This window comes from Campylobacter vicugnae (assembly GCF_002139875.1).
Lineage (GTDB): Bacteria > Campylobacterota > Campylobacteria > Campylobacterales > Campylobacteraceae > Campylobacter > Campylobacter vicugnae.
On the sequence record NZ_CP018793.1, the window covers coordinates 1,093,608 to 1,324,293 of the forward strand.

Here is a 230,686-nt window from a genome sequence, read left to right on the forward strand (position 1 = left end):
GCCCTATAGCAAAGATATAATGCAATACTAAACCTTCAAAATACTCGCCACTCCATTCCCATATATTTGCTACGCCATATCTTTTAGCCACTGGCATTTGAAATATACCAGTTAAAATAAGTCCAAAAGTAGATATAGCAACTCCCCAATGTATAATACGATTTTGCAAACTCTGTCTATATATTTTCATTATTTATCCTTTTTATTCCATTTTATAGCAGATATAGTTGCAGCACCTATTGCAGCTAGTGGAGTAATCATTACAGCCATAGCTAAATTTTCGCTCTTTTGTAATGGACTATCTACTCTAGCCATATGAGGTCTGCCTATTTTATTTGATAAATTTTCATATTTTTTTGTTATTGCTTCATTTATAGATTCAAAATCTACACTACTTAAATATATTGTAGATGTTCCACCATTTTCTTTTAATCCATATATATGCCTGTTTTCTTTATTTACTATACTCATTATCTCATTTTTTGGAGCAAATTTTATAGCTTTTTTTGGGCATTGATTTTGACATGCTGGCTTATCGCCTTTATTTAGCAGATCTTTACACATATCGCATTTATACATTACACCGCCACCTGCTAATTTTGGTGCTATATTTAAATATAATCCAACTCCAGCTTGACGCTGCGGTATCTGCCACGGACAAGCATCTCTACATTTAGCACCGCCAAAGCAAAAATCCTTATCAATATCTACAGCTCCATATTTATCTTTGCTTATAACGCCAAAAGGGCATAATTTTTGGCATGGAGGGTTATCGCAATGCATACAGCGTCTTGGTATATTTATCTTTTTACCATTTATCTCTATCTTTTGAACATATGTCCAATTATATGGGGTTAATCTATCTATAATATCTTTTTTATCACTATAATCTTCATATTTTTTTTGAGGCCAATAATTCATTATAGGCTTTTTAGGATCTGGGAATTTATCTTTATTATGTGCTTTGCAAGCGCTTATACATTTTGGCACTTCAAAACCTTCGCACCCATCGCATAAATCAAGATCTATTATACTCATCATTTGAGAATTCTGCCTTGATATTTCTTGATCGGCTAAAAGTGGTGTAGCACTAGTTATAAGGGTAAATTTTAAAAAATTACGCCTATTCATCTTCTTATATCCTTATATATTTTTAAGGAATTATAGATAAAATAATGCAAATTTTCAGTGATAAAGTTACCAAATGAAAAAAGATATAGAGCAATTTATAGATAAATTTAAAAAATTTAATTTGTCTAAAGAAGATTTAGATACCGTTATTTCAAATGTTAAAATAATGGAATTTAAAAAAGGCGATGATGTAATAATCAATAAAAATAGCTGTCAAGGTTTTATATATGTATTAAAAGGGAATTTAAGAGCATATGCCATATCTGCAACAGGAAAAGAGATAACAGTATTTAATCTTAACTCTGGAGATGAATGCTTACTTTGTGCTAATTGTATAACTGATAATTTGCAACTTGAATTAAATTTACAAGCCAATAAAGATACAAAAATACTCTTATTGCACTCTAGTTACTTTTCAGTATTAAAGGATAAATATCCATCAATAGCATCTTTTGTAGTAGAGCTTTTATCCATAAGATTAGCTAGTGCTATTAAAGTTATGGCACAAGCTCTATTTACGCCAATTACACAAAGGATTATTGATTTTCTTAAACAAAATGTTACAAATAATCAAATTCAAATTACTCACGAAATACTTGCTAGCCATTTAGGTACTGCAAGAGAGGTGGTATCAAGAATTTTAAAAGATATGGAAAAAGAGAATCTAATAAAATTAGAGCGCGGGAAAATAATTATTTTAAATTTATAATCTTTTGTGACTTTATCACTGATAAAAATAGAAAATCTATATATAATCATAATATCTATTTCCCTAATAAAGGATATATTATGAACGAAATTCAAAAATCTCGCAGAGACGCTCTAAAAATATTTACCTTAGGTTCTGCCTTAGCAGCTACTTCTGTTACTATACCTACACAAGCCAAAGCTGCAAGTGATTTATCTCCAAATATAGCTATCATAGGAGCTGGACTTGGCGGTATCACAATGAGTGCTCATCTAATAGATATAATGCCAAAAGCAAATGTTACCTTATATGATGCAAATCAAACAATGCATTATGAGCCTGGATTTACGCTAATTACTGCTGGTGTTTATACTACCAAAGATACAAAATATGATAAAGCAGATCTAATAAATGAAAAAGTAAAATGGGTAAAACAAAATGTACAAAGCGTAGATCCAAATAATAATTCACTTACAACAAATGATGGCAATATCCATAAATATGATTATTTAATAATCTCTACTGGGGTATATTATGATTTTCAAAGTGTAAAAGGTTTAAATGCTGATATTATAGAAGACCCTAACTCTAAAATTACTAGTATATATACTCCAAATGGAGCAACAAAAGCAAATAAATTTATTCAAGAATTGATTAAAAATGGAGGCAATGCTCTATTTGCCGAGCCAAATACACCATCAAAATGCGGTGGAGCAAATAAAAAGGTAAATATGTTATTAAATGATTTAGGTCAAAAAAATAACCAAAAATCTTTAAAAACTATACTATGTATAGGTAGTGCAAATATGCTCTCAAGCCCATTGCACGCTAAGATGATTGAACAAATATATATACAAAGAGATATGGAGTATAAAACACGCCACCTTTTAGTAGAAGTTGATACAATAAATCAAATAGCTAAATTTGACAAACTAATGCCTTATACTCAAGACTCAATACAAAAAACAGCAAAAGAGAGAGTAGAAATACCATATGATTATCTATTTGTAGTGCCTAGAATGAAAAGTGCTGATTTTATAACTCAAGCTAGTTTAAACACAAGCAAAGGCGATGTAGCTGGCAATTGGGTTGATGTTGATCAATATACATTGCAACACAAAAAATATCCAAATATATTTGCACTAGGAGATTGCGCTGGAGTACCAAAAGGCAAAACAGGAGCAAGTATACGCAAACAATATCCAGTTGTAGGAGCAAATATATTATCTCACTTAAAAAATGAACCTTTAGAGGCTAAATTCGATGGCTATACAGCTTGCCCGCTACTTACTAGATATGGTAAGGCTGTTATGGTTGAGTTTAATTATAAAGGAGCCGCACCGACATTAGAATGTATGGGTTCTACAAGAGAAAGTTGGCTAAACTGGGCTGTTAAGGTATATTTAATGAAGCCTATGGTTATGCAAGCTATGATACATGCTAAAGCTTAAAAATAAAAAAAGGATATAATATGAGTAACTTAGATAAAACTATAAGACTAATAATAGCAGCTGTAATATTTTTTGTATTTGGATTTGTATGCCAATGCTGGTGGTGGTTAATCGGACTTGTTCCTTTGCTTACTGCAGTATATGGATATTGCCCATTATACTCACTAATAGGCAAAAAAAGTTGTAAAAAATAGCTATTATGCCTCAAACGAGGCATAATACTCTTAAAATCCATGTAATCTTTTTAAATCTTTATCTATTAATTTTTTATTACCTTTTTCATCTACGCTAACATAAGTTACTTCAGCAGTTGTAACTGGAACACACTCACAAAATCCTTGCGAATTTAATCTTTGCACGACTACTTTTACCACTGTTGTTATTGAAGTTTGACCTACTTGAGTTATTTTTGCATAGCAACTAACAATATCACCGATAAATACCGGCTCTTTGAAAATTACCTCTTTCATCGAGATTGTTACAACTCTTATAGGTGCTAACTCTCTAGCAGCTATAGCACCAGCAAGGTCAATTTGAGAAAGAATCCATCCACCAAATATATTGCCAGCTGGATTTGTATCGCTTGGCATAGCGACGATTTTTATCCTTGGTTCGCCCATATTTTTCATTATTAAATCCTTAATATTTTTTAAATTTAAATTTTAACTTTGAATTATTAATTATAATTAAATTTAAATTAAAAAAAGGATATAGTTCTAGCCACCTAGCTGGTGGCTATATTTGGATTAGGTTTTGAATTTATTTAAATCATCTTCTAGTGTAGTTGATACATCTTTTAAACTAGTTGATACTTCTAAGAATTGATGAGCTATCTTTGCATTGTTATCAAAAGCCTCTACTGAATTTTCAGATTGATTTAGCAACGCCTTTATCTTATCATTAATTGCTATAGCCATTGCTGAGACCTCTTGAGCTATTTGCATAGACTCATTTGTAGTTATTTGAGTTACTCTTGCTCTGTCCATTAATTCATTAGCACTTGTGCTAATAAGTGCGATATTTTTAGCATTTTGATTTAATGCAACACCTAGTTCTCTAGTTGATTCTATCATATTTTGAGCATTTGAGTTTATGCCACTTAATGATTGATTTGTCTTTTCAGCTAGTACCCTTACCTCTTCAGCTACTACTGCAAAGCCTCTTCCCATCTCTCCAGCGCGAGCTGCTTCTATAGCTGCATTTAGCGCAAGTAAATTTGTCTGATCAGCTATATCGCCTATAATATCTAAGACCTTTTTCATATCTTCAGTTTGGCTTACTACGCTTATGGTTTTATGAGCTATTTCTTGTTCTTTAGCATTAGCCTCATTTAGACGAGTTACTACCTCATTTAAAGATTGAATCATCTCTTCGAGCTCATCATATGATTGTTTATTTGCCCCAGCGGCTTTAGTTGATTTATCTGTTGACATCTCTAACTCATCAGATATACTCTTGCTTACTGCATATGAATCTCTAGCTTGAGTCTTGCCAGCTTCTGTGCTATCTAATAGCATTGATGCGTTATTGTTTAAGGTTAAGGTTTGACTCTCTACGCTTTTAGCGCTATTTTGTGCTTTTTTGACAATATCTTGAATTTTTTCTATAAAAGCATTTATATGCGTGCAAGATTGGCCAATCTCATCATTACTCTTTACTGAAATTCTAGCACTTAAATCTCCATCACCACTACTTAAATCCTTAGCACGGTTTAAAAGTTCTGTAATTGGAGCGATAACAACCTTGCGAAGAACTACTAAAACAATTACAACTGTTAAAATAAGCGAAATGGCAAATATCAATAAAAACATAACGCTTTTATCTCTTAAATCTTTATCCATAGCATTTAATGAGTATGATAAATCCATCACGCCTAAAACATCATTTTCTTTAGATAAAGCATGACAAGCTAAACATTCGCTCTTAGCAATAATTGGAGTAACTAATCTTAATTGATGGTCATCTTCGGTTTTGATAGTCTCTGTATAATTTTTTGGATTTATAAATTGCTCTTTGATAATATTATCCTTGGGCACCACCTTATCTAATCCAAACCCTTCAGATACAACATCAGAACGATAAATATTTAAAGATGCTACGCCTTTGATTAAACTTGCATCATGAACTGATTTTTCTATAATTTGTGGGTCGCCTGTATTCATAGCTGTTTGAACAGTTTGAAATATAGAGGTGCTTAGCATATTTAGATTATCTTTTGTGAGTTGAGTAGATGAGCTATTAAACTGTGCAATTATGATAAATTGCATAGCAACAAAGCTAACAAACAGAACAACAATCATACTTAAGACAATTTTTTTACCTATGGTATTTATCACGGTTCATCCTTTTTTATTTTTTCAAACTTTGAGTATATAATTTTTATGCTAATAAAAAGATTAATAAGATAAATTTAATCATAAAATGTAATAAGATTTTTTCAAATTTAAAAAGCAAATTTAGGCTTATAAAAAAGCCTAAATTTATTAGTGTAAAAAGTGGCGAATGGCTGTAAAATACATACTCATACCAGCCTTATTTGCAGCTGCTACGACATCTTCATCTCTAATTGACCCACCTGGCTGAATCACACTAGCTACACCCACACTAGCTGCTATCTCTATGCTATCAGCAAATGGGAAAAAGGCTTCACTAGCCAAAGCACAACCCTTTAAATCTATCCCCATATCATTTGCCTTAGCCACTGCAGCCCTAGCAGCATCAACCCTACTAGTCATTCCCATACCAATTGCTAAAAGAACACTATCTTTTACATAAACAACGCAGTTTGATTTAGTAAGTGCAGCTATCTTCCATGCAATTTTTAAATCAGTTATTTCGCTTGGGCTTGCTGCTTTTGTAGTAACTTGCTTAGCGTTATCTACTTCGCTATCACTTAGGCTATCTTTTTCTTGAAATACAAACCCACCATCAATATGTTTAAAGTCCCATTTATAACCAGAAGTAACTAAGAATTTATTATTTTGTGTAAAGATTTTAGTACGCTTTTTATCACTATAAAACTCTAAAACACCCTCTTCTACATTTGCAGCTATTATAACTTCTATAAATATCTCTTTTGTTTTAAGAGCTAGCTCTTTTGTAAGAGTACCATTTATTGCTACTACTCCGCCAAATGCACTAACAGGATCGCATTTAAGAGCCTTTATATAGCTATCAAGCTCATTTTCTCCAATAGCAAAACCGCATGGATTAGCATGTTTGCAAATAGCAACTGCTGGAGCATCGCCAAATGCCGAAGCGATAGCTACAGCTGAGTTTATATCTGTCATATTATTAAAACTTGCTTCGCCTTTTAACTGAGTAAAATTTAAACTTAAAAAGCTATCAAACTCATATGCAGCGCCTTTTTGATGAGGATTTTCGCCATATCTTGTATCAAATACTTTTGATCCAGTTATAAATCTTTTAGCACCAAATCCGCCATTAAATCTCTCATTCATATAGTTAGCTATCATAGAATCATATGCTGCGGTATGTTCATACGCTTTAATCATCAAATCGCGTCTAAACTCATAGCTAGCATTTTTATTTTTAAGTGCTTCAAGCACTTTTTCATAATCATTTATATCAGTAACTATTAAAACATCTTTAAAATTTTTGGCTGCACTTCTTACCATAGTAGGGCCACCAATATCGATATTTTCAATAATCTCTTCAAAATCATCTGTACGGATTGTAGTCTCTTTAAATGGATATAAATTTACACATACCAAATCAATACCTTTGATATCGTGCTTACTAGCTTGTTCTACATGATTAGCATTATCTCTTTTGTGTAAGATTCCTCCATGGATTTTTGGGTGAAGTGTCTTAATTCTACCTTCAAACATCTCAGGACTAGCAGTAAATTCGCTAACTTCTATAGCCTTAATACCATTATCTTTTAAGATTTTATATGTACCTCCAGTACTTAAAATCTCAAAACCCAAAGCCTCAAGCTCTAAAGCAAACTCAACCACACCACTTTTATCACTAACACTAATTAATGCTCTCATCTACGCTCCTTATTTAAATTTAGCTTTTAACATATCATATGCTTCATTTATTTGTTGCATTTTTTTAGTTGCTTGAGTAATTATCTCTTCACTTTTATCCATTGTAAAATCAGGATGATACTCTCTAGATAATCTACGATAACTAGCCTTAATCTCCTCAAAACTAGCATCTTTTGAAACCCCTAAAACTTCGTACGGATCGATATCGCTACTATCTTTGGATAAATTTTTAAACTCAGCCTCAAAATGTGCAAAAAGATCATCAACAATACTCTTATGCAAGCCAAATCCATCGCAAATTTCTTGCAATACTATCTTTTCATCGCTGTTAAATTCGCCATCAATATAGGCTAAATTCATAAAAAATACTATACGATTTATCCAGATTTTTTGGCTAAATCTCATCTTTTGTTTATACTCTTTAGCAATGGCATAGGCTGAGCTATGGCCATCTTTATGCCAAATATATAGCTCTTTTAAATCATCTCTAACATCAACATCTCCAAGCTTTAAGCATATATCATCTAATAAAAGCGATATATAACTAGCCTCATCTTTGCTTACTACTCCATCGCTTTTGGCGACTTTTGCAGTAAGCATTATAAGGTATTTAGCATCATCATATTGAAGCTCTTGAAGGCTTTGTTTTTTAGAGTTTGAACTAGCAAACCCACGACTAAGCAGCCAAAATACAACAACAAGCCCAATTAAGATTAAAAATATATTCACTTATCAATCTTCACTTTTAATAACAGCAACAAACTCGCTAAAATAGATATTTTGTAGTTCTTTTATATTGATTTTTATATCATTTAGAGCAAACTCATCACCGCCGCTTAGGCCAATTTTGATAAACTCAACTCCATATTTTTTAGCTAGCTCTTCAAATTTAATAGCATCTTTAACCCCTACTACTGCTCTAGAAAAACTCTCATCAAATATAAAGCGACTATCATCAAATTTAACATCACCACTAAAACCAATAGAGCTAACTGCTGCCATCTTAGCTAGAGTTATAGCAATACCGCCAACCCCTACACTATTAGCAAAAGCTAAAACTCCATTTTTATTAGCCTCAATTACTAAATCCCAAAGCGCTCTTTCTGCCTTGTAATCAATCTCCTTTAGCTCTCCAGCACATAGATTTGCTATAACTTTCATATATAGCGATCCAGCAAACTCACCAGTAGTTTTACCAAGCAAATAAACACTCACGCCAGCGCTATTAAACTCACTACCCAAGCTCTTACTAGCATCTTCACCTACACCTACTGTTACGATACTTGGAGTTGGCTGAATGCTAATACCATCAGTTTCATTATATAGACTCACATTACCACTAACTACTGGAGTATTAAGCGCAGCACAAGCCTCTTTAATCCCTTCGCAGCCATTAGCAAACTGCCACATAACTTCAGGATTTTGTGGATTACCATAGTTTAGACAATCTGTAATAGCTAGCGGAGTAGCTCCACTCATAGCCACTTTTCTACCACTTGTTGCAACGGCTGCAGCAGCGCCAATTCTTGGATTTACATAATTATATCTAGTATTACACTCCATACCCATAGCAATTGATTTGCCATTTTCTTTTATTCTCATCACAGCAGCGCCTAGTTTGCCAGCTTTTTTAATTACATTTGTACCTACAGTTGAATCATATTGATCATATATTAGGCTTTTATTTGCCACATTTAAATCTTTTATTAATAGCTCAAATGCTTCTTGATTGCTAATATTTGGCATATTATTTAGATTAATTTTTGCAATTTCATCAAGATATTTTGGTCTGCTAGTTGGGCGATCTAGCATAGGAGCAGCCTCGCTAAGTGGAGCAATAGGCACACTACCAGCTAGTTCTCCATGCCAGTATAACTCCATCACACCAGTATCAGTTACCTCTCCGATAATCTCAGCATCTAAATCCCATTTAGCAAAGATTGCTTTTATCTTATCTTCGCACCCTTTTTTAGCACAGATTAACATTCTTTCTTGCGATTCGCTAAGCATTAGCTCATATGGAGTCATTCCGCTCTCACGCATAGGTACTTTATCTAGATACATTTTCATACCGCTACCGCTTCTGCCTGCCATTTCAAAGCTACTTGAAGTAAGACCAGCTGCTCCCATATCTTGAATACCTACAATATAATCGCACTTAAATAATTCTAAGCACGCCTCCATAAGAAGCTTTTCAGCAAACGGGTCGCCTACTTGTACAGTTGGTCGTAGAGATTTATTTTCTTCATTAAAGCTATCGCTTGACATCACAGCGCCGCCTAAGCCATCTCTACCTGTTTTTGACCCAACATACATTACTGGATTTCCTACGCCTTCAGCTTTTGCATAAAATATCTCATCACTTTTGCAAATTCCAAGACCAAAAGCATTAACTAAAATATTGCCATTAAAACTCTCATCAAATGTAGTTTCACCACCTACAGTTGGCACACCCATACAATTGCCATAGTGGCTAATACCAGATACTACACCTTTTACTAAGTAGCGTTGATGGCGATTAGTCTTATCATCTCCACGAACCTGCCCAAATCTTAAAGAGTTCATACTAGCCTCAACCCTAGCACCCATCGTAAAGATATCTCTAAAAATACCGCCAACTCCTGTAGCAGCACCAGCAAACGGTTCAATAAAACTTGGGTGATTGTGGCTTTCCATCTTAAATACAGCAGCCATACCATCACCGCAATCAATCACTCCAGCATTCTCGCCTGGACCTTGAAGAACCCATGGAGCTTTAGTAGGAAAGCCATTTAAATATTTTTTAGATGATTTATAACTACAATGCTCACTCCACATTGCAGAAAATACACCAAGCTCAAGTAAATTTGGCTCACGCCCTAAAATCTCTAATATCTTTTTATATTCATCATCGCTAATTTTATGCGCTTGTATCGTTTCTTTATCCATATGTTTCCCCTTTTAAATTTATTTTCCTAGACAAAAACTGCTAAACATTTTATCTAAAATTTCAGAATTTTGAAGTGGTTTTGTAATGCTTCCTATCTCTTTTATGGCTCTATTTATCTCATAAGCAAATAGCTCCAACACAGACTCATCTAAAAGCTCAGTTGCTCTATCAATTGCATTTTTAGCATCTTGGCATGCTTTTATTTGGCGATTTGAGCTTAGCATTATCTCATTTGTATCTTGCGAGTTTAAATAGCTCTCAAGTGCGGATTTTAAAGCTGTGCATTCATCTTTTGCACTAAGCAAAATCCCATCAATATCAAGATCAAATTTAAATTCCAAATCAGATTTATTCAATACAAAAATCACCTTTTTATTTAAACTATTGATAAAATCTAAAATAGCTATATCTTCACTATTACTAACTCTTGAGCTATCAAATACACAAATAATTATATCAGCGCTATTAGCAGCTCTTTTAGAATACTCTATTCCTATATTTTCTATATCATGATCGCTATGCCTAATACCAGCAGTATCGATAATGCGTACTAAATGAGTGCCTACTTTTATCTGCTCTTCAATAGTATCACGAGTAGTACCAGGAGTATCACTAATTATAGCGCGTTCATAATTTAAAAGTGAATTTAAAATTGAGCTTTTACCTACATTTGGACAGCCAATAATAGCTACTTTATAGCCATCAATTAAGCCTTTTTTGGAATTTGAAATTGAGATTATGCGATCTAGTTTTGATGATACTTCTTTTAATTTTAGCTTAATTTGCTCCATTATATCAGCTGGCAAGTCATCATCAGCATAATCAATACAAGTCTCAGTATAAGCTAGAGTTGATATTAGTTCATCACGCAAAGTATCACAAAATAAACCAAGCTCACCACTCATAACTCTAGCTAAAATTTTAGCAGCACCCTCGCTTCTAGCATTTATCAATCCTTGAATACTCTCAGCCTTAGCTAAATCTATCTTGCCATTTAGCAATGCACGCTTACTAAATTCTCCAGGATCAGCAATCCTAGCTCCATACGCTAAAATTTCATCTATAATTAGATTTGCTACAACTACGCCACCATGAGTTTGAAACTCCACAACATCTTCACCAGTAAAACTAAATGGAGCCTTAAAATATATAACAATAGCCTCATCTAAGACATTGCCATCTCTATCTTTTAACTCTTTTAAATGTGCAACTCTAGGCGTTAAACTACCACATATTTTATCAGCAATGCTTAGAGCATCTTTGCCGCTAAGTCTTATAATCGAGATTGCCCCTACTCCATATGGAGTCGCAAGTGCTACAATATTCATTTTTTATGAAAATCATTTATAACGATAAATTTACCTTCATCGCTATTTTTAATTCCAACATATTTATCTGGGAATCTATCTCTAAGTTGTTCTAAAGCAATCTTAACTAACACGCCATCAAGCGGTTTAGTCTGTGCTTTACCGATTAACTCTACTCTTTCAATTACGCCACTTAGATATGCTGCCATACTACTTTCTTGATTTTTTAAAAACTCAGCAATCTCTAGGCGAATTCCTTTATTATATCTAGCATTAACCCAGTTAAATAGTAGATAAGAAATCGCTTTGTATCTATAACCCTCTTTACCTATCATTAAGGCAGCATCAGCACCATCAAGTTTAATATATATTGTATCAGCGTCATATATTGAAAGCTCGCTAACTTCAATATCAAACATACTTACACCAAAAAGTTTATCAAGTCCAGCCTTAATCTCTATAAGCATATCATCATTAGATTTTGCGGCTTGATTTTCATCAATTTTATGAAATGAATCGAATATAGAGTGATCTATATTTAGCGTCTGCTTTTTAGCAGGTTGTAGCTTTACTGGCTCACTTTTAATTTCACTTTGATTTATAGTAGTTTTTGTATCAATTTTTTCACTATTTTTATGAGTAGATTCAATTTTAGGAGTTTTTACCTTTTCGCTTCTATCGCTTTTTTCAACTCTTTCGTTATTATTATTTTTTGGTTTTTTAACCTTTTTTTCTCCATCTTTTTTTATTGCTACCTCAAAAAGGCCATCTTTTTGAAAAAAGCCCAAAAAGCCCTTTCTAGCTGGTCTAATTGGAGTAATTTCTAAATTTATAGTAGAGCATCCAAGTTGACTAGCTGCTTTTATATAAGCAGCCTCTAAATCCTTAGCTTCAATCTTAATGCTCATGGCGTTTCTCCGCTATCTCTTGAGCTTTATGACGAGCAAATATTTTATTTACCACCATCTGCTGAGCTATAGAACATAGGTTATTTACAAACCAATAAAGAGTAAGCCCTGCTGGGAATGTAATAAAGAAAAATGTGAATATTAGCGGTAAAAACTTCATAATCTTCTCTTGCATTGGATCGGTAAAATTAGTTGGAGTGATGTGTTGCTGAATATACATCGTAATACCCATAAGTATAGGTAAAATAAAGTATGGATCAAGCTCTGCAAGGTCATTAATCCATAATATCCATTCAGCTCCTTTTAACTCAATAGCATTTAATAAAACCCTATAAATAGCAAAGAAAATTGGAATTTGAATTAAAATTGGCAGACAACCACCCATTGGGTTTGCTCCATGCTTTCTATATAATTCCATTACATGGGCGTTGATTTTTTGAGGATCTCCTTTATATTTAGCTTGGATCTCTTTCATTTTTGGAGCTAAATCTTTTAACTTATTCATAGAGACCATTCCCTTATATGTAAGAGGGAATAAAACTATACGGATAATAATAGTGAGCGCTACAATAGCAAAACCCCAGTTGCCTATAAATGAGTATAACCAATCAAGCAATAAAAATGCAGGCTTAGCAATAAATGTAAACCAACCATACTCAATAGCATCAACCAAACTTGGCTCAATAGCTTTTAAAGTTTTATAATCTTTTGGCCCGATATAACCCTTAACACTAAAATTTCCAATATTTCTAATAAAACTTAAAGTATTCTCATCAGCATCGTTTTGGATAAAAACCTCCATTGATCTTTTATTATCATAAAATAGAGTTGTATAATATCTATCACTATTTGCTAAAAGATCAACGCTTCTAAATACCTCATCGCCTTTAGCATCGCCATCTTCAATAATCTCCAGACTATCATCTTCTTTTCGTAATAAAACCCCATGAACTGTATATCCATCTACTGCTACAATTGGACGAAATCCAGCAGTGATAAAATATTCATGATTTGAACTAGTTTTAACCTCAAGATCATATGAGCCATCTGGATGGAAAGTTATATTTTTAACAACATTAAAAGAACCTAAATTTTGTGTTAGAGTAATAGTGGCTGGAGCATTACTAGCATCAATTTGGCTACTGCTTGCTTTATAAGGCACTTTAAAGGCCTCTTCATTTATAGCAGTATCAGAAAAACGAATTTCTAAAGGAAGTGGTGAGCTAGGTTTTAAAAGTGAAATTTGCTCTCCATTTTCATTTTTAAATTTAGAATCTTTAAGTGTAAAGCTACTAATTCTTCCTAATTCATCAATTGTAGCACTATAACTACCGCCTTCAATTGTGGCTATATTTTTACTAATTTGTTTTGGTGCTAAATTGGTTGATGAATCAGTGCTTGAGCTTGTAGTGGTAGTAGCTGGAGCGCTTTGATTTTGTTCTACTGTTTTGTTAAAATCTAATGGTGGCTTTGGTGCAAATAGAGCATCATAAGCTATAAAAAATAAGACAGATATAACTGTGGCTATGATTAGCCTTTTTTGAGTTGAAAGTTTATCTAACACTTCTTTTCCTTTGATAGTCAAATGCTTTTATTAAATAAAATTTATCTTTTTTATGCCGAATGAGCCAAAACTTTGGCTCTACTTGACTCTGCTTTAAAAATAGATAAGAGGGCGTAAATTTTCGTTTGATAATCGGATAATCTATGCCACCTCTAAAGAGTTGATTGCATCGCAGAATACGAAGACTAATAGCAAATATAGAAGCAATTATCCCGCTATGGCTAAGCTGCCAAAGAGCATACTCAGAACAACTAGGATAGTATCTGCACGACCTTGGCAATAATGGTGAGATATATTTTTTATAAAAAATAACCAAACTAGTAGCAATTTTCATTTAATTTGCGCCTATAAATTTGCAAACAGAATGAACACAAGAGTGCTAAATTCGCTACTTTAAGGATAAGAGCGCTCACTATCTTATAGAGTCCATCCTTTTTAACGCCCATTTAAAATTTTTACAAATCTTCTCAAAGGGCACCTTATCTGCTCCGCTTTTTGCAATAAAGATATATATACCATCTTTTAGTTCACTGCTAAGTGTAGAAAATGCAGCACGAAAGAGTCTTTTGACTCTGTTTCTTACTACTGCTTTTCCTATCTTTTTACTTGCTACTGCGGCAAATCTACTCGTATCTGACTCTAAAAAATAGACAACTGCTAAATCACAATGCCATTTTTTGGCATTTTGATAGACTCTGCTAAACTCTTTACTATCGCTAATAGAGTCAAATTTATTAATTTTCAATTTATATCTTAAGCAGCTAGTCTTGCTCTGCCTTTTGCTCTTCTAGCGCTAATTACTTTGCGGCCATTTTTAGTTTTCATTCTAACGCGGAAGCCGTGAGTGCGTTTTCTAGGTGTTTTGTGTGGTTGATAAGTTCTTTTCATAAACTTTTCCTTTAGGTAAAAATTAAGTTTTGGATTCTATCTAAATTTTACTTAAACTGCTTTGAATTTTATAAATTTATCTAGCATATATATATTTAAATTCTATCTAAAGCAAATTACGCTAAAATCAATAAATTTATTTTGGAATTTAATATGATACTTTATAATCAAAACTATGAAATGATCGGCATCAGCAGTGAGGGGCTTTCGCTTTTTGGCTTTTTAACTCCGGAAGATTTTTTTAGAAGTTGTAATGATGTAAGCGACTATTTTTTAGAAACTAGTCCGCTATATAATGCTCAAAATCACTACATAGACCTAATAATCTCTCAATCTCAAAGCAATATCCAAGATATGCAAATTAAGCTTGATAATGGCGAGATAATGAGTGTAAAAATAGCTGTAGAGGTGGTAAATTTAAAGGATGTAAATGAACATTATTACAGTGTAAAATTACTATTTGATGGAAATCGTCTAGCATATGTTAATGATAAAAATAGATGGCTTTGGGATATCTTATATCTTAGTCGTCTAGATTCAGTTGAGTTTAAGCGTAGAATTTTGGAATTTAGTCAAATTGCCAAAGAAAAATATGAGTCGCTATATGAGGCAAAACTACTACTAATAGATGCTAATGATACTATAAGAGAGCTTGCTTTACTAGCAACTAATCTAAAATTAACTGAATTTTGCCAAATTCTAATAAATATCCAATCAACTAATGATGAAAAACTGCTTAATGATGAGTTTTATAAATATATGCAATTTATAGATAATATAGAAAATATAATTAAAAGCGAGATGTAATGAGATCATATTTTAGCCTACTTGGAATTTTACGCTTGATTGCGACTTTGCCACTATTTGTTATATTTTTGATATCTAGCTGGTATTTGATATCGCAATATAATATTAATATGAATTTAAAAGATCTAAGATATAAATTTGCCATTTCGCTTGATTTAGTAAATTTATCTAAAGAGCTAGATAAAGAGATGATTATCAATGATGTCTCAAGCAAAAATATAAATCGCCAAATTACAGATCACACAATTGAGCATATCAAAAATCTCCACTTTGATACAATAGGTTTAAACCCTATCTTAAATAGACTTGAATTACTACCGCAAATACGCCATACTCTAGATGATCCAAATTTCAATAAAACTGAAATCTTAAGCTATTATAGAGATATAAATTTATTAATTAAAGATGAAATTCAAAAACTAAGAAACTACAATGTATCTCATAGATTAAATTTATTTATATTTACTTTTGTATCATCATACTCTAATACCATTGCTATAAGTGCTAAAAGAGATCTAGTAGCCAATATCATAAACCACAGAACCCTTAATGCTGATGAGTTGCTTTTATGGCTTGATCTAATACGCAATAATAAATTAGATTACAGCCATTTACCAGATAGCTATGCTAAAAGCACCATAGAATCTATATTTAAAAGCGATGAGTATAAACAAGCTATAAATAACCTTAGCACCTTTACAATAGAGCTTATAGAAAATGGTTCGCCAAGTAGCTATTTAGCACAAAAATATTATGATCTAATCAGTAGCGAATTGGGATTTTCATATCAAATTCAAGATGCGATCAGTTCGCAGATAAAAACTGAACTAGATGAGTTTTCTAATAAGATTTTATTTGATTCTATCATTGCTTTTATAATTTGGGTGATTAGTATTGTATTATCACTAATATCATATTATACAAAAAATTATATAAAAGCCAATATAGATAATCTATCTAAAATTATTAAAAAAATCAAATCAGTCTCAGCAACTAATCTACTTGAATCCACCTCAGCAGCAACACTAGAAAGTGGCCATAAGATTATCAATGAAGCCTTAGATAAAATTATCGCACAAAAGGATATAGCCCAAAGTGATAGTAGGTCAAAAACTGTCTTTTTAACCAATATATCTCATGAGATTAAAGCTCCATTAAATGGCATAATGGGCTTTAGTGAGCTTTTAAAAAGTCGCTCATTAGGCAAAGATGAAAAAGAGCTAATTGATATCATCGAACAAAGCACCCAAAATCTACTAAAAGCTATAAATAACATCATAAATATGGCTAAAATTGAAGGCGGCAATGTAGAGCTTTATGAAAGTGAATTTTTGCTTTATGATCTATTTAATGAGATTATATCTTCATATTTTAATAGATTAATAGCTAAGAATTTAACTCTAACTTATTATATTGATCCAGAACTAATGGTAACTGTATTTAGTGATGAAGAAAAGATCAGACAAATAGCTATAAATTTAATTGATAATGCTATTAAATTTACTCAAAGTGGCGGTCAAATATCCATATATGTCAAAAAAACATCATCTACAAATAGCGATATTAGCTTTAGCTTTATAGTAAAAGATAGCGGAATTGGAATTACACAAAATGCTATTGGCAAGATTTTTGATAACTTTTATACTAATGAAAATATATCAAAAACCTATGGTGGAACCGGTCTTGGACTAAGTATAATAAACCATTACGCTAAGATGTTAAATAGCAAAATAGATGTCCAAAGTCAGCTAAAAAAAGGTAGCGAATTTAGTATAAATTTAACTCTAAAACTTCATTCAAATAAATATAAAAGCTACGAAAATATATTTAAAGGCTCTAAAGTTTCAATTAATAAAGCCAATATAGATGAAGCAAATTTAGAAATTATAAATTTATATTTAAAATATCTTGGCGTAGCAGTAGAGCCAAATACAACTCCAATAATTGGCAAATTTCAAAATGATAAAAATCCAAAACATATAGAGTATCAAGAGCTAAATCATGGCTTTAGCCCTAGCCTAATCTCATTAATCAATGCTCTTTTAAATAGCTTAAAATCTATCCAAAAATATGATCTAAAAATTTTAATAGGCACCAATGATACAAGCAAAAAAACAAAAGAGATGTTTGAAGAAATTTGCACAAATGTAGATGTGGTAAATGATGGCAAAAGTCTATATGAGCTTACTTTGATTAATAACTATGATGCTATATTTACTGATATTGCGCTAAATAAACAAAATGCTTTAATAGCTACAGCAAATATAATTAATACTCAAGATGAAAAAGATATAGAAAGAACGCCTATAATAGCAATGCTCTCAAGCTCCAAAGAGCAGATAAATAAGACAAATTTGCTATTTGATTACTACTTGCAAAAGCCTCTTTTAAAATCACAGATTATAGAAATTTTATCAAGCATTGGCAATAAAGACCCATTAAATGCTCTTGATGATACAAGAGATATATTGCTATTTAAAAAGAGCAAAATGGAAAATAGAATTTACCAAGCTGTTTTATCAAAAGTCTGCCATAGCATAGATACAACTGATTCATTTGAAGAGTTTGAAGATATTATGCAAAATAGAGCTTATAGATTGATTTTAATAGATTATAGCAACACTTCATTTGATGCTCAAAAGATCTTAAATATAGTTCAAACTAGTTATGAGTTGCATAATTTTAAAAGCAAAGTGGTGCTATTTGTAGAACCAAACATCAAAATACCAACCCATATAAAAGCGCAATTTGCTTTGATGATTAATACAAATATTAGTAAATCTGATTTAGAAAACCAGATAAAAGAGCTACTGCAATGATTAAGCTAAATATACTTGCAATTGATGATGAAATTAGCCTAAAACTTTTAGAGCTAATCTTGGCTGAAAATCTCTATATCTCTAGCATCACTACAGCCAAAGATGGATTGGAGGCAATGGAGATTTTAGAGAGTAGATTTGATATTAATTTAATACTTTTAGATATATATATGCCTCGTCTTAATGGGTTTGAATTTTTAAATAATTTTAAAAAACGCCAATACTTACAAGATATTCCCGTAATTGCTATTAGTACAGATATGGCTCAACGCCAAAAGGCTTTAGAGCTTGGCGTATATGAGTTTATAGTAAAGCCAATTAGTAAAAAATCGCTAAATAAATTAATTAAGCAAATTGCTAACGCATCAATCTAAATTTAACTCGATTTTTTTACCAAACCCTAGAGTGTTATCTGTAAATTTAAGCCACTTTAATCTAATTGTATAAATATTTAACCTCATCAATCGTGCGTATGTAAATCTAGATATATAGGCATCTTTATGCTCTAAGGCTTGACTTTTACTAATTATTGCACTAGCTTGTAGGCCTTGAATTTTACCCAATATTTTTGTCTGCAAAGCTATATTGATAAAAACTCTATTATCATTTTGAACTACCTTAGCATGATAGCTCTCATCACCAAAAGCAACAATAATCAAATTTGGCTCAATAAAAGCATAAAAACAACTACAAAGATAGGCTCCATTTTCTCCATTTACCCCAAGAGTTAATATATGCTGACTTTTAATAAATTTAACTATTTTCTCATCCATTTTATACTCATTTTGGCACTATTTTTGCTTGATTTTAGCCAAATTTGGCTTAAAATAAATCACTTTTTTGCCGATATTATTATAAAGTTTTAAGGAATTCATATGATAACAAATAACTATGCAAACGCTTCATATAATGCGTTTAACTACTCTTTTAAAACTAGTTCAGGTGATACTATTAATCTTTCAATGTATGATAATAAAGAGTTAGCCTACTCTAGTAAAACCTCTAAAGATTCAAAAGAGCAGACTCTAAGCCTTAGCCACTCCTATGGATATAAATTTGAATTAAATAGCGATAATGGATTAAGTGAGCAAGATAAACTTGAAATAGCAAAAGCGATGCAAGAGCTACGACCAAAAATTGATGATTTTATGAAACAAATTAAAGAAAATGAGCCTTTTAGCGATGAGACAATCTCAAACATTGCCAACTCGCTTAAAAAAGAGCTACCAAATTTAGCCAATAGTGATGCAAAAATAGAACTAAAAAGATCGCTTTTAGATATGCTTGATGAGATGCTAAAAGAGAATAAAACTAGAAATAATAATATCAACAAAAATCTACTAGAACAGACTCACAAATTATTTGAAAATATGATTAAGCCACAAGATAGCCTAAACTATTACGCATAAGCTTGCTAATCTAGCAAGATTTGTATTTTGCCAAATTTTAACTTCAAATTCAATCATTAACTAAATTATTGTATAATCTTTGATTTTAAAATTTTAAGGCAAAATTATGATATATAGAAATTTAATAAAAGAGATGCTACAGCTCCAGCAACAACTCAATGATGATACAAATGGTATTGGCTGGGAAAGTGGCTTTACTAAAGATGGCAAATTAATCAACTGGAAACGCTGCATATATATGGAGTGTGCTGAACTAATTGATAGTTTTGCATGGAAACATTGGAAGTCTATAAATGCTCCTTTAGATATAGATAATATCGCTATTGAGATTGTTGATATTTGGCATTTTATTATGAGCTTTGGACTAGAGAGCTATAAGATAAATTCACTTGGCGATATAGATAGTTTGACCGATAATATCATGGCTTCAAGTGGATTTAATGAATTTTGTAAAGAGCCATATAATATAAAAGAGTATAGCATATATGAGATTATAAATGATACTGAGCTTATAATCAATCGATGTAGTGGATTTAATATAAATTTCTTTGATCTTTTAAGAGATTATTTTAGAGTATCGTTAAAATGCGGAGTAAATTTACAAAAATTATTTAATATCTATATTGGCAAAAATGTTTTAAATAAATTCCGTCAAGATCACGGCTATAAAGATGGCACCTATAAAAAAATATGGAATGGCATAGAAGATAATGCTATAATGAATGAGATACTACAAAGCGGCATAAATAGCGTAGATGAGATCTACTCTAAACTTGAAAACCAATACCAAAAAATCTCAAATGAATAATATAATTAAACGCTCATTGGGCGATTTTTTAACCTTTAGATTCATTTTATTATCTTTTTTGCCGCTTGTGGTTTCTCTTGTTAGTTTAGTAGGGTTAGTTATATATTTTGGCGATGATATTTTTAATATTTTTGCTCAGCCACAAATTCAAATTTATATTGATCAAGGTGGATTTATAGCTTGGCTACTATCTTTAAGCTTTGTAAAATTTATGATAACCTCATCATTTTATGTAGTTGGCATATTTTTAGCTATCATCTTAAGCGTTATAATTGCTGCTATAATTACTGGATTTTTAACTCCATATATAGTTAAATTTATAAATCAAAAATATTATAATTATAATACAACTCCCTTGCCAAGCAATTTTAGAGTTTTTAAGGCAATAGGGGTTACTTTTATTAAATTTATATTGATTTTTTTAATTTGTATTCCGCTTTTATTTATTCCAGTAGTAAATTTATTTATTTTAAATTTGCCATTTTTCTATCTATTTTATCGCCTTATATTAATAGATATAGCTAGCAATACATCTGATAGCTTAATTTTTGAGATTGATCTACAAAAAGGCGGTGGAATAAAATTCTTTAGCGCTTCAGTGCTATTTTATATTATCACTTTAATTCCATTTGTTGGGCTATTTTTACAAATATATTTTGTAATATTTTTAAGCCATGTTCTATTAGAGAAAAACTCAAGAGGCTTTTAATGAAAAATATTCTATTTTTTAGCTTTATAGTTTTAATATCTGTTTTGATGTATATTAGTCAAAGTTTTCTTACTATTATTTTTGGGGTTTGTATATTTTTGTATGCAATGAGCGTATTAGAAAAAAGCTTTTCAATGATGGCAAGTCTAGAGACTTTCCTTAAAAAGATGACTAAAAGCAATTTTCAAAGCTTTATATTTGGTTCAGTTAGCACAACCATAATGCAATCAAGCGGCCTTGTTAGCGTACTTGCAATATCATTTTTAAGCGCTGGATTAATCTCTTTAGCTTCTGGTCTTTCTATTATTTATGGAATAAATTTAGCCACTATAACTACTGGTTGGTTTTTGGCTGGATTTGGACTAAAAGTAGATATAGCAGCATACTCAATGCCACTTATTGTAATTGGTATGTTATGTATGGTTAATAAAACTGAAAAAATCAAAGGCTTTGGATATTTTTTATTTAGTATCGGGCTTTTATTTCTTGGTATTTCATATATGAAAGGCGGTTTTGATCATATCAAAGATAGCATTGATCTATCTCAATTTGCAATGTCTGGGCTTGGTGGATTGCTTGTTTATACATTTGTAGGGATTATTGTTACTGTATTAATACAAAGCTCACACGCTTCATTAACTCTAGCTATTGCAGCTCTAAGCGTAGGTCAAATAACATATGAAAATGCCGTAGGAATTGCAATCGGATCAAATGTAGGATCAACCGTAATGGCTGTTATTGGCTCACTAAATGCCAATATCGAAGGCAAAAAACTTACCGTAGCCCATGTATTATTTAATGTCTCGTGTGCTATTATCAGCATTATTTTAATTACTCCTTTTATGTATATTACTGATATTACTAGTGATTATTTTGGAATTGCTAGCGATGATTATACACTTAGACTTGCGGTATTTTTATCATATTTTAATGCTGTTGGTGTAGTAATTTTCTACCCATTAATTCCAGTTATAGAAAAATTACTAAATAAATTTATGAAAGACTCACGCAAAAGAAGTAAAATTGATAGTGCCAAATATCTTGATGAACAATCTCTTCAGTTTCCAGATAGTGCGCTTGAAGTTTTAAGCAAAGAGATTCTTCATCTATATGCCAATGCAAACTCTATTATAGCTAAGGCTATTAGTATAAATAGTAATGATATACAAAACGATAATATATCAGCCAAAAGCATAATCAACTCAAGACAAACTCCTATCAAAATGGATTACGATGAGCTATATAATAATAGATTTAAAGAGATATATAGCCAAATCATAGACTACGCTATACTAGCTGGGGCCAATGCTAAACCTGAACAACTAAGCAAATTTATGGATATTAGACGCGCTGCATTAATTATGGCTGAAGCATTAAAAGATATGAAAAATACACAACCAAATATCTATAGATATATCACTAGCTCCAATCAATATGCAAAAGAGGAGTATGATAAATTAAGAGTTGAAATGCTAGAAAGTCTTCGCATTATGTATAAAATAGCAAGTATCAAAGACCCTGATGAGCTAGAGACTCAAATTAAAAATTTACGCAAAATTTACTATGAGTATGATAGTGAATTTGATTTTGATATACTTATCATAAATAAAAAAATCACAAATAAAATGGCTACATCTTTGATGAATGATACGGCATTAATGAAAAACATCACAAAAGGTATGTTAAAAGTAGCCGAGATGATATTTATACATCATCACAGCAATGAAAAATTAGATGAGATAACAAATATATAATGATAAAACGACCACAAAATAAATATAAAAAGATTCGTAATAATATAGAACAGCCGCTAATGCAGAGCCAAAAAGAGCAATTTGTATTAAAAATTTCACTATGCTGTGCGGTTGTGCTTGCTATTTTTGGAATAGCATATGGAATTTATATTGGCTCAAAAGCTATTATATTTGATGGATTAGTGGCATTTTTATCTATTATTTTAATCTTACTTAGCGTAATTACATCTAAATTTATATATAAAGAAGATGATGATACTTTTCAGTATGGGTATATGCGTTTTGAACCGATGGTAAATCTATTTAAAAGCTTGATTTTACTTCTGCTTTGTATTTATGCGCTTATAAATGGAATTCAAGGAATTTTAAGCGGCGGATATGAGGTAGAATTTGATAAAGCGATGTTTTACTCATTTTTTTCTATGCTTTTATCTATTGGAATTTGGCTTTTTACATCATATAAGGCTAAGATTTTACAATCTCCATTAATCTCTGTAGATAGTCTTGAATGGCTAATTGATAGCGTTTTATATCTTGGTGGCTTTTTGGCCTTTGGTGCGATATGGTTATTTGATAAAGATAATCAAACCATCTGGGCAAAATATCTAGATCCTACACTTTTAGTAGTTTTATCTATTTTTTTAGGCATTATGCCGCTTAAGGTATTTATTAAAAACTTAGCTGATCTTGTGATGGTAGCACCAAAAGATATGGATGATAAGATAGATGAGCTACTACAAAATATATCAAAAGAGTATAATTTTAGCGACTATGATACACATGTAGCAAAAAGTGGAAGATTTTTTATGATCGAAGTAAATATCTTAATGGGTGAATCATTTAAGCTTCAAAGCATAGATGAACTTGATCTAATCAGAGACAAGATTGAGCGAGGGCTAGAGATTCCAAGTTATAAAATCTGGCTTAGTGTAAGCTTTACTAAAAATCCAAAATGGCTTTAAGTTATTTTGGATTTTTATTAATCATCCACCAAAGGATAGAAAATTGTAAATTTGGGGCTTTTATTTTACTCTCATCATATATAAAATCTAAAATCTCGCTACGCTTTATAAATACCAGCTCTATCTTTTCATCATCGATACCACCACCTAAGCCAAGCTTCATACTCTCATCAATTTGAGCGTAAAATAAAACTTGACAATTAGCCCCAAACCCAAGTGCTGTAAAACTACTAGTAACACGCTCTACATCATTTAAGCTATATCCAGTTTCTTCCATAACCTCTTCAATTATAGTTGCTTTAGCATCTAGCCCCTTATCCATAATTCCAGCACAAAGCTCATATGTAAGACCATTTTTGGCTTGAATTTGATTTTTATCTTGATAATACCATACAGATGGACGAAATTGCCTAACAAATAAAAATGAATCAAATTCTTTATGATATAAAAGACAACTTACGCTATCATGCGCCTCTACGCAGTCCCAGCGTTTATCCTTGCCATCTTGAGTATATAAAATACTAAAAGGCTTTACAAATTTTGACTCCTTTAGTGGCACAACCCTTAAATTGCTTATAGTAAAATCCATGTTGCTAACCCCAAAAATACAAAAAATCCAATAATATCAGTTGCAGTAGTTAAAAAAACTGTGCTACCTACAGCCGGATCAAGCCCTACACGCTTTAGCGTAAGTGGAATAAATGTACCTAAAAATGCCGCCATAATAATATTAGCAATCATCGCTACACCAATAACTACTCCAAGCATAGGCATATCAAACCAAATTCCTACTAAAATTCCTAAAAATATAGCAAAAATCAGCGAGTTAAAAACTGCCATTATTATCTCTTTTTTAAGTACAGCCCAAAAGTCACCAAGCTCAATCTCTCCAAGGGCAAGCCTTCTTACTGTAACGGCTAAGGTTTGGTTTCCAGCATTGCCACCCATACTAGCAACTATTGGCATTAATACTGCAAGCGCTACTAAACTCTCAATAGACTTTTCAAAAAAGCCAATCACAATTACACCCAAAATCGCTGTAATTAAATTCACAAACAACCAAGCAGCCCTAGCGCGTCCAGTTTTTACAAGCCCCTCTTCTTCGGCTTCATCATCAACACCTGCTAGATTATAGATCTGTTCAGTTGCACTCTCTTCTAAAAAATCGTGAATATCATCTGTTGTAATGCGGCCAAGTAGCACACCAGCTCTATTAGTTACAGCAATCGCACTTAAATCATAATCCATAATCATATCAGCAGCTATCTTTATATCATCACTATCAATTGCAAAATGTGGCTTAAATTTCTCCTCATCTTGACTTACTATCTGACTTAAATTTAGATTAAAGTCATAAGTTATTAGATCCTCAAGTGCAATTGTATATTTTAGCACTCCACCTTCATCTACAACAAAAAGCGAAAAAACATTTTCTATCTTATCTTCTTGTTTCATAATGCGAAATCTAGCTATAGCGCTGCCTAGACTCTCATCTAATCTAGCGCTAAATAGCTCTGTTTGCATATATGCACCAGCTTCATTCTCTTCATAATTTATAAGCTTGCTAATCTCTTTTTGGCTATCTATCTCAAGCGAGCTAAATAATTCTTTAGCCTTTTCTTCATCTATCTCTTCTATAGTCTGTATAAGGTCAGTAGCATCATCACTCTCAAGCTCATCTATCGCCTCAGCTATCTTATCGTTTGGGATATTTTCTATCACATCACGCAGCATATGCTCAGGCATCTCCATAGCTGCTTCACCAAGAGTTTGCGGATCAAGCTTTTCTAGATACTTTGCATACTCATCTTCATCATGAGTTTTTAATCTCTTTAAATGACTTGCTATATCAGCAGGGCTTAGTTCGCTTTCATCTATTATATGCTTTTGAAGTTGCTCTTTTACCTCTTCTAGATTTTTATTTGGCATAATTATATCTCTGTTATATTTGCTATTTCTTCAAGTGGAGCTTTATTTGTATGGTTTTGGAAACTAGCTTGAATTTGACTATTTAGACTCTCTTTTAACTTGTTAAACTCTATTTTTTTGCTTTTACTTAATTCAGATTTAGTGATTTTGACTATTGATTCTGGATTTATAGCGTTGCCATTTTTATACAATCCAAAGTGCAAATGCGGTCCTGTGCTAAGTCCAGTACTACCAACATATGCTATTAGTTGGCCTTTTTTTACTTTTTTGCCTTTTTTTATACCTTTAGCATAGCCATTTACATGCGCATAAAGCGTCATATATCCACTTGAGTGCTGAATTGTTACAGTCTTACCATATCCACCTTTAGTACCTACAAAGCTTACCACGCCATCACCGGCAGCATAAATTTTAGTGCCTCTTGGTGCAGCATAGTCAGTGCCAAGGTGGGCTCTATATCTTTTTAATACCGGGTGAAATCTTTTAGGGTTAAATCTTGAGCTAATTCTTGCATTTGGTATCGGTCTAGTAAGTAAGAAATTTTCAACCTCTTTGCCATTAGCGTTGTAAAATACATCATTAAATTTATATATATAATTTTTTTTGCCTCTTGTCTCTATCATAGCAACTTTGATATTTGGCTCACCAATATACCTACCAAGACGCTTTTTACGCTCATATACTATAGCTAATCTATCACCCTTTTGCAAAGTTTTAAAATTCATACTTCCGCTAAAAGCTTTATTAAACGAATTAGCTAAAGCCTCGTCATTTGTTGCTCTTTTTATCTCTCTATATGGTGAGTCATTTATCTCTACATTTAGTATGAAATTTTCATTTTCATAAACAATTGGAATAAAATCTAAAGAATAATCATCATTAAAATCTTTAAAAACATGAATTTGAATCTCATTGCTTATCGGTATTAAAATTTGACTAATATTATCATTTGTATCTCTTAAAATTTGAAACTTTGTTCCAGCACTCAACTCACTGGCTAGTTCTTTATCTTCTCCTGAGAGATTATAATATATAGATAGTGGTATATTATGTCTTTCTAAAAAGGTCAAAAATGTATCGCCTTGTGGCCATGTCAGCTCTTCAACGCTTGTAGTTGCTGCATATAAATTCATAAAAGTTAAAATAAATAAGATAAATTTTTTCATTAAAAACCCTATTAAAAGCAGATTAATTTTGCAATTATAACTTAAAATTATTTACACTTTGCAAACATTTACCCAAACTAAGATATAATTATGGCCAAATTTATAAAAAGAATTTAAAAAGGGGATATAAATTGAGAAAAATTATACTTTTAATCTTTGCTATATATTCATTTAGTTTTGGCGCTAAATTTGACTTAAAACCAAGCTACAATCTAATTTTAAGCACCAATCAAGGTAGTGCTACAATCATAGATAATGATAGTTTTATAGTCGGCTCAAGCGGCGTTGTATTGCATAAGCTAGAAGATGGTAGCAAAACTATAATAGCTCGTGCTGTAGTAACTAGCAAAAAAGATGGCTATGCAAATTTAAGATTTGAGCTATTTGACCAACTTAAGCAAACAGCACTTCCACTTCCTACTATCTTGCCGCAAGCTGGCGATGAAGTAATTTTAAATTTTATGTATAATAGATCTTTAATCGTAGTCCCAAACAAAGAAATTTATGATCAAGTTACTAAAGCTTTTAGTAATATTGATTTTATTCATCCTGATATTATAGCTGCTTATTTAAGCTATGAGTATAAGCCAAACCCAAGCCGATCTGATTTTCGCAAAATGTGTGCGCAAAATGCAGCCGGACTTATATTTATAGCACTTGATAATGAGGCTGTTTTTGCTGATTGTGGTAGCTTTGAAGTGTTGCATAAATTTAAAACAGGTAGCGTAGGTTATTATGAGTTGCCATTTTATACAAGAATTAAAAATATAGATACAGTATTTTGGAAGCTAGATGGTGCTAAAATTGGCAATTATGATAAATATTACAAGAAACTTTTAGCTAGATAAGGGGATAAATATGGATTCTAAACATATAAAATATTTTGAGAATTTAATAGGTAAAGATAATGCCAAATTTGACAAAGCCCACCAGATCGCCTACTGCTATGATGCAACCAAAAAACGCTATGAACCAGATGGAGTTTTATTTCCAAGAGATGAAAATGATGTAAGCGCAATCTTAAAATATTGCAATGAAAACAGTATAATAATCGTCCCAAGAGGCGCTGGAAGTGGCTTTACTGGCGGAGCTTTAGCTAGTAGCGGTGGCGTAGTTTTAAGTTTTGAAAAACATATGAATAAAATTCTTGAAATAGATATGCAAAATATGGTTGCTGTGGTTCAACCAGGTGTGATCAATATGGATTTACAAAAAGCCGCACTAGAAGTAGGACTATTTTATCCACCAGATCCAGCTAGTGAAAACTATAGCAGCATAGGTGGCAATGTAAGTGAAAACGCAGGCGGAATGCGTGCTGCAAAATATGGAATTACCAAAGATTATGTAATGGCTTTGCGTGCTGTATTGCCTAATGGAGAGATTATAAGAGCAGGTAAAAGAACTATTAAAGATGTAGCTGGATACAATATCGCTGGTATCTTAATTGCAAGTGAAGGAAGCCTAGCAGTAATCACAGAGATTACTCTAAAATTAATTGCCAAACCTAAATTCAAAAAAACAGCAATGGGAGTATTCCCAAGCGTAAATTCAGCAATGAATGCTGTATATAAAACAATGGCAGCCGGTGTAACTCCTGTAGCTATGGAGTTTTTGGATTCTTTAAGCATTAAAGCAGTTGAACAAAAATTCAACAAAGGCCTACCAACTGATGCTGGAGCGATATTAATTAGCGATGTTGATGGTCCAAATTTAGATGTAATTGATGGAGATTTAGCAATTATCAAAGATTGCTTTATGCAAAATGGAGCTATAGATTTTAAAGTAGCAAAAGATGAACAAGAGAGTGCTGATATATGGTTTGCTAGACGCAACTGCTCTCAAGCAATCACAATGTATGGCAGCCTAAAACTAAATGAAGATATCACCGTTCCACGCTCAAAGCTTCCTGAGCTTCTTGATAAAATAGCTCAAATTTCAGCCAAATATGATGTAGTTACTCCATGCTTTGGCCATACAGGCGATGGCAATGTCCATACAAATGTAATGGTAGATAAATCTGATCCAAAAGCCGTAGAAAGAGGTCATGAGGCTATTACTGAAATTTTTAAAGCTACTGTTGAGCTTGGTGGTACTTTAAGTGGCGAACATGGCATTGGAATATCAAAAGCTCCTTTTATGCATTTAGCATTTAGCGATGGGGAGATGGAGCTATTTAGATCAATCAAAAAAGCCTTTGATCCAAATAATATACTCAATCCATTTAAAATGGGACTTTAATGCAAGAAGCTAAAAAAATTGCTAAGATTATTATAAAAGAGCTAAGAGATAAGCAGATATTTCATTTTGCTGCTAGTCTTAGCTTTCACACTTTACTTTCAATAATTCCTATTATTTTTGTATCGCTTAGCATTTTTACTACTATGCCAAATTTTGCTGATTATTATGCTAAGATAAAGGAATTTATCTACTCAAATTTACTTCCAAGCCAAAATATCACTCAATATCTAGATCAATTTTTAAGCAACTCTAGTTCGCTTGGAGTGATGGGAGTTGTAGCGATATTTTTTACTAGTTTATTATTTTTTAATGAATATGACTATGTTATCTCTAAAATTTCAAACCTACCTCAAAAGGGATTTTGGCAAAGTCTTAGCAATTATTGGACGCTAACAACCCTTATGCCTCTTGGGTTAGGTCTTTCATTTTGGCTATCTAGTTTTATTCAATCTATATTAAAAAGTAGCGAATTTACAAGCTCAATAAATTTTCTAGCTATATTTCCTCATATTATAATCTGGGCAATTTTTGCTATTACATATCTAATTAGTATCAACAAAAAATTATCATTTAAAAGCATAGCTGTTGGCTCATTTATTAGCTCACTAGCTTGGTCGCTATCAAAATGGGGCTTTATCCAATACTCATTTTATAATAAAACTTACGCTAGTATATATGGCTCATTTTCTATTTTATTATTTTTTATAATCTGGATATATATCTCTTGGATTATATTTTTATATGGTATTAGACTATGCTGGGCTATAGAAAATAATAAAGAAACAGTTTAAAGCTTCTTTATTATCAATCCTATGTTCAATTAAAATGGCCAAATAGTCTCTAAAACCCTAGTTCCCCACGGTTTATCAGTTGCACGCTGCAAATCGCCTTCTGTACGATATAAAATCTTAGCATCAGATATATGTCTAGATTCTATCTCATTATATTGACTAATATCATATGGCCTAATTACTCCACTAATTTGCATTATCTGTTTTTCATTATTTAGCAATATCTCTTTACTACCTTCTATAAAATAGTTACCATTGCTTAAAACCTTAATAATCCTAGCTGATATTGTAGTAGTAAATGCCTCAACTCTACTAGTTGTCCCGCCACCTGCATAGCTACTTCCACTTCCAGCGCTAAATCCTATACCAGCAATTTTATTTACATCATTTAATGGGCCTTGAAGTGGCGAACCAGCTGGAGTAGTAAATGCTCCACCGTTTAATGATGTTAGGCTATCTTTAGAAGTTGAACGGTCAGCTTGTGAGCTTTGATTTGCATTTTCTTTTATAATTACAGTAACTATATCATTTACATTCATAGCTTTTCTATCTGAAAATAACGGATTATCCCCCTTGCCAAATAAGCTTCCAGGATTACCAGCTCCATTGCCTTGCACTCGACTTGGCAGCTCCTCTACATATGCAGGCGGAGCCATAGAAATATGCGGATCAGCCCCAGTAGTACAACCACTAAATACTACACCAGTTAAGCAAAATAGAATAAAAAAAGAACTTCTTTTCATAAATAACTCTCAATTTTATGATACAATATACTAATAATACCACAAAATGATACCAAATATAGGATAAAACAATGCTAAAAGCTATATATATATTCAAAAACGATTATGAAAATAGCGAATTTAGAGCTAAGCTAAATTCCAAATTTGCCCAAAGTGTTACATTTTTACCCATTAGTTTTGATAATCAAGATAATTTTAGAGTTTTTAACCCTGATGAGGCTATAAATTTATTACAAAATGGAAAAGAAAATGAGCTAATCAAAGCCGTAATGGCTAAATTTGATAGCATAAAAGCTGAGTTTATAATAGTTGTAGGCTCTGGCGATGAACTTCTTGATAGCGTGTTAGCTCGCAATTTAAATGCACCATTTTTACTTAGTAAGCAAAATGCTCATAAAGCAAAACTACTAGGATTTAAATCTATTTGCGATATAGATGAGATTAGCAATCTACAAAGCAACTATATAACTCCTCTTAAATTTGAAACCCTTTTATACCAAAAAGCAGCCCAAAAACCAAAAAGAGTAGTCTTGCCTGAGAGCGATGATGATAGAATTCTTAAAGCCTGTGATATACTACTTAGAAGCAATGCAGTTGGTATTACCTTGCTTGGAGATAAAGGTCAAATCAGCCAAAGAGCCAATGAATTGGGATTAAATTTAGATAAAGCAGATATTATAAATCCAGCTACAAGCGATCTTATAGATGAGTTTGCTACTACTCTTTATGAACTTAGAAAGAGTAAAGGTATGGAGCTAGCTCAAGCAAAAGAGCTAATTAAAGATAGAACATATTTTGGCACAATGCTAGTATATAAAGGCTTAGCTAATGCTATGGTAAGTGGAGCTAGCACAACCACAGCCCAAACTATCCGCCCAGCACTTCAATTTGTCAAGACAAAACCAGGAGTTACTAGCGTTAGCGGCAGCTTTATTATGTGTGCTAATGGTCAAATTCACTTCTATGCAGATTGTGCTATTATGCCAAATCCTACACCAAAAGATCTAGCCGGTGCTGCTATTGCCACTGCTGCTACAGCTCGTGAGTTTGGCTTTGAGCCTAAAGTTGCTATGCTAAGCTACTCTACTGGAGATAGCGGAAGTGGCCCAAGCGTTGATGCTATTATAGAGGCTACTAAAATCTTAAAAGAGTTAGACCCAAGCCTAGATGTAGAAGGGCCAATCCAGTTTGACGCTGCCATAGATCCAGTAGTAGCAGCCAAAAAACTACCAAATTCAAAAGTTGCTGGAAATGCAAATGTATTTATATTTCCAGATCTAAATTGTGGAAATATCTGCTATAAAGCAGTTCAAAGAACAGCAAACGCTCTAGCTATCGGTCCAATATTGCAAGGATTAAATAAGCCAATTAACGATCTAAGTCGTGGTTGTTTAGTTGAAGATATTGTAAATACTGTATTAATTAGCGCAATTCAAGGAGAATAAATGAAAATTTTAGTTATTAACTCTGGTAGTAGCTCTATCAAATTTAAACTCTACGATATGCGCAATGAGAGCGTAATGTGTAAAGGATTAATAGAACAAATAGGCTCAGACAACTCATTTGCCAAAATCTCAACTGCTCACGGAAGTATCAAAGAGATATCTAGACCTATAACTAACCACGCTCAAGGTATAGATATTATGAATGAGTTGTTATTTAATTCTGGAGTAGTAAATAGCCTAGATGAGATTGATGGCGTAGGCCACAGAGTAGTTCAAGGTGCTGATATATTCACAGATGCAGTACTAATAGATGAAAGCGTAATGCAAAAGATAGAAGAGCTAATTCCACTTGCTCCACTTCACAATCCAGCTCACTTAGCAGGTATGAAAGAGACGCTAAAAGTTCGCCCAGATATTCCAAATATAGCTGTGTTTGATACGGTATTTCACCAAACAATGCCAAAAAGCTCTTATATGTATGCTCTACCACTTGAATTTTACGAAAAATACAAAATACGCAAATATGGCTTTCACGGCACATCTCATCAGTTTGTTTCTAAAGCTGGAGCTAAGATTTTAGGCATTGATTATGATAAATTTAGCTGTATTACTCTACACCTTGGCAACGGTGCTAGCATAGCAGCTATTAAAGATGGCAAATGTATTGATACTACAATGGGGCTAACTCCGCTTGAGGGTCTTATGATGGGGACACGCTGTGGCAGCATTGATCCAGCTATTATGCCATTTTTGATGAAAAATGCAAATTTGAGTGGCGAAGAAGTAGATAATATTATGAATAAAAAATCTGGCCTTCTAGCTATTGGCGGTAGCAACGATATGCGTGTAATAGAACAAAAGATGGATGAAGGCGATGAAAATGCTAAGCTTGCATTTGATATGTTTGTTTTAAAAGTTAAAAAATATATCGGTTCATATATTGCAATTTTAGGCAAAATAGATGCTATCATATTTACTGCTGGAATTGGCGAAAATGATTCTAGAATCAGAGAAGCTATATGCGATGGACTAGAGATTTTTGGTATTAAGTTAGATAAAGTAAAAAATAAAGAATCCAAAGATGAACCACGCAGAATCGGTCAGCCTGATACTTTAGTTCGTATTATCATCGTTCCTACAGATGAAGAACTAGCCATTGCTAAAGATACAGTAAGAATTATAAATAACATAAAAGGCTCTAAATGATACAAACCAAAAGCTATCAAATAGATGGCATAAACGATGCTGAGCTAGATATCAAAAGAGACTCAAAACTTGAATTTAAACTCACCTATGATAACGCCAAAGAGATTAGATCTATTATTACTGTAATTCCAGGTCTTGGCGAAGATGGCGATGCTTATTACAGAAGCAAGCTAGCCCAAAGCATAGCAAGAGATATGGACGCAGCTGTAATTACTGTAAATTATTTTGGTGTCAAAAGCAATCCACCAGCGGCAAAATTTAGCATTGATGAGATAGATGAATTAATATTAAAAACAGTAGCTGATAGTATAGGTAACCCAATTCCAGATGATATAAAACTAACCAAGATGGACTCAGATGAAATTTGGAATTATATTAATGAACATCTATTTAACTTTATAGGTATGCAAAAGATTACTGGCAAACTAAGATTAGATTTTAAACTCCCAATTCATATGACTCTAGCTCCACCAAATGGAGAGTATCAAAATTTTGGTCTAATGGCTGCTCTTGATGTGATCAACTCTGTTTTATATATCAAAAACAATCCACCATTTAAAGTATCTCCAAGTTGTAAAAATGGGGGGGGGCTTGCTACGATCTATGTAGGCTCTAGCCATGGTGGATATATAGCTAATCTCTGTGCTAAATTTGCCCCATGGGCAGTAGATGCAATACTAGATAACTGCGGCTGGAACCTAAGCACTCAAATCTTTGATAAGCAAGATTACCAACAAGGAACATTCCGTACTATTGGATTTGGTAAAGAGATTGACTTTACTAAATATAGGCGAGATAGTAGAGATAATGAAAACTTTCATCTATGTGTCTCAGATAAGACCTACTGGACATCAAACTCACAAAGCCCAAACTATTTTAGTCGCTCTAGATATGAGATTAGAGATGTCAATGAACCTAATCATCTAAAAGTACTTAGCAACTATCCAAAACCGATTTTTAAATGCTATCATGTAAAAGGTGATAGCGTAGCGCCAATTGATGAAAAGATTAAATTTTATGAGCAATTACAAGCCAATGGCTTTGATGCTACTCTTGATATCGTAAGCGATAAATCAAGAATCGATGGTAAATTTATCAAAGACCTAAACCACGGAATGGGTATGAGTATGAAGCTATTAGTGGCAAATAATTATGAGTGGCTAATGGATAAAATAGCTCAAAATAAAAAGCTTAAGCATGAGCCAAATATTAAATTTAAAACCAGCCAATATCTATATGAATTTAACGAACAAAATAATCAAGTAAGCCTAAAATGTAGCAAAATCACGCAGTAATTGCAAAACAAAAAATTTTAAATATTTAAATTTGCTTAAAATCAAACTTAGTATTTTGCAAATTGTGCTTTTGCTTGGCAATTTAGCAAAGCAAAAGCTAAAGGCTTTTTAGCTATTCTTGAAGGGATAGCAATATATAGCAAAAAGGAGTAAATAATGAACGGACTTGATTATATCTTAATCGCAGGTGCTTTCATTTTGGTTTATTTAAGCATTAAAGCATATCAAATTTTCAAAAAATCACAACGCTAAGCTAATTCAAATATATCGCTTTTAAAATAAATTTAAAAGGTGATATAAAAGCTTAGTTCAAAATCACCACTTTAACATCATAAAATATTTTATACAGCATATAGCAAAGCAGCGATATTAAATTTGTCTTAGCTTAGCAATCTCATCACGAAGAGTAGCTGCCTTTTCAAACTCAAGATTTTTAGCCGCTTCTAGCATCATAGCCCTTAGCTCTTTTACCATCTTAGCGCGCTCATTAGCTGGCATTTTTTCAAGTTTTTTAGCTTTGGTGTATAGTGCTGGAGCCTCCTCTTCTTTTAGGCTATCTTCTATGTTTCTGCTAGCACTTTTTGGGATTATTCCATTTGCTTTATTATACTCATCTTGATACTTACGGCGAGCCGTTGTAATATCTATGGCTTGTTGCATTGAGTTAGTTATTTTATTAGCAAATAGTATAACTTTACCATTTACATTTCTAGCTGCACGCCCCATAGTTTGAATAAGACTAGTTTTAGAACGCAAAAACCCCTCCTTATCTGCGTCCATTACTGCCACTAGACTCACCTCAGGTAAATCTAGCCCCTCACGAAGCAAATTTATCCCAACTAAAATATCATAATCCCCGCGCCTTAGGCCGCGTATTAGCTCATTTCGCTCCACAGCATCAATATCAGAGTGCATATATTTAATTTTTAATCCTAGTTCTAGATAGTATCTTGTTAATTCTTCAGCCATCTTTTTAGTTAAAGTAGTTATTAGCACTCTCTCGCCTCGCTCTATTACAGCTTTTGCTCTATCATAAAGAACTTCAACTTGATTATCACTACTTATCACCTCTATCTCAGGGTCTAAAAGCCCAGTTGGGCGTAAAATTTGCTCATATATATGATTGTTTGCTAGCTGAATTTCATACTCATTTGGAGTAGCAGATACAAATAGAAATTTCCCCTTTTTAGCTATAAACTCATCAAATTTAAGCGGTCTATTATCTAACGCACTAGGCAATCTAAATCCATACTCTACTAAGATCTCTTTTCTACTTCTATCACCTGCATACATTCCACGAAACTGTGGCAAACTCACATGACTCTCATCAACTATAATTAGATAATCCTGCCCACTCATCTCAAAATAATCAAACATCGAGTATGGCGTTTCTCCTGGCTTTTGACCTGTTAGATATCTTGCATAATTCTCCACGCCCTTTGTACTTCCAGTGGTAGCTAGCATTTCTAGATCAAATTCCACCCTTTGTTTTAGCCTTTGATACTCTACTAATCTTCCTTGACTCTCATAAAATTTAAGCCTATCTTCTAATTCAGCCTCAATTCCCTTTATCGCCTCTTTAAGTCTATTTTCGCCCACTACAAACTGACTTGTTGCATATAGTATAAAGCGATTTAAATTTTTAGTTTTTTTATTCTCTAGTGCGTTAAAGTGATAAATTTCTTCTATCTCATCACCAAAAAACTCAAGCCTTATCGCCTCATCATTAAAGTAAGCCGGATAGATATCTATCACATCTCCATTAACTCTAAAATCAGCCCTATCAAAGTAGCTATCATTTCTTTTATACCCCATATCAACTAGCTTTAAAAGTAGCTCTTTTTGGCTAATTTGCATACCACGCTCTAAAGTAATAATCATACCCTTATACTCAGCTGGATTACCTAGACCATAATTTGCTGATACACTAGCTATCACGATAGTATCATCGTGTTCAAGCAAATTTGCCGTAGCTGAGAGCCTTAGGCGCTCTAATTCATCATTTATAGCGCTATCTTTTTCTATAAATAAATCTTGTCTTGGGATATATGCCTCAGGCTGATAATAATCATAATAGCTAATAAAATACTCCACATGATTATTAGGAAAAAATCCTTTAAATTCACTATATAATTGCGCTGCTAAAGATTTATTGTGTGTCATTATTAGCGTTGGGATATTTAACTGCTTTATTACATTTGCCATAGTAAAAGTTTTACCACTACCTGTAACCCCCAAAAGAACGCTATATTTTGCTCCATTATTAAAAGCATTTACAATATTATCAATAGCATTTTGCTGATCTTTGCTTGGTGTAAATTTACTATTTAAATCGAATTTGTCCATATTATTGCCTTAATTTTTGGTGATTTTACCATTTTTTATTTAATCAAAATTTTAAATCAATCACACCAAAAAAAGCTATAAACCAGCCCCAAATTTAGGCCATATTTATAATAAATATGATAAAATTACCCTAATTAATCACCACAAAATAAGGATATGTAATGTTTGAAAATGAAAAGGTATTAAATACCCTAGCTTCAAAAGTCACTGAGCTAATGCTAAAATATGAAGAAGTATGCGAAGCTAATGAAGCATTAAGAAATGAATTAATCAGCGTAAAAGCACAAAATGAAGCTAAATCAAATCAGATAATGAGGCTTGAAGAGGAGCTTAAAAATCAAGACCTAGCAAGCGATGATCTATTAAAACAAGTTGAGGCTGTGCTTGGTCGATGAGACAAATCACTTTAACTATAGGATCCAAAGATTTTAATATCACACTTGATGATGATTTTGCTGACTATTTTGAAGCTGATATCAAAAAGCTTTTAGATGACAAGCATCAGATTGCTCCTAAGGATCTACTTATAGCTTTTGTTAAAAAATGCCATGAAAACTATGAACAAAAAAGCGAACTCAATTCACTTCTTGGCAATATAGACAAAGCTCTTACTCATGATAAAAGCATTTAGTTTAATAGAACTAGCATTTGTCATTATAATCCTTGGCGTTTTGCTATCTATAGCAGTGCCAAGGGTATTTTTTAGTAAAAATGAAGCAGATATTCTAAAAATCAAAACCGACTTAGCTACAATCCAAGCAAATATTTTACATCAAAAAACAGCCCTACTCCTAAGCGCTAAAATACAAGAACCAACACTAAATACTCAAATTCTACACTCAATAAATCTATCTAAGTGGAGCGTAGATGCAAATACCTTAATCTATAATGAAGAAGTGAAATTTAGCTATGATAATAACGCTACTATAAAATGCCTATCACCACAAAATATATGCGATAAGCTTAAACTATGAACTACTATCTAATCGCCATAATAGGCGCAAATCTACAACCCCTAATATATCAGAGCCAAACAGAGCTAAAAGAGTATGAAATCATCAAAGTATCACTACGCAATAAAATCCAAAATGGCGTTATATTGCACAAAACTACTAAGCCAAATTTCAAAACCTCTACTATAATAGATAGATTAAATTTAAGCTTTAGCAAATATCAAATCACTTTAGCTAAGTTTATTAGCCATTATTATACCTGTGAAATTGGCGTCGCTTTTGGGCTTTTTGAACCTTTTAGCAAATACCAAAGTGTAGATTGTAGCTTTATAAAATCACCAAATTTAAGCCCTCTACAACAACAAGCAGCCGAATTTACTAAACAAAATTTAATTAGTCTAATCTTTGGCGATACAGGAAGTGGCAAGAGCGAAATCTATATCAGCCAGATACAAGAGTGTTTAAACAAAGGCAAACAAGCTCTATTTTTAATGCCTGAAATATCGCTAACCCCACAAATGCAAGCTAGGCTTGAGGTCTATTTTGGACAAAGTATAGGCGTATGGCACTCCAAAATCTCACCTAAAAATAAAAAATCACTACTATCTGATTTTAGCTCAGGCAAGATAAAATTAATCGCTGGAGCGCGTTCAGCTCTATTTTTGCCTTTTAGCAATTTAGGTCTAATCATAGTAGATGAAGAGCATGATGATAGTTATAAAAATAGCAGCGATCCATATTACAATACCAAAGACCTAGCCATCTATATTGCCAACAAACTAAATATCAAATGCATTTTAGGAAGCGCCACCCCAAGTCTAAATAGCTATGTCAAATTCCCGCACTTTCGCCTAAAAGGTCGCTACTACAACTCTCAAAAAGAGTATATATATGATTATAGCCCAACAGGATTAAACAGCCTACTATTAAAACAGATATCCATAGCTCTTGAAGCTAAAAAGCAGATTATAATATTCTTGCCTACTAGAGCCAATTTTAAATTCCTAATATGTCAATCTTGCTTTGAAAGCCTACAATGCCCATACTGCTCAATATCTCTAAGCCTACATAAAAAGCACAAAACATTAAAATGCCACTATTGTGGATTTACTTGTGCTATACCAAATCTATGCCCAAGTTGCAATAGCCATATGCTAGAATCACGCAAAATAGGAACCAGCGAGCTTGTAGAGCAGATTAAACAATACTTTCCCCTAGCAAGAGTAGCTAAATTCGATAGAGATGAGATCACTACACAAAAGAAGCTTACCACCTTACTTAAAAACTTTAATGATTATAAAATAGATATAATAGTAGGAACTCAAATGCTAAGCAAAGGCCACGACTATCACAATGTCAGCCTAGCTATCATCATGGGACTAGATGGCCATCTGGAATATAGCGACTACCAAGCAAGAAGTAAAAGCCTAGCTCTAGCAATGCAAGTAGCTGGCAGAGCCGGCAGAGCTAGTTATGGAAAGGTAATAATCCAAGGGTTAAAATGCGATTTTTTTGCTGAATATATGGATAAATTTGATAAATTTATCGCCGATGAATTAAGCATAAGAGAAGGATTATATCCACCTTATACAAGACTACTTCGTATTAAAATAGAAGATAAAAACGACACCAAAGCCAACCATAAAATGAATGAAATTTTAAATCAATTATCTAAAATTAAAGATATAGAGATAATAGGTCATGGAAAATGCATAATCGAGATGATAGCATCAAAATACAGATATCAGATATTACTACGCTCACTTACTCACACTCCGCTATTACAAGCCAGTCAAATTGCTAGGGCTTATGGAGCCTTACCTGATATCGACCCAATAAGCTTTAGCTAAATTTAGATTAAGCAATTAAAATAAATTATTATAATTAATTGTGATAATTCAAACACTATAAAAACAAGATTTATAGTTATAATAATCTTTAGTAATTATTTAATATATCATAATAAAAAGTACAATAACAAAGCAATCCCTAAGGATTTTGGAATTTAAATTTAAATTCCCAATAATAAACAAGATAAAATATTTAACCCCAAAGAGACTAGATTTAGTCTCTTTGGGTTAAATTACTGAAGTAGTCTTAAGATGTTTTGTTGTACTGAGTTGGCTTGACTCATAGCGTAGCTACCACTTTGAGCTAGGATATTAAATTTAGAGAAGTTTGCACTCTCACTAGCAAAGTCCACATCTCTTATTTGAGATTCAGCTGATTTTACATTTACTTGAGTTACTGTAATATTATTTATAGTAGCTACAAGCTGATTTTGAACCGAACCTAGATCAGCTCTTAATTTATCTAGAGTTTTTCTAGCTGATTCAGCTACATCTATCATAGCTTGAGCACCACCGTAAGTATTTACGCCACCAGTTTGATCTACTTCTTGACCAGCATTAGATGCATTTCCCATAAAGTAACCCATAGCCTTAGCTAATGCTGCACTAACAGTACCTGAATTCATATATTTAAGATTTACAGAAGCCTGATTAAATACTGTTGAAGCAGCACTTGCCAAACTAACAGCATTACCACCAGTAGTAAATCCTGATAGTGTTGAAATTCCGCCTATACCAACTTTAATATCTCTAGCATCTTGGCGTATAAATGTAAGTTGTCCTAAGAATAATGCACCACCGCCAGCGGTATAAGCAGATGCACCAGTAACTTGTCCACCCATAAATTTAGCACTTTGTGAAAATGCTCCAATTCTAATAGCTCTACCATCTTTAGCTGCTAGAACTAATTTACCATTTTCAATGCTAGCTTCTACGCCGGTTTCATCTTTTTTAGCGTTGATTGCTCCGATTAATACACCATCGCTATCGTTTGCTTTTACATGAATATTACCAATTGTTACGCCATTAATGGTTAGATTTTGAATTGTACCAGCGGATATGCTATCACTAAAAATTTGAGTATTATTTACTTTAACTTTTACACCAGTTTTATCTGAAACTCCATTCATCATTTCAGCAATTGCTTTATAGCCATCTTTTTGAATTACTGTACCAGATATAGTTTGAAATGTATAACCATTAGGATATCCATCAACACCACTTAACTTAACTTCTATATTTAATGCAGAAACTGCTGAAAAGTTAGAAACTATAGTATTATTCATTGTCTCAAACCTAGTATGCCCAATAGTATTTGAGTTTGTAGCACCTATGCTTACTTTAGCTGTTTCATTACTATAAGCACCAATTTGGAAGTTTTTGTTTGAGAAGTTACCATTTAGTAGTTGTTGGCCATTGAAGCTTGTAGTAGTAGCTATCATATCTAGCTCTTCTAGCAGTCTGCTAATATCATTTTGAAGTGCTCTTCTAGAATCAGAGTTTTGACCATCTTGTGCTGCTTGGATAGCTTTGGTTTTAATAGTATCAAGTATTTTAATCTGTTCATCCATAGCTTTATCTGCAGTTTGAACAATACCAATTGCATCATTACCATTAGCTATTGCTTGACCTAAAGAGTTAGCTTGACTTTTTAGTGAATCAGCAATAACAAGACCAGAAGCATCATCAGCTGCTGTTTGAATTCTAAGACCTGAACTTAGGCGACCAAGTGAGCTAGTAAGCTCTCTATCAGTAATAAGTGAGTTAGCATGTGCATTCATAGCTGCAATGTTAGTGTTAATTCTAAAACTCATTGTATATCCTTTAAAGTAAAATAATTTGGCTTAAACTTAATCCTTTGTTTAAGCATATACCATTATATCGCACACAATATTAATTTATTTATATGGGGGGGGGGAATTTGATATATTTTTCATAAAATTTGCAAATTTCTTTATAAATTTAATAGAATTTGAGTTAAATTTGATAAATGTAACTATTTTATCATAAGATGAAATTTGAGAAAATTTAAAGAATTTAGCCAGATAGTTAAAATGTAATGCAAGTGTAATTAAATTTAAGAGATTTGAGGTTTTGGCTAGAAATAAGGGGTGAGATGGGTGGTTATTGCAAGAGGGATAAAGATAAATAGATCTATAAAAATATTGATTAAATAGCTTAAAACCATATAAAAGTATCAAATATAAATACACTAAATCCAAATATACCAAGGCATTGTTTTATAAAAGATAAATATGAGAAGCTAAATCCTAATAATATACACTATAAGACAAAAAGCTACTCTTATGAGTGGTAAAAGTTTTAAACTTGCTGAAGTTATTAAATAAGGTAGTAGATAAAGCCATAAGGGGTTGTATTTCTTCACTTTCGTGGGGTAAAGCTTAATAGCTTGATAATAATTACGCAAAGTAATATAATTACCATGAATACAAATTTTAGCATTTATTCTTTTCTCCTTTCTATGGAGATAGAATTTGCCATAAGGATGCCGCCCTATGGCATAATCCCCATAACGCAATATATCATTATAATCTACTGATTTTCTTAAATTTTATACAACTCCACTTCTAAATCTTTACACATAAAATAATAAAACATACAATCAAACTAATATAATAAAAGTAGCTTTTAATATAGCATAAACTAAATATTATAAAAATATAAAACCCTAGATATAAGAAGAAGAATACGCAAATAGATATAAATAGATATAAATAGATATAAATAGATATAAATAGATATAAATAGATATAAATAGATATAAATAGATATAAATAGATATAAATAGATATAAATAGATATAAATAGATATAAATAGATATAAATAGATATAAATAGATATAAATAGATATAAATAGATATAAATAGATATAAATAGATATAAATAGATATAAATAGATATAAATAGATATAAATAGATATAAATAGATATAAATAGATATAAATAGATATAAATAGATATAAATAGATATAAATAGATATAAATAGATATAAATAGATATAAATAGATATAAATAGATATAAACCTAAAACATACTAGTAAAACAGATAAAGAATATAAAATATTGATTATATAATAAATATTGATTATAGAATAAAATAAAGATATAGAATATAACAAAGCTCGCAGCAACCTACTTTTCCAACATCCCAGTAAGGGAGAGTATCATCGGCCATGATGAGCTTAGCTTCTTGGTTCGAGATGGAGCAAGGCGTTTCCTCATCTGTATAGCCACGAGCAGTGTTAAATAAAATATCATATTAATTATAATATCTTATTTAACACTACTAATGTTAAATAATATTGTTAAAAATCACTGTTTTAATATCAAACAGAACCTATAAGAATAAAAGTTTATCCTTAACAAGGAAGTGATGCTTATAAGATAAGCAAACGAGCTATTAGTACTGGTCAGCTAAAGGACTCTCATCCATTACACACCCAGCCTATCAAACTAGTAGTCTACTAGAGCTCTTAAAAGAAGATTCATCTTGGAGTTGGCTTCGAGCTTAGATGCTTTCAGCTCTTATCACATCCCAGCTTAGCTACTCAGCGATGCTCTTGGCAGAACAACTGATACACCAGTGGCTGGTTCAACCCGGTCCTCTCGTACTAGGGTCAACTCTCCTCAATCTTCTTACGCCCACGGCAGATAGGGACCGAACTGTCTCACGACGTTCTGAACCCAGCTCGCGTACCGCTTTAAATGGCGAACAGCCATACCCTTGGGACCTGCTCCAGCCCCAGGATGCGATGAGCCGACATCGAGGTGCCAAACCTCCCCGTCGATGTGAGCTCTTGGGGGAGATCAGCCTGTTATCCCCGGGGTACCTTTTATCCTTTGAGCGATGGCCCTTCCACACAGAACCACCGGATCACTAAGACCGACTTTCGTCTCTGCTTGACATGTACGTCTCGCAGTTAAGCTGGCTTATGCCTTTATACTCTACGAACGATTTCCAACCGTTCTGAGCCAACCTTTGTAAGCCTCCGTTACATTTTGGGAGGCGACCGCCCCAGTCAAACTACCCACCAGACATTGTCCTACTTGAGGATAACTCAAGCTAGTTAGCTACCCAAATAAAGAAGAGTGGTATCTCAACAATGGCTCACCATAAACCAGAGTCTATGGATCAAAGCCTCCCACCTATCCTGCGCATCTTTATCCAAATAGCAGTGTCAAGCTGTAGTAAAGGTCCACGGGGTCTTTCCGTCTTGCCGCGGGTAGGAGGAATTTTCACCTCCACTACAATTTCACTGGATCCCTCTTTGAGACAGCTCCCATCTCGTTACGCCATTCATGCAGGTCGGTATTTAACCGACAAGGAATTTCGCTACCTTAGGACCGTTATAGTTACGGCCGCCGTTTACTCGGGCTTCGATCAAGAGCTTCGCTAATGCTAACCCCATCAATTAACCTTCGAGCACCGGGCAGGCGTCACACCCTATACATCCTCTTACGAGTTAGCAGAGTGCTGTGTTTATGGTAAACAGTCGGGAGGGACTCTTTGTTGTAACCTTCAATGCTTTGGGAGTAAATCTTAATACACTGGTAGGCACACCTTATACCGAAGATACGGTGCTATTTTGCAGAGTTCCTTAAAGAGAGTTCTTCCACGCGCCTTAGAATACTCATCCCACCCACCTGTGTCGGTTTACGGTACGGGCAATTATTACTAAACTTAGAAACTTTTCTTGGCTCGATAGTATCATGGATTCTCCATCTACTCCGAAGAGCGTCAAGAGCCTTTGAGGTCTCGGATAGAGAGTTACGGATTTGCCTATAACTCAACCTACGCCCTTAGACTAGCACTTCCATCCGCTAGCTCCACTAACTTTAAGCGTCCTTCCATCGCACATAATAATTGGTATCGGAATATTAACCGATTTTCCATCGCATACCCCTTTCGGACTTTGCTTAGGACCCGACTAACCCTACGATGACGAGCATCGCGTAGGAAACCTTGGGTTTACGGCGCCCAGGATTCTCACCTGAGTTATCGCTACTCATGCCTGCATGCTCACTTCTATCCGCTCCAGCACTCCTTACCGGTATACCTTCAACGCTGAATAGAACGCTCTCCTACCACTTGTAAAAACAAGTCTAAAGCTTCGGTACTCATTTTAGCCCCGTTATATTTTCCGCGCAGAATCACTAGACCAGTGAGCTATTACGCTTTCTTTAAAGGATGGCTGCTTCTAAGCCAACCTCCTGGTTGTTTCAGTAACTCCACATCGTTTTCCACTTAAATGAGATTTAGGGACCTTAGCTGTTAGTCTGGGTTGTTCCCCTCTCGACGACGGATTTTATCACTCGCCGCCTGACTGCTGTGATTACACTTTGCGCATTCGGAGTTTGATAGGGTTTGGTACATTGGTGTATGCCCTAGCCCATTCAGTGCTCTACCTCACAAAGTTACTACACAACGCTATACCTAAATATATTTCGGAGAGAACCAGCTATCACGATGTTTGATTGGCCTTTCACCCCTATCCACAAGTCATCAGGAGCCTTTTCAACGGCCGTCTGTTCGGTCCTCCACTGGCTCTTACACCAGTTTCAACCTGCTCATGGATAGATCACATCGTTTCGGGTCTGCAGCATCTGACTATACGCCCTATTAAGACTCGCTTTCGCTACGGCTCCGGGTTTCCTTAACCTCGCCAGACACCACAACTCGCAGGCTCATTATGCAAAAGGCAGTCCATCACCCTGATAAATCATAGGGCTCTGAATGATTGTAAGCAAATGGTTTCAGGTTCTATTTCACTCTGATCACCTCAGTTCTTTTCACCTTTCCCTCACGGTACTTGTGCACTATCGGTCTAGTAGTAGTATTTAGGGTTGGATAGTGGTCTACCCAGCTTCAGACAGGATTACACGTGTCCCGCCCTACTCAGGATCCTGCTAAGTATAAACGCACTTTCATATACGGGAGTATCACCCTCTACGCTTAAGCTTTCCAGCTTATTCTATTAGTTTGTTTAAGTCTATATTGCAGTCCTACAACCCCACTAGCAAGCTAGTGGTTTGCCCTCTTACGCGTTCGCTCGCCGCTACTAGCGTAATCTCTTTTGATTTCTTTTCCTGTTGGTACTAAGATGTTTCAATTCCCAACGTTCGCTCCGCATTGCGGTAGTATATATCACTATATACTGGGTTGCCCCATTCAGAAATTCCCGGATCAAAGCCCCTTGACGGCTCCCCGAGACTTATCGCAGCCTGGCACGTCTTTCATCGCCTCTACTAGCCAAGGCATCCACCATTTGCTCTTAGTAGCTTACCTTTTTTATTAGATTATTATGTATATTCTAATTCGCATCACTTCCTTGTTAAAGATAAAGTCTAGTAGATATAAATTAAATAGGTAAATATAAAAATAAACTATTTAATTATTTAAGAATTAATTACTTAATTCTTGTTAATCTATTTAGATTTATAATATTTGAATTTAAATTTAATAAGACGGAAAGCATTAACATACTATTAAGTAAGTTTTAAAAACTTAATAGCTTGTGAAGTTAATATTTATACTCTATATAAACTATATTGGGATAACATAATATAGAGTAGTTGCAATCAAATCAAATTCAAAGCTTTAACAAGTCCTGTAAAATTGTTTTAAATATTAAAACTTGATTGTGACTTTTAACAATGGTAAATTAAATAACTAAACTTTAGAAGTTAAAAGGTTTAACTTGAAAAGTGATTGGAATTATACAAGAGTAATGCTTAAATAATTATTAAATTTCTAATATTTTTAAAAGAAATTTTGCTAGAGTGAAAACAACAAAAAACATAATAATAGCAATAAATATATCTATAATCTTGTTAATTATCGGTTTTGATAAGAAGTGACTAAATTTTTTAGCACCAAAACCTAATGAAAAAAACCAAATAAACGAAGCAGAAAGACTACCAAGTGCAAAAATTATCTTCTCTTTCATATCAAATGTTAGCGCTGAAGCTCCAACCAAAAAAACAGTATCTAAATAAACATGTGGATTTAAAAGCGTAATACAAAGGGTTAAAATAATAGTTTTTTTAATAGAAAAATTTGAATGTTCTATCTCAAATATTACACTATTTTTGGTAGAAAATGCTGAAATTAATGCTGTTATAACATAATAACTAACAAATAAAATTCCAAGAGCTGTGATTAATACATTTACTATCACATTTTTTGCTATAACTTCACCAACACCGAAAATTCCAGCTAATATCAATACAAAATCACACAAAAAACATACAAGGCAAACATAAAATACATTATTTTTAGCTATACCTTGTCGCAAAACAAAAGCGTTTTGAGCTCCAATTGCCATAATAAGCGAAAGTGATAAAAAGAATCCTTTTAAAAAAATAAAATTTTGCATAACTATAATCCAAAAATTTTCTTTACTTTATCAAAATCAAAATCATTTTTATTAACAAAAATATAATCTCTTTCGTAAGCTGATACAACTAATACACTTATACATTCTTCTTTGAGCGGTCTTAATATCTCAAATAGAATGCCGCTTTGTGAAAAATCAAAATTAATATTTTTATAAATTTCATCATTATTAATTTTCGTAAATTTAGAGATATAATCGATTTTGTTTTTATGTAACAAATATAAATCATCTTCATATTCATCATAATATGATTGTAGTTTATTTTGAATTTTTTCTAAATCTAAACCAATGTCAATACAATCAACAATAGTAATAGGAAAAGCTACTTTACTCATTTCTTGCTCCTAAAAATAGGAATTATATAAGATATAAAATAAATTAAGAAAGAGAATAAAAATATTCATTAGCAGAAGAAATATAAATGGTGGGCCTAACAAGACTTGAACTTGTGACCTCACCCTTATCAGGGGTGCACTCTAACCAGCTGAGCTATAGGCCCTTAAAAATAACTATTTTTATATATCAATCCCTCAAACCTAAACAAGTGTGATTGAGACTCCTTTGAAGTGATAATTGTGAGATCATCACTTTGTACTCTAGAAAGGAGGTGATCCAACCGCAGGTTCTCCTACGGTTACCTTGTTACGACTTCACCCCAGTCGCTGATTCCACTGTGGACGGTAACTAGTTTAGTATTCCGGCTTCGAGTGAAATCAACTCCCATGGTGTGACGGGCGGTGAGTACAAGACCCGGGAACGTATTCACCGTAGCATGGCTGATCTACGATTACTAGCGATTCCGGCTTCATGCTCTCGAGTTGCAGAGAACAATCCGAACTGGGACATATTTTATAGATTTGCTCCATCTCGCGATATTGCGTCTCATTGTATATGCCATTGTAGCACGTGTGTCGCCCTGGGCATAAGGGCCATGATGACTTGACGTCGTCCACACCTTCCTCCTCCTTACGAAGGCAGTATATTTAGAGTGCTCAGCCGAACTGTTAGCAACTAAATACGTGGGTTGCGCTCGTTGCCGGACTTAACCGAACATCTCACGACACGAGCTGACGACAGCCGTGCAGCACCTGTCACTAAGTTCTAGCAAGCTAGCACCCTCGTATCTCTACAAGGTTCTTAGGATATCAAGCCCAGGTAAGGTTCTTCGCGTATCTTCGAATTAAACCACATGCTCCACCGCTTGTGCGGGTCCCCGTCTATTCCTTTGAGTTTTAATCTTGCGACCGTACTCCCCAGGCGGTATACTTAATCCGTTAGGTGCATTACTGCCATGACTAGCACAGCAACAACTAGTATACATCGTTTAGGGCGTGGACTACCAGGGTATCTAATCCTGTTTGCTCCCCACGCTTTCACGCATTAGCGTCAGTTAAGTTCCAGCAGATCGCCTTCGCAATGGGTATTCCTGGTGATCTCTACGGATTTTACCCCTACACCACCAATTCCATCTGCCTCTCCCTCACTCTAGATTATCAGTTTCTCAAGCAGTTTAATGGTTGAGCCATTAGATTTCACAAAAGACTTGATAATCCGCCTACGCGTCCTTTACGCCCAGTGATTCCGAGTAACGCTTGCACCCTCCGTATTACCGCGGCTGCTGGCACGGAGTTAGCCGGTGCTTATTCGTTAGGTACCGTCATTGTTCTTCCCTAACAAAAGGAGTTTACGCTCCGAAAAGTGTCATCCTCCACGCGGCGTTGCTGCTTCAGGGTTTCCCCCATTGAGCAATATTCCCTACTGCTGCCTCCCGTAGGAGTCTGGACCGTGTCTCAGTTCCAGTGTGACTGATCATCCTCTCAGACCAGTTATGCGTCATAGCCTTGGTGAGCCATTACCTCACCAACTAGCTGATACAATATAGTCTCATCCTACACCGAAAAAACTTTCCCGACTTAACTTGTGTTAAGAAGGAGTATGGAGTATTAGCAGTCATTTCTAACTGTTGTCCTCCAGTGTAGGGCAGATTAACTATACATTACTCACCCGTGCGCCACTAACTCATAAGAGCAAGCTCTTACTTGTCCGTTCGACTTGCATGTATTAGGCACGCCGCCAGCGTTCACTCTGAGCCAGGATCAAACTCTCCATAAAAAATTAAAGTAGATAAACTACTTAAGTATTATGAAGTTTTAATCTAAAAACTTTATATTATGTATATAAGTGTTGAATCTAATATTATATAATATAGATTCTGGCTCAATCGATCACTTGTTTAGATTTCAAAGATTGACTATAAAAGATAGTTTAACATTATATAAATTAAAAAACAAAAACGATAAAGAGATGATTTAACCAAGTTTAAAAGATGGTTAAGGTGTTTCTCAATTCGTGAGCTGGAATTATATAAGAGATATGCTTAAAAGTTGCTTAAATGGGTGGATACTACTATAAATGTTTTAAATTTTTAAGCAAATTTAATAAAAATTCAAATTTTTATCGTAATTTAACATTTTTTTTAAACTTTTTGCTAAGCGTTTTATATATTATGATAGACTTTCTTTCTTTAAAGTATGGAGAAAATATGCAGTACTATATAAATTTACTCAAAGAAAATAATCTTTTAAAAATAATAGATAAACCTTGCGATATAGATCTTGAGATTGCTCATATTAGTTACATTGAGGTTAAAAAAGATAATTCTAAAGCTATACTATTTACCAATCCTATAAATAAAAACGGTGATAAATTTCATCCAGTAATTACAAATATTTTTGGTAGTTTCAAGGCTTTAGAGCTGATATTTGGGCGAGATGTTGATAATATTGCCAAAGAGATTGCAGCTCTTTTAAAACCTAAAAAACCAAATTCAATGAAAGAAAAATTTGACTTTTTTTCATATCTTTTAGGCTTAAAGTCTATCTTTCCAAAAAGATTAAAAGGCAAAGGCATATCTCAAGAGTGTCAAATGGAGCCAAATTTATATAAGCTTCCAGTTTTAAAAACATGGGATGATGATGGTGGAGCATTCATCACAATGGGGCAAGTTTATACTAAAACTTTAAATGGAACTACGCAAAATTTAGGAATGTATCGTTTGCAAATTCACTCACAAAATGAGCTAGGAATGCATTGGCAAATTCATAAAGATGCAGCTCATTTTTTTCACGAATACAAACAAGCTGGCCAAAAAATGCCTGTAAGCGTTGCCATTGGTGGAGATCCACTATATATATGGTGTGGGCAAGCACCACTACCAAAAAATATTTTTGAATTAATGCTATATGGATTTATTCGTAAAAAACCAGCAAAATTGGTAAAATCACTTACTAATGATATTTATGTACCTTTTGATGCTGATTTTATTATCGAGGGATTTGTAGATCCAAATGAGTTAAAAGATGAAGGAAGATTTGGCGATCATACTGGCTATTATACACCAATAGAGCCATTTCCAGTAATGAAAGTAAGCAAAATTACGCATAAGAAAAATCCAATATTTGCTGCAACTGTCGTGGGCAAGCCTCCTTTAGAAGATAAATATATGGGATATGCAACAGAGCGTATATTTTTACCACTTTTACAAACTACTGCGCCAGATTTGATTGATTATAAAATGCCTGAAAATGGAGTATTTCATAACTTAATATTAGCTAAATTTAATAGTCTTTATCCAGCACACGCTCAGCAGCTTATGCATGCATTTTGGGGCGTTGGTCAGATGAGCTTTGTAAAACATGCTATATTTGTCCCAAGCAATGCGCCTGATTTAGATGATTATGAGAATTTGGCTAAATTTATACTAAATAAATTTAGTCCAAAAAGCTGCCTAATAACAAGTGGAGTTTGCGATCAGCTCGATCATGCTAGTCCAAACTCATGCTATGGAGGCAAACTAGGCATAGATGCATCTATAGACTACTCTACTTTAGCACCAAGCGTGATAAGTAATACCGAACTACTAGATAAATTTAAAAAAATAAGCTCTGATATTTTAGAGGTATATCAATATTTTACCGATACCAAAAATCCAATCTGTATGGTAAAAGTAGATAAAAAATCAAACCTAAAATCTCTTTTTAACTCTCTTTTAACGCTTAAAAGACATTTTAAAATTATAATATTTACAGATATTGATTCAAGAATAGATAATCCATATATGATGGTATGGCGTATTACTAATAGCATTGATGCCCAGCGAGATATATATATAGATGATGAGCAAATTTGCATAGATGCGACTCGCAAAACCATAGATGATGGCTATACAAAAGAGTGGCCTAAAGAGACCAATTGCAATCAAGAAGTTGTTAAAAATTTGATTGATAGAGGCTTGATAGATAATGATACAAAATTATTTGAAAAATTTGAGATATTTGGCTGATGGTTGTAGCAGTATTTGACTCTGGGTTTGGTGGGTTAAGCCTATTATATGAGGCAATGAAAAAGCTTGAGGGGTGTGATTTTATCTATTTTGCTGATAATGAAAATGCACCCTATGGCACTAAAAGCATAGATGAGATAAAAGCACTTAGCATTGATGCGGTTGATTTTTTAGCTAGTAAGGCTGATATTGTAGTCATTGCTTGCAATACTGCTACGAGCGCTGCTGTAAGCGACCTTAGAGAGAAATTTAACATACCAATTATCGGGATGGAACCAGCAGTAAATCTAGGTAAAGACGCAGATGGAGATATCTTAGTTATTGCTACACCTGCTACGATAAAAGGTGTAAAACTAAATGAATTACTAAAAAAATCAAATTTAAATAATAAAACTCATCTTCTGCCAATGCCTAAGCTTGTAGAATTTGCTCAAAATATGGAATTTAACTCACCAAATGTTAAAGAGTATATAAAAAATCAAATATCTAAATTTAATAGTAAAAATATATCTCTTTTAGTCTTAGGTTGCACACATTTTAACTACTTTAAAGATAGTTTTATAGACTTAATGCCAAATTCTAAAATAGTAGATGGAGTTGATGGAACCATAAGGCAGATAAAAAGAAAAATAGATGAGCTTAATAGTAAAGGCAAAAATTTAGATACAAAATTACTATACTACTCATCAAAAAAGCAAAAAGATATAAATTTAATTACCCCATTTCTCTCAAGGCTTGATAAAATGGCTAAAATCTAAGCAAATAAGCTGTGGCAATTATCTGCTTAGATTATTTAATTTATCTATTATTTAATCTTGTATATTCATCACAGCCTTTTTGTAAGCCTAAATCACAAGCCTTACCATAATACTCCTTGGCTATAGCATTATCTTTCTTTACGCCTTTACCTTCTTCATATAAGGACCCAAGAGCACCGCAACCATTTGCATTGCCACCATCACAAGCTTTTTTAAATAGTTCAGCAGCTTTTTGGTAATCCTGTTTTACTCCTTGACCTTTATAATATAAATTCCCAAAAAGACCGCAACCATTTGAATCGCCATCATCACAAGCTTTTTTAAATAGTTCAGTAGCTTTTTGGTAATCCTGTTTTACTCCTTGACCTTTTATGTATAAAATTCCAAGTAAAGTGCAAGCACGTGCATTACCATCACAGGCTTTTTGCAATAATTTGGTAGCTTTGTGGTAATTTTGCTTTACACCTTTACCGTCTCTATATAAAACCCCAAGATTAGAACAACCAAGCATATAATCGCCATCACAGGCTTTTTGATATAACTCAGCAGCCTTTTGATAATTCTGTTCTACACCATAACCATTTTCATATAAAACCCCAAGATTAGGGCAACCAACCACATAATCGCCATCACAGCCTTTTTGATATAACTCGAGAGCTTTTTGATAATTCTGTTCTACGCCATAACCATTTCTATGCAAATGTCCAAGCAAAACGCAACCCATTATATTATCACCATTACAGGCTTTTTGGTATGACTCAGCAGCTTTTTGATAATTCTGTTCTGCACCTTTGCCATATGCATATGAGAACCCAAGATTAAAGCAACCATCCACATTATTACCTTCACATGCTTCTTGATATAGTTTAAAAGCTTTTTGGTAATCTTGTCTTACGCCTTTTCCGGTTGCATACAGTTTTCCAAGAAAATTACAACCATACATTTCGCCATTATTACAGGATTTTTGATATAACTTAGCAGCTTTTTGATAATTTTGCTCTACGCCTTTACCGTCTCTATACAAATCAGCAAGAATAAGGCAACTAAATCGAGAGCTGCCATCACAAGATTTTTTAAATAATTCAGCAGCTTTTTGGTAATCCTGTTTTACACCTTTGCCAGTATAATATAACTTTCCAAGAGAAAAGCAAGCATCCATATCTCCATTATTGCAAGAGCTTTCTAGCTTTTTAGGATCCATATCCTTAGCCACAATCACGCTAAAAAGTAGCCCAATGATTAAAATGATCTTTTTCATCAATATCCTTTAACAAATAAATTTAATTCTACTCCACCGTTACACTCTTAGCAAGATTGCGTGGCATATCTACATCATTACCCAATCTAATAGAAATCTCAAGTGCAAATAACTGCAACACAACCATAATCTCAAAAAACTCACTCATAGGATGAGAGTGCGAATTAATCCTAATAAAATCATCGCTTAGCTCAAATTCAATCGGAGAGATAGTCGTGATAAATGCATCTCTAGCTGCAAGCTCTTCTACATTTGATTTAGTCTTATCATATAAGATAGTTTGTGGTAATAATGCAATCGTATATAACCCCTCATCTGCTAAGGCTATTGGCCCATGCTTCATCTCTCCAGCTGGATAACCTTCAGCATGTAAATAGCTAATCTCTTTTAATTTTAACGCACCTTCAAGAGCTAATGGATAAAAAATATCCCTTCCGATAAAGAAAAATCCATGTCCATGCACATAATGCTTAGCTTTGCGATAAATTTTTTCTTGCAAACTTTTATCAAAATTTACCACGCTTGGGATATTTCGAAGAGCGCTTATCTCATCTTGTAAAACTTTAGTGCTTATAGTGCCACGAACTTTAGCAAGTTTTAGAGCTAACATCCATAAGCAGATCATCTGAGTAGCAAAAGCTTTAGTACTTGCTACGCCTTTTTCTATACCTGCACGAGTTAGTAAAACCTCTTTAGCCATTCTAACAATACTTGAATTATCCACATTACAGATGGCTAAAGTTTTTAAATTTGAGTTTTTAGCAATTTTTAAAGCCTCTAAAGTATCTGCCGTTTCGCCACTTTGGCTAATTACTACAAATAGCGAATTTGGATTTAAAAACGGCTCTTTATATCTAAATTCACTAGCAACTACCACAGTAGCTCTAATCTTAGCTAATCTTTCTAGCAGATAACTAGCAGCTAGTGCTGCATGATAGCTTGTACCGCAAGCACATAGCACTATCTCATCAATGCCATCAAGCACACTCTCATCTATATCTAAGCTCAAATCATCATCGCTTAATCTTCCCATTAAACACTCAGCAATCACTTGAGACTGCTCATAGATCTCTTTTTCCATAAAAAATCTATAACCATCTTTTAACGCATAGCCTTTATCTTTTGGCAACTCGCTAAAGCTCAATTTTACTTCATTATCATTTTCATCATATATATTTAAACTTCCAAGTTTTACTACGCCATATGTGCCATCTTCAAGATATATCGCGTCTTTAGCCAAACCAATAAGTGGAGAATCTGAACTAGATAGATAAAACTCATCAGCATCTCTAGCGATGATAAGTGGAGCTGCATTTTTAGCAAAAAACAACTCACCAGGAGCTGCCTTAGTTACAAGCAAAGTAGCATATGCACCTTTTAATCTTGATATAGTCTTTTTATATGCATCAAATGGAGTTTTAGCACTTTTATTATACTCTTCAAAAAGATGAACAATAACCTCAGTATCAGTTTGACTTAAAAACTTCACTCCAGCTGCTTCTAGCTCATCTTTTAGCTCTTTGTAATTTTCTATAATACCATTATGGATAACAAAGCTATACTCACCAAGATGTGGATGAGCGTTAATCTCAGTAGGCTTTCCATGCGTTGCCCATCTAGTATGACCGATAGCTACGCCAAAGCCTTTAGACTCATAATCTTTCATCTTATTGGCTAAATTTTCAAGTTTTCCAACAGCCTTATAATATCCTATCTCATCGCCACTAGCTATAGCCATTCCAGCACTATCATAGCCACGATATTCTAACTCTTTAAGTCCATTTAATATAATATTTTTTTTCTCTTTATTACCAATATAACCAACAATTCCACACATATTTTACTCCGTTATAATCTCTTTTAAAAATTGATCTATTTTATCTTTTAGCTTATCTTCTATATGTAGAAGTAGCACATTTCTGGTGCGATTTTTGATAGTTTGTATTCTAGCATTTGCTAACTTAATTTGGAATTTACTAAGCATACTTAGGATATAAACCATAAAACCACGCTGATCTTTTGAATTTATATTTAGCTTAGCATAATTTTGTGAATAATTCATATCAAAACTAATCTCATTAGATAAAATAACTGGTTTATCACACTGCGGATTATCTTTAGAGCATAAAGCTTGGATAATTTGGTTTTGACTATTTTCAATCTTAGAATTATAATCAAGCCTTATATAACTCTTACCATCAAAAAGCTCAAAAATCTCCATATAAGCAAGATCTAAATTGCGTAACTCCCATAAAACCATAGCCATATTCCAGCTGCTTTTAGTGATAATTTTTACGCTATGGCTTGTTAATTCTAGATTTATATTTGAGCAATCATTAGCCTTAAGTGCGATATCGATAATTTGCTGCTGAGTATATTTAAGAAAGAGCAAATTTGACTCTATGGCCAAAATTCTATCTTTTATCTGCTTATCTAATGATATAAATTCTTTTTGCTTTTTTAAAAGCTCAATCTTTTTAGTACGCTTACTTACGATATCTATTAGATTCTCATCACTATCAAAAGCGCTTAAAGCACTATCATAAATTTGGCGTAGCTTAGCATTTTGTGTAGCGCTAAATGGGTGTGAATTCTTAGCTTTTAATCTAGCATAACTTAAGATATATAACAATTTTAAAGCTTGTTTTTCTTTAATAGAGCTTACTAGGCTTAGCATTGCTGATTCATTAATCGGCTCTGAAAGTAGATCTATAAGCTGATTTTGATTTTTAATCAAATTCATACCCATATTTATGGTCTTTTGCATTAAATCTAATTTAACACAATATGAACGAAATATATTAGCACTACTTGTATAATTCATTGAGGCTTTATGCATAAGAGCTACTAGCTTTAAGAGCATTTTGCCATTAGCACACAAATCAGCATAAAGACTAAAGACAAATTTATCCTCAATGCTCTCTAGCTCACCCACAACTGCTATACAGCTCTCATCTAGACTATACTCGCCCTCCAAGCTAGCAAGATGTGAGCTAAATTCCATTGGTTTAATAATTTTAAGAAGCTTTGAACTATCTAAAAGAAGCTTTAAAATATCCTTACTATGCTTACGATTTAATATCTTTTTTAGCCCTTCATAGACCTTTGTAGAGCTACTATCTTCTAGGCGTTTTATATATATTAAAGCACTTATATCAAAAGCAAGCTCAACATCAGGCAATAGGCTTAATTCTTTAAGGACAAGCTCAAAATCTTTTGGCTTTTTACAGCTTGGCACATAGATAGTATTTGCAATATTATATATCCCATTTGAAAGCCTACAAATTCTAGCAGTACCTAAAGATATTCTTACGCCAAAAGCGCGCCTTGCTAGATATCTTGAATAGATATATATAGTATGCATTGCCCATAGGCATTTACTTAGGAGTATCTCTTGAGGGCTTAGGCCCTTTTTTGCTTTGGTTTGCATAATTTTAGTTACAGAATCTAGATATTCACGACCTAAAATTTCGCCACCACCACTAATTTGCAAGGCTGAGCGTAGCGAACTAATATAATCAAATGCTAAATTCATCTCGCTTAATTCATTTTCATCTATATATTTTAATGCATTAGATTTTAATGTGCTGCCAAAGAGACTAAATAGCCAAAACGCCCTTTTATAATCCATAAATCCACCACTACCATTAAGCAAATTTGGACTACAATCTAAATAGTGCGGACAACTCATCGGCTCAAGCTTATTTAAATGATAACGAATTAGCTCATCTTTTTTATCTTTATTGATTTGAGTAATTTGAGTTTTAATATTTTTATATAGAATTTTTGAGCCACATACTAGACGAATATGACTAAACAATACAGCCAGCTCGATATCATCGCAGATCGCACTTAGCTCATCTTGTTCATATAGCTTTGCTTCTATATCTAAGCCTACATTTTTTAGAATTTGCAAATATCTTTGAGCAATAGCTTTAGAATTATAGCCTAATTCATTTTTATAGATTATAGCTAGGTCAATTCTGCTTTTAACACTCATTTCGCCAAGCGCATAACTACCGATAGCCACCACACACAAAGGCACACTATCATCACTTAGTATAAACTCACCAAATGAATCTAATTTAACTATATCAAAGGCTGATTTTAAAAATTTATCTATCTCTTTGGCTTGATAAATTCCATAATTCCTACCACCAAGTTTTATAAATTGACCTTTTAAGCTCTCTTTACATTTTGCTATATCTTCTTTTAATTTCACATTTGTCTTATTTTTACTTGATCTCATCTACTTCCTTTGGTGGTATTTTATCTAAATTTGATTAATACATCTCTTTGTAATAAGATACAAATAGGTAGGTTTTAAAATTAAAATACTATCTTAGCATAGAGCAAAACAACCCTTTAATGGATATTAAAGTAATGATGATTAAATTGAATTAAAATAAAGCCTAGCCTTTTAGCTAGGCTTGTAGTAGTTTAATTTAAATTAAAAGTTATATCTAGCTTCAAATCTTAAGTGTTGATTATCGCTAGCCTCATTATCTCCGTTCATATATGAGTACCAAGCTTTGAAGTTAAGTTTTTTGCTATATTTATAATCTACTCTAGCTACTGCTTCATATGCATCTACAGTTGAGTTTGGCTCAATATTTTTTATTTCATTATAGACAACCCTCATACCTACATAATCAGCGCCTACTCTTACTTTATTAGCAAATGTATAACCAGCAGTTGCAAAATAAGCTGATAAATCACCATCTATAAATGTATAATCTAGCAGATCTTCACCAGCTGTGATAAAGCCCCCTTGATCTTCAAATGAGATTAAAGAATATCCATTATCTTTAGTATTTATGTTTATATAACCTACACTACCATCAAAGCCAAAGCCTTTAGCACCTAATTTAGCAGCTAAAAATGTAGCATCATCTAAATTCAGATCTGCCATTTCATATTTAGCTGGAACTTGCGTAGGGTCATATACTACTGCTCTAGCACTATTAGCCCACATACTCGAACCAGCAGCTTGAGCTTGCAAGCTTAGATCTACATCGCCTATATTAGCGCCTAGAGTTACATCAGCAGCGTATAGCTGGGCTACGCTATCAAGTGCGCTATACCATAGTTGGAAGCTAATAGGGTCATATGAGCCAATAGCAGCTACGCCATATAGATTTCTATCAGTTACATACTCTAGTTTGCCACTAATTTCGCCATCAAGATCAAGAGTTGCTTTTGCATTACCTAAAATAAAAGCACTTGAACCAATATCGCTATCACCTTGCAAATTATCAAACGCCATACCAACTAAAGTTAATCCGCCAATATCACTATTAAGCACCTTAATACCAGTTCCCACCATATCATCAGTAAAAAATGTGCCTAGAACTTGGCGACCAGCTGTAAGGGTAGTATTACCAGCTGTATATCCTAGATAGAATTGGCGAATATTAAATGTTTGACCGAAGCTATCCTCACCCCTATCATCTACGCCAACCATAGTTTTAGAATTAACATTTTCACCTGAGCTATCAACGCTATCATATCTAAAGCCAATAACACCAAAAAATCTATCATCTAAAGTAGCCTTAAAATCAATATCAGATGTAAATCTATGTTCATTATCTGTATCTTCAAAAGATGCTAGTTTTGCATTTTGACTATCAAATCTATATCTTGCATAACCTGTTACTTCTACATTTTTAATAGCTTCTTCAAGTGATGTAGCGTTTGCTAAATTTGCTAAAGCACCTGCAGCTATGATTGTAGCTAAGCTTAGTTTGGTTAATCTCATTTTATTACCTTTGTGTTGTTTTACTCTAAATAGCTACCTTGAGTAGTTGGGGTAGTTTTGATATCATCATTTTCATCTTCATCTATGGCAAAGGCATTATCGCCTTTTAAATAGGCTATTATATGGCCTAAATCTTTTAGACTCATCTTAATTGCAATTGGTCTCATTAGATACTTCAATCTACCACCATACTGAGCATCACCTCTATATCCAGCCATTGAGTCAGCTATATCATCTCCACTCATATCGCTTAATCTTTCTGAAACTGACATAGCCCTTTTAGTGCCTTTTTCGCCGTGGCAGGATTTGCAGTTTTTATCATATAATTCTTTGCCTTTATCGCTGTTATAATTAGCATTTTTATTTATACCAATATTTATAAATCTATCATCTTCATCATCTTCAAATTTAGATGGCTGTTTATTGCTATTTTCATATACTTTTACGCTTAGGTTATTATCTTTGGCGTGTTTTTCTACTAGGGCTTTTAACTCCTTGCCAAACTCTCCATCAGCTTCTATTATATAGCTATCATTTGCAGCTATTAGGTTTGAGGCTATTAGTAATGGTATCGCCCATTTTGCTATTTTCATTTTTTTCCTTTTGTTTTAATATGCTATTATCAATTTATTATTACTACAATTATAAGCCATTGCAAAATTTTAATTAGCAACTATAAGGTATGATTTTATCTAAATTTGACTTTAAGAAATTTGAATTTATTTAGTATTTTTTTACCCTTTTGTAATTATAAATTCTATTGTCCAAATCGCAAAAAATCACACTATGAGTGAGCATAACAATATTTTAAATTTTGATTCAATAGACAAATTCAAATCAAAAATCAAATTCACTAAGCTAAAAATATTTTAAAATAAATTAGGATATAATCACGCTTGAGGGTTTGCCACAAGGTCCGACCCTTGTGGCAAATTTACGCCCCAAAAGGAGCGATAATGAAGCCACAATTCATTATTGTTGTTATTATACTACTTTGTGTAATAGCTGTCAAGGCTTATTAGTCTTGAGCCTCGCTTATGCGGGGCGATAATGAATTACCTTGTGGTAATTTTTGACTACTTTTATCCAAATTTTTACTAAAATTTTATAAAAAATCTGTGATATTTTATATTTTTAAGTCAATTTTAGCCATTTTGGTTTGTAATGATTGGAATTTATAAAGCTATATGAATTTAATTGATAAAGCATAAAAAAAGGGAGCCTAGCTAAGGCTAGACTCCTGTGAAAATTTAAGATAAAACTCTATAATTAGAAGTTATATCTAGCTTCAAATCTTAGGTGTTTAGCGTCATCTTGACCATTTTCTTGATTTATGTATGAGTACCAAGCTTTGAAGTTAAGTTTTTTGCTGTATTTATAATCTACTCTAGCTACTGCTTCGTATCTATCAACATCTCTTGCAACAACACCGTTAGAGCCTTCACCAGCTACATAGTCAGCACCTACTCTTACTTTATCAGCAAATGTATAACCAGCTGTTAAGAACCAGTATTTATTATCACCTGCAAATGCTGTGTAGTTTAGTAGATCTTCACCAGCATCGATGAAGCTTCCTTGATCTTCAAATGAGATTAGAGAGATTTCATCTGAATCAAATTGTACATAACCTACGCTACCATCAAAGCCAAATGCTTTAGCGCCTAATTCAGCTGCCCAGAAAATAGCATCATCTAATGCTACAGAATTAATCAATCCATTATTATCAAATACACCAGCATTATCTGCCCACATACTTGAACCAGCAACTTGAGCTTGTAGGCTTAGATCTACATCACCTAGGCTAGCACCTACTGTTACATCAGCAGCGTATAGTTGAGCTACGCTATCAAGTGCAGCATACCATAGTTGGAAGCTAACTGGATCATATGAGCCAATAGCAGCTACACCATATAGGTTTCTATCATATACATACTCAGGACGATTAACGTTCTTAGATCCAAGTAATAAATCACCTGTACCGATATCACCATCATCTTGTAGGTTATCAAATGCTATAGCAGCTAGAGTTAGACCGCTGATATCGCTGTTAAGTAGTTTAATACCTGTACCTACCATATCATCAGTGAAGAATGTACCTAGAACTTGGCGACCAGCTGTAATTGTAGTATTACCAGCTGTATATCCTAGATATAATTGGCGAACATTGAATGTTTGACCGAAGCTATCGTTACCTGCATCATCTACGCCCACTTTTGTTTCAGCATCAAATCTTTCACCTGAATTATCAATGCTATCATATCTAAAGCCTAAAACGCCAAAGAAGTTGTCATCTAGAGCAGATTTGAAATTAACATCAGATGTAAATCTATGTTTGTTTGCTGTATTATGACCGTTATCTTTGCTATCAAATCTATATCTTGCATAACCTGTTACATCTACATTTTTAATAGCTTCTTCAAGTGATGCAGCACTTGCTACGCTTGTTAAAGCACCTGCAGCTACGATTGCAGCTAAGCTTAGTTTAACTAATTTCATTTTGTCTCCTTATTAAAATATAGGTTTGAGAATTGTAATGGGTTTTTACTTAATATTTACTGAAATTTAGCCAAATTATTACCGATTATTTACCGATTAATTGATTTTGGGTTGATTTTATACTGAAGATTGCTACAAATTGCTAAAATAATTCTAGTAATGATAAAGGCAGTAATGAATAAAATATGATATAAATAAAAATGGATAAAATATAGTTGAATCAGTGGCGGACAGAGAGGGATTTGAACCCTCGAAGCCCGATTAAGACTTGCACCCTTAGCAGGGGTGTGGTTTCAGCCGCTCACCCATCTGTCCTAAAAAGAACTGGAATTATACAAGTTTTTTACTTAAATGCTACTTAAATTTGAGCCAAAATCTTTTTAGCGATCTCTTTTGGGTTATCTGCTTTATATATAGGTCTTCCAACTACTATAAAATCAGATTGATTTTGAGCTGCTGTGGATAGATCGGCTACTCTTTTTTGATCTGCATTATCCTCGCCAAATGGCCTAATGCCTGGCGTTAAGGTTAAAAACTCTCTACTAGTAGCCTCTTTAATAGCTAGACTTTCATATACTGAACAGACCATACCATCTAAGCCACTTGCGTATGCCATTTGAGACATATTTACTACGCTTTTTTTAATACTAGAGTTATACACAGCCTCAAATCCACTCTCATCAAAGCTAGTAAGAGCTGACACTGCTAAGACTAGTGGCCTACTAGGCAAGGCGTTTAATCTATCCATAACTGTTTGCATAGCTACTGCTCCAGCACTAGCGTGAATATTTATCATATCAGCGCCAACTCTAGATACTACCTCGCAAGCATCTGCCATAGTGTTTGGTATATCATAAATTTTAAGATCTAAAAAGATCTTAAAATCACTAATGCTTTTTAACTCTTCTATAAATTTTGCTCCATCTCGCAAATAGGCTCTAAGTCCAACCTTTAGCCATAAATCAAGCCCTTTAAGCTCTCTAGCTAGTGCTAAACACTCATCTTTTTGCGCCATATCTAATGCGATACAAAGCTTCACTTTTTATCCTTTGCGATAGCGTCTAAAACGCCATTTATAAGCTTGATAGAAGACTCACTGGCTAATTCATTAGCTAGTATCACAGCCTCATTAATCGCAATAGCTGAGTCTATATCGCTATATCTCATCTCATAAGCTCCAAGTCGTAGAATTTGTCTTTCTACGCTACCTATCTCGCCTATTTTCCACTTGCCAAGATAGTTATCTAGCTGTTCATCAATGCTAGATAAATTCTCTAAAATACCATTATATAAGCTGATTGTAAAGCTCTTTTGGTCGTTTCTTATCTTTTTTTCTTCTAAGAAATCATCGCTAAAATGCTCCATCTCGCTACCCATCTCCTTAGCATATAGCAAACTAACGACGCACTGTCTTACTTGATGTCTAGTAGCCATTTTATCCCTTTAAATTTTCATACAAACTAAGCAACTCAATAACTCCAGCCATTGCTTCAAAGCCTTTATTTCCAGCTTTTGAGCCGGCTCTTTCTATGGCTTGTTCTAGATTATCAACTGTTAATACGCCAAAGGTTACTGGCTTAGCGTATTTTAGCGTTATATTTGCTACGCCTTTGGTAGTTTCTGCACTTACATAATCAAAATGTGGAGTAGAACCACGAATTACAGCTCCTACGCATACTACAGCGTCGAATTTACCACTTTCTAGAGCTTTTTGGAGTGCCATTGGTATCTCAAATGCACCAGGGACTAGGATTAAAGATAGATTTTCTTCTTTACCGCCATGGCGTAAAAACGCATCTTTTGCACCTTCTACAAGCCTATCAGTTATAATATGATTAAATCTAGCGTTGATTATAGCTATTTTTTCATTGCCTTTTAGGGCTAAATTACCTTCTATTATATTCATTTTAACTCCTTATATTAATTTTAACATTATTACACTAAAAACTATCAAAAATAGATAAACTGCCTTTTTGATACCTATCTTTTCTTTATTAAATATTACTCCAACTCCAACAGCTCCAACAGCTCCAATCCCAGTCCAAATTGAGTAGGCTACTGACATTGGCAATATATTCATCGCAAAGCTAAGCAGACTTAAAGATATTCCAAAAGTTACTGCTACAAGCATAAAAAGTGCAATCTTTTTGATATTTTGACTTTTTGCCATTTGATTTAAAAATACGACGCCTAAAACCTCGCAAACTCCAGCACCAAGGAGTGCGGCTGTATATATCACGCTTCACTCCTTTTAAGCCCTAAAACGCCGATAATAATAAGCAAAATAAATAAAATCCTAAGGAAACTAATGCTTTGATTATTAAAATAGTTTGTAACTATCTCAGCGCCTACGATGAAAATTGTCCCAAATCCAATAAACATTGTATAAGCTATACTTGCACTAAGATATTTAAAGCTCATCATAAATGCCCAAAAACTAAAACAAACAAGCAAAGCAGTAATCACCCATTCAAATGGTGTATTAGCATACTTTAAGCCATAAGCCCAACCAGCCTCAACGCTAGCTCCACTAATGACCCAAAAAAATCCTTTATTATTCACCTAAGGCGTCCTTGATTTTTTTGATCTGTTCTAAATTTGCCTTAAGAGCTTCAAGATTTAGCATATTTGGCCCATCACACATAGCCTGGCATGGATCAATATGCGTCTCATAAAAGAATCCATCAACTCCCACAGCAGCTGCAGCTCTAGCAAGATATGGCACGAATCTGCTATCTCCACCACTTGTAGAGCCATTAGCGCTTGGCATTTGAACGCTATGAGTTGCATCAAATACAACTGGAGCAAACTCTCTCATAATAGGTAAACTTCTCATATCTACAACTAAATTTCCATAGCCAAATGTAGAGCCTCTTTCGCATAAAAATACTCCATTTGCCTTAGCTGCTTCATAACCAAATTCACTTACTCCACGAGTTTCTAAGACTTTTTTAACGCTGTGTTTCATAGCATCAGGGCTTAGGAATTGGCCTTTTTTGATATTTACTATCGCTTTAGTTTTGGCTGCTGCTACTAATAAATCTGTTTGGCGGCATAAAAATGCTGGTATTTGTAAGGCATCAGCCACTTGAGCTACGGGGCTGGCTTGATAGCTTTCGTGGATATCTGTTAAGATTTTAAAGCCAAACTCACGCTTAACCTCATCTAAAATTTTTAAACCCTCATCAAGTCCTGGCCCCCTAAAGCTACTAATGCTTGTGCGATTAGCCTTATCAAAACTGGATTTAAAATAAAAATCTATCCAATCTAAATCTGCAAACTCTTTAAGCTTACTAGCAACTTTAAATACTAAATCTCTACTTTCTATTACGCAAGGTCCTGCTATTAATATCATTTTTACACCTTAAATTTAATTTTAGCTATGATTATACCCAAATATTGCTAAATTACCGCTCACGAGCAACTAAAATTCCAGCACCAATAATCATTACAATACCTAAAAACGCCCACGCACTAGGCAAAGAATCGCCCAAAATTAGCCCAAAAATCATACTAAAAACTACATCGCTATAGCCTACAGCTGCTACAACTCCAGCTTTTTTACTTGCTGCATAAGCTTTGGTTAGATAAATTTGAAATCCAGTGGCTAATAATCCCATTAATATCACCATTGCCCAACTAGCTAAACTAGGCATAATAAATGGACTGATTAAAAAATCTAAATCTGGCCTATAATAAAAACTCCCTATAATCATAGATAATAAAGGAATAGCACTCCCACATAACATAAATGATAAGACAATAGCACGAGTATCATAGTGCTTTCTAAGTCCTCTAATACTAGTATAGGCAAGAGCTGCACCAATCCCGCTAAGTAGGCCTATATATTCATCTTTGCTTACGCCAAGAGTTGGTTCAATGATAAATAAAATTCCAATAAATCCGATAAAAATCGCAAACCAGCCTAAATAGCTAAGCCTCTCTTTAAAAATAAAAGCAGCTAACAGTGCTGTAAAAATCGGACTGGTTTTAGAAAATGTAAAGGCTGTTGCAAGGTCTATATGAGCAATATTGTAAAAAAATGCATACAGACCAATTGTCCCGATAATTCCACGAAATGCAAGGAGCCAAAACTTTCCACCAGCTTGATGGAGTGGCTTTTTGTAAATCATCCAAATTATTAGCCCAAGGCCTATGATATTGCGAAAAAATACAATCTCAATAGAGCTTAGCTCACTGCTTAAAATCTTAGATAACGCTCCAGTCCCAGCAAAAAGCAAAGAGGCGATCAGCATATAATAAATACCCAAATGGCGAATTAAAAATCTGTTATATCTCATTTTATTACTTAAATTTGATTTAATATTTTTGATGTAATATTAGTTAAATTTATTGAATTTAAAATAAATATAGAAAAAAGCTATGGCTATTTTGGCTTTGAGATTTAAATTTATAAACTTGCAAACCTAGAATTTGATATAAAATCTACATATAAATACAAAAATATTTAAAATAATAAAAATATTAAATGCCACGGAGATTATCCGTGGCGATAAAGGAGTAAAACAAATCAGTCAATAGTAGAATTATATAACTGATTTGGTAAATAATTAGCCAAAAGTCAAAAACTATTGGCTAAATCTAAATTTAAATAAGTTCATCGCTATAATCAGCTGCTGCAAGGCGTTTTAGCTGTCTGTAGCGTCGTTTAGCATCGCTTAAGTTTTGTGCAAATAACTCATCTGCGTGTTGAGGATTTATCTTTTTGAGCGAGTTATAGCGAACTTCATTTAATAAAAACTCCTCATATCTATCCCATTGCGGCTCTTTTGATGTGATTTTAAGAGGATTTTTGCCTTGTGCTACTAGACTTGGGTCATAGACATATGTCGGCCAGTATCCACACGCTGTAGCTAGCTCGGCTTGTTCGCCAGACATTGTCAGACCGCCTTTAATACCATGTGCGATACATGGAGAGTATGCTATGATAAGGCTTGGGCCATCATATGCTTCAGCTGCTGTGATAGCTTTAATCACATTGGCTTGACTAGCATTTAGATTAATTTGAGCTACAAAGATATTTCCATAAGTCATTGAAATTTGACCTAAATCCTTTTTTTGTACGCTTTTACCACTAGCACTAAATTGAGCTACTGAACCGCTGCGGCTTGATTTTGAACTTTGACCGCCTGTATTTGAATAGACTTCAGTATCAAGCACAAGAACATTGACATTTTCACCACTTGCTAATACATGATCTAATCCACCATAACCAATATCATAAGCCCAACCATCGCCTCCGATAATCCATTGAGATTTTTTAGCGATGTATTGTTTTAAGCTTAGAAGCTCTTTGGCTCCTGGGATATCTTGATTTGCCTCAAGGAGTGGAACTAGAGTATCTCTAATACTTTGAGTTACTAATCTATCTTCTTTATTTGCTAACCAGTCATTATATAGAGCTGCAATGGCATTTGGTGCTTTATCTTTGGTATTTAGCATAATATTTTCTACTCTGTGGCGAATAGTTGCAGTAGCTATCTTCATACCCATACCAAACTCGGCATTATCTTCAAATAGTGAGTTTGCCCATGCTACGCCGTTGCCAGTTTTGTTGGATTTTCTATATGGAGATGATGGAGCTGAACCACCATAAATTGAGCTACATCCTGTGGCATTTGCTATCATTAACTGCTCACCAAATAGTCTTGTAACTAAGGTAATATATGGAGTTTCGCCACATCCTGGACAAGCGCCGTGGAATTCAAATAATGGCTGAGCAAAACCTGAGCCTTTTACGCTTTGTTTATTTACAAGATCATCTTTATAGACTACCTTTTTAAATAGATAATCAGCGTTTTCTTGTTCGCCTTTTTCTATCTCGCCATTTAATGGAACCATTACTAGAGATTTTTCTTTGCTTGGACACTCATGGGCGCATAGCTCACAGCCTGTACAATCTAATGGGCTTACTTGAATTTTATATTTTAATCCAGCTAGCTCCTTACCTTTAGCATCAATTGCTCTATCTTTGACACCTTGTGGAGCGTTAGACATTTCATTTTCATCTATTAAAAATGGTCTAATAACTGCGTGCGGACAAACAAATGCACATTGATTACATTGGATACAGTTTTCTCCTATCCATTTTGGCACCATTACGCCTACACCACGCTTTTCAAATTCAGTTGTACCAGATTCAAATGAGCCATCTTCATATCCGACAAAAGCAGATACTGGTAAAGAGTCTCCTCTGGCTGCGTTCATTGGTTTTACGATATTTTCTACAAAGCTACTACCTTTGTATTTATCCTCTTTTATCTCATCTTTTAAATTTATCCAGCTTGGGTCAATCTCAATTTTAACAAGCTCGCTAGCACCTTCATCAATAGCTTTATAGTTCATCTCTACGATTTTGTCGCCTTTTTTATGATATGTTTTATAGGCGTACTCTTTCATATATTTTTGTGCTTCTTCGTAGTTAATAATGCCTGAGAGTTTAAAAAATGCTGATTGCATAATAGTATTTGTACGATTACCTAAACCTATCTCATATGCTAATTTTGTCGCATTTAAGATATAAAAATTGGCATTTTTTTGTGCTAAGATTCGCTTTACCCTATTTGGTATTTTTTCTACTGTTTTTTGTGCATCCCAAATGGAGTTAAGCAAAAATGTACCGCCATCTCTTAATCCATCTACTACATCATAAATATCTAAATATGCAGCAACTGAACAGGCTACAAAATGTGGATTTGATACTAGATATGTAGAGCGGATTGGCTTTTTACCAAATCTTAAATGGCTTCTAGTGTATCCGCCTGATTTTTTACTATCATAGGCAAAATATGCTTGAGCGTATAAGTCGGTTTTATCCCCGATAATTTTAATAGAATTTTTATTAGCTCCTACTGTTCCATCGGCTCCAAGTCCATAAAATAAACACTCAATACAATCGCTATCGCTAAGAGAGATTTTCTCTCCTACTGGTAATGATGTAAATGATACATCATCTACAATACCCACTGTAAAGCCATTTTTAGGTGTATCTAAATTTAAATTCTCATATATAGCAATCATCTGTGCTGGATCAACATCTTTAGAACTTAGACCATATCTGCCGCCTACTATTACTGGGGCGTTTTCTTTGCCATAATATACTGCTTTAATATCTAGATATAATGGCTCTCCTAGACTACCTGGTTCTTTAGTGCGATCTAAAACTGCGATTTTTTCCACAGTTGAAGGGATTACATCAAACATATGCTTAATACTAAATGGTCTATATAGATGAACTTTTAAAACACCTACTTTTTCACCTTTGGAGTTTAGATGATCTACTACTTCTTCAAGAGTTTGAGTTACTGAACCCATAGCTACTATCACTCTAGTCGCATCTGGTGCGCCATAATATACAAATGGAGCATATTTTCTACCTGTAACTTTTGATATTTCATCCATATAATATGCTACGATATCTGGGATTGCATCATAGAATTTATTGGTCAATTCTCTTGTTTGAAAGTATATATCATCGTTTTGTGCTGTGCCTCTGATTTTTGGATTTTCAGGATTCATTGAGTTGCGTCTAAACTCTTCAACAGCCTCTTTATCAAGCAATCTATCAAATACACTATAATCCATTACCTCAATTTTTTGAATTTCGTGGCTTGTTCTAAATCCATCAAAAAAGTGCATAAATGGCACTCTACCTTTAATAGCGCTCAAATGAGCTACTCCAGCTAGATCCATAACCTCTTGAACTGAACCAGTAGCAAGCATAGCAAAACCAGTTTGCCTACATGCGTATATATCTTGATGATCTCCAAAGATAGAAAGAGCTTGTGCTGCAAGAGAACGAGCTGCTACATGGATAACGCCAGGTAGCATTTGACCAGCAATTTTATACATATTTGGGATTTTAAGTAATAAACCTTGAGCTGCTGTAAATGTAGTAGTTAATGCACCAGCTTGAAGACTTCCATGAACCGTGCCAGCTGCACCAGCTTCGCTTTGCATTTCAATAACCTTAACAGGCATACCAAATAAATTTTTCTTACCTTCACTCGCCCAAATATCGACAAAATCTGCCATTGGTGAGCTAGGTGTAATAGGATAAATTCCGGCAACTTCGGTAAAAGCATATGAAGCATAAGCTGCAGCTTCGTTGCCGTCCATAGTTTTCATAATTTTACTCATTTGATTCCTTTCTAAGCTAAATTTTTATATTAAGGAATAAAAATTTAAGACTTATATTAGTTTAATTATTTTTAACTTAAAGTTAGTAATTATATTATAAAAACTTAAAAAATAAGTTAACTATAAATTTATTTTTATATAAATTATCAGTTATATAAATAATAAAGCGATTAAAGTAAGATTTTATAGGAATTTTATAATAAAATAACCAAAAGAAATTAGCTAAATTTCTTTAACTAATTTCTAAGTTTTAAATAGAATTTCAATGAATTATTGATAAATTGGATATATTTTTGGATTAAATTTAAGATTGTTGCTTATATATTTTAATATACTCTACCGCACTTACAGCATCGCAACAGACATAATCACAATTTAACTCTAAAATCTTCTTGCTCTCATATCCACATGTTACGCCTATACTAAATACTCCAGCACTCTTAGCTGCTTTAGCATCCATAGGAGTATCGCCGATCATATAGGCATTTGATGCAGTTGCATTTATAGCTTTTAATGCTTTTAAGATAGGCTCTGGATCTGGCTTTGGATTAATAACATCATCTCTGCCAATTACAACGCTAAAATATTTTAAAATTCCAAGATTTTCAAGTAATATTTTAGAATATAACGAAGTTTTTGTAGTAACAACTCCTAAATTTGCAAACTCGCTAGCAATATTAACAGCCTCAAAAGCCCCGGGTAAAAGCGTAGTTTGAGCTAAATAATTTTGTCTATAATCCTCTTTATAAACTGCGATAAAATTAGATATTAGATGATTTGGCACACCAAGAGAGCCAAACATATACTCCAAAGGATGACCAATAAAAGAGCAAATTTGCTCCTTTGATGGCTTAGCAAGATTATGCTCTTTAAATGCTTTGTAAAATCCATTTACAATAGCATCGGTTGAGTCAATTAGCGTGCCATCAAGGTCAAATAAAATTGTAGGCTTAAAGCTCACTCTCTTCCTTTTGGTCATATATATGATGAGTAACTAGCTGAGGATATGGGATACTAATTCCTGCATTATCAAACTCTATTTTAACACTTTCTAGCATATCTGAATTGACTTTTGCATAATCTTCATTAAGCACCCAAACCTTAGCGATTAAATCTATACTATGAGCTCCTAAAGCAGCAACTGATACACTAGGGGCTGGCTCTTTTAGAATTAGCTTGTTTTGTTCTGCTACATTTATAATTATCTCTTTGGCTAATTTTAAATCATCTTTATAATCTACGCTAAATAGTAGGTCTATACGCCTTGTAGGAGTTAAAGAGAAATTTATAATCTTACCGTTCATCACCTGTTGGTTTGGGATAATAACGCTTTTACCATCAGCAGTAATAACACAAGTACTAAATAAATTTAACTCACTAGCAACGCCAATATGTCCGCCGATATCTACGCTATCTCCGATCTTAAATGGTCTAAAAAATACGATCAAAATACCAGCACCAATATTGCCAAATGAGTCTTTAAACGCCATACCAATACCAAGCCCAATGGCTCCAAGCATAGCTACAAATGATGTAGTTTCAATCCCAAGATTAGCAAGTGCAGCAATTATAACAACAATTAAAAGAATAGTTTTAGAAGAGTTGATAATAAAGCTAGCTATTAACTCATCAATTTTAGCCTTATAGATAACTTTTTGTAAAAGAGAACAAATCCTAGCAACAATCCACTTACCAATAAAAAATATAAGAAGTGAAAAAAATAATCGAAGGCCATATTTGGCAACAAGTGCCAATATGACCGTATAATCAAAATCAGTTATAATCTGCATGATTAATTTCTAAATTTAGCATCAACGCGGCGATTTTGCGCACGACCTTCTTTGGTTTTGTTTGTAGCAATTGGAGATAACTCGCCATAACCAACTGTTTTAATTCTATCTTTGCTAACACCCATTTTGATTAGCTCTGCTGCTACTGCTTGAGCTCTTCTTTCTGATAATTTTTGGTTGTATTCTTCTGAACCAGTAGCATCAGTATGGCCTTCTAATAAAACTTTATACTCACTATTTTGAACCAATACTTTTGCTACTTCATCTATTTTTGCAATATATTCTGGGCTTAGCGTTGCGCTATCAGATTCAAAATTTGCACTTAGACTCAATCTAATTACCTTTTCACAGCCATTTTCATCAACAATAGCACCAGCTGGAGTGCCAGGGCATTGATCTTTACTATTTAATACTTTATCATTATCATCATCGCCATCTACACTTGTAGGTGCAACTGCTGGGGCTTGAGCTGTTGGCTCAGCCTTAGCACTACCACCAAATCCACTAGCAAAACCTAAAGTGTATAAAAATGTATTAGCACCATCTTTGAAAGCTATAGCGTCTCTTGCTTCTAATTTAAGAGCAAAATTATCTACTACTTTAAATTTAAGTCCAAGACCAGCCTGACCAAAGCCATCATCATTAGCATCATTTGCCTCTTTGCTCAAATCTTGATAACCAGCACCAACTAAGCCATAAAGCGAGATAGCATCAGTTATAGCAAAGTCTTTTACTAAGTTTAGATAGTATCTAGCAATATTTGTATCATATCCTACTGATTTGCCATTTCTATCTTCAAATGTAGCTTTTGGAGTATAGTCAAATCCCAATTCAACTTGACTTAACCATGATAGATCTAAATTCTTACCCAGTCTAAGACCCATTATCTTTTGATCATCAATACCTTGAGTACCTTCTGGATGAGCGTATCCACCAACAATAGTAAATTCATAGCCATTATTTGCAAATAAGGCTGAAGCTGCACATAGTGCTAAAAGAATTTTTTTCATTTATTTCCTTAAATAATTAATAATAATCAACAATAAAATTGATTTTAAGAATAATACAGCAAATAAGTTTAAAAAAATATAAATTAATAATATAGAATAAAAACTAAAAGAGATAAAGACCGGAGCTAAAAATTTAGCTCCGAAACTATTACAAAAAGGAGGTTTATCTGTTGGACTTTGAAATTATATGTAATCAATTTTAACTTAATGAAAATCTATTATAAATTTTTGCTAAATATGTAAATATTAAATAAAATGATACCAAAGACCATAAAGGCCTTTGGAAATTTGAATAAAGATATTATCTTTTTGAGAATTGTGGGCTTCTTCTTGCTTTTCTGCGACCATATTTTTTACGCTCAACAACACGACTATCACGTGTTAGAAGACCTTGTGGTTTAAGAGCTGCTCTAAAAGTAGCATCGATAGAAGCTAAAGCTCTAGAGATACCATGGCGAAGAGCTTCAGCTTGAGCTGAATATCCACCACCTAAAGTTGTAGCAGTGATATCCATAGAAGTCTCTTGTTTTGTAACTAATAGAGGTTGAACAACTTTAAGCTTAATAGCTTCATGTCCGCCTAACCAGCTATTTAAATCCATACCATTTACTATAATTTTGCCGCTACCTGGTTTTACCCAAACTTTAGCAACTGCTGTTTTTCTCTTACCTGTTGCGTATGTTGTTGCCATTATTATTTTCCTTCTTTAGCTATTTGTGCAGTGTGTGGATGCTCACTACCAGCATAGATTTTTAATTTTTTAAGCATCTCTTTACCTAACTTTGTTTTAGGTAGCATACCACGAACCGCCAATTTATAAAGCTTTTCAGGTTTATTAGCTAATAAATCACCAAATTTTTCGCTTTTTACGCTACCAAAATAGCCTGAATGTCTATGGTATAGTTTTGTTTCAGCTTTATTAGCACCTGTAAATTCTGCTTTGCTAGCATTAATGATGATTACATAATCACCGCAATCAACATTTGGGCTAAATCCTGGCTTATGTTTGCCACGAAGTAGTGTAGCAGCTTCAGTTAGCAATCTACCAAATCTCTTTCCAGAAGCATCTAGAACGATCCAATCGCGTTTTACTTCGTTTGGCTTTGTTATATTTGTCATAATCTTGCCTTTTATCTATAATTAATTTAAGAGTTGGAATTATATCCAGTTTTACTTAAAAATAGCTGAATTTAAGAAAATTTTTATATTATAGATTAAGAATTTGAATTTCCCTACTCATTATATAGATAATGCTTGCATTTATCGTTTTTTGTGGATAAATTTGAGATAAAATCTTAGCATAATGAGCTACTTGTATCTTGTGTTCATCGCCTTGATTGGTTGAGCTTTTATAATCAATTATATGAATCTCTTTTTCGTTCATACATAATAAATCTATACGCTTAAGTTCGCCATTAAAACCGATATCTTGCTCTTTGTATAGCTCTTTATTTTTTATAATTTCTAAAAACTCACTACAAGCTAAAAGTTTATCAACTCTTAATTTAATATCTTCTAAGCTACTCATCTCTAAAAGATTTCCAAATTTATTATACAAGCAATTTTGCGCTATCTCTTTTGAGTTTGGATCGTTAAAATCAATACTTTCAAGATAGTAATGTAAAGCCTTTCCAAAATAGACTGAGGCTAAATTTAATTCACTATTTGTCTCATTATTTGCTACTATATCTTGAGGGGCAACCTTCATAAATGGCTCAAGATTAACTACCTGGCTAGGCTCTTTTGGCTCTTTTTTATTGGAGGCTTGAATACTTCCTATCTCACATTCATCTAAATTTACATACTCTATAAGATCATTACTACTTGTATAATAACTTGTAAAATACGAGCTATGTTGGCCTTTAGGGGTTTTGTTTGCTAGAATAATTAAGCCATGTTTAGCACGAGTAAGAGCAACATAAATTTTATTTATGGTCTCATCTTTATCAAGAGATTTTTGTTTGTTTTTAAGATTTATATAGTTCTCATCGCCTAAGTACTCAAAAATCTTATTGTGCAATCTAACATCCCAGCTATTTGTATCTAAATTATATTCCATTAAAAACTTATCTGTATTATTATTTAATTTACCAATATAATCAACTACAATTACATAATTAAATTGCAATCCTTTGCTCTTATGCACTGTCATTATAGTTATGCCATTTTGGCTACTTTTAGCACTTAGAGTCTGGTCATTGCTAATATTAAAAGCAAAATCATATATATCGCTATAACTACTGCTAATCTCATATAGTTTAAGCATATCAATATCGCCAGGTTCAATGCCAAGATATTTAGCAATAAATTTAAGGGTTTGAGCTACGCTGCTTTCTTTTTTTAACTCTAGTTTATCTTTTTTGATATTAAGAATTTCATAAACTGCCCAAGAGTGTATCTCATCACCGAAAATGCAGTATTTAACAAACTCTACAACAGCAGCGACATTAGCACTTTTTATAAGATTATTTGTGGTTTGTGTAGATATCTTTAATCCTTTAAACTCTAAAAAATACTTAATCTCATCTATATCTTTATTATTCCAGCAAAGTATGGCTATATCTTCATATGCAACGCCTAAATCATACAAATGAACGATATTTTCATAAATTTTATCTTGATGTTTGCCTGTATCAAATTTAGCTACTTTGACATAGCCATCATTTTTGCTATTTGGGATCTGGTCTATGTAATTTAAATACTTATCTTTAAATACTCTATTTACATACTCTACTACGAGCTTATCACTTCTGTAATTTTTATCTAGACTTTGACTTTTTATCTGTATAAAATCGGCCTTTAGTTTATCAAAAAGCTCCTTTTGACCCCCACGAAATCTATATATGCTTTGCTTAGTATCGCCTACATAAAAAAAGCTTCCAAGCCCATTTTGCCCTACTCCAGATACGCTCTCAGCAATAAGTGGCTCAAGAATCTCATATTGTTTTATGCTAGTATCTTGAAACTCATCAATTAAAATATGTCTAATCTTTGCATCAAGTCTAAAATAGAGCATATCAATATCTTGTTTATTATCACTAGTTAGTAGCTCATTTACCCAGTTTGTAATATCATCAAAGCTTAGGCTATTTTCACGGCGATTTACATTGGAAATTGCTTTTTTATACAACTTTGCAAACTTTGAAATTTGAGATATTTCATACTTTTCAAGAGCTAAATAGTACTCTTTTAAAGCTTGCATAAATCCATCTCTAGCACTGACAAACTCAACATTATCTCTAACTTTATTAAAATTTCTACTTGTGTAATTTATCACTACTGGCTTTTTTATAATCTGGCTTAATTTTAGATTTTTATCAAAATTATTATTATATGAAGCAACATTGTGCAATCTTAAAGCTACATCACATAGCTCATTATATTTTTGCATAACATCATCAATCATAGGGCAAGGCGCTTCAAATGGTTCAAATTTACACTGGCTAAGTAGTTTAAGCTTATCAAATAGATTATTTTCATTATTATCAGAATCATTTAAATATTGCGCTATATCTCCTACCATAGAGTTAATTTCTAGTAATCTTTCAAACTCTTTTTTAATCAAATCTGTATTATTGCTAACTGAATTGAAATCTGGCATTAGACCCAAATTTAAGCTAAACTGTCTAAGAATCGTAGCAAAAAATGAATCAAATGTAGATATATTTAACTCATTTGATAAAAATATATCCATCATATTATCTCGAAGGCTTAAAACCTGCTTACTATCCATATCCAAAAGCTCACAAAGTGCTTCTAGTTCTCCTTTTTGATCATCTTTATGAAGATTACAAAATGTAGTTGTAATCCTATGAAGCATCTCATTAGCAGCTTTATTAGTAAAGGTTAGGGCTAGAATTTTATTTGGGTAATTGCCTTTTAATAATAAAGCAATATAACGAACAGAAAGCGCAAAAGTTTTTCCACTTCCAGCACTAGCTTCTAAACATAAATAGTTTTTAAAGCTCATTTTAATCCCTTTAGACATAGGGTCTCATATGGGCAATTATTGCAATTTTTCGTATTTTGTGTAAAGCAAATTTGGGTATTTGAAATTTCTTTTAGTTTATTTAATTCGCAACTTAAATCATCAATACTCTTTTTATTCTCTACAAATTTATTATCTTTTAATGAGTAAAAATAACCCTTAGTCTCTTTATGAAATTTGGCTAAATATAACATCTGATAAAATGCCAATTGAAGTGATTTATCAACAATATTTCCAGTCTTATAATCAATCAACCAAATATCATCTCCATTTATATCTACTCTATCAATATTGCCCATAATAGGCACACCATTAAACTCAGCCTCGATACTAAGCTCGCAATCTTTTACGCTAAAACCATCTTTAAAGTGCTTGTTTTGTTCAGATTCAAATGCATCAAGTTTGATTTTAAATAGCTCATTTTTTAATGTTGGTGTTGTATTTTCATAGTTATTATACAAATTTAAAAACTCATTTTTATCAAAATTATATGGTGATTTTTTAAAATATTCACACAATGCGCTATGTACAATATTACCAAACTCAAGAGCATCTTTATTACCAAATCTAGACTCTTTAATATTTTTAATATATTTATAATAATATCTTCTTGGACACTCTAAATATGTATTTAAACGACTAAATGAGATTGCACTATCAAAAAAGTTATGCATCTTTATAATCTCTTTTGAATTAAGATTAATAGCAATGCCACCTTGATATAACGCATTTTCGTATGAGCTTTGAGGTGATGTAATCTCTACTATATTATCAAAATCTTTAATAAATCTTGAGAGCATATTTTCATCATCTTTGACATAGCTAATAGATACAATTTTGGCTCTATTTATCAAACTTTCATAATAAAATCTTTGCAAATTTTCTCTATCACTATGGCTTATAAGTCCGGCATCTTTTCTTACTGATGAGCTTAAAAACATCTCTTTTTGGCTTCTTTTTGGGACAAATGAGTCGTTAAAATCCACTATCACAACACCATCATAACTTCTAGAGCGGCTTTCTAAAATTCCCATTACAGTAACTAAACCACCGCCTACTATGCTCTCTTTTTTATTGGCAAAATTAAGCAAAAATAGCTCAAAAATTTCACTAAATTTAAGATCTATTTGAGATAAAAGATTTTTTATATTAAATAGCTCAATTGCGATGATTTGATTAATTTCTAAATTTATCTTAATAGTATCTAATACTGATTTTATCAAATTCTCAAAACTATCATAATTAACTTTAGAGTTAAATCTATTTTTAATATCAATATATATTTGCGTAGGCAATTTAAAACTATTTAATGTAGCAATTATTTGGTTTGGAGTTTTTATATCTTTTATATAATTTTCATTAAATTCATAATTTATATCTTGAATTATAGCCTCTTTTAGATTGTGTAAAAGAGTATAAATTGGATTATTTTTTAAGCTTTTACCCATAGCATAATTTAGCATATTATTCTCATCTAAATTTTGCAAAACCAAAGCAAAACTCTCATCAGGCAAAATTACAGCTATATTTTGTGGTTCAATACCAGCTCTAATCATTTTAGATATCTCATCAAAAACAAAGGCTGCTTGAAGACTGCGAAGCCTAAAACTTTTAAGATTAATACTTGAGTGGGTTTTTATTTTTGAAGAATTATTAATCGTTTTATTGCTAAGATTGATATTATAATTATAACCAATTTCTAAATTTAAATTTGTAAAATGGGCAATCTCTTTAATAATTTTTTTATTAAATTTACTACAATCAACATCTATAAATAGCTGTATTTTAGAGCTAATTTTAGTTAAAATTTCCCATTCTAAAGAGCTTAAATTTCCATCGATTCTAAACTCAATCTTATCAAAATTACTAATAAAATTTGAGTTTATCTCATAGCAATCGCTAAGAGTAATTTCATCATATAAACCCAATGTAGTTAAATTTTGCCTATAAATTCGCCCTAAATTATCTAAAATAGCTAGATGTTCATCATAGCTAGAATATGTATCTGCCATACTTAGGTCTGATATAGTGCGTTTTTCTCTGCTAAGTTCTTTAAAAAATGAAAATAGATAGTTTGAATTTTTTAAAAATAGTAAAAATTCATTTTTGATGTTTAATATTTCAGAGATATTTTTTACCTTGCTAACTGCATCTTTCATATGAAGCAAACACTCAGTTTGACTAGCATATCGTCTATTTGGCACATAAATAGCCTCATTGAAAAAATCAGCTATACTAATAGCCTTAGGCAAAAGGCAATTAGAATTTAATCTACTAGAGTAGAAATCTCGCACATTTCTAGATGAACTAAGTACAAAAAGGCTATTATTTTGCATAAAGTTCTATATTGTAAAATCCAGTTTTATTATCATCAACAATAAGTTTAGCTTTAATCTGCCATCTGCCTACTTTAGTTAAATTTAGATCACTTATAGCCAACTTGCCATTAATATTTCGCCCATTTAGCTCTCTATCAAATTCACTACTATCTGGACGAGTTAGCAATATCTTAGAACTATATTTAGTAGCATTTGTATCAAATTTGATATTAAAGTTTTGATTTAATGGAACTATTGTAGCAGTTTTACCTTTGCGAAGTTTTTGAATTTCATTTGGCAATATCTTGGAGTTTAGCTCAATTTGCGGAGTTGTATCAAAGGCAAATTCACGATTAAAATTTGCTTGAGCTGCTTGAATTTCATTAAAATTATTATCAACTTTTTGATATTTATCAAAGTAATAATCATCCATATGCACAGGATAATCAAGCGAATAATATATAGTGTAAGCACATGAACATACTATGGCAAATATAGAGATTACAATCCCGTATGGCCAAAAAGTTTTATTTTTTTGCATTATTAACCTTTATTAAATTTACGAAAAATTAAAACAATAATCACAAGAATAATTGAACCATATATTAAGTATCTAAAGATATTTATAGTGTCTCTATTTTGTGAGCCTATTGAATTTTCTAAAATAATATTTTTACTAGCTGCTATTTGATCGGCTATATCGGCATAGCCATTTAGCATAGAGGAATTATAGATATCTTTACCTTTATTTTGTGTTAATAGTGGAATTATTGAACCAGTTTGTGGAAATGGACTTAATACTGCCTCTTTATCAAATAGTGCTAAAGCATCATTTGAAGCAAATATATCAAGCTGACCAGCCTTGCTAGAAAAATCCTTAGGAATAATAGCTAAAACAACATATGGTGCTTGAAGTGTTTTGATATGAGAACTAGCTATATCTTTTAGATTTATCCCTTTTATGTTCTCTGCAGTCAATAGATCTAAACTAACTCCGGTTTTACTCTTAAGTTCTTTACCGATTGAATTTAGCTTGATCTCCACAGCCTCACTGATAATATTAGCATTATCAATTACAGCTCCATACGCACATATATTAAGCAAAGCGGCAATAAAGCCGCTTTTAAGAATATTAAATACTCTCATCCGATGAAAAGACTATTTGGTGTAAGCACTGACCAAGCAGTTATAGCCGCAGCAATCACAAGTCCAATTACAATCAATGATTCTAATAGATTAGACATATTTTACTCCTTAATTACCATAACTTCAGCAGCTTTTTCAACACTACTTTTCATCTCTACAGATGTAGGATTTACTAGTTTATATGGCTTTTGCATTACATCTTGCTGAGCCACTATACCTAGATATGTAAGCACAACTAATATAGATAGCAAAAGAGCAGTAGCAATCAGCATACCAGTAACTCCGCTTAATGAAAATACAGATCTATTTGTGTTTTCCATATTATTCTCCTTTTGAAAGCGAGATTATATATTCGCCAACAGCTTTTTCTTGAGTAGGATTAATAAGTCCTGTGCCAGTAAATTTAGGCATATGGCCAATATCTCCTGTTTTGCCACGAGCTAAAATCTCTACTACAAAATCACTTGAACCATATTTAGTAAGATCTGGAGCCATTCCATCCATACCTTTACCATCTTCACCGTGGCAAGCTGCACAAGTAGCCCAAGCTGCACGACCAGCCTCTACTAAGTCTTCATTTACTGTAGATTTAATAGCTGATATCTCTTTAGCAGTAAATGCTGCTAGTGCCTTAGCAGTAGCTTCATCAATACCATTATCAGCTGCACTTAACATATCGCCAAGCGGGTATCCTAAGCCTTTTGAACCTTTGATGATAACATCATAAATTCCTTTTTCGCTACCCCATTCTATTAGGTTAGCTGCTTTACCATTAATACCATCACCTGTAATACCATGGCATGCAGCACATTGTACTAAGAATACTTGCTCACCAATAGCTTTTAACTCTTCTGGACTAGCGTTTTGAAATTTAGCTTGGAAACTAGCGTTATATTTTTTCACCTCTTCATTATACTCACCAATTTGCGAATATGAATTTAAAGGATATCCAGCTAGAAAATACCAAATTGCCCATACTATAGTAAGAACAAATACAACAGCCCAACCAAACGGAAGCGGATTTTTATATTCACCAATTCCATCCCAGTTATGCTCGCTTAGCTCACCGCCCTCTTTTTTCACTTTCATCAGTTTAAATAGCCTACCTACGACAACTAATGTCAATAATACGATGGCTATAGCACCAAGAATAGAAAGCGAATTTACATTGTCTTCTAGATTAAACCATTTCATTTTTTAACGCTCCTATTAGCATCTTTGTCAGAAGTAGAGACGCTCTCAAGAATTTCATCTTGCAAATTATCATTTAAGGCTAAATTTGAGTATTTCTCATAGTCTCTTCTGCCTGTTTTTTCTGATTTCTTTAGATGAAACCAGTAGCTATATAGTATAACTACCATAGCTACTAACATTATATAAAAGCCATAAGCTTGAAGCTCTCTCATAGTCTCTACACTCATAACAAACCTTATTTTAAGCTATTTAAATATGCAATCAATGCAACGATTTGGCGAATTTCACCTCTAGCAAATGCATCTTTTACATCTTGATCTTTCATCTGGCTTACGATAGCCTCCGCTTCTGCTCTTACCTCTGCTTGAGCCTCTTCCCAGCTACCTAGCTTTGGCATTCCTTCCATATCATAAGGAACATTAAATACTTTTTTAACTGTAACAGCCTCAGCATAAGCAGTCTCTATGTCTGCATTTTTATTAAACATATGAACATAAGCAGGCATAATAGATCCTGGAACTACGCTTACTGGATCTTTCATATGATTTTCATGCCAGTCAACACTTCTATAATTACCAATTCTAGCTAGATCTGGACCAGTTCTTTTTGATCCCCATAAAAATGGTCTATCATAAGCAAATTCACCACTTACTGAATACATACCATATCTATCTGTTTCAGATTTAAATGGTCGAATTAGCTGAGAGTGGCACGCATTACAGCTATCAGATATATATACATGGCGACCAGCTAATTGTAATACTGTATATGGTTTTTTGTGCTCTACAGGTCTAGCACGATCAGCAAAATCTGGCAAAATTTCAACAATACCAGCATATGCTATAAAGATAAATACAAATACCGCAAAAAAGAATGGATTTTTCTCTAACCAACTAAACATACATCCCTCCTTACGCAGCCATTGGTGAAGCACTAACTGGCTCACGATCTATAGGCTTACTTGATGACATAGATTTTATAATGTTGTAAGTAAACATAAAGAAACCGATTAGATATAATAAACCACCGATAGCTCTAATCCAATAATATGGGATAAGAACAGTAACTGTATCTATAAATGAATAAGCAAGGTTACCATATTCATCTGTAGCTCTCCACATCATACCTTGTGTGATACCAGCGATCCACATAGATGCAAAGTATAGTACGATACCTGTTGTTTGGATCCAAAATTGTGCTTCCATTAAAGATTTACTATATAGCTCACGCTTAAAGATACGCGGAGTCATATGATATAAAGCAGCCATAGTCATAAATCCAACCCAGCCTAAAGTACCATCATGAACGTGGCCAGGAATCCAATCTGTAAAGTGCGCTAGAGCATTTACTGATTTTATTGAAAGAATTGGCCCTTCTAAAGTAGAGAACATATAGAATGTAGAGGCTAAAACCATAAATTTAATTAGTGGATTATCTCTTAATTGTCCCCATTCGCCTTTCATTGTTAAAAGCATATTGATAGCAGAACCCCAACTAGGTAGGATAAGAACAATAGAGAATATAGATCCCATAGTCTGCATCCAATCTGGAACAGTAGAGTAAATAAGATGGTGACCACCAGCCCAAAGATATACAAACATTAAGCCCCAAAATGAAAATAGTGATAGCTTATATGAGAATATCGGTTGGCCGCTCTCTTTTGGTAAGAAGTAGTAAATTTGAGCAATAATTGCAACCGTAAATACAAACGCAACCGCATTGTGTCCGAACCACCACTGTACTAAAGCATCATTTGTACCAGCATACATAGACACAGAGTGAATCCAGCTGCCCATACCTGATACCAAGCGAGTAGGTACTTCCATATTATTAAATAGATATAGCATAGCCACGCCAAGGAATGTAGCTATATAGTACCATAATGAAATATATAGAGTTTTTTCACGGCGGATTCCAATTAATCCAAATATACTAACACCCCATAAAACCCACACAACAACAACTATAATATCAATCGGCCATTCAAGCTCTGCGTACTCTTTAGATGTAGAAACACCAGCAAAAAGAGTTACAACAGCTAAAGCTATAACCAATACATATAGCCAGAAGTGAAGCTTACCTATGAACATTAGAAATTTAGATTCGCTCATAGATACTTTAAGCACTCTTTGTCCAATATAATACCAGGTAGCAAAAATACCTGACAACATAAATCCATAAATCACACCATTTGTGTGAAGTGGTCTAAGACGGCTAAATGTACCATACTCACCAGTTAGATAGTTAAGGTCTGGGTAAGCCATTTGAAAGGCTATCAAAGTACCAATACCCATACCAACTATACCAAAAATAATAGTGGTAAACATGAAGTACTTAGCGACTGTATAGTCGTAGTTCAATGCATTACTCGGCTGCATTAAAAAGTCCTCCTGTAAAGTTTATTATCTTTTTAGAAAAGAATATTCTTAATTATATGGTAAATAAAATATAAATTAACTTAAATAATCAAAAAATATCAAAATAAATTTAAAAATATTTAAAATTTAAGAAAAAAGTATGAAGTTACCCTATTTTAAGGCAACTTCTATAATAATTAAATTCGATTAAATGTTACGATTTTACTCATCTTTTGTGCTAATTTTATAGCCAAGACCTGGAATATTTTTAATTAAATTTGCTCCAATTTTATCACGTATTCTTTTAATAAATGTTCTAATGGCTGCATCGCTTACTTTCTCTCCGGTCCATACGCTTTGCTTAATCTCTTCATGAAGCACTAAAGTATCAATTCTTTGAGCTAAAATAGCTACAAACGCTAGCTCTTTTTTAGTTAGGCTAATCTCTTCACCAGCGCTATTTATAAGCACTCTTTTGGTTTTATTAAATTTGATTCCATTGCCAATATCAATCTCAGAAGCGACACCAATTTTATTTTTAGCAAGTTTGCAAGTTGCCTCAAAAAGCTCTTCAACATCAATTGGCTTAATTAAATATTTATCAATTCCTACATCAATCGCACTTAACAATCTCTCTTTTTCACTAAATGCACTAAGAACCATAATAGGAGTAAATTTAGATATCTGTTTAATCTCTTTGGCCATCTCTAAACCATCCATAATAGGCATTGTTATATCTGTAATAACTAAATCTGGATTGTATTTTTTAAATTTTTTTAATCCTTCATCGCCATTTCCAGCCAAAATAACAGATTTAAAAACATCTTCCATAACTCCAGCTAGCGAAGTTCTTATCTTCTCTTCATCTTCTACAAACAAAACTGTCAAGTTTTTTAATATATCATTCATCATCATCTCCACTTAATGGTATTTTAATCTCAAAACAAGCACCCCCATTGCTGTTTGTAACACTTATTTGACCCTGCAATTTACTTACTATTCGTCTTGTAATATATAGACCAAGCCCAGTTCCTACACTTGGGTGTTTAGTAGTAAAATATGGATCAAATAGATTTTCTATTAAGCTTGTTTCTACTCCACCAGCATTATCAGCGATTGTGATTATAGCATATTTAATCTGTTTATTAGTATCATTTTGAACATATGCTTTTACATTTACCACCCTATTTGCTATATTATTTTGCAAAAATGCATCTTTTGAATTTGAAAATAGATTTATAAAAACCTGAGCTAGCTCATTTTTACGCCCTATTATAGAAAAATCATCTTCTATATCTATATTTAATTCTATTGATTCGTTTTTAAATGTATTTTCCAACATCAAAGTTGCATCATCTATAGCCTCTTTAATAGAGAATTTCTCATCATCTCCATTGGAAGTAAAAAAATTTCTAAAATTATCAATAATACTACTCATACCCTTAATTACAGCCTTTGAATGCTCATAAACCTCCATAAACTGCTTGCTTGGCTCTATTGCGCTTTGTTTTAGCTTGTATAAATTTATACTTAACTCATTTAATGGCTGTCTCCACTGATGAGAGATATTTGCCAACATTTCACCCATATTAGCTAGTCTACTTTGCTGAAACATTAGCCTTGTTTTCTCCTCGTTTTTAGCCACTTCTAAGGCTATTCTCTCTTCAAGTTCTCTATTTAACTCTAAAAGCTTTTTAGTTTTGCCTGAAACTTTTTGCCATAAAAGCGAATTTAGATCTTTTAGATCATTTTGCGTTCTTGTAAGCCTCTCATTTAGTTCAATCATCTCAGTAACATCATGGCGAATAGCAACAAACTCTTCAATATTATTATCATCATCAAGAATTGGAATTATTGTTGTATTTAGATAGATAGCTCTACCATCTTTGGTTTTATTTTTGATTAGTCCTTTATGAATTTTTTTGTTTAATATTGTCTCCCAAAGTCGTTTAAAATTCTCAGCTGGAACATCTGGATGACGCACTATACTATGAGGACTGCCTATTAACTCCTCTTTTGTATAGCCACTAATCTTGCAAAATTCATCATTGACAAAGGTTATAACTCCATTGATATCAGTTTTTGATACAATATTACTCTCATCAATAGCTCTTTGATATTGTCGTAATTTCATTTTAACACCATAAATCCTAAATATAAAAGGTAAATTCCATACCCAAGCATAATTAAAAATGAGACTAAATTTATATAATTTTTAAATTTAGCACTCAAAGTTGATAAAATCCAGCTTGCCCCAATCATTACTGGAATTGTACTAAGGCCAAAAATAGCCATAATAATCGCTCCATTTACCAAAGATCCACTTCCAAATGACATAGCTAAAAAATAATATACAACCCCGCAAGGCAAAAGCCCATTTAAAAAGCCTAAGATAAAAAATGAGGCAGTACTATTTTTTTGTTTAAATTTGCCAAATAATGGCATAATTAATAAGCTTAATTTTTGATTTTCAATACATGAAAGAAGTTTGCCTCTTTGAAAAATACCAAAAGCTAAAATAATTAAAACTACTCCAGCAAAAAATATAAGCAAACCTTTACTAACACCGCTAAAGATAACTGCTGAGCCAAAAAGTCCAAATAAAAGACCCAAAATCACATAAGCTAAAACCCTACTAAGATGATAGCCTAGAGATAAAATTATTCTAGTTGTTCTATCTTTTTGACTAAGCTTTAAAGCACAAGCTACTACAAATCCGCCACACATACCAATACAGTGCGAAAGACTAAAGCCAACTGCAAGAGCTATAGTAGTAAAGATTGTAGCAAGCTCCATTATAAAATATCTATAAATTTCTTAAAAATATATTTGCTCTCATTTGGTCCGCTACTTGCTTCTGGGTGGTGCTGAACTGAGAATACCTTTCCACCGTTATAACATACGCCTTCAATTGTATTATCAAACAGATTTCTATGAGTAATCACAGCAACCTCGCAAATGCTCTCTGGAACATTATAGTTATGATTTTGTGCTGTAATTTCTATGCTTTTTGTCTCTAAATTTTGAACTGGATGATTGGCTCCATGCTGACCAAATTTGAGCTTATAAGTCTCATACCCATAAGCATTTGAAAGCAACTGATGGCCAAGACAGATACCAAACATTGGAATATTAGCTGCTATCAGTTTTTTAATCTGAGCAATTTCATTAACTAACATCTTAGGCTCACCAGGACCATTACTTAAAAATACTCCATGAATTTGACCTTTATTAAATTTATCAATTAAAACCTCGCCTTGGACATCGTGCGGATATACTTCAAGCTCAAGTCCAACACTACAAAGCTCATTTAATATATTTCTTTTAACACCATAATCAATAACTGCAACTCTTTTACCAATTGAATTTACACTACCATAAACTTGGTTTTTATGCTCCCATCTTGAAGCAGTGTGAATATATGGCTCTTTTGTGCTTACTATACTTACGTAATTTATCTCATCGATTCTAGCGCTATTTTCTAAAGCTTTTTTAAGCTCATCTTTATCACTAATCTCAGTTGAGACATATACTCTTAAATTTCCGCTATCTCTTAACATCTTAGTTAAATATCTAGTATCTACATCATACACACCAAATTTACCTTGGTCGTAAAAAAACTTTTCAATATTTTGCTGCGATCTAAAGTTGCTAGGATTGGCATTAAAATTACGCATAAATACGCCACTTGCGTGAATTTTGCTACTTTCTGTATCATCATCATTTATACCTACAATCCCAATCTCAGGCATAGTAAATACAATAAACTGTCCAGCATAACTAGGATCTGTAATAATCTCTTCATAACCAGTCAAAGATGTATTAAACACAAGTTCACCAAATGCACTTCCACCTTTGCCAAAAGCCTTAGCTTCTAAATAAACACCATTTTCTAAATAAATATATGCCTTCATTATATCATTCCTCTTTTGCTAAGCTCTTCTTCGTATAGTTTTTCAAATATTAAATCATACTCATCAGTACCAGGAATCACCTTTTTCTTATAGTTTTCTAAACGATCAGCTACAATATCTTCAATAGATTCATACTGCTTTAGATAATTTTCAATTGCACTATATATCAAATTTTTTACCCTATTTTCTGATACACTATAATCTATTAAATTATTTTTCCATAATTTTTGTAAAATTTCATGCGATAAACTACTATATCGATCATCATATGAGAGCATTACACCAAACTCTTTAGCCAATTTTTTCTTAATAAGCCAAAACATACTTTTACGATCAACTTGCATAAAGTCAATTTCGCTCTCATTTTGTTCTAAAAGCTCTTTTACTCGCTCTTCTAAGGCTCTTTCTTTATTTATATCAGCACAAAGAATATCTTGAGCTACAGCTGTTACTGGCTCAGTGCCACTTGTAAATTTGATAAATCCAGAGTTAAATAGATCAATTGTAATCTTTCTTGCTATATATGGAGCATGTGGGAGTTTAATACGCATTTAAACGACCTTTATAAATTTTTGGCTAATTTTATCAAAAAAATATATAAAATCAGCTAAAACAGCAAGATATGTTAAATTTATTTATCCAAATTCGTCTCTTTAAAAAGTTCATCATTTTTTAAAATTTGAGTTAGCTCTGCTGCAATTTGTGGATCCATCTTAGCAAAAATTGTAGATATTTTCTTAGCTTCAAGCGAGTGCAAAACTTTAGCCGCTTCATCGCGTGGAAGTTCTGATATTATCGTAGCTGCAGCACCATCTTTCATCTTGGCATACACCTCTAAAACTTTATCGCTTGTAATGCTTTTTAGCTCAGCTAAAATTTTCTCATTTTTTGCAAGCATATTTTTAATATTTTCTTCTTTTTGGCTTATTAATTCTAATGTTTTATTTAAATCCTTTTCTTTAGACAAAATTTGAGCTTCTCGCTGATTAAATAGCGTATGAGTCGCTGCTCTATAAGCCTCAAGCTCTTGACGAGAGCTATCTATGCGCTCTAAATTTTTAGCAATATTTGCCTCTCTATCAGCTAAAATCTCATCGTTATTAGCATGTAAAAATATAACCAAAAATAGTACAAAATATATAGACTTCAACTACTTATCCTTATTAAAAAACGAATGCCTCATAGTGCCTAATTCATCTAGGTTTTTAGCCTCTTTTTTCTTAATATTTTTTAGCTCTTTTTGTATCTCTTCTTTTTCCATATATCTTACTTTTTCAAGCTCAATATAGGCTTTTTTATACTGAAATTCAAAATGAACAATCTCTTTTTGAGTAAGAAGAATTTTCTCTTTGATCTTATCTTTTTGGCTTCTTAAAAGCTTTTGATGCTCAATTGTAGATTGAATTTTAGATGATGAGCCGCTTTTTGGGAATTGGCTCATATTTATCTCTGCATTTATCGCATCCATAGATCTAGTAAGCTCACGAAACATCGCCTTGGACTTAGCTAGACTCATTTCAATCCTATTTAGCTCCTCTTCTTTTACCTTAACGATTTGTGAAAATTGATTACTCATCTTAGTATAGTATCACTCCTTTCAGGACTAGTAGAGACGATGCTAACTCTAACTCCAGTTAGCTCCTCTATACGCTCTATATACTTTTTAGCATTTTGTGGAAGCTCATCATAGCTTTTTATACCACTGATACTATCCCAGCCTTCAAGCTCCTCATAAACTGGAGTAACCTCATCTAAATTTGCTGGCATATAGTCTATTAATTTGCCATTATACTCATAAGCTTTACAGATTTTAATAGTTTTAAATCCATCAAGTACATCTAATTTCATAAGTGCATAGCTATCTACGCCATTTAGTCTTGAGGCATATCTAACTGCTACGGCATCTAGCCATCCGCAGCGTCTTCTTCTACCTGTGGTAGTTCCATACTCTTTGCCTACTTCGCACATTGTATTACCATCATCTCCATGATCTTCAGTTGGGAACGCACCATTACCAACTCTTGTGGTGTAGGCTTTTAAAATACCAATTACATTGCCAATGCTTTTTGGGCTTAAACCAAGACCAGTGCATGCACCAGCAGAGATAGTATTTGAGCTAGTTACATATGGGTATGTTCCATGATCTATATCTAGCAATGTTCCTTGAGCGCCTTCAAGAAGAATTTTTTTATTCTCATCCATTGCCTTCCATAGAATTTGAGTAGTATCAGCAATATAAGGAGCCAAAGCCTCTTTAAATCCTTTAAGCTCTTGATAAATCTCATCTTTACTAGGAATTTGCACACCAAGAGCATCTAAATAAACCCTATTAGTTTCAAAATCATTCATTAAATTTGTACTTAATAGCTCAGGATTTAAAAGCTCACCAACTCTATGCCCTGTACGGCTAATCTTATCAGCATATGCTGGACCAATGCCTTTACCAGTAGTTCCTATGGCTTTATCACCTTTTAGTCTCTCTTTGGCTTGGTCAATTAAAGAGTGATAGGCTAAATTTAAGTGCGCTCTATCGCTGATATAAAATCTACCTTTTAAATTCTCAAATTGCGCCATCTCTTTTATCAATACTTCAGGATTTACTACTACGCCATTGCCGATAATATTTATGATATTTGGATGCAATATACCACTTGGAACTAGATGAAGTGCATATTTTACGCCATTTACCCATATAGTATGGCCAGCATTATGTCCGCCACCGCTTCTGCACACTAAATCATAATTTTGTGAAAGCATATCAACTATTTTGCCCTTACCTTCATCGCCCCACTGAATTCCAACAATTAAATCTGCTTTTGTCATATCAATCCTTTATTTGCTTCTTAAATTCTCTATCACAGCATCGCTAAATATAGCAAACCCAGCTGAGATATTTCCATCTATTTCATAGCTACCACCACTACTTAAAATGCTATTATCGCATAAAAACCTAAAAAATAGCTTATCATAATATCTCATTTTGGAGTAATAAAGTGGTGCATATATGCGTTTTTCATAGTTGCTAGCTAATCCTTTTATTGAGTTTAATGGCTCTTTTAACTCGCTTGGTGCTATATTTATTACTGAGTCTATATCTGCATCACTTTTGATATTAGCTAAACGATTTAACCATGGCAAATTTAGTCCCAAAATTACCTCTAATCTGCCATTTTCAAATACGCTAATTGGTAAATTTAAAAGCTGGCATATTATCTTTGGAATTTGAATATTACTAATTTGCAAGTGTGCATCAATGCCAAATTCTTTAAAAATCTCACTAGCTATATCTATACATGGCATAATGTTGCTATCGCCTAATATCTCAGCGCCAATTTGATAAATTTCGCTATTTGGATATTTAAATACAGGCTGGATATAAAACCATCTTTTAGTATTGCTATCTTTTAATCTTTTAGTAGCTATTCTAACAACATCTATTGTGCTATCACCACGAAGTGCGATCTCAAGATTTTCTTTATCTCCAAAGCGTATTAAGCTCTCAGGCTTTACACTAAGTCTTTGATGATGACTAAAATATGGAGTAATAATCTCACTAAAGCCGTTATTTTCCAAAATTTCAGCAGCTTTGGATTCAATTAATCTTTTTAGCTTTGCACTAGAGCCAAAGTATAGCTTTGATCCATCTGGAATGTCGTGTTCGTAAATTTTTTGCATATTTATATTCAAATTCCTCTCCTTACTCCATTATTTTATAAAATGATGCTATATATCGCTGGATTATATCATGTTCATCTTTAACAGCTGTAATAACTAAATGCTCAAGATATATCTGCCCTGCGCGGTTTTTATTATAAATTTTACCACTCCAACTGCCAAAATGCTTAATATCAGACCACATCTTAGCGTAAAATACATTATCATGCCTATCTGAGCGTAAAATTTGAGGTTTTTTGCCTATTACTTCTTCTTTACTATATCCTGTAATCTGTGAAAAACTATCATTAATATCAAGGATATTTCCAGATGCATCACATATCATAATTCCATTTATAGAGCTTAGCATTATCGCATTTATTAAAGCTCTTTGGACTACATAATTTTGGTGATCGCTAACATCAGTAGCAGTACCAATAATCTCATCAGAATCATTTAGCGTATCTAATGCCTTAGCTTTTATTCTAGTATAAATTTGACTTCCATCTTTTCTAAGTAGCCTTATATCGCACTCAATCAGCCTTGAAATACCATCTACATATCTATCTAACTCATCAATCAATATATCAATATCATCTCTATAAACAATTTTATAGATATCTTCAATAGAGCTTACACCCATATCAAAGCTGTTTTTATAGCCTAAAAACTCGATAAAATCAATACTAAATTTAAAAGCTCCACTTTGAGCAAAATACTCAAATCCAAGTAGATTACTACTTAAAATTCTGCTTTCATATCTTTTTAATTTACCAGTTAATATCTCTTTTAATATCTCTTGTTCATTATTGTCAAATAAAAACATAGTAATCTCTATTTGATCATTTATGTTCTTACTTGATACAAAAAGCCTAAACCAACTATATTCTCCACTAATTAATCTAAATCTATATGAGCGATCAAGCTCCTTTTTCATATCATATATACTATTTTCTAGTTTGATTTTACGATCAAGTTCTAAGCTTAAAAACTCTATATCATCGCTATGGCATATGGTTTTAAGATCTATTTCTTGATTTTCATTTTTGATTAATAAATCAGCATTTGAACTAAGCTGAGTAGTTAGCCATTTATCTGAGTATATAAATTTAATTACAATTGCTGGATTATTTTCTATCATTGAAATTTCGTTATTTAGGCTTTGTATTCGCTCTTGAGCTTTTGAGGCATCAAGGATAATCATAAAATATGAATCATTAAAATATAGACTAACTGGAGTGCTAATAACCTCAACAAATTTAATCTCTCCATTAGATAATCTATGCTTTTGATACTGGCTTTTATGATTATCTTGTATTCTAATATCAAATATACTCATAGTCAAAAGCTCACCCTTAGAATATCCATAAAACTCTACAGCACGCTTACTAGCATCCATTATAGAGCCATCTTTGGCATCTATAAAAAGAATCTTAATATCACTTTTATCAAAAAGCAAGCTATAATATTCCATATAATATTTTAAGCTATTTTGCGAACAAACCCACGATGTAAAAAACTCATAAATATTTTTATTAATATGATAAAAATCTAAATTTGAAACTGGGTCAATAATCTCTTTAGCAGCTAGTTTATCAATAAAATTTTTAGTATGAGAGATTGGCACAATAAGATTATTTTTAATATATAAAAATATCTCTATAAGCAGAGCCAAAAGTATAATACTAAGTGTAGAAAAACCCAAATATATAATATTATCTACATTATCTTTAGTAAATATAAAATATAAGCTAAAAATACTCATAAAAATAAATATAGCTAAGATAATTACAGCTCTTTTAAGTAGTCCAGAAGCAAGAAAAACTCTGCCTTGTCGCATATACCTAACCTTTGGCATAACTAAATTTACACAATGTAAGACTAAATTTTATCTAAATTTTAATAAATTCAAGCTAAATATCTATTTTTAAGAAAGCCTTGGTTAAAATTTCGATAAAATTACACGATGAAATTTATCGCTTGTACAATTTTAATTGGTATTATTCTTAGCGGTTGTTCGCTTAAATCTCCACTGCTTAATATAACTTCTGCATATGATATTTATACTATTGGCAAGGACGAGCGTGGCATATATACAATCATAAAAGATAATATAATTCAAAAAAAGATCCAAGCCAAAATCCTAACTAGTTCAAATTTAAGTAACTTTGATATTGATGTGGTTTCTCAATGGGCAGAGGTATTGCTAATTGGCGAAGTAGAGAGCATAAATGATAAATTAAAATTGATAGAATTAGCAAAAAACACACTTGGAGTAAATCACATAAAAACATATATAAATCTAAAAACTCCAAACTCGTGCCACTTCTTAGATGAGTTTGCAATCTTAACAAAAATAAAAACAGATCTAATCTCAGACTCCTTAATTGATAGTACAAATATCAATATACATATTGTACAGTGCGATGTAGTATTTAGCGGAGCAGTAGCAACTAAAGAGCAAGAAAAGCGCGCTTTGTGGTATGCTTTACACACTGATGGAGTAAATAGCGCTTACTCATTTTTGCATATTTTAAATTAAATTTTATCCAATAATACCAATTCACATCTTTTTAACACCCCTTTGTAATAATTTGCCAAATTTAACCAAAAGGATAAAATATGAAAATCTCTAGACCAATAGCTACAACTGCTACAATAGCTACATTTTTTCTTGTTGGAGCCACTGGTGCTCTTATGTTTTTTGATCTTAAAAATCACAATATTAAGACAATTCATGAATATATAGGTATAGTAATGGTGCTTGCGTGTGTGCTTCATATAGTTGTCAATTTTGCCGCATTTAAAAAATATTTTACAGGCAAAAAGCTTGGCTTTATCACCCTTAGCATAGCAGTAGCAGTAGCATTTATGATTTTTACCCCTACTTCATCAAATATGCCAAAAAACCCACAAAAAGAGTTATATAATAGTTTTATGAGTGTTAATCTAAATAACGCTATAACTCTTTTAAATAGCGATAAAACAGTATTAAATAGCTATTTAAATAGTAAGAATATTAAATTTGAAGATATAAATATTAGGGAATTTATTGCTAAAAATAGATTAAATGAGCAAGAGTTTATAAATATTCTTTTAAATAAATAAAGATAATTGGAGGCTTTGCCTCTAATTATCTTTTATACAATGAAACAATCATCGCTGGAAGTAGTATTAAAGCTCCAAGCAGCATCATAACCATAACTAAATCAGTTAAAACACCAAAGTATATAGTTGGCCAAAAATTACTAAGACTCATCACGCTAAAGCCTAAAAATATCGCAAATGATGTATAATACATCGCATAACCAATACTTGTATGCGAACGCTTAATAGATTCAGTAACGCTATATACTCTATTTTCATTTTTAAATCTATGGATATAATGGATAATATCATCAACACCAATCCCAAGACTAATAGCAGCTATGGTAATACTCATAATATCAAGAGGAATTCCAGCTATACCCATTATGCCAAATACAGCACAAAGCGGTACAAGATTAGCGACAATCCCAATAATTGAGAGCTTAAGACTTCTAAATATTACAACAAAGACTAAAAATAGAGCCAATACAACAAAGATAAATGTATCAGCTTGAGAGCTAAAGAGAGCTTGAAGCATATTGTTATATAAAACCATCACACCAGCTACTTGCACCTCTACTGGTTCATTTTTAAGTAGCTTTTCAAGATCAGTTTTTAATGATTTAACAAACTCATCACGGCGTAAATTTGGATCACTATCAATAGTACGGATACTAAATCTAACCTCATTGTTTTCTATATTTAAATATGGAGTTAAGATTAATTCTTTATATTCATCAGGTAGATTTTTATATATTAACGAAAGAGCCAATGGATCAAGCTCACTGCCTTTATTTATGCTTTTTCCGACTTCAAGTAAGGTTGCTAAAGAACCAACATTTCCAATAAAATCACGCTGATTTAAAAATTTATCAACCTTTTTAATAATCTCAAGCCTATAGGCATTAAACCAATATTTAGCATCATTAGCTTCACTAGCAAACTCATCTTCAAAATCACCCAACTCATCATCACTAAAATTTTCTTCAATTGGATTAAATTTGATAATAACATCAAGAGGAATTGTCCCGCCTAATTCTTGATCAATTACCTTCATACCTTGATAAATTTCAGTATCTGATTTAAAATACCCAATAAAGCTATTTTCTACTCTTAGCTGAGTAATGCCATAAATTCCAATTACAACAATAATAATGCTAATAGCATATATAATTTTTGGATTATTTATAGCAAGATTAGCACACCACTGGGTTAATTTAAAATGATTTTCAAAGCTCATTTTTGGTGCTTTTTTCTTAAGCAGCATAAGCAAACTACCAAAAATAAAAAATACAACTAAAAGCGATATAGAGATACTCACACTCATCATCGCCCCAAGCATAATAATAGGCTTAATATCGCTTAAACAAAGTGATAAAAAGCCAATCACAGTGGTAAAAATCGCAAAAAAACATGGATTAAATTTAGATCTTAAAGTTAGATAAACTAGCTGAGCATTTGTATAGTTTATATGTTTTAGATACAGCTCACGATAAGCGACAATTAAATGTATAACAACTGAAATGGTAATAATAAGCTGAAGTGCTATATAATTAGAGCTAATAACAGTAATCTCATATCCCAAAAGCCCAAATAATCCACTAGCTAAAATTACACTTAAAAAGCAAACAATAACAGGCAAGACAACAAATCTAATCTGCCTAAAAAATAACCATAAACAAAATCCAAGAAGCAACAAAACGCTACTTCCATAAATTGCTAAATCATTTTTAACAAAGCTTACCATATCATTAGCAATCATACTAATTCCGCCTAAAAATAGCCGCTCATCTCCTTTATGACGCTCTATAATCTCTCTAATTTTAGCTATATTTTCGTGTTCAGCAATACGCTGAACATCTCTATATTTTTTAAATTCAATTTCTAAATTTGCTAACTCTTCTTGCTCGCTTTTGCTTAGCTCTTTAGTGCTATTTTTTAGTGCGGCTATTTGTTCTAAAAATTTAGTATAAATCTCATCATCTTTTAAATTTACCAAAATTGATGTAGTTTTAAAATCACTACTTGTTAGAGAACTTTTATATAATGGGCTATTTAATAATTCATCTTTTGCAGCACTCATATCAATGCCAGATTTACTTAAATTTGGCACATCATCTATAAGTTCGCTAATGCTTAAATTGGGATTATTTGTTAAAAGAGGAGCCTTTAATATAGAAAATACAGAATCTACACTTTCTAAACTCTCAAGCTCTTTTGAGATTGCTTCAATTTTATTTAAACTTTGCTTGCTTAGTAAGCTAGAATTTGGCGTATAGGCAATTACTAAAAAATTCTTACTCTCATAGCGTTTAGCAATCTCTCTCCAAATGGCTAAATCTTTATCATTTTCTAAAAGCAAAGTCTGAGTTGATGCATCAATCTCTAATTTATACGAAAAAACTCCAATCCCAAGACAAATAGCCAAACTTATAGCTAAAACTGCCTTAGGAAAGGCAACTATGAGTTTAAATATATTTTTCATTTAGTAGTTGTATTGTTATCAAGTGAGACACTTTGGAGGCGTTTAGTTATCTCATTAAACCCAGCACTTTGCGATAAATCGCTAAATTGACTTCTATAACTTTGGATTATACTTACATCTAAAATATCTACATCATATATGAGATAATCACTTCCATTAGCTGGATGAAATTTAAAAATTAAAGGGTAATTCTCGCTCTTATTTTTTATAATTGCATGGACATTGTATCTATTTTTATTAGTTAATTCACCCTTTACAAACTCAATCTCTTGATCGCTATAATATCCAAGTTTTTGAGTAAAAGAGGTTTTTAAATTTGCTACAAAAAGCTTTATAAACTCATCCTGTTCAGCCTTATTAAGTGTTTTATATAGCTTAGATAGCGATAATCTAGCCATCAAAGAGTAATCAAAATATGCATCAAAAAGCTTAAAAAGCTCAAGTGGTTTTTGCTCTTTACTTATCTTGCTATCAGCCATTATGTTTAACGCTTTTTTAAAATCACTCTTTAGAGTCTCATCAATACTTTTAAGCTCTATACCAAAAGATATTGAGCAAATTAAAAACAATAAAATAAAAACTTTTCTCATACCTTACTCCTGAATTTGTGCATTTCTGCGTTGTTCATATCCATCTTTAATAAATGAATATAGATCAATTGCGCCACTAGTTAATTTATTATACAACTCTGGATCCATAGAGCCGTCGTTGATTATCTGCCATGATTTTGCAGCTAAATTTAGGTGAAAATATTTATTTCCATCATCGGTAAAAACTTCATTTGTATAGGTTAATGGATTTATGAAAAAATCTCCGCCCATTCCTACTAAATCTCTTAAATTTGTCTGTCCTAAAATAGGCAATACTATAGGAAAGCCACTACCAATTCCCCAATATCCTAGCGTCTGGCCAAAGTCTTCATCATGTTTTTTAAGCCCATAAACATTAGTTGCAGCATCGCTTATACCGCCAAAACCAATAATAGTATTAGCAATAAATCTGAGTGTCTCCTCTCCAGCTGCTGCAAATTTAAACTGTAAAAGATTATTAACTAGCCTAATTGGAAACATTAAATTATCAAAAAAATTACTTATAGCATCTTGAGCCGGGTCTGGCATTATATAATCATAGCCTTTAAATGTTGGTATCAAGATATTTTGATATACAACATGATTAAACTCAGTCATAACCCTATTATATCCACTAAGTGGATCAAAACTACTAGTAGCATACTCATCTTCAAATGAATCAATATCATCAGCAAAACAGCTAATTAAAAATATAAAACTAGCCAAAAAAATCCTAGCCATAATATTACCTCATAAATTTAAAAAGGTAATATTATATCAGCTCAAACTTAAGTTAGTATGAATTACAAAATTTACTATATTTAGTATATTTTATTTTTATTTTTTCAAATATAAACCCAATTTTAATAATAAAATATTATAATACGCCAAAGAAAAATAAATTTAAAAGAGGTTTTTATGAAAGCTAGGATAAATCTTGAGCTATTTTTAGATGATGAAGTAGCCCTTTTGCCAAAACATATCAAACTTCTAAAAGCCCTAGATGAGACTAAGAGCATCACTAGAGCCGCAGCTGCAGTAGATATATCATATAAAAATGCCTGGGACTGCCTAGATCTAATCAACTCTAAAGCCAAAGAGCCATTAATTGCTAGAGTAAATGGCAAGAGAAAAAATAGTGGTAGTGAGCTTAGTGCATATGCAAAAGATATTATAGATATGTATGAGGCGATTTTAAAAATTCAAAATAATTTATTAGATGAAATCTGTAGCAATCCAGATATTCACGCCATAAATAATTTAAAAAGGAACAATATGAAGCTAAGCGCTAAAAATCAACTTCAAGCTACAATCACAGATATAAATATCGGTGCAGTAAATGCGCAAATCACAGCTAAATTAAGTGATGGAACATTGCTAAAATCCATAATCACAATAGATAGCCAAAAAGAGTTAAACTTAGAAGTTGGAAAAGAGGTTTTATTTATCTTTAAAGCTTCAAGTGTAATTTTAGCTAAAAGCGATGATAATGAGCTTAAAATTTCTGCATCAAATAAACTAAAAGGCAAAGTAGCTAAAGCTACAATAGGCGCAGTAAATGCACAAATTACCATAGATATAGGAGATAATAAACTAATCTATGCAACTCTAACAAATGAATCAGCTCAAGATATGAGAATTAATGTCGGTGATGAAGTTGAGCTATTTATCAAAGCTAGTCAAATTATCATAGCGACACAGGCTTAGTTTATTACTTGCTTGGTATTAGCCAAGCAAGAGTAATTACTAACTTTTTAAAATATAAATATATAATTTATATTTATAAATATCCATTTATTTACTATTTTTTCATATAATTACAAGTATAAATTTATAATATTAAGGATAAATATGAGATCAATTTTTCTACTTTTAGCTTTTGCGGTTTGCTCTTTTGCTTCAACACTCAATGTAGCCGCAGCGGCAAATGCAGCCTATGTCTTAGAAGAGATAAAAAGCGAATTTATCAAACTTCACCCAGATGCTAAAATCAACATCACACTAGGCTCAAGCGGTAAATTAGTAGCCCAAATCAAAAATGGTGCCCCTTTTGATCTATTTTTAAGCGCAAATATAGATTTTGCTGATGTATTATATAAAGATGGTTTTGCCCTTAATAAACCTGTTATTTATACTAGCGGAAGCGTGGCTATTTTGAGCGTTAGAGGCTATGAACCAAGCCTAAACTCATTAAAAAACAAAGATATAAAAACAATAATAATAGCCAACCCAAAAACCGCCCCATACGGCGCCGCCACGATAGAAGCATTTAAAAATGCCGGAATTTATGATGAGATTAAAGATAAAATCATTGAAGCAAATAGCATAGGCGATGCTCTAAATCAAACTATAAAAGCTGGTGATATCGGTTTTGTCGCAGCTAGTGCTTTAAAGGCTGAACAGATGCTACAATATACAAATTATGCTATTTTAGATGGCTCACTTCATACTAGTATAGACCAAGCAATGGTAATCTTAAATCATGGTAAAGAAAATAAATTAGCTAAAGATTTTTATGATTACTTGCTTAGCAAACCGGCTCAAGATATATTTGTTAAATTTGGATATAAAGCGATTAATTAGGCGAATTTATGATCCATTTCCACTGCCAAAAGTCCTTTGACGGATTTAAGCTTGATCTTGAATTTAAAATAAATAATGGCGAATTTGTAGCCTTATATGGTAAAAGTGGTAGTGGAAAAAGCACGATTTTAAGACTCTTAGCTGGTTTTGATAAACCAAATAGCGGAGTAATTAGCAATGATGAGCAAATTTATTATAATAAAAATATATTTTTACCACCTCAAAAAAGAAATATTGGATATCTATTTCAAGATTATGCCCTATTCCCTAATATGACTGTAATGCAAAATCTGTTATTTGCTAGCAATGATCTTAAATTTGCTACTGAACTTTTGGAGTTTATAGAGCTTTTAGAGTTTAAAAATGCCCTACCTAGCACTCTCTCAGGTGGCCAAAAGCAACGCATAGCATTAGCTAGAGCGCTTATGAGACGTCCTAAAATACTGCTTTTAGATGAGCCGTTATCTGCTTTAGATATGAGCTTACGCACTAAATTGCAAGAGTATTTAATCCAAATTCACAAAAAATACTCCATGAGCATAATCTTAGTCAGCCATGATAAGCACGAAATTTATAGACTTGCAAGCCGCATTTATGAGATTAATAATGGTAAAATAGTTCGATCTGGCTCACCAAAAGAGCTATTTTTAAGCTCTAATTTAGATGATAATATCAATCTATTAGCCACAATTTTAGACATCAATGATAATACAATCACTTGCGAACACGCAAATCAAATTTATCAAATAAATCAAACTACTCAAAATAGAAATTTAAAAGTAGGCGATACTATTACTCTAAGCGCTAAAATATCAAATTTAAAGATTAGCAAATGATTGACTGGACTCCATTTTTACTATCGTTTAAACTAGCTTTTATATCAACAATTATACTATTTTTTATCTGTTTGCCTCTTGCTTATATAATAGCTAGGTCTGAGTTTAAATTAAAGCCAATTATTGAGAGCATTATATCACTTCCTCTTGTATTGCCTCCATCGGTGCTTGGATTTTATATATTGATATTTTTATCTCCATACTCATTTTTGGGCGAGTTTATGCAAAAGCATTTTGATATTAGACTTGTTTTTAACTTTACTGGCCTTGTTATTGCTAGTTGTATCTACTCTTTACCATTTATGTTTGCTCCTATTTTATCTGGATTTAAATCTTTGCCAAACTCTTTAATTGAAGCTAGTTATAGTCTTGGCAAAGGCAAAATTACTACACTATTTAAAGTAGCAATGCCAAATATTAAACCATCTTTATTAAGTGCAATTATCATTAGTTTTGCTCATACTTTGGGTGAATTTGGAGTAATTTTGATGATTGGCGGAAGTATTGAAGGAGAGACTAAAGTTGCTAGTATTGCTATATATGACGCAGTTGAGATTTTAGATTATAAATTAGCTCATATATATTCAGGAGTTATGCTTGCAATTAGCTTTACAGTGTTATTTTTAGTATATTTTATCAACCAAAAAATAGAAAAAAAATAGTATAATACCTGGTTTATTTTAAAGGATTTTAATGAAAAATATAATTATTTCTTTGCTTATTGCTTTAACATTTATAGGTTGTGGTAAATCTATACAAACTAGCTATCTATCTACATCAGATCCGGTATTTATCACTGAAAATATAAAAGGCAAAAGCTTTAGCATAGCCTCACAAAATTTCACACCAAATTTTGAGCAAAATTTAAGCAAAGCATTAGAGAAAAACGGCTATAAAAAAGCTATAAAAAATCCAGATATCGCTATCAAAATAGCTCTAAATTATATACGCAAAAATAGTGATATTAGAAATAATAACTTTATGGAATTTGGGTTTGGTAGTGGTGGATTTAGAAGAATCGGCTTTGGTAGCGGATTTGGTGGCGGCTATGAAAGTGAGTATTTTTATGATGCTCAAGCCTCTTTATATATCGCTATTAATAACGGCAAAGATTATCAAACAAATTTAAACCTACAAAGTCAAAAATCTAGCTTTGATTATGGCCTAAACCAAACTAAAGATAATTTTGAATCTAAAATAATAGATAAGATTATAGAAATTTTAAATGGCTTTTAATATAATCTAGGAGTTAAAAGCTCTTAGATTATATTAAAACACAATATTTTTTATCATTAAAATAAACATAATTATATAAAGCCCCAAAGCTAATTTTTTTTGAATTTGCTTATTTGCTCTATGGCCAACTTTAACACCAAAATATACCCCAATTATCGAGCCAATACCTATCATTAAACCGGTTTTATAATCTACTAAATCAGCATTTGCCAAACTAATAAGCCCAGCAAATGAGCTAAATACTACAAAAAATAACCCAATTGATACTGCCTTTTTAATATCCATTTTTAAAAATCCAACAAATATCGGAGTTAAAAATAAAGCCCCACCAAGACCAACAGATATAGCTATGGCACCGACAAATACCCCTACACCAAACATTATAGGCTTTGAGATCTCTTTTGGATTTGTATTTTGTACATCGGCTTTAAAAAATTTAATTATCGCAACCAAAAGCATAAAAAGCACAACTAGTTTAAGCACTATACTAGGAGTATTAGCAACAATTAACCCGCTAAAACTCGCTCCAACAAGCCCACCAATTCCAACTATAATCCCATCATTTAGCACTAATTTTTTATTTTTATAATTCACATAACTACCAAATAACGCTCCCATAAACATCTGAAGCACACTAATACCAATTGCACTTTTAATATCAAAACCTAAATTTAGTAGTATTGGAACCAATATCGTACCACCACCAATACCAAAAAATCCACTAACAAACCCAATTCCCATACCAATTAAGACAAAGATAATAAACGCTGTAATTATCGCCATCATAGGCATATTATCAAACATTATTAAACCAAATTCGCCAACCATTTTTATACCTTAAATTTAATACCAAATTATAATAATCTTAATATAAAACTAGCTTTAAAAGATTAAATTTTAAGATTGATAAAGAAAATTTTTTGTATAATATTTTTTTAAAAAAACTTTTTGGAGATAAAATGCTTTTATATGATCCCACTATATATTTTAGAGAAATTTTAAGCAGATATCCACGCTCATATCTAGCCGAAGATGAGACTCAAGCAATTATAGGAATTGATTGTGAATATATAAGTGGAGATGATTTTGCTAAGCTAAATGATAGGATTAAAAATGGCAATAAAATCTCAAATTTTGCCGGACTTTTTGGAATTTTAAGCTATGAAGCAGTATATAAATTTGAAAAAATTGGCGATATCAAACCTATGCTTTATGAGTTTCCACTATATCATTATAGCGATGCTAAAGCATATTTGCACTATGATAAACAAAGTAAAATTTATAGTTTTTATGGAGATAGCATCTACTTTAAAGAGCTTGAAAATATAAAACCTCAAAATATCCAAAATCAAAACTACTTCTACACTATAAAAAGTGATTTAAAAAATGAAAAAGAACACTATTTAAATATGATCCAAACTGCCAAAAAATATATAAAAAGTGGGGATATATTTCAAGTTGTTCTATCTAAAACCTTAGAGTTAGAGAGTGATTTTGATCCACTTGAGTTTTATGAAATTTTAAAAATACAAAATCCTAGCCCATATATGTTTTACTATCCAAGCGAATTTGGAATTATAGTAGGTAGTAGCCCTGAGCTTGTAGTAGAGATTAAAAAGGGTATAATCCACACAAGCCCAATTGCTGGTACAAGAAAGCGTGGAGTAGATGCCAATGAAGATGAGAGTATAAAAAAAGAGCTTTTAAGTGATGAAAAAGAGCTTAGCGAGCATAGAATGCTTATTGATTTAGCTAGAAATGATATAGGTAAATTTGCTCTTAGAGGCAGCATAAAGGTAGTAAATCCAATGCATATCAAACTCTATGAAAGTGTAATGCATATTGTAAGCGATATCTATGCAGAGCTAAGTCCATCATCAACTCCACTTAAAGCTCTTACTACTATTTTTCCAGCTGGGACACTTAGTGGTAGTCCAAAAATTAGAGCAATGCAGATTATAAATGAGCTTGAGAGTTATAGTCGTGGAATTTATGGCGGAGGGATTGGTTTTTGGCATTTTAATGGAGATATACAGATGGCTATTCTTATTCGTTCAGCTATCTTTACTAAAAATTTAAATTCAACTTCAAATAGAGTATTTATCGGTGCTGGAGCTGGAATTGTCTGGGATAGCGTTGCTCAAAATGAGTATGATGAGATCTGCAATAAACGCAAAAGCTGTCTAAAAATATTTGAAAAATACGCAACCCAAAGGGATTAAACCAATGATTTTAATGATTGATAATTATGATAGCTTTGTTTATAATATATACCAATATCTCTTAGATACAACTAGTGAATCTATAAAATGCGTGCGAAATGATGAGATTAGCATTGATGAGATTAAAAGATTAAAACCTAGCAAGATCATCTTAAGTCCAGGTCCAAAACATCCTAAAGATAGTGGAGTTTGTATTGATATTTTAAAGGCAAATTTAGGTATTCCAATTCTTGGAATTTGTCTTGGTCATCAAGCAATCGCTCTAGTAAATGGTGCCGATATTAAGGTTCTTAATACTCCAGTTCATGGCAAAACTAGTCAAATTCAAACTCAAAATAGTAGCATTATATTTAAAGGATTGCCAAAAAGTTTTAGCGTAATGAGATACCACTCACTATATGTTGATAATCTACCGCCAAATTTACAAGTTACAGCTTATAGCAGCGATGGAATTATTATGGCATTAGAGGATAAAGATAGGCAAATTTTTGGTATTCAGTTTCATCCTGAAAGCTTTTTTAGTCAATATGGAAAGCAGATAATTGCCAATTTTGTCTCATTAAATAAATCTAAAGATCAAATTCAAGAAAAAGCAAATTTTGCTCCATTTCTTACTAAATTACAAAAAGGCTTTCCTTTAGATGCTAGTGATTATGAGATAATATGCAAAGAAATTTATAATAAAAACTACGATGATGTACAACTAGGCGCTCTTTTGGTGCTAATAAGCGAAAAGTCGCTATATCCAGATAGTCTAGCTGCACTTGTTAAAAATATACTAAAATACTCTACAACCTATAGCGATAACTCGCCTATGATTGATATAGTAGGTACTGGTGGAGATGCACTAAAGACCATAAATGTATCTACTACAGTAAGCTTTATTTTAGCTGCTTTAGGAACTAAAGTAGCCAAGCATGGAAACAAAGCTATAACATCAAAAAGTGGAAGTAGCGATATTTTAAATCAGATTGGAATAAATCTTGATAGCGATATAGAGCGTCTAAAATCTCAATTAAACGAGCAAAATCTAGCCTTTTTTCACGCTCCATATTTTCATCCTATAACTGCAGCAGTAAAAGATGTAAGGCTAAGGCTTGGAATTGGAAGCGTTTTTAATATTCTTGGGCCTTTATTAAATCCAAATTTAAATCTAACCAATCAAGTTGTAGGCAACTACTTAGAAGATGTAAATGAGTTAATCGCACATACTCTACTTAATCTAGGTAGAAAACACGCTTTAGTAGTTCATGGTATGGATGGTATGGATGAGATTACTCTATGTGATGAGACGCTAATTCACGAAGTAAAAGATGGTAAAATTTTAGAGTATAAAATCACGCCTGAGCAGTTTGGTTTTGATAGAGCATTTCATGCTGATATTGCTGGAGGTGATGCTAGCTATAATGCTGATATTTTAAGAGCTACGCTAAAAGGAGAGCTTAGCGGGGCTAAATTTGATATAGTGCTTTTAAATGCTATGTTTGCTCTATATGCTGCTAATCAAGCTACCTCGCCTATGGTTGCTAAAGATATAATATTAAACGCTATAAATAGTGGTAAGGTTTGGGAATTTTATAAAAACTACACCGGAGATAATAAGTGAAAGAGAGTAAGGAATATCTAACTACTCAATTAATTAGTTATTTAGGAAACAAAAGAACACTCCTAAATAGCATCGAAGAAGTAATAATTGATATTAAAAGCGAACTTAAAAAAGACCGCATTGAGTTTGCCGATGTATTTAGCGGTAGCGGAGTAGTTTCACGCCTTGCAAAGGCTCATTCTAGCTTAGTTTTGGCTAATGATTTAGAAAGATATTCATATATTATAAACTCTTGCTATCTATCAAACTCTAGCTTAGATTTATTAAATACATTAAAAGAGTATTACGCTCAAATTCAAAATAATTTTACTCCAAAAGAGAGTTTTATCAGTGAGCTTTATGCCCCAAAGGACGATAATAATATAAAAAGTGGCGAACGGGTATTTTATTCTCGCTCAAACGCTTTAATCATCGGTGGATTACGCCACGCTATAGAGCAAATACCAGCTGAATTTCAAAACTTTTTTATCGCTCCTTTACTTAGCAAGGCTTCAGTGCATTCAAATACTGGTGGAGTTTTTAAAGGCTTTTATAAGGATAAAAATGGAATAGGTAAATTTGGCGGAAGTGGAGAGAATGCTTTAAGTAGAATACTTGGTAAAATCACTCTTGAGATGCCAGTATTTTCAAATTTCAAAAGCGAATTTAAAGCGTTTCAAAATGATGCCTTAGAATTTGCCAAAGTTGCCCCGTCTGTGGATATAGCATATTTTGACCCTCCTTATAATCAGCATCCATATGGCTCAAACTATTTTATGCTAAATTTAATTAGTGATTTTAAAGCACCCAATATAGATAAAATCAGCACAATAAGCGGAATACCAGATAATTGGAACCGCTCAAATTACAATAAAAAAGCCTTAGCAAGTAAGGAATTTTTCAATCTTTTAAGCGAATTTAGAGCTAAATATTTAGTAATATCTTTTAATTCTGAAGGCTTTATAACAAATGATGAGTTTATATCTAATTTAAGTAAAATAGGTAAAGTATATACTAAAGAGATAAAATATCCAGCATATAGAGCAAGTAGAAATTTAAATAATAGAGAGCTATATGTAACTGAGTATCTTTATATTATTAAAAAGGATATTAAATGAGCATTTTGGTTAAGATATGCGGAATTAAAAGCCAAAATGAGGCACAAAGTGTCTGTGAAGTTAATTTTAATGGCAAAAGAGTAGATTTTATAGGAGTTATCCTAGCTAAAAGCCCACGCCAAGTAGATCTAGATACAGCCAAAAAGATAGTAAATATAGCCCATAGCTATAAAATAAAAGCCGTAGGAGTTTATGATAGTAATAATTTAGATGAGATTTTAAATAGTGCTTTAGAGGCTAAATTTGATGTAGTTCAAATTTACACTCAAGCAAGCAAACAAGACTTTGCAAAATTTAGCTCAAATAGTATAAAATTATGGCAAGCATGTAGCGTAGGCTCAATATTGCCAGATTTAAATCAAAATTGCGATCTTGTTTTATATGATGCTAAGGGGGTAAATTTAGGCGGCAATGGAGTTAGCTTTGATTGGAGCCTTTTAGATGGAGTTAAGAGCGAATTTGGTCTAGCTGGCGGCTTAGGCGTGCATAATGTTAAAGATGCATTAAAAAGCGGGGCAATTTTGCTAGATTTTAATAGCAAATTAGAAGATAATAATAATATGGTTAAAGATCCAAAAAAAATATATGAGATATTAAAAATTATAAGGAATTAAAATATGAATGCAAAAGCTTATTTTGGTAAATTTGGAGGGCAGTTTGTCCCTGAGACTGTAATGAGTGCGTTAATAGAGCTTGAAGAAGCCTATGAAAAGATTGCAAAAAGCGATGAGTTTAAAAGTGAGCTTAATGAACTTTTAAAAGATTATGTAGGAAGACCTAGCCCGCTATATCACGCTAAAAGACTTAGCAAGCATTATGGGCATAATATCTATCTAAAAAGAGAGGATTTAAACCATACTGGAGCGCATAAAATCAATAACGCCCTAGCTCAAGCTCTACTAGCAAAAAAAATGGGAAAAACAAAAATAATGGCTGAGACTGGAGCTGGACAACACGGAGTAGCTACAGCTACAGCAGCTGCTCTTTTAGGTTTAGAGTGCGATGTATATATGGGTGAGTGCGATACTAAGCGTCAAGCGTTAAATGTCTATAAAATGGAGCTTTTAGGTGCAAATGTAGTGCCTATTAGTGATGGACTTGGTACATTAAAAGAGGCTACAACTGCAGCTATTCAAGCTTGGGTAAATGAGATTGAAAGTAGATTTTATGTAATTGGCTCAGCCGTAGGACCTCATCCATATCCAAAGATTGTTAGAGATTTTCAAACTGTAATTGGCTCTGAGGCAAAAGCTCAGCTAGAAGAAAAAGGTGTAAAACCTGATTATATCATCGCTTGTGTTGGCGGAGGTAGCAATGCTATTGGGATATTTTCAGCCTTTATTGATGACCCAAGTGTAAATATAATCGGAATTGAAGCTGCAGGGCTAGGAATTGAGACAAAGTATCACGCCGCTACACTAACTAAAGGTAATGAAGGGATAATTCACGGAATGAAAACTATAGTCTTGCAAGATGAATTTGGTATGATTTTACCAGTACATAGTATCAGTGCTGGGCTAGATTATCCTGGTGTTGGGCCAGAGCATGCACACTTGCAAGATATAGGAAGAGTAAGCTACTACGCAGTTAGCGATGATGAGTGCATTAATGCTTTAAGACTCTTATCAAAACTTGAAGGTATAATTCCAGCCATAGAAAGCTCACACGCCCTAGCCTATTTAGATAAGCTATGTCCTACGCTGCAAAAACGCTCAAATATTGTAGTAAATGTAAGTGGTAGAGGAGATAAAGATATGCATACTATAATGGATTATAAAAAAGGAACAATATATGGATAAGATAGCAAATGCCTTTAAAGACAAAAAAGCAAATATCGGCTACATTGTAGCTGGATATCCTAGTTTAGAATACAGCAAAGAGTTTTTAAATTCACTTGATGATAGCGTGCTTGATATAATTGAGATTGGTATTCCTTACTCTGATCCTTTAGCAGATGGCAAGCTCATAGCCAATGCAGCATTTCAAGCATGCAATAACGGAGTAAATACAACAAAAGTTTTTGATATGCTAAAAGATGTTAAAACCTCTAAAGCATTAGTATTTTTAGTATATTACAATATTATTTTAGCTTATGGCGAAGATAAATTTTTACGCCAAAGTTTAGAGTGCGGTATTAGTGGAATTTTAGTACCTGATATGCCTTATGAAGAGAGCTGCGAGTTTGCTCTTAAATGTCAGCAATATGGCATTAGCTTAATTCGCCTTATTGCCCCTACAAGCACTAAACGCTCAAAAGAGATTCTAAGCGGCTCTAGTGGATTTATATATGCTGTTGGCTCTCTTGGCGTAACAGGTGGAGAACAAAGCTCACTAGATAGACTCAAAGATATGATTAAGTTTATAAAAGACAATACCAATTTACCAGTTGCAGTTGGGTTTGGGATTAAAAACTCAAATGATGTCAAAAAGACTAAAGAGTATGCAGATGGCGCAATTATAGGCACAAAAATTGTAGAGATTACAAGCAAATTTAATCCAACTACAGCGCATCAAAAGATCAAAGAATTATTTGAATAATAAGACTACTATAGCTAAATTTAAAACCAATTATGGGATTAAATTTAGCTAAAATTTTATAAATAATCTCTTTTAAAGTTAAATTTTGTATAATACTAACCAAAACTTAAGGAGATTATGATGCTAAATGCTATCAACTATGCTACTAGACACTTTTGCACTGATGTATTTGGTTATGAGATAAAAGAGGGAAAAAGTCTAGGAAAAGACCTATATGGTGCTAGTATTCCATTATATAAAGATGATATAGAGTTTCAATTTTATCTATATTTTAAAAAAGAGACTTTAGAGCTTTTTGTAGATAAACTATTTAACACTGAAGAGGCTAAAAAGACTGATTTAGGCGATTTAAGCAGAGAAGTTGCAAATCAAATAGTAGGTTATGCTAAGCACCTTTTAAGCGATAATAATAACGGAGTTTATAAACTTGGTACGCCTGAGTTTTTAGGTAAAGTTGAAAAATTTCCAGTAAGACTTGAAAAATCTCAAATTTTTAAAATAAAAAATAAAACATTTAAAATAGGCTACAAAAAAGCATGAACGAGATAAATTTAAGCCCAAATGGGCTATTTCATGGCTATGATGAGCTTTTAGATATTGGAGTAGAGTTTATCAGCGATCTTGGCATGACAACAATTAGCGTGCGAGAGCTTTTAAAGCTTGATGTAGGCTCAGTCATAGACCTCGAAAAGCCAGCTGGAGAGAGCGTAGAGCTATTTATAAATAATAGAATATTTGGTAAAGGTGAGGTAATGGTCTATGAAAAAAACCTTGCAATCCGTATAAATGAGATACTAGACTCAAAATCTGTAATCCAATACTTCAAAAGAGAGCAATTATGAAAATTTGGCTTTTAATGATTATGGCTATCCCGCTTTGGGCTGTAAATTTGCTTACTCATAATATATATGAAAGAGATGAAAGAGTAGATATTATGTTAAGCTTTGATGCGCCATATAGTGGCACTATCAAACAACAAAATAGCGACCAAATCACAAAGATTATCCTAAGTAATCTAACAATAAAAAATAAAATAAACAAAGAGATAAAATCAAATATACTCCAAAATATAAATTTCTCTTCAGCGGATAATTTAGCAACTTTAGAGCTTAAATCATCTAAGCCAATTGCAATCATAGCGTCTAAAACTAGTGATAAATTTGGCCTTAGAATTCGCATAACACCACAAGCTAAAACTACAAATAAGCAAGTAACCGCCACGCCAGCACAGACCTCTACGCCAAAAGAACAGCCTACATCACTAGCTAATATTCCAACCAAAAAAGATAGTGGCGATGATATATATACAAAATATATTATTGTGATTTTAGTGCTTTTTGCAATATTTGTATTTTCTATGTATATAAAAACTAAATATATCAAAAAAAATCTAAAAACAAAAGCCGTTAAACCAACCAATCAAACCCAAACATCAACAATAACTTCAAAGGCTAAACCATTTGAAATAACTACGCAAAAGGTTACAAATTCTATTTCAAATAGCAGTTTTAATTGGAATTTAAATGATGAGAGTATAGATGTAATATATGAAAAACCTCTAGATAATCAAAACAAAGTAGTACTACTAAACTATGAAAACCAAAAATATCTAATATTAGTTGGCAGCTCAAATGTTCTATTAGATAAATTTGGTGAAGAAAAAATAAAAAATAAAGATGACTTTGAGCTATTTTTCGAACAAAATAAGCAAAAACTTGGCAGCTACCTACAAGAGCGTAAAAATGCCCTAAGTAGCTATAAAGATATGATGGATAAAGAGTCGATTTAAATTCAAAAAAAGGAAAAATATGAACATTAAAAATCTAGATGACTTAAAAAAATTTACCGATGAGATTCGCTCTCAAGCTGGCTATAAAGACCCAATTGCATTTGCAATAGGTAGAAGCATTAAAGGAAAATCAGCCAAAACAATCAGCGTAAATTACGCAGTAGTAAATATGAATGAAAACTACGGAAGTGCAGCTGTATTAAGCTGGGCAATTGAAAAAAATGGTATAAAAATCGATAATAGCGGGAGCGAATTTGTAGCACCGATTAACTCAGCCATTACAGCTGATGCGCTTAATGTATTTGATTTTTTATTAGATGAATGCGAAGGTGATAAGCATAAAAATGTCCAAAATCTACTCGTAATAGATGAGATTTTAAATGATGGCGAGATGGAAAACGATGTTGAGTTTGTAGTAACATTTTTATATAGCGATGATGCACCAAAAAGCGTTGAGGCTGTATATCTAAAACTATATCTACTATCACTAAATAAAGCCGAAATTCGATCACTAAATCTTAATGGAGCCTTTGGCCTATTGCCAAATTTAGCTTGGGATAGCGATGGCAATCCACACGAACTAGACCATTTAAGAGAGAATGAAATTTGGTTAAAAATGAAAGGTTGGTATCCAAATATAGTAAGCGTAGATAAATTCCCACGCTACTTAAATCACATAATACCAAGCGATAATACTAGAATACTAGATAGCGCAAAAGTCAGAATGGGCGCAGTATTAGCACCAGGCACAACAGTAATGCCAGGCGCTTCATATATCAACTTCAACTCTGGAACAACTGGACCAGTAATGGTAGAAGGTAGAATCTCAAGCTCTGTAAGCGTAGGAGATGGAAGCGATGTAGGCGGCGGTGCAAGTATTTTAGGCGTACTAAGTGGCACAAATGGCAATCCAATTAGCGTAGGCAAAAGATGTCTTTTAGGTGCAAATTCAGTAACTGGCGTACCTCTTGGCGATGATTGTATCATAGATGCTGGTATAGCAATTCTTGAAGGTACAAAAATATATATAAGCGATAAAGAGGCTCTTGAAAAAGTAAATCCAGGGTTTAAATTTGATAAAGAGATATATAAAGCACTTGAACTAGCAAATCTAAATGGAATTCACTATCGCCAAAATAGCCAAACAGGCCAAATCACAGCTAGCATTAGTAAAAGAGCTATTAAGCTAAATGCTGACTTGCATTAAGGAATAGTAATGGTTGAAATCAAAGGTTTAACACACCGTTTTGGCTCTCAGCTACTCTTTGAAGATGTTAATTTAAAGCTAAATTCACACAATCGATACGGCTTAATAGGTGCCAATGGTGCTGGAAAATCTACATTTTTAAAGATTTTAAGCTCTCAAGTAGAACACACTAGCGGTGATATCATCATAGAATCAGGCAAAAAAATTGGCGTCTTAGGACAAGATCAATTTGCATTTGAAAATTTTACCTTAAAAGATGCTGTTTTATGGGGAAACAAAAGACTATATGATACAATCAAAGAGAAAGAAAAGCTCTATTTAAGCGAGGAATTTACTGATGAGATTAATGAACGCCTTAGCGAACTTGAGATCATCACTGCCGAAGAAGATCCTACCTATGAGTATGAAACCAGAATAGAAAAGATCTTAAGCTCTCTTGGTTTGCATGAATATGATAAACTAATGAGCGAAATTGAAAGTAGCGATAAGGTTAAGATTTTATTAGCTCAAGTACTATTTCCTAAACCTGATATATTATTTCTTGATGAGCCGACAAATAACCTTGATATCGATGCAATTGCATGGCTAGAAAGAGAGCTAATCAATCACGAAGGAACTCTAGTTGTCATCAGCCACGATAGACACTTTTTAAACCGAGTTTGCACTCATATATTAGATGTTGATTTTAAGCAAATTAGAGAATTTAGCGGTAATTATGACGACTGGTATATAGCTGCAAATTTAGTCGCTAAACAAGCTGAAATGGAGCGTGATAAGAAGCTAAAAGAGCGTGAAGAGTTAGAAAAATTTATAGCTAGATTTAGTGCCAATGCTAGTAAAGCAAAGCAAGCTACAAGTAGAGCCAAACAGCTTGAAAAACTTCAAATAAATGAGATTAAAATATCTAGCCGTCGTGATCCTAGTATTTTATTTAGAACTAATCGTGAAATTGGCAATGAGTTAATAGAATTAACTGCAATAAATAAAAAATTCGATGATAATGTGATTTTAGATAATTTTAATTTTAAAATGAATAAAGGTGATAAAATTGCAATCATCGGAACCAATGGCGTAGGTAAATCTACTTTATGCAAGATTTTAATGAGTGAGCTAGAAGCAGATAGCGGTAAGGTGCATATTGGAGCAACAATTGAGTTAGGATATTTTGCGCAAGATAGCTCAAATAAAATTACTGGCACATTAAAACTATATGAGTGGCTACAAGATAGCAAAAATAAAGACCTAGATGAGATCCGTAAATGCCTTGGTAGAATGCTATTTAGCGGAACTGAGCAAGAAAAAGAAGTAGGAAGTTTAAGCGGTGGAGAAAAGCATAGATTAATGCTATCAAAACTAATGCTTCAAAGAGCAAATTTACTCATACTAGATGAGCCAAATAACCACTTAGATCTAGAGGCTATCATTGCTTTAGGTGAAGCGTTATATAACTTTAGTGGTAGCTGTATCTGTGTTAGCCACGATAGAGAATTAATAGATGCCTTTGCTAATAGAATTTTACACCTTAAAGGCGATGGCCAAATAGTTGATTTTAAAGGTAGCTATGAAGAGTATAGAGCTGCTTATGGGTTAGATGAGAAATGATACAAATTTGGCTTAACTCAAATTCCATTACTATCAAGAGCAACTCCACTCTTGCTGATCTTATAAAATCACAAGGCTATGAAGATAGCAAAGTAGCTGCTGAAGTGGATATGCAGATTATCCCAAGAGCTAATTGGAGCGATTTTACAATAAAAGATGGTATGAAAATCGAGATTGTAGAGTTCGTAGGTGGCGGGTAATTATTTTTTAAGTAATTACCCATTATAAATTTGAATTATTCTATTTAATAATTCAAATTTAAGCATTACAACTATAAATATAATAAAAATATATTAAACTTTAGATAAAATTAACAAAGTTTTCATAATCAAAACAAGATAAAAATTGCTATAAAGACACTACTGCTAATGCAAATGCTTTTTATATTTTATATCAAAATCAATCTTAGCACCTTATATTTTACTACTTTCTTTAAGATTTTTATAGCATCTATATCATAGTAATATCTATTTTATCATCACCATTATACCGACAAATTAATAATTTTATTAACAAAAGACCCTTTGATTCAAATTCTAATCAAAAGAGTCTTACATAATGCAATTTTTAACACTATTTTTACTAATATTTTTAAGTATATAGCCAAATATCTAAATTTAACAATTTAAATTTTAGCCAAAATATCTTTTAGATAGTTTTGTGTCTCTTGTTTTTGCGAGTCAAATTCTGCTTTGCTTAATGGTGAGCTGACATGGTGTTGGATTGTATTTTTATCACCCAAAACCCTTATCATCATCTCTAAAGCATCAGCTTTTGCACTTCTATCAATGCTACTTAATTTATTTAATGCAAATTCATCTCTAGCAACTGAAGTATCTGTAATAGCACTATCTCTAGCAGCAGCAGCCCACATAGACGCACTCACAAAAAAAGCCTCTTCCATTCCGCCAGTTGTATTTAGAGCATACGCATTGCCTACTTTTTTTATTAGCGGATTTGAGTCATCAAGTATTTTTTGAAAGTCACCTTGCGTATTTAAAGAGCTATTTTTTGATTGCTTATACTCAATATTTAAAAAAGAATTTTCAACTCTCATACCTGCTCCTTATATTAAAAATATAAATTTTTAATAAGCAAATTTAATTCCAAAATTATAAAATTATATAAAGGATATTTTTATACATATATAGGGTCTATCCTTAAAATAAGGATAGACTAAATTTAGCTTATAAAATAGTCTCCATCAAAGCTAACTAAAGAGTATTTCCTCTCATTGCCAAGGCCACATACCAATTCATCAATACTTAAAAACTCCAAACTATCAGCACCAATAAATTTGCAAACCTCATTAACATCCATCTTAGCACTTATTAATTCTTCATAACTTGGCGTATCAATACCATATCTACAAGGATGTTTAATCTCTGGAGCAGCAATTTTCATATGTATCTCTTTAGCTCCAGCATTGCGTAATAGTTCTACTATTTTCTTGCTAGTTGTACCACGCACGATACTATCATCAATAACTACAACGCTTTTGCCATTTAAAACACTGCTCATAGGATTTAGTTTTAATTTAACTTTTAGATTTCTCATCTCTTGAGTTGGCTCTATAAATGTCCTACCTACATAGTGATTTCTTACAATTGCCATCTCAAATGGTATATTACTTCTAGCTGCATATCCTAATGCCGCAGGAACACCAGAATCTGGCACAGGCACTACAAAATCAGCTTTGCAACTAGATTTATCAGCTAGAATTTCTCCTAATTTTTTTCTAATTTGATATACATTTTTACCATCTATCATGCTATCAGGACGAGCAAAATATATATATTCAAATGCACACAATCTAGGGTCTTTAGCTTCAAATAATTCTATGCTTTTAAAGGCGCTTTTGCCCTCTTCAAATACTATCATCTCTCCAGGTGCTACATCTCTTACATATGTCGCACCTACTAAATCAAAAGCACAAGTCTCACTAGCTACAATATAACCACCATCTTTTAATCTTCCAATACTAAGAGGTCTAATCCCATATGGATCGCGTACTACAAACATCTTAGAGCGACTTAAAATAAGCAGACAATACGCACCTACAATCTGCTTTAAAGCTTCAATAATACGATCTTGCAAATTCTCTTTTTTGCTTTTTGCTATTAAGTGCAAGATATTTTCTGTATCCATATTTGACTGAAATATCGCACCATCTTCTATCAATCTTTCTCTAACTTCGTGTTTATTAATCAAATTTCCATTATGAACGATACTAATCTCGCCTAAAGAGTATTTTGCACTTACTGGCTGAGCATCTAGCACACTATCGCTACCAGCAGTTGAATATCTATTATGGCCTATAGCCATCTGACCTTGCAATATTTCAAAACTATTATTGTCAAAAACTTCAGTTACTAAACCTCTATTTTTAATAGTTTTAATCTGATGATTATAGCTTGCACTTATACCGCTTGCCTCTTGACCTCTGTGTTGCATAGAAAACAACCCATAATAGGCTGTTTTTGCTGCGTCTTTTGAATTGATTACTCCAACTATTGCACACATATTATATTCCTAAAGCATCATAGATTGTATATAATTTTGGCTCTTTATTAGCTAGCCAAATTCCAGCCTTTATCGCACCTTTAGCAAATGTAGCTCTACTTGTAGCGGTGTGATTTAACTCTATATATTCACCATCGTTATAAAATCCCACTGTATGGCGTCCAACGATATCACCACCACGCAAAGCCATTACAGCAATCTCATCTTTGTTTCTAGCTCCTACCATTCCATCTCGTCCGCTTACTCTAACATTTGCTAAACTTAAATTTCTACCTTTTGCAGCATGTTCGCCAAGTGTCAATGCTGTACCACTTGGAGCGTCTATCTTATTGCGATGATGCATCTCTAAAATCTCAATGTCAAAATCACTTAGCACTCTGCTAGCAATCTCAGTTAAGCGATTTAGCACTGCTACGCCTAAACTCATATTTGTAGCTTGAAGTATTGGCATCATAGCACTTGCAAGTTTGATTAGCTCAGCTCCCTCATTGCCTAATCCAGTAGTACCTATAACCAGTGGTTTTGGATTGGTTCTAGCATAATTTATAAGATTTATCGACGCGCTTGCGATACTAAAATCGATTACAACATCGCTATTATCAAATAAAACATCATACTTATCAGTTACTATCACACCATCATCTACGCTCATAGGCTCTATAGTATATGCTACTGATAACTTTGCATTGCTAAGCCCTTTTAAATTTGCGATTATCTCACTTCCCATCTTACCGCTTGCACCGTGTAAACCTATACGAATCATCATCGCCCTTTTTGGATAAATTAAGATTTTATTTTAGCTAAAAAAAGATAAAAATTTGATATAAGTAAATTGAATTTTTATAAAAGAGCCACTCGCTAGGGCAAGTGGCTTAAGAATTAATGTAAGCTCTCAATATAGCTCATAGCGCTAAGTGCAGCTACAGCACCATCAGCAGCTGCGCTAACTACTTGCTTAGGAGCATCTTGTCTTAAATCACCTGCAGCAAATAAACCTGGAGTTGATGTTTGCATTTTTAGATCTACTTTTACCTGGCCAGTTGGTAAGATATCGCAAATAAAGTTATCGCCATCTTTTAATACTTCATTTCTTACATTTAACCCAACAAAAGTAAATATACCTGGCACTACTAAATCTCTTATACTTCCATCGGCTAGCTTGATTTTAACGCCTTTTACCCCTGCAGTGCTATCTCCATAAACTTCTTCTATTCCAGCATTTAAGATTAGTTCGATTTTTTCATTTTTCTTAACTTTTTCAACTGAACTTGGAGCTGCTCTAAATGTATCACGGCGATGGATTAGATATACTTTTGAACAAATTCTAGATAAGTATTCTGCTTCTTCAATCGCTGTATCGCCACCACCTAAGACTGCTACCTCTTTATTTTTATAGAAAAATCCATCGCAAGTAGCACAAGTACTAACGCCTTTACCAAAGAATTCATCCTCTCCTTTAAATCCTGCTCTTTTTGGAGTTGAACCAGTACATACGATTACAGCTTTAGCTTGTTCAGTTTTGCCACCTTCTAAAGTGATAGTAAAGCTTCCATCGCTATTTTTAGCTACTTTTTCTACGCCAGCCATCTCATGTTTTAATCCAAATCTAGTGCATTGCTCAAGCCATGGAGCCATAAAGCTCATACCATCCATAACAGTAGCAACGCCAGGATAGTTCTCCATCTCAGAGCTACTTGTAATTTGACCGCCTGGCATACCTCTTTCAAACATTACTACATTTTTCAATCCACCACGAGTAGCATAAAGTCCTGCACTAAGACCTGCTGGACCTCCACCGATTATAGCTACATCTAACATAATTGCTCCTTATTTTAAATTTATATCTATACAATATCATAGATATATTACATAAAAATAAATTTAATTTTAATATAGTACGATTTGATTTGAAGTGAGTTAAAGTAGTGGGGCAAAAAGCCCCTTTGAATTATAAAAGTGAATTGATTTTATCTGCAATTGCAGCTTTAGATTGAGCGCCAATTAATGTCTCTTTAATCTCTCCATCTTTAAAGAATAGTAAAGTTGGAATAGAGCGTACGCCATACTCTACAGCTAGATCTTGAACCTCATCTGTATTTACTTTGCAGATTTTTGCTTTGCCATCAAATTCTTCAGCTAATTCATCAATTACTGGAGCTAGCATTCTGCATGGTCCACACCATGGAGCCCAAAAATCTACTAGAGCAACGCCCTCTTTAGCGATATTGAAATTTTCAGCTGTTAAATCGATATATTTACCCATTTTATCTCCTTCTATGGTTTTACAATAAAATTATACATTAAAAAAGTTAAACTAAAACTAACAAATATAATTTTAGGTAACTCAAACTTCATCAAATCAGAGCTTATTATAAAATATAAAAGTTAATAATTTTTATTAATTATTAAATTTTAAAAAAATGAAAGAGATATTTAATCAGTATGTAATATTTTCTATTAGCTCTATATTTTGACCATTTATACAGATTATATCAATTTGATATGGCAAATTTAAATTAGAGTTTAACATATAAAAATCTATAGCTTTTATAATTTTTTCCAATTTAGATTGTGTTACTCTATAGATGGTTTGATAATCTTTGGACGAGGCCTTGACTTCGATAAAATGAAGAGTTGAATCACGCTTAGCAATGATATCAATCTCTCCAAATTTGGTTTTATAGTTTAAATTGAGTATTTTATAGCCATTTTTTGATAAAAATTTAGCAGCACTTTTCTCAGCTTCATGACCAAAAAGATATTCAGCTAAACCCAAAGATTAACTCTCAATCCTAATCATAAATGGCTTAGCCTTGATAAAGCTCTCATTTTCTAAGCTATTAATAACTTTTAGCATATCAGCTTCTAAGCAAGTATGCGTAGTAAAAAATAAGGTAGCACACCCTTCATCTTTGCTTTTTGCTTTTTGTAAGAAGCTATCAATTGAGAGATTATTTTGACTCATTAAATTTGTAATCTTAGCCAAAACCCCAACCTCATCAGCTACCTTTAATCTTAAATAATATTTGGTTCTAATCTGGCTAGGCTTTAGAAGTTTTAATGGTGCGGACTCTAGTGGAGCCTTATATCCTAGCATAGGATTTCTAATCTCTCTAGCGATATCTATTAAATCACTTATAACCGCACTTGCCGTAGCAGACCCACCAGCACCAGCACCATAAAATAAGCTCTCTCCAACTGCATCACCTACGACACTTACAGCATTCATTACCCCATTTACATTTGCTAGCATCTTATCTTTGCTAATAAATGCTGGATGAACTCTAAGCTCTAAAGTACCTTCTCCTCGCTTAGCAATGGCTAATAGTTTAATAGCGTACTCAAATTCATTAGCAAAATATATATCCTCACTACTAATCTCGCTAATACCTTCTATCATTATATCTTCAGGTTTAGCATGCACGCAATAAGCAATACTAGCTAATATAAGCAGCTTATGTGCAGTATCAAATCCACTAATATCAAAAGTCGGATCAGCCTCAGCATAACCTAATTCTTGAGCCTTTTTAAGCGCCTCGTCAAACTGCACTCCACTATTCATCATATTTGTTAGAATATAATTGCTTGTTCCGTTCATTATACCCATTATTTTTTGAATATGGTTTGCGCTTAATCCTTCTCTTAAGGCTTTTATGATTGGTATCCCACCAGCTACACTAGCTTCATATCCAAATGCCGTATCACCAGCAAGTGATTCAAGTTCATTTCTATAATAGGCTAAAAGAGCTTTATTAGCCGTTACTACTGCTTTTTTTCGTTCTAGAATTTTGCTTACTATTTCATAAGGCTTATCAATTCCCCCCATAAGCTCAACAAATACATCTATATCATCTCTATTTATTACGCTATCTATATCATCAGTTAGTGGAATTATCGAGTCTTTATGCTTTGATAAATCCCTTACTACACCCACTACTGGAGTTATACTAACTCCAGCTCTTGAGGCTATTAAATCGCTATTTTTAATAAGCACATTGGCAACTTCAGCCCCTACTGTTCCAACGCCTAATATCGCTACCTTCATTGAACTTCTTTTAAATATTTTTTAATATTTCTTGCAGCTTGGCGAATTCTATTTTCATTTTCTATAAATGCGATTCTGACATACTCATCGCCAGCTTGACCAAATCCAGCTCCAGGACTTACAGCAACACAAGCTTTAGTCAAGAGCTGTTTAGCAAACTCTTTACTTCCTATATTTCCTACTTGTGGCGGTAATTTTGCCCAAGCAAACATACTAGCTCTAGGTTTTGCAATATCCCAACCAGCTGCACTAAATGCCTCTATAAGCGTATCTCTGCGTCTTTCATATGTTTGTCTAATCTGTTCAACACAGTCTTGATCACTATCAAGTGCAATAGTTGCTGCTACTTGAATTGGAGTAAACATTCCATAATCAAACCACGATTTTATCTTTTTAAGTGCTGAAACTAGCTTTTTATTTCCACATATAAAGCCAACACGCCAGCCAGCCATATTATATGATTTTGATAGCGTATAGCACTCCACAGCTACATCTTTTGCACCATCTACTTCAAATATGCTTGGAGTTTTATACCCATCAAATGTTAGCTCTGCATATGCTATATCACTAATAATGTAAAATCTCTCACGCTTAGCCATATCTACTAAACGCTCATAAAAGCTCTTTTGACATGTAACAGTAGTTGGGTTATGAGGAAAATTTACTACAACATATTTTGGTTTTGGAATACTCTCTTCTATAGCATGTTCTAAATTTTCAAAAAATTTATTCTCATCTAATTCATAGCTTGCATTATAAACAAGAGGCATTTTCGTTACATTTCCACCTGCTATAATAAAAGCCTGAGTGTGAATCGGATAGGCTGGGTCTGGCACAATAGCTACATCGCCAGGATTGATAATAGCCTGAACTAAATGCACAAACCCCTCTTTGCTACCCATAGTTGCGACTGCTTCGGTCTCTGGATCTAGCATTACGCCATATTTTCTTTTATACCAATTGCATATCGCAACACGAAGTTTATAAATACCTTGACTAACACTATAACCGTGCGTTTTATCCTTCATAGCACTTTCGCAAAGCTTGTCAATTATGTGTTGAGGAGTTCTACCATCTGGATTTCCCATAGAAAAATCTATAATATCAGCACCATCTCTACGAGCCGCCATCTTAATAGCATTTACCTCTGCAAATGCATAGTTTGGCAATCTTTCAATAGTATTAAATCTAATCTCATCAAACATAAACAACTCCTTAATTTGATTTTATATATATTTTTAATCCACGCTTAATATTCTCTAAACTAAATGCGTCATCTATAAGCATATAGTATGAATTTGGTGGGAATTTAATATATACTTCTTTTTCTGGTTTATCTGATTTAATCTGCGTAATCAAATTTAAATCTCTATCAAGCACTTTTATAACACATATCCATCTATCTGATGCATAGCTTTTTATCAGCGCTTCACTTTTATTGCTAATATTTAAAAAATATGGCTCAAGCGGCTTATTTAGATCATACTCAATATCACTAATATATTGATGAGTAGATAGCACGGCTTTAGTAGCATCAATGCTATATGCAAAGCTAAACTGCCCATCACGCTTTATATCTTTAATAAATATATAATTTTTACTAAGCTCTTTATATAATGCGCCAGGATCAAGAATAAATCTTGAGTTCATCGTTATTTGCCAAACAATCCCTTGGGTATCGCTCTTTAAAGATTTACTTAAAAAATATGAATACCCAAGACTCTTTAATGCCTCAGATACGCTCTTAAACATCAAAATATCAGAAGTTGGACTATAAAATGAAATTTCTAAATTTATAGGCTGTGAATAGCTAAGATTTAATAGCGAATTTACCCTTAGAGCATTTGTGATTTTGGCATAATTTAGATTGCCATTACTATCTATAAATTCAGATTCTACAGCAAATATTTGATCAATCTTATCTCTATTTAAAGCATAATTTTGCTCTGAGATAATACTTTTGATATTGCTATGCAGATCAAGACCAAAAGAGCTAAAAGTAAAAATAAAAAAGAGAAATAATCCTCTTACCATTGAGCGCCTTTATTTATCTTAACAAACTCAGCATAACCAATCTCTTTAATAACCCCATTTTCTACTACAAATCTTAAAGGCTTTTGAAGTTCATATCTCTTTTCATTGCCATTTTCTTCAAGCACAAAATCACCATGGCCTGTTTGAATAAGTTGATCTATGCTTAAATTTATATCTAAAGCATTTTTAGTTGTGTATGATTTTTTATTTTTACCATCTATATCTTTTATGCCTATCCATATAGTTTTTGTTGGGATAATTTTAGCTATTTTATCGGCTTGCATTACTTGTGGAGCTTGTATTTGTATATTTTGAGTAGTAGAATTTGACTCTACTTTGCTAGTAGTATTATTATCACTTGAGATTGCAATAGTTTCATTATTTTCTGTAGTTGTATTCTTATCTTCTTCTACTGCTTTTGATATATTTTCTGTTATTGTCTCTAAATTCTCTTTAGCAGATTCTACTACTGTAGTAGATGAATAGCTTACGCTTTGATTTTTATCAAAACTTGGTAATTTTATACTATCAAAAATATTGGTAAATTTAACCATCCAAACAACAGCTACAACCATCAAAGCCAAAATTAAGATTATAGTTAAAGTTTTGCTGTTATCGCTTTTTGGTGTGTATGCTGGAATCTTTGGTGCTACTGTAAAATTTGAATTATCAACATAGCCATTTTCTTTACAATATTCATTATATTCATCTATCCAGCTTTGAAGATCTAAATCATACTCACGGCTTAAAATCTTAGCAAAGCCAGAAGCGTTTAATTTGCGAAGCTTTTCATAATTTCTCTCACACATATACTCTAAATACTCAGTCTCAATGTGAGTATGCTTTGTAACCTCTTTAAGATCCATTTCTAAAAGTTTTTCTATACCATTATTAGCCATTTACAATCCTATCAAATAATATTCCAAATGCCACACTGACATTTAAGCTATCCCAATCCTTACGCATATTAACACCCAGGATATCATCACATTTTTGCAATACCTTATTTGGTATCCCCTCACCTTCACTACCCATAATTAAAGCAATTTTAGACTCAAATTTAAATTCTTTAGCACTCTTGCCTCCGGCATTTGCTGCATAAATTTTAAATCCAACTTGCTTAAGCTCATTTATAAAGCTTAACCCATCAGTGCATAAAGCAATTGGCAACTCATATGCTGCACCACTACTAGCACGCACTACTCCTTGCATTGCTAGATTCTCATTTTTACCTACAATAACTATACCTCCAGCACCTAAAGCATAAGCTGTTCTTGTTATTGCTCCAATATTTCCCACATCACTAAGACCATATAAAATCACTAAATAATCAGACTTTTTAATCTCATTTAAAGTAGCAAACTCATAATCTTTTACCTTTGCTAAAAAGCCTTGGTGATTGCCACCACGCGCAAGTGCTTGGGCTTTTTGATTATCGACTTTTTGTATTTTTAGGCCGACTTTTGCTATTTGGTTAAATATATCTTTTTGAACCTCTTTTGCTAGATATATCTCTTCGAGCTTGTCTTTATGATGTTTTAACAAATGTAAAAATAGCTGTTTTCCATAGATAATCATAGCGCTTATAGTATCTAAAAGCCCTTAAATTTTAGCTTATTTTTAGTAATAAAAATCAAATTTAGTAAATTTTAAATATTTAATTTCAAATTGAATCTTTGCTTGTTAGTTGAGCATATATATCTTTTACACTTTTGCCAGTGAGTTTAGATAGCAATTTGGCTTTTTGTTTTGGTGGGATATTTAATTCATCTATATCAGATATAGTGATTGATTCGTGTGCAACTACACTTGAGTCTGCTATGACTATACACCATTCACCTTTTAAATTTACATTTTTTAGTATATTTACTAGATTTTTTGCGTTATCTTTAAATTTAGCTTCAAATTTTTTTGTAGCCTCTTTAATAGCAAAAATCTCCCGTTTAGGCTCTAGCTTTGCAATAGCTTCAACTAGCTGCAAGACTCTCTTTGGTGATTCATATATCACTACTGGATAGGCCGAATTTAATGCATTTTGCACCGCTAACTCTCTATCTCTGCCAGTATTTGGTAAAAACCCTAAAAATGTAAACTCTTTTTGCACAATTCCACTTGCTGCTACGGCTAAAAGTGCTGCATTTGCTCCACTTAATACCTCGTAATTTATACCATTTTGCTGAGCAAATTCAACCAAAGAAACACCTGGGTCGCTAATGCAAGGCATTCCTGCATCGCTTACATATACTACAATATTTTCTACTAGCTTTCTAGCTTCAAATTTAGCAAAAAACTCATTTTCGTTATGAGTATGAAGAGAGTAAAACTCAGATGGATTTATATTTAGATTATATTTTGTGTTTAGAAGGTTTATAAGGGATTTAGTTACTCTACTATCTTCACAGATTATGATATCACAAAGGTTCAAGATGTCCAGGCATCTCTTTGAGATATCATCTAAATTGCCAATTGGCGTAGGAAGAAAGTAGAGCAAAAGATTATTTCATTCCGTATTTTTTCTTAAATTTATCTACACGACCAGCACTATCTACGATTTTTTCGCTACCTGTAAAAAATGGGTGGCAAGCATTGCAGATATCTACTTTGATTTCTGGCTTGTTTGACTTGCTAATAAATGTATTACCGCAAGCGCAGCTAACTGTGCATTCAACATACTCTGGATGTATATCTTTTTTCATTGCTTTTCCTTATTTTGAGTTTAAAAGTTGAGATTCTATCCAAATTTGGCTTAAATTTCCTTGATTAATCTAGTCTCATCTGGAGCCATCTCTATTATCTCCCATGGTAAACCCTGTTTATTTAGCTCATCCATAAATGGTTTAGCGTCAAATTCTTCCATATTAAATACGCCATTTCCACTCCAAATACCCTTAGCAACCATCATAGAACCTATCATAGCTGGAACGCCTGTAGTATAGCTTACAGCACCTACACCAGTTTCTTTATAGCACTCTTCATGGTCGCATACATTATATATATATACTTTTCTTGGTTTGCCATCTTTTGTTCCAGTAATTACGCAACCTATATTTGTTTTGCCTTTAGTTCTAGCACCTAGGCTTGCAGGATCTGGTAAAAGTGTCTTTAAAAACTGAATTGGTACAATTTTTACTCCATTATGCTCAACCTCATCAATCCTTAGCATACCTACATTTTCTAAGCATTTCATATGTGTCAAATAGCTTTGACCAAATGTCATAAAGAAACGAATTTGCTTTAATGTAGGGATATTTTTTACTAAGCTTTCAAGTTCTTCATGATATAGCAAATAGCTATCTTTTGGTCCAATTTTTGGATAATCCCAGCTAAAACCTATCTCCATTGGCTCAGTCTCTATCCATTTACCATCTTTATAATATCTACCCTTTGCACTTACCTCTCTTAAATTTATCTCTGGGTTAAAATTTGTAGCAAATGCATAGCCATGATCTCCAGCATTACAATCTAAAATATCAATATATTCAATCTCATCAAATAGATACTGCTTAGCATAAGCACAATATACATTAGTAACACCTGGGTCAAACCCACTACCAAGAAGCGCCATTGTATTAGCAGTTTTAAACTCGCCATCTTTAGCCCATTGAAGTTTATACTCAAATTTAGCTGTATCTGGGTGTTCGTAGTTGGCTGTATCTATATATGGAATTTGAGTTTGTGAGCATGCGTCCATAAGAGTTAAATCCTGATATGGAAGTGCAACATTTAATAATAAATCAGCCTTAACATTTTTAATAAGCTCTACAACAGCAGCTGTATCATCAGCATCTACTACAGCTGTATCAATATCTACGCCTACATTTTCTTTAATAAATCTAGCAATCTTATCGCATTTGCTTTTAGTGCGACTTGCTAGAGTAATTTTGGTAAAGATATCTGAATTCATCGCACATTTTACTGTTGCTGCTTGACTTACTCCACCAGCTCCAATAATTAAAATATGGCTCATTTTTTATCCTTTGTCTGAATTTTTGGTAATTATAGCCAAATTTAGCTAAAACTCATTTATGATTAAATATTAAATTTAAGAAATTTGCTTAATAATACCTACTTAGCACCTTAAGTACTGGCATAGCTAATCTTAATCCTTTAGAGCGATGTGAAATCTCAAGCTTTATACTCTCATCAAGTTGTCCTACTGTCTTATCAAAACCATTAGGAATAAACATAAAATCATAACCAAACCCACTACTTCCAAGCTCTTTATCTATCACCTTGCCATGCATAAATCCATGAACGCCATACTCGCCAAATTTAGAACAAATACCAATACATGCTGTATAAAATGCGTTTGATTGACTTAGCCCTAGCTTATTTAGTTCTGTGATTAATTTTGCCCTATTGCTTGCATCTGTTGCGCTCTCTCCACTATATCTAGCTGAGTATATTCCAGGCCTAAAATCTAAAGCCTCTACACTTATTCCGCTATCATCGCTTAGTGCTATACACTCATTTTCAAGACCTAAATCTACTAGCTTAGCATATACCGTGCGAGCCTTTATCATCGCATTTTCATAAAAACTATTACCATTTTCTTCTATCTCAAAAGGTTGGCAAATCTGCCCAAGTGCAATAACATCAAATTGATTATAATATGCCTTAATCTCTCTAACTTTATCCATATTATTTGTAGCTAATACAATCTTCATCTAGCTCTCCTATTTAAAATTTTTCTAATCCAAAATGCTATCATACCCATACTAATTACCAATATCAAAGCAAGCCAAAACTCATAACTTTGATAATTTGTAATATTATTACCTAAATTTATAAATAGTACCGCGCTAATAAATTTACCAAGCACTCCAGCAGTTATAAATTTAATAAAATTAAATCTCATCACCCCAGCCATATAATTTACAATATTATAAGGTATAACTGGTATAAGCCTTAATAGCAACACTAAAGCAAATTCATCACTACAAAATCTGTTTTTAATAGACTCAAATTTATTCATATCAAAAGCTTGAGTAAAATATCTTGAGATAAAATACATAATAGCTGAGTTTATCCCCACACCTATCATCGTGTAAATAATTGCCTCCCAAAAGCCAAAAACTGCTCCACCTCCAATAGCTAAAATTCCAGCTGGAAACAAAAATATAGGCAAAAATATCCAACATCCAATATAAATCACCCAGCTAAGTTTGCTATACTCACTCATTAGTCTATCTATAATTTGCCTATCAATACTAGATAAAACTACTACGCACAAAACTACAAAGAGTATAAATAAAATTAATCTAACCATAATTTTCTCTTTAAAAAGCGTAATTTTAGCCAAAATTTTGCCAAAATTTGACCATAAATTTAAGTATATTTAGATAAAATTTGCCACATTAATAATAAATTTGGATTTTAGATGAAGCTTTTTGCTAGATATAGTGCTTTTATATATTTGAAATATTTTTTTATTATATTTATCTCTTTAGTTGGATTTTATGTCGTTATTGACACACTTACCAATCTTAAAAATCTCCCAACTAGTGCTAATTTACAACTAATTTATGTTAGTCTTACTGCACTTATTTCTATAAATTATGTATTGCCTATATCGTTGGTTTTAGCTTTAATTGTTACTATGATTAATCTAACTCGCTCTAATGAGTTAGTAAGCTTTTATGCTTTAGGAATTAGCAAAAATAGACTTATAATGCCTATATTTATCATCTCTTTTATAATTAGTATTGGTTATATTGGGCTTTGTTATACTCCATTTGCCTACTCCAAAGAACGCCAAGAGTCGCTAGAAGATTTTCAAAGCTTTGAACGCTCTACTAAATGGATATTTTTGCGATTTGAGAATAAATTTATATACATTGATAAGCTCTTTGGTGATAAGCAAAATGCTACAAATATTCGAATTTTTGATATGAACGGTAGCCAAATTCTATCGCAAATCACAGCCAAAGAAGCTAGCTATGAAGATGGCACCTGGAGATTAAAAGATAATACAATCACTACTTTACCACAAGATATAAAACTAGGTGGTAGTGGATTAAAAAGCAGCAATCAAGATGAGATTATCATAGCCAATAGCTTTCGCCCACGCATAATAGAAAATATTAAAAACAAAGACAATCTATACTCTATTAAAGATGCCATTGATTCTATTAATACACTTAAAAATGAAAACATCAATATAGCTAAAATTAAATCTGTATTATACTCAATGATATTTTTTCCACTTTTTGCTCCATTTATGGTGCTGATTTTATACTATTATATGCCTGTTACTGGGCGTTTTGCTAGTCTTGCAATTGCAAGCTTTGGGGCGATTTTTATCTCACTTTGCATTTGGGGTGTTCTATTTTTACTTATTCGCTTTAGTATAAATGGCGCTATTATGGCTGAGCTTGGTATTATTTTACCAGTTGTTATTTTAATGCTATTTGCTGGATATAAATTTTATCAACATAGATAACAAATTTAATCAAGTTACCATAAGTAACATATAACCAATTATTTATTTAAATTTGATTCAATCTTGTCAATTTATATCCATCATAATGATATAATGATAAAAATAAAAGGTGGTAAAATGAGTCAAATTAGCGTAGCTGCACTACAGTTTAACTCCATCACTGATGATATAAACTCTAATCTAAATTCTGCTTTAGCATTGATAAACTCTGTGCCTAATGATACTAGCATTATTGTCTTGCCAGAGCTTAGCTTAAGCGGCTATTGTGCTGATGAGAGTAAATTTGGCATTGATTTAAGCAGTCATAAAAATGCATTAAAAGACCAAAGATATAAAACTTTATTTGATATTGCTACTCAAAGAGATTGCTTTATTGTCGCTTGTGAGGTAGAACAAGATGGCAAAAATACATATGATACTGCATTTATAATTAGCAAAGATGGCTTAATAGGCAAACAGCGTAAGATTTTTTTATGGCAAAATGAGAGCAAAAGATTTAAACGTGGCAAAAAACAAAAGCTATTTAACCTAATAATCAATAACCAAAAAGTAAAAATTGGTATTGGAATTTGCTATGAGATTGGTTTTGGTGAAATTGCTAGAAAATTAGCATTAGATGGCGCAAATTTATTAATATATCCATCAGCTTTTGGCAATGCTAGAGGTTATGCGTGGGATTTAGCTAGTCGTGCTAGAGCGTTAGAAAATGGATCTTTTCTTATCGCTTGTAACTCTTGTGGATCAAATATATCTGAAATTAATGGTGAGCTATTAGAGTTTTATGGTCACTCCAAAATCATAGACCCAAAAGGAAATATAATAAGCCAGCTTGATAATAGCGCTGGTGCTGTAATAGCAAGTATAGATCTATCTGAAGTAAAGATTCAAAGAGATACAATACCATATCTTAAAGATATCAAGAAATTTAAAAAATCAAATTCCAAATAAAGGAGAGAAAATGGCAAAAGAAATTTTAGTAGCTTATGGCGTAGATATTGATGCTGTTGCTGGTTGGTTAGGAAGCTATGGTGGTGAAGATAGTCCAGATGATATCTCACGCGGACTTTTTGCTGGCGAGGTAGGAATTCCTAGACTTTTAAATTTATTTAAAAAACATAATATTCCAGCTACATGGTTTGCCCCAGGCCATAGCATTGAGACATTTCCAGAACAGATGAAAATGATAGTAGATGCTGGTCATGAGATTGGTGCTCATGGTTACTCACACGAAAATCCTATCGCAATGAGTGCCAAACAAGAAGAAGATGTACTAATTAAAAGTATAGAATTAATAGAAAAATTAACTGGTAAAAAACCAAGCGGTTATGTAGCACCATGGTGGGAATTTAGCAATATCACAAATGAACTACTGCTAAAACATGGTATAAAATATGATCACAGTCTAATGCATAATGACTTTACTCCATACTATGTAAGAGTTGGTGATAGCTGGACAAAGATTGATTATAGTGGCGAAGCAAAAGATTGGATGAAACCATTAGTTAGAGGCAAAGAGACTGACCTAATAGAAATCCCAGCTAACTGGTATTTAGATGATCTTCCACCAATGATGTTTATCAAAAAATCACCAAATAGCTTTGGCTTCCATAGTCCTAGAGATATCGGTCAGATGTGGATAGATCAGTTTGATTGGGTTTATCAAAATATGGATTATGCAGTATTTGGTATGACTATTCATCCAGATGTTAGTGGCAGACCACAAGTGCTTTTAATGCATGAGAGAATTATCTCGCATATTAAGCAATTTGAAGGTGTTAGATGGGTTACATTTAATGAAATTGCAGATGACTTTGCAAAACGCTGCCCAAGAAAATAAAAATATATTCAAATTTATATAATAGAGCAAATTTGCAAATTTGCTCTATTATAGCTTCAATTATAATAAATAACTAAAATTGATATAATCAAATATAATCAAACTAAAATAAATTTTGATAATTTTGTAAATTTTCGCTATATTGGCTCTACAAAATCCCAAATTTGGAGTATAATATAATTGATTTTATATACATGGAGTTTATCATGGACTTTTTCAAAAATCTTAAAGTAGGAGCCAAAATATCTTTAATTGTTGGCGCTGTAGTTTTTGTTGGCTTAACTGCCCTTACTATACTAATTGGCAATAATGTATCAAAGGTGATGAAGCGCGAGTCTGACATCACTCTAACTCAAGCTAGTCATCGTTATGCTGAGCATGTTCTATCCATTTTTAGAGAGATGGATTCACTCACTAAATCTACTGCTAATATCATTGGCTTTGATCTTGGCTCCCATCATGCTAATATGCACGATACCATAGAAGATCTAAGTGCCTCATTTGATTCATCTAGTTATGCTGAATATGCATATATCTATCTACTAGATCCAAATGATAGCTTTAAAAATAGTGATTATATAACTAAAGATAATCACTTTGCACTATTTTTAGTAGATACAAATCGCAATCTTAAAAACGGAATAGAGGTATATAAAACTACTGAAGCCTTCTTAGCTGATACATCTATTAAAGATGTTATAACAACTAAAAAGCCCGTAATTGGCGAGCCTAAACACTACAATATAAATGGAAAAGATGTATTTGCAACTGATATAGCCTATCCACTAATAAATAATGGTAAATTGCTTGGTGTTGTAGGATATATGTATAATCTAAATTATATGACTACATATCTAGATAATAAAGAATTTAGTCTATTTGAAGGCGATGTACGCTACATTTTAAGTGCAGAATCTAGACTAGCTACTCATCACAATCCGCAGTATTGGGGTAAAAAACTAGGTGAGTTTAATACCAACCCTACAACCAAATTAGCCCTAGAAGCGATTCAAAATAAACGCGTAACTATAATTGATGAATACTACACTATCCGTGGTGAAGCAACCAAGGCAATTGTCACTCCATTTTCTATTGGCGAGCTTGGAACTTGGTATATGTTTGTCAATGCTCCACTTGATGAGATTCAAAAACCGATGCGTATCTTAGTATATGAGATTATTGGGGTGTCAGTTGTAGTGCTTATTATACTTCTTGTTTGTGTTTATATGATTACTAATAGATTAGTTACTGCTAGACTTGGCCGTCTATCTGGACTGCTTTTAGCATTCTTTAAATATATCAACCACGAAGAAAAGCGTGCACCAAATGTTATACCGCCTACATCAAATGATGAGATTGGCACAATGGCATCAGCAATAAACTCTAATATCTTAAAAACTCAACAAGGCTTACAAAAAGATGCTGAGGCTATTAGTGAGGCAGCTAATACAGCTAAATCTGTAGAAAATGGCGACCTAACAGCAAGAATCAAACAAAATCCAAATAACCCTCAGCTAATCGAGCTTAAAAATGTACTAAATAATATGCTAAATGTACTAGAAGCTAGAATCGGTGGCAATATGAATGAGATTCATAGAGTATTTGAATCATATAAAAATCTAAATTTTACTACTCAAATCATGGGCGCTAAAGGTAATGTAGAGACTACTACAAATATTTTAGGTGAAGAGATTAGAAAAATGCTAACCTCATCTGCTAGCTATGCTCAAGATCTAGCTAAACAAACTGAAAATTTAAAAGAGTCAATGCAAAGACTATTTGATGGTTCAAACGCTCAAGCTAATTCACTAGAGCAATCAGCAGCAGCCATAGAGGAGATATCAAGCTCTATGAGTAGCGTAAATGATAGAACAACTGAAGTAGCCAGACAAGCAGAAGATATCAAAAACATAGTAGGCGTAATAAAAGATATTGCAGACCAAACAAATCTATTAGCGCTAAATGCAGCCATAGAAGCAGCTCGTGCTGGTGAGCATGGTAGAGGTTTTGCTGTTGTTGCTGATGAGGTAAGAAAACTAGCTGAAAGAACAGGAAAATCTCTAAGCGAAATCGAAGTAAATGTAAATGTTTTAGTTCAAGGTGTAACTGAAATGAGCGAATCTATAAAAGAACAGACTCAAGGTATCGCTCAAATCAATGAAGCTATAGCCCAACTAGAGAGTGTAACTCAAGATAATGTTACTGTGGCAAATGATACTAATACTATAACTGCTAAAGTAAATCAAATTTCTGATAATATCTTAGAAGATGTAAATAAGAAAAAATTCTAACTCTAACAAAAGATACCAAGAAAAATCTCTTGGTATCTTTAATTTATTAATTATTGCTTAAATTTATTTCAATACAAAAATCTAAAAAATATAGCAAAACAATTTTAAATCAAATTTCTTATAAAATTCAAATTTTACTACAATATTAAGCCAAAATTTTATAAAAACTAAGTATTATAATTTATAAATAAATTAGGTGAATTGTGGAATTTGTAAATTATCTTGGACAAGAAAATGTGGTAACATTTTTTTTACTTCTTGTGCGAACTGGTGCTTTAATGGTGTTTTTTCCATTTTTTAACCATATACAAATTCCGGTTGTTATAAAGGCTACACTCTCATTTATATTAGCACTTTATCTATTTCCACTAGCTACTCCTTTAGCTAATCTAGATAGCTTAAATATCCAATATTTAGTTTTAGAGGCCCTATCTGAGCTTATGCTTGGATTGTGTGCTGGAGTGCTTTTGATGCTAGTTTTTGGTGCAGTTCAGCTAGCAGGTGAGCAGATATCAATGATTATGGGATTTTCTATGGCAACTGTGATCGATCCTCAAAGCGGTATAAACGCCCCACTAATCTCAAATATCTTAAATTTAATTGTTCTACTAGCATTTTTATTATTTGATGGACATCATTTGGTTTTATATTTTTTAGCTTATGGTCTTGAATTTATTCCACTTGGTGGTTTTTATCCTGAACAAAATATTCTTAAATATGCAGCACAAGGAATGGTAAATCTCTTTTTATATGGATTTATTATCTCATTTCCTATTTTAGCGCTTACTTTAATGTCGGATTTAATCTTTGGAATGCTTATGAAGACAATGCCGCAATTTAACTTGCTTGTTGTTGGTTTTCCTATTAAGATTACTATTGCATTTGTAGTGTTAATGGCTATATTAGCAGTGATTGTAAAGGTTTTTACAACACTAATGATGAGAGTTTTGAATGATTTGCCAAGTTTATTTTACTAAATAAAGCAATACATAATGAAAAATTGCGTAAAATAGTGTAAATTTTTTAAGGGGTAGTCTATGAAGGTAATTTTGCTAAATAATAACCCAGCAGTTTCAAAGCTTGCAAGTGTAAGTTTAAATAAGCTTGGATATGAATTTGTTGAGATTGATAATTTAGAAACTATAGTTGATAATGAAGCTGATTTAATCATATGCGATAGTGGGCTTTATAATAGCGAAGTAAATTACCTAGAGTATGCTCAAAACCAGCTATTTTTAATCCCTAGAAATCAATCTAATCAATATGATATAGCTCAAAATGAGATACTACAAAAGCCATTTTTGCCAACTGATTTTATCGATATTATAAAAGTAATTTTAAAAGATACAACTCAAGATATACAACCACCACAAAAAGAGCCAATCCCAGTTGATAACGATATTAAAGTTGGTAATAAATTTGGTGAAATTCAAGATATTGATGAGATGGATTTTAGCTCTAGCAATGATGAGTTGAGTGATTTTAATGATTTAGATAGCAATGAGCTATTAAATCAAATTGATGATATGGAAGATCAATTTGTAGAAAATGAATTTAATGAATTTGATGATACAGAGCTTAGTTTTACTGAAGATGTAGAAGACCTTAATAAAGGGCTTGAAGAGATTACTCAAATAGATGAGATTAAAGAAGAGCCGATAAAAGAGCAGTTAGAAGAGATTAGCGAAGTTAGCGATGATTTTATTGAAGAATTTGATGATATTAGCCAAATAGATCAAACTACCCAATCTAATCAGATAGCCAAAACAGATGAGTTTGCTGAAGTTAGTGGCGAATTTGCCGAAATTGATGATAAGTTTGAAAAGATAGATGATAGCATTACAGAATTAAGCGATGAAATCAATCCGGTTGATGATGAATTAATTGTAGCAGATAATAAAAAAGAAGAATTTGTCAGCTTTGAGACTATTAGCGAATTTCAAAAAAGCGATACTAATAAAGATGATAAGATATCACAAGAGATAGATGAAGTTGCTAAGACGATAGATATATCTAAAGATATCAAAGAATCAACATCAAAATCTCAAAATATCAAAGATATAACTAGCGAATATGAAAATATCAAGCTTGATATATCTGCCTTTGATGAGTTGCCAGATGAAGAGAGTACTTTAGATGAAAAATCTGAGCCTACTATCAAAGTTGAAGAAGTCCAAGATCCTATGCAAATTTCAGATCTAGACTATACAGATAATTTAAATGAACTAAGCAATATGCTTGATGAGATTGATAATATGGATTATGAGGAAGAGAGTGTAAATCAAATGGTAGAAAATGAATCAAAAATTGCCAGCTTAAATAGCTGTTATGAGGCTAGTACAATTGATGAGATAGATGAGGCTGCTATTAAAGAAGCACTTCATGAAGATACTACGCCTACTCAAACTCTAGCTGCAGATATACTAGAGCAACAAGAGCCTAAAGAAGAAATAGTAGCCACAGATAGCTCAAATATAAACAAAGATGAGTTAGCTCAAGTCCTAGCTACACAAATTGGTCAAGAATTAGGCAAAGCCTTAAATACTGGTGCATTCAAAGATATGCTAAAAGATATCAACATTAATATTAATATAAGTTTTGAAGGCAAGCAATGAGTGGTCAAATTCTAATAATCAGCGGCCCAAGTGGAAGTGGTAAAAGCACGCTTTTATCACGCCTGATAAGCGAATTTGATAATATTTACTTCTCAATCTCTAGCACTACAAGAGAGCCACGAGATGGTGAGCAAAATGGGGTAAATTATCACTTTATTAATGTTGATGAGTTTCAAAAAGGTATTGATGAGGGCAAATTCTTAGAGTGGGCAAATGTACATAAAAATTATTATGGCACCAGCTTAGAACCGGTAGAAAAAGCCTTAAAAGATGGCAAAATAGTAATATTTGATATAGATGTTCAAGGCTATCATTTAGCTATGAAAAAATATAGCCATATTATCACTTCGGTTTTTGTAACTACAAAAGATAGGCACGAGCTTAAAAAACGCCTTACAAAGCGTGGCAGCGATGATGCACAAACTATAGAAAATAGACTATTTAATGCAGCTACTGAGATAGCTTATATAAGCGAGTATGACTATTTAATCATCAATGATGACCTAGATAGCTCATATGAGAGATTAAAATCAATCTTTATATCGCTTAGTTCAAAAACTCAAAGCTTTAATCTAAATGATGTTATAGAGAGCTGGAGTGAGTGCTAAATTTAAGATTATTAAGGTAAAATTCGAAATTTAATTTAAGGAGAAAAATATGGGTAGTATGAGTATAAGTCACTGGTTGATTGTTTTGGCAATTATTGTTTTACTTTTTGGTGCAAAAAAGATTCCAGAACTTGCAAAAGGTATGGGTAAAGGTATTAAAAGTTTCAAAAAAGAGATGGAAGATGATACCCCACTAGAAAAAATAGAGAAGGCTCAAGACTCAACTGAAGTTAAAAAAGATGAAACTCAAAAGAGTGCCTAATGAGTGCTAAAGATACTCTAAAAAGTGAAATTAGTGCTATTTTAGGACATCAAGTCGTTGTAGAAAAGCCTAAAGATAGAGCTTTAGCTCACTATGCTACGCCACTTGCATTTAGCTTAGCTAAAGAGCTTAAAAAATCACCTGTAATTATAGCAAGTGAGTTAGCAGCTAAATTTAACTCACCAAAATATGAAGTAAGTGCTGTAAATGGATATATAAACTTTAAGCTAAGTGGTGAATTTTTAGACTCTTTGGCTAATGATGCGCTAAAAAGTGCAGAAAAATTTGGCTCTAAAGAGATTAAAAATCCTAAAAATATATTTTTAGAATATATTAGTGCTAATCCTACTGGACCTCTTCATATTGGACATGTGCGTGGTGCAGTCTATGGTGATACACTAGCTAGAGTTGCTAGACATATCGGTATAGGCATACATACTGAGTACTATATCAATGATGCTGGCAATCAAATAGATCTACTAGGTACATCTATTACTCTTAGAGCGCGTGAAATTATATTTAATGAAACTGTAGAGTACCCTGAGAAATACTATAGAGGCGAATATATAGATGAGTTGGCTCATGCAGCTTATCAGAAGTTTGGTAAAGATATTTTTGAGCCTAGTCGTAATCTTGAATTGGCTGAATTTGGTAAAGATATAGTACTTGATATCATCAAAAAAGATCTAGCAGATGCTGGAATATTTATAGAGAGTTGGGCAAGTGAAAAATCATACTATGATAAGCTAGACCAAACCCTTCAACGCTTAGAAAAAAGTGGAGAAATCTATAAAAAAGATGGCACAACCTATATAGCCTCTACAAAACTTGGCGATGATAATGATAGAGTTGTAGTGCGAAGCGATGGTCGCCCTACATATTTAGCTGGTGATATTATCTATCATAATGTCAAATTTGCCAATGATTTTGATACATATATCAATATCTGGGGAGCCGATCACCACGGATATATTGCTAGATTAAAAGCTGCTATTAACTTCCTTGGCTATGATGAAAATAAGCTAGAAGTAATATTAATGCAAATGGTAAGTCTATTAAAAGATGGCAAACCATTTAAAATGAGCAAAAGAGCTGGCACATCAGTGCTAATGAGCGATATATTAGCCGAGATTGGAAGTGATGCATTGAGATTTATCTTTATCTCTAAAGCCAATAGCTCAAGTCTTGAGTTTGATATTGATGAGCTTAAAAAACAAGATAGCTCAAATCCAATATTTTACATTAACTACGCTCACGCTAGAATAAATCAAATTTTTACCAAAGCTGGTAAATCGCCTGAAGATGTAGCAAATGTATCACTAGCAAATTTAAGCGATGATGGTAAAAATCTGTTATTTGAAGCACTCATAATGCCTGAAATTTTAGAAGATGCACTATACCAAAGAAGCCTACATAAAATCCCAGATTATCTAAAGGGACTTAGCGCAAGTTTTCATAAATTCTACAATGAAAATAGAGTAGTAGGAAGTCAAAATGAAGATGAGTTATTAAAGCTCTTTAGCGTTGTGGCTTTAAGCATCAAGGTAGCATTAAATTTAATGGGAATTAAAGCCAAAGATATAATGGAGAATTAAACAAAGCAAGGGTAGCCAATCCCTTGTGTTTAATAATCATCTAAATTAATTAGCTTTTGTGCTTAACTCTTTTAAAAACTCTTCTATATTATACTTAGCTCTATAAGTTTCACTCATTAAATGTATCATTATATCGCCAAGATCTATTACAGTCCAATCATCGCTACTTTCTACACCTAAAAAATTCTCACCAGCTGGTTTTAACTCTGTTTTTAAATCATCAAGCAAAGCAAAGCCATGACGAGCAGCCAAAGTAGTGGCTACAACTACAAATTTACTTAAATAATCCCTTCCTTGCATATCTATAACTTCGATATTTTCAGCCTTTTTTTCATCTAAAAGCTTAACAATTCTATCTATTCTATTTTGCATTTTTATCCTTATAAAAACTCTGAACACTACTTAAAATAGCAGATGGAACCTGCTTGAAATTTAGCTCAGATTTAATTTTTGAAGATGAGATTTTAACATTTATATCAAGTTTTTGCAAATTTTCATCTATTTTAATATCATCTCTACACGCTACAACAAAGCTTACCAATGCTTTTAACTCATCATATCTATGCCATTTATGCAAGCTATTAAGCTGATCAGCACCGATTATTAAATAAATTCTACTAGCGTTAAATTTATTTTTAAAATAGCTTACACTATCGATACTTGCTACTGCTCTATTTTGGCTAGTTTCATAATCGCTTACTATAATTTTTGGACTTAAATTTTCCCATAAAGCCCTACACCACTGCAACCTTAAATTTGGTGGAGCGCCAAATTCGCTTTTAAATGGATTTAAAAATGTTGGAATTATAATCAGCTTATCGATATTTAAATTTTTAAGTGCAGATTTTACCACCTCATCATGGCCAAAATGCGGTGGATCAAAACTTCCTCCAAAAATGGCTATATTCAATTTTTTTTAACCTTTTTTTTAGTAAAATTAGCCCTAATTATACCCAAAAAGGATAAAAATGGCACTTAAAATAGCAATTAACGGTTTTGGAAGAATAGGTAGATGCGCTGCTAGAATTATACTAAATAACCCAGCAGAGTATGAGTTATGCATTATAAATGACACTGCTGAACGCAAAATGACTAGATACTTACTAAAATACGATACAGTTCATGGCGAATTTAATCAAGATGTAGAGATTATAAATGATGATTATATCGCAGTTAATGGTAAAAAAATTAGAGTATATAGCACAAGAGATATTAATGATATGGATTTAAGAGGAATAGATGTAGTACTAGAGTGTACTGGTAAATTCCTTACAAAAGAAAAATGCCAAACCTATATCGCAAAAGGTGCTAAAAAAGTAATAATGAGCGCCCCAGCAAAAGATGATACTCCTACATTTGTACTAGGTGTAAATACTGATAAATACGAAGGTCAAACAATCATCTCAAACGCAAGCTGCACTACAAACTGTCTTGGCCCAGTAACTAGAGTATTAGATGATCTTTATGGTATTCAAAAGGGTTTAATGACTACTATTCACGCCTACACAAATGGCCAAAGTCTAGTAGATGTAAAATGTAGAGATTTTAGACGCTCTAGAGCTGCAGCGGTAAATATGATTCCAACTAGCACAGGTGCAGCTAAAGCTATGAAGCTAGTAATGCCTAGCCTAGATGGCAAACTACACGGTCAAAGCATTAGAGTACCAGTACCAAATGTATCAATAGTTGATCTTACAGCTGTACTTGGCAAAAGCGTAACAAAAGAGGAGTTAAATAACGCTTTTGTAGAAGCTAGCAAAGGTAGCTTAAAAGGAATTATGGCAGTAGATTTTGATGAGAGAGTAAGTGGAGATTTTAACACTTCAAGCTACTCAAGTATAGTAGCAGCTGATCTAACTCAAGTAATATGTGGAGATATGATCAAGGTAATGGCATGGTATGATAATGAGTGGGGATATAGCAACCGTCTAGTAGAGATGGCAAAATTCATAAGCGAGAAATAAAATGAGCGAAATAATTTCAGTCAAAGATATAAATTTTACACCAGGTGCGAAGGTCTTTATAAGATGTGATTTTAATACTCCTATGGATGAGTTTCGCAATATTACAGATGATAGACGCATACGCTCTGCAATACCTACAATTAGATATGTTTTAGATCAAGGTTGTTCTGTAATTTTAGCTAGTCATCTAGGCCGCCCAAAAGATGGCTATGAAGAGAAATACTCTTTACTACCAGTTGCTAAAAGACTTGGCAGATTAATGGATAGAGAGATTAAATTTGCTCACGATGTAGTCGGCCACGATGCTAAAGAGAAAGTAGAAAAATTAAGAGCTGGCGAAATTTTAATGCTTGAAAATTTGCGTTTTGAAAAAGGCGAAACCAAAGATGATAAAAATCTAGCTAAAGCTCTTAGCGAGTTAGCTGATTACTATGTAAATGATGCTTTTGGTGTATGCCATAGAGCTCACTCTAGCGTGCATGCTATAACTCAATGCTATGATAATGAGCATAAAGCAGCTGGATTTTTGCTAATTAAAGAGATTGAATTTGGTCAAAATCTAATCCGCCATCCTAGTCGTCCTTTTGTCGCAGTTACTGGCGGATCAAAAGTTAGTGGAAAACTTCAAGCCTTAACCAACCTACTTCCACGCATAGATAAGCTTATTATCGGCGGTGGAATGGCATTTACATTTTTAAAAGCTCTTGGTGAAAATATCGGAAACTCACTTTTAGAAGAAGAGCTAGTAGAAGAAGCTGCAAATATCCTTAAAAAAGGCCGTGAATTAGGCGTAAAAATCTACCTGCCAGTAGATGTTGTAGCTGCTCAAACCTTTAGTAATGATAGCCCTATAAAATATGTCCCAGTCCAAGAGATACCAAATGGCTGGATGGGATTAGATATCGGCCCAGCAAGTGTCAAGCTATTTAAAGAGGCTATTGCAGATGCTCAAACTATTTGGTGGAATGGCCCAATGGGTGTATTTGAGATGGATAAATTTAGCAAAGGTAGCATTAAAATGAGCCACGCAATAGGCGAAAGCTTTGCTACTACAGTTGTCGGTGGTGGCGATACTGCAGATGTTGTTGAGCGTGCTGGTGATACTGATGAGATGACATTTATCTCTACTGGTGGTGGTGCTAGCTTAGAGCTAATCGAAGGCAAAGAGCTACCAGGCGTTAGAGTACTTTTAAGAGAAGATAGTCTATGATTTATGCTGCGAATTTAAAATGCAACCACACCAAAAAAAGCTATGCAGATTATGCTAAAAAGCTTAGTAATGGACTTAGTCAAAATAGCAATAGCGTGATTGTATTTCCTCCATTTACTGCTTTGAGTGAAGATAAATTTAACTTCACTCAAGGGGCGCAAAACTTCTATCCAGCACAAAATGGCTCATATACTGGTGAGATTGGTAGTCAAATGCTAGAAGAATTTGAGATTACTACTGTAATGATCGGCCATAGCGAAAGACGCGCTCTAGGTGAAGATGAGCCATTTTTAAAAGCCAAATTTGATTATGCTGTAAGCAAGGGCTGGGATATTATCTACTGTATTGGCGAAGATGATATAACTCATATGAATGGAAGCACCAAAGAATTTCTAAGCGATCAATTAGCAAATATTGATTTAAACTATGAAAATCTAGTAATCGCCTATGAGCCAATCTGGGCGATTGGCACTGGAAATAGTGCTAAAGTTGAGTTTATAACTGAAATTTTGGATTTTATATCTAGCAAATGCTCAGCCCCACTTCTATATGGGGGTAGTGTCAATCTATCCAACATAGATCAAATCACGGCAATAAAATCATGCGATGGAGTTCTTGTCGGTACTGCTAGTTGGGATGCTGATAAATTTTTAGAAATTATCAAAAAGGGTTAATAATGATACTAGAGGGTAAAAAAGGTTTAATAGTCGGTGTAGCAAATAAAATGAGTATAGCCTATGGAATTGCTCAAGCTTGTAAAGCTCAAGGAGCCCAGCTTGCTTTTACATTTTTAAATGATGCAATTAAAAAAAGAGTAGAACCAATCGCAGCTGAACTTGATAGTTCGCTAATTTATGAACTAGATGTAAATAATCAAGAACATCTTGATGGCCTAGCTGATAAAATTGCTAAAGATTTTGGCGAGATTGACTTTGTAGTGCATGCTGTAGCTTTTGCTCCTAAAGAGGCTCTTGAAGGTGAGTTTATCAACACTACAAAAGAGGCATTTGATATTGCTATGGGTACTAGCGTCTACTCTCTTATCTCTCTTACTCGTGCAGTGCTTCCGGTGCTAAAAAGTGGCGGTTCTATCTTGACTCTTAGCTACCTTGGCGGAGCTAAATTTGTCCCACATTATAATGTAATGGGTATAGCAAAAGCAGCTCTTGAGAGTTCTGTACGCTACTTAGCTCATGACCTTGGCCAAAAAGATATCCGTGTCAATGCTATCAGTGCTGGGCCTATCAAAACTCTAGCAGCTAGTGGAATTGGTGATTTTAAGATGATTTTACACTGGAATGAGTGCAACGCTCCACTAAAACGCAATGTAACCATAGAAGATGTAGGTAAAAGCGGTATGTATCTACTAAGCGACCTTGCAAGTGGTGTAACTGGTGAAGTGCATTATGTAGATGCCGGGTATAATATCATGGGTATGGGTGATGTTTTAAGTGATGCTTTTGGCAATACAGTCTTAGCCTGGGATGCTAAATAACCATAGAGCCAAATAAGGCTCTAATACTCATCATATTGATAAACTAATATAACTTCTTAGAACAATTTTAATCTTTTAAATTGGCTTATATTATTTGCGAGATAGCACTAAGGATAAATAGCAATTAGATTACTATTTTTGAGTAATCATATGCTTTTTTATCTTATCTTGCTTGGCTCTTTTTAACTCTTTTTGGTATAAATAGCAAAAAAGATAATAAAAAAAGTAATAAAAAACCATCAAGCATATAGCTATATATTGTGCTAACTCTATATCTATCATAAAAATTTTATTTAAAATAGCTATTAGTAACAATAAAAAATAGTAATTTGAATATAAATATCATAATTTACTCCTTTGTTTAATATCGCATAGTGATTAATATGAGTTTGAATCCCCTAAATCGGGTCATATTGTTTATAATACACATTTAACACTGGTCAAGTCACATTTAATAATAAATTTCAATCCCCTAAAATCGGGTCATATTGTTTGTAATTCAACCAACCACTTAATAGCTGGAATGTTTCTAATGTATTTCAATCCCCTAAAATCGGGTCATATTGTTTGTAATTCAACCAACCACTTAATAGCTGGAATGTTTCTAATGTATTTCAATCCCCTAAATCGGGTCATATTGTTTGTAATTTGGCGATAGACCATCTGGGCATACTATGATTATGTTTCAATCCCCTAAATCGGGTCATATTGTTTGTAATTTTATATAATGAATTGCGTAAGTATGCACGGCACTTTCGTTTCAATCCCCTAAATCGGGTCATATCGTTTGTAATAGACGCAAATTCATCATTTGAGTCTATATAGCCAATTATACAAATCAATAAATAGCCATAAAACCACACTTTGAAATTTCACACAATCAAAATATAGAATAAAAAGTTAAAAAACATTGAATCTACCATATAAATCAAGATAAGCAAATTCAAATTAAAGCAATATTTTATATATAAATAACCAAATTTTGGCTGAAAATTTCTACAAATTCACATAAATTTAGATCTTTTTTTTAAAAGTGGAAAAATATTTATGATAACTCTAGGTAAATTTAATTGCTATATTTACAAAAGAGCTTATATAATATACCAACAAAATAGCTTGTGATGGCTTTAAACTTTTAAAATCAGCTGCTTATAGCTATTTTGATGGTTTTTAATATTTGATTTAGCATTTGCAATAGAGTCGCCTGAGTTGGCGTGGGCTAGGTTGTTTCTTAATTTATCTAATCTTTTATATAGTTGATTTATCTTATCTATTTGTATGATGTTGTGATATGACTCACATAGACTCTCATACTCGCTATGGCTTAAATTTATGGATTTTTCTCTTTTTTTTAACCTATCATAGCCTTTGGGTTTTGATAAATTCATACAAAATGATTTTATCAAATATGAATCATCTCGCTGACATTTTTCTTTGTAGTAATGCTCTATTTGGGATATTAAATTTGGATTTTTGAGCTTTATAGTGGTGTATATATACTCTTGAACCCCTTCATAAAGCAAGATAAGTCCTAATAAAATGTAATTTTTGCTTATTAAATCATCGGCTAAATGGTAGTAAAATTCATACGCAGGCTTGGCATTATATATCTTTTGTAAATTTGAAATTTTCTCCTTTAGCTCATTGGCATAATCATATATAGCTGGATTTGCTAATAAATTTGAGTCTAGTTCAGCTATAAGTCTAGAGGCAAAACTAGAAAACAACTCCTTAATATTAAGCGCCATAATATTATCGCTAAAGCCTTTTAATGCGCTAAAAAGCTCTTTATATTTCGTGCCTATTTGGATATGATTTGCTACTGTGTAGTTATCATCAAATGTAGATAGTAGATATGAGATATTGGCTAAATCTAGATACTCTTTAAGATTGATAATCTCATAGCTTTTGCCTTGTTCTAACTCTTTAGCAAATAAAATTGCACAGATTTTGCGACTATTTTGTAAATTGGTGATAATTAATTGAGTAAGCACCAGCATAGGCAAGTGCCTAAATCCATGCGATACATCTACTATAACCTCATTATAGTCTTTTATAATCTCATTTATGATATTAAAAATCTCAGCAAAATCCCCTACATCATCAATTTGCCTAGCCTTGTCAAATGCATTATCACAGTTTATATTTGCCTTGGATAAGGCTTTTAAATTTGCTATTTTAGAATCTTTTGTATAAAGCGGGATAATATCATAGCCTTTACATAAATTTAGCAATGCAAATGTATTTATAGAGTTGTTTTCTTTTAAATTTGGAAGTAGATTTAATATCTCTGTATCATTACAGATATATCTAGCATTTGCGCTATTGCTTAGGCCTAAGATTGTGATTATACATCTCATATTTTTTCCTATTTAATCTCTGCAAAACTACATAATACCCAGCCTAATGGTTTGCCATTTGCAAGCCAAATAGTTGTCTCTTGATCGGCGATTTTTACTTTGTTTTTACCTTGTTTAATTTCAATTTTGCGTTTGCCTTTTATGGTGACAGCACGAGCGCCACTATGCTTGCCAATGCGAAGCAAAAACTCATTATCTTTGATTGTTAAATTATTAAATATATCTTTAAATTTATCATCAAGTTGGCTATATATCGCATCATTTTCAATAGAGTCAAAAATCTCTAAATAATGGTCATTGCATGCTTGTGCGATATCAGATATATTTAGCTTGTTTTCATCTTTAATTATTAGACTAAACTCAAGCTCCTTTGTAGCGCTTAATAGCTCAAGTCTAATAGATAGCCCCTCTTTATTTATATTTCTTTTGAAATTTTGGACTTTAAATATCTTTGTAGCAGTTTGAGTGCTATCTGAGATTAATAGATTTTTAAAAATATTACTATCAATCGGGTCTAGCATTAAATTTTTAACTTTATCGTAATCTTTATATTTATTATATAAAAACTCTTGATAAGCTGTAGAGATGGCACCTTTTATAGAACTACCTGGAATTAAGGCTTTGTGAGTATTTGGGTCGGTGTAGGTTTTAGATATTGCTAGGTTATTTATCACATTTTTATTACCTTTTTCTTTATTTGCTATCTTGCCGATTCGTTTATTATACTCATCATATACAGCTTTATCAACGGCAATTTTGTGATAATGGGATTTTTTGGCTGTGGCTTTATGTTTATTTATAAATTTATAAATTCTTAAAAGCCCATTTTCATCTATAGCGCTTGCAAGATTTAAAAACTCATCCTTTGCGCTCTCATCTAAATTTGCATAAAAATCCATCTCATCAAACTCATAAAGAGCGTATCTAATAACCGTTTTATCATCTGTAGTTTTAGCTTTATAGCTATCTATTATGTAGTTTATCGGCTCAAATTCCCTTCCAGATCCAATATGCAAATGCGTAAGTGGTTGAACTTTAATCAGATATTTTTTCATCCTATCTCCTTGGCTACTGATATTATTATGGCGTATCCTTGAGAGTAGGCATTTGGCTGACTTGATGAGATATTAGCTACTGCTTTGCCGATGTAGCCTTTGGATTTTATGCTATTTAACTCACTAATTTTTGGAGTTATAAGTGCAGCAGTATCAGCCATTAAAATTGGATTTTTAAATGGATTTTTGACTGCTAATTGAGCACCATGTTTGCCAAATCTAGTAAATGGCTCATAGTAGCACTCATCATAATCTCCTCCTATAACGCACGGACTAAGAGTCATAAAGCTACTTGAATTTGTAATAAATGGCTCTAAGACTGGAGATAACTCTTGGATTATTTCAAATCTACCTTTGCCTATGCTAGATTTTTTACCATAACCCATTTGTGAGACAAACTCTAATGTTTGAGCTAGCTTTTTAGCGCTAAATTGATTAATATCAAGCAAAAAATAGATCTGCGTAATAGGTATATTAAATTCCATTAATGCATACGGGCTAAATCCATCGCCAGTAGTGTTAGATAGATAGTTGATAGAGTTTTTTATTGTAGCGTTAGCGACTATTTTATAGTTTGCTTCATCGTTGCTTTTAGCATGGCTAAACTTAGCACTTTGTAAAGATGTAATATCTAGCCAGATTTTATCTCTATTTTGCTTTTTAGTTAGCATATCTTCGCCTAAAATATAGCTTGGAGCTTTTGGCTTTGGTAAAAAACCAGGCGCAAATCCATCTGATACTATCAAAAATGGCCTATTTTCATAGTTATTTAGCAAATTTTCTAGCTCATCTTTGCCATATTTGTATGCAATTGCCCAGCAAATTTGACCAAAGATTGTATCGCCTTTGAGTTTAGTAGCAAATGGGGCAATTGGCTTTATTTGACACTGATATAGATTCATCTTAGCACCAATTTGTCTTATTGCTAAACTCAACTCTGCCATAACCTCTTGAGCCGCTACCACCTAGATAATCTCTTTCAATTAGCTCCAATCCACGAGTTACTAATCCCTTTAAAGCACTCTCATCATCGCCATCTAAAATCTTGATTCTAATATCATAATCAAATTTAATACCAGCTGGAACACGCTCAATTTGGCGTGGATGTTGAGCTTTTCCACTAATTCTATCGATTACATTTTCATATTTAGCTTCACTTAATGTTAGCTCACAACATTCGCTACTTACAAAGCAATCTCCAATGCTAATTCTAGTAAAGCCAAATTTAGACTCACTAGCACTATCGCCAAATAGTTTAATTAAATTTTGTGCTTTTTCCATATCATTTTGTGGAATTAAATTTAAGCAATTTGAACCAAATGGATTTCCATTATTATACCCAGCTACTTTACTATCCCACTCTAATAAACTTCTTAATTTACCCTTAATAGAACTACCAGGGATATATGGTTTATTTGTTAGTGTGTCTTTTATTACTTGATTATCTATACCGCCAATCTTCATAACATCATCGCCACCACCTATATGCAGACCTGTTATTAGACTTATTTGACCTTTTAGTGATACTATTTTCATATTTTTCTCCTATCGTTTAGCAAAACCTAAAACTGCTTCAAAAAATAACTTAAAAATCATAAGCTTTTCTTTGCTATCTACCTGTGCAACGCAAGTTTCTATCATATTTTTAAAATCGATAGTTGCATGCTTTCTAGCGTATGCATAAGCTACTTTTGAATTTAACATTTTTATAAATGGCAAAATCTCGCTAAAATCTTTCTCATCAGCTTTTACTAATAGATCAATTAAATAATCATAAAACCTTCTCATCTGAGTAGAGCTCATTTTTAAAGACTCAGCCGTTTTCTTTGCAACACTATCAAATAAATTTGGCTCTTTTATATAATCAAGCACGATTTTATCCATTTTCTCTCCTTTTATATATTAATTCTGATACTACCATTTTGACTGCTTTTGGTGATTTAGCAATATTTTTATTTAGACTTTGTAGTAAATTTTCATCTTTGGATTTTATATTTCTATTATAACTATAATTTAGCTTTGAACGCCATAGCGCATCTTGTGGGCTAAATTTGCTTTGTAATCTGCTACTCATATCGCAAATATCTAAAATTCTATAAAAAAACGCCATCTTATCATCATCGCCTAAATCCCCCATAAGCGTTGATAACTCATCAAAAATTTCTATATATTCACTCCATTTAACACTACTATTAAAAAGCGTTATAGAGTTCTTGCCATCTATATTTTTAGAATTTTTTAATAACTCCTCTAAATGATGAGCTAGATAATTAACAGGCCTACTAGGCTTAAAAAGTGCAATCCCAAGGGATATGCTAAGCTCTTTTGATTTTACAAAATCAATAAATTCAGCCCTAATTCGTCTGGCTAAATCAAGCGTGCTTTGCCACTGTCCAATGATAAAAAGATCATCTCCACCAGCAAATACCACATAGCTATCTTTAAATTCATTTTGAATAATTTGAGGAATATAGAGTGAAAAGAATAAATCAATATTTTTAGCAAACATATTAAAATTTAAATAGCTATCTTTTATGCTACTATTTTGGATAAAAGCACCCATTCCATCAACATCAGCCTTAAAGCCTCCAATAGCGTTAAAATCATTACTACAAAGCTCTTCAAAGCTTTTAATAACTCCATCTTTGCTAGCTACATATGAACGGATTTTATCATCTAAATCTATACTGATATCGCCTACGAAATTTATGTGAAGTTTTTTTGCGCTTATGCTTTTAGTATTTTTATCTGTTAATACTTTACCTAAATTTATAAATGCATCACAAATATAGCATTGGTGATTATTTATAGCGATTTTTCGAGTATTGCATATTGGGCAAAGAGTTTGATTGGTTATAGAGTTATCATAGTTTAATACTACTTTAGAGCGAGTTTGAAGGGTAAATTTATTAAATTTCTTTTTTTCAATCTCTTTGGCTATATTGCTTCGCATTTCTTGATATTTTATAGGAGATTTAAAATCATCTTCTTTGCAACTAAATGCTACTAAATTCATACCACTAAGCCCATAAAAATTATCTATAAAAAACTCATCTATTTGGGATTGTATATACTTTATTTGATCTTTAATATGCTCTAACTTCTTATGGATTAAAATCTCAAATTTACCAGCATTTGTTGATAATATCAAACCGCCATCTCTAGCGATATACTCAGCAATAATCTGCGTAAAAATCTGCACAAAAGCTGACTTTGCACGGATTACCTTGGCTGCATTTTTAGCCCCAAGTCCATCAAATATAAAACTTTGAATCCCATAAAAATCACCACAAACAATACTCATCTCATCGCTTAAAATAGTATTGATATCCAAATTTCTTAGCTCATTATTTAAATTTGCAAAAATTGGATTTTGTAAAAATTTGGTATTAAAAATATCGCTAAATTCCATCTATATCCTCCACTTCAATCTTACCTAAACCAAAAACACACTGCTTTCCTACGCCTAAAATCTCTGCTAGTTTTAATGCTTGATAGCTTTGCAAATCTAGATTTTCTATCCTTATATTGCCAATTAATCCGCCTAAATTCATACTAACTTTTTGCCTATTGCTATGTCTTCTTAACTCGCAATATCGTAGATTTTTATTAGTAATTTGTGCTGAAGTTTGTATATCATATCTGCTATTTAGATGTTGAATTTTTTGGATTTTATCATAAATAGAGATTAAAATATCTCGTAGTTCTAAACTATCATCTCTTATAAAACGATTTAATTTTTTAATGCGTAATGGTGTGATGAGTTTAAGATTAACCACGCTGCTAAAATTATCAAATTTAGCCACTTTTACTAGCTCATTAGGCAAGATTATAGCTCCATTTTCTAGTACATTATGCCCATTAACGAAGATATTAAAATCGCTAAATTTACACCCTCCAAGACCATATTGGCTAAGCATAATATATAGAGCTGATACCATATATGCTACGCTATTACATGCATCTTCAAATAGATACAATCTAAACTCATACCCAGCCTGCCCTAGCCTAAAATCTAGCCTATAATTACGATAACTATTTTTTAACTCATAAAACTCATAATACAAGCACTCTTTAGATCCAAAACAGCTATCACAAGTAAATTTAGGATTTATGCATGTAACTCTTTTTAGCGCATATCCTAATGCACCTCTAATCTGCGAACCTATAAAAAATGGCGCCTTGCTATTAGGAATTGATACTAAAATAACGCTATATCTCAGCCCAGCTGAATTTATCATCTGTTTCAAGCCTTATAGTAATCTCATCGCTTTTACCCTTTTGCACCTGCAAAACATCATCAAAAAATTCTGGCGTAGATGTATATTTAATATTAAAGCTTCCTTCCTTATCAATTGCTCTTAAAATTCCAAATAGCTCAGAACGGGTAAAATTACGTCTAGTAATATGATATGGTACTAGTCTTGTGGAGTTATCTGGAAATTTAATATAAATTTTAATTAGCTTAGAGTCTTTACGGCGGTAAAAAAAATTAACAAAAGTCCCAATCATCGCAAAAAATGCAAACACAATCGTAATATAATCTAAAAACTCTATAAATTCAATAGTCTCTTTTAAAATCTCCATCAATACTCCCTAAATCTAATATGTTTAAATATGGAAATTTTTTTAGTCATTCCATCTTGAATTAGCTCTTTAGAATCCTTAGCAGTAGTAGCGTATATTGGCTTTAATCCTATACTTTTGGCATAATTTACCATATGATATGTAGCGCCAAATTCCCCTTGTATTAAGATAAAATCCCCAGCTTTACATGACAATAAAGCTTCTCTAAACTCAGCTAAATACTCGCTCAAATCACTAATCTTGGGCGGAATATTCATCCATTTAGCCATTAGCTCTTTGTCAAATTTGATAATCTTACTAACCCCAAGGCTAATTCTAGCATCATTAATCTGCTCAGGTGATAATGTATGTGAAATTAATAAAAATAGCCTAGCCAAATCCCATCCTAAAAACAATCAAAAATATTATCAAATATTATGTTAAAAATAATTTAAAAATTAAATTTTATTAATAATTTTATTTTTATGTTATAAAGCTTATTTGGCTACTATTTTTATTGCATTAGTTATAATCTAAATCTATTAATTTTTCTTTAAATTGATAAGCTTATTTAATGATTTAAATCTTTGTAAGTTAAATTTTATTAAAATCTAAATAGTTTATATCGTTGGAGTTGTTTATGAATGAGTTATCTATAAATATCGATATGGGTGCTGCAAATAATGGCGTATTTATCGCTATCACAAATGAGGATTCTATAGTTTATAAAAATGCGTTTAATATATATTTTGATAAAAATTTAACATTTTCTAAAAACGATAGAACCGCTCGTCGCCATGCTAGGCGTAGTTATGATAGAGATAGATTTATCTTAAGATTACTTAATGAGATTTTGCCTATAAATAGCTTGAGTCAAAGTCAAAAAGAGATGATTTATGGACTTTTTAAAAATCGTGGCTTTAACTATCACAATATCGAATTTAATGAAAGCCTAGATGATGATGTGGTTAAATTTTTAAATAGTTTAGATGGATATATATTTGGACTTAGTAAAAATAAAGATGAGTTTGAACAAGTTCTAAATGAGATAGTTGTAGATCACTCAAATGATGAAATTAAAGAGATACTAGAAACTCAAAGTCAAATTCTAAGCAATATAGATAAAAAGAATAAAGAAGCTATAAAAGCTAGTAAAAATATACAAAGCCTACTTCAAAGCATTCGCAATGAAATTGATAAAAATAACAAACATAGAATTAGCTACTTAAAAGATATAAAAGAATTAATTTATAAAGATTGCGAATTTATAATTCAAAAATCTGATAAATTTGATAATTTAGATGAATTTTATAATTTTGTTGGAAATATTGCAAATTTCCAAACTCGAATTTTAAGAAGGTATTTTAATAATAAATATCTAGATAATATAAATTTTGATGATGCAAAACTAAAGAAAAATATAATAAGAAATATCAACTATATGGAGTATATAACTGATATACAAAAAAGTAATAAACTAAATATGTTAAATTCTTTAAAGACAAAATCAGCTTTAGAGTATCTAAAAAGCATTGACCCAGTAATTACTATCCCGCCATACGAAAATCGTAAAAATAAAAATCCACAAAAATGCAATACTTTAATACTAAATATTGACAAAATTACTCCAAGTCTAGTAAATTCAACTTATAAAATTTTAAATAGTGATGATTTTACGCATATAAGAAGAGATGAAAATGGTCAGTTAATTAGCATTAATGATATAGATGAAAATAATATCGCTAAATATTTACAAAGAGTATTAGATATCTCAAAAGAGAGCCTAATGGATACAGCTTTATATCCAAGAACTCTTGATAATAATAGCAAAATATTTGCTGATACTTTTAGGTTAAATAGTGATGAAATTAGAGAATTTAAAGAGTTTGCTAGGAGATACTATAACGAAGTAGATAGTGCAAAAAAAGGAATAATAACTAATGATTTATTAATTCCGTGTGGCAAAAATACACCACATAAAAATAGAAATAAAAATGAGCTTATATCAGCTCTTTTTGGTAAAAATATTACTAAAGATGATGTAATTAGCCTTGAAGAATTTATGCTAAAAAATAAGATAAAAGGCAATAGGGGCTATAAAGGGTTTTTTGAGAATTTAAACGAATTAAAAAAGAGTTATCAAAATAGCTTTTATCACAATCTAAATAATGATGAAATTAACGATAAAGATATCCAAGCAATCCTAGAGCTATATCCAAAAGTCGCTCAAAATATCAGTAATCACAATAGTATATTTGAGTTTAAGCTCCCATTTGATAAAAGCAATTTAAATACAAATATCAACTATCTAAGCCAGTTAGGAGATATAATCTACGATGAGAAAAATCGTGGATTTTTAAAGACTTGCAAATGTCATACTTTAGAAAATTTAATTCGTTCTGGCTCGCAAAATGCTATTTGCACTAGACTACCATCTAACTCAGCTAGGCTTATCAATGGCAAAATAGAGATTGTTCTAAATCGTCTAGCGTATGAAATTAGCACCGCTCTTAAGCCAGAAATCTTGCAAGATATCTCATATATATCTATAAATGTAGAGATGAATAAATTTAGTTTTGAAAATAGTGCTAGCAACTTAAATTTAATAAGCAAACGCCAAAAAGCTAAAGAGATAATTTGCCCATACTCAGGCCAAAAAATAGATGAAAGCAATTGTGAGTATGATCATATCTTGCCTCGTTCTAAAGGCTTATATAATTCTAGAGCAAATTTAATCCCAGCTAGCTCCACTGCCAATCTACAAAAGAGCAATCAAAGCTATACCTTAGAAAATTTACACCAAAAATATCTAGACTCAATCTATGAAAAAATAAAGGTAGAAAATCTTGATGAATTTAAAAATTTTATAGATACACAGGTGGCAAAGATAAATATTAATAAATTTACAAATTTTGATAATCTTAGTAGCCTAGAACAGATCGCACTTAGGCACGCTCTATTTTATAAAGATTCAAATAGTTTTGCCAAAGCACTTGAAATTCTAAAACTAGATAGAATCAAGACCCACTCCAATGGAACTCAAAAGCGTTTTGTAAATCTTTTAATACAAAAGATAAAAGATAGGCTAAATAGTTCAAATCAAAATCTTGAATTTAGCGTTAATTTTATTAATGCAGAACTCGTAAGTGCAATTAGAAATGAATTAAGCAAAGAAGATAAAGAGCTACAAAAAGCTAAAATTCAAGATAGCCATAGCCACTGCATTGATGCTAGTATAGTATTTTATTACGCTAATAGCAAACTTATAAATAACTCAAAAGGTCAGCGTGAATTTAAGTATGATTATAATCATATTAAGCCAGAGTATAGCAATAAGATAACTATGCAAAGCAAAAAATATCTAGAGTTAAACTCTAATAAAATAGCTCGTAAAAAGCTATTTGATGATGGTGTGTATTCGCTAGTTTATGAAAATGCCAATATATTAAAAGATAAAGAAGCTAGTATCTTGCTTGACCTTGGGCTTTTGCATACTAAAGAAAATGGCAAAAAGGTTGCAATAACTAGCGATTTAAAATCAAGTAAATTTTATATAAGCACACATAAAGTTTTTGATCTATTATTTAAAGCCTTTAATGATAGCGATATTAAATTATTAAATAAACTCAAATTTCTAGATGATCATCTATCTTTTTATATACGAAAAGATATATTTGCTATTATAAAAGACAAAGATAAAAGTAGTATGTTTTTTACCAATAAAAATGAGTTAAAAGAACCAGATACAAAAATAAAAACAAAAAATATCGATAAATTCTACCATATCTTAAAAGCTAATGAAAGCAAGATTATAGAGATAAAAGATGACAAAAACATATTAAAACATCAAGAGATAAAAGAGCTGTTTAAAGAGTGTTTTTATACTAAAGAAGCCAAAAGAAGTAGAAACAAATCTCGTATAATCTACTCTTTGCCTATAAAAGCAATTAAAAGCCCTAACTATATTATAAGGCAAAATGGCGGATATGCTGGACTTAGCAATTCAGCTATAGCTACTAAAACATATATAGATTTAGATAGTAAAAATATAATCAAAATTCCATTTTTTAGCAAAAATATACTGCCTTGTAAAATAGCAGATATAATAAATATAATTAAATCAAAATCTAAAAATATAAAGCAAATTTACAAACTCCTAGTAATCAAAAATCTCCCATCAGCTATTACAAAACTTGAGTTTATAATCTCTCAAGCTAATAGACACGATATAGAGGTTGAATTTGATAAAAGCCAAATTGGAGATTATAATTTACTTGACCAAACTAGTCGTGATGAGTTTATAGATAAATATTTAAATGGTGAATTTAAAGAGCTACTAGGAAAACCAAGAGATAAGAAAATAACCATAATCAAAGATACAAAAGATAGCCTAATAATCAAATATTGCACTCAAACATCGGCTATACATCAAAAAATAATGCTAGATAATTTAATCGATGAAACATCTAGTTCTTAATAGTTTTGGGCTATTTTTAGGATTAAAATCTCAAAGGATAGTAATATATCAAAATAAAGAGATAATAAAAGAGATAGCCCTTAAATCATTAAAAACCATATCTATAAATTCAAATGGCATAACCATTTCTAGCGATTTAATTTTTGCTTGCAGTGTGCGTGGGATAAAGATTTTTTATCAAAGTTTTAATACATTTAGTGCTACTCATACACTTTATGAACATAAAGGAGTAAATGTATTAAAACAGCAATTTTCATCCAAAGATAATGCCAAAGGATTGATACTAGCCAAAGAGTTAATAATCGGCAAGATTAAAAATCAACGCTCCACAATTTTATACTTTTCTAGAAATCAAAATAACGAACAAAAAAATGCAACATTAATAAGTATGCAAAAAGCAATCAATACACTAAAAAGCTCAAAAATCATAGATACAAATGATATATTTAGCATTGAGGCTAATGCTGCTCATAAATATTTTGAATTTCTTAAATTTAACTCTCTTTTACCATCTAGTTTTGAACACCGTACTAAAAGGGCAAGCAGCGAAATATCAAACCAAGCTTTAAATTACGGCTATGCTATACTATTAAACATAATCTATAAAAGCATTATAAATGCCGGATTAAATCCATATTTTGGAGTTTTGCATACTATGCGAAGTGCTAAGCCATCTTTGGCTTTAGATATTATGGAGGAGTATAGAAGCTTTATAGTAGATAGAAATATTATTAAAATTCGCTCATCTCTCAAAGGCGAATTAAATGCAGAATTAAAAAAAAGTAATAGCTTCAAATATACTAAATTCATTAAATAAAAAGCTTACCTATAATCACAAAAAGCTTACCCTAGAAAGTATTATCCAACGCCAAGTATATAAAATTTCAGCATTTTTTTGCGGTGATAGCAAGTATAAATCATATATATTTAGGTGGTAAATGAGATATCTAATCTGTTACGATATAGAAGATAATAAAACAGAACCAAGCTATTTGAAAGACTAAAAGATTTTGGGCTTTTAGCTGTGCAAAAATCAGTATTTTATGGGGAGCTAAGCAAAGCTGAAAAACTCGCTATTAAAGAGCTTTTATCTAAATATTGCACTAAAGAAGATAAAGCTATTATCACATCTATAAATTTAGATTTTAATGATACTTTAGGCTATACCAAAGAGTATTTTGAGAGTAAAACATATGAGATTATTTAGATGATTTTAGTTAGTCATATTAGACAGTTTGTATTTTGTCCTAGGATTTTATATTTTTATACATTTTGCGATATCAAACCAGTATATCCAGAGTATGTAAATTCAGGCTCACAGTATCATAATAAACAAAATGAGCTATTTAAAAATAGAAAATTTATTAAATTTAAACTACCAATTATAAAAGCACATAGTAATCTATATCTACAAGATTTATCTATGCAAGGAGTAGCAGATTTGGTGCTAGAGTGTCAAAATGAAATAATCGTAGCTGAGTTTAAAAATCAAACCAAGCCAATACTAAATAAAGGGACTAAAATGCAACTTATAGCCTACTCAAAACTAGCAAGTAAACATTTTAATAAGCCATTTTTTAAGATAATGCTAATTTGCGGTAATAATCTTAAATTTAAGATATTTGATATAAAAAACGATGATTTAGCTCAATTTAATAGCACGATAGATAAGATTAATAAAATGTTAAATCAAGAGTTATTTCCACAAAGTTGCGCTAGTATAGCTGCTTGTATGCAGTGTGAATTTAAAAACTACTGTGATGATAGAGAATAATACCGGGGGTGCCAAAGGCAGTTGCCCCGATCTGTTAACACCTTTAGGTGATTTCAAACGCTAAAGAGTTAATCTGTAGTATAATTTGCATTTGTATTATAACTAAATTTTTCCACAAATTTGCTATTTTTAGCATTTTTTTTCAAAGTGGAAAAATTAATACCTCTAAACCATAGCCAAACGCCCATAAAATAGGCTAAATTTGGCTCAGTTGCAAATTATACCACAAACCAACTCGGTTTGAAACAAGAATGTCCTTTATCGACTTTAATTTCGCATGGTGTTGCAAATTATACCACAAACCAACTCGGTTTGAAACATTATCATAGGTGCTGTTTTAATTGCATCTGCTTGTTGCAAATTATACCACAAACCAACTCGGTTTGAAACACATTTGTGATTTGCTCATTTACACTTGTAGCTAATGTTGCAAATTATACCACAAACCAACTCGGTTTGAAACATAGTAGAAAAATACCACTCTTCAAGCTCTTTAAAATCAGTTGCAAATTATACCACAAACCAACTCGGTTTGAAACTCCATATATACAGTATCATCTTGTCCTAAAATACCGTTGCAAATTATACCACAAACCAACTCGGTTTGAAACGCCTAAATTCTCTTTTTTATACTCGCTAATTGCCTCGTTGCAAATTATACCACAAACCAACTCGGTTTGAAACCTAACGGATAAAGGAGTTGCGGTAGTTCCATCTTTTGGTTGCAAATTATACCACAAACCAACTCGGTTTGAAACTAGTTTGAGCCTTTATGCTTTAGCTCTGTAATTCTAGTTGCAAATTATACCACAAACCAACTCGGTTTGAAACAAAAGAGCCAAGTTGGGATAATTTAACAAAAGTCTTTAGTTGCAAATTATACCACAAACCAACTCGGTTTGAAACATGGATTTAGTTAAACCAGCCATAACTGCATAATGAGCGGTTGCAAATTATACCACAAACCAACTCGGTTTGAAAACAAATCTAAACATCTAATCAAATTTAAATATTATCTACTATTATATTAAATTTATTATCAAAATAGATTAGCTAGTTAAAGATATAATTTTATAAATTTATTTTTGCAATAATATTAAAATCCCTCAAGAAGGATAAAATATAGCTCTTTAATCTGCGAATCACTCAAATGAGCAGTCGAAGAAGTACTAAGAAATCGAATAATACTATCTTTATTTAATGCATTTTTGCCAATACAAGCAGGATGAGCGATCAAAAACGCCCTACCTACACCAATCTCATCACCTAGCTTTCCATCACAAATAAAACAACTCATATCTAAATGCAATCGCCCTTCAAACTGCAAAATCATAGCATAAGCCTCAAGCACGACTCTAATAGGATTTTGGCGGTGGAATTTTTTCGCACAATTTTCTAATAAGTTATAATAAAACTCATCACTATCTTCTACATCTCGCAAATGATCAGCTAAAAGACGCATAAAATTTTGCCAAATTAATAACTTATCTCTATCAATAAGCCAGCTAAATCCTAAATGCATAGTAGAGCGAAGATGTGGTAAAAATGTCTTACTCTCTACTAGCTCAAAGTCTAGCTTAAAACCTTGCGTTATTATAGGATGGCGAGCGCCATAGAATCTATAGCATTTTATCTGCTTATTTGGTGAGAGAATCGTAACCAAGCAGTCCTCATCTCTAACCTTTTGAACCTTTAAGATATAGCCCTGCATGGGTCAAAAAAACAATCAATCTGCTCTCTCATAATTTCAGCTGAATGAATTTGATTTACCATACATCTAAACTCACTAGCTCCACTAATTCCCTTAGAATACTCATGTAAATGCTTACGAAATATCCCAATAGCATGATCTCCATAAGTCTTAAGCATTAGCTCAAAATGCTCTTTGATTATCTGCTTTTTCTCATCTGGATTTATACTTTGATTCTCTTTAATCTCTTTAAATATCCATGGAGAACCAATACTAGCACGCCCGATCATCAAGCCATCACAACCAGTAATCTTAAAAACCTCTTGATAATTATTAATATCTATATTGCCATTAGCTACAACAGGAATAGTAGTAGCTGATTTAACTCTTGCTATTGCTTCATAATCCACTGGTGCGCTATATCCACCAGCTCTAGTGCGACCATGCACGCAGATAAAATCAGCCCCAGCATTAGCTAGATCACGCGCAATCTCGTGAGCCATTTTGGTATTAAATCCTAAGCGAATTTTAACTGAAGTATAGCGTTTATTAGATCTATTTTTAATAGTCTCTATAAGAGTGCAAAGCAACTTTGGATCATTTAAAAGAGCTGAGCCGGCATTTTGCTTTATGACTTTTGGAACTGGACAGCCGCAATTTAGATCTATTCCATCTATTCCATCAAATTGATTTAAAATATCTACAGCTTTAGCGATTATATCTTTATTACTACCAGCAATCTGAACTATATAAGGGGTCTCTAGTGGAGATTTTTCAATCATTGATAAAGTCTTATCATGCTCATACACAAAGGCATTTGAGCTAATCATCTCACTAACAGTACAATCACACCCAAATCTCTTAGCTAAAGTGCGAAGTGGCAGATCAGAAAAGCCCGCTAATGGGGCTAAAAATAGTGGCTTAGAGCTAAAATCTATCATTAATAAAATAGATCCGCTCTAGCGATTTTGCCATGATCTCTTAAAAATAGCAAGGTTTCAATGCGTTCAAATTTGCTATTTTCATTCATTATTTTCTCTCTTAATTGCTCAATCATTTGAAAATCATACAGTAGATATAAATAGGCCTCAAATGCTAGTGATTCTTCATTTCTTAAGCGATCAAACATTGATATAAGTAGATCTGGTTCGATTTTAGTTTTTAAAATTTTAGCTATTTGGATATACTCATCTTGAGTAAATTTAACCTTGCTAATAATATTAAAAATATCATTGGTGCTAATCTCAAATTTATCCTGAGCATATCTATTTATTAAAACAAAAACATCCTTAACTGTGTATATTGGATTAAATTTAGATAATTCCAAAAATGAGCCATTTTCTACTAATGCATTAGATGCCAAAGCCTTTAACTCTTCGTTTATATCACTATTTGATAAAACTGTAATAGCATATTTATAATCAGCCATTATCTTATTTTTTTCATTTTGGATATATAGTGGATTTGTTTTTAAAAGTTTAAATCTTTTTAAATCACACACTTTGCCGCTTTTTACATCACTGCATAACTCATATGCTGCTCTTAAATCATCATTTTGCAAGGTTGGTTTGCCTAAATTTAACCACGGAGATAGCGATTTAGTTACTTCGCTAGATGCGGTAAATAGATCGGTTTTAAAATCTTTATTTGATTCTAAACCAAGATAAATCTCCTTAGCTAAAACATTATAAATTTGAGCATCGCTTCTCATAGCTCTACCCTCTAAATATATCTTAAATCCGTAGTAGCTCATATGAAAAATAGCTAAGATAACAAACATAATCAAAGGCAATATAACCCATGTAGCAATAGGAAAATCTATATTATACCCAAAAATATTAACAGCATAATTTTGATTAGCAAAAGAGAAAATCCCTAACCAAACAAGACCGATATAAATAATAGAATATAGAAAAAATCTTCTAGTTTTCATCTTATCCTTCCTATTTTATTATAGTTTTTTCTGCAATTTCACGACATGTAATGCAATATCTTGCATGAGGCTTAACCTTTAAACGCTCAATATCAATATCATCTTCACACATATCGCAAATGCCATAAATACCAGATTCTATCTTTTTTAAAGATTGATCAATTTCATTAAGCTCTTGTTGTTGTTTAGCCGATATAGAGTGTTCTAGTTCTTCATCTGCACTAATACTAGCAAAATCAAACTCATCAGTAGCTCCACTTTGTCTAAGGCCATCTATTTCATTTGCTGCATCATTAATATTTCTTTGAATTTGTTCTTTTCTTTCTAAAAGTAACTCTTTAAAATAGTCCAATTCGCTTTGTTTCATATAACTCCTTTTTATTTATGATAAGGGTGATTTGCATTAATGCAAAGAGCGCGAAAAATCTGCTCATATAAGACAAGCTTAGCAATTTTATGCGCAAAAGTTAGCCTTGATAGGCTTACTAGCTTATCCATTCTCCCTCGTAAATTATCACCTAAACCATAAGCCCCGCCTATAAAAAATGAAATTTGCGTTTTATCTTTTAATAGCTTCGCAAACTCAAAACTATCAAGCATATCGCCACGCTCATCAAGTCCAATACAAAAACCATTTAAACAAGGCTTATATGCCTCCTCATATGCTCTATGCGATGCGGCTTGGCCTTGAATTTGAGCTTTAGCAATTTGTGGGCTAAATTTATTAATCTCTTTAATGCTAGCCCATTTACTACTCATCTTTATATACTCTTTTAGCTCTTTATCATCGCTAAGTTTTTGTAGGCAATGGACTAAAATTTGCACTAAATAGCCTCATTAATTGGGCTGTAAAAATTATCATTTTTCATAAAAAATCTTATCATATCGCTAAGATATTTTTTATGCTCATCTCTTGGGACTATAGCATCTATTAATCCATGCTCCAGTAAGAACTCAGCTCTTTGAAAACCCTCTGGCAAGCTTGCTTTAATAGTTTGTTCAATAACTCTTTGACCTGCAAAACCTATTAAAGCCTTTGGTTCAGCAATAATCAAATCTCCTAACCACGCAAATGAGGCTGAAACTCCACCCATCGTAGGATCAGTAAGAACTGAGATATATGGCAATCTATTATCACTTAAAAGTTTTAAAGCAGCACTTGTCTTACTCATCTGCATAAGGCTAAAAGTACTCTCTTGCATTCTTGCGCCTCCACTTGCGCTTACTATAATAAGTGGATTTCTCTTTTCTATTGCTCTGCGAACTGCACGAGTTATCTTTTCACCTTCAACTGAACTTAAACTTCCGCCCATAAAGCTAAAATCAAAAACCACTAGCTGAATAGGTTGGCCATCAATTGTTGCTTCTCCTGAGATTACCGAGCTTGTTTTGCCATTTTTACTTTGACCTTCTTCAATTCTTTTTTTATATGATTTTTTATCTACGAAATTTAATGGATCTATTGGTCTTAAATTTGCATCAAACTCAACAAAGCTTCCAACATCGCTAATTAATTCTATTCTTTTTTGAGCGCTAAGTCTCATATGATATCCGCATTTTGGACAGACATTATAACATGCTTCAACCTCTTTAAAATACATCAAAGAGCTACAACTATTACATTTTACCCAGTGGCTTGGGGCTTCACTTGGGTGAGATTGCTTTTTGCGTATTTTTGAAAAAAAATCACCTAGCATTTTTTTCCTTTAATAAAAAATTGGGCGATTATATCAAATTTTTCTTTAAATTCATATTTTTATTACTTTTAAATTTATTTTATAGATTGTTTTATCTGTGTTTAATTATAGTTAAATTTACATAGATACAATTTCGCAATTCATAAAAATTATTTAAGGAGATTTAGTATGATAGTTACTAATAAAGCACCACAACTAAGTGGCGTAGCAGTTCTAGGCAATGGTCAAATTGAAGAAAATTTTGATCTATATAAAAACATTGGACCAAAAGGTGCAGTAGTATTTTTCTATCCAAAAGATTTTACATTTGTTTGCCCAAGCGAAATCATCGCTTTTGACAAAAGATATCAAGAATTTAAAGATAGAGGCATTGAAGTTATCGGCGTTAGCACAGATAATGAATACTGCCACTTTGCATGGAGAGAAACAGATATTAAACAAGGCGGTATCGGTAGAGTACAATTCTCTCTAGTAGCTGACCTTAAAAAAGAGTGGGCAAGAGGTTTTGATGTATTATTTGATGAGGCAGTTGCTCTAAGAGGTAGCTTCTTACTAGATAAAGATGGCACAGTTCGCCACGCAGTAATCAACGACCTACCGCTAGGTAGAAATATTGATGAAATGGTAAGAATGGTAGATACAATGCTATTTACAAATGAGCATGGTGAAGTATGCCCGGCAGGCTGGAATAAAGGCGATAAAGGTATGAAACCTACAACTGAAGGCGTTGCTAACTACCTTTCTACAGATGGCGACAAACTATAATTAACTCACAAAATAGCCCCTTTTTTTGGGGCTAACTTCAAAATAATCTAAAATATCCGATTTACTTTTAAATTTAAAAGGGGATCAGATGGAAATTAACAATATAAATTTAAATTTAAACTCTCTAACAGAGAATCAAAAACCTGCAAATACGCTATCAGCTAAGAAAAATGCCCAGCCAACTCTGCTAAAAGCTGACCCTAGTGGCTCTAGCTCAAAACTAGAAGAGACACTTGAAATGTTACAAGAACAGCTCAAAAAGCTTCAAGAGCAGCTAAGCAAAATTCAAGAGAAGGTAAAAGCTCTAAGCAGTAATCAAAATGAGTATTCTAAAAATATGATAATGGAGCTATCAAATCAAGCTTCAGCCATAATGGTGGAAATATCAGCTATAAACGCCCAGATTATAGAGCTGCAAAAGAAAATAACGGAGAGTGAAAAACAACAAGCTTGATAAGATTATTTTAGCTGAAATTTTTAAAATTTAGATATATTATAGAGATTAAAAGTGGCGTTCATATCAGACGCCACAGACTCATTTAGCCATTTTTTCTCTCGAACTCTCTCATAAATTCACATAGAGTTTTTAGGTCATCCAGACTTACAGCGTTATAGATAGAGGCTCTTAAACCACCTAAAATCCTATGACCTTTTAGCCCTATCATACTATTTTCTTCAGCCTCTTTTACAAATTTCATATCAAGCTCAGCATTATCTGTAGTGAAGCTAACATTCATCAAGCTTCTAGAATCTTTTTTAGCAAACCCTCTATAAAAGCTAGAGCTATCTATTTGATTATAAATCATCGCGGCTTTTTGCATATTTATCTTATTAATAGCACTTAATCCACCTTGCTCTTTTATCCAGTCAAGCACCAAATCAAACATATAAATTCCAAAAGTCGGCGGCGTATTAGCCAAAGAGTTAGCCTCGATTTGTGTAGTGTAGCGAAGTGGCGTAGGAACGCTATCTTTAACTCTTGCGGCTAAATCTTTTTTAACTATAACAATAGTTATACCAGCTGGACCAGCATTTTTTTGCGCTCCACCATAAAATAGTCCAATATTATGTGCTTTAAAATCAATTTCACGGCTTAAAAGATCAGAACTACTATCTACGACCAGTGGGCATTTTGGGCTTGGAAGGGTTGAATATTGGGTTCCATATATTGTATTATTAGAACAGATATATCCATAATCTGCATTATCGCTAAATTCTACCTTAGGAATATGATCAAACTTCACATCCTCGCTACTAGCAACAACCTTATAATTGATATTTTGGATTTTTGCTTCTTTAATTGCTTTTTGCGTCCAAACTCCAGTATTTGCATACTCAGCTACGCCACCAGCATAGATATTTAATGGAATTTGGGCAAATTGTAAAGTTGCTCCACCTTGTAAAAATAAAACTGCATAATCATCGCCAATATTATAAAATTCACGAACCTTAGCAATTGCATTATTATGCAACTCTTCAAATACCTTGCCACGATGGCTAACCTCCATAATGCTAAAGCCAAGACCGTGATAATCAGTAAATTCAGCCTGTGCACGCTCTAAAACTGCTAATGGAATCGCACTTGGACCAGCGCTAAAATTTAAAACTCTACTCATTTTATCCCCTTATTTTATTATTGCTTGTTTGCATAAATATTGTGAACTAATAGTAATCTCATCTCCGCTTTTTAACTCAGCTAATGAGATAATTTGTGAATCTTTTATAATATGTGCCATATTTTTTGTTACCTTATAAAAGTACTCTTGTCTTTTAAAAACTAACTCAAATTTATCAATTTTTGATTGAGCTAAATTAAATTTTTTGTGTAAAAAGTTATCTAAATTTGACTTAAAACTATCTAAAGTAAGAGTAGCTAAGTTGATTTTTTGTTCTATTGCTTTAGATTTTATCTGTGCTTTGGCTAAATTCAGATAGCTTTCGCATTTGTTGAATTTAGATGATATAATCGCTTCAAGAGTATTTTGAATAATATCGAGTCTTTGATGAAGTTCATTGCTATCAGGCAAGAGATCAACCATCGCAGCAGTAGGCGTAAGAGATCTGTGATCAGCTACAAAATCACTAATACTATAATCAATTTCATGTCCTACGGCTGAGATAATAGGTGTTTTAGCTTCATAAATTGCATAGGCTAGAGCCTCATCATTAAAACACCACAAATCCTCTTTAGACCCGCCACCTCTAGCAATGACAATTACATCTAACTCCATAGAATCAGCAAGTTTTAGCATCTTAATTAAATTTGCTGGAGCGCTATTTCCTTGAACTAAGGAATTAAATAGATAAAACTTAGGTAAAATATATCTATTGCTAATAACTCTATACATATCAGCAAATGCTGCTGAGCTAGCACTTGTAATGATTCCTATTTTGCTTGGATATTTTGGTAGTGGTTTTTTATGCATTTTATCAAATAATCCAGCAAGAGCTAGACGCTCTTTGAGCTGATTAAATGCAAGTTCAAGCTCGCCTATGCCAATTGGAATAATACGGCTAGCTATAAATTGGTAGCTACCATTTGGGCTATAGATTGAAAGCTTACCAATTAGCGTAACTTTCATACCATCTTTAACTTCAAATTTGATATTTTGATTGGCAAATTTATAAATAGCAACGCTAATAGTTGATCTTTCATCTTTAAGAGAGAAGTACCAATGGCCACTATTATGTTTAATCAAACGGCTAATCTCGCCTTCAACCTCTACAGAATTAAAATGAGACTCTAATAACGCCTTAGCCGACTCATTTAGATCGCTTACTGTCATATATTTTTAACCTTTTTAGCAATAAACATAGTGCTAATATCCATGCTAAATCCCTTAACTATCACTATCTCAAAACCATTGTCTTGAAGCTCACGACAAAACTCATTTGAGTCTAAAAAACCTTCAATGCTTTTAGGCAGGTACTCATAGGCTTCTTTATTTTTACTTATTAATCCGCCAATTATAGGCAAAATATTATGCAGATAAAAATCCCTAATCTTTGCTATTAGGCCGTTTTTATCTCTTTTGGTAAATTCTAAAACAACTAAATAGCCACCAACTTTTAAAACTCTATTAAACTCACGCAAAGCCTGAGTTCTAGCAACAACATTTCTAATTCCATAGCTTATACTAACTATATCTTGAGTATTTAAGTTTAGACTCATTTCATCAGCCTTAGCCTCGATAAACTCACACTCTGGCAATTTCTCTTTAGCAACTTTTAGCATCTCTTTGCTTGGATCTATTCCAGTAATCTTCTCAATAGTTAAATTTGCTTTTTTAGCACTACTTTTCCAAGCTTTAATCATATCTCCAGTACCACAAGCTACATCAGCAATATTTAGCGTAGATTTAAAATTCTTTAACACTAAATCACAAGCTGAACTTCTCCAAGAAGCATCTATACCAAAACTTAAAATTTTATTTGCTTTATCATAGGTAGGAGCTATTTCATTAAACATATTTATAATTTTATCTTGATTTTGCACTTAGTCTTCCTTTTTGTAATGTGGTTTTAATTTTTTAGATATTTTTGATAGCTTTTTATCGAATTTGCTTAATTTTTTATTTAACTCTTTTTTTATAGATTTTTTATCTGAATATCTATATTTATCTTTAAAAGCAGAGATTTTAGCCAGTTTTAACCTAAATTTACCCATATGAAAAAGCTCTTCAAAAATAGCAACAAGAACCAAAAGCTCATAAAGTAAATTTGATTTTAATACATTTTTATCTTTTATATTTTCTCTTAAATTTACAATTTTTTTGCGAATTACATATGCTGCACAGCTATGCATCGATGAGTTTAAAACGCAATAAAATGAGTGCGTATCATATAAAAAAATTTCTAACTCAAAACAAAGAGACTCAAATCCATTATCAAAATAACTATCAATCTGAATTAGATCATCATGTAACTCAATATTTTTTTTAGATAAAGTATGATAAACTCTGCTTACTGCTGGCAAAATATCACCTAAAAGCTTATTAAATTTAGCCACAACAAGCTTATCAAATATAAAATCAAAGCTATTAATAAGTACATTTATAGCTATTAAATGCTCACTAATCTTAATTAATAGTGTAAAATCTTTATCTTTTAAATAGAGCTTTCTAAGTTCATTAATTAAAAATAACTTTTGTAAAATCAACAATCTAACGCCATCATAAGCACTAATATCAACACCAAAATATAGTTTTTTATCACCTAGTTTTGGTAATTTAGATGTGATCTCTAGATAGCTGATATTTTGCAAAATTCTTCCTTGAATAAAAGTGGGAAATTCTACACTAAAACTACTAAAATATAGCTTTAAAACCCCGCAACAGGGGCTTTAAATTTAACAGCATTTTGAGCAGTTTGAGATATTAGCTACAATATTTAATCTATTAATTAAGTTGCCAATCTTTTGCTCTAGATGTGTTTGATATGCAATCATTTGCGCATCATTTGCACCGATATCTTCGATATTGCCACAACTACTACATACTAAATGAATATGAGGTTTTTCGTAGATATCATATTTTGCTTTTTGATTTGGACTGTTTACTTCTATTACTAAATTTTCATTTATAAGTGTATTGAGGTTTTTATATACAGTCGCAAGTGATATAGATGGGTGTTCTTTTTTTATCTGCTCATATAGCTCATCTATAGTAGGATGCGTGTGATTACTTAGTATCTTTAATACACAAAGCCTCTGTGGAGTGGCTTTAAGTTTAGCTTGTTTTAAAAGCTCCATGTAATCCATACTTTTTTCCTCTTAATTAAAATGGGCTAATTTTATCAAAAAAATATTTAAATTTTACTTTATTAATTAATATTTTTTATTGCTTGTAATTTGTATATAAATATTATTTTACTTTATTAATTAATAATATCTTTACATAATCATAATAGCGGCAGCAAAGGTTCACTTTGTGATTTAATTATTTTATCTATTTGGTCAAAAAGATCATTAGTAAAATTATAATTATCAAATTTACCTTTATATATTTTTTTAATAAAAAAATTTTTATATTCATCTGTTGGAATATATTTTTTTCCATCTTTCATTAATATTTTATTTTTTACTAAAAACTCATTAAATGTATTATTATTTTTTAAATTTAAATTCTCTGGATAGCTTTCTTTAAGCAACTCTAAACATTTTTCTTTGGTAAATCCACTATTTGTAGTATATATATCTTTGATCTCGTTTTTAAAATTAGGCTCTTTTGAATGAATATATTTGTTGGAGGAAGCTAGATACACTTTGACATATTTATTTTCTTCTAATGAACGCATTATATTAGCATAGCTACCAGAACTTTTTTCATCCCAAATTACAAAAGAATAAGTAGAATCCTTTGTCATTTTAATATCTTTTCGACTTTGCTTGGCTTTTTCTGTTTTATCTTCATCTGATATATTTACTTTTTTATAGCAAAAGTTTCATTTTCTAAATTTCTTGCTTTGTCGCCTACATAATATATTGTGATGCGATCATATTTTTTTTTGAAGCAATATTTCTGAATTAATTTATCTATACCAGGTGCATCACCAATCAAAATTTCAGCATTCTTATTCATTATTTTATCTATAGTTTCTTCAGTTGCTTTGGGTAATGCTTTTATAGAAAGAGATCCTGAAATAAAAACTTTTTCATTATTCATTTTTTACTCCTAGTTTTTGTAAAACATAAAACATACACATTGTCAACTTCACCTTGCGTATAAAGTGTTTTTGTAATTTCATTTAAAGTTGCACCACTTCTATATAAATCATCTATTAAAAGTATTTTTTTCCTTTGTATCTTTTATCGCAAATAAAAGCACCGTCTAATATCTTCTGTCTTTCTTCTAAAACTTCTATAGATTTCAATTCATTAGTATTTTTAATTTTTTTTATATATTCACCATCGATTTTCCGATTAAGAAAATATGCTATTTTATCAGCTAATAGATATACTGGCTGTAACTCTCTATCTTTTGAAGATGGAACCGGAGCAATAACCCATATATAAGGAGTAACCAGAATTTCATTTTTTAAAAAATTAGCAGCAGTAAACGCTAAATTTTCAACTAATTGGATTTTATCTTGATTGGAGATAGAGTTGTTATATTTTAAATCATAAACCATTTGACCTATTTTGGTACGATTATTATCAAAATGCCCCCCCCTTAAAGACACGCTACTTAAGGTATGCAAATCTAATGCCCACCCACATTTCCAATTTCCTTTTAATGTTATCACAAACACCTCCTAATTATATTAATTAAATTGTTATAAAAGTAACAAATCGCTACTTAAAAATTAAGTAGCTTGATTAAATTTGCCTAAAATACCTTACGATAGAATCTACATCGATATTAAGCGAGTTTTCTACTTTAGATATATTTCCATGTGTTATAAAATTATCTAGATATTCAAAGCTTACAACACTTACATCTTTAATATCATTATCTTGTAAAAATCCAGATAAAATCTCGCCAACCCCACCACGCTTAGCACTATCACTAAAGATATACCATTTTTTATGCTCTTTAGCTAGATTTAAAAGTAGTTCTTCATCAAGTGGTTTTATAAAAATAAGATCAATAATTGTAGGATTAATATCTAAAATACTAGCTACTTTATATGCCTTAGCCACAGCATTGCCATATCCGATAAATGCAATATTTTCACTATTTTGTAATAGAATTTGAGATTTACCAAGCTCTACTTTAACTGGTTTAAACTCATCACTAAGCCCAAAATTTCCCCTAGGATACCTAATAGCAAGTGGCGAATTAAAACTATAAGAAAACTCCATAATCTCTTTAAACATTAGTTCATCTCTAGGTGCTACAAGAGTAAAATTTGGCACAGTGTTTAAAAAGCTAATATCAAAAGCTCCTTGATGTGTCTCACCATCTTCTCCTACAATACCAGCCCTATCCATACATAACACTACAGGTAAATTTAAAATAGCACAATCATGAATCACTTGATCATAGGCTCTTTGCATAAATGTTGAATATATTGCAATATACGGCTTAAAACCCTCTTTTGCCATTGCTGCCATAGATGTAACTGCATGCTGTTCTGCAATTGCAGTATCCCAAAATCTATCTGGAAATTTCTCAATCAAAGCCCCAATTCCAGTTCCACTAGGCATAGCAGCTGTCACGCCTACTACATTATCATACTTGCTAGCAAGTTCTAAAAGCAAACTGCTAAAAATTTCAGTAGCACTTTTTTGGTTAGATTTTTGAAGCGCCATACCATTTTGTGGATTAAATGGGCTAACGCCATGCCACTTCTCTTTTGGGCCTTCGGCAATTTCATATCCCTTGCCTTTTATAGTTTGGACATGGACTATTACTGGCTTTTGAATACTTTTTGCTACGCTAAAAGCCGAGATTAAATCCTTGATATTATGGCCATTTACTGGGCCTATATATTCTAATCCAAGCTCTTCAAAAAACATCCCAGGAGTAATAAGCCTAATGCCTTCTTCAAGTCTTTTAGCCATATATGCAGCAGAATCTGGAACATGCTGTAATAGTTGATTTATCTTATTTTTAAATTTTTGATAAAATGGTCCAGCCATCATCTGAGATAGATATTTACTCATCGCTCCAATTGGCTTTGATATACTCATCTCATTATCATTTAATATAATTACACACGGATATTTTTTATCCCCTAGCTCATTTAGAGCCTCATATGCCATCCCAGCACTCAAGGCTCCATCGCCAATTACAGTTACTGGCAAACGATCTTCGCCTTTTAGCCTTATAGCCTTAGCAGCACCTACAGCAAGACTAATAGATGTAGAGCTATGGCCAGCTACAAAATAATCATATTTGCTCTCACTAGGCTTAGTATATCCACTAATTCCGCCAAATTTACGCAAACTATCAAACTCATTCCAACGCCCGCTTAAGAGCTTATGAGTGTAGCTTTGGTGGCTAACATCAAATATAAATGGATCATTTGGAGGATTAAATACATAGTGCATCACAATGCTAAGTTCTACAACTCCTAAATTTGAGCTTAAATGCCCGCCATTGGTGCTAACTACACTTAAAATCCTCTCTCTAATATCAGTTGCTAAAGTCTCAAGTTCGCTAAATTTTAAAGATTTTATATCCATTTTATTCACTTAGTATCTTTTTAATCTTATTAAATCTAGCCATCACGCTACCATCTACATTACCTATATCGCTTAATACTATTACCCCACCAGCTAATACCGCATCATCACTAGTAATCTTAATATGCGATTTTTGAGTTAAATTTGATTTTAAAAACTCATAATCTTTTGGATTGGTTTTAATCTCTATTGTAGTAGCTTGACTTAGCTCTTCTATTAGGCTTTTAGCGATGTTTGAGGCGATTTGTGCTGAGCTATCTTTAATCTCTTTTAAAACTACCTCTTTGGCAATCTCAATTGCTGTGGCTGCGATTTCACTTTGACTTGAGCTTAATAGTGCTTCTAGCTTTGAGGCTTGCTCATCAAGTTTATCAATTGAACTAGCATATTTTTTACTATTTTCATTTAGCAAAATTTCATACTCAGCTTTTGCTTGTTCTTGTCCCTCTCTTAGCCCCTCTTCTTTAGCTCTAGTAGTCTCATTTGCCAAACGTATTTTAAACTCATTTTCTTGATTTTCTATCTGCATTTGAAGCTTAACAATATTTCCACTTAAATCATCAGTTCGTTTTAGAAGCTCTTCAATAAATGTGGATTCTACCGTATTTGCCTCTTGGGTTGTAGGTGGATTTGGCTCAGATAATTCTAAATCCGAGTTAGTTTGCTCTGTTAGCTCATCGTTATTAATAACTGGAGCCAAAGGTTGAGCAGTCTCTTTAGCTGGCTCTTTTGGCTCATTTGAGTGAAGTGCTAAAACCTTAAATCTATATGGCTCTACAGTATGTTCGCCCCTAGTATTATCTATTACACTACTTAGTATCATTCTATCATCTCATCACTTACGCCGACTTGGAATACTCCATCTTCAGCTAGTTTTTGAACTAGTTCAACTACTTTTCTTTGTGCTTCTTCAACCTCTTTTACGCGTACAGCACCGATAAATTGCATCTCCTCAATAAATGCTTCACTAGCTCTTTGACTCATATTGGCTAAGAATTTGCGTTTTAACTCCTCGCCACTACCTTTTAGACCAACCATAAGAACCTTTTTATCCACAACTTTAAGAATCTCTCTAATAGCATTATTATCAAGAGTATTAATATCTTCAAATGTAAACATAAGCTCTTTAATCATAGTAGCAAGACTTGGGTCATTTTTCTCAATAATATCAATTGTGGATTTGCTAGCTTTTTGACCAAGACGGTTAAGCACTTCTGCAACAGCTCTTGGACCGCCAACTTCAACCTTATAGCTTGTAAGGCTCTCTAGCTTAGATTCTAGTACAGTTGAAACACGTTTTACTACTGAAGGGCTGATATCGCCTAGATTTGCCATACGGATTACAACCTCACTTCTAATATCATCTGGAAAATAGACTAAAGTCTCAGCCGCACTAGAAGCGTCCATATGCGCTACGATTAGAGCTATTGTTTGTGGGTGTTCTTTGACAATAAAGTCAGCAAGCTGCTGAGGGCGAACCTGTCCAAGATAGCTAAATGATTTAGTAGTTTCCATAGATTTTTGAAGCTTATCCATAATCTTTTGTGCTATTTCTGGACCAAAAGTTCTAAATAAAATCTCCTTAGCGTACTCTATACCACCACTTTTTAAATACTGATTTGATTGACTAACTACATAAAATTCCTCTAAGACTGCAGCTGCTACGCTTTTATCAATTGTCTTAGCTGTAGCGATATATTTTGATATCTCAGTAATAATATCAATATCCATATGAGAAAACAGCATAGTAGTAGCATCTTCACCTAATTGAATGAGCAAGATAGCGATTTTCTCAGCCATACTAAGGTCATCATAGACCATCTTTTGTTCTTCATTTAGTCTCATTAGAAGTCCTTACTAGAGTTAAATCCATTATCATTTTTAAGCATAGTTTGAAGCAAGGTGGCAATCTCTTCGCTTCTTTCAGTCGCAATTAGTTTGAGTTTTTCAAGCATAACTTCATATTTAAGCTCATTTTCATCAAAGTTATCACCAATTCCAAGCTCATCTTCAACTCTTTTTCTAGCAGCTTTAAATTTCTCCAATGTATCTTCGGCCTCTTCTTGTATATTTGTCTCATCTGGTATTGGCTCAAGCTCATCATCTTTAGACTCTTCAAGCATCTTAGCAAGAAATGGAGTAATAACCTTTTTGTAAAATACATATAAAATTAGTAAAACTATTAGATACTTTAATATTGGCATAATAGGTTTAAAATATGTATCTACAACTTTTTGAAGTGGGCTTACTTGGATAATTGTTCCAGTTTTTCTAAACTCAAAATTACTTACTGTAACCTCATCTCCTCTATTTTCATTATAGCCGATTGCTTGTTGAACTAGGCTTTTGATTGAATTTAATTCATTATCATTTAAAGGAATATAGGTTAAAGTATCATCTTTAGTTCCATCTTCAATAGTTTTAAACTCATATTTGCCATCTACTACTACAGCTGCAGTTACTCTTTTTATCGTAGCGTATTGATCTTTTACTTTAATGGTTTGCTTAGATATTTCATAGTTGGTATTGGCGACATTTTTAGAGTATAACTCAGTTGGTTTATCATCTTCTATGCCTTGTACTGGGCCTATATTGCTTACAGCTCCAGGCACTCCGCCTACATCTTTTGGCTCTTTGCCTTCGCGTCTTTCTTCAATATTTTGTTCGCTTCTAATAACTGAGTTTGGATCATAAATTTCATTTATACTATCCTTAGTTGAAAAGTCAAACTCAATGCTAACCTTAGCCGTAACCTTATCTCTACCACCAATAAATTTACCAATCATATCAATAATTTTTTGTTCATATGACTCTTCAAATTCACTTCTATACTTAATCTGTGCGGCTACAAGCTCATTTTCTAATGCTATATCATCATCACCTAAAGATACGCCATCTTGAGTTACGATTTTGACATCTTCAAGCTTTAGATTTGGTACTGAACCAGATACTATTCGCTTTATCCCATCTATCTGTCTGCGATTTAGTTTTGAGCCTTCTTTAATTTTGACAACGACAGAGGCAGTTGGTGGTACTTGACGCTCGGTAAATACACTATCTTTAGGAAATGCAATATAGACACTAGCTCTTTCTATTGGCTCTAGGCTCTCAATTGTTTTAGATAATTCGCCTTGGATTGCTCTTTGAAATTTAACTCTTTGTTCATTTTCAGTAGCACCAAAATCTTGAGTATCGTAAATTTCAAAACCCTTTTTATTATCACCCATTATCCCAAGGCTAGCTACTGCGATTCTTTGGCGATATACATCGCTTGTAGGCACAAGAATAGTACCCTCATCTGCTAACTTATATTTAACTCCTTGGGTTTCAAGTTCGTTAATTATCTGAGCCGATGCAGCTGGGTCTATATTGCGAAATAGTACGCTATAACCTTCATACTGGGCCTCAGGATCTTTACTACCACTAAATAGCGTCAAAAACACCAAAAATCCAATCACCAAAACAATTGAGCTTGCAGCTACAATCTTTTGTTTTAGGCTTAAGTTTTGGACAACTTGACTAATTTGCTGAAATAGAGCTTTGAAATCCATAATCTATTAAATTTCCTTTTTAAGTGCTTCTAAAACTTTGATATTTTGCTCATTTGTACCAATTGTGATACGAATAGCATTCAATCCATAACTTCTTAAATTGCGTAAAATTATACCTTGTCTTAATAATTTATCACAAATTTGAGTTGAGTCTTTACTATTATCAAATATAAATGTTATAAAATTTGTATAACTTGGTATAAACTCTATATCATTATCTTTAGCAAACTGCTCATAAATACTCATCTCTTTAAAGTTATTTTGCAAGGTTTTAACTATAAAATCTTGATCTTTAACTGCTGCAATAGCTGCAGCTAGACTTGGTGTTGTGATATTAAATGGAGCTCTAAGCTTGCTAATTGCAGTAATTATCTGCTCATTTGCAATACCATATCCTACTCTCATTCCACCTAATCCATAAGCTTTAGAAAATGTGCCTAAATAGATAGAGTTAGATAATTTTATTATATCGCTTGGGTTTATAGTTTTTCTACTATCTTTAAATTTCGCAAACTCCATATATGCACCATCAATTACTACAAGAGTATCACTATCAATACTAGATATAAACTCATACACATCGCTAGCGTCCAAACACTCACCAAGTGGGTTATTTGGTAAGCATAAAAATACTACCTTAATCTCCTTTTTATGAGCATTATATAACTCTTTTATCTCATCTAAACTGTGCTGAGAGCTTTTGGTTTTATAAATTTTAGCACCTATATGTTTGGCATAAATTTCATACATTGCAAAGGTTACACCTGCACTTAGCATTGCTGTATTTGGATTAAGCTTTGCGTGCATGATAAACTCTATAACTTGATCGCTTCCGCTACCTATTACTATATTTTTGCTATTTACATTATATAAATTAGCCAAAGACTCTTTTAACTCATAGTAGCTATCATCTGGATATAAATTTGCAGATTTGATAGATTCTTTCATCGCTTCAAGCACAAGCGGTGAACAGCCTAGTGGATTTTCATTGCTAGCTAGTTTTACTACATTTTGTGGCTCAATGCCAAACTCTCTAATAACAAGCTCGATTGGCTTGCCAGCTTCATATATTGGTAAATTTGATATTTGTGGGTTAAAATTCATTATTATCCTTCTTGGTTTAAATAGCTACCCAACCAGGTAATTTCATGACCATTTTGAGTGGCGTTTTTTAGTACTGTATCTACATTTTCATCATCTATATGACCTTCAAAATCTATATAAAATACAGTTTTAAAATCTTTTTGCTTAATTGGTCTACTCTCAAGCTTAGTTAAATTTATTCCACCTTCTTTAAACATATTAAGAAGCTCCACAAGTCCGCCTGGACGATGTGCAGTCAAAGCTAAAATACTGGTTTTATCACAATTACTTCTAATATTTTTAAAATCACTTAAGACAAAAAATCTTGTTCTATTTGCCATATTATCTTCGATTTTTTCAAACATTATTGGCACTTTATTTATATGTGCAGCTATTTTTGAGCAGATTGCTGCTGAGCTAGGATCTTGCGAAGCTAAATAGGCAGCTTGAGCAGTTGATTTAGTTGGTATAAATTCTATCGAATTGAGATCATGATCATCTAAAAATTTATGGCACTGATTATAGCCTTGCGGATGAGAATAGATCTTTTTTATATCGCTTAAATTTTCACTTAAACTAACAAAACTATGGTGAATATCCATATAAATTTCAGCTACAATTTTTACATTTTCATATTTTCTTAAGCAATCAAGGGTAATCCCAACAGCACCTTCTGTATTATTTTCAATCGGTACAACTCCATATTTAGCCTCGCCATTATTAAGCTCACGAAAGACACCTTCTATAGAACTAATTGCCATATAGCTACTCATCGCACCAAATCTACTCTCAGCTGCTTGGTGAGTATATGTCCCAATTGGGCCTAAAAATGCTACCTTTTGTGGAAGTTCTAGATTACGACTAACAGCAAAAATCTCTAAATATATCGCCTCAATTGCTTCGCTACTTAAAGTGTTGCTAGGTAGTGATTTTAATCTTTCTAGTATTGCTCTTTCACGCTCTGGGCGGTAAATTGGAACATTTGAGCCAACTTTTAATTCACCAATTTTTTTGACAAATTCCATTCTTTGATTTAATAAATTTAAAATCTCATTATCTATCTTATCAATGCCAACTCTTAAATCATCAATACTCATCTAAGAATCTCCCAAATTTTACTCACATCATCATATATATTATCAATTTTATCTCTATTTAAATTTGCAGTACTACTTTTATCTATTTTACCACTTAAAACCAAAGCCGTACTCATATTTAACTCTTTAGCCCCATAAAGATCGCCAGTTGCGTCATCGCTAATTATAGTTATATCTTTAAACTCAGCCTTAGCATTTTGCTGTTTTAAAAGCTCAAGCGCAGCAATATAAAATCCTAAACTCGGTTTGCCAACACTGCTAAATTTAGCACCAGTAGAGTAGCTAATCATATTAGCAATAGCACCAACTCCTGGATATAATCTACCATTTTTTTTGTAGATACTAGTCTCATGCATAGCAATTATTTTTACACCTTTTAGTGCTAACTCATTAATCAAAGCAAAATCATCAAAGCTAAATTTATCCCAACTAGCAATCAAAATCGCCTTTGGATCTTTTAGATCTTGAGTATAGCCAATATCTTGCATAGTTTGCACAAATTCTTTAGCACCAAAAAGCGCTACATTACAAGGACTTATTATCTCATTTAATACACAAAATGGATCTAAATAAGCACCATCTTTAATCGCCAATCCTTTATCTCTTAGCGTTTGTAAAAACTCATCACTTTTTATCTTAGTGTTATTTGTTATAATAACATATGGAATAAGCTTAGAATTTAAAGTATCAATTAGCTCACAAGCGCCATTAATTGGACTTTTATCGCTATCGCTTATTAAGGTTCCTTGCACATCTATAAAATACATTATATAAACTCTCTCTCATTTCTTATCATATCTTCAAAACTCTCTCTTTTGCCTATTAGGCGATCTTTGCCGCTTTCAATAGCGACTTGTGCAGCTCTGCCTCTTGTGTTATAGTTACTAGACATTGAATATCCATATGCACCAGCTGATTTAATTATTAACATATCACCATGTTCTAGCTTTGGCAACTCTATATTTTTACCTAAAAAATCCCCACTTTCACAAATTGGACCTACTACATCACAATTAGTTTTATCTCCATCTTTTAATGCTATTATCTCATGATAAGCCTCATATAAACTTGGTCGAAGAAGATCATTCATAGCCGCATCGACAATTACAAAACGCTTATCACCATTATTTTTTTCATATAATACTTGAGTGAGTAATTCTCCACTATTTCCTACTATAAATCTACCTGGTTCGCATACTATGGTTGCATCTTGACCCTTTAGTGCTGCTAAAATTCCTTGAGCATATTCATATAAATTTGGCTCATTTTCATCACTATATCTAATGCCAATACCGCCACCTATATCAAAGAATTTAATATTTATATCAGCTGCTCTTAACTCTCTTAATAGATCGCTAGTAATATTTGCTGCTTCAATAACTGGGCTAATATCACTTAGCTGACTTCCAATATGGCAGTGAATACCAACTGGATCTAGATTATCGCTTCTATGAGCATGTAGATAAATTTTCCTAGCTTCATTTATACTAACACCAAATTTATTTTCATGTAATCCTGTAGAGATATATGGATGAGTTTTTGGATCTACATTTGGATTAACTCTGACTGAGATTCTAGCCTTTTTACCTAACTCTTTAGCTATTAATTCAACTCTTTGCATCTCAGCAAAGCTCTCTAAATTTATCATTAAAATATCTAAATTTAAAGCCTCTTTAATCTCTTCATCGCTCTTGCCAGCTCCGCTATAAATTATCTTATAACTACTAGCACCTGCTAATAAAGCTCGCTTTACCTCACCGATACTCACACAATCAAATCCCCCGCCAAGAGTAGCAATATGCTTTAAAAGGCTCAAATTTGAATTGGCTTTAACAGCGTAGCAAATTAGAGATTTTCTAGCGTTAAATTCCTTTTTTAATTTCTCATATTGAGCTGTAATATGGTCAAAATCATATATATAAAGTGGTGTTTGATACTTCTTAGCCAGTGCTAAATAATCCATATATAGTTCCTTGATAATTTTAGAATTTACAATATTATCTAATCTTGGCTTAAATTTAAGACTAAATTTAGCATTTAATCTCAAAATTAATATTTTAAAATCTACTCCAACTCAACTTTTAAAAAACCCTTAAGCGACTCTTTTACTAAATTTAAATCTAAATTTTGTGCAATTATAACAAGGCAAGAGCCTGGATTTTCACCATTTAGATTGTCTATATGGCGTGGCGGATGCACAATATGACAGACTGAATTGATAGATATTAAATGATTTTGCTTAGTTGATATTATCCCTTTGGTGCGAAGAATTTGCGCTCCATAACGATATAGAAGAAGACTAAGCCAGATAGTAAATGCACTCCACTCAACTGGTTTATTAAAATTTAACGATATACTGCTTAACCCTTGAGTATGGCTATTTTGCTCAATATTACTATAATCTTTTTTTACATCATTGAAAAGATCGCTAAATTTAATATATCTCTTATCATATATTTTTACACCAGCATATATGGATTTAAGAGTTTTGCAAAGCTCCTTATAATCGCTATTTAAATCACTTTTAGTAATAATAACTGAATCACTAGCACTTATTTGATTTATAGCTTCTTGATGATTTAAGTGATTTAATCCATTTATCGCATCTACGCAGGTAAATAATCCAGCAATCTCAAAGTGATTTGATAAAAATGGATCACTCAATACAGTCCATAAAATCGGAGCTGGATTTGCAAGACCTGTAGTCTCGATAATAACTCTATCAAGACTTTTACCATTTAATTCATAGCTATTTAATATATCTTTTAACTTAATTATTAAATCATCTCTTTTATTACAACACATACATCCTGAACCTATTACGGTGGTTTTTTCTTTAGCGTAAGAGGCGTTTAAAATTGTATCATCTAAGCTATTTTGACCAAATTCATTTACTATGATGGCTAAATTTGAACTATCAATATCAGACAAAATTTCGCTTAAAAAAGTGGTTTTACCACTACCTAAAAAACCTGTAATTATGCTTATTTTTACCTTTGACACTGCTTTATATGCTCCAATAATTTTGGTTCTAATATATCTAAATTTCGCCCTAGCATACTCTCAGCCTTACTCCATAAATCACCTAAGTCATTTACGATTACACTTTTGCCAGTTTTATTGCTTAATATATATTTTGAGTTTTGCCATTCGCTTAGTTTAAGAGCGTAAAAGCTTAGAATTTCATTAGCATATTTTACTTTTTTTAAACGAGATTTTAATCTTTGACCTTGAATATCACCAACTGTGATAGTAGAGCCATTACCACCTAAATCACTCCAGTGCAAAGCACTAACAAGCTCACCGCATAAAACGCACATTAGGCTTCCTTTTAGCTTAAATTTGGATTTAAATTTACCATTTTTTAAATTAAATTTAGATTTATTAAATTTAATATTTATCAATTATAAGCAAATAATTATATAAATTTAGCTACAATCTAAAAGATAAATTTCAAGGAAAATCATGGCAATTAAATTTAAATTTACATCAAAAATAGCTACAAAATAACCAAATTATGTACTTAAATTTATTTACCACTATTACTGTTTTTGCTTTGCAGACAGTTATTAATTTTTTCTTAACTCCATATATTTTACGAGTTTTAGGCGATGAAGCTTATGGATTTTTAGCATTAGCAAATTCATTTGTAAATTATGGATTTATCCTAACTCTTGTAATTAACTCAGTAGCTAGTAGATTTATCGCTTCAGCTTATCACAAAGGCAATTTTACTAAAGCTTCTAAATTTTATAGTTCAGTTTTAATGGCTAATCTTATATTTAGCGTTATTGTGGCTTTTATTTCGCTTATATTTTTACTTAAAATTCAATCAATAATAAACATATCTGATACTTTATTAGATGATGTACGAGCAACGATGGCTATATATTTTATCAACTTTAGCATTGGATTATTTAATGCTATTTTTAGCGTTCATGCCTTTATTAAAAACCAGATGTATCTCATCTCAATTCGCAACGCTATATCCACTACTATATATGCTGGATGTGTGCTTTGGCTATTTTGGGCATTTGAAGCGATGATATATTATACAGCAATAGCAGCTTTAATATCATCTATTTTTGTATTTTTTAGCGCTTTGGTTTTAAACCGCAAATTTAGGCTAAATTTAATCTTTTCGCCTAAATATTTTAGAATTAATTTTATCAAAGTTCTAGCTAGAAGTGGATTATTTAACAGCTTAAATATGCTAAGTCAAGTATTATTAAGTGGGGCTAGCTTGCTTTTGGTTAATATCTTTATAAACGCTCTTAGTATGGGGATTTTAGCCATATCTCGCTCAGTTATAATGATAGTTGAAAGCTTTGTAATTACTACAGCAGTAGCATGGGATCCTCGCCTTGTTCAAATTCATGCAAATGCCAAACCGCTTAAAGATGAAGCAATCTTGGCCATTAAAAGTGTAAGCTTTATAGCCTTACCTTTAATTGCTACTTTTGGAGTTTTAGCAGATGAGTTTTATAGGCTTTGGCTGCCTTTTAAAAGTAGTGATGAGATAAATTATATTTATGAATTAGTGCTTATTTCTCTTTTGCCATCTATTATATTTGCTAGTTCTAGACCTTTAATTAGCACATATTTAATAACTGATAGGCTAAAGCGTCCAGCACTTGTTACGCTATTTATGGCTGTTTGTGTATTTTGCGTACAGATTATTGGGTTAGCTTTTTTTAATTTTGGGCTAAAAGAGATAGTAATGACTATTACTATAGGAATTAGCTTAAAAATTACCCTATTTGATGTTGCTAATGCTGGAGTAAATTTAGGCCTTAAATTTAGCACTTTTTATCCTATATATTTTAAAAGTCTTGGTGTTTTTGTTTTAATTACAGCTATTATATATCCATTTTCCAATATATTAAATATAAGTAATTGGCTTGAGTTTTTGATATATGCTGTAGTTATCTCAACTTTGGGTTATTTAATAGCTTTTATGATAATATTTACAAAAGAACAAAGAGCAATATTTATAGGTAAGATTAGGGGGAGATTTTGAAAATTGCGTTTGTTATCTCTACGCTTGGATTTGGTGGGGCTGAAAGAGTGCTAAGCATAGTAGCAAACCGCCTAAGCTGCGAACATAGCGTAAGTATTATTAAATTTGATAACCAAGAGCCATTTTATAAAATTAACGATAGTGTAAAAATTATAAATTTAACCACATCAAATGGTGGATTTTTAAATTTAAAAAAGCGATTTAGTAAGATTTTTGCTCTAAGAGATATATTTAAAAGCGGCCAATATGATGTAGTTATCAGCTTTATGGATAGCACAAACCTACTTTGTTTAATAGCAAATTTAACCCTAAAACAAAAGCTAATAATCTCAGAACATAGCGACCATAGCTTTTTACCTTTAAAATGGCAAATGGCAAAAAGAGTGCTATATCCATTTTGCGATGCTCTATCAGTACTAAGCAAAAGCGACTATCAATACTACAGCTATGTAAAAAATAGATCAATAATATATAATCCATTTTTTGGAGATGATGAAAATATAGAGTATCAAAAGGAGAATTTAATCCTTTTTGTCGGTAGATTAGAAAAAGTCAAAGGATGTGATATATTTTTAAACTCACTTAAAGAGTGTGATTTAGGTGATTATAGTGTTGAAATTTGTGGTAATGGTAGTGAGTTTAATACCCTTAAAAATGAATTTAAAAGTAAAAAAATTAAATTTTTAGGCACTGTAAATGATATAAAAAATCACTACAAAAGAGCCAAAATCATAGTCTCAAGCTCACGCAATGAAGGGCTTGGCAATGCTTTAATTGAGGCTTGTTTTTATAATATTGCAAGAGTTGCCACGCCTACAATTGGTGCTTGTGAGCTAATTGATGATAACAAAAATGGATTAATAAGCGATGATTTTACACCACAAAGCTTGGCTAAAAAATTAAATTTAGCCATAAAAGATGAAGCTTTAAGAGCTAAATTGGCTAAAAACGCATTTGATTCTAGAGGTAAATTTGAATTAGAAAATATATATCAAGAGTGGCTAAAACTTATAAATAAGGCCTTAAAATGAAAATAATGCTAGTAATTTCAGCTCTTAGAAATGGTGGGGCCGAGCGTGTAGTAGAGCTTTTAAGTCATGAATTAGGCAAAAATCATCAAATAGAAACCCTATATTTTGAAGAGAATTTAAACCTATATAAAATCAGTGGCAAACTCACCCATCTAAATCTTTACAAAAATAGAAATTGGCTTAGTAAATTTAGCAAATTCTTTAAAATTCGAGCATATATCAAAAGCGCCAATCCAGATCTAATAATCTCATTTATGGATCAAACAAATATAAATATAATACTCTCAACAATCTTTACAAATAGAAAAATTATCGCCACTGAACATGTAAGCTATGATCTATTACAATCTAAAATTTGGAGAAGAATTAGAGATTTTAGCTATAAATTTTGCGATGCATTAGTAGTACTTAGCAAAAGAGATAAAGAGTATTATAATTTTGTTAAAAGATGTAAAATCATATACAATCCACTATTTAACAAGCCTAAAAATATAATCAAAAAAGAAAAACTAATCCTAAGCGTAGGCAGACTTGAGCCAGTAAAAGGGTATGATTTATATCTAAATTCACTTGCTTTAGTAGATAAAAATCTATTAAAAGAGTATAAAATCGTAATTGCTGGAGATGGCACTCAAGCAAACGCTCTTAAAACACAAGCTAAGAATTTAAATCTTAATGTAGAGTTTTTAGGACATGTGCGTGATATTAACAAGCTATATCAAAGGGCTGAAATTTTAGTTCTTCCTAGTCTTAGCGAGGCTTTTGGAAATGTTTTAAATGAGGCTGGGGCTTATAATATAGCAAGAATTAGCACTCCAACAGCTGGAGCTTTAGAGATTTTAAACAACAATAAAGACTCACTAATAGCCAAAGATTTTACTCCACAAGCCTTAAGTTTGTGTATTACTAAAATGATTGAAGATAGTAATTTAAGAGAAAATTTGATAAAAAATATAAACCTAGATAAATTCTCTTCGCAAAATATTATATCAGAGTGGAACAAACTAATTAAAGAGCTAAAAGGAAAATAATGAAAAAAATATCTCTATTTATATACTCAATGGCCGGCGGTGGAGCTGAGCGTGTAGTCTCAAATTTGCTTAGCGAACTTGTAAATTATTATGAGGTATATTTAATTTTAATGAACAATAGAATATCTTATAAAATACCTCACGATGTAAAAATTCACTATCTAGAAAACTCAAATCCTTTTGAAAGTGGGATTTTAAAATTTGCTAAACTCCCATTTTTAGCCCTAAAATACAAAAAATTTTGCGATGATGTTGGGATTGATATGCACTTTGTATGGATGAATAGACCATGCTATGTAGCGGCTTTAGCAAGACTTTTTGGGGATAAAAAACCACTTGTCTTAAATGAATGCTCAACTCCATCTGTGCTATATGCTAGTAATAATTTAAAATCTAAAATTAGCAAATTCTTACTTAAATGGCTATATCCAAAAGCTGATTTTATCTATCCAAATAGTTTAGGAAATTTAATTGATTTACGAGATAATTTTGGTATAGAAGCAAATAAAATGAAAGTGCTATATAATGCTATTGATCTAGAAGATATCCAAGCAAAATCAAACGAACCAATTGAATTTAAAGGGGAGTTTTTTTTAAGTGTGGGAAGATTAGATAGTGGCAAAAATCATGAGTTATTAATTAAAGCTTATGCTAAACTTAAAAACTGCGATAAATCTCTTATAATTTTAGGCGATGGAGTTTTAAGAAAAAAATTAGAAGCATTAATAAAAGAGTTAAATTTAGAAGATAGAGTCTTTTTACCAGGTTTTGATAATAATCCATATAAATATATGTCAAAATGTTATGCCTTTGTATTTGTAAGTCTATTTGAAGGATTTTCTAATGCATTAATAGAAGCTTTAGCATGCGGTAAGCTAGTTATTACAAGTGAACATAAAAGTGGAGCCAAAGAGCTAATGGGAGAAAATGAGTGGGGATATTTAGTACCAGTAGATAATCAAGAAGCAACACAAAAAGCAATGCAAAGAGCAATTGATGAACCAGACTTTGTAAAATATTATGAAAAAAACGCTATCATAAGAGCTAAAGAATTTAATAAAAAAACAATAGCAAAAAATCTTATAAATGAGTTAGAGGAGATATATGCAACTTCTAAATAGATATCAAATTCCAATATTTATAATAATTGCCTATCTTTTTGCTATTTTATGCAGAATGGAGTGGGTAGTTTGGGCAAGTGGATATAGTGATTTTATCTGGAATAATCAATTAATGATTAGCACAAATGATGGATATGCTTATGCTGAAGGCGCTAGAGATATGATAGCTGGATTTCACCAGCCAAATGATCTTAGCTACTATGGCACTCCACTTTCTACATTGACATTTTTACTAGCTAAAATTCTACCAGTTAGCTTAGAAACAATTATGGTATATTTAAGCGTATTTTTAGCTTCGCTTATTGTGGTGCCGATGATATTAATAGGAAAAGAATTTGGCCATGTTAAAGAATTTTTTGTTGCTAGTCTCCTTGCATCAATCGCAAACAGCTACTACAATCGCACAATGGCTGGATATTATGATACTGATATGTTGGTAATTGTTTTACCACTTTTTGCTATTTGGGGGCTTATTAGATTACACTTTAGAGGTGATTTAGGCTCATTTTTAATAATCTCAATATCTATGCTAATATATAATTGGTGGTATCCATCTAGCTATACACTATGTGTGGCTATGACTATATTTTATGCACTCTATACTATAGTTTTTGAACGCAAAAATTTACGCAACTATCAAGCAATTTTATTTATGATTTTAGCTATTACAGCAGCTTCATATATATTTAAATTGGCTCTTATTTTAGCTCTTTTTGGGCTTATATATTTTAGGTCATATTGGTTAAATTTCAAACTTATGGCGATGCTTTTTATTGCTGTTTTAGCTCTATTTATAGCATTTGGCGGATTAAATCCTATATGGTTTCAAGCTAAGTTTTATCTATTTAGAAGTTTAGGTGATAGCAGCTCATTAGCATTTTATTTTTATAATGTCAATCAAACTATAATGGAATCAGGCAGAATAGATTTAGATCTATTTACCCAAAGAATTAGCGGACACTGGAGTATCTTTATAGCTGGTGTTATAGGATATGTATTGCTATGTGTGAAATTTAGAATATTTTTAGTAGCAATTCCTATGGTTGGTCTTGGATTTTTAGCACTAAAAGGTGGATTAAGATTTACTATATATGCAGTGCCAATTATAGCTATGGGATTTGGTTTTTTACTATTTTATATACTAAATAAGGCTAAAATTGCAAGATTAAATTTAATCGCTGGCATTATAACTGCTTTAGCTTTAATGCCTTCACTAATACATATCTATTATTATAAGCCATCAAGCGTATTATTTAAAACCGAAGTAAATGTATTAGATAAATTAGGTAAAATAGCTGATCGTGAAGATTATACGCTTGCTTGGTGGGATTATGGATATGCTATTAGATATTATAGCGATACAAAGACCTTAATTGATGGTGGCAAACATTTAGGTAGAGAAAACTACGCAGTAAGCTATGCCCTAACCATGCCGCCAACAAGCTCAGCTAATATGGCACGATTAGAAGTAGAATATACTCAAAAGGGTTATGAACAAAACTACAATGGTAAAAATTTAGAACAAATTTTAAAAGATTACAACTATGATGAGCTTGGCAAATTTTTAAGCGATATTAAAAAAGATAAATTCAGCTTGCCACAAAAAAGCCGTGATATATACTATTTTTTACCAGATAGAATGATGGGGATATTTCCAGTAGTAGCTAAATTTTCAAGGTTAGACTTATTAAATGGCAAGGAGTGGGCTGATCCATTTTTTGTTATTGCGACAAACTTTGCTCAAGTAGATAATGGAATTTCTCTAAATAATGGCATAATAATCTCAAATGACGCTACTCATATTGAGCTAAATGGGCAGAAATTTAGAGTAAATAGCTATATAGAGACTAAATATGATGAGAATATGAAGCTTAAAAAAACTATTCATAATATAGACAATCTAGCTGATATATATCTAATTTATATGGTAGATTATGGAAGATTTATTTTACTTGATAAAGAGATGTTTGAAAGTAGCTATATCCAGCTTTTTGTACTTGAAAACTACGCTGGTACTCCATTTGAGCCTGTAATCCTTGACCCTGCTGCTAAGGTATATAAATTAAAAAGGTAATATATGACTATAGGATTTTTATCTCACTCTGATATGAGTATATATCATTTTAGATTGCCTATTATGCGAGCCTTAAAAGAACTAGGTCATGAGGTTATAGCTATTGTTCCAAATGGTAGCTACAATAACTTTATTAGTGCTGAGTTTAAATTGGTAAATTATGATATAGATAAGGCTAGTTTAAATCCGCTTAGAATATTTAAAGATAGTGCAAATCTAGCTAAAATTTTAAAATCTCTAAATTTGGATATGATTCAAACTTCTGCTCATAAATCCAATATATTTGGCACTCTTGCAGCTAAAAAAGCAGGTATAAAATATATAGTAAATTTAGTTGAAGGATTGGGTAGCTTTTATATCTCAAATTCAGCTAAAAATAGAGTTATTAGAGCTATTATAGAGTTTTTATATTTTATAACTTTTAGATTATCAAATGCTACAATCTTTGTCAATGATTCAGACCCAAACTATATGCTAAGCCATCACCTAATCCCAAAAAACAAGATAATTCGCATTAAAAGCGTAGGTATTGATGCAAGTAAATTTGACCCACAAAGTGTAACTCCATATGATTTTCAAAGCAGTAAAAAAATAGTTTTGATGATAGCTAGAGCATTAAAAGATAAAGGCGTAATAGAGTTTTATCAAGCAGCTAAAATTTTAAAAGATAGAGATGATTGTGAATTTGTTTTTGTCGGCTCAAGCGATCTAGGAAACGCCTCGAGTTTAGATGAGAGCTTCTTATCTTCGCCTTATGTTAAACATATTAGTTGGAGTAATGAGGTAGCAAATATGTTACGCTCTTGCTATTTATTTGTCCTTCCTAGCTACAAAGAGGGCTTTCCACGAACAGTACTAGAGGCGATGAGTATGGCAAAACCATCAGTTGTAAGCGACTGCGATGGGTGCAAAGAGGCTATAGAAAATGGAATTAATGGGTTAATTTGTAAAACAAAAGATCCAAAAGATTTAGCTAGTAAAATTGCTACTCTTTTAGATGATGAGAATTTAGCCAATTATATGGGGCAAAATGGTAGAAAGATAGTTTTAAACCACTATAACCAACCACTCATAACTGCTAAATATATTAAATTTTATAAGGAATTAACCGGTGTATAGATATTTTTTTAAACGAGTATTTGATATTTTAGGAGCTTTGATTTTAATTATTTTAACACTTCCAGTGATGATATGGGCATATTTTGCTATTAAAAAACATCTTGGTTCTCCAGTTATATTTACTCAATCTCGCCCAGGCAAAGATGAAAAGATATTTAAAATTTACAAATTTCGCTCAATGAGCGATGCTAGAGATGAAAATGGAAATCTACTTAGTGATGAGATTCGCCTTGGTGAATTTGGCAAAAGACTTAGAGCGCTTAGCATAGATGAGCTTCCGCAGCTCTTTAATGTATTAAAAGGCGATATGAGCTTCATAGGTCCAAGACCGCTGTTAATAGAGTATCTACCACTATACTCAAACGAACAAAAACGCCGCCACAATGTCCGACCAGGAATTACAGGCCTTGCGCAAGTAAATGGCAGAAATGCTATTAGCTGGAAGGAGAAATTTGAATTTGATACATATTACGCTGATAATCTAAGCTTGATCTTAGATATCAAAATTGCCATCAAAACTATTCAAAAAGTAATCAAAAAAGATGGAGTAAATAAAGAAGGGATGGCAACTACGGAGAAATTCAATGGCTACAACTAGCTTATATATCTATGGCAACGGCGGTCACGCTAAGGTAGTAGCCGATATAGCTAGAGCAAACGGCTATGATAATTTGATATTTTTAGATGATAATAGCGATATGAAATTTAACTCAAATTTGCCAAAACACCCAATTATCATCGCTATTGGCAACGCTTTAATTAGACAAAAATTGCAAAATTTGGTTTTGTCAAGCGGATTTGAGTTAATTACGCTAATCCACCCTACAGCAGTAATAGGCAGTGATGTAACTATCGGCAATGGGAGCGTGGTAATGCCAGGCGCTATAATCAATACTAAAAGCACAATTGGCAATGGAGTTATTATAAATAGTGGTGCGATAATAGAACATGAATGCACAATTGGCGATTTTGCTCACATCTGTCCAGGCGTGGCAATAGCTGGAGGATCACTTGTAGGAGAGCGTTCATGGATCGGTATTGGCTCAAGCGTTATCCAAAATATTACAATAAAACCAGATATTACAATTGGTGCTGGAAGTGTAGTGGTTAAAGATATTTTAGAAGGTAGCTTAGCATACGGAAATCCATGCAGGGTAGTAAAGAGCTAAACTTGCTGTGATTTATTGTACATCTGTTTGTTTAAATTTGTATAGTTATATAGATTAAGCTAGATTTATCTATTTGACAAATTTGACTTTTTAGCTTATATTTTTGCAATTATAAATAACTTCTATATATTATAATATATTGCTATCATTTATAATAAGTATTTGATTTACTTTATCTCTATTGAGATTGGCTTTTATTTTATTATTTTGCTTTTAATTTTAATAGATAATAATTTAATAAAATTATCTTAGCGTATCCATAATAATACATCTTTATTATACTACAATCACTAAAAATAATCTGATTAAAATTGCAATATAAAATAATCTTTCTAAAAATTCTCAAAATTATTTTTATAATACTATCTATTTATATATTAAATTATAACAATAAATTAAATTTTAGTTAGAGTATAGTTAGCTAATTGATATCTATCATCGCATAATTTAGCTAAATCATCATCATGAGTTACTAAGACTAAAGCGGCATTATTAGCGCTTACATAATCAAAAATTACACTCATTACCTCTTTTGCAGTGGCTTGGTCTAGATTGCCAGTTGGCTCATCGGCAAATATAATCTTAGGCTTTTTAGCTAAAACTCTAGCTATACTTACGCGTTGCTGTTGGCCGCCACTTAATTCGCCAATTTTTTGATTAACTACCTTATCTATTTTCAACGCTTCTAGCAACTTTGGATCTATCTTTTGACCGCTTAAAATTGTAGCAAGTTCAATATTTTCAAATCCATTAAATCCCTTAAAAAGATAGTGCGCTTGAAAAATAATACCAAAATCATATCTGCGTATTTTTAGAAGCTCACTATTGCTTAATTGGTAAAGTGATTTATTATTATAGATAACTTCGCCAGAATAAGGCGGTAAAAGTGTAGATAAAATATGTAAAATTGTGGATTTCCCGCTACCACTAACTCCCATAATAGCAGTAGTAGTAGCAGGTTTTATATCTAAGTTTATATCATTAAAAAGCGTATAATCAAACTTATGAGTTAAATTTAACGCTTTTAGCATAATTAAGCCATTTGAGCAGCTACTTCAGCGGCAAAATCCTCAGCTTTTTTCTCTAGGCCTTCACCTACTTCAAATCTTACATAGCTTACGATTTCTATTTGACCGCCAAGTTTTTTAGCTTCTTCAGCTATAACTTGCTCAATTGTTTTTTTATCATCCATTACATAAAATTGTCCTAAAAGCGTAAGGCGTTGGTCTAATTGAGTATTATCAGCTATATAGCGATCGATTTGACCTAGAAGAATCTTATCCCAGATAGCTTCTGGTTTGCCTTGTTTTCTTAATTCTTCTTTTAAATTTTCAGTAGCTTTAGCTATTACCTCATCACTTAGTTGAGCACGGCTAGCATATTCTGGAATTTTATGAAGAGGTTTTTTAAGACGCACAAGCTCTTCATTCTCTTTTTCTAATTCACCTTTTAAAGCTAAATACTCTTTTTCTACAAATTCAGCATCAAATTCTTTATAGCTAATTACTTGTGGTTTCATAGCAGCAGCATGCATACATAGGTTGCGTAAAAAATCACCTATCTTACTAGCAGTATCTTCAGAATCACAAGCTGCACCAATAAGAACGCCCACACGGCTATTTGAGTGGATATATCCAGCTACAACGCCATTTTGGCTAGCTTTAATAGTTTCAAATCTTCTTACTACTAAATTTTCACCAATTGTAGCGATTTGGCTTTGGAAAAACTCCTCAAATTTAACTCCACCGATGCTTGATTCTTTTAACTCATCTACTGTTGTAATTGAGTTAGTTTGCACATGAAGTGTTGTATTTTTAACTAAATCAACAAATGTAGCATTTTTAGCAACAAAGTCAGTCTCAGAGTTGATTTCTGTGATAGTTGCTGTTTTGTTATCATCACTTACAACTACACTTACAAGACCTTCACTAGCTAGACGATCAGCTTTTTTAGCAGCTTTACCAAGACCTTTTTCTCTTAGGATATCAACTGCTTTTTCCATATCGCCATCAGCTTCTTGAAGAGCTTTTTTACAATCCATCATTCCAGCTCCAGTGCTTTCACGGAGCTCTTTTACCATACTTGCGCTAATTTCCATTACTCTTCCTCTCCTTCAGCCATAGCTTCTGCTACTACTTCATCTTTTTCTTCTTGAGTTGGAGCTTCTACATCATCAGCGCTCTCATCTTGATCTCTTAAAGCTTTACCTTCGTTAATTGCTTCAGCCATCTCTTGGCAGAATAGTTGAACGCTTCTAATAGCGTCATCATTTCCTGGAATTGGGTAATCGATGATATCTGGATCGCAGTTTGTATCGATTGGCGCTACAACTGGCATTCTTAATTTATTAGCTTCTGCTACTGCGATTTTCTCTTTTACAGTATCAATTACAAAGATCATATCTGGTAGAGTTTTCATATTTCTAATACCGCCTAAAGTTGCGATTAGTTTCTCTTTTTTGCGGCGAAGCATTAGGGCTTCTTTTTTAGTTAATAGATTAATTGAGCCATCTTCTTCCATAGCTTCGATAACTTCTAATTTTCTAATTGATTGTCTAATTGTTCCAAAGTTTGTCATCATACCGCCAAGCCATCTTTGATTAACATATGGCATACCGCATTTTTCTGCATACTCTTTAATAGCTACACCAGCTTGTTTTTTTGTACCTACAAATAGAATTGTTTTACCTTCAGCTGCAGCATCTCTAACTACATTGTAAGTATATCTAAAATATCTAATAGTTTTTTGTAAATCTATAATATAGATACCTTTTCTTTCGCCAAAAATAAATTTTTTCATTTTTGGATTCCAGCGTCTTGTTTGGTGACCAAAATGCACACCACACTCTAGTAAATCTCTCATAGTAACCATGAGTTTCTCCTTAAAAATTTAATTAGTTTATTCCTCTTGCACCCCTTAATAGCATATTTGCTACAACTAAATAAGGATTGATGCAATGTGAAATGAGACGAGATTTTATCTAAATTTAACTTATTTTTTGCTTTATTTATTTAATACCAAATTTTATAAAAAATAAATTTATCCTAAACTTAATCTATTTACTTAGCTGAAACTTCTCTTTTATGCTCTCAAGTGAAGTAAAAACTAGCCCAATATTTTGCAAATCACTACTAGTTATATCAAAATTTTTTGGACGAAAAAACAACTCCAAAACTGCTAAATTCTCCCCAAATTCCAATCCATAATTTCTAGCATTTTGAGCGATTTTTAATAGCTCAATATCAGTACATCTCTCATACATTTTCTTTATCCTTTTAACATTATAAATCCAGCAAATCTACCAGTTACTTTACTTTTACGATATGAATAAAATCTATCATCGCAGTGCGAACATATATTTAAAAATTTATAGTTATCAACACCAAGCTCTTCAAGCTCATCTTTTATAGCCAAATTCATATCAAATTTACTATCTTTTATAAACTTATTAAACTCTCCTAAATCCAAATTTTTAACTTCGTAGCAATTTTTACTAATATTTGGCCCTATTATTACGCTTAAATTTTTAGGATTTGAATTCATTTTTTCTATGCTTTTGCTTATGATTTTTTGCACTATTCCAGCTCTGCCAGCATGAATTGCAGCAATTTTATCTTGAGCCTTATCATATATCAATACAGGCGAACAATCAGCGACCATAACGCATAAAGCAAGGCCTTTAATATCTGTAATAACTCCATCACAAGGTGGTAATTTTTGATTAAAATCATCTACTACATATACTAAATCGCTATGAATTTGCTCCATAAAAATGAGCTTTTTAGCTGAAATTTTACTAGTTAAAATCTCACGATTTTTGCTAACTTTTTTTGGGTCATCACCTACATGAGTAGCTAAATTTAAACTCTCATACTCTTTACTGCTTACCCCTCCAAATTTAGTAGTAAATCCAGCTATTAATCTCTCATCATCAATAGATACTAGCATAAAAATCAGCCTTTTGCCAAGTAAGAGTCTGTTCATTAGATTTTAAAATTCTATCAATATAACGAGCTAAAATATCGCTTTCTATATGAACTCTTCTTCCTACTTTAAACTCGCCAAATAGCGTATCTTTCATACTTATAGGAATTAGCGTTAGACGCATAAGATTGCCATTAATTTCATTAACTGTCAAACTCACGCCCTCAACTCCAATAGCTCCCTTATTTGCTACAAAATGTAAAATATCACTAGGCAATTCTATAAAAAAATCAAATCCGGTTGAGAGTTTTTTAATACTTTTTATCACACCTATTGCGTCAATATGTCCTTGCATTAGATGTCCATCTATTCTATCGCCAATTCTCATAGCCGGTTCTATATGAACCCTATCTTTGTAATTTTCTAAGGCCAAAACATTTGAACTTTCACTGCTAAGCTCAACGCTAAAACCATCACTCCCTACTTCTACCACACTAAGACAAGCACCATTTACTGCGATACTATCGCCTAAATTTGGCTTATGACTAGCCTTAATTATTAATATTTTACCATCAAAACTTTTAACTTCACCAATCTCACGAATAAGTCCATTAAACATAAATTCCCTTAATTTATAAATATCGAATTATATCTATTTTTTAATAAATATATAAACTAAACATTGTGATTAATAAAATATTTTAGAATGACATAGTAGGCAAATCATAGGTGCTATAAATTTAGCACCTATAAATATTCGTGATTTTATTTTAAAATCATTGCTATATTAGTTCAAACTATAATTATATCTGAGCATATTAATATCTACCATAACTTTAAAAAATTATAGTTTCTTAAATTTTGTAAATTTCTATTTAGCTCTCGCTCTCGACTATCTTCTAGATACATATTTAATTCTTGCTGTTGGAGCATTTCTCGATGTTGAATATAATTGAGTTCTGCTTGACCTAATGGACTTGAACATCCAGCTAAATTTTGCGAAAACATATCATGCAATTTATCATTAGTAATTAAATTTGGATCTATACTTCCATCATACCATAAAACCTGATCTAAAGAGCAGTATATATCATATCCTGCAGATTCTAAACCTGCAATTCGTTGAGAATCCATATAAATATATGTAGAACCATATGGTATATAATATGATTGACCATTTAAAAATAAAACCCCACGATTTGATGGATTAAAAGCACATCCTGCTAAAATAGTAAGAAATCCAAATATCAAACTAAAATTAATTATTAAACTTTTCATATTTTATCCTTTTAAATATTCCTTAAACTCATCTATCATAGATGCTATAAGTTGCATATCTCCATATGAATGCTTTAACCACTCTTTACCATATTTTTCTAATAATGGATTATTAGATGCAATTTTATCTTCATCATCTATAACAGTATAATAAAAATCAGCAAATATCTCCAAAACTAACTCATATTCTCCACTATCCAACTCTTTTAATTTTTTAAAGATTTCATCATCGCTTAAATTTGAACCTAATATAGATTTTAAATCATTCATATATAAAATAGAAAGTTTTTTACAAAGCATTATAATTACATCTGGGTAGCTTTCTATATTATCTTTTTGCAAAATATTTAAAACTTGGCTTAATTGTTCTTGCATAGTAAAATAACAATTATTTTGCATATTGCTCCTTTTTTAAAATTATAATCATTAAATGTTAGAAAAAAAAAAAAATAAATAGTAAACATATTTATAAAAATATTAAATTTATAAATCTTTTACTATAAATTAGGTAAAATCGCCCCTAAAAATAATAAGGCAAATAACAATGAAATATGATATTATCGTAGTTGGCGGTGGGCATGCTGGGATTGAGGCATCCTTAGCGGCTGCTAAGATGGGAGCAAAAACTCTATTAATTACAATTTTAGCTGAACAAATCGGCGCTGCAAGCTGTAATCCTGCAATTGGTGGACTAGCTAAAGGGCATTTAGTAAAAGAGATTGACGCTCTTGGCGGTCAGATGGGGCTTACTACAGATGAGTGTGGGATACAATTTAGACTTTTAAATGAGAGCAAAGGCCCAGCTGTGCGTGGTAGCAGAGCGCAAATCGATATGGATAGATATAGAATCTATATGAGAAATTTATTGCTAAATACTCCAAATTTACAAATTACTCAAGAGATAGCCACTCAAATCTTAACACAAGATTCAAAAATAACTGGAGTAAAAACTCACTTAGATAATGAGTATAGTTGCGATAAACTCATTATCACAACTGGCACCTTCTTAAATGGCTTAATCCATGTAGGAACCAATAAGCTAGAAGCTGGCCGTGTAGGCGAACTTAGCTCAAAAGAGTTACCAGATTCTCTAAGATCTCTTGGCCTTGAAATGGGAAGATTAAAGACTGGAACATGCCCAAGAGTTTTAGCTAGCTCAATTGATTTTAGTGTTTTAGAAATTCAAGATGGAGACGCAGAGCCAGCGCCATTTAGTTTTAGAACTAAAAACTGGACTCCAAATCAACTTCCTTGCTACATAGCATACACAAATACAGACACACACGATATAATTAGGTCAAATTTTGATCGCGCTCCACTATTTACAGGACAAATAGAAGGCGTAGGACCTAGATACTGCCCAAGTATAGAAGATAAGATCAACCGCTTTGGCGATAGAGAGCGTCACCATCTATTTATAGAGCCTCAAACTCTAGAAGCGACTGAATACTATATAAATGGCTTTTCTACTTCACTTCCATATGATGCTCAAGTAGCAATGCTGCGCTCTATAAAAGGCTTTGAAAACGCTATAATAGTTCGCCATGGATATGCTATAGAGTATGATTATGTCAATCCTACTGAGCTAAAACACACCCTAGAGAGTAAAAAAATTAACGGACTATATCTAGCTGGTCAGATAAATGGCACCACCGGATATGAAGAGGCTGCAGCTCAAGGATTAATGGCTGGGATAAATGCAACTCTAAATTTACAAAATAAAGATCCGCTTATCCTTCGCAGAGATGAGAGTTATATTGGTGTTTTAATCGACGATCTAGTAACAAAAGGCACAAAAGAGCCATATAGAATGTTTACTAGTAGGGCTGAGTTTAGACTACTTTTAAGAGAAGATAATGCAAATTTACGCCTTAGTGAGTATGGATATAATATTGGTCTTTTACCTAAAGATGCATATAATGAGGTTTTAGCCTTAAAAGATGATCTAGAAAAAGCAATGGAAATACTACTTACAAAAGAGATCACTCCAAATAAAGATACCCTAAATTTTCTATCAAATATAGAAGAAGAGCCAATAAATGAAAAGATGACACTTCAAAAATTAGTCGCTAGAAAAAGTTTTGATGATAAAAAATTAAGAGCGCTTGATCCATTTTTTGAAAATTTAAACCAAAACTCTATAAATCAAATTTTAACTGAAGCAAAATATTATCACTATATCGCCCAGCAGCATATAGAAGTTGAGAAGATGAAAGGGCTTTTAGATGTTAAGATTCCAAACGATTTAGATTTTAAAACAATTAGTGGTTTAAGCAACGAAGTAGTAGAAAAACTAATCAAATTTGCCCCACCAACCTTAGCAGCTGCTTCAAATATCAGCGGAATCACCCCAGCAGCAATAGATATACTACACATAGCAATTAAACGTTATAAATCTACAAATAGCTAAGCTTTATGGCTTAGCTGTTGAATATATTTTTCTTTATAAAAATTAATTCTAATTAAATATATTTTTAACTTTAAAATGGTAAAATTACAAGTTTAGCTTTTACTTATTATAGTTTAAGGCTAGCTTAAATTTGGTTACAATAAATAATAATCGAAAGGAAAGAAATGTCTATTCAAAAGCAAGAAAGACGTGATTTCATCGGAATGGCATTTGGTGCTGTCGCAGCTGTCGGCGGTGCTTTTGCTTTAGTAGGGATGAAAAAGTCTTGGGATCCGCTTCCTAGCGTTAAGGCTGCTGGTTTTACAACAGTAGATCTAAGCCCTATGCAACCTGGCGAATTCCGCCAAGTAGAGTGGCGTAAAAAGCCTATATTCATCCTTAAAAAAGATGATAGCATGAAAGCTAACCCTAAAAGAGATATCGTAATAGGCGATGGTAATTATATTGTTACAATCGGTCTATGTACGCACCTTGGCTGTATACCTAGCTGGAGTCCAAGTGATAAGCTATTTAAATGTGCCTGTCATGGTGGCGAGTTTAACGCTGATGGTATGAATGTATTTGGCCCACCACCACGCCCACTTGATATCCCACCATTTAAAATTGACGGGACTAAACTTGTACTAGGTGAAGAAGGCCCTGAGTACAAAAAATTAGTCGCAACAGTATAAGGGAGGATTTATGGCACACATTACAAAAGCTACAAGCATACGCGATTGGTTTGATCAGCGTATAGCTGTTACAAAGTTATGGAATATACTAGCAGCACAGTACTGGATACCAAAAAATATCAACTTTCTTTGGGCAATGGGTGTAGTTTTAACTGTACTTTTTACCCTACTTTTTATAAGCGGTTTATTATTGCTAATGTACTATAAACCAGATGCAAATTTAGCCTTTGATAGTGTTAATTACACTATTATGAAAGAGGTTGAATATGGCTGGTTATGGCGTCATATTCACGCAGTTGCAGCCTCTGTTATCTTTTTAATCATCTATATTCATGCATTTGTAGGTATTTACTACGGTTCATACAAAAAAGGTCGTGAGATAATTTGGATTAGTGGTATGCTACTTTTCTTAATATTCTCTGCTGAAGCATTTAGTGGATATATGCTACCGTGGGGTCAAATGAGCTACTGGGCAGCACAAGTTATCACTCAACTATTTGGTGGAATTCCATTTATTGGAGATGCTCTTGTAGAGTGGATTAGAGGCGATTATGCAGTTAGCGATCCTACACTTACAAGATTCTTTATGCTTCATGTTTGCTTATTACCAATTGTTATTATAATGGTTATAGGTGTTCACTTCTATACTTTACGCATCCCTCATGTTAATAACCTTGAAGGCGAAGAGATTGATTTTGAACTAGAAGCTGAAAAATATCTAAAAGGTGATACTGTAAATTCAAAAGTTATTCCATTTTGGCCAGGATTTTTAAGTAAAGATTTCTTCTATGTATCTTTATTTATGATTTTCTTCTTCTATTTAGTAAGTTTCCATTTCAATTTTGCTATGGATCCAATCAACTTCGATCCTGCAAATGCTGCTAAAACTCCAACTCATATCTATCCTGAGTGGTATTTCTTATGGCAATATGAAATTTTACGCGGTTTCTTCTTTGATATTGGACCTTTAAAAGCAGCTGATATTGGTGCTTTAGCTATGGCGTTTGCTGGTATTTCGCTATTCTTTATGCCTCTATATGATAGAAGCGATGTAGTAGCTCCAGCTCATAAAAGAAAAGGTTTCTTTATATGGTTCTGGTTACTTATTATCGATTTAATTATCCTAACAGTGTATGGCAAACTTCCTCCAACAGGATTTAATGCTTGGATAGGATTCTTCTCTTCAGTTGGCTTCCTTGTGTTGCTACTTGTAGTACTTCCTATCATCACAATCAAGGAAAGAAAGGCAAATAAATGAAAGAATTAAAAGCGTTTTTAATTGTCGTCCTTGTTACAGGCGCTATTTATTGGGGTGTTGAGCCTTACGCACATTCAATTTTACACCCACATGTTGAACCGGCTAATTTTGACTTTGCCAAAGAGGATACAACTCTAGCAAAAACAAATGTAGAAAAAGCAGAAGCTGTTTTAAAAGCCGCTCAAACTAGCGGTGATAAAAGCGTAATTGATGGTGCTACAAAAACTCTAGAAAATGCAAAAGCTGAACTAGAAAAATATAGTGCATTTTGGGCAGACATCGAAAGTATAGACCTTGCAAAAGGCGATGCAGCTTCAGGTGCAAATTTAGTAGCAGCTGCCGGATGTACAGCATGCCACAGCATTAAATCAGCTGGTTTTGAACCGGCAATGGATGATAAAAGTGCTAGCGAGGCTTATGGTGTTGCTCCTCCAGATCTTAGCAATATCGGATATCTTTATGATGGTAAATTCCTAGCTGCTCTTATTAAAGATCCAGCTATGGCGTTAAAAGTTACTCATAAATTTAATGATACAAACCCATTTCCTATGACAGCTTTCTATGGTGCTGGCGGTGATTTAAATCAAGAAGTAGCAGACTTAGTAGCATATTTCAAAAGCATAGCACCAAAAGAGATGAGCGATAGAGATGTATTTATAGAGTCTTGTGCTAGATGCCATGATATGAAATATGTAAATGTATTTGCTAATGGCAACAAACAAAGTATAGCAAACTATCTAGGTATGACACCTCCGGATCTATCTATGTATATTAGATCTAGAAGTGAGTTATATCTAAATAACTTTATAAACGATACTCAAAAAATGCTTCCAGGCACATCTATGCCACGTGTAGGTTTAAATGAACAAGCTCAAAAGCAAGTTATTGAGTATATGAGAGAAGCCGGTGATAGCAAAAAAGAAGAAAGAGAGACAACAGGTATCTATATCATGATTTATTTTGCTATTCTTAGTGTATTTGCTTGGGCATGGAAACGCAAAATCTGGTCTAAACTACACTAAAATTTAAATTTATTCAAGACTTAGAGCAAATTATTGCTTTAAGTCTTGACAAATATCAAAAAATATTGTATAATCACAACTCATTTTTAGATTGGGGTATCGCCAAGCGGTAAGGCAACAGGTTTTGGTCCTGTCATTCAGAGGTTCGAATCCTCTTACCCCATCCACCCTATATATTATGACGCGAGATGGAGCAGTGGTAGCTCATCGGGCTCATAACCCGAGGGTCGGGGGTTCAAGTCCCTCTCTCGCAACCAATAATCTTTAGCACACACCTACACCAATCCCATCTCTTATATCATCGATATTTAGATGGACATACTTCAAACTACTTTGTATATTTTTATGGCCTAAGTATTGCATTAGCCTATAAGCTGAAAACTTCTTTAGGCTAACCAAACGACTTGCTACAGTATGTCTTAAGGCATATTGGTTATACTCTTTAGCGTTTATTCGCTTATCAAAACCCAAAGCCTTATTCATATCCTTCCACCTTGATACACATATGCTGTGTGTCAAATTATTTATCTTACAATTCTTATAATTTTCTCTATCTAATCCTTTGTAACGCCCCCTAGCTATTGAGTAATAAACTCCCTTCAGATATCCTTCAGGTTCCTTAAGATATAACTCCATAGCTTCTGACTTTTTTAAAGATAAAGCTAAATTAATCCTATCGCATATATCACTTAAAAGTTTTAAGGTTATGCCACCTAAGGGTAAGGTTCTACTATTAGCGTTCTTAGTAGTCCCTACTTTTAATGTAGTAGAGTGTGTTTTTAAAGCTCTACTGATGGTAATAGTCTTGTTTTCTAAGTCTATATCACCTACCCTAAGTTCATAGTATTCAGCTGGTCTTAGTCCTAGATTAGAGTTTATTACAAAATACTCATACATCTCTCTATCTACTAGGCTACCTGTCTTATCACTGATACTCTTAAAGTACTCAGCAATATCATTTATCTCAGCATCGCTATAGCATACTATCTTATTCTCTCTTATACTAGCTGCTAGCTTTTTAAAATTAGGTTTATTCTTAAACTCATAAACCCCAGTTCGCTCTAGCGTCTCAAAGGTTGTCCTAAGAGTGCTTAACAAGTGATTAAAGGTTCTCTCTTTGTACCGCTTACCATTTACACCACTGATTAACATAGTTCTTTTTAAGTTCATCAGTAGCTCTGTGGTAATAAGAGATAAGTCTAAATCACCAACCATTTTTATTAGAGTGTTAATCCTAGATGGTGGATTTTTATTATCCTCCAAGTATTGCCACACACTCTCTACCATATAATCCCTAGCTTCACTAAGTAAGAAGGGTTTGGTTTCTTTAGGTGGTTCTAATAACCACTCTAGATTATTAAAGCCTAATTGCTTAGGTGTTAATAGGGCTGCTTGTAGGCTAACCCTTAAATCCTTTTCACATTTCTCTGCCACTTCTATATCAGTGGTATTCCAAGTTCTTTGGTATCTTTTACCGTTTATATAAAAGTCGCTTTTGTAGCGTCCATCTTTTAATTTAAACATACCTGTTGCCTTTGCTTATATTATAAGACCCTCTTATAATTTTGCTTAACTTCTCTCCTTTCTTAATAAGCTTTCTATAAACTCTCTTCCTTTTGGCGTTATAAACAGCCTTCTAGCTAAGTTACGCATATCTCTATCATCATAGGCTTTACTTATAAAACCATTATCATAAAGATACCCAGTATGTATGCTAGTATTAGCTGTAGTCCAGTCTAATAACTCAGAATAAAAAGCCTGTGTTTCTCCTTCGTGTTTTGCTATTGTAAATAACAATATAAAAAGCTTTATAGAGTAGCTCTTTACATTTTTACCATTACCATTAGTAGGTGGTTTAAAATTATCTAATCTATTTAAAAGTGTTAGAGCTTCACTAACCCTATCTAGATATGTGTTTTGCATTTTGTTCTCCTTTATATTACTCCTGCTTCAATTGCTTTAGCTAATGATTTATCATCTGCTATTGTCCTATATATATCAGGATTAAACCTTTCATCAACTAACTCTACTATCTCCCAGTCTTCTACTGTTTTCTCTAGCCTATAGTTTTCTTTCTCACCAGTTTTAGGGTGGATTGTTATAGATAACTGCCTAAAAGCCTGTGGTTTTTCTACAAGCCTCAACTCCCCCTTATATCTCTCATAACAAGTAGATAATCTTATCGATGCGTTATTAAACACAGTCTTAGAGCTAAAGAGTTTATTAAAAGCCCTGCCGTCCATCTCAGTATTATGGATAAAGCCCCCAATACCTTGTATATACTTATCATATTTCTTTAGCTTTGCTATCTCTATAATTATCCTTCTATCTTTCGTAGTTACTTCTAAAGTTCTAACTCTATCAACAAGTTTAAAAGATATCTTAGCATTTAGCCAATTATGATGCCTACTTAAATGTATTTTCTCATAGGTTATAGGGTACCTATACATAGTATGCCCCTTTAGTATCCTACAATCAGCCTCAGCCTTTTCCTTTAGCTCCTTTGGTATTAAGCTCAAACCCATTAGCTGCAACTGTGCTATGTAGGTAACATCACTATCACTATCATATCTAAAGCCATTATTCCTAGCCGTTAGCCACAATGAACGCCCTGAGTTATGCCCTGATAATACTCCAGTAGCCCCTATACAGAATATAAACCCAATTACAATAACTGCTATAAACCAAGGGTTATACCCATAGGTTATACAAGCAAGCAAGGCTATACCCCACACAGCCCATATCCTTAATAGCAATTCGTTAGCTTTTGCTATTTCTTCATCAGATTTCTTTGGTATTTCACCTGTTCTAAGTATCTCTATATCATTCTCAAAATGTTCCCTAACCCATATAGGGTCAGCGTGGTGGGCTTCTATTATCCCACCTTGAGCTTTTATAATTGCCATTTATATTCCTTTTGCTATCTTAAAACTTAATTATGCTAAAGCTTTCTTTGGGTACTTAAGATTTTCCATATCATCTATAGCATCTTTAAAACCAGCTAAATAAGATATATACCACGCTTCAGAGCTATAAATTCCCTTTAGATTTTCCTCATATAATTCATCTTTGGATATTTCATAGCCCTGCTCCATAGCTTTATTATAGCCTTCTATATACCATTCTTCCAGTGCTTCACTATCATCATCACCATAGTTATATAAATCACCATTACCATAATAATATAAATCATCATCATCACCATAATAATATAATTTACTTTGATAAAACTCATTATAAATCATAAAATTCTCTATTAAAAATGGCTTAGATGTTAGCTCATCAACCATATCTTTTAAAATTGTTAAGGTTCTATTCATCGCCGTTGTGTTTATAGTTTCCTTTGGTGTGTGTTCATTATAATAACCCACACTTAGATTTATACACGCTACTCCTTTAGAATACATACCAGCTAAGTTGCTAGCATCTGTAAAGCTCCCTTTTGCCTTAAAATATCCCCTTCTTTCGAATAAAGCCATTAATTCACTATTATCATAGCCATAAATAGCTGCTTGGTCTGCCCCACGCCTATCTAAACCTATAAAGGCTGTTATATTATCCGTTAAATATTGTAGCATATATTTACTACCTACACCCCCTATCTCTTCATCATAGAAGAAACCGAAGGCATAAGGTAATCTAGCCTTAATTAATTCTAATGCTATATATACACCACACCTATCATCACCCCCCCCCAAACAACTGCAAGGGCTATTATTTGTGAGCGATAAATAATCGCCTTGTATATTTATATCGCTAATCTTAGGCGTTTCTTTTGGTTTTCTTTGGTCATTTATAGTATCAAGGTGAGAGCAAATTAATGGATACTTTTCACATTTCTTTGGTGTTACTATGATACCCCCATTATCAATAAAGATTATACTATAAAAATCCCTATAATCGTTAATAATCTCTTTAATTTTAGTACCTAATTCACTTTGGTTTATTGTTAATAATTCTATTATATTCATATTAATTATACTTCTTTCACTCTTTAAAAAATAGGGGCTATAATGCCCCTTATACTCTTAAGCTCTGTATGTGCTTAGACTATCTAGAAAATAGACTTCATCATTTATTTCTACTAATTCAACCCCACTTCCGCGGTATGTGTAATCGTACTCAACATATCTCCCTGGTGTGTGAACCGCTATAGCATCGCTATCATCTAAAATATATGCTTGATGATAGTCACTATATATACAACTATCCATATGAGTTACGCCACCATAATTTATAGGCTCTACAGCGTAGTCCCTATCGATGCGTTCTTCATTGTAATCATCCCATACTCTATCATCATCATCTTCATTATATACGCTTCCATCAGTGTATAGTAGAACATTATCTACACTATCATCCCACTCAAAACTGTCATAATCTAACCTATCAGGCCAGTGAAATGAGTACAACACCCCCCTTCCACTGTTATAGTGGCTAAATGTATCCATAAAAGGAGCTTTACTACCCCATATGGCATTATCCAGCTCTTCCTTAATTTCTTCAGGCAAGTTAAGGATATATTCTGCATAATCAAAAGGCCTATCTCCAGCCTTTTCCCAAATGCAATCTATATCTAATTTTTTTAACTCATTTTTTAGAGCTAAGTGGTGTATCCCTTCATTATAATACAGCCTATCGGCTACATCATTAAGGCAAGCCTCGCCGTTATGTGTGATATAATTCTTATCCCAAATTAAGCACCTTGCTACTATTTTACCATTATTATCCATTAATATTGCCATTTTGGCTATCTCATCTACCCATTTAAAAAAGCTGCCTCTACCCTTTTGGCAACTAGTAGGTATATCAAGGTTATAGCCTAAGCTTGGTTTAACAAAACTTAAGCTATAATTATGCTTCAAAGCATTTTGTTGGACTCTCAAGTTTTCCCTAAACTCTTGAGAGCCTTCTGAAGTCTCTAAAATCTGCATAAACAAATCTTGTTTAAGGGTTCGTTCCTTTATATTTCCTAATCTATCTAAATATATGGCTATTGGGTTACCTTTAGAATCTAGGCTATAACAAGGATACCCAGCGTTCTTATTACGCACTAAAGCCCATTTATCTTGTAGGCTGTCATATAACGCTACATAAGTAACGCTCTCTAATCTTCCCAAAACTCTTTGTTTTTTGGTTTCAACTAAACTTAACACTCTACCCGCTTCTATAAAGCGGCTCTTAAACTTTGTTAAAGTTAAGCTATCCATCTTTAACCCTTTCTTTTTTAATTTATATTATTATACCAAAAAACTTAACAAAAGTCAAGGTTTTTTAGTAAGTTTTTTTAAAAAGATTTGAAAACCTTTAAAAGCCCCTTTTTAAGGGTTTCTTTTAAAGGTTTTCTTTTCTTTTTAATTGATATAATTATAGCATAAAAATATTTTAAAGTCAAGGTTTTTTAGCAAAAATATCAAAAAATATTCCAAAAAATTATCAATTTATTCCAAAATCGTTTATTTTATCCGATGATTTAGCCCATTTTTAGGGCTTTTAAAGCGTGTTTAGCAGTGTTAAGAGTGATTAAAAGGGATATTAAAACAACTATTTAGATTAATCTTAAGGGGCTTTTAGGGTTGCAAGGGGTTGCCCTTGATTGTTATTAAGATTAGCTTAAGGTTTGCTTAAGGTTTCCAAAGGGGGCAAGGGGGGGGGGGGGAACGCTCGCCGATTGAGCGTTTATTAAGTGTTTCAAATATTTTTTCCAATTTTTTACACCCCCTTAGGAAACCCTAAATATCCAAAAATATCCTCAAAATAAGAAGAAGTAATGTGTAAGAATAAAATTCAGGTGGGTAAAGCTCCCACCCTTATGGTGAAGTACTACGGCGACTTCTAGCCACCTCTTTCTACCAGTGGTAGTTGAGCTAAGGGGTGAATAGTATCACACTAAAGAACCTAAAAAGTACCCCAGCTATTACACTGGGCGACCCACAAAGCATATAAAGCTTCGAGCCGAAAATATTAAATAAAAACTACCACCCCCTTTGCAGATAAAATTCTCAGAGCTGTGGGTGGTCTCGTGTAAGAATTTAGATAGCTCTAAATGGCTCATAAATCGCTAAAGTATCCTTAGGCTATACCTAGGTATGCCTTAGCTATCCAAAGGCTTTTATAGGCTATCTAGAGAGATTGTATTATATATTCTCTTTTATAAATTAATATATAAATCAAGAAAGGGATATCCCATAGATAGACTAGAGTATCTCTAAGATATCCTTAAGGACACCCTAGACTAAACCTAAGATATCCTAAAGGATACCCTAGACTAATCTCTAGGTATCTTATAGTATATCCTATGGTATATCTATAGTATATTTTATAATATATCTTCCCTTTCCCTTCCCCCATATGGGACACCCCCATAAATAGGGCATTTGAAGGGTATGATTTTTAGTGATAAAATCAGTGTTTAATATACTAAAAAATAGACTATATTTAAATAAGCTCATAAATAGCCTTTAAATCCATTTTAACCCTTTAGGCATACCTAGATATACCCCAAGGGTTCTTTAGCGATTTATGAGGCGTTCTGTGGCTTCTATGAGGCTATCCTTTATCTTGTCATAGCTATGCCAAACTTCCCAAGCTTCCTCTCTTAGTTTATAATCTAAGTTTGTATCTAGTTCTTTTATAGATATTGCTAAATCTTCACTTACTCTTTTTAAGCGTCTTTGTATATTTGCAGCTAGGTCTGCTTTAGTAATCTCTTTTTTTACAAGTTTTCTTTTAGCTACTTTCTCCATTTATTCTCCTTTAGTGTTGTTTATAGATATATTATAATCATATAAAACTTAAAATACCATAAATAGCCTTTAAATCCATTTTAACCCTTTAGGCATACATAGATATATACCCCAAGGGTTCTTTAGCGATTTATGAGGCGTTCTCATAACCCGAGGGTCGGGGGTTCAAGTCCCTCTCTCGCAACCAATATCCATAAAATCAGATTTTAAAATATATAATTTATTTCTTATAAGATACTTAAATTTTACTTTACTGATTTTAACATATTTTCAATAACACTTAGCGACATTTTCATATCTTTAGTTATATACCTTTGAGTAGTGGCAATATTAGTATGCCCTAAACAGTAACTAACTAATTCAACAGATGATCCTAAATGATTTATAGAATAAGTTGCTATCAAGTGCCTTATATCGTGTAATCTAAGCTTAGGTAGATTATTGGTTTTTAACAATCTATGCCAAGATTTACGCAAATCAACATATTTGTTATTAGTAGCTGGATTGACAAAAACATAATTATCTAGAGAATATGAACCAGATTTTACAAGCGATACATATCTTTTATAAAGTCTATGATATAAACCATCGCTCATCAAATATATCATAGTTCTTTTAGCTTTATTTATTTGAAATGGTATAGAATATGTTTTATTTTTAAAATTTATATCAGACCACTTCAAAGATAATACTTCGTTTTTTCTCCTACCGTGCAATAAAAAATAAAATATATCACTAGTTGGAGAATCATTATTAATGATAGCCTTTATGATATTCTTTTGCATTTTTACAGAGTAGTTAAAGTAAATTTTATTATCAAATCTAGGTAATTCTACAAAATCACAAGGATTTTTAGTTATCAGCTCGAGCTTAATAGCAAATTTAAAAACTACCTTTAATTTGGTTAGTATATTTTTAACTGTTTTTATTTTATATCCAGATCTTATCAAGTTATTACAAAAACTCTGAATATCTAAAAAGACAATCTCATTAATACAATTAAGACCCAAACCTTGTTTAATATGCTTATTATATGTAGCTATATCACTTTTTAAAGTTGATGGGCGAAGTAAAAATTCATAGTATATCAAATAATTATCAAAAACTTCATTTAAAGTCATAGTAAATCACTCCATCAGAATCAACAGCTAAATTTTCAAACACAGCATTTAAATCATTTAATCTATTTTTACCGCAGAATATACCCATTTTTCTTTTTACAAGTTCGTTTTCTACATATGCAAAATGTTGCAAATTACAAGTATTGGTATCAAGGCTGCGATAATAACTTAACAAGGTATAATCTTTCATATTTGTAACTATAGGCTTACTCTCAAACCAAATTTTACTTGATCTATTTTTTATCGTAGGCTTTTCATAAACCCTATAAATTCTATCTACATTTTTGGCTTTTTCCTTATGGTAATAATGTATGATATTATCACCTATAGAATGCTTTATTACACCATCTACGCAAGAGATTGTTTCTCCACTATCAACATTCTTAAGCAAAAAATAAGATTTATCAAAATTCCACTCGCAGTGCCATTCAGACATTGATTTTATACTGCATAAATTATAAAAATCCTTGTAAAAAAAGTTGATTTTTCTATATATCCATAGCGGAATTTGGTGCTTAGAGCTGATAAAACGACGAACCTTATATTTAACATACCAAGCGGTATTATAGTCTAGATTGTCACGCTCATTAAAATTTATAAAAGTTTTATTGATATATTTTAGAATATAGCCAGTAGGATTGCTTAAAGTCCATTGAAAGCCGTTAATTTCGCCCTTGGCTATCTGCTCTTTTGTTAAATAATTTTGCCTTAAATTTTGCGGAGCATAGAATATATCTTTAAAAGCCTTGAGTATGTATTCATGCGCATATTGCGGATAACTAATTAAAGCGTGGATATGCGGAACGCCATCTTTTTTATGTGGCTCAAAAGAGCGGATATAATACTTAGTCAAATTCTTATATTTGCGGTGTATGCGAACTATAAATAAATTCCACTGGTAATTAAGCAAATTTATCAAATCTTTAATATTTATATCATTAAGACAATTTTTCATCTTATATTTAAACTCTTCACTTAATAAATCCCTATCCTTAGCCTTAAACCTACTAAAATCACCCATAAGGGCATCTCTAAAGCAACCATTAAGCGTAATTGTCAAAAAACTAGACTGCAAACCTTGGTTAAATGAGAAATCATTAATTGTATTAACACGATTATTTAACTCAGCATAATATCTACTAGAAAAATTGGCAGAATACGAACAATCAAGCAAGGTTTTGACTTCGCCACTCTCATCATCTACTTTATAAATTTGAGATTTGAGCCATAATCTTTGGCTTTGTAGCTTGGCATTCGCCAGCTCCAAATCAGCTTCACTGATTCCAAAGCTTAAAGGTAAGACTTTTTTATTAACTTGACAAGCCGCCGCTTTATTCGCGCCGCGCTCGTTCCTCGCGCTGCGCTCATAGTCGGCGTTAGCGGCGGCAGTCATTAAAAAATTTGACCTTAGCATTTTGAATCACTCGCTTAAAACACTTCAATAGATATAGAGATAATAGAGTTGCTAACTTCAACTTTTTGGGTAGAAAATAGATACTTTAAGAGCCATATATCTTTTAAAATTGGGATACCGGTTCTATTTGTATTTTCTATCTGCTCGTTAATTCCGCTAAGAACTAAAATATCTCCCTTTTTTAGCTTATAATTAGACTTTAACTCCTTTTTAGTCGTAGTAGGCGTTAAATTATCAGTATTAATCAAATTCTCATATACAAAATGTATATCTGTATATACAAATTCACCAATAATTCTAGGCTTTAAGGTAAGCTTTAAACCGACATCTTTATATTCAAAATTCTCTTGAGTAGAGCTTTGCGAGTCTTGAACTTGCCTAATCGAAGTGCGAAAAGGGATATTTCTTACATTAGAAAAATATACAGAAGTATTGTTTTTAGCTACCAAAAATGGGCTAGATTTTATATTAGTAATTGAATTAGAATCTAAAAATTTTAAAACACCATAAAATTTAGAGCTTTGATTACTAACATTAGTATTAGCAGTATAAGGAACGGTAAGTAAATTAAAAAAATATCTAAAATCTACACTATCTACACCTTGCAATAAAGAATTTATCTCAGTACCTCTAGAACGCAGATCATCTAAATTTGTTTCTAAAATGGTAATCTTAAAATTTACTTGCTCAAAGTCCTTTTCATCTAGCATAGACACTGCTGATAATATCTCGCTATACTCCTTATCAGTAGCCTTAAAAGCAACGGCATTATCTTGGCTAATATAAGTGGCATTTCTATCATACATATTGATTATGCTATTTACTTCATCAAAGCTATTATTCTTAAGCTTGATATAAAATAAATTTGAAAGCTCTTGATTGTCGCTAGCAGTTAGATTCTCATCTACCCTATCAACATAATAAAAATCATCAAATTTTAAAAGCCTAAAGCCTGATACTTCTATAATCTTTTTAAAAACTGGCAAATCAATTTCAGAATTTAAATAAGGCGAGAAAAAATAAAAGTCCTTGGCTTTTATATCACCACTAATCAAAATTTCTATCTTTGAATTTGTAGAAGCTATATTGGCAAAATCAAGCAAACTATTCTTAATTATTGCGGCCTGAGAGAGTTGGCAAAAAACTACTAGAACCACTAATAAACGAAGGGTTTTTAAAATCATCGGTTAATCCTTTAGAATTTTTATTTGTATTAAATGTAATATTTAATACTTTAAAAACATCATCTTTAATGATAATGTTGGTTTCAACGCTATTTTTAGATTTATTAGAATCAATCTTATACAAAATTTCAGTTTTACTTAAAAGGTAGCTTAAGAGCCTTAAATCAAACAAGTCATCACTATTATCAAATTTGCAATCAAATCCAACACAAGTATATTTATAATAAAAACCTAATGTATCATCTATTTTATCGCTAGGTAAATTTTGTCTAATATTAGCGCTTACTTTGGTTCTATTGCTATCAGTAAATTTTTGACTTGGTTTGCTCGTATCATCTGATGTAGTAACTAAAGATTTAAGCATGTAGAATAGAAAAAATGAAAAAATAAGTAAAAAGAACGAAATATAAAGAAATTTTCTCAAATAACTACTTCGTATATTATCATCACCGCTATGATATAAATTAAAAACTTCTTGAATAAAATCAATGTGGAATCTACGGACTAAATCTTTTTCATATAATCTATAACTGGTATATTGGAAATATCTAAATTTCTTGCTAAAAAATCTTTTTGAGCTATCGACAGCCCTATAGAAAAATTCTGCGATTCTTTTATATTCATTATCAACTAAAGATAAATCTTGGGTAATTAAATATAGCTCATGGTGTAAGTGTCTATGGTATGTAAGCCACCATATCAATATCTCATCTTTACTAACAAAAAAATTATGAATTTCATCTATAACAAATATAACATTAAATAAATCAAAAGATTTCGCAGTCTCTATCAGCTCAGAATCTGGAGAATTAAGCTTATACATATTATATAAAAGACTTAGCTTCTCTTTTAAAGGCTCAAGCTCTAATTTGCGTATCTTATCACTAGAATCAAAATTAAACTCATTAATATTGGTATATCCAAAATCATACTGCTTTTGCTCTTTTTGCTTGGTAAAGCGAGAGAAAAAATTTGTCTTTTTAGTGCGTATAAATTTATCATATAGTATATAAACGCCATAATAGCTTTTACCGCTACCTGGATTGCCAACTATATAATGAATTGCCATTACTTTTTCCCAACGCCGGTTTTTATAAGTAGATCATAAAGATATTTGATTTGATTAAATACTAAATTTTTAGCTTTAAACATTAAAACAATAGTCAAAAATACAAGCAATAAATAAAACAAAGGGCTTACTATATTATAGGCATCAACAAAGGCTTTCCAAACACCGCTAGCCGACATAACCGATAAGAAAAATTGCAAATTTTTATCAGAGCTACGAATCATATCAAGCATATTCTCATTAACAATATTTACTAAATTAAATAGTCCTAAAAGCAAATTTAGAAATTCTATAAATACATATGTAAAAACATAGGTCGCAAAACCTATGATAATAGGATATAAAATAGTAAGTAAAACAACTTTTCTACCAAAGAAACCAGCTATAAATTCAACAACAGAAGTAAATACAAATCCTATAAAACTTATCAAAGCTTGAATAACTGCAACCATTTCAATCTCCTAGAATGTAGCCAGTAGCATTATTAATATTTTTATGAAAAATATCACGCTAAGCGATAAAATAGATAAAAAGATTATTGAATAAACCAAGCCATTTACGGAATACAAAGGCGTACATAAATCGATTGAAAAATTAATCGGATAAGGGCTACTATATGAAAAATCCAAAGGACAAGTAGTAACAGTAGTAGCAGAGATACTACCAAAAGGCTTAAGAGAATCTTTAACGGAATTAACGCTATTTTCTAAATTTGTTAACATTTCATCTAAAGAGTTGCCAAGCTCAAAAAAGCTATCAAATATACCATCAAATACGCCACCTAAACCACCAAGAGCGCCTTCAACGGCTTCTTTATCTGTGTTGCCTATACCTTCACCTTCCGAATCTCCGCCTTGATCTGCTCCATTGCCATCAGTGCCATCAGTGCCAACGCCACCCGAACCGCTACCGCCATCTGGCTTATTACCGCTAGTAGAGTTAGAATCGCTTGAGCCATTACCGCCAACAGTCGTTTCGGCTTGAGTAAAGCCCTCACCATCATTATCACCACTATTTGAACCGCTTGAACTTCCGCCAGTTATCTCAGTGCTTGAACCGCTTGAGATTCCGCTATTTCCTTGATTTGTTGTAGAGCCATTCTCTTGATTATCAGTAGAGCCACCGCTAGGCTTATCAGTGTTATTATCTTTATTATCGACTTCAGGAGCCTTTTTAAATAAATCATCTGGCAATTGAATCATATTGCTATAATTAGCACAATAATACATTATAGAACTAGTGCCAGGAGCATAAGGATCAGCACCGGTAATAGTAAAACTTGAGCCTTTAAATTCACAATAGGCTTTTGCGATATCATAATTGCTAATAGCGCCAGTAACAACTAAACATTTGCCATCATCGAATTGAAATTTAAATTCTGAATCGCTAACATCATAATCAGTACAATCATTAACACATAAACCAGTATTAGGATTAAATTTACTACCTACAGGACAAGTATATCTAATTGAATTTTCAGTAATAGAAAAAGAGTATTTTGCGCTTGTAAAAAAATTATCAACACCATCAAAAAATCCACTATCATTAATAGACTCTTCCACTTTATAAGGATAAAAATAGATGAATTTTCTCAAATCATAATTATAATAAATATTATCAGAAACAGCTAAAACAACTTTATAATTCAAATTATCGTAATAAAGATACTCGGCCATTAATTCATCGCAATCTTGACCACACTCAGGTTCTAGATAAAATTCATAATAAGGATCACGATGATTAGCCCTACCCCAAACAGCAGCATAAGAATTATTTATATAAGTAGAATCAAAATAAGCCCTATTAATTGAATCTAGCATAGAATATGATTCAAAATTAGAATCAGAGCCTAGCACAATTACCCCATAACTATTTTCATCTACAATACAAGGAGAGCTTTTACTAGTAAAAACATTATAACAACTCGAATAAACTTTATCATTAAATATAAGATCATTCTTATAATAAGTAGCATCATAATCTCCATCAGTTACAACGCTAGTATTATAATTAGTATATAGAGAATAATCATATCCATCATCCTTTATAGGATTAAAGGAATCACTAGTTACAACATTATAAGAATAAGAGTATAAATTTGTCAGTAACAACAATAATAAATATATATATCTCATCGTAACGACTTATTAGCTATTAATACAAATGCAAGTAAAAACGGAACGGCAGTAATCGTAAAATAGAAAAATATAGAAAAAAAATAATCAAATGAAGCAGAGCCAGTAATTGTTAAAATATCCATATTAAGCCCTTAAATTAGAGATAACAAACAAAGTAATCAAGAAAATTGAAAAACCGCACAATATGCCAGTAAAACCCATTAGAAAATTATAATCATCGAAAGCTAAGCCAGTGATATGCCCAGTCATCATTTTTATTCCTTATCAAATACTTTAAAAACATATAGAAGCGATTTAACAGCAAACAAAGCCACAAGAATAACACCAAAAAAGGAACTTTCAAACAAAATCAAATTTTGAATATCTATATCCATAAAGCCACCAAAACAATCTTAAACAGCGCTCTAAAAAGACAACTTAGCCCAGTTAAATATTTTATTCGCGCTGCACCACAAAAAATGCGGAGCGTTCTTAAAATTTCAAGAAAGCTAAACGCATTTTTTGTGGCTTAAGAAAATAAATCCATAGGATTTAATTAAGCACCTGAAAACATTCTGATAACTCTTTTTAAGCCCCAGATTGTAGCAATTGCAGTTAAAACAAGAGCAAAAGCACCATAGACTATACTTAAATCAATACTACCGCTAATAGCACCAGTAGATGAATCAACTGTAATCGCAGCGTTAGCAAGCGAAGCCATAGACATTAAGCCAAAAGCGCCAATAGAAGCTTTAGTAAGCAATCCTTTTTTCATCTGAACTCCTTTCTAAAAAATTACGAGATAGAAAATCTCAATCAAGCCCTAAAATTTTGTTAGGGCTTTTTTTCAAATTTACTTCTTAATCGCAACCTTATCTAGATTATCCATATCAACGCCTTTAATCTCAAATACATTCACTTCATAAGTGCCATCAGTCTTGCGAACTGGTATATCACCACTAATAAATATAGGTTGAGAGCTAATCAAAGTAGATTGAAACAAATTTGCCAACTTACCAGCCTTAATATCTGAATCGCAAGTTATTTTAAAAGCCAATTGTCTATCATAGGAGTTAGCAAACATTGTCTTATCGTTTTCAGTGTTGCTTTGATAAATATTAGTAGAAAAAATACGAACGCTAGCCGAATAATTAATTAGCTCACCATCATCATTTTTAATCTGACCTGAGCCAGTAGCCTTAACGAAGCCTTTGGTAACTTCGTAACTGATACGAAATTGTTCTTGTAAAATCACGGTAAATCCTTTAAAATTTTAATATCATCGGTAATAATTACACCCTAGAGACTTACCGATAAAAAAACTAGGGCGGAGTAAGTTTATAGAGATTTCAGCTCCAGCGTATTATCGTAACGCCAAACGCAAGTTACAAAAAAGGCGACTTACTCTCATTTCTCTTATTCTGACTGCGCCTTAAAATTTTGATTAAAAGCTAAAATTAGCTATAATCAACATTAAATATTTAAGTAAATTAATATATCTACTTAAATTATTTTAGTATTATAGTAAAATAATTAAAAGTTGTCAAGATGAATTTAAAAGAATATTGCAAATATTTAAACATAAGCGAACCAACTATATATAACTGGAAAAGCGATAAGCCAAATCTATATAAGATCGTTATAGAATACAAAAAAGAAAAAATCGATAATGAAAATAATTTAAGTGAGATACTAAAATACTATAATTTATTATCGGAGAAAGAAAAGGAGTATTATTTAAGCGATATAAAAGCAAGAGTATTAAAAAAGGAAATAGAATAAATGTTTACACATATTATATGTTTCTGTCTTGGAAGTATATTAACTAGTGGATATTTTTATATAGAGATAAAAAAATTAAAAAAGCAAAAAGAACAAGAAAAAATAGAAAAAGAAAAATACATAAAAGAATTAAAACAAGCAAATATAGACAAAGGTGCTAAATATGAATTTCAAATAGGAAGACATTTTAAAGGATTGGGATACAAAATATATATGAAAGGAATGAAAGAAGGAAAAAAAGATATGGGAATAGATATAATAGCATATAAAGATAAAGAAGTATTATTAATACAATGCAAAAACTCAATATACCCACTAAAACAAGATATAATAAGAAAATTCATAGGAGATTGCCATATGTATGAAAAAGAAAACAATAAGTATTTAAATAATAAAATTATAAAAAGAGTGATAGTTTCTAACTCAAATATGGATAAAGGATGCGAATTATATTTTAAACAGCATAAAGTAGAGTGCAACTTTTTACAAATTAAAGAGAATTAACGGCTTATATGATTTAAATAAGAACTAATTGCAACTAAGTTTATAATCAAGTGCATTTAGGATTTTAAATATACTTTCAAATCTAGGTTTAGAATTAGGTTTAAACATCTTATAAAAGCTTTCCATATTTAAATTTGCTTTTTTTGCTACATTCTCTAAGCCTTCGGCTTTGGAAATATAAAATATAGCTCTTTTAAGCTCCTCGATATCGCCATCTGCCAAAACTTGATTTAAATACTCCTTTCTCATTTCTGAATTATTCAAAAAATCAATAGGATCAAATTCTTTCAATGCTAGCATTTTAATTCCTTTAATAAATTTTTAGCTTTTTGTATATCTCTATCTTGACTTGATTTATCACCACCACAAAGAAATATAACTAAAACACCATTTTGAATAGTATAATACAATCTTATCCCACCTGAAACAAAAATCCTAAGCTCATATAAATCAATATCTATACTCTTAAAATCACCCAAATAATCATCATTTTTTATCTTGTCAAATCTACGCAATATAGCCGATTTAACTTTATAATCAGACAAAGAAAGATACCATTTTTCAAACTGCTTAGTATATTTTATTTCCATAACAAAAGTATATAAAAATGTAGCTTAATAGCTAATTATATAAGCTCAAAAAACTCATAACCCGAGGGTCGGGGGTTCAAGTCCCTCTCTCGCAACCAATAATCTTTAGCACACACCTACACCAATCCCATCTCTTATATCATCGATATTTAGATGGACATACTTCAAACTACTTTGTATATTTTTATGGCCTAAGTATTGCATTAGCCTATAAGCTGAAAACTTCTTTAAGCTAACCAAACGACTTGCTACTGTATGTCTTAAGGCATATTGGTTATACTCTTTAGCGTTTATTCGCTTATCAAAACCCAAAGCCTTATTCATATCCTTCCACCTTGATACACATATGCTGTGTGTCAAATTATTTATCTTACAATTCTTATAATTTTCTCTATCTAATCCTTTGTAACGCCCCCTAGCTATTGAGTAATAAACTCCCTTCAGATATCCTTCAGGTTCCTTAAGATATAACTCCATAGCTTCTGACTTTTTTAAAGATAAAGCTAAATTAATCCTATCGCATATATCACTTAAAAGTTTTAAGGTTATGCCACCTAAGGGTAAGGTTCTACTATTAGCGTTCTTAGTAGTCCCTATTTTTAATGTAGTAGAGTGTGTTTTTAAAGCTCTTAATTGCAAATTATAATCTCTTATTTTGCCAACTACACTGCTAAAAACTCTAAAATCTCATCTATATCATCAATAATAATATATCCATTTTTATCAGCTAGCCCCATATCGCCAAGAGAATCTAAAAACTCAACAAGCGGCTCCCAAAAAGATTTTTGAGTAAATATAATTTTATGCTCTTTTAGCCCAGCTTGAGATAAGGTCAATACCTCAAAGGCTTCATCCAATGTTCCAAATCCTCCAGGTAAAATAATAAAAGCAAAGCTATCTTTTATCAAAGCTTCTTTGCGCTCGTTTAAATTATTTAATGTTAGCGACTTAGTACAGTAGGGATTAAGCTGTTGTTCATTTGGTAAGATAACATTTATACCGATACTATCGCCTCCAGCTTCAAATGCTCCACGGTTTGCTGCTTCCATAATACCGCCACCTCCGCCAGTGATAACTCCATATCCAGCAGCTGCCAAAGCTTTTGCGATTTTATATGCTTTTTGGTAATGTTCACTGCTAGCATCTAATCTGGCTGAGCCAAAAATAGTTACATATTTCACGAATTAACTCCCATATCAACTCTTTTACACCATAAAAGCTCACCATCACCAAAAGTACTTCTATGTAAGATTTTAACCTTCATATCTAAATTTATATTATTAGCACTTTTGAATTCATTTGAACGATAAATTAAAATCCAATCTACTCTAGAATCTAAATTTCGTAAGAAATTTTCACCACCTTCAATCATAACAAATCTCTTTTTAAAAGCTAAATCCAAAGAATTGCTAATTATAACTTCTCTATTTGGTATATTAAAAAGTGAAATTTTAGGATCAAAATTGGCATATGATGAATAAATCAAAATATCTGGTGATTTTTTACTAAATAATCTAGCATCTAATGTAGGTCTATCAATACGCACAGTAGCTCCACCAATTACCATTAAATCAACTAAAGAACGCAAATGATGTGTATGAGTACGACTGGCCAAATTTGATATCACTCCACCAGTTGCAACCCCATTTTGGCTAAGAGCAATCTTAAAAAATGTAAAATTTCCACTTTGCCACCTAAGAAATGGCTCTAGTAGTTCATCGCACCTAGCCTTGCATACATCAAGCTTAACCTCAATACCATTTTGAGCTAAAAGATCAGCTCCTCCCCTAGCGTGCTTTCCATAATCTCTTGAGCCAATTACTACACGCTTTGCACCCATAGCAAGAATCAAATTTGCACATGGGGGTGTTTTGCCTTGGTGCGCGCACGGTTCTAACGTTACATAATATGTAGAGTTTTTAAGTAAATTTTGATGATTTTTAATTATTAAATTATATAACTCATTTGCATTTTTTGCAGTAGCAAATAACTCTTTTAAACTACTATTCTTAGCTTCTAAAGCCTCTTTAGTAGCGTTTAATTCAGCATGTGGAAAACCAGACATTTGATGATTGGCAATAGAAAGAATCTGTCCATTTTCATCTAATATTACAGCACCAACTGCGGGATTAGGATATGTCAAAAGCTGACAATCCCACGCCTTATCAATAGCTAAAGATAGATAAAATTCATCACCCATACTTACCACTGGATGAAGGTTTTAGCTTTTTTTATATTATTGAAATTTAAATTTATATTTTGTTCGCCATCATTAATTGTAATATCATCACCATTTACACTCTTTATTGTTCCAATTATCTCGCTTTTATCAACTAAGATAATCTTTACCATTTCTGATATGCTTTTAGCAAAATGTTCTGGTTTGCTTAGTTTTCTCTCAAGCCCAGGGCTAGAAACTTCTAAAACCCAGTCTCCACTAACTGGTGGCATAACATCATAAATAGGTGATAAGAGCTTACTTACTGCCTCGCAATCTTCTAAATTTACTCCACTACTTTTAGTTATATAAACTCTATAAATTTGACGGCCATTTTCACTAGCTACCTCTGTATCATATAAAGCTACGCCGCAACCTTCTAATAATTTTTCTAACTCTTGTAAATTCACTTTTTACCCTTTTGCAACTCATCTGCAACCTTAGCAAATAGAGCATCCATATGATTTTGATACTTTAGTCTATCATCAAATACAAAATGAAAATTTGGCGATCTATACCAACCTTCAGCTGCCATACAGTGATTTTGTATATGGCGACTTACCTTTTTAAGATGAGAAAGGATATAGGCTTGTTCTTTCTCATCAAAACTCATCTTATCTAAATAGACAAATGCATCATATCTACCCTTTTTACACTCAACATCAGTAACACAAAGCCCCTTAAGATACTCATCTTCAAGGGTGCTTAACGCCTCAGGAATAAGCTCTTTTAATATACTTTGAGTGCGAAGTCTCTTTAATTCAGCTGGATTCATATTTCAGCCCTATTTTCTACTTCCTTATAGCTTTCTATATAATCGCCCTCTCTCATATCATTATATCCTTCAATTCCTACGCCGCATTCATAACCTTTGGCTACCTCTTTGGCATCATCTTTAAAGCGTTTAAGTGAGCTAATATTGCCTTCAAATACCACCACTCCATCACGAATAACACGGATTTTAGCACCTCTACTAATGATACCTTCAGTTACCATACAACCAGCGATTTGACCAATTTTTGGCACATTGATTACTTGGCGGATTACTGCTTGGCCTAAATCTTCTTCAGTAATTACTGGACTCATTAAGCCACTTAGTAGAGCTTTAACATCATCTAAAAGATTATAAATTACATTATAAGTTTTAATCTCTACTGCTTTGTCTTTAGCTTTTTCTTTTATCTCTCCAGTTGGTCTAATATTAAATCCTAATATTACACAGTTTTGACTTGCACTTGCTAGTGAGATATCGCTTTGAGTGATACCGCCTACACCTGAGTGGATAATATTTACTTTAATCTCATCATTTCTTAATTTTTCAAGGCTAGCTTTAATCGCTTCAAGAGAGCCTTGAACATCTGCTTTTACAATTACAGGTAGATTTTTTAGCTCACCTTCTGCTATTTTTGCACTTAATTCATCAATTGTTACTTTTGTAGATTTACTTAGCTCTTTTTGACGAAGATACTCATATTTTTTCTGTGCATATTCACGTGCTTCTTTATCACTTTTTACGCTAATTAAAGTCTCTCCAGCTTCTGGTACTTCACTTAGCCCTATCAATACACCACACTCACCAGGTCTAATAGATTTTAAACTTCTGCCTTTATCATCGCTTAGAGCTCTTACTTTGCCAAATGCTACACCAGCAACAATAGTATCGCCTACTTTTAATGTTCCATTTTCTACTATTACAGTAGCTACTGGACCACGACCTTTTTGTAAAGAACTCTCTATAATTGTAGCTTTAGCCTCTCTATTTGGATTAGCTTTTAACTCTAAAATTTCAGCTTGCAAAAGTACAATTTCAAGCAAATCCTCTATACCCATACCGGTCTTAGCCGATACTGGTACAAACTCATGACTTCCGCCCCACTCTGTAGGCATAATCTCAAGCTCTGCTAAACCAGTTTTTACTAAATCTGGATTTGCACTCTCTTTATCCATTTTATTAATAGCAATTATAATAGGCACTCCAGCAGCTTTAGCGTGTGCAATAGCCTCTTTGGTTTGTGGTTTGACTCCATCATCGGCAGCTACAACTATAATAACAATATCAGTTACGCTAGCACCTCTGGCTCTCATTGCTGTAAATGCTTCATGCCCTGGAGTATCGATAAATGTGATATTTTTACCATTTTTTTCAACCATATAAGCACCAACATGCTGAGTAATACCGCCAGCCTCACCGCTTGCTACTCTAGAGTTTTGAATATAATCAAGCAAACTTGTCTTACCATGATCAACATGCCCCATAATAGTTACTACTGGAGCTCTAGATTCAGCATGCAAATCATCTTCGTCCTCATAAGCTTTAACATAATCAAACTCCTCTTGAGTATCTACGATATTAATCTCAATATCAAACTCAGCACCCAAAATCTCAATCTCATCTTCTTCTAAAAAGTCATTTTTGGTAGTCATTTTACCAAGCATAAATAACTTGCTAATAATTTCACTTGGAGATTTTTTGATTTTATCAGCAAATTCATATAGCCTAATCTCTTTTGGTATATCTACACTTACAACGCTCTCATTTTGATTGTCTTTTACCACTTTTTTATGTTTTTTGCGGCTACTTCTTTGAATTCCGCCTTCAAAATTAAATCCATTATTTTGTGCAGGCTTATAGACATTTAATGGTTTTTTATTAGTTTGAGTTCTTTCAGTTTCAATCGGTTTTACTGTAAGATCTGGCAATACAACCACATCTTCATCATCAATTACAATATCATCACCAAATTCACTAAGACCCATTAAATCAATTTTTGATGAACTCTCTTTTTTAGTAGCTTGGAACTGCTTTTTCTCTTTTTTCTTTTTCTTAAAGCTATCATCGCCACTACCAAACATAGATTCAAGTGCTTTATTATTTATCATTGTTGAGTTGCTAGATTTTTCTACTTTTGGATGTTCATCTTTTTTCTTTTTGACAATTACTAGCCCTCTTCTTTTTGTTAAACTTGAATTTGCTAAAGTCTCGCTCTTTGACTCATCTTTTATTTTTTGCTCTTCTTTTATCTCAGGTTGTTTTGGTGCTACTATTTTAGTCTCAGGTTTAGATACCTTGGCCTCTTCTTTTATATCAACTTGTTTGGTTTGAGACTTTATTTCCTCTTTTACAGGCTGTTTAGTAGTTGATTTTTTAGCTTGTTTAGATTCTGGGATTATGCCAGATTGAACATAATCATAAAGTTTTGCGGCATCTTCTGGGCTTACAGCACTTGAGACAGTAGTCACTGCAAAACCTAGCTCTTTTGCCTTCTCTAAAATTTTTTTAGACGATGAGCCTAGCTCTTTTGCTATTTCGTGAATTCTAATCTTTGCCATTGACTATTATCTCCTTTAAGTTTATACTATTTTTGCCAAATTTTGTAAGTGGTTTTCTTAACTCTTTTGCATCTTTTTTGATACAGATTACGCAGATATAAAACGATCTTGCATTACCTAAATTTTGTACTATTTCGCCATTTAGTGATCTGAATTTATAAAGCTCATCTTGGTAAAATCTACCTTTGCAAACCACGCACATTCTAATAGGTTTATGAAATTTTCGCACTATTATATCTTAGTTTTCTTTATTTTTAGCTTTTTATGCTAAATCCATCATTATCAATCTCCAAAATTTTTACCTTAAATTTTGGAAACTCAGCTTGTAAAATTTCAGCTAATGCATTGGCTCTATCTTGATAAGCCAAATTTAAAAAAGTCGAACCGCTTCCTGAGAGCGTACTCATCAACGCACCATTAGCATATGCTACATCTCTAACTTTAAAAAGCTCAGGTAAAGCACTCATTCTACGCTCTTCATGCATCTTATCAATACATGCTAAACGTAAATTATCATAATCTTTTTTAATAAAACAGCTACTTAAATAAGCAGCATGACTAAGGTTGCTTACACATTCATTCATTGTATAGTGTGAAGGGAGCTTATTGCGACTTTGTTTAGTATTCATAGGCTCATCTGGAATAACTACTACTGCCTTTAAATTTGAATCAATATCAGCCTTTTGCGTATAAACAGATGCATTATTGACAATATTTACTGTAAATCCACCCCATACAGCTGGAGAAATATTATCAGGATGATGTTCATACTGCAAAGCTTTATCTAAAATTATACTACGCTCAACTTTAAATCCAGCCATATGATAAGCAGCCGCAATAGCGCCAACTATAACCGAACTCGAACTTCCAAGCCCTCTTGAAAATGGAATATTATTGACAAAATTAAATTTATAATTTAAGCTCTTTCCATTTAATGATGTAATCGTCTCATTAAAAATATTTACAAATGTATTATTTTTTTTTAGAGCTATCTTATCACTACCTTCACCTATAATATTAATAGAGCTAATCTTTTGTTCAGTGATACTAACCTCGTTATAAAGCTTTAAAGCTAGACCCAAAGAGTCAAATCCAGGACCTAAATTCGCACTAGTCGCAGGTGTAAATATTCTCATCATAATCTCCTAAACCGCATCTATAACATAATTTGGTAATGCATTAGCCATTAAATTAAGTCCATCTAATTTTTTTGGCAATTCAAATTCGCAAGGCTCTATTTTTTGCAAACTTATCTTAGAGTTTTCAAGCACAAAACTCATATTTTTATTAGCCCTAATTGGTCTAAAGCCATTTAAACTAAATCCATTAACTCCATATAACTCAAGCCCACGAGCTATACAAAATGTACAAAGCGTAAGATAAGCAACCTTTAATCCCATAAAGCTACCAGGACCATTAGCGTAAATAATTTTATCAATCTTGTACTTGCTATCTAAATTAGCAATAGCAATAGTCAAAATTTCACTAGCTTTTTCATCGCTTTGTATCTGCTCTATTAAATTCCCTTCAAAATAGACTCCTATAAGAAGTGGTGAGCTAAGACAGATTACTAATATATCAACCTTTTTTATGCAAACGCCTTTTCATACTCTTTTTGAGTTGCCTCACTTAGAGTTACTATCTCATAATTCTTCTCATCGCTTAAAAGTGCTAAAGTTAGCTTGTGATTAAGATCATGGCTACCAGCAAATGCTTCATAATCTCCAATCATAGGCGCACCAAGCAAGCTTATATCGCCAATTGCATCTAAAATTTTATGACGAACAAACTCATCATCAAATCTTAATCCCTCAGGATTTAATATTTTAGCACCATCAATTACTACAGCATTATCTAAGCTTCCACCCAGTGCTAAACCCATTGAATTTAGCTTTTGGACATCTTTTAAAAATCCAAAAGTTCTAGCCCTTGCTATTTGATTTATAAAATTTTCTTTACTAAACTCAAAAGTATAACTTTGCAAGCCAATTACTGGGTTTTCAAATTTAATTGTATAGTTGAATTTTGGATTTGATGATGGAGTGAGTTTAACATATTTATCACCATCTCTTACCTCTACTTCACGCTTTACAACTATTACTTTCTTATCTGCTTCTAACTCCACTACACCAGCTTCATCAAGCATCATACAAAAGCTAATAGCACTTCCATCCATCACAGGCACTTCATTGGCATCTAAAATAATTCTAATATTATCAATTCCATAGCTATTTATAGCACTCATTAGATGCTCTATAGTTGATACTGTTGCTTTATCATTTCCAATTACAGTAGCCATTTGCGTATTTAATACACTACTTGGTTCAGCTTTAAAGCTAGTGGCTTTATCGCTTCTATAAAATACCACACCGCTATTAGCTTCTAAAGGTTCTAATATCAGCTTAATTGGCTCACCTTTATGAAGTCCTATTCCAACTCCTTCTACTCTTTTTCCTATAGTTCTTTGTTTCAAATTTATAATCCTTATCAATATTACGGGTTGATTATATCAAAAAACTAATAAAAACTATTTAAAAATAATATTTATATTAGAATTTCTATTTTAAGCAATAAATACTAAACTAAAATTGATAATATTTTTCTATCCACCCTATAAATTCTCAAATTTAATTATTTATAGCCTTTTTTGCAGACTCTAAAACATCATATATATTATCTTTCATCCACTTTTTATCCATCCACTCTTCAGGTCTAACCTCAATACCTTGAACCAAAACACCAAAATGCAAATGATCTCCAAGCGCTAGACCAGTTGTTCCGGTTTTGCCTATAATATGATTTTTACCAATATGCTCGCCAGCCTTTACTGAGGTTTCATTGCAATGACCATAAAGAGTATAAAGTCCAAATCCATGATAAAGAATAATATTTTCTCCATAAATTCCATTTAAATCATTATAAGCAACAAATGCAGCGTTATTTGCAACCATACTAGCCATAGCAGTGCTAGCAAGATCAAGCCCCATATGCCAGCTTTGACTTACCTCATCTCCATTATAAGTATAAAATCTATGATCTCCAAAACTAGCAACTGCAGCACCATTTTTAAGTGGATAAAATGGTTCGATATAAAATCTATCTATAATCTCTTCAGGTACAGCAGAGGTAATTTTGTGGATAATATCCTCATTTAATATTCTTAGGGTCTCATTAACAAATTTAAATTTAGCCAATCTATCTAATTGAGCATAATCTTGTGCGTATTGATTAGCTAATTCATCAATCTTGCCATCTAAAAATCTATCACTTAATGCTATTCTTGACTCTTTATATTTACGATCTTGTAAGTAGTAATCAATATTTGATATTGATCTATTTCCTGCCTTATCTATTGCTATGATTTTAGCCTTGAAGCTTGGATTTTGTATATTCCAAGCCAAAAGTGACGCCCAGTAGCCATCTTTTACAAATTTAGTTGGTTTAAAAATATGGCCATCGCTTTCTATATATAAATTTTGTAAATTTTCATCAGTTGCTCTAAAAACTACAACAGCTGAACCACCTTTAGTTATTTTATAAGATTGATTGATAATTTGAATTTGTGGTTTTTTGCTATCGATAATTAAATTTACACTCTTAGTTACTGTATTACCACCAAAAAAACCAAAATCTTTAGCCTCAATTATGAGCTTATAAGCTCTATTTCTATCCAAAATTAAACTTTTTGGCAGTTGTAAATTTAAATCTATACTATTTTTTGGCTCACTGATTTCTTCATTTAAAATTATCTGAGTTGCATTAGCATCAACTAATTCAACTTTAATTGATTGCAAGGCTGCATTATCAGATATATTTAGGTTTATTGGAGATTTTTGATTCCAATAAATTGTATCATTTATAGAAATTGTTGGAGCTTCATTATCCATAGAACCGGAGTTAAATAGGCCTATAGCAGCAAATATTAATCCGATCAAAATTAAAGCAAATATAAAAGTTTTATTTTTCGCACTCTTCACATTTTATCCTTAAATCTAAATTAAATCGTAAAATTGTATCTAAATAAATTCAATAAATAGTATTATTAAAGTATCTCTCTTAAGCCTCTTGCAGTTTGCATCCAATCTTTTAGCTCATCCCATTTTTCATCTCTTATCATATTTTCACAAATTTCTAGCTCATTTTTAAACGAAGTAATTGCCTCTAAAAGATTATCTTTATTTTGTTTAAAAATATCGCTCCACATCTGTGGATTAGACTTTGCAATCCTTGCCATACCGCTAAAACTCCCACCAGCTAGAAGTAAAATATTTCGCTTATTTTCCTCTTTTAGAGTTGAGTTTACCAAACTGTAGCTAATAACATGCGGAAGATGTGAAATGATACCCACATGATGATCGTGGCTTTTTGAATCCATAAATACTATCTTCATTCCAGCATGACTTAATATCTCAACTACTCTTTTAACATGAAATTCATCAGCATTTTTGTCATCGCAAACCACAACTACAGCACCATTTAATAAGGTTTTAAAAGCAGCTTTTGGTCCTGAGTTTTCTGTACCAGCCATTGGATGAGCTGCAACAAAATTATTACGAATTTGATTAGGACAAGAGCGAAGAATTTGCTCTTTTGTTGAGCCTAGATCTACAATTGTAGTGCTACTTGGGATATCTGTTAAATTTTGCATTACTTTGATAATTGCCTCAACTGGAATTGCCAAAAATATCATATCGCAGCTTTTTTTCATCTCATCAAAACTAATTATCTCATCAATCAATCCCAAATTTAAAGCATCTCTTTCATTGTTTTTGTCTAAGTCATATCCGCTTACTTTAGCAATTAATTTCATATCTTTTAAAGCCAAACCCAATGAACCACCAATTAATCCAAGCCCAATAATCCCTACATGCATCATATTTCCTTAAATTTTTAGCCCCGAATTATAGCAAAATTAGCCAAAAATAGCACTTAATAATTCAAATGTTAATCAATTTATGATACCATTTGACTACAATTTTATACATAGGTAATTTTATATGAAAAAAGCTCTACTTTCAAGCTTTATTACAGCTATTTGGCTACATGCCATAGAGATTCAAAGCGTAACATTTAATGGCCTTTTACATCTATCAGATGAGAGCGCAACTGAGATTAGCGGACTTAAAATTGGAGGGCAATTTAATGATGAGATTGCTAGTAAGGCTATTATTAATTTATATAAACAAGGATATTTTGAAAATATCTATATTGAAGAAAATAATGGCAATATAGTAGTAAATTTAGTTGAAAAGCCAGTAATTGCCAAAATCGATATCAATGGCGTTGTAACAAATGACCAAAAATCTATCGAGCAGATAATAGATATCAAAAAAGGTCAAATGTATGATGAGTTTGCACTAAATAATACCAAAATTAGAATTCGTCAATTCTATGAAGCTAGAGGTTATTTTGATACTGTTGTAACTACCGATATTGCACCAATAAATGAGAATAAAAACTCACTTCATATAACTCTAACAGTAAATAGAGGTGAAAATATCACTATTGAAAATGTTAATTTAATAGGTGCTGATGCATTAGATTACTCAGATATTGAACCAGTAGTAGCAAATAAAAGTCGCGAATTTATGGGATGGATGTGGGGATTAAATGATGGCAAAGCCAAAATTTATGAACTTCCAGGAGATAGTGGCAAAATTCAAGATGAGTATTTAAGAAGAGGCTATTTAGATGCTAGCGTTTCAGCACCAAGCCTGAATGCACACTTTGATAATTATAAAGCAGATTTATCTTATTATATCAATGAAGGTGAAATTTATAAAACAGGCAACATCTCTATTAATGCACCTGATTTTTTAGAGCTTGATACTGATGAAATTATCGATGATTTTAAGCTGCAAAAAGGAGATACTTTAAATTCATCTTGGATGAATTTAGATGCTCAAAAACTTGAGAATTTAGTAGCAAATAAAGGCTTTGCCTATGCTAAAGTCTATCCGCGCACTAATAAAAATAGTGACTATACAGCTGATATAATCTATGAGGTAATTCCAGAAGAAAAAGTATATATAAGAAATGTAATAATCAGCGGAAATGACCGCACATCAGATAGAGTCATAAGACGCGATTTATACTTGACTGAAGGAAATTTATATAGCAAAATTGATCTAGTAGATTCTAAAAATGCTCTAAAAAGAAGTGGCTATTTTGAAGATGTTCAAATAGTAGAAAAGCGTATAAGTAAAGATCAAATTGATCTAGAAGTAGTAGTTAAAGAAACAGCAACTGGCAGTATAGTTGGCGGTATCGGTTATGGAAGTAGCGATGGGCTACTCTTAAACGCTGGAGTGAGTGATTCAAATATCTTTGGTAGTGGCTATAAAGGTAGCATTATGATAGATAAAAGCGATGATACTCTAAGCGGAAATATAAATTTAACCAACCCAAGAGTAAATGACTCAGCTTATAGTCTTGGCGGTGGATTATTTGCTAATGATTATAGCTGGGATGAGTATGATGAGCAAAATTATGGCGCCAATATCATAGGTGGCAGACAAATTGGTAGATATATTAATGCTTATTTAGCATATCAAATTGAGCGTAGCCAAATCAAAGGCTTGGATGAATTTTATAGAGATGCAGGCTATCAAAATGGTATAAATATCAAAAGCGCTATAACCCCAAGCATATCATTTAACAATACAGATGATTACTATGTACCACGAAGTGGAATTATCGCATCAACGAGTCTTGAGTATGCAGGTGTTGGTGGAGATATGGAATTTATAAAAAACAGAACTACATTTAATATCTATCAAGGATTACAAGATTACATAGATATGGATCTTATTTTTAGATATAAATCTGGATTTGGATATATATTTAACGATGATAGTTCTAAATTACCAATTAATGAAAAACTATTTTTAGGTGGTATTAGCTCTCTTAGAGGTTATGATAGTAGATCTGTTACACCTAAAAAGAAAATTTGTAACCCTAAAGCAAATAATGGTGGCACCATATATGGATGTGAAATTATAGAAACTGGTGGTAAGATTAGCTTTAATAATTCATTTGAGCTTAGCTTTCCTATTATAAATCGCCTTAAAATGCGTGGCGTGATATTTTATGATTACGGTATGATTGGTCATAGCGATATCAATGAGATCAAGCGATCTAGTGCTGGAGCCGGTATTGAGTGGATTACACCAATTGGCCCACTTCAACTATTCTACGCTCAAGCTCTAGATGATAAACCAGGCGATGATACTAGTAGTTTTGAATTTACAATTGGTAGAAGATTTTAGTTGAATTTGGCTTTGGCCAAATTCAATCTATTCAAATGATATAGCAAAAATTGCCGGTTTTATCAACTTTTTTATCTCATTTTTAAGCATAAAAAAATTCTTTACACCTTTTATATATAGTGTATTTGATGCAAACTCAAAGCTAATATTTGGACTAAGACTTAGTGCGCTAGCAAGACCAAGCAAGAAACTAAGCCATCTAACTATCATAATATCTGGAAGTAAATTTTCAAATTCACCAAGGCTATTTATCGATTTACCTTGATACTCAATTATAGCTGCTATTAACGCTTTTTGTTGATGAGTATAGCCGTAATTTAGAGCATTTTTAACCAAGTACCCACTATGAGCATTTTCAGAATAAAATCCAATACTTCGACCGGTATTATATAATTTTGATGCAATTATAAGCTCATCAAGATAGCCATTTATCTCATGTAATGGGTGCAAAATTTCAAATAGAGCCTTTACATATTTTGTAGTTATGCTATTATCACGCTTAGCAAATCTGTCTTGAATGCTTCTAAGACTTGGATTAAAACCTTTAGGAAAAGAAATTTTATGCTCTTGAGGCATTTTAATTAGC

The 230,686-nt window shown here is 32.4% G+C and carries 227 protein-coding genes, 4 tRNA genes, 3 rRNA genes, 2 pseudogenes and 1 CRISPR repeat array (2 of these 237 only partly in view); of the genes and pseudogenes, 78 read left to right on the forward strand and 158 right to left on the reverse strand.

Going from position 1 to position 230,686, the window contains the following annotated elements; genetic code table 11:
• On the reverse strand, positions 1-190 hold the 5' portion of the coding sequence (locus CVIC12175_RS05670; RefSeq protein WP_086302799.1) for a cytochrome b/b6 domain-containing protein. It extends 488 nt beyond the left edge of the window; only the first 190 of its 678 coding nucleotides appear in the window; its start codon is at positions 188-190; the stop codon falls past the left edge of the window.
• The gene (locus tag CVIC12175_RS05675; RefSeq protein ID WP_086256932.1) at positions 190-1,131 is read right to left on the reverse strand and encodes a 4Fe-4S dicluster domain-containing protein; all 942 of its coding nucleotides are present in this window, start codon (positions 1,129-1,131) and stop codon (positions 190-192) included. The genes CVIC12175_RS05670 and CVIC12175_RS05675 overlap by 1 nt, the downstream gene beginning before the upstream one ends.
• Positions 1,132-1,204: 73 nt before the next feature.
• Here CVIC12175_RS05675 and CVIC12175_RS05680 point away from each other — a divergent pair, with 73 nt between their 5' ends.
• From CVIC12175_RS05680 to CVIC12175_RS05690, 3 genes are all read left to right on the forward strand, one after another.
• A complete protein-coding gene (locus CVIC12175_RS05680; protein WP_086256931.1) occupies positions 1,205-1,840 on the forward strand; it encodes a Crp/Fnr family transcriptional regulator in 636 nt (211 codons plus the stop codon).
• Positions 1,841-1,920: 80 nt separating this feature from the next.
• The gene (locus CVIC12175_RS05685) at positions 1,921-3,270 is read left to right on the forward strand and encodes an NAD(P)/FAD-dependent oxidoreductase (protein WP_086256930.1); all 1,350 of its coding nucleotides are present in this window, start codon (positions 1,921-1,923) and stop codon (positions 3,268-3,270) included.
• A gap of 20 nt (positions 3,271-3,290) precedes the next feature.
• Complete coding sequence (locus CVIC12175_RS05690; RefSeq protein WP_086256929.1) at positions 3,291-3,464, forward strand: YgaP family membrane protein; 174 nt, start codon at positions 3,291-3,293, stop codon at positions 3,462-3,464.
• Positions 3,465-3,494: 30 nt separating this feature from the next.
• Here CVIC12175_RS05690 and CVIC12175_RS05695 read toward each other — a convergent pair whose 3' ends face one another.
• The 11 genes from CVIC12175_RS05695 to rpmH all read right to left on the reverse strand — a co-directional run bounded on the left by CVIC12175_RS05695 (position 3,495) and on the right by rpmH (position 14,882).
• Positions 3,495-3,899 (reverse strand): acyl-CoA thioesterase, encoded by a 405-nt coding sequence (locus CVIC12175_RS05695; protein ID WP_086247068.1) that lies wholly within the window; start codon positions 3,897-3,899, stop codon positions 3,495-3,497.
• Between the two features lie 117 nt (positions 3,900-4,016).
• Positions 4,017-5,570, reverse strand: coding sequence for a methyl-accepting chemotaxis protein (locus tag CVIC12175_RS05700; RefSeq protein ID WP_086256947.1), 1,554 nt, complete (start codon positions 5,568-5,570; stop codon positions 4,017-4,019).
• A 183-nt stretch (positions 5,571-5,753) separates the two neighbouring features.
• A complete protein-coding gene (gene purH, locus CVIC12175_RS05705) occupies positions 5,754-7,286 on the reverse strand; it encodes a bifunctional phosphoribosylaminoimidazolecarboxamide formyltransferase/IMP cyclohydrolase (protein ID WP_086256928.1) in 1,533 nt (510 codons plus the stop codon).
• A gap of 9 nt (positions 7,287-7,295) precedes the next feature.
• Entirely contained in the window at positions 7,296-8,015 is a 720-nt protein-coding gene (locus CVIC12175_RS05710; RefSeq protein WP_086256927.1) for a DnaJ domain-containing protein, read from the reverse strand.
• 3 nt (positions 8,016-8,018) lie between these two features.
• The gene (purL, locus tag CVIC12175_RS05715) at positions 8,019-10,214 is read right to left on the reverse strand and encodes a phosphoribosylformylglycinamidine synthase subunit PurL (RefSeq protein ID WP_086256926.1); all 2,196 of its coding nucleotides are present in this window, start codon (positions 10,212-10,214) and stop codon (positions 8,019-8,021) included.
• A gap of 18 nt (positions 10,215-10,232) precedes the next feature.
• A complete protein-coding gene (gene mnmE / locus CVIC12175_RS05720) occupies positions 10,233-11,543 on the reverse strand; it encodes a tRNA uridine-5-carboxymethylaminomethyl(34) synthesis GTPase MnmE (protein WP_086256925.1) in 1,311 nt (436 codons plus the stop codon).
• A complete protein-coding gene (locus CVIC12175_RS05725) occupies positions 11,540-12,424 on the reverse strand; it encodes a Jag N-terminal domain-containing protein (protein WP_236861106.1) in 885 nt (294 codons plus the stop codon). The genes mnmE and CVIC12175_RS05725 overlap by 4 nt, the downstream gene beginning before the upstream one ends.
• Complete coding sequence (gene yidC, locus CVIC12175_RS05730) at positions 12,420-13,994, reverse strand: membrane protein insertase YidC (RefSeq protein ID WP_086315904.1); 1,575 nt, start codon at positions 13,992-13,994, stop codon at positions 12,420-12,422. Before yidC ends, CVIC12175_RS05725 begins: the two co-directional genes overlap by 5 nt.
• The gene (yidD, locus tag CVIC12175_RS05735) at positions 13,984-14,328 is read right to left on the reverse strand and encodes a membrane protein insertion efficiency factor YidD (protein WP_086248791.1); all 345 of its coding nucleotides are present in this window, start codon (positions 14,326-14,328) and stop codon (positions 13,984-13,986) included. Before yidD ends, yidC begins: the two co-directional genes overlap by 11 nt.
• A gap of 78 nt (positions 14,329-14,406) precedes the next feature.
• A complete protein-coding gene (gene rnpA / locus CVIC12175_RS05740; protein WP_086247060.1) occupies positions 14,407-14,739 on the reverse strand; it encodes a ribonuclease P protein component in 333 nt (110 codons plus the stop codon).
• A gap of 8 nt (positions 14,740-14,747) precedes the next feature.
• Positions 14,748-14,882: a 50S ribosomal protein L34 gene (gene rpmH / locus CVIC12175_RS05745; RefSeq protein ID WP_086237623.1), complete on the reverse strand. Its 135-nt coding sequence runs from the start codon at positions 14,880-14,882 to the stop codon at positions 14,748-14,750.
• 153 nt (positions 14,883-15,035) lie between these two features.
• Here rpmH and CVIC12175_RS05750 point away from each other — a divergent pair, with 153 nt between their 5' ends.
• Genes CVIC12175_RS05750 through CVIC12175_RS05760 form a run of 3 tightly spaced genes read left to right on the forward strand, consistent with a single transcriptional unit; the run spans position 15,036 to position 18,882 of the window.
• Complete coding sequence (locus CVIC12175_RS05750; RefSeq protein ID WP_086256923.1) at positions 15,036-15,689, forward strand: hypothetical protein; 654 nt, start codon at positions 15,036-15,038, stop codon at positions 15,687-15,689.
• On the forward strand, positions 15,689-18,508 hold the full coding sequence (locus CVIC12175_RS05755; RefSeq protein WP_086315905.1) for a hybrid sensor histidine kinase/response regulator: 2,820 nt from the start codon (positions 15,689-15,691) through the stop codon (positions 18,506-18,508). Before CVIC12175_RS05750 ends, CVIC12175_RS05755 begins: the two co-directional genes overlap by 1 nt.
• Positions 18,505-18,882 (forward strand): response regulator, encoded by a 378-nt coding sequence (locus CVIC12175_RS05760; RefSeq protein ID WP_086315906.1) that lies wholly within the window; start codon positions 18,505-18,507, stop codon positions 18,880-18,882. Before CVIC12175_RS05755 ends, CVIC12175_RS05760 begins: the two co-directional genes overlap by 4 nt.
• On the opposite strand, the gene CVIC12175_RS05765 is transcribed toward CVIC12175_RS05760, so the two are convergent.
• Positions 18,874-19,281 (reverse strand): hypothetical protein, encoded by a 408-nt coding sequence (locus CVIC12175_RS05765; protein ID WP_086254577.1) that lies wholly within the window; start codon positions 19,279-19,281, stop codon positions 18,874-18,876. The genes CVIC12175_RS05760 and CVIC12175_RS05765 overlap by 9 nt on opposite strands.
• Before the next feature lie 102 nt (positions 19,282-19,383).
• Here CVIC12175_RS05765 and CVIC12175_RS05770 point away from each other — a divergent pair, with 102 nt between their 5' ends.
• From CVIC12175_RS05770 to CVIC12175_RS05790, 5 genes are all read left to right on the forward strand, one after another.
• Positions 19,384-19,917 (forward strand): ATP/GTP-binding protein, encoded by a 534-nt coding sequence (locus CVIC12175_RS05770; protein ID WP_086256248.1) that lies wholly within the window; start codon positions 19,384-19,386, stop codon positions 19,915-19,917.
• A 106-nt stretch (positions 19,918-20,023) separates the two neighbouring features.
• Positions 20,024-20,725 (forward strand): dUTPase, encoded by a 702-nt coding sequence (gene dut, locus CVIC12175_RS05775; RefSeq protein ID WP_086315907.1) that lies wholly within the window; start codon positions 20,024-20,026, stop codon positions 20,723-20,725.
• Positions 20,673-21,434: an EI24 domain-containing protein gene (locus CVIC12175_RS05780; protein WP_086315908.1), complete on the forward strand. Its 762-nt coding sequence runs from the start codon at positions 20,673-20,675 to the stop codon at positions 21,432-21,434. Before dut ends, CVIC12175_RS05780 begins: the two co-directional genes overlap by 53 nt.
• A complete protein-coding gene (locus CVIC12175_RS05785; protein ID WP_086248784.1) occupies positions 21,434-23,188 on the forward strand; it encodes a Na/Pi cotransporter family protein in 1,755 nt (584 codons plus the stop codon). Before CVIC12175_RS05780 ends, CVIC12175_RS05785 begins: the two co-directional genes overlap by 1 nt.
• Entirely contained in the window at positions 23,188-24,150 is a 963-nt protein-coding gene (locus CVIC12175_RS05790) for a cation diffusion facilitator family transporter (RefSeq protein ID WP_086315909.1), read from the forward strand. Before CVIC12175_RS05785 ends, CVIC12175_RS05790 begins: the two co-directional genes overlap by 1 nt.
• Position 24,151: 1 nt before the next feature.
• On the opposite strand, the gene CVIC12175_RS05795 is transcribed toward CVIC12175_RS05790, so the two are convergent.
• From CVIC12175_RS05795 to CVIC12175_RS05805, 3 genes are read right to left on the reverse strand one after another with little or no spacing between them, the layout of a single operon-like run.
• Positions 24,152-24,739, reverse strand: a complete 588-nt coding sequence (locus CVIC12175_RS05795) for an NUDIX hydrolase (protein WP_086315910.1) — start codon at positions 24,737-24,739, stop codon at positions 24,152-24,154.
• A complete protein-coding gene (mgtE, locus tag CVIC12175_RS05800; RefSeq protein ID WP_086256244.1) occupies positions 24,724-26,079 on the reverse strand; it encodes a magnesium transporter in 1,356 nt (451 codons plus the stop codon). The genes CVIC12175_RS05795 and mgtE overlap by 16 nt, the downstream gene beginning before the upstream one ends.
• Positions 26,080-26,081: 2 nt before the next feature.
• Positions 26,082-27,245, reverse strand: a complete 1,164-nt coding sequence (locus CVIC12175_RS05805; protein ID WP_086256243.1) for a peptidoglycan DD-metalloendopeptidase family protein — start codon at positions 27,243-27,245, stop codon at positions 26,082-26,084.
• A gap of 131 nt (positions 27,246-27,376) precedes the next feature.
• Between CVIC12175_RS05805 and CVIC12175_RS05810 the strand changes: the two genes are divergently transcribed.
• From CVIC12175_RS05810 to CVIC12175_RS05820, 3 genes are read left to right on the forward strand one after another with little or no spacing between them, the layout of a single operon-like run.
• Positions 27,377-28,093: a plasminogen-binding N-terminal domain-containing protein gene (locus tag CVIC12175_RS05810; RefSeq protein WP_086256291.1), complete on the forward strand. Its 717-nt coding sequence runs from the start codon at positions 27,377-27,379 to the stop codon at positions 28,091-28,093.
• A gap of 10 nt (positions 28,094-28,103) precedes the next feature.
• On the forward strand, positions 28,104-29,483 hold the full coding sequence (locus CVIC12175_RS05815; RefSeq protein WP_086315911.1) for an FAD-linked oxidase C-terminal domain-containing protein: 1,380 nt from the start codon (positions 28,104-28,106) through the stop codon (positions 29,481-29,483).
• Positions 29,483-30,274 (forward strand): YhjD/YihY/BrkB family envelope integrity protein, encoded by a 792-nt coding sequence (locus CVIC12175_RS05820; protein WP_086256241.1) that lies wholly within the window; start codon positions 29,483-29,485, stop codon positions 30,272-30,274. Before CVIC12175_RS05815 ends, CVIC12175_RS05820 begins: the two co-directional genes overlap by 1 nt.
• 29 nt (positions 30,275-30,303) lie before the next feature.
• Here the strand turns inward: CVIC12175_RS05820 and flgH are convergent, their stop codons facing one another.
• Positions 30,304-31,017: a flagellar basal body L-ring protein FlgH gene (gene flgH, locus CVIC12175_RS05825; protein WP_086256240.1), complete on the reverse strand. Its 714-nt coding sequence runs from the start codon at positions 31,015-31,017 to the stop codon at positions 30,304-30,306.
• 71 nt (positions 31,018-31,088) lie between these two features.
• On the opposite strand from flgH, the gene pta reads away from it, so the two are divergent.
• Genes pta through CVIC12175_RS05840 form a run of 3 tightly spaced genes read left to right on the forward strand, consistent with a single transcriptional unit; the run spans position 31,089 to position 34,963 of the window.
• Positions 31,089-32,462 (forward strand): phosphate acetyltransferase, encoded by a 1,374-nt coding sequence (gene pta, locus CVIC12175_RS05830; protein ID WP_086256917.1) that lies wholly within the window; start codon positions 31,089-31,091, stop codon positions 32,460-32,462.
• Positions 32,463-33,668 carry an acetate kinase gene (locus tag CVIC12175_RS05835; RefSeq protein WP_086248774.1) on the forward strand — a complete coding sequence of 402 codons (1,206 nt, stop codon included), beginning with the start codon at positions 32,463-32,465 and terminating at the stop codon, positions 33,666-33,668.
• Complete coding sequence (locus tag CVIC12175_RS05840) at positions 33,665-34,963, forward strand: DUF2920 family protein (protein ID WP_086315912.1); 1,299 nt, start codon at positions 33,665-33,667, stop codon at positions 34,961-34,963. The genes CVIC12175_RS05835 and CVIC12175_RS05840 overlap by 4 nt, the downstream gene beginning before the upstream one ends.
• Positions 34,964-35,332: 369 nt before the next feature.
• Here the strand turns inward: CVIC12175_RS05840 and uvrB are convergent, their stop codons facing one another.
• The gene (gene uvrB, locus CVIC12175_RS05845) at positions 35,333-37,309 is read right to left on the reverse strand and encodes an excinuclease ABC subunit UvrB (protein ID WP_086315913.1); all 1,977 of its coding nucleotides are present in this window, start codon (positions 37,307-37,309) and stop codon (positions 35,333-35,335) included.
• Positions 37,310-37,470: 161 nt separating this feature from the next.
• On the opposite strand from uvrB, the gene CVIC12175_RS05850 reads away from it, so the two are divergent.
• From CVIC12175_RS05850 to CVIC12175_RS05865, 4 genes are read left to right on the forward strand one after another with little or no spacing between them, the layout of a single operon-like run.
• Positions 37,471-37,704 carry a hypothetical protein gene (locus tag CVIC12175_RS05850; RefSeq protein WP_086247039.1) on the forward strand — a complete coding sequence of 78 codons (234 nt, stop codon included), beginning with the start codon at positions 37,471-37,473 and terminating at the stop codon, positions 37,702-37,704.
• Entirely contained in the window at positions 37,701-37,940 is a 240-nt protein-coding gene (locus CVIC12175_RS05855; RefSeq protein WP_086247038.1) for a hypothetical protein, read from the forward strand. Before CVIC12175_RS05850 ends, CVIC12175_RS05855 begins: the two co-directional genes overlap by 4 nt.
• Entirely contained in the window at positions 37,924-38,283 is a 360-nt protein-coding gene (locus CVIC12175_RS05860; RefSeq protein ID WP_086247037.1) for a type II secretion system protein, read from the forward strand. Before CVIC12175_RS05855 ends, CVIC12175_RS05860 begins: the two co-directional genes overlap by 17 nt.
• Positions 38,280-40,112 carry a primosomal protein N' gene (locus CVIC12175_RS05865; protein WP_086315914.1) on the forward strand — a complete coding sequence of 611 codons (1,833 nt, stop codon included), beginning with the start codon at positions 38,280-38,282 and terminating at the stop codon, positions 40,110-40,112. Before CVIC12175_RS05860 ends, CVIC12175_RS05865 begins: the two co-directional genes overlap by 4 nt.
• Before the next feature lie 233 nt (positions 40,113-40,345).
• Here CVIC12175_RS05865 and CVIC12175_RS05870 read toward each other — a convergent pair whose 3' ends face one another.
• From CVIC12175_RS05870 to CVIC12175_RS05905, 7 genes are all read right to left on the reverse strand, one after another.
• Positions 40,346-41,926, reverse strand: a complete 1,581-nt coding sequence (locus tag CVIC12175_RS05870; protein WP_086315915.1) for a flagellin B — start codon at positions 41,924-41,926, stop codon at positions 40,346-40,348.
• A gap of 1,328 nt (positions 41,927-43,254) precedes the next feature.
• Positions 43,255-43,373: ribosomal RNA gene (gene rrf, locus CVIC12175_RS05880) — 5S ribosomal RNA — on the reverse strand.
• A 142-nt stretch (positions 43,374-43,515) separates the two neighbouring features.
• Positions 43,516-46,421: ribosomal RNA gene (locus CVIC12175_RS05885) — 23S ribosomal RNA — on the reverse strand.
• A 457-nt stretch (positions 46,422-46,878) separates the two neighbouring features.
• On the reverse strand, positions 46,879-47,511 hold the full coding sequence (locus CVIC12175_RS05890) for a LysE/ArgO family amino acid transporter (RefSeq protein WP_086315917.1): 633 nt from the start codon (positions 47,509-47,511) through the stop codon (positions 46,879-46,881).
• 2 nt (positions 47,512-47,513) lie between these two features.
• Positions 47,514-47,867: an ACT domain-containing protein gene (locus tag CVIC12175_RS05895; RefSeq protein ID WP_086315918.1), complete on the reverse strand. Its 354-nt coding sequence runs from the start codon at positions 47,865-47,867 to the stop codon at positions 47,514-47,516.
• 87 nt (positions 47,868-47,954) lie between these two features.
• Positions 47,955-48,031 (reverse strand) — tRNA-Ile (locus CVIC12175_RS05900).
• 101 nt (positions 48,032-48,132) lie between these two features.
• Positions 48,133-49,644, reverse strand: a 16S ribosomal RNA gene (locus CVIC12175_RS05905).
• Together the 16S, 23S and 5S rRNA genes with 1 tRNA gene alongside form the textbook arrangement of a ribosomal RNA operon.
• A 430-nt stretch (positions 49,645-50,074) precedes the next feature.
• Between CVIC12175_RS05905 and CVIC12175_RS05910 the strand changes: the two genes are divergently transcribed.
• Positions 50,075-51,874, forward strand: coding sequence for a menaquinone biosynthesis decarboxylase (locus CVIC12175_RS05910; protein ID WP_086257430.1), 1,800 nt, complete (start codon positions 50,075-50,077; stop codon positions 51,872-51,874).
• On the forward strand, positions 51,874-52,632 hold the full coding sequence (gene murI, locus CVIC12175_RS05915) for a glutamate racemase (RefSeq protein ID WP_086257429.1): 759 nt from the start codon (positions 51,874-51,876) through the stop codon (positions 52,630-52,632). The genes CVIC12175_RS05910 and murI overlap by 1 nt, the downstream gene beginning before the upstream one ends.
• A 40-nt stretch (positions 52,633-52,672) precedes the next feature.
• Here murI and CVIC12175_RS05920 read toward each other — a convergent pair whose 3' ends face one another.
• From CVIC12175_RS05920 to CVIC12175_RS06115, 40 genes are all read right to left on the reverse strand, one after another.
• A complete protein-coding gene (locus CVIC12175_RS05920; RefSeq protein ID WP_086303098.1) occupies positions 52,673-53,890 on the reverse strand; it encodes a tetratricopeptide repeat protein in 1,218 nt (405 codons plus the stop codon).
• Positions 53,891-53,918: 28 nt separating this feature from the next.
• Positions 53,919-55,727 carry a glutamine--fructose-6-phosphate transaminase (isomerizing) gene (gene glmS / locus CVIC12175_RS05925; protein WP_086303096.1) on the reverse strand — a complete coding sequence of 603 codons (1,809 nt, stop codon included), beginning with the start codon at positions 55,725-55,727 and terminating at the stop codon, positions 53,919-53,921.
• Between the two features lie 3 nt (positions 55,728-55,730).
• The gene (locus tag CVIC12175_RS05930) at positions 55,731-58,139 is read right to left on the reverse strand and encodes a nucleotidyltransferase family protein (protein WP_086315919.1); all 2,409 of its coding nucleotides are present in this window, start codon (positions 58,137-58,139) and stop codon (positions 55,731-55,733) included.
• A gap of 201 nt (positions 58,140-58,340) precedes the next feature.
• Positions 58,341-59,648, reverse strand: coding sequence for a major outer membrane protein (locus CVIC12175_RS05935; protein ID WP_086315920.1), 1,308 nt, complete (start codon positions 59,646-59,648; stop codon positions 58,341-58,343).
• Positions 59,649-59,668: 20 nt separating this feature from the next.
• On the reverse strand, positions 59,669-60,241 hold the full coding sequence (locus tag CVIC12175_RS05940; RefSeq protein WP_086315921.1) for a c-type cytochrome: 573 nt from the start codon (positions 60,239-60,241) through the stop codon (positions 59,669-59,671).
• 676 nt (positions 60,242-60,917) lie between these two features.
• Positions 60,918-62,144 (reverse strand): major outer membrane protein, encoded by a 1,227-nt coding sequence (locus CVIC12175_RS05945; protein WP_086315922.1) that lies wholly within the window; start codon positions 62,142-62,144, stop codon positions 60,918-60,920.
• 224 nt (positions 62,145-62,368) lie between these two features.
• A tRNA-Ser gene (locus CVIC12175_RS05950) sits at positions 62,369-62,459 on the reverse strand.
• A 43-nt stretch (positions 62,460-62,502) separates the two neighbouring features.
• Positions 62,503-63,183, reverse strand: a complete 681-nt coding sequence (gene pyrF, locus CVIC12175_RS05955) for an orotidine-5'-phosphate decarboxylase (RefSeq protein WP_086255552.1) — start codon at positions 63,181-63,183, stop codon at positions 62,503-62,505.
• Complete coding sequence (gene nusB / locus CVIC12175_RS05960) at positions 63,180-63,578, reverse strand: transcription antitermination factor NusB (RefSeq protein WP_086249072.1); 399 nt, start codon at positions 63,576-63,578, stop codon at positions 63,180-63,182. Before nusB ends, pyrF begins: the two co-directional genes overlap by 4 nt.
• Before the next feature lies 1 nt (position 63,579).
• Entirely contained in the window at positions 63,580-64,050 is a 471-nt protein-coding gene (gene ribH / locus CVIC12175_RS05965) for a 6,7-dimethyl-8-ribityllumazine synthase (protein WP_086247246.1), read from the reverse strand.
• A 9-nt stretch (positions 64,051-64,059) separates the two neighbouring features.
• On the reverse strand, positions 64,060-64,383 hold the full coding sequence (locus tag CVIC12175_RS05970) for a DMT family transporter (RefSeq protein ID WP_180382976.1): 324 nt from the start codon (positions 64,381-64,383) through the stop codon (positions 64,060-64,062).
• A complete protein-coding gene (locus CVIC12175_RS05975) occupies positions 64,380-64,706 on the reverse strand; it encodes a DMT family transporter (RefSeq protein ID WP_086256625.1) in 327 nt (108 codons plus the stop codon). The genes CVIC12175_RS05970 and CVIC12175_RS05975 overlap by 4 nt, the downstream gene beginning before the upstream one ends.
• The gene (gene kdsA / locus CVIC12175_RS05980) at positions 64,699-65,499 is read right to left on the reverse strand and encodes a 3-deoxy-8-phosphooctulonate synthase (RefSeq protein ID WP_086315923.1); all 801 of its coding nucleotides are present in this window, start codon (positions 65,497-65,499) and stop codon (positions 64,699-64,701) included. The genes CVIC12175_RS05975 and kdsA overlap by 8 nt, the downstream gene beginning before the upstream one ends.
• 52 nt (positions 65,500-65,551) lie before the next feature.
• Positions 65,552-66,445, reverse strand: coding sequence for a DMT family transporter (locus CVIC12175_RS05985; protein WP_086256624.1), 894 nt, complete (start codon positions 66,443-66,445; stop codon positions 65,552-65,554).
• Positions 66,446-66,752: 307 nt separating this feature from the next.
• Positions 66,753-70,304 (reverse strand): pyruvate:ferredoxin (flavodoxin) oxidoreductase, encoded by a 3,552-nt coding sequence (gene nifJ, locus CVIC12175_RS05990; protein WP_086315924.1) that lies wholly within the window; start codon positions 70,302-70,304, stop codon positions 66,753-66,755.
• Positions 70,305-70,608: 304 nt separating this feature from the next.
• Positions 70,609-71,265, reverse strand: a complete 657-nt coding sequence (locus CVIC12175_RS05995) for an HAD family hydrolase (protein ID WP_236861059.1) — start codon at positions 71,263-71,265, stop codon at positions 70,609-70,611.
• Entirely contained in the window at positions 71,255-72,058 is an 804-nt protein-coding gene (locus CVIC12175_RS06000; protein ID WP_236861060.1) for a mechanosensitive ion channel family protein, read from the reverse strand. The genes CVIC12175_RS05995 and CVIC12175_RS06000 overlap by 11 nt, the downstream gene beginning before the upstream one ends.
• Before the next feature lie 38 nt (positions 72,059-72,096).
• Entirely contained in the window at positions 72,097-73,104 is a 1,008-nt protein-coding gene (locus CVIC12175_RS06005; protein WP_086255559.1) for an OmpA family protein, read from the reverse strand.
• A 301-nt stretch (positions 73,105-73,405) separates the two neighbouring features.
• A complete protein-coding gene (gene rpsI, locus CVIC12175_RS06010; protein ID WP_086247254.1) occupies positions 73,406-73,795 on the reverse strand; it encodes a 30S ribosomal protein S9 in 390 nt (129 codons plus the stop codon).
• Positions 73,796-73,797: 2 nt separating this feature from the next.
• Positions 73,798-74,223 carry a 50S ribosomal protein L13 gene (gene rplM / locus CVIC12175_RS06015; protein WP_086247255.1) on the reverse strand — a complete coding sequence of 142 codons (426 nt, stop codon included), beginning with the start codon at positions 74,221-74,223 and terminating at the stop codon, positions 73,798-73,800.
• 88 nt (positions 74,224-74,311) lie between these two features.
• Positions 74,312-77,074, reverse strand: a complete 2,763-nt coding sequence (locus tag CVIC12175_RS06020; RefSeq protein WP_180380666.1) for a RecB-like helicase — start codon at positions 77,072-77,074, stop codon at positions 74,312-74,314.
• Positions 77,071-79,428 (reverse strand): PD-(D/E)XK nuclease family protein, encoded by a 2,358-nt coding sequence (locus CVIC12175_RS06025; RefSeq protein ID WP_086256620.1) that lies wholly within the window; start codon positions 79,426-79,428, stop codon positions 77,071-77,073. The genes CVIC12175_RS06020 and CVIC12175_RS06025 overlap by 4 nt, the downstream gene beginning before the upstream one ends.
• On the reverse strand, positions 79,418-79,951 hold the full coding sequence (locus CVIC12175_RS06030) for a hypothetical protein (protein WP_086255562.1): 534 nt from the start codon (positions 79,949-79,951) through the stop codon (positions 79,418-79,420). Before CVIC12175_RS06030 ends, CVIC12175_RS06025 begins: the two co-directional genes overlap by 11 nt.
• A 2-nt stretch (positions 79,952-79,953) precedes the next feature.
• Positions 79,954-80,556, reverse strand: a complete 603-nt coding sequence (locus CVIC12175_RS06035; RefSeq protein ID WP_180380667.1) for a hypothetical protein — start codon at positions 80,554-80,556, stop codon at positions 79,954-79,956.
• Positions 80,553-80,654: a hypothetical protein gene (locus CVIC12175_RS06040; RefSeq protein WP_086227307.1), complete on the reverse strand. Its 102-nt coding sequence runs from the start codon at positions 80,652-80,654 to the stop codon at positions 80,553-80,555. The genes CVIC12175_RS06035 and CVIC12175_RS06040 overlap by 4 nt, the downstream gene beginning before the upstream one ends.
• A gap of 3 nt (positions 80,655-80,657) precedes the next feature.
• Positions 80,658-80,876: a DUF4006 family protein gene (locus tag CVIC12175_RS06045; protein WP_086228781.1), complete on the reverse strand. Its 219-nt coding sequence runs from the start codon at positions 80,874-80,876 to the stop codon at positions 80,658-80,660.
• 1 nt (position 80,877) lies between these two features.
• Complete coding sequence (locus tag CVIC12175_RS06050) at positions 80,878-81,750, reverse strand: cbb3-type cytochrome c oxidase N-terminal domain-containing protein (protein WP_086255563.1); 873 nt, start codon at positions 81,748-81,750, stop codon at positions 80,878-80,880.
• Positions 81,747-81,977, reverse strand: coding sequence for a cytochrome c oxidase, cbb3-type, CcoQ subunit (locus CVIC12175_RS06055; RefSeq protein ID WP_086247261.1), 231 nt, complete (start codon positions 81,975-81,977; stop codon positions 81,747-81,749). The genes CVIC12175_RS06050 and CVIC12175_RS06055 overlap by 4 nt, the downstream gene beginning before the upstream one ends.
• Positions 81,978-81,985: 8 nt before the next feature.
• Positions 81,986-82,651, reverse strand: a complete 666-nt coding sequence (ccoO, locus tag CVIC12175_RS06060; RefSeq protein WP_086247262.1) for a cytochrome-c oxidase, cbb3-type subunit II — start codon at positions 82,649-82,651, stop codon at positions 81,986-81,988.
• Positions 82,652-82,661: 10 nt separating this feature from the next.
• Positions 82,662-84,128, reverse strand: coding sequence for a cytochrome-c oxidase, cbb3-type subunit I (gene ccoN, locus CVIC12175_RS06065; RefSeq protein ID WP_086255564.1), 1,467 nt, complete (start codon positions 84,126-84,128; stop codon positions 82,662-82,664).
• A 201-nt stretch (positions 84,129-84,329) separates the two neighbouring features.
• Positions 84,330-85,016 carry a response regulator transcription factor gene (locus CVIC12175_RS06070; protein ID WP_086247264.1) on the reverse strand — a complete coding sequence of 229 codons (687 nt, stop codon included), beginning with the start codon at positions 85,014-85,016 and terminating at the stop codon, positions 84,330-84,332.
• Positions 85,009-86,241 (reverse strand): PAS domain-containing sensor histidine kinase, encoded by a 1,233-nt coding sequence (locus tag CVIC12175_RS06075; protein ID WP_236861061.1) that lies wholly within the window; start codon positions 86,239-86,241, stop codon positions 85,009-85,011. Before CVIC12175_RS06075 ends, CVIC12175_RS06070 begins: the two co-directional genes overlap by 8 nt.
• Positions 86,238-86,903, reverse strand: a complete 666-nt coding sequence (locus CVIC12175_RS06080; RefSeq protein ID WP_086255566.1) for a sulfite exporter TauE/SafE family protein — start codon at positions 86,901-86,903, stop codon at positions 86,238-86,240. The genes CVIC12175_RS06075 and CVIC12175_RS06080 overlap by 4 nt, the downstream gene beginning before the upstream one ends.
• The gene (gene carA / locus CVIC12175_RS06085; RefSeq protein ID WP_086255567.1) at positions 86,903-88,021 is read right to left on the reverse strand and encodes a glutamine-hydrolyzing carbamoyl-phosphate synthase small subunit; all 1,119 of its coding nucleotides are present in this window, start codon (positions 88,019-88,021) and stop codon (positions 86,903-86,905) included. The genes CVIC12175_RS06080 and carA overlap by 1 nt, the downstream gene beginning before the upstream one ends.
• Positions 88,021-88,572 (reverse strand): DUF507 family protein, encoded by a 552-nt coding sequence (locus CVIC12175_RS06090; RefSeq protein ID WP_086247268.1) that lies wholly within the window; start codon positions 88,570-88,572, stop codon positions 88,021-88,023. Before CVIC12175_RS06090 ends, carA begins: the two co-directional genes overlap by 1 nt.
• Positions 88,573-88,652: 80 nt before the next feature.
• On the reverse strand, positions 88,653-89,171 hold the full coding sequence (locus tag CVIC12175_RS06095) for a MotE family protein (protein ID WP_086256619.1): 519 nt from the start codon (positions 89,169-89,171) through the stop codon (positions 88,653-88,655).
• Entirely contained in the window at positions 89,172-89,597 is a 426-nt protein-coding gene (locus CVIC12175_RS06100) for a flagellar export protein FliJ (protein WP_086255569.1), read from the reverse strand.
• Positions 89,594-90,844, reverse strand: a complete 1,251-nt coding sequence (locus tag CVIC12175_RS06105) for an adenylosuccinate synthase (RefSeq protein WP_086256618.1) — start codon at positions 90,842-90,844, stop codon at positions 89,594-89,596. The genes CVIC12175_RS06100 and CVIC12175_RS06105 overlap by 4 nt, the downstream gene beginning before the upstream one ends.
• A 9-nt stretch (positions 90,845-90,853) precedes the next feature.
• Positions 90,854-91,696 (reverse strand): ATP phosphoribosyltransferase regulatory subunit, encoded by an 843-nt coding sequence (locus CVIC12175_RS06110; RefSeq protein WP_086254438.1) that lies wholly within the window; start codon positions 91,694-91,696, stop codon positions 90,854-90,856.
• A 22-nt stretch (positions 91,697-91,718) separates the two neighbouring features.
• A complete protein-coding gene (locus CVIC12175_RS06115) occupies positions 91,719-93,515 on the reverse strand; it encodes a PAS domain S-box protein (protein WP_180380669.1) in 1,797 nt (598 codons plus the stop codon).
• Positions 93,516-93,641: 126 nt separating this feature from the next.
• Between CVIC12175_RS06115 and CVIC12175_RS06120 the strand changes: the two genes are divergently transcribed.
• Together CVIC12175_RS06120 and CVIC12175_RS06125 are read left to right on the forward strand one after the other, a co-directional pair.
• A complete protein-coding gene (locus tag CVIC12175_RS06120; protein ID WP_086255572.1) occupies positions 93,642-94,217 on the forward strand; it encodes a BON domain-containing protein in 576 nt (191 codons plus the stop codon).
• A gap of 80 nt (positions 94,218-94,297) precedes the next feature.
• A complete protein-coding gene (locus CVIC12175_RS06125) occupies positions 94,298-94,783 on the forward strand; it encodes a DUF4405 domain-containing protein (RefSeq protein WP_086255573.1) in 486 nt (161 codons plus the stop codon).
• A gap of 25 nt (positions 94,784-94,808) precedes the next feature.
• Here the strand turns inward: CVIC12175_RS06125 and CVIC12175_RS06130 are convergent, their stop codons facing one another.
• The 3 genes from CVIC12175_RS06130 to CVIC12175_RS06140 are packed head-to-tail and all read right to left on the reverse strand — an operon-like array spanning position 94,809 to position 98,557.
• A complete protein-coding gene (locus CVIC12175_RS06130; RefSeq protein WP_086256616.1) occupies positions 94,809-97,247 on the reverse strand; it encodes an efflux RND transporter permease subunit in 2,439 nt (812 codons plus the stop codon).
• On the reverse strand, positions 97,244-97,837 hold the full coding sequence (locus tag CVIC12175_RS06135; RefSeq protein WP_086249051.1) for an MlaC/ttg2D family ABC transporter substrate-binding protein: 594 nt from the start codon (positions 97,835-97,837) through the stop codon (positions 97,244-97,246). The genes CVIC12175_RS06130 and CVIC12175_RS06135 overlap by 4 nt, the downstream gene beginning before the upstream one ends.
• 3 nt (positions 97,838-97,840) lie before the next feature.
• Positions 97,841-98,557 (reverse strand): MlaA family lipoprotein, encoded by a 717-nt coding sequence (locus CVIC12175_RS06140; protein ID WP_086302605.1) that lies wholly within the window; start codon positions 98,555-98,557, stop codon positions 97,841-97,843.
• A gap of 177 nt (positions 98,558-98,734) precedes the next feature.
• On the opposite strand from CVIC12175_RS06140, the gene CVIC12175_RS06145 reads away from it, so the two are divergent.
• The 5 genes from CVIC12175_RS06145 (at position 98,735) to CVIC12175_RS06165 (ending at position 102,471) form a co-directional block, all read left to right on the forward strand.
• Positions 98,735-99,523: a TOBE domain-containing protein gene (locus CVIC12175_RS06145; protein ID WP_086254344.1), complete on the forward strand. Its 789-nt coding sequence runs from the start codon at positions 98,735-98,737 to the stop codon at positions 99,521-99,523.
• Positions 99,524-99,667: 144 nt separating this feature from the next.
• A complete protein-coding gene (gene modA, locus CVIC12175_RS06150) occupies positions 99,668-100,399 on the forward strand; it encodes a molybdate ABC transporter substrate-binding protein (RefSeq protein ID WP_086255575.1) in 732 nt (243 codons plus the stop codon).
• Between the two features lie 8 nt (positions 100,400-100,407).
• Positions 100,408-101,235 carry a sulfate/molybdate ABC transporter ATP-binding protein gene (locus CVIC12175_RS06155; protein ID WP_086315925.1) on the forward strand — a complete coding sequence of 276 codons (828 nt, stop codon included), beginning with the start codon at positions 100,408-100,410 and terminating at the stop codon, positions 101,233-101,235.
• Positions 101,232-101,897: a molybdate ABC transporter permease subunit gene (modB, locus tag CVIC12175_RS06160; RefSeq protein WP_086315926.1), complete on the forward strand. Its 666-nt coding sequence runs from the start codon at positions 101,232-101,234 to the stop codon at positions 101,895-101,897. The genes CVIC12175_RS06155 and modB overlap by 4 nt, the downstream gene beginning before the upstream one ends.
• A gap of 31 nt (positions 101,898-101,928) precedes the next feature.
• On the forward strand, positions 101,929-102,471 hold the full coding sequence (locus CVIC12175_RS06165; protein WP_086315927.1) for a hypothetical protein: 543 nt from the start codon (positions 101,929-101,931) through the stop codon (positions 102,469-102,471).
• 33 nt (positions 102,472-102,504) lie between these two features.
• Here CVIC12175_RS06165 and CVIC12175_RS06170 read toward each other — a convergent pair whose 3' ends face one another.
• Positions 102,505-103,299, reverse strand: coding sequence for a sulfite exporter TauE/SafE family protein (locus CVIC12175_RS06170; protein WP_236861062.1), 795 nt, complete (start codon positions 103,297-103,299; stop codon positions 102,505-102,507).
• 131 nt (positions 103,300-103,430) lie between these two features.
• Between CVIC12175_RS06170 and CVIC12175_RS06175 the strand changes: the two genes are divergently transcribed.
• From CVIC12175_RS06175 to thiS, 12 genes are all read left to right on the forward strand, one after another.
• On the forward strand, positions 103,431-104,693 hold the full coding sequence (locus tag CVIC12175_RS06175) for an anthranilate synthase component I family protein (protein WP_086302686.1): 1,263 nt from the start codon (positions 103,431-103,433) through the stop codon (positions 104,691-104,693).
• 4 nt (positions 104,694-104,697) lie between these two features.
• Positions 104,698-106,299 (forward strand): anthranilate phosphoribosyltransferase, encoded by a 1,602-nt coding sequence (gene trpD / locus CVIC12175_RS06180; RefSeq protein WP_086302608.1) that lies wholly within the window; start codon positions 104,698-104,700, stop codon positions 106,297-106,299.
• Positions 106,296-107,396, forward strand: a complete 1,101-nt coding sequence (locus tag CVIC12175_RS06185) for a DNA adenine methylase (RefSeq protein WP_086302610.1) — start codon at positions 106,296-106,298, stop codon at positions 107,394-107,396. Before trpD ends, CVIC12175_RS06185 begins: the two co-directional genes overlap by 4 nt.
• The gene (locus CVIC12175_RS06190; protein WP_180380670.1) at positions 107,393-108,010 is read left to right on the forward strand and encodes a phosphoribosylanthranilate isomerase; all 618 of its coding nucleotides are present in this window, start codon (positions 107,393-107,395) and stop codon (positions 108,008-108,010) included. The genes CVIC12175_RS06185 and CVIC12175_RS06190 overlap by 4 nt, the downstream gene beginning before the upstream one ends.
• A gap of 3 nt (positions 108,011-108,013) precedes the next feature.
• On the forward strand, positions 108,014-109,195 hold the full coding sequence (gene trpB / locus CVIC12175_RS06195; RefSeq protein ID WP_086302612.1) for a tryptophan synthase subunit beta: 1,182 nt from the start codon (positions 108,014-108,016) through the stop codon (positions 109,193-109,195).
• Complete coding sequence (gene trpA, locus CVIC12175_RS06200) at positions 109,188-109,934, forward strand: tryptophan synthase subunit alpha (protein WP_086302614.1); 747 nt, start codon at positions 109,188-109,190, stop codon at positions 109,932-109,934. Before trpB ends, trpA begins: the two co-directional genes overlap by 8 nt.
• A 120-nt stretch (positions 109,935-110,054) precedes the next feature.
• Complete coding sequence (locus CVIC12175_RS06205) at positions 110,055-110,474, forward strand: chemotaxis protein CheX (RefSeq protein ID WP_086249087.1); 420 nt, start codon at positions 110,055-110,057, stop codon at positions 110,472-110,474.
• Positions 110,471-110,776 (forward strand): flagellar motor switch protein FliN, encoded by a 306-nt coding sequence (fliN, locus tag CVIC12175_RS06210; RefSeq protein ID WP_086247287.1) that lies wholly within the window; start codon positions 110,471-110,473, stop codon positions 110,774-110,776. Before CVIC12175_RS06205 ends, fliN begins: the two co-directional genes overlap by 4 nt.
• The gene (locus tag CVIC12175_RS06215) at positions 110,773-111,723 is read left to right on the forward strand and encodes a hypothetical protein (protein ID WP_086256612.1); all 951 of its coding nucleotides are present in this window, start codon (positions 110,773-110,775) and stop codon (positions 111,721-111,723) included. Before fliN ends, CVIC12175_RS06215 begins: the two co-directional genes overlap by 4 nt.
• A gap of 19 nt (positions 111,724-111,742) precedes the next feature.
• Entirely contained in the window at positions 111,743-112,930 is a 1,188-nt protein-coding gene (locus CVIC12175_RS06220; RefSeq protein WP_086315928.1) for a tetrahydrodipicolinate N-succinyltransferase N-terminal domain-containing protein, read from the forward strand.
• A 9-nt stretch (positions 112,931-112,939) separates the two neighbouring features.
• Positions 112,940-114,532 carry an ABC-F family ATP-binding cassette domain-containing protein gene (locus CVIC12175_RS06225; protein WP_086256610.1) on the forward strand — a complete coding sequence of 531 codons (1,593 nt, stop codon included), beginning with the start codon at positions 112,940-112,942 and terminating at the stop codon, positions 114,530-114,532.
• On the forward strand, positions 114,529-114,732 hold the full coding sequence (thiS, locus tag CVIC12175_RS06230; protein WP_086249037.1) for a sulfur carrier protein ThiS: 204 nt from the start codon (positions 114,529-114,531) through the stop codon (positions 114,730-114,732). The genes CVIC12175_RS06225 and thiS overlap by 4 nt, the downstream gene beginning before the upstream one ends.
• Positions 114,733-115,157: 425 nt before the next feature.
• Here the strand turns inward: thiS and CVIC12175_RS06235 are convergent, their stop codons facing one another.
• The 16 genes from CVIC12175_RS06235 to CVIC12175_RS06310 form a co-directional block, all read right to left on the reverse strand.
• Positions 115,158-115,589 (reverse strand): hypothetical protein, encoded by a 432-nt coding sequence (locus CVIC12175_RS06235; RefSeq protein WP_086256609.1) that lies wholly within the window; start codon positions 115,587-115,589, stop codon positions 115,158-115,160.
• Between the two features lie 125 nt (positions 115,590-115,714).
• A complete protein-coding gene (gene purF, locus CVIC12175_RS06240) occupies positions 115,715-117,055 on the reverse strand; it encodes an amidophosphoribosyltransferase (RefSeq protein WP_086256608.1) in 1,341 nt (446 codons plus the stop codon).
• A gap of 1 nt (position 117,056) precedes the next feature.
• Positions 117,057-117,818 carry a 4-hydroxy-tetrahydrodipicolinate reductase gene (gene dapB / locus CVIC12175_RS06245; RefSeq protein ID WP_086256607.1) on the reverse strand — a complete coding sequence of 254 codons (762 nt, stop codon included), beginning with the start codon at positions 117,816-117,818 and terminating at the stop codon, positions 117,057-117,059.
• 116 nt (positions 117,819-117,934) lie between these two features.
• Positions 117,935-118,873 (reverse strand): thioredoxin-disulfide reductase, encoded by a 939-nt coding sequence (gene trxB, locus CVIC12175_RS06250; protein WP_086255588.1) that lies wholly within the window; start codon positions 118,871-118,873, stop codon positions 117,935-117,937.
• 130 nt (positions 118,874-119,003) lie between these two features.
• Positions 119,004-119,318 (reverse strand): thioredoxin, encoded by a 315-nt coding sequence (gene trxA, locus CVIC12175_RS06255; protein ID WP_086247296.1) that lies wholly within the window; start codon positions 119,316-119,318, stop codon positions 119,004-119,006.
• Between the two features lie 174 nt (positions 119,319-119,492).
• Positions 119,493-119,831: a YraN family protein gene (locus CVIC12175_RS06260; protein WP_086256606.1), complete on the reverse strand. Its 339-nt coding sequence runs from the start codon at positions 119,829-119,831 to the stop codon at positions 119,493-119,495.
• A 3-nt stretch (positions 119,832-119,834) separates the two neighbouring features.
• Positions 119,835-121,100, reverse strand: coding sequence for a homoserine dehydrogenase (locus CVIC12175_RS06265; RefSeq protein WP_086256605.1), 1,266 nt, complete (start codon positions 121,098-121,100; stop codon positions 119,835-119,837).
• A complete protein-coding gene (locus CVIC12175_RS06270; protein ID WP_086254363.1) occupies positions 121,097-122,305 on the reverse strand; it encodes an LL-diaminopimelate aminotransferase in 1,209 nt (402 codons plus the stop codon). The genes CVIC12175_RS06265 and CVIC12175_RS06270 overlap by 4 nt, the downstream gene beginning before the upstream one ends.
• Before the next feature lie 10 nt (positions 122,306-122,315).
• The gene (locus CVIC12175_RS06275) at positions 122,316-123,134 is read right to left on the reverse strand and encodes a hypothetical protein (RefSeq protein WP_086302616.1); all 819 of its coding nucleotides are present in this window, start codon (positions 123,132-123,134) and stop codon (positions 122,316-122,318) included.
• Positions 123,128-124,033 carry a hypothetical protein gene (locus CVIC12175_RS06280; protein WP_086302618.1) on the reverse strand — a complete coding sequence of 302 codons (906 nt, stop codon included), beginning with the start codon at positions 124,031-124,033 and terminating at the stop codon, positions 123,128-123,130. Before CVIC12175_RS06280 ends, CVIC12175_RS06275 begins: the two co-directional genes overlap by 7 nt.
• Positions 124,026-124,712 (reverse strand): 23S rRNA (guanosine(2251)-2'-O)-methyltransferase RlmB, encoded by a 687-nt coding sequence (gene rlmB / locus CVIC12175_RS06285; protein ID WP_086302620.1) that lies wholly within the window; start codon positions 124,710-124,712, stop codon positions 124,026-124,028. Before rlmB ends, CVIC12175_RS06280 begins: the two co-directional genes overlap by 8 nt.
• A gap of 85 nt (positions 124,713-124,797) precedes the next feature.
• Positions 124,798-125,625 carry a 16S rRNA (cytidine(1402)-2'-O)-methyltransferase gene (gene rsmI, locus CVIC12175_RS06290; protein WP_086302622.1) on the reverse strand — a complete coding sequence of 276 codons (828 nt, stop codon included), beginning with the start codon at positions 125,623-125,625 and terminating at the stop codon, positions 124,798-124,800.
• Positions 125,626-125,629: 4 nt separating this feature from the next.
• Positions 125,630-125,830: a 50S ribosomal protein L31 gene (gene rpmE / locus CVIC12175_RS06295; RefSeq protein WP_086247304.1), complete on the reverse strand. Its 201-nt coding sequence runs from the start codon at positions 125,828-125,830 to the stop codon at positions 125,630-125,632.
• Between the two features lie 50 nt (positions 125,831-125,880).
• Complete coding sequence (locus CVIC12175_RS06300) at positions 125,881-127,101, reverse strand: saccharopine dehydrogenase family protein (protein WP_086302624.1); 1,221 nt, start codon at positions 127,099-127,101, stop codon at positions 125,881-125,883.
• 88 nt (positions 127,102-127,189) lie between these two features.
• On the reverse strand, positions 127,190-127,801 hold the full coding sequence (locus tag CVIC12175_RS06305; protein WP_086256601.1) for a non-canonical purine NTP pyrophosphatase: 612 nt from the start codon (positions 127,799-127,801) through the stop codon (positions 127,190-127,192).
• Positions 127,798-128,403, reverse strand: a complete 606-nt coding sequence (locus tag CVIC12175_RS06310; RefSeq protein ID WP_141082875.1) for a TVP38/TMEM64 family protein — start codon at positions 128,401-128,403, stop codon at positions 127,798-127,800. Before CVIC12175_RS06310 ends, CVIC12175_RS06305 begins: the two co-directional genes overlap by 4 nt.
• A 111-nt stretch (positions 128,404-128,514) precedes the next feature.
• Here CVIC12175_RS06310 and CVIC12175_RS06315 point away from each other — a divergent pair, with 111 nt between their 5' ends.
• The 9 genes and pseudogenes from CVIC12175_RS06315 (at position 128,515) to argS (ending at position 138,784) form a co-directional block, all read left to right on the forward strand.
• Positions 128,515-129,576 (forward strand): LptF/LptG family permease, encoded by a 1,062-nt coding sequence (locus CVIC12175_RS06315; RefSeq protein WP_086255599.1) that lies wholly within the window; start codon positions 128,515-128,517, stop codon positions 129,574-129,576.
• A gap of 117 nt (positions 129,577-129,693) precedes the next feature.
• Complete coding sequence (locus CVIC12175_RS06320; RefSeq protein ID WP_086315929.1) at positions 129,694-130,524, forward strand: carbon-nitrogen hydrolase family protein; 831 nt, start codon at positions 129,694-129,696, stop codon at positions 130,522-130,524.
• Between the two features lie 10 nt (positions 130,525-130,534).
• Positions 130,535-131,413, forward strand: coding sequence for a polysaccharide deacetylase family protein (locus CVIC12175_RS06325; RefSeq protein ID WP_086247310.1), 879 nt, complete (start codon positions 130,535-130,537; stop codon positions 131,411-131,413).
• Positions 131,414-133,323: 1,910 nt separating this feature from the next.
• Positions 133,324-133,704: pseudogene (locus CVIC12175_RS08815) on the forward strand (methyl-accepting chemotaxis protein); the annotation flags it as partial.
• A 203-nt stretch (positions 133,705-133,907) separates the two neighbouring features.
• Positions 133,908-134,681, forward strand: coding sequence for a flagellar biosynthetic protein FliR (gene fliR, locus CVIC12175_RS06335; protein ID WP_086315931.1), 774 nt, complete (start codon positions 133,908-133,910; stop codon positions 134,679-134,681).
• Positions 134,682-134,741: 60 nt separating this feature from the next.
• Complete coding sequence (locus tag CVIC12175_RS06340) at positions 134,742-136,319, forward strand: hypothetical protein (protein ID WP_086302626.1); 1,578 nt, start codon at positions 134,742-134,744, stop codon at positions 136,317-136,319.
• Positions 136,316-136,927, forward strand: coding sequence for a guanylate kinase (gmk, locus tag CVIC12175_RS06345; protein WP_086247314.1), 612 nt, complete (start codon positions 136,316-136,318; stop codon positions 136,925-136,927). Before CVIC12175_RS06340 ends, gmk begins: the two co-directional genes overlap by 4 nt.
• Before the next feature lie 49 nt (positions 136,928-136,976).
• The gene (gene tatA, locus CVIC12175_RS06350) at positions 136,977-137,189 is read left to right on the forward strand and encodes a twin-arginine translocase TatA/TatE family subunit (protein ID WP_086247315.1); all 213 of its coding nucleotides are present in this window, start codon (positions 136,977-136,979) and stop codon (positions 137,187-137,189) included.
• On the forward strand, positions 137,189-138,784 hold the full coding sequence (gene argS, locus CVIC12175_RS06355) for an arginine--tRNA ligase (RefSeq protein ID WP_086302628.1): 1,596 nt from the start codon (positions 137,189-137,191) through the stop codon (positions 138,782-138,784). Before tatA ends, argS begins: the two co-directional genes overlap by 1 nt.
• A gap of 45 nt (positions 138,785-138,829) precedes the next feature.
• On the opposite strand, the gene rsfS is transcribed toward argS, so the two are convergent.
• Positions 138,830-139,156, reverse strand: a complete 327-nt coding sequence (gene rsfS / locus CVIC12175_RS06360) for a ribosome silencing factor (RefSeq protein WP_086249012.1) — start codon at positions 139,154-139,156, stop codon at positions 138,830-138,832.
• A complete protein-coding gene (nadD, locus tag CVIC12175_RS06365) occupies positions 139,146-139,694 on the reverse strand; it encodes a nicotinate (nicotinamide) nucleotide adenylyltransferase (RefSeq protein ID WP_086249011.1) in 549 nt (182 codons plus the stop codon). Before nadD ends, rsfS begins: the two co-directional genes overlap by 11 nt.
• 58 nt (positions 139,695-139,752) lie before the next feature.
• Here nadD and gap point away from each other — a divergent pair, with 58 nt between their 5' ends.
• The 4 genes from gap to fabI are packed head-to-tail and all read left to right on the forward strand — an operon-like array spanning position 139,753 to position 143,453.
• Positions 139,753-140,748, forward strand: coding sequence for a type I glyceraldehyde-3-phosphate dehydrogenase (gap, locus tag CVIC12175_RS06370; RefSeq protein ID WP_086255606.1), 996 nt, complete (start codon positions 139,753-139,755; stop codon positions 140,746-140,748).
• A gap of 1 nt (position 140,749) precedes the next feature.
• Positions 140,750-141,958 (forward strand): phosphoglycerate kinase, encoded by a 1,209-nt coding sequence (locus CVIC12175_RS06375; protein WP_086254377.1) that lies wholly within the window; start codon positions 140,750-140,752, stop codon positions 141,956-141,958.
• Positions 141,955-142,632, forward strand: coding sequence for a triose-phosphate isomerase (locus CVIC12175_RS06380; RefSeq protein WP_086247321.1), 678 nt, complete (start codon positions 141,955-141,957; stop codon positions 142,630-142,632). The genes CVIC12175_RS06375 and CVIC12175_RS06380 overlap by 4 nt, the downstream gene beginning before the upstream one ends.
• Before the next feature lie 2 nt (positions 142,633-142,634).
• Entirely contained in the window at positions 142,635-143,453 is an 819-nt protein-coding gene (gene fabI, locus CVIC12175_RS06385; RefSeq protein WP_086256596.1) for an enoyl-ACP reductase FabI, read from the forward strand.
• Between the two features lie 1,127 nt (positions 143,454-144,580).
• On the opposite strand, the gene CVIC12175_RS06395 is transcribed toward fabI, so the two are convergent.
• Genes CVIC12175_RS06395 through csx20 form a run of 9 tightly spaced genes read right to left on the reverse strand, consistent with a single transcriptional unit; the run spans position 144,581 to position 151,832 of the window.
• Positions 144,581-145,813, reverse strand: a complete 1,233-nt coding sequence (locus CVIC12175_RS06395; protein ID WP_086315933.1) for a TM1812 family CRISPR-associated protein — start codon at positions 145,811-145,813, stop codon at positions 144,581-144,583.
• Positions 145,814-145,821: 8 nt separating this feature from the next.
• A complete protein-coding gene (locus tag CVIC12175_RS06400; protein ID WP_086315934.1) occupies positions 145,822-146,868 on the reverse strand; it encodes an RAMP superfamily CRISPR-associated protein in 1,047 nt (348 codons plus the stop codon).
• Positions 146,865-147,812 carry a type III-A CRISPR-associated RAMP protein Csm4 gene (gene csm4, locus CVIC12175_RS06405; RefSeq protein WP_086315935.1) on the reverse strand — a complete coding sequence of 316 codons (948 nt, stop codon included), beginning with the start codon at positions 147,810-147,812 and terminating at the stop codon, positions 146,865-146,867. The genes CVIC12175_RS06400 and csm4 overlap by 4 nt, the downstream gene beginning before the upstream one ends.
• Positions 147,772-148,404: a type III-A CRISPR-associated RAMP protein Csm3 gene (gene csm3, locus CVIC12175_RS06410; RefSeq protein ID WP_086302636.1), complete on the reverse strand. Its 633-nt coding sequence runs from the start codon at positions 148,402-148,404 to the stop codon at positions 147,772-147,774. The genes csm4 and csm3 overlap by 41 nt, the downstream gene beginning before the upstream one ends.
• Positions 148,405-148,413: 9 nt before the next feature.
• The gene (gene csm2 / locus CVIC12175_RS06415) at positions 148,414-148,752 is read right to left on the reverse strand and encodes a type III-A CRISPR-associated protein Csm2 (RefSeq protein ID WP_086302637.1); all 339 of its coding nucleotides are present in this window, start codon (positions 148,750-148,752) and stop codon (positions 148,414-148,416) included.
• Complete coding sequence (gene cas10 / locus CVIC12175_RS06420) at positions 148,745-150,280, reverse strand: type III-A CRISPR-associated protein Cas10/Csm1 (protein WP_086315936.1); 1,536 nt, start codon at positions 150,278-150,280, stop codon at positions 148,745-148,747. Before cas10 ends, csm2 begins: the two co-directional genes overlap by 8 nt.
• Positions 150,270-151,109, reverse strand: a complete 840-nt coding sequence (gene cas6 / locus CVIC12175_RS06425; RefSeq protein WP_086315937.1) for a CRISPR system precrRNA processing endoribonuclease RAMP protein Cas6 — start codon at positions 151,107-151,109, stop codon at positions 150,270-150,272. The genes cas10 and cas6 overlap by 11 nt, the downstream gene beginning before the upstream one ends.
• Positions 151,081-151,455, reverse strand: a complete 375-nt coding sequence (locus CVIC12175_RS06430) for a hypothetical protein (protein ID WP_086255616.1) — start codon at positions 151,453-151,455, stop codon at positions 151,081-151,083. Before CVIC12175_RS06430 ends, cas6 begins: the two co-directional genes overlap by 29 nt.
• Positions 151,455-151,832: a CRISPR-associated protein Csx20 gene (gene csx20, locus CVIC12175_RS06435; protein ID WP_086256590.1), complete on the reverse strand. Its 378-nt coding sequence runs from the start codon at positions 151,830-151,832 to the stop codon at positions 151,455-151,457. Before csx20 ends, CVIC12175_RS06430 begins: the two co-directional genes overlap by 1 nt.
• 242 nt (positions 151,833-152,074) lie before the next feature.
• Here csx20 and CVIC12175_RS06440 point away from each other — a divergent pair, with 242 nt between their 5' ends.
• The 4 genes and pseudogenes from CVIC12175_RS06440 to cas4 all read left to right on the forward strand — a co-directional run bounded on the left by CVIC12175_RS06440 (position 152,075) and on the right by cas4 (position 157,685).
• The gene (locus CVIC12175_RS06440; protein WP_086315938.1) at positions 152,075-155,911 is read left to right on the forward strand and encodes an HNH endonuclease domain-containing protein; all 3,837 of its coding nucleotides are present in this window, start codon (positions 152,075-152,077) and stop codon (positions 155,909-155,911) included.
• Complete coding sequence (gene cas1 / locus CVIC12175_RS06445) at positions 155,892-156,728, forward strand: CRISPR-associated endonuclease Cas1 (RefSeq protein ID WP_086256588.1); 837 nt, start codon at positions 155,892-155,894, stop codon at positions 156,726-156,728. Before CVIC12175_RS06440 ends, cas1 begins: the two co-directional genes overlap by 20 nt.
• Before the next feature lie 174 nt (positions 156,729-156,902).
• Positions 156,903-157,118, forward strand: a pseudogene (locus tag CVIC12175_RS06450) (hypothetical protein); the annotation flags it as partial.
• A complete protein-coding gene (cas4, locus tag CVIC12175_RS06455) occupies positions 157,119-157,685 on the forward strand; it encodes a CRISPR-associated protein Cas4 (RefSeq protein ID WP_086255620.1) in 567 nt (188 codons plus the stop codon).
• Positions 157,686-157,895: 210 nt separating this feature from the next.
• Positions 157,896-158,667: a CRISPR direct-repeat array (repeat unit 37 nt; unit sequence GTTGCAAATTATACCACAAACCAACTCGGTTTGAAAC).
• A gap of 114 nt (positions 158,668-158,781) precedes the next feature.
• Here cas4 and recO read toward each other — a convergent pair.
• The 6 genes from recO to accD are packed head-to-tail and all read right to left on the reverse strand — an operon-like array spanning position 158,782 to position 163,005.
• The gene (gene recO, locus CVIC12175_RS06460) at positions 158,782-159,396 is read right to left on the reverse strand and encodes a recombination protein RecO (RefSeq protein WP_086249006.1); all 615 of its coding nucleotides are present in this window, start codon (positions 159,394-159,396) and stop codon (positions 158,782-158,784) included.
• Positions 159,378-160,316, reverse strand: coding sequence for a tRNA dihydrouridine synthase (locus CVIC12175_RS06465; protein ID WP_086256586.1), 939 nt, complete (start codon positions 160,314-160,316; stop codon positions 159,378-159,380). The genes recO and CVIC12175_RS06465 overlap by 19 nt, the downstream gene beginning before the upstream one ends.
• The gene (locus tag CVIC12175_RS06470; protein ID WP_086255622.1) at positions 160,316-161,308 is read right to left on the reverse strand and encodes a hypothetical protein; all 993 of its coding nucleotides are present in this window, start codon (positions 161,306-161,308) and stop codon (positions 160,316-160,318) included. Before CVIC12175_RS06470 ends, CVIC12175_RS06465 begins: the two co-directional genes overlap by 1 nt.
• A gap of 10 nt (positions 161,309-161,318) precedes the next feature.
• Positions 161,319-161,675 carry an RNA polymerase-binding protein DksA gene (gene dksA / locus CVIC12175_RS06475; RefSeq protein ID WP_086247331.1) on the reverse strand — a complete coding sequence of 119 codons (357 nt, stop codon included), beginning with the start codon at positions 161,673-161,675 and terminating at the stop codon, positions 161,319-161,321.
• Positions 161,676-161,686: 11 nt separating this feature from the next.
• Positions 161,687-162,133 carry a 23S rRNA (pseudouridine(1915)-N(3))-methyltransferase RlmH gene (locus tag CVIC12175_RS06480; protein ID WP_086249003.1) on the reverse strand — a complete coding sequence of 149 codons (447 nt, stop codon included), beginning with the start codon at positions 162,131-162,133 and terminating at the stop codon, positions 161,687-161,689.
• Positions 162,133-163,005 (reverse strand): acetyl-CoA carboxylase, carboxyltransferase subunit beta, encoded by an 873-nt coding sequence (accD, locus tag CVIC12175_RS06485; protein ID WP_086249002.1) that lies wholly within the window; start codon positions 163,003-163,005, stop codon positions 162,133-162,135. Before accD ends, CVIC12175_RS06480 begins: the two co-directional genes overlap by 1 nt.
• Positions 163,006-163,173: 168 nt before the next feature.
• Between accD and CVIC12175_RS06490 the strand changes: the two genes are divergently transcribed.
• Positions 163,174-163,770 carry a peroxiredoxin gene (locus CVIC12175_RS06490; protein WP_086256585.1) on the forward strand — a complete coding sequence of 199 codons (597 nt, stop codon included), beginning with the start codon at positions 163,174-163,176 and terminating at the stop codon, positions 163,768-163,770.
• Positions 163,771-163,858: 88 nt separating this feature from the next.
• On the forward strand, positions 163,859-164,224 hold the full coding sequence (locus CVIC12175_RS06495) for a hypothetical protein (RefSeq protein WP_086315939.1): 366 nt from the start codon (positions 163,859-163,861) through the stop codon (positions 164,222-164,224).
• An 85-nt stretch (positions 164,225-164,309) separates the two neighbouring features.
• Here the strand turns inward: CVIC12175_RS06495 and serC are convergent, their stop codons facing one another.
• From serC to CVIC12175_RS06585, 18 genes are all read right to left on the reverse strand, one after another.
• The gene (serC, locus tag CVIC12175_RS06500) at positions 164,310-165,386 is read right to left on the reverse strand and encodes a 3-phosphoserine/phosphohydroxythreonine transaminase (RefSeq protein WP_086256583.1); all 1,077 of its coding nucleotides are present in this window, start codon (positions 165,384-165,386) and stop codon (positions 164,310-164,312) included.
• A gap of 9 nt (positions 165,387-165,395) precedes the next feature.
• On the reverse strand, positions 165,396-166,556 hold the full coding sequence (xseA, locus tag CVIC12175_RS06505; RefSeq protein WP_086256582.1) for an exodeoxyribonuclease VII large subunit: 1,161 nt from the start codon (positions 166,554-166,556) through the stop codon (positions 165,396-165,398).
• Complete coding sequence (gene ubiE, locus CVIC12175_RS06510) at positions 166,553-167,266, reverse strand: bifunctional demethylmenaquinone methyltransferase/2-methoxy-6-polyprenyl-1,4-benzoquinol methylase UbiE (protein ID WP_086302641.1); 714 nt, start codon at positions 167,264-167,266, stop codon at positions 166,553-166,555. Before ubiE ends, xseA begins: the two co-directional genes overlap by 4 nt.
• Entirely contained in the window at positions 167,267-168,034 is a 768-nt protein-coding gene (locus CVIC12175_RS06515; protein WP_086302643.1) for a hypothetical protein, read from the reverse strand.
• Positions 168,035-168,118: 84 nt separating this feature from the next.
• The gene (locus tag CVIC12175_RS06520) at positions 168,119-168,529 is read right to left on the reverse strand and encodes a Fur family transcriptional regulator (RefSeq protein WP_086247339.1); all 411 of its coding nucleotides are present in this window, start codon (positions 168,527-168,529) and stop codon (positions 168,119-168,121) included.
• A gap of 140 nt (positions 168,530-168,669) precedes the next feature.
• Entirely contained in the window at positions 168,670-169,134 is a 465-nt protein-coding gene (locus CVIC12175_RS06525) for a hypothetical protein (protein ID WP_086315940.1), read from the reverse strand.
• Between the two features lie 56 nt (positions 169,135-169,190).
• Complete coding sequence (locus CVIC12175_RS06530) at positions 169,191-169,433, reverse strand: hypothetical protein (RefSeq protein ID WP_086315941.1); 243 nt, start codon at positions 169,431-169,433, stop codon at positions 169,191-169,193.
• Positions 169,434-169,548: 115 nt separating this feature from the next.
• A complete protein-coding gene (locus CVIC12175_RS06535; protein ID WP_086315942.1) occupies positions 169,549-170,013 on the reverse strand; it encodes a hypothetical protein in 465 nt (154 codons plus the stop codon).
• Between the two features lie 73 nt (positions 170,014-170,086).
• A complete protein-coding gene (dxs, locus tag CVIC12175_RS06540; RefSeq protein ID WP_086256631.1) occupies positions 170,087-171,898 on the reverse strand; it encodes a 1-deoxy-D-xylulose-5-phosphate synthase in 1,812 nt (603 codons plus the stop codon).
• A 1-nt stretch (position 171,899) separates the two neighbouring features.
• Complete coding sequence (gene fliH / locus CVIC12175_RS06545; protein WP_086302645.1) at positions 171,900-172,721, reverse strand: flagellar assembly protein FliH; 822 nt, start codon at positions 172,719-172,721, stop codon at positions 171,900-171,902.
• A complete protein-coding gene (gene fliG, locus CVIC12175_RS06550; protein ID WP_086247341.1) occupies positions 172,718-173,743 on the reverse strand; it encodes a flagellar motor switch protein FliG in 1,026 nt (341 codons plus the stop codon). Before fliG ends, fliH begins: the two co-directional genes overlap by 4 nt.
• Positions 173,743-175,449, reverse strand: a complete 1,707-nt coding sequence (fliF, locus tag CVIC12175_RS06555) for a flagellar basal-body MS-ring/collar protein FliF (protein WP_086302647.1) — start codon at positions 175,447-175,449, stop codon at positions 173,743-173,745. Before fliF ends, fliG begins: the two co-directional genes overlap by 1 nt.
• 6 nt (positions 175,450-175,455) lie before the next feature.
• Positions 175,456-176,553, reverse strand: coding sequence for a histidinol-phosphate transaminase (gene hisC, locus CVIC12175_RS06560; protein ID WP_086255631.1), 1,098 nt, complete (start codon positions 176,551-176,553; stop codon positions 175,456-175,458).
• 2 nt (positions 176,554-176,555) lie between these two features.
• A complete protein-coding gene (gene pheA, locus CVIC12175_RS06565; protein ID WP_086256577.1) occupies positions 176,556-177,629 on the reverse strand; it encodes a prephenate dehydratase in 1,074 nt (357 codons plus the stop codon).
• Entirely contained in the window at positions 177,626-178,396 is a 771-nt protein-coding gene (locus tag CVIC12175_RS06570) for an HAD-IIA family hydrolase (RefSeq protein WP_086256576.1), read from the reverse strand. Before CVIC12175_RS06570 ends, pheA begins: the two co-directional genes overlap by 4 nt.
• On the reverse strand, positions 178,396-179,592 hold the full coding sequence (gene lysA, locus CVIC12175_RS06575) for a diaminopimelate decarboxylase (RefSeq protein WP_086315943.1): 1,197 nt from the start codon (positions 179,590-179,592) through the stop codon (positions 178,396-178,398). The genes CVIC12175_RS06570 and lysA overlap by 1 nt, the downstream gene beginning before the upstream one ends.
• Before the next feature lie 101 nt (positions 179,593-179,693).
• A complete protein-coding gene (locus tag CVIC12175_RS06580; RefSeq protein WP_086302649.1) occupies positions 179,694-180,632 on the reverse strand; it encodes a CobW family GTP-binding protein in 939 nt (312 codons plus the stop codon).
• Entirely contained in the window at positions 180,620-180,949 is a 330-nt protein-coding gene (locus CVIC12175_RS06585) for a hypothetical protein (RefSeq protein WP_086302651.1), read from the reverse strand. The genes CVIC12175_RS06580 and CVIC12175_RS06585 overlap by 13 nt, the downstream gene beginning before the upstream one ends.
• Positions 180,950-181,146: 197 nt before the next feature.
• Between CVIC12175_RS06585 and CVIC12175_RS06590 the strand changes: the two genes are divergently transcribed.
• From CVIC12175_RS06590 to pglD, 8 genes are read left to right on the forward strand one after another with little or no spacing between them, the layout of a single operon-like run.
• The gene (locus tag CVIC12175_RS06590) at positions 181,147-182,649 is read left to right on the forward strand and encodes an MATE family efflux transporter (protein ID WP_086255637.1); all 1,503 of its coding nucleotides are present in this window, start codon (positions 181,147-181,149) and stop codon (positions 182,647-182,649) included.
• The gene (locus CVIC12175_RS06595) at positions 182,646-183,680 is read left to right on the forward strand and encodes a glycosyltransferase (RefSeq protein WP_086302653.1); all 1,035 of its coding nucleotides are present in this window, start codon (positions 182,646-182,648) and stop codon (positions 183,678-183,680) included. Before CVIC12175_RS06590 ends, CVIC12175_RS06595 begins: the two co-directional genes overlap by 4 nt.
• On the forward strand, positions 183,677-184,711 hold the full coding sequence (locus CVIC12175_RS06600) for a glycosyltransferase (protein ID WP_086256572.1): 1,035 nt from the start codon (positions 183,677-183,679) through the stop codon (positions 184,709-184,711). The genes CVIC12175_RS06595 and CVIC12175_RS06600 overlap by 4 nt, the downstream gene beginning before the upstream one ends.
• Positions 184,711-185,832: an N-acetylgalactosamine-N,N'-diacetylbacillosaminyl-diphospho-undecaprenol 4-alpha-N-acetylgalactosaminyltransferase gene (pglJ, locus tag CVIC12175_RS06605; protein WP_086256571.1), complete on the forward strand. Its 1,122-nt coding sequence runs from the start codon at positions 184,711-184,713 to the stop codon at positions 185,830-185,832. The genes CVIC12175_RS06600 and pglJ overlap by 1 nt, the downstream gene beginning before the upstream one ends.
• Positions 185,816-187,906, forward strand: a complete 2,091-nt coding sequence (locus CVIC12175_RS06610; protein ID WP_086255641.1) for an STT3 domain-containing protein — start codon at positions 185,816-185,818, stop codon at positions 187,904-187,906. Before pglJ ends, CVIC12175_RS06610 begins: the two co-directional genes overlap by 17 nt.
• A 3-nt stretch (positions 187,907-187,909) precedes the next feature.
• On the forward strand, positions 187,910-189,025 hold the full coding sequence (gene pglA / locus CVIC12175_RS06615) for a N,N'-diacetylbacillosaminyl-diphospho-undecaprenol alpha-1,3-N-acetylgalactosaminyltransferase (protein WP_086315944.1): 1,116 nt from the start codon (positions 187,910-187,912) through the stop codon (positions 189,023-189,025).
• On the forward strand, positions 189,018-189,623 hold the full coding sequence (gene pglC / locus CVIC12175_RS06620) for an undecaprenyl phosphate N,N'-diacetylbacillosamine 1-phosphate transferase (protein WP_086254409.1): 606 nt from the start codon (positions 189,018-189,020) through the stop codon (positions 189,621-189,623). The genes pglA and pglC overlap by 8 nt, the downstream gene beginning before the upstream one ends.
• The gene (gene pglD, locus CVIC12175_RS06625) at positions 189,610-190,194 is read left to right on the forward strand and encodes a UDP-N-acetylbacillosamine N-acetyltransferase (protein WP_086255643.1); all 585 of its coding nucleotides are present in this window, start codon (positions 189,610-189,612) and stop codon (positions 190,192-190,194) included. The genes pglC and pglD overlap by 14 nt, the downstream gene beginning before the upstream one ends.
• A gap of 395 nt (positions 190,195-190,589) precedes the next feature.
• Here the strand turns inward: pglD and CVIC12175_RS06630 are convergent, their stop codons facing one another.
• The 8 genes from CVIC12175_RS06630 to CVIC12175_RS06665 all read right to left on the reverse strand — a co-directional run bounded on the left by CVIC12175_RS06630 (position 190,590) and on the right by CVIC12175_RS06665 (position 195,795).
• Positions 190,590-191,225 carry an ABC transporter ATP-binding protein gene (locus CVIC12175_RS06630; RefSeq protein ID WP_086302659.1) on the reverse strand — a complete coding sequence of 212 codons (636 nt, stop codon included), beginning with the start codon at positions 191,223-191,225 and terminating at the stop codon, positions 190,590-190,592.
• Positions 191,226-191,227: 2 nt separating this feature from the next.
• Positions 191,228-192,292, reverse strand: a complete 1,065-nt coding sequence (tsf, locus tag CVIC12175_RS06635; RefSeq protein ID WP_086315945.1) for a translation elongation factor Ts — start codon at positions 192,290-192,292, stop codon at positions 191,228-191,230.
• A complete protein-coding gene (gene rpsB / locus CVIC12175_RS06640; protein ID WP_086248978.1) occupies positions 192,292-193,065 on the reverse strand; it encodes a 30S ribosomal protein S2 in 774 nt (257 codons plus the stop codon). The genes tsf and rpsB overlap by 1 nt, the downstream gene beginning before the upstream one ends.
• Before the next feature lie 184 nt (positions 193,066-193,249).
• On the reverse strand, positions 193,250-193,456 hold the full coding sequence (locus tag CVIC12175_RS06645; protein WP_086247359.1) for a hypothetical protein: 207 nt from the start codon (positions 193,454-193,456) through the stop codon (positions 193,250-193,252).
• A gap of 5 nt (positions 193,457-193,461) precedes the next feature.
• Positions 193,462-194,142 (reverse strand): peptidoglycan editing factor PgeF, encoded by a 681-nt coding sequence (gene pgeF, locus CVIC12175_RS06650; protein WP_086315946.1) that lies wholly within the window; start codon positions 194,140-194,142, stop codon positions 193,462-193,464.
• Positions 194,126-194,737, reverse strand: coding sequence for a riboflavin synthase (locus CVIC12175_RS06655; protein WP_086255647.1), 612 nt, complete (start codon positions 194,735-194,737; stop codon positions 194,126-194,128). Before CVIC12175_RS06655 ends, pgeF begins: the two co-directional genes overlap by 17 nt.
• Before the next feature lie 206 nt (positions 194,738-194,943).
• A complete protein-coding gene (locus CVIC12175_RS06660; protein ID WP_086256570.1) occupies positions 194,944-195,396 on the reverse strand; it encodes a hypothetical protein in 453 nt (150 codons plus the stop codon).
• Between the two features lie 3 nt (positions 195,397-195,399).
• The gene (locus CVIC12175_RS06665) at positions 195,400-195,795 is read right to left on the reverse strand and encodes a hypothetical protein (RefSeq protein WP_086255649.1); all 396 of its coding nucleotides are present in this window, start codon (positions 195,793-195,795) and stop codon (positions 195,400-195,402) included.
• Between the two features lie 145 nt (positions 195,796-195,940).
• On the opposite strand from CVIC12175_RS06665, the gene mnmG reads away from it, so the two are divergent.
• From mnmG to CVIC12175_RS06695, 6 genes are all read left to right on the forward strand, one after another.
• On the forward strand, positions 195,941-197,806 hold the full coding sequence (gene mnmG, locus CVIC12175_RS06670; protein ID WP_086256569.1) for a tRNA uridine-5-carboxymethylaminomethyl(34) synthesis enzyme MnmG: 1,866 nt from the start codon (positions 195,941-195,943) through the stop codon (positions 197,804-197,806).
• A 164-nt stretch (positions 197,807-197,970) separates the two neighbouring features.
• Positions 197,971-198,477 carry a ubiquinol-cytochrome c reductase iron-sulfur subunit gene (gene petA, locus CVIC12175_RS06675; RefSeq protein ID WP_086248973.1) on the forward strand — a complete coding sequence of 169 codons (507 nt, stop codon included), beginning with the start codon at positions 197,971-197,973 and terminating at the stop codon, positions 198,475-198,477.
• 10 nt (positions 198,478-198,487) lie between these two features.
• A complete protein-coding gene (locus tag CVIC12175_RS06680; protein WP_086302662.1) occupies positions 198,488-199,735 on the forward strand; it encodes a cytochrome b in 1,248 nt (415 codons plus the stop codon).
• Positions 199,732-200,757: a c-type cytochrome gene (locus tag CVIC12175_RS06685; protein WP_086255654.1), complete on the forward strand. Its 1,026-nt coding sequence runs from the start codon at positions 199,732-199,734 to the stop codon at positions 200,755-200,757. The genes CVIC12175_RS06680 and CVIC12175_RS06685 overlap by 4 nt, the downstream gene beginning before the upstream one ends.
• Positions 200,758-200,849: 92 nt before the next feature.
• Positions 200,850-200,924 (forward strand) — tRNA-Gln (locus tag CVIC12175_RS06690).
• 15 nt (positions 200,925-200,939) lie between these two features.
• Positions 200,940-201,014, forward strand: a tRNA-Met gene (locus CVIC12175_RS06695).
• A 7-nt stretch (positions 201,015-201,021) separates the two neighbouring features.
• Here CVIC12175_RS06695 and CVIC12175_RS06700 read toward each other — a convergent pair.
• From CVIC12175_RS06700 to CVIC12175_RS06765, 14 genes are all read right to left on the reverse strand, one after another.
• On the reverse strand, positions 201,022-202,281 hold the full coding sequence (locus CVIC12175_RS06700) for a tyrosine-type recombinase/integrase (protein ID WP_086315947.1): 1,260 nt from the start codon (positions 202,279-202,281) through the stop codon (positions 201,022-201,024).
• 45 nt (positions 202,282-202,326) lie between these two features.
• Positions 202,327-202,680, reverse strand: a complete 354-nt coding sequence (locus tag CVIC12175_RS06705; protein WP_086315948.1) for a helix-turn-helix domain-containing protein — start codon at positions 202,678-202,680, stop codon at positions 202,327-202,329.
• Positions 202,681-202,691: 11 nt separating this feature from the next.
• Positions 202,692-203,663: a hypothetical protein gene (locus CVIC12175_RS06710; protein WP_086315949.1), complete on the reverse strand. Its 972-nt coding sequence runs from the start codon at positions 203,661-203,663 to the stop codon at positions 202,692-202,694.
• Between the two features lie 30 nt (positions 203,664-203,693).
• Positions 203,694-204,728, reverse strand: coding sequence for a zinc-binding metallopeptidase family protein (locus CVIC12175_RS06715; protein ID WP_086315950.1), 1,035 nt, complete (start codon positions 204,726-204,728; stop codon positions 203,694-203,696).
• A 57-nt stretch (positions 204,729-204,785) separates the two neighbouring features.
• A complete protein-coding gene (locus tag CVIC12175_RS06720; RefSeq protein ID WP_086315951.1) occupies positions 204,786-205,967 on the reverse strand; it encodes a hypothetical protein in 1,182 nt (393 codons plus the stop codon).
• Positions 205,968-207,269: 1,302 nt separating this feature from the next.
• A complete protein-coding gene (locus CVIC12175_RS06725) occupies positions 207,270-207,503 on the reverse strand; it encodes a hypothetical protein (protein ID WP_086315952.1) in 234 nt (77 codons plus the stop codon).
• A gap of 245 nt (positions 207,504-207,748) precedes the next feature.
• Positions 207,749-208,624 (reverse strand): tyrosine-type recombinase/integrase, encoded by an 876-nt coding sequence (locus CVIC12175_RS06730; RefSeq protein ID WP_086315953.1) that lies wholly within the window; start codon positions 208,622-208,624, stop codon positions 207,749-207,751.
• Positions 208,611-210,017, reverse strand: a complete 1,407-nt coding sequence (locus CVIC12175_RS06735) for a replication endonuclease (RefSeq protein ID WP_086315954.1) — start codon at positions 210,015-210,017, stop codon at positions 208,611-208,613. The genes CVIC12175_RS06730 and CVIC12175_RS06735 overlap by 14 nt, the downstream gene beginning before the upstream one ends.
• Positions 210,018-210,052: 35 nt before the next feature.
• A complete protein-coding gene (locus CVIC12175_RS06740) occupies positions 210,053-211,222 on the reverse strand; it encodes a type II secretion system protein GspD (RefSeq protein WP_086315955.1) in 1,170 nt (389 codons plus the stop codon).
• A complete protein-coding gene (locus CVIC12175_RS06745) occupies positions 211,149-212,291 on the reverse strand; it encodes a zonular occludens toxin domain-containing protein (RefSeq protein ID WP_086315956.1) in 1,143 nt (380 codons plus the stop codon). The genes CVIC12175_RS06740 and CVIC12175_RS06745 overlap by 74 nt, the downstream gene beginning before the upstream one ends.
• Positions 212,291-212,743: a hypothetical protein gene (locus CVIC12175_RS06750; RefSeq protein ID WP_086315957.1), complete on the reverse strand. Its 453-nt coding sequence runs from the start codon at positions 212,741-212,743 to the stop codon at positions 212,291-212,293. The genes CVIC12175_RS06745 and CVIC12175_RS06750 overlap by 1 nt, the downstream gene beginning before the upstream one ends.
• Positions 212,744-212,752: 9 nt before the next feature.
• A complete protein-coding gene (locus CVIC12175_RS06755) occupies positions 212,753-214,426 on the reverse strand; it encodes a hypothetical protein (RefSeq protein WP_086315958.1) in 1,674 nt (557 codons plus the stop codon).
• A 538-nt stretch (positions 214,427-214,964) separates the two neighbouring features.
• A complete protein-coding gene (locus CVIC12175_RS06760; RefSeq protein WP_086248965.1) occupies positions 214,965-215,183 on the reverse strand; it encodes a hypothetical protein in 219 nt (72 codons plus the stop codon).
• Positions 215,184-215,261: 78 nt separating this feature from the next.
• Positions 215,262-215,663, reverse strand: coding sequence for a hypothetical protein (locus CVIC12175_RS06765; RefSeq protein WP_086315959.1), 402 nt, complete (start codon positions 215,661-215,663; stop codon positions 215,262-215,264).
• Between the two features lie 293 nt (positions 215,664-215,956).
• Here CVIC12175_RS06765 and CVIC12175_RS06770 point away from each other — a divergent pair, with 293 nt between their 5' ends.
• Complete coding sequence (locus tag CVIC12175_RS06770) at positions 215,957-216,190, forward strand: hypothetical protein (protein WP_059427034.1); 234 nt, start codon at positions 215,957-215,959, stop codon at positions 216,188-216,190.
• Positions 216,191-216,694 carry a restriction endonuclease gene (locus tag CVIC12175_RS06775; protein WP_086254838.1) on the forward strand — a complete coding sequence of 168 codons (504 nt, stop codon included), beginning with the start codon at positions 216,191-216,193 and terminating at the stop codon, positions 216,692-216,694.
• A 24-nt stretch (positions 216,695-216,718) separates the two neighbouring features.
• Here CVIC12175_RS06775 and CVIC12175_RS06780 read toward each other — a convergent pair whose 3' ends face one another.
• The 14 genes from CVIC12175_RS06780 to CVIC12175_RS06845 all read right to left on the reverse strand — a co-directional run bounded on the left by CVIC12175_RS06780 (position 216,719) and on the right by CVIC12175_RS06845 (position 227,705).
• On the reverse strand, positions 216,719-216,994 hold the full coding sequence (locus CVIC12175_RS06780; RefSeq protein ID WP_086255668.1) for an addiction module antidote protein: 276 nt from the start codon (positions 216,992-216,994) through the stop codon (positions 216,719-216,721).
• On the reverse strand, positions 216,988-217,284 hold the full coding sequence (locus CVIC12175_RS06785) for a type II toxin-antitoxin system RelE/ParE family toxin (RefSeq protein ID WP_086248961.1): 297 nt from the start codon (positions 217,282-217,284) through the stop codon (positions 216,988-216,990). The genes CVIC12175_RS06780 and CVIC12175_RS06785 overlap by 7 nt, the downstream gene beginning before the upstream one ends.
• Before the next feature lie 105 nt (positions 217,285-217,389).
• Positions 217,390-217,923: a tyrosine-type recombinase/integrase gene (locus CVIC12175_RS06790; RefSeq protein WP_180380671.1), complete on the reverse strand. Its 534-nt coding sequence runs from the start codon at positions 217,921-217,923 to the stop codon at positions 217,390-217,392.
• Positions 217,924-217,946: 23 nt separating this feature from the next.
• Positions 217,947-218,465, reverse strand: a complete 519-nt coding sequence (locus CVIC12175_RS06795) for an LOG family protein (protein ID WP_086256566.1) — start codon at positions 218,463-218,465, stop codon at positions 217,947-217,949.
• Complete coding sequence (gene ribD, locus CVIC12175_RS06800; protein ID WP_086256565.1) at positions 218,462-219,484, reverse strand: bifunctional diaminohydroxyphosphoribosylaminopyrimidine deaminase/5-amino-6-(5-phosphoribosylamino)uracil reductase RibD; 1,023 nt, start codon at positions 219,482-219,484, stop codon at positions 218,462-218,464. The genes CVIC12175_RS06795 and ribD overlap by 4 nt, the downstream gene beginning before the upstream one ends.
• A gap of 2 nt (positions 219,485-219,486) precedes the next feature.
• A complete protein-coding gene (gene rimP, locus CVIC12175_RS06805; RefSeq protein WP_086256564.1) occupies positions 219,487-219,912 on the reverse strand; it encodes a ribosome maturation factor RimP in 426 nt (141 codons plus the stop codon).
• Complete coding sequence (gene rbfA / locus CVIC12175_RS06810) at positions 219,909-220,277, reverse strand: 30S ribosome-binding factor RbfA (protein ID WP_086247373.1); 369 nt, start codon at positions 220,275-220,277, stop codon at positions 219,909-219,911. The genes rimP and rbfA overlap by 4 nt, the downstream gene beginning before the upstream one ends.
• Complete coding sequence (gene infB / locus CVIC12175_RS06815) at positions 220,274-222,832, reverse strand: translation initiation factor IF-2 (RefSeq protein ID WP_086256563.1); 2,559 nt, start codon at positions 222,830-222,832, stop codon at positions 220,274-220,276. The genes rbfA and infB overlap by 4 nt, the downstream gene beginning before the upstream one ends.
• On the reverse strand, positions 222,819-223,061 hold the full coding sequence (locus CVIC12175_RS06820) for a YlxR family protein (RefSeq protein ID WP_236861064.1): 243 nt from the start codon (positions 223,059-223,061) through the stop codon (positions 222,819-222,821). The genes infB and CVIC12175_RS06820 overlap by 14 nt, the downstream gene beginning before the upstream one ends.
• Before the next feature lie 25 nt (positions 223,062-223,086).
• Positions 223,087-223,968, reverse strand: a complete 882-nt coding sequence (thrB, locus tag CVIC12175_RS06825; RefSeq protein ID WP_086256562.1) for a homoserine kinase — start codon at positions 223,966-223,968, stop codon at positions 223,087-223,089.
• Positions 223,969-223,977: 9 nt separating this feature from the next.
• Positions 223,978-224,310 carry a glycoprotease gene (locus tag CVIC12175_RS06830; protein ID WP_141082873.1) on the reverse strand — a complete coding sequence of 111 codons (333 nt, stop codon included), beginning with the start codon at positions 224,308-224,310 and terminating at the stop codon, positions 223,978-223,980.
• Positions 224,311-224,420: 110 nt separating this feature from the next.
• On the reverse strand, positions 224,421-225,305 hold the full coding sequence (gene lpxC / locus CVIC12175_RS06835) for a UDP-3-O-acyl-N-acetylglucosamine deacetylase (RefSeq protein ID WP_086247377.1): 885 nt from the start codon (positions 225,303-225,305) through the stop codon (positions 224,421-224,423).
• A gap of 154 nt (positions 225,306-225,459) precedes the next feature.
• On the reverse strand, positions 225,460-226,809 hold the full coding sequence (gene pgp6 / locus CVIC12175_RS06840; RefSeq protein WP_236861065.1) for a peptidoglycan metallopeptidase Pgp6: 1,350 nt from the start codon (positions 226,807-226,809) through the stop codon (positions 225,460-225,462).
• Between the two features lie 65 nt (positions 226,810-226,874).
• Positions 226,875-227,705 carry a prephenate dehydrogenase gene (locus tag CVIC12175_RS06845; protein WP_086247378.1) on the reverse strand — a complete coding sequence of 277 codons (831 nt, stop codon included), beginning with the start codon at positions 227,703-227,705 and terminating at the stop codon, positions 226,875-226,877.
• Between the two features lie 124 nt (positions 227,706-227,829).
• On the opposite strand from CVIC12175_RS06845, the gene bamA reads away from it, so the two are divergent.
• Positions 227,830-230,100, forward strand: a complete 2,271-nt coding sequence (bamA, locus tag CVIC12175_RS06850; RefSeq protein WP_086256560.1) for an outer membrane protein assembly factor BamA — start codon at positions 227,830-227,832, stop codon at positions 230,098-230,100.
• Between the two features lie 27 nt (positions 230,101-230,127).
• On the opposite strand, the gene CVIC12175_RS06855 is transcribed toward bamA, so the two are convergent.
• Positions 230,128-230,686, reverse strand: the end of a protein-coding gene (locus tag CVIC12175_RS06855; RefSeq protein WP_086256559.1) for a Ppx/GppA phosphatase family protein. 917 nt of this gene lie beyond the right edge of the window; the window shows 559 of its 1,476 coding nt (coding positions 918-1,476); the start codon falls outside the window, past its right edge — the gene reads right to left on this strand; it ends in the stop codon at positions 230,128-230,130.

Coding starts and splice junctions, on each gene's coding strand:
- CVIC12175_RS05675 (WP_086256932.1), bottom strand. CDS start 1,131: ATGAATAGGCGTAATTTTTTAAAATTTACCCTTATAACTAGTGCTACA.
- CVIC12175_RS05680 (WP_086256931.1), top strand. CDS start 1,205: ATGAAAAAAGATATAGAGCAATTTATAGATAAATTTAAAAAATTTAAT.
- CVIC12175_RS05685 (WP_086256930.1), top strand. CDS start 1,921: ATGAACGAAATTCAAAAATCTCGCAGAGACGCTCTAAAAATATTTACC.
- CVIC12175_RS05690 (WP_086256929.1), top strand. CDS start 3,291: ATGAGTAACTTAGATAAAACTATAAGACTAATAATAGCAGCTGTAATA.
- CVIC12175_RS05695 (WP_086247068.1), bottom strand. CDS start 3,899: ATGAAAAATATGGGCGAACCAAGGATAAAAATCGTCGCTATGCCAAGC.
- CVIC12175_RS05700 (WP_086256947.1), bottom strand. CDS start 5,570: ATGATTGTTGTTCTGTTTGTTAGCTTTGTTGCTATGCAATTTATCATA.
- purH (WP_086256928.1), bottom strand. CDS start 7,286: ATGAGAGCATTAATTAGTGTTAGTGATAAAAGTGGTGTGGTTGAGTTT.
- purL (WP_086256926.1), bottom strand. CDS start 10,214: ATGGATAAAGAAACGATACAAGCGCATAAAATTAGCGATGATGAATAT.
- mnmE (WP_086256925.1), bottom strand. CDS start 11,543: ATGAATATTGTAGCACTTGCGACTCCATATGGAGTAGGGGCAATCTCG.
- yidD (WP_086248791.1), bottom strand. CDS start 14,328: ATGAAAATTGCTACTAGTTTGGTTATTTTTTATAAAAAATATATCTCA.
- rpmH (WP_086237623.1), bottom strand. CDS start 14,882: ATGAAAAGAACTTATCAACCACACAAAACACCTAGAAAACGCACTCAC.
- CVIC12175_RS05750 (WP_086256923.1), top strand. CDS start 15,036: ATGATACTTTATAATCAAAACTATGAAATGATCGGCATCAGCAGTGAG.
- CVIC12175_RS05755 (WP_086315905.1), top strand. CDS start 15,689: ATGAGATCATATTTTAGCCTACTTGGAATTTTACGCTTGATTGCGACT.
- CVIC12175_RS05760 (WP_086315906.1), top strand. CDS start 18,505: ATGATTAAGCTAAATATACTTGCAATTGATGATGAAATTAGCCTAAAA.
- CVIC12175_RS05765 (WP_086254577.1), bottom strand. CDS start 19,281: ATGGATGAGAAAATAGTTAAATTTATTAAAAGTCAGCATATATTAACT.
- CVIC12175_RS05770 (WP_086256248.1), top strand. CDS start 19,384: ATGATAACAAATAACTATGCAAACGCTTCATATAATGCGTTTAACTAC.
- dut (WP_086315907.1), top strand. CDS start 20,024: ATGATATATAGAAATTTAATAAAAGAGATGCTACAGCTCCAGCAACAA.
- CVIC12175_RS05780 (WP_086315908.1), top strand. CDS start 20,673: ATGAGATCTACTCTAAACTTGAAAACCAATACCAAAAAATCTCAAATG.
- CVIC12175_RS05785 (WP_086248784.1), top strand. CDS start 21,434: ATGAAAAATATTCTATTTTTTAGCTTTATAGTTTTAATATCTGTTTTG.
- CVIC12175_RS05790 (WP_086315909.1), top strand. CDS start 23,188: ATGATAAAACGACCACAAAATAAATATAAAAAGATTCGTAATAATATA.
- CVIC12175_RS05795 (WP_086315910.1), bottom strand. CDS start 24,739: ATGGATTTTACTATAAGCAATTTAAGGGTTGTGCCACTAAAGGAGTCA.
- mgtE (WP_086256244.1), bottom strand. CDS start 26,079: ATGCCAAATAAAAATCTAGAAGAGGTAAAAGAGCAACTTCAAAAGCAT.
- CVIC12175_RS05805 (WP_086256243.1), bottom strand. CDS start 27,245: ATGAAAAAATTTATCTTATTTATTTTAACTTTTATGAATTTATATGCA.
- CVIC12175_RS05815 (WP_086315911.1), top strand. CDS start 28,104: ATGGATTCTAAACATATAAAATATTTTGAGAATTTAATAGGTAAAGAT.
- CVIC12175_RS05820 (WP_086256241.1), top strand. CDS start 29,483: ATGCAAGAAGCTAAAAAAATTGCTAAGATTATTATAAAAGAGCTAAGA.
- flgH (WP_086256240.1), bottom strand. CDS start 31,017: ATGAAAAGAAGTTCTTTTTTTATTCTATTTTGCTTAACTGGTGTAGTA.
- pta (WP_086256917.1), top strand. CDS start 31,089: ATGCTAAAAGCTATATATATATTCAAAAACGATTATGAAAATAGCGAA.
- CVIC12175_RS05835 (WP_086248774.1), top strand. CDS start 32,463: ATGAAAATTTTAGTTATTAACTCTGGTAGTAGCTCTATCAAATTTAAA.
- CVIC12175_RS05840 (WP_086315912.1), top strand. CDS start 33,665: ATGATACAAACCAAAAGCTATCAAATAGATGGCATAAACGATGCTGAG.
- uvrB (WP_086315913.1), bottom strand. CDS start 37,309: ATGGACAAATTCGATTTAAATAGTAAATTTACACCAAGCAAAGATCAG.
- CVIC12175_RS05850 (WP_086247039.1), top strand. CDS start 37,471: ATGTTTGAAAATGAAAAGGTATTAAATACCCTAGCTTCAAAAGTCACT.
- CVIC12175_RS05855 (WP_086247038.1), top strand. CDS start 37,701: ATGAGACAAATCACTTTAACTATAGGATCCAAAGATTTTAATATCACA.
- CVIC12175_RS05860 (WP_086247037.1), top strand. CDS start 37,924: ATGATAAAAGCATTTAGTTTAATAGAACTAGCATTTGTCATTATAATC.
- CVIC12175_RS05865 (WP_086315914.1), top strand. CDS start 38,280: ATGAACTACTATCTAATCGCCATAATAGGCGCAAATCTACAACCCCTA.
- CVIC12175_RS05870 (WP_086315915.1), bottom strand. CDS start 41,926: ATGAGTTTTAGAATTAACACTAACATTGCAGCTATGAATGCACATGCT.
- CVIC12175_RS05890 (WP_086315917.1), bottom strand. CDS start 47,511: ATGCAAAATTTTATTTTTTTAAAAGGATTCTTTTTATCACTTTCGCTT.
- CVIC12175_RS05895 (WP_086315918.1), bottom strand. CDS start 47,867: ATGAGTAAAGTAGCTTTTCCTATTACTATTGTTGATTGTATTGACATT.
- CVIC12175_RS05910 (WP_086257430.1), top strand. CDS start 50,075: ATGCAGTACTATATAAATTTACTCAAAGAAAATAATCTTTTAAAAATA.
- murI (WP_086257429.1), top strand. CDS start 51,874: ATGGTTGTAGCAGTATTTGACTCTGGGTTTGGTGGGTTAAGCCTATTA.
- CVIC12175_RS05920 (WP_086303098.1), bottom strand. CDS start 53,890: ATGAAAAAGATCATTTTAATCATTGGGCTACTTTTTAGCGTGATTGTG.
- glmS (WP_086303096.1), bottom strand. CDS start 55,727: ATGTGTGGAATTGTTGGTTATATTGGTAATAAAGAGAAAAAAAATATT.
- CVIC12175_RS05930 (WP_086315919.1), bottom strand. CDS start 58,139: ATGAGATCAAGTAAAAATAAGACAAATGTGAAATTAAAAGAAGATATA.
- CVIC12175_RS05935 (WP_086315920.1), bottom strand. CDS start 59,648: ATGAGATTAACCAAACTAAGCTTAGCTACAATCATAGCTGCAGGTGCT.
- CVIC12175_RS05940 (WP_086315921.1), bottom strand. CDS start 60,241: ATGAAAATAGCAAAATGGGCGATACCATTACTAATAGCCTCAAACCTA.
- CVIC12175_RS05945 (WP_086315922.1), bottom strand. CDS start 62,144: ATGAAATTAGTTAAACTAAGCTTAGCTGCAATCGTAGCTGCAGGTGCT.
- nusB (WP_086249072.1), bottom strand. CDS start 63,578: ATGGCTACTAGACATCAAGTAAGACAGTGCGTCGTTAGTTTGCTATAT.
- ribH (WP_086247246.1), bottom strand. CDS start 64,050: ATGAATATAATAGAAGGTAATTTAGCCCTAAAAGGCAATGAAAAAATA.
- kdsA (WP_086315923.1), bottom strand. CDS start 65,499: ATGATATTAATAGCAGGACCTTGCGTAATAGAAAGTAGAGATTTAGTA.
- CVIC12175_RS05985 (WP_086256624.1), bottom strand. CDS start 66,445: ATGAGATATAACAGATTTTTAATTCGCCATTTGGGTATTTATTATATG.
- nifJ (WP_086315924.1), bottom strand. CDS start 70,304: ATGAGTAAAATTATGAAAACTATGGACGGCAACGAAGCTGCAGCTTAT.
- CVIC12175_RS06005 (WP_086255559.1), bottom strand. CDS start 73,104: ATGAAAAAAATTCTTTTAGCACTATGTGCAGCTTCAGCCTTATTTGCA.
- rpsI (WP_086247254.1), bottom strand. CDS start 73,795: ATGGCAACAACATACGCAACAGGTAAGAGAAAAACAGCAGTTGCTAAA.
- rplM (WP_086247255.1), bottom strand. CDS start 74,223: ATGACAAATATAACAAAGCCAAACGAAGTAAAACGCGATTGGATCGTT.
- CVIC12175_RS06020 (WP_180380666.1), bottom strand. CDS start 77,074: ATGAGCTTTAAAAACTATTTATGTTTAGAAGCTAGTGCTGGAAGTGGA.
- CVIC12175_RS06025 (WP_086256620.1), bottom strand. CDS start 79,428: ATGCAAAATAATAGCCTTTTTGTACTTAGTTCATCTAGAAATGTGCGA.
- CVIC12175_RS06030 (WP_086255562.1), bottom strand. CDS start 79,951: ATGCAAAAAAATAAAACTTTTTGGCCATACGGGATTGTAATCTCTATA.
- CVIC12175_RS06035 (WP_180380667.1), bottom strand. CDS start 80,556: ATGAGAGTATTTAATATTCTTAAAAGCGGCTTTATTGCCGCTTTGCTT.
- CVIC12175_RS06040 (WP_086227307.1), bottom strand. CDS start 80,654: ATGTCTAATCTATTAGAATCATTGATTGTAATTGGACTTGTGATTGCT.
- CVIC12175_RS06045 (WP_086228781.1), bottom strand. CDS start 80,876: ATGGAAAACACAAATAGATCTGTATTTTCATTAAGCGGAGTTACTGGT.
- CVIC12175_RS06050 (WP_086255563.1), bottom strand. CDS start 81,750: ATGAAATGGTTTAATCTAGAAGACAATGTAAATTCGCTTTCTATTCTT.
- CVIC12175_RS06055 (WP_086247261.1), bottom strand. CDS start 81,977: ATGAGTGTAGAGACTATGAGAGAGCTTCAAGCTTATGGCTTTTATATA.
- ccoO (WP_086247262.1), bottom strand. CDS start 82,651: ATGTTTAGTTGGTTAGAGAAAAATCCATTCTTTTTTGCGGTATTTGTA.
- ccoN (WP_086255564.1), bottom strand. CDS start 84,128: ATGCAGCCGAGTAATGCATTGAACTACGACTATACAGTCGCTAAGTAC.
- CVIC12175_RS06070 (WP_086247264.1), bottom strand. CDS start 85,016: ATGAATGATATATTAAAAAACTTGACAGTTTTGTTTGTAGAAGATGAA.
- CVIC12175_RS06075 (WP_236861061.1), bottom strand. CDS start 86,241: ATGAAATTACGACAATATCAAAGAGCTATTGATGAGAGTAATATTGTA.
- CVIC12175_RS06080 (WP_086255566.1), bottom strand. CDS start 86,903: ATGGAGCTTGCTACAATCTTTACTACTATAGCTCTTGCAGTTGGCTTT.
- carA (WP_086255567.1), bottom strand. CDS start 88,021: ATGAAGGCATATATTTATTTAGAAAATGGTGTTTATTTAGAAGCTAAG.
- CVIC12175_RS06090 (WP_086247268.1), bottom strand. CDS start 88,572: ATGCGTATTAAACTCCCACATGCTCCATATATAGCAAGAAAGATTACA.
- CVIC12175_RS06100 (WP_086255569.1), bottom strand. CDS start 89,597: ATGAGTAATCAATTTTCACAAATCGTTAAGGTAAAAGAAGAGGAGCTA.
- CVIC12175_RS06105 (WP_086256618.1), bottom strand. CDS start 90,844: ATGACAAAAGCAGATTTAATTGTTGGAATTCAGTGGGGCGATGAAGGT.
- CVIC12175_RS06110 (WP_086254438.1), bottom strand. CDS start 91,696: ATGCAAAAAATTTACGAACACGACATTCCAGATGGATCAAAGCTATAC.
- CVIC12175_RS06115 (WP_180380669.1), bottom strand. CDS start 93,515: ATGCGACAAGGCAGAGTTTTTCTTGCTTCTGGACTACTTAAAAGAGCT.
- CVIC12175_RS06120 (WP_086255572.1), top strand. CDS start 93,642: ATGAAATTTATCGCTTGTACAATTTTAATTGGTATTATTCTTAGCGGT.
- CVIC12175_RS06125 (WP_086255573.1), top strand. CDS start 94,298: ATGAAAATCTCTAGACCAATAGCTACAACTGCTACAATAGCTACATTT.
- CVIC12175_RS06130 (WP_086256616.1), bottom strand. CDS start 97,247: ATGAAAAATATATTTAAACTCATAGTTGCCTTTCCTAAGGCAGTTTTA.
- CVIC12175_RS06135 (WP_086249051.1), bottom strand. CDS start 97,837: ATGAGAAAAGTTTTTATTTTATTGTTTTTAATTTGCTCAATATCTTTT.
- CVIC12175_RS06140 (WP_086302605.1), bottom strand. CDS start 98,557: ATGGCTAGGATTTTTTTGGCTAGTTTTATATTTTTAATTAGCTGTTTT.
- CVIC12175_RS06145 (WP_086254344.1), top strand. CDS start 98,735: ATGAAAGCTAGGATAAATCTTGAGCTATTTTTAGATGATGAAGTAGCC.
- modA (WP_086255575.1), top strand. CDS start 99,668: ATGAGATCAATTTTTCTACTTTTAGCTTTTGCGGTTTGCTCTTTTGCT.
- CVIC12175_RS06155 (WP_086315925.1), top strand. CDS start 100,408: ATGATCCATTTCCACTGCCAAAAGTCCTTTGACGGATTTAAGCTTGAT.
- modB (WP_086315926.1), top strand. CDS start 101,232: ATGATTGACTGGACTCCATTTTTACTATCGTTTAAACTAGCTTTTATA.
- CVIC12175_RS06165 (WP_086315927.1), top strand. CDS start 101,929: ATGAAAAATATAATTATTTCTTTGCTTATTGCTTTAACATTTATAGGT.
- CVIC12175_RS06170 (WP_236861062.1), bottom strand. CDS start 103,299: ATGGTTGGCGAATTTGGTTTAATAATGTTTGATAATATGCCTATGATG.
- CVIC12175_RS06175 (WP_086302686.1), top strand. CDS start 103,431: ATGCTTTTATATGATCCCACTATATATTTTAGAGAAATTTTAAGCAGA.
- trpD (WP_086302608.1), top strand. CDS start 104,698: ATGATTTTAATGATTGATAATTATGATAGCTTTGTTTATAATATATAC.
- CVIC12175_RS06190 (WP_180380670.1), top strand. CDS start 107,393: ATGAGCATTTTGGTTAAGATATGCGGAATTAAAAGCCAAAATGAGGCA.
- trpB (WP_086302612.1), top strand. CDS start 108,014: ATGAATGCAAAAGCTTATTTTGGTAAATTTGGAGGGCAGTTTGTCCCT.
- trpA (WP_086302614.1), top strand. CDS start 109,188: ATGGATAAGATAGCAAATGCCTTTAAAGACAAAAAAGCAAATATCGGC.
- CVIC12175_RS06205 (WP_086249087.1), top strand. CDS start 110,055: ATGCTAAATGCTATCAACTATGCTACTAGACACTTTTGCACTGATGTA.
- fliN (WP_086247287.1), top strand. CDS start 110,471: ATGAACGAGATAAATTTAAGCCCAAATGGGCTATTTCATGGCTATGAT.
- CVIC12175_RS06215 (WP_086256612.1), top strand. CDS start 110,773: ATGAAAATTTGGCTTTTAATGATTATGGCTATCCCGCTTTGGGCTGTA.
- CVIC12175_RS06220 (WP_086315928.1), top strand. CDS start 111,743: ATGAACATTAAAAATCTAGATGACTTAAAAAAATTTACCGATGAGATT.
- CVIC12175_RS06225 (WP_086256610.1), top strand. CDS start 112,940: ATGGTTGAAATCAAAGGTTTAACACACCGTTTTGGCTCTCAGCTACTC.
- thiS (WP_086249037.1), top strand. CDS start 114,529: ATGATACAAATTTGGCTTAACTCAAATTCCATTACTATCAAGAGCAAC.
- CVIC12175_RS06235 (WP_086256609.1), bottom strand. CDS start 115,589: ATGAGAGTTGAAAATTCTTTTTTAAATATTGAGTATAAGCAATCAAAA.
- purF (WP_086256608.1), bottom strand. CDS start 117,055: ATGTGTGCAATAGTTGGAGTAATCAATTCAAAAGACGCAGCAAAAACA.
- dapB (WP_086256607.1), bottom strand. CDS start 117,818: ATGATTCGTATAGGTTTACACGGTGCAAGCGGTAAGATGGGAAGTGAG.
- trxB (WP_086255588.1), bottom strand. CDS start 118,873: ATGTTAGATGTAGCTATAATCGGTGGAGGTCCAGCAGGTCTTAGTGCA.
- trxA (WP_086247296.1), bottom strand. CDS start 119,318: ATGGGTAAATATATCGATTTAACAGCTGAAAATTTCAATATCGCTAAA.
- CVIC12175_RS06265 (WP_086256605.1), bottom strand. CDS start 121,100: ATGAAGGTAGCGATATTAGGCGTTGGAACAGTAGGGGCTGAAGTTGCC.
- CVIC12175_RS06270 (WP_086254363.1), bottom strand. CDS start 122,305: ATGTTTGATGAGATTAGATTTAATACTATTGAAAGATTGCCAAACTAT.
- CVIC12175_RS06275 (WP_086302616.1), bottom strand. CDS start 123,134: ATGGTAAGAGGATTATTTCTCTTTTTTATTTTTACTTTTAGCTCTTTT.
- CVIC12175_RS06280 (WP_086302618.1), bottom strand. CDS start 124,033: ATGGCTAATAATGGTATAGAAAAACTTTTAGAAATGGATCTTAAAGAG.
- rlmB (WP_086302620.1), bottom strand. CDS start 124,712: ATGATTATCTATGGAAAACAGCTATTTTTACATTTGTTAAAACATCAT.
- rpmE (WP_086247304.1), bottom strand. CDS start 125,830: ATGAAAAAAGATATACATCCAGAGTATGTTGAATGCACAGTTAGCTGC.
- CVIC12175_RS06300 (WP_086302624.1), bottom strand. CDS start 127,101: ATGAGCCATATTTTAATTATTGGAGCTGGTGGAGTAAGTCAAGCAGCA.
- CVIC12175_RS06305 (WP_086256601.1), bottom strand. CDS start 127,801: ATGAAGATTGTATTAGCTACAAATAATATGGATAAAGTTAGAGAGATT.
- CVIC12175_RS06310 (WP_141082875.1), bottom strand. CDS start 128,403: ATGGTTAGATTAATTTTATTTATACTCTTTGTAGTTTTGTGCGTAGTA.
- CVIC12175_RS06315 (WP_086255599.1), top strand. CDS start 128,515: ATGAAGCTTTTTGCTAGATATAGTGCTTTTATATATTTGAAATATTTT.
- CVIC12175_RS06320 (WP_086315929.1), top strand. CDS start 129,694: ATGAGTCAAATTAGCGTAGCTGCACTACAGTTTAACTCCATCACTGAT.
- CVIC12175_RS06325 (WP_086247310.1), top strand. CDS start 130,535: ATGGCAAAAGAAATTTTAGTAGCTTATGGCGTAGATATTGATGCTGTT.
- CVIC12175_RS06340 (WP_086302626.1), top strand. CDS start 134,742: ATGAAGGTAATTTTGCTAAATAATAACCCAGCAGTTTCAAAGCTTGCA.
- gmk (WP_086247314.1), top strand. CDS start 136,316: ATGAGTGGTCAAATTCTAATAATCAGCGGCCCAAGTGGAAGTGGTAAA.
- tatA (WP_086247315.1), top strand. CDS start 136,977: ATGGGTAGTATGAGTATAAGTCACTGGTTGATTGTTTTGGCAATTATT.
- argS (WP_086302628.1), top strand. CDS start 137,189: ATGAGTGCTAAAGATACTCTAAAAAGTGAAATTAGTGCTATTTTAGGA.
- rsfS (WP_086249012.1), bottom strand. CDS start 139,156: ATGCAAAATAGAATAGATAGAATTGTTAAGCTTTTAGATGAAAAAAAG.
- gap (WP_086255606.1), top strand. CDS start 139,753: ATGGCACTTAAAATAGCAATTAACGGTTTTGGAAGAATAGGTAGATGC.
- CVIC12175_RS06375 (WP_086254377.1), top strand. CDS start 140,750: ATGAGCGAAATAATTTCAGTCAAAGATATAAATTTTACACCAGGTGCG.
- CVIC12175_RS06380 (WP_086247321.1), top strand. CDS start 141,955: ATGATTTATGCTGCGAATTTAAAATGCAACCACACCAAAAAAAGCTAT.
- fabI (WP_086256596.1), top strand. CDS start 142,635: ATGATACTAGAGGGTAAAAAAGGTTTAATAGTCGGTGTAGCAAATAAA.
- CVIC12175_RS06395 (WP_086315933.1), bottom strand. CDS start 145,813: ATGAGATGTATAATCACAATCTTAGGCCTAAGCAATAGCGCAAATGCT.
- CVIC12175_RS06400 (WP_086315934.1), bottom strand. CDS start 146,868: ATGAAAAAATATCTGATTAAAGTTCAACCACTTACGCATTTGCATATT.
- csm4 (WP_086315935.1), bottom strand. CDS start 147,812: ATGGCAGAGTTGAGTTTAGCAATAAGACAAATTGGTGCTAAGATGAAT.
- csm3 (WP_086302636.1), bottom strand. CDS start 148,404: ATGAAAATAGTATCACTAAAAGGTCAAATAAGTCTAATAACAGGTCTG.
- csm2 (WP_086302637.1), bottom strand. CDS start 148,752: ATGGATAAAATCGTGCTTGATTATATAAAAGAGCCAAATTTATTTGAT.
- cas10 (WP_086315936.1), bottom strand. CDS start 150,280: ATGGAATTTAGCGATATTTTTAATACCAAATTTTTACAAAATCCAATT.
- cas6 (WP_086315937.1), bottom strand. CDS start 151,109: ATGATAAATTCAGCTGGGCTGAGATATAGCGTTATTTTAGTATCAATT.
- CVIC12175_RS06430 (WP_086255616.1), bottom strand. CDS start 151,455: ATGGAGATTTTAAAAGAGACTATTGAATTTATAGAGTTTTTAGATTAT.
- CVIC12175_RS06440 (WP_086315938.1), top strand. CDS start 152,075: ATGAATGAGTTATCTATAAATATCGATATGGGTGCTGCAAATAATGGC.
- cas1 (WP_086256588.1), top strand. CDS start 155,892: ATGAAACATCTAGTTCTTAATAGTTTTGGGCTATTTTTAGGATTAAAA.
- cas4 (WP_086255620.1), top strand. CDS start 157,119: ATGATTTTAGTTAGTCATATTAGACAGTTTGTATTTTGTCCTAGGATT.
- recO (WP_086249006.1), bottom strand. CDS start 159,396: ATGCAGGGCTATATCTTAAAGGTTCAAAAGGTTAGAGATGAGGACTGC.
- CVIC12175_RS06465 (WP_086256586.1), bottom strand. CDS start 160,316: ATGATAGATTTTAGCTCTAAGCCACTATTTTTAGCCCCATTAGCGGGC.
- CVIC12175_RS06470 (WP_086255622.1), bottom strand. CDS start 161,308: ATGAAAACTAGAAGATTTTTTCTATATTCTATTATTTATATCGGTCTT.
- dksA (WP_086247331.1), bottom strand. CDS start 161,675: ATGAAACAAAGCGAATTGGACTATTTTAAAGAGTTACTTTTAGAAAGA.
- accD (WP_086249002.1), bottom strand. CDS start 163,005: ATGCTAGGTGATTTTTTTTCAAAAATACGCAAAAAGCAATCTCACCCA.
- CVIC12175_RS06490 (WP_086256585.1), top strand. CDS start 163,174: ATGATAGTTACTAATAAAGCACCACAACTAAGTGGCGTAGCAGTTCTA.
- CVIC12175_RS06495 (WP_086315939.1), top strand. CDS start 163,859: ATGGAAATTAACAATATAAATTTAAATTTAAACTCTCTAACAGAGAAT.
- serC (WP_086256583.1), bottom strand. CDS start 165,386: ATGAGTAGAGTTTTAAATTTTAGCGCTGGTCCAAGTGCGATTCCATTA.
- xseA (WP_086256582.1), bottom strand. CDS start 166,556: ATGACAGTAAGCGATCTAAATGAGTCGGCTAAGGCGTTATTAGAGTCT.
- CVIC12175_RS06520 (WP_086247339.1), bottom strand. CDS start 168,529: ATGGATTACATGGAGCTTTTAAAACAAGCTAAACTTAAAGCCACTCCA.
- CVIC12175_RS06525 (WP_086315940.1), bottom strand. CDS start 169,134: ATGACAAAGGATTCTACTTATTCTTTTGTAATTTGGGATGAAAAAAGT.
- CVIC12175_RS06530 (WP_086315941.1), bottom strand. CDS start 169,433: ATGAATAATGAAAAAGTTTTTATTTCAGGATCTCTTTCTATAAAAGCA.
- dxs (WP_086256631.1), bottom strand. CDS start 171,898: ATGGATATAAAATCTTTAAAATTTAGCGAACTTGAGACTTTAGCAACT.
- fliH (WP_086302645.1), bottom strand. CDS start 172,721: ATGATACTAAGTAGTGTAATAGATAATACTAGGGGCGAACATACTGTA.
- fliG (WP_086247341.1), bottom strand. CDS start 173,743: ATGAGACTAAATGAAGAACAAAAGATGGTCTATGATGACCTTAGTATG.
- fliF (WP_086302647.1), bottom strand. CDS start 175,449: ATGGATTTCAAAGCTCTATTTCAGCAAATTAGTCAAGTTGTCCAAAAC.
- hisC (WP_086255631.1), bottom strand. CDS start 176,553: ATGAATTTTAACCCACAAATATCAAATTTACCAATATATGAAGCTGGC.
- pheA (WP_086256577.1), bottom strand. CDS start 177,629: ATGAGTATTGATGATTTAAGAGTTGGCATTGATAAGATAGATAATGAG.
- CVIC12175_RS06570 (WP_086256576.1), bottom strand. CDS start 178,396: ATGTATTTTATAGATGTGCAAGGAACCTTAATAAGCGATAGCGATAAA.
- lysA (WP_086315943.1), bottom strand. CDS start 179,592: ATGGATTATTTAGCACTGGCTAAGAAGTATCAAACACCACTTTATATA.
- CVIC12175_RS06585 (WP_086302651.1), bottom strand. CDS start 180,949: ATGTGCGTTTTATGCGGTGAGCTTGTTAGTGCTTTGCACTGGAGTGAT.
- CVIC12175_RS06590 (WP_086255637.1), top strand. CDS start 181,147: ATGTACTTAAATTTATTTACCACTATTACTGTTTTTGCTTTGCAGACA.
- CVIC12175_RS06600 (WP_086256572.1), top strand. CDS start 183,677: ATGAAAATAATGCTAGTAATTTCAGCTCTTAGAAATGGTGGGGCCGAG.
- pglJ (WP_086256571.1), top strand. CDS start 184,711: ATGAAAAAAATATCTCTATTTATATACTCAATGGCCGGCGGTGGAGCT.
- CVIC12175_RS06610 (WP_086255641.1), top strand. CDS start 185,816: ATGCAACTTCTAAATAGATATCAAATTCCAATATTTATAATAATTGCC.
- pglA (WP_086315944.1), top strand. CDS start 187,910: ATGACTATAGGATTTTTATCTCACTCTGATATGAGTATATATCATTTT.
- pglD (WP_086255643.1), top strand. CDS start 189,610: ATGGCTACAACTAGCTTATATATCTATGGCAACGGCGGTCACGCTAAG.
- CVIC12175_RS06630 (WP_086302659.1), bottom strand. CDS start 191,225: ATGCTAAAAGCGTTAAATTTAACTCATAAGTTTGATTATACGCTTTTT.
- tsf (WP_086315945.1), bottom strand. CDS start 192,292: ATGGAAATTAGCGCAAGTATGGTAAAAGAGCTCCGTGAAAGCACTGGA.
- rpsB (WP_086248978.1), bottom strand. CDS start 193,065: ATGGTTACTATGAGAGATTTACTAGAGTGTGGTGTGCATTTTGGTCAC.
- CVIC12175_RS06645 (WP_086247359.1), bottom strand. CDS start 193,456: ATGTATGAGAGATGTACTGATATTGAGCTATTAAAAATCGCTCAAAAT.
- pgeF (WP_086315946.1), bottom strand. CDS start 194,142: ATGCTAGTATCTATTGATGATGAGAGATTAATAGCTGGATTTACTACT.
- CVIC12175_RS06655 (WP_086255647.1), bottom strand. CDS start 194,737: ATGTTTAATGGACTTATTCGTGAGATTGGTGAAGTTAAAAGTTTTGAT.
- CVIC12175_RS06660 (WP_086256570.1), bottom strand. CDS start 195,396: ATGAAAAGTTTAATAATTAATTTTAGTTTGATATTTGGATTTCTTACT.
- CVIC12175_RS06665 (WP_086255649.1), bottom strand. CDS start 195,795: ATGCAAAATAATTGTTATTTTACTATGCAAGAACAATTAAGCCAAGTT.
- mnmG (WP_086256569.1), top strand. CDS start 195,941: ATGAAATATGATATTATCGTAGTTGGCGGTGGGCATGCTGGGATTGAG.
- petA (WP_086248973.1), top strand. CDS start 197,971: ATGTCTATTCAAAAGCAAGAAAGACGTGATTTCATCGGAATGGCATTT.
- CVIC12175_RS06680 (WP_086302662.1), top strand. CDS start 198,488: ATGGCACACATTACAAAAGCTACAAGCATACGCGATTGGTTTGATCAG.
- CVIC12175_RS06685 (WP_086255654.1), top strand. CDS start 199,732: ATGAAAGAATTAAAAGCGTTTTTAATTGTCGTCCTTGTTACAGGCGCT.
- CVIC12175_RS06700 (WP_086315947.1), bottom strand. CDS start 202,281: ATGTTTAAATTAAAAGATGGACGCTACAAAAGCGACTTTTATATAAAC.
- CVIC12175_RS06705 (WP_086315948.1), bottom strand. CDS start 202,680: ATGCAAAACACATATCTAGATAGGGTTAGTGAAGCTCTAACACTTTTA.
- CVIC12175_RS06710 (WP_086315949.1), bottom strand. CDS start 203,663: ATGGCAATTATAAAAGCTCAAGGTGGGATAATAGAAGCCCACCACGCT.
- CVIC12175_RS06715 (WP_086315950.1), bottom strand. CDS start 204,728: ATGAATATAATAGAATTATTAACAATAAACCAAAGTGAATTAGGTACT.
- CVIC12175_RS06720 (WP_086315951.1), bottom strand. CDS start 205,967: ATGGATAGCTTAACTTTAACAAAGTTTAAGAGCCGCTTTATAGAAGCG.
- CVIC12175_RS06725 (WP_086315952.1), bottom strand. CDS start 207,503: ATGGAGAAAGTAGCTAAAAGAAAACTTGTAAAAAAAGAGATTACTAAA.
- CVIC12175_RS06730 (WP_086315953.1), bottom strand. CDS start 208,624: ATGACTTTAAATGAAGTTTTTGATAATTATTTGATATACTATGAATTT.
- CVIC12175_RS06735 (WP_086315954.1), bottom strand. CDS start 210,017: ATGACTGCCGCCGCTAACGCCGACTATGAGCGCAGCGCGAGGAACGAG.
- CVIC12175_RS06740 (WP_086315955.1), bottom strand. CDS start 211,222: ATGATTTTAAAAACCCTTCGTTTATTAGTGGTTCTAGTAGTTTTTTGC.
- CVIC12175_RS06745 (WP_086315956.1), bottom strand. CDS start 212,291: ATGGCAATTCATTATATAGTTGGCAATCCAGGTAGCGGTAAAAGCTAT.
- CVIC12175_RS06750 (WP_086315957.1), bottom strand. CDS start 212,743: ATGGTTGCAGTTATTCAAGCTTTGATAAGTTTTATAGGATTTGTATTT.
- CVIC12175_RS06755 (WP_086315958.1), bottom strand. CDS start 214,426: ATGAGATATATATATTTATTATTGTTGTTACTGACAAATTTATACTCT.
- CVIC12175_RS06760 (WP_086248965.1), bottom strand. CDS start 215,183: ATGAAAAAAGGATTGCTTACTAAAGCTTCTATTGGCGCTTTTGGCTTA.
- CVIC12175_RS06770 (WP_059427034.1), top strand. CDS start 215,957: ATGAATTTAAAAGAATATTGCAAATATTTAAACATAAGCGAACCAACT.
- CVIC12175_RS06775 (WP_086254838.1), top strand. CDS start 216,191: ATGTTTACACATATTATATGTTTCTGTCTTGGAAGTATATTAACTAGT.
- CVIC12175_RS06780 (WP_086255668.1), bottom strand. CDS start 216,994: ATGCTAGCATTGAAAGAATTTGATCCTATTGATTTTTTGAATAATTCA.
- CVIC12175_RS06785 (WP_086248961.1), bottom strand. CDS start 217,284: ATGGAAATAAAATATACTAAGCAGTTTGAAAAATGGTATCTTTCTTTG.
- ribD (WP_086256565.1), bottom strand. CDS start 219,484: ATGGGTGATGAATTTTATCTATCTTTAGCTATTGATAAGGCGTGGGAT.
- rbfA (WP_086247373.1), bottom strand. CDS start 220,277: ATGAATCCAGCTGAATTAAAGAGACTTCGCACTCAAAGTATATTAAAA.
- infB (WP_086256563.1), bottom strand. CDS start 222,832: ATGGCAAAGATTAGAATTCACGAAATAGCAAAAGAGCTAGGCTCATCG.
- thrB (WP_086256562.1), bottom strand. CDS start 223,968: ATGAGAATATTTACACCTGCGACTAGTGCGAATTTAGGTCCTGGATTT.
- CVIC12175_RS06845 (WP_086247378.1), bottom strand. CDS start 227,705: ATGCATGTAGGGATTATTGGGCTTGGATTAATTGGTGGTTCATTGGGT.
- bamA (WP_086256560.1), top strand. CDS start 227,830: ATGAAAAAAGCTCTACTTTCAAGCTTTATTACAGCTATTTGGCTACAT.